We start from the raw sequence: 230686 nt of genomic DNA, 5'->3' as shown, positions 1-230686 counted from the left end.
GAGAACACCAACGGGTTGCTGCGCCAGTACTTCCCGAAGGGCACCGACCTGTCCTTGCACACGCAGGAAGAACTTGATATGGTGGCCACGCAGCTGAATGGGCGGCCACGGCAGACGCTCAAATGGGCGACGCCGCTCGAGGTCTTTACCGAGCTGCTGGAAAGTCATGTGTCGCCATGACCGCTTGATTCCGCCGTCGTAGCGTGCGAGTGGCGGTGGTCGCTGCGCAGCGACCACCGCCACCCCAGATCAACCGGTCGGCATCGGTACGATTATTACAGTTTTCGTCTCGTCGTCGAACGAGAGACTTGCGCATGGCCGTCCCGCCGCCCAGGGCTCGTCATGGCCGTTGTCGTCAATTCGCCATGTTCCGAGACCGTGGGTATCCAGCTCTTGCTGGACGAGAGCGACGACGGCGGAACGTGATTGACAGGGAGCCGCAGCCACCGCCTCCGATACATCCCTCTTGAAGACGGCAAGGCGGGCCGCGTCCTCGGAGACCCCCGTGAACGGCCTTAGCCCCAACTTTTCACAGGCGCCGTCCGACGGGAACACGGCGATCGATCCCCGCGACGTAAGACAGACACCCGTCGTCGCGGGTTGGACGGCCTCGGTCCGCGTCCAGATCTCGCGGCAGGCCCCTGCCGGGTCTGCCGCCGCGGCCGAGCCGAGGACGTCCACATCGCCAGCCAGATCCACCGTCGAGTAGCACGAAACCGTCGTCGCATCCGTCGCGGGCCCGCCAGGCCGTAGCCCCCACCCTGCCGCCGCCAGGGAACCAGCCACTGCCAGAGCAACCGGAATTGTCACCCAGCGCCGCCGCCACCAAGGTCTTCCGACGGTGGGAACAGATGCGGCGATGTGCTGCTCGAGCAGCAGCTGTCGCTGAGCCAGCCGGCTGGCCGGGATGGATCGGCCCGGTGGAACCCGCGGAAGGTCAACATCAGTCATCTCAGATCATCCCCGATCCCGGCCCACCCGCGCCGACACGACGGGCTCACCGCCACCCTCGGAAACGACCGAAGGTCGCCGAGCAGCGAGCCGCGCACGCGCACGCGCCAGCCGCGAACGGACCGTTCCCACGGGAATACCCAAAGACACCGATGCTTCGGCGTACGTCAGCCCCTCCACCGCCACCACCATGATCACCTCCAGTTCATTTCGCTTCAGTGCTTTGAGTTCACCGAGTACCGCGGCCATCTGACGCTCATCGTCAATCCGCCCAGCGACGTCGTCGGACGGATCGGGTTGCGTTTCGGGCGGTGGAAGCCGACGCAACGCCGCGTCGTATCGGCGAGCGGCCCGATGTTGGTTGCGCATCACATTCGTCGCCACTCCCAGCAGCCACGGCCGCAGGGACCCCGACACGACGACCGCATCCGCTCGACGTCGCCACGCCTCCAGGAAGACCACGGAGGTAGCGTCTTCCGCGGCGCTCCACGAACCGAGTCGATGGAAGCAGTACGAGTACACGGCGGTGGAGTGCTTGCGGAACAGGCAGCCGAACGCTGCCCCTCCGTCCCCTGCCGCGACCCGCGCAAGAAGATCATCATCGGAGTCGGAGATGGACTCACTCGACATCGGCTAGCCCCATGCCTCGTAATGTCCGCGCGACCCTGTCGGGTTCCCTCGACGACCGTAGTGGAATCCACGGAGGAACGGCTTGGGCCAGCGACCGCCCAAGGGGAGCGACCCAGAGTCCCTCTCTACGTCGTCGGGCTGTGGGAACCTGGAAGGCGACAAGGGTGCGAGGCTGGCGGAGATCGAGCCGCCGTCCCTGGCCTCGATGATCGGCAACGGCCACGATCCGATCAACACATGGCTCGACCAGCACCTCATCAACATCGGGCCCAACCGCGACGGCGGCGAGCCGGGGCTGACGCCGAGATGCGCGCCCAGATCGACGAGCATCTCGGCCGCGGTGGCGCACGCCTGCGGCGCGACCTTCGGCGAACAAGACAGGCCCTGGTACCTGACGCTCCCCGAAGACAGGTGCCGGTGATCGGGTTAGCCGGGCGTATCGCCCGGCTAACCCGATCACCGGCGAGGCGAGAACGGCCTCAGGCCCCGACCTGCTCGCCGTCCAGGCCAGCGGGTGGCATGGGCCGGGGTGGATGCAGCCGTTTCGGCCGTTCGATGTCGATATCGGTTTCGGCCCTGTCTGGTCTCGTGAGGGGCCGGGCGGTGGGAGGCCAGAGGCCGGCGAGCTGGACCAGGCTGAGACGACCGGTCCCGGGTCGGGCGAGGGGTAGCCAGCGGGTCAGGGTGGCGTCCAGATGCGCGTCGGGTTCGGCGAGGTCCGCGGCGGTCGTCGCGATCGGCACCCGCGCCGGATGGTCGAGGCCGCGCAGCGCCTCGGCGAGGACCTCGCGCAGACGTGCTTCGCGGCACACGGGTGGTGGTCCAGATCAGGATCGGCGTGTGGATGTTGGTCGCCTCCGCGAGCCGATCGTAGGCGTTGATCTTGAAGGTGAGGCGGCGGAGGGTCTCGGTGCCGAAGTCCAGTTCCAGGAACCACTCGACCTCGCCGCGGCCCTGCTCCCACCGGCCATAGGCATCCGGGCGCACGATATCCCCGAACGACCGGGCGCACCGTTCTTCCGACCACCAGGCGGTGAGCCGGCCGGGGGCCTGGGGCTGGCGGGCGTGGTGGATCAGTCGGGTGAACATCCCGTTGACCGCGACCCGGTGCGCGAGATGCAGGGAGTGGGCGATGCCGATGGCCCGGTCGTGCTGGTAGCCGATCTTCTTCGGGTCCAGGCCGTCCTCGTGCGCCAGCACCGCGGCGCCGGCGACGTCCAGGACGTAGTGCATGGGCGACAGGCCGCTGGTCGCGAGCGGTTGGAAGCGGTCGAGGACCCGCCAGCGGTAGAGCTCCAGGAGGCGGATGTTCGCCGAGCGGCGGGTCTCCCAGCCGAGTTCGACGATCTGGTGGGTCGTCAGCACCCGGTGTTCGTGGATCATCCGGACGATCCACCGGTCCCGGGGCGTCAGGTGGCGGGCCAGCCAGAGCTGGTGCTCAGCGGAGGACACGACACGGGCGGCGGGCCGGTTGTAAGTCCGGCGACCGAGGTAGGTCTGCTGCGGAGGATTCGTGATCAAAAGGGGGCCTCCTTAAGGGTTGGTCAGGCAGATGCAGGTAGGGGCGGAGCACACGAGAGAAGGCAGGACCGGAAGCCGGGGCCGGACCGGGGGCGCCCGGGCTGGCGCGGTCCGTGTCGGGATGCGCCGCCCGCTGGCACGCGGGATGCGCGCCTGTCCCGCCCGGCGGGAGCCGTTACGCGACCGTGGCGAGCAGGCCGGCCGTGGCCCGCTCGACGGGACCAAGGTCCACCAAATCGAGATCGTCCGAGACGACCTCCGCCGCGTCCCCGGCCGCAGGCGACGGAAACGAAGCCGCAGCGATCGAGGGCAGGTCGGTCGAAGCGTGTTCGCCGAGGACCCGGTGGGCGTCGGCGCGTAGCTCCTTCACCAGCGCCCGCGCCCGTTTCGAACCGACCTTCAGCCGTCGGCGCAGCTCGTCCGAGCTGATCGGCCGACGGTGTTCCTCCCAGTAGCGGGCATCCTCACGCCGCGCCCGCTCCAACAGCCCACCATCCACCAGCGCACCGGACCGGCCCGCCGCGCGCTGCGCCGGCACAGCCGGCACCGGCGCGCCCTCCCGGACCACCCGAACCGGCGGCGCCACCGCCACAACGGCCCCCGCCAAGGTGCCAGCCTCCACCGGCAGCCGTTCGGACTCGGCCATGGCGGCGGGGAGCGGCCCAGGGTGGCGCATCGCACGCACCAACCCGGGACCGACCTCGCTCCACCCGAACAGCAAAGCCGGACCGACCGCGTCGAACGCCGCCTTCCCGTACTCCCCCGCGATCACCGGCTCGGCGACGTTCAACGCCAACGTCACCAGACTCGAAAACACCAGCAGACGGCGCGCCGGACGCAGCAACTCGACCGGCGCACCCTGCACCGCCAACTGCCGCGTCCCCAACAAGAGGCCCACCACCGACAGGTCCACCGCCGGAGCCACCAACGGCGCCACCCACACCGGCACGCCCAACCGCAACCCCAGCTGGAACACGTTGCCGAACCCAAACGCAAAAGTCAGACCCACAACCACAACCATGATCACCGTTACGAGGGTGACCGTCACATCACCGCCGACCGGCCGCTGTCCCGTCGCGGTCGCACCATCGGGGGCCATCAGACGCCACCCCCGCCAACCGTCCGCGCACCCACCAGATCCGAGCCGCTACCCGGCGTGATAGGCACCGGTACGCGGGCCGACACCACCAAGGCGGCCCTCGCCTGAACATGCGATGATGCTGTCCGAGCCTCCCCGGGGGCACACCCAAATGATCTTCGTTTGACTATTTGTGCTGGTCAAACGTGGTGAGCGGTATCGCGGCCAATCCCGGCCTGCGCCAGACCGCACCTATCGCCACCAGCAGTTTTGGTGACTGCGAGCAGACGTAGGTTCGTGCCCTACGGGGGTAGTCCGAGCAAGCACCTCGATGCCCGGCCATGCGATTGCTGTCATACGTCTACTCATCCTGCCGGCGACAGATCTACGCACCGGGTCGCCAGCTGCGATTCGCGGCCCGGGACCCGACCTGAGCTTGTCGTTTAACTTGCCTGTTTCTCGGGCTGCGTCAGGGTTGTCTCTTCCTTGGTCTTGCCGACGGGTTGGGTGGCGGCGCGTCGTCGGTTCGTGCTGCCGGGTGGGCTGGGTGTGGCGTGGAGAGGGTGCTAGTCACAATCGTGGGGACGACGAGAACAGCATCGCGAGGATGTAGCCGGTCAGCAGTGGGGCCGTCACATCAGTGGGAGCCCTTCTCCTGGGCCCGCCAGCGCAGCGCGTCGCTGAGCGCCTCGGCCTCGGCGGTGTCCATCGATCGGACGAAGTGCAGCAGCGCCATCCCGCGGTTGTCGGTGCCGGACAGCACCTCGCTCAGTTGCCGCGCTGTGTACTCGCTGCGGGTCAGCGTCGTGGCGTAGACGTAGCCCCGCCCGGCGCGCTCGCGGGAGAGCCAGCCCTTGCGGAAGAGCCGGTCCATCACCGTCATGACCGTGGTGTAGGCGAGAGGACGGGCCTGCTGCAGCTCCTCGAGGATGTCGCGCACGGTGGCCGGTTCCACGCGTGCCCACATCCGGTCCATCACCTCGGCCTCGAGGTCGCCGAACAGCTCCACTCCGCCTCCATGCACCCGCCCGCGTCCAGAGCGTGCGCTGTTGTGCGTCTCCGGATGGTGCGATGGTGCCATGGCCCGGCCGTCATGGTCCGGGCGGATGGGCTGCCTCTGGAGGGCGTGCGGCAGGGACGGCCGGGGGTCGGGGCGTCCGGTCGGCCTGGGTGTCCCCGTCGGCTACTGCCGTCGGCCCGCCGCGACGGCGCCGCCGATGAACACCGCCGCCGCCAGTGGGTTGCCAGCGACGAGGTCGGCCGGCCCCGACGGCGGGCCACCGAAAGCGCTAAGGTGCGCCAGCAGGTGGGCCAGAGCAACTACGGCTCCGAGGGTCATCAGCGCCTGCCCAGTCCGGATGATCCGCCGCTTGCGGCGGTACCGGGCGCGCCGCTGGGCAGCCTTCCGTTCGTGGGCTGTCATCCCCGACCCGGGCGAATCGGGGCGCGTCGGCGTGCCGGGCTCGCTGTCACCACGGGTCCTTTGGGCACGCCGGGAACCGTCCGAACAGCAGGCGAGCATCGAGGACATCGACGATGCCAAAGGGTACGGCCAGGAATAGTTATATGTCGGCGGTCGCCTGCCGGTCGGTCGCGTCCGGTGAGTCGCCGTGGAGAAGTCCACGCAGGACGAGGTCGATCACCGCCGGGCGTGCGCGCTGGGCTGGCCAGCCGTGGCTGGCGCGCAGGTGTACATATCCCCAGCCGGCCGTGTTGAACAACACGGTCGCGGTCATGGTCGGCGGGACGTCGCGCAGCGTGCCGTCGAGGGCGCCGTCGCGCAGGAGCCGCTCGAACGGCCCTGCGAACGTGTCAATCGTGAGGCTGTCTGGGCCGGGCTCGTGAAAGACCTCGCCTCGGGCGAGGAACAGCCCGGCCAGCAGCTGTAGGTGGGCGTCGGCGGCGGCACACAGCCCGTCCAAGGCGGCGTGCAGCCGTTCGGCGGCGGTGCCTGGTCCGGTGAGGGCCGGCCACACGGCGGCGCGGAACTCCTCAGCGGCTCGCGCTGTCAGGGCGCCGACCAGCGCGTCACGGGTTACGCCCCGACGGTGCAAGGTAGCCCGGGAAAGGCCGGCCTGGTCCGCGACCCGTTCGAGCGTGACGTCGGCTAGCCCCCACTTGCTGGTCGCGGCGGCGGTCGCGTCCACCAGCGCGGGCTCGATCGCCGCCTCTTGACGTCTATCCATAGGTGAATCATATTCGCGACATGGATGTCGCACTTTCGGGACATACGAGTCGCACGGTGCGGCAGCCGACGGGGTTGCTGCCCCTTGTGGCGCTCGTGGGCATGGCGGCGCTGTTCGCCACCTACTGGGATGACGCCTGGCACACCGACAGCGGGCGCGACAGCGCGGCGATCCCGCCGCACCTGCTGCTCTACGGCTCGGTGGCGGTGGTGGGCGTGGGCGTCGTCGCCTGGGGGGTGGCAGCGCTGCGCGCGACCCGCTCCGCCGGTGCGGTCCTGCGCCATCGGCCGCTGCTGCTCGCCGGGCTGGGCGGGACGCTGATGCTGCTGTCGGCACCGGTCGACGCCGCGTGGCATGCGGCCTTCGGGCGGGACTCCGTGTTGTGGAGCCCACCGCACCTGCTCGGCGTGTTCGGCACGCTCGCCCTCGTCACCGGCGTCCTGCTCGGCGCGAGGCCCGGCCACGGCGCCGACTGGGCGCTGTCCGCGACCGGCACTCTCATCCTCGGCGCCACCGCCGTGCCGGTACTGGAGTTCGAGACCGACGTGCCGCAGTTCGACGAGGCCCTCTACCTGCCGGCGCTGCTCGCGAGCACCCTGCTGGCCGCGACCGTGATCAGGGCCGCGGTGCCTGGGCCGCTGCCAGTGCTGCGCGCCGTCGTCGGCTACGCGCTGGTCCGCCTCGCGATCGCGGCCGGCCTGGCCGCCCTCGGACGCAGCCGCCCGGACCTTCCGGTCGCCGTTCTCGGTGCCGCCCTCGCCGAGGTACCGCTGCGCGCGCCGGCGGCACGGCTGGCCGCCGGCGCGGCCGGGGTGGCCGCGACGACCTGGCTCGCCGCCGCCACGGGCCTGACCAACGTCCCGGCGAGAGCCGTCGCCACGACGGCGGTCCCGGTCATCGTGCTGTTCCTGCTGTGCCTGCTCGCCATGACGCCGCAGTTTCGGGCTCGCGGCCCGGCTGTTCTGCTCGTTGCGATCGCGGCACTGCTGGCGGTCGGGTGGGAGAAACCCGCGTCGGCGCACGACCCCGGCCAGGGACGTGGCACCTTCCCCGTGCTGCTGACCGCCACCTCCGACGGGCGCGGCACCCTCACCGCCACCGTCTGGGCCGTGACCACGTCCGCGCGCACCGGCGCCTCGAACGGTCCAGCCACCGGCGCTTGTCCGCGGCTCGTTCCGCGGCAGCTGGTGGCCCGCCGTGCAGGAAAGACCGTGGTAGGCCTGTTGAGAGGCGCCGGCGGCGGCTGCGCTTTCTCCGGCCGGCTGCAGGTCGCGGCCACCGGGCGTTGGTTCGTCTACACCGAGTTCCACGACACCTTGCGCGGCGACGTCGAGGCGTGGGTCCCGCTCGACGCCCGCCACGCGGGTGCCGTCACCGAACGCCGTGAGCTGTACCTGCCGTCCCGCGGTGCCGCCGACAGCGGGCCGACCGCCCGGGAATTCCTCGCCGGCGCGGCCCTCTACGCACTCGGGCTGGCTCTGCTCGGATTCCTGCTCGCGCACGTCCACCAGGTCACCCGCCGGCCGGCCGCGCAGCTGCCCCCGATCGGGCCTCGCGGACATCCCCGCGCCTGATTCGCCCGCGCGGGGCCAACGGCTCGATCCGACCACGGTGGTTCGACACATCCGGCAGGCGACACCCGGCGCTGCCAACCCCCCTCAATCTACTATCCCGTGTAGTTGCTAGCGTGTGGGTCGCTATCGCCGCCGGACCGTACGCCGAGTCCTGCCCCCGGTCCGGCGATACCCCTTCGACGCAGCCGGGGCAGGAGCGGGGGAACCACGTTCCACCGGGTGCCGCATCCCCCTGCGGCGCCCTCGGGGTGAAGCCGCCCGTGTGTCACAACGGCCGGCCGGGCTTCCCGCCCGAACCCGACAGCTCACCTCGCAGGCGTCTGGGAAAGGTTTCACGTGCAAGCACGCGAACCACATCGGTCCGAACGCAGTCCAGCCACCGCCGGGCGCGGTCGTCACCGGACCCGCCTTCGCTCAGGGTCCCTGCTGGCTCGGACCTCGAGTCGCGCCACCGTCGCGGCGCTCACCACGGGCACCATGGCCTTGTCCGGGGTGGCGTTGACCGGCTCCCTTGGCCCCGCCGCGGCGGATTCGGACACCGGCGCGCAGGGGATCACCGCCAACTTGCTGGGCGCCGCCCTGGGAAGCGCGGCGACTCCCGCTGCGGACCCCACCTCCGAGTTGGCCCTGCCGGTCGCCTTCCGTCTGCGCACGGCAGTCTCGTTGGCGCCGGCCGTCCCCGACGTCACGGTGAACGCCGACGAGCCGGTCGAGGTCGGCTTCCGGCTCACCACGCGGGGCGGCGGCGCCCTCGCGGACCGGGACATCCTCGTCCAGGCACTGTTCCCGAGCGGCTGGACGACATTCAAGGCACTACGCACGGACGCGGGCGGCTACGCCAGCTACACCGCGCGGGTCCTGACGACCACCCAGATCAGGGCGACATTCGCCGGCAGCCAAGAGCTGGAGGCGGTGACCTCCGACCCGGCGGTCGTCCGGGTCCACCCGGCGCCGCCCGCGCCTGTCCTCCCGGCCGCCAGCCGCGCGCCCGCAGGCGAGACCGTCACCGTCGCGCCCACAGGGGCGACGACGATCGGGGAGAAGGCGGTGTACCTGGCATCGCTGCAGGCGGGCAAGCCGTATGTGTACGGGGCGGAGGGCCCGTACAGCTTCGACTGCTCGGGGCTGGTGCAGTACGTCTACAGACAGCTCGGCAAGACGCTGCCACGCACCACCGACCAGCAGTTCGCGGCGACGATCAGGATCGCGCGCGGCTCGGAACAACCCGGTGACCTGATCTTCTTTGGCGAGCCCGGGTCGATCTACCACGAGGGCATCTACGCCGGCGACGGAAAGATCTGGGTCGCGCCGAAGAGCGGCGACGTGGTCAAGCTCGAAACCATCTGGACCTCGTCCTACTCCGTCGGCCGCGTACGGTAGCGCTAAGTGGCGCCCGCGGGCCGGTCCCCCAGCCGTCCCGCGGGCACCCTCGTCCGGGCCTGCCGACCGAGACCTCTGATCAATCGCCCAGGTCGGCGACGGAGGACCACCGGACGCGGGAACACTGTGATGGGTACGGCGCGAGGGCGGACTGCGCCGCCCCCGCGGCGACAGCCGCGCGGACCCGTCAGCGACCGGACTGGACATCGTGATCCTCCAGCCCGTGCCCGACCTCCTCCGCATGGAGCTCGTAGCGGTACCGTCGATAAGTGGCAGCTGGGCGCGGCCAAGGATCTGGTCGGGCGGCGGAAGGAACCGAACGGGTCGGAACGTGAGCCGGGTCAATCTCCTCGACGACGAAGCCGGCGGCGCGGATGGCTCGGTCGTCCGCCGGTTCGGGTGGCAGCCACCCCGCGCTGGGCGGTGCTCGGACGGTCCGTCGTAGTCACATGGGCGCTGCGCGCGGGCGCCTCGGTAGCCGGCCGGTCAGACGTGTCCGCCTTGCCGATCCGTGTCCCGCCATGACCGCGGCCACCCGACGACAGAAGCGATCGGCTTCTGTGCGTCGACCTGCCTCAGCTCCAGTTCGCCAGGCGCCCGGTGGAACGTAGGCCCCACGCTCCTGCCCCGACCGCGTCGAAGGGGTATCGCCGGACCGGGAGCGGGACCCGGCGTGCGGTCGGGGGCGATGGCGGTCGCCCTCCTAACCAACTACTGATCGTAGTAGATAGTTGGCGTAGGTGACACCGGACGCCGCCACCGGAACGCCTCGGACCCCGGACCGTTCATCGTGCCCGACGACTCGGAGGGTCGGCCGTGACCGGCGGGGTCGGCCGTGACCGGCGGGGTCGGCCGCGGCCCGCGAGAGTCGCACCATCCGGTCGGTGCCCCGCGCACAGTCCTTGGGACACCCAGGTCGCCGGCGGCGTTGAGGCAGATTGAAACGACAGCGGCTAGTACTATACTCTTTAGTTGACCTTGCTGTGCTGCCTGCCTCGGACGGTTCCCGGCATGACCAAGAAGACCAGTGGCGACGACTCACCCGCCGCGCCGACCCGCGCGGACACGCGCGCTCCTGGGCTGACGGCCCACGAACGGAAGGCGGCTGAACGGCGCGCCCGGTACCGCCGCAAGCGGCGGATCATCCGGACCGGCCAGGTGCTGATGGCGGCCGGGGTGGTGATCGCGCTGGTCCATTGGCTGGCACACCTTGGGGCGTTCGGCGGGGAGCCGTCGGGGTTGGTGGATCTCGTCGCCGGCTACCCGGTCGGCGCGTTGGTCTTCTTCGCCGGGGCCGTGGCCGCCGGTCAACGGCAGTAGCCGAGCAAAGACGACCGACTGACCGTGACAGGCGCCGGATGCCTGCCGCCCTCGGCGGGGCCGCCCGTCGGCGCAGGCGCGGGCCAAAGGGTGGCCGGCCCCCTGCGTTCGCCAGGGAGGCCTACAAGCAGCGGCATGCCGTCGAGTGCGGGATCAACAGGCTCACGCGGCACCGCGTAGTCGCCATCCGCTACGAAAAGCTAGCCGTCCGCTATGCAGCAACGGTCACCACTGCCGCAATCAACCCATGGCTACGCTGACCGACTTCCAGAACTGGCTAGTGCCGGCGATCGCGGATCGGTCACGCCTCGTGGATCAGGAGGTTCGATCCACGACCTGATGGCCTGGCCCGGGGCCCCTCCAGCGTCGCCTGTGGGCGGCGTTGGGCTGGGTTGGAGATGGCCGGTACGTACCCCGGCGCTGAGGCCGCGCCGTTGGTGGCACCCCTGGAACGTCCGTCTGCACCCGAAGGATCACACATGCGCCTCGACGAGCACGGCCGCTGGGTCAGCGACGACGGCACCTACGTATGGCACGAGAGCGCCCAGGCCTGGCAGCCGACGACGTCACGCCCCGGCGGCGGCACCATGGCCGCCGGCCCGACCGGTCCCGCCGCGGCCCGCGGCGGTTCGACCGGCGAGTACGGGGTCGGCGCGGGTGGCACTGCTCATCTGCCGGCGCAGGCGGACATCGGCGGCTACGGGCTCTCAGACACGGGCCAGCAGGCCTACGACGAGCCACGGACCGGCAGCTTCCCGCTGTTCGACTCCGACCCTCGCGCCGGCCGCGACCGAGAAGCCTCGTGGTCTCCGGCCACCGGCCCATACCCGCAACCGCCCGCCACCGGATCCGGCCAGGCCGACTACGGCCCGGACCCGGCGACCGGGGCGAACCCCTGGGACACCGGCGCCCACTGGCCTACCGGGGCGACACCGACGCGCGGCGCCGCGGACCGCGGCCAGGCGAGCCCAGGAGCGTCGGCGCCAGGTACCGGCCAATCCCGGTCGTGGTCGGCCAGGGACCCACTCGGTACCGGTCCCTACGACCGCCCCGACCCACTGGGCACCGGCCCCTACAACCGCGTTGACCCGCTCGGCGCAGCCGGCTCGACCCGCGGCGGCTACGACCGGGCCGACCCGCTGTCCGGGCCGTTCAACCGGGCCGACCCACTGGGCACCGGCAGCTGGACGCGGAGCGAAACCGGCCCCAGCCAGAGCCGCGGCCCCGCCACGGGACCGGCCCAGAGCCGGGCCGGCTCGGGCGGCACCGGCCCGAACGGCGCACGCGGCGGCGCGCCGGGCGGGCTCGACCGGGGTCCCCGCACCGCCATGAACCGGCCGACGACGCCGGTCGCCGGCGTTGACGCCACCGGGCCGCTGCCGACAGATACCGCCGCTCGCCGAGGCAACGGGCGGTTCAGCACGGCCTCGTTCACCAAGCCCGGCTCGGGTACCGGGCCACGCGGGGCCCGGTACGCCGACGACCTCGACCCGGACCTCGACGATCTGCGCGTCGACGATGACCAGGACAGGGACGACGGTGCCGAGTACGCGGGCCGCCTCGCCGCCGGCCGCGGCCGGCCGGGCGGGCTCGCCCGGATGGGCGGAGCCGATCCAGGTCGTCCGGGCCGGCGCGGCGGCCTCGGGCCCGACGACGAGGACGACGAGGACGACGACCTCGATGAGGACGACGAACGCGGCGGCCGGACCAGGTCCGCCCGCGCCCTCGTCGGCGAGGTGCGGGCATCCCGAGGCCGGATGCTCGCCGTCGGCGCGGCTCTTCTCGTCGTCGTCGCGGTCGTGCTCGTGCTGAAAACGACCGGCGGCAAGGGCTCGTCCAGCACAGGCACGACCGCCGGCGGAACCGTCACCACCGGCCGTCAGTACGACGCGAACATCCGCAAGGTCTACCTCGACCAGTGCGTCGCGCAGAGCAGCGGCAAGCAGGCCTACTGCAACTGCACCCTGCGGAAGCTGGAGGCCGGCTACAGCCAGGAGGACTTCCTGCGCATCAACACCGATCCCACATCGGCGACCGGTCAGCGGGTCGTCCGGGAGATCCGAGATGCCTGCAAGTCGTTGGGATAGGGCCGTCCGGCACGCTGATAGTAGTCGTGATCTTTCGAAGAGAGGCAGAATAGGGCGCCTCAGCGTCCTCGGGGCTGGGTGAGACGCCTACCGCGGCATGTTCGAGGACTGGATCGCGGTCGCCGCGACGTCGGACTACCAGGACCCCGCGCCTGATGCAGCACGTCAGTAGGCGGGCGCTTTCCCTGAAGGCGGCGAACAACAACGCGTTGAGAACGACTGGCGGCCACGGGCCGTACGCGGCGTCAGTCCTCGCGCACGTCTGTTTCCGGGTTCCTCGGCTCTCGCCAGGCCGTCGTCACCCGCGAGTTCGCGGCGAGCCGCCGTGGTCGTGGTGGTCGCCATCGTGGTCATCGTCGTGGTCGTCGGTCCGGTTCTGGCCGTGCCCTCCCATCCCCATGCCCCGCATCATGACGAACATCATCAGAGCGCAGCCGGCGATCAGCAGGAACCAGACCAGAGCCGCCGCAGGCAGCCCGGTGACGAGCAGGACGACGACCGCGACTGCCGCGGCCGTGACGTAGATGGGCAGGTGCTTCTTCATGTTCACGGCTGTCCTCCTCGGTGCCTCGTGAGGAGTGTTTCCCCTGGCCGCTCCGTCCAACAGGGGCCACCGGGCGAGTTGTGGGGCCGATACGCACACCGGAATCTGCCACAATTCATACTACCCTATGTAGTAGAAGCTGCTCCTGGGGTGCTTGGGCGTCAGTCGATCGCTGCGCTGTGCTCGCCGGCTCCACGGCCGTGGCCTGGTCTCGTCCAGTGCAGGATGCCGACCACGGCGCCCAGCACCGCGAGCAGGCCGCCGGCCAGTACGAAGGGAGAGGCGGGCCGCCAGCTGAGTAGGGCAACCCCGGCCAGCGGGCCGACGAACTGGCCGGCGCTGTTCGCTGCGCTCTTCATCCCCAGCGCCGCTCCGGCGCGATCGCCCCGGCCGGCCGACACCAGAACGGACAGGTTCGGGGTGACGACCGCGGAGCCCGCGGCGAGCAGTGCGACCACCCCGAGCACTACCGCGAAGTGGCGCGTGACGACGATCGCGGCGATGCCGATTCCCATGACGACGAGACCGGCCGCGACCTGGAGGGTCGGGGCGACGAATCTCGACAGCGCGCCGGCCGCGGCGACCTGCAGTGCCGCCATGACCAGCCCGCAGACCATGAACGCGACGCTGGCCTGGGCGGGGCCGATCCCCAGCCGGCTCTGCCCGTAGAGCACGAACGTTCCCTCGAACAGGGCAAGGCCCGCCGAGGAGGCCGTGACCAGGCTGAGCAGCCCACGCAGCCCGCTAGGTCGTCGTTGGGGCACCTCCCGTAGGGCGGCCGTGGCTCGCTGGTCGAGACGCCGGGACTCGGGCACGCGTCGCGTCGACGCGATCAGCACCGCCAGGGCCAGCAGGCCCGCGGCCAGAAACGGCAGGGAGAACCCGTTGAGCCACGGGCCCTCGATGCGTCGCGAGATGGCCGGCCCGCTGAGCAGACCACCCAGCGCGGGGCCGGCCACCAGGCCAAGACTGACGGAGGTGCCGAACCAGGCCATGCCACGCGCCCGGCCGGCCTCGGACGTCGAGTCGGCCACGTAGGCGATGGCAGCGATGAGCACGCCTGAGGTCGCCACGCCGCCGCCCGCGCGAAGCAGATAGAGACCCGGAAGCCACGACACGAAGCCGAACGGTGCCTGGGTCGCCGCCATGCCGGCCAGGCCGACCAGCAGGATCGGCCGGCGGCCGACACGGTCGCAGAGCCAGCCCGCAGCCGGACTGGCGACAAGCTGCGCGAGGGCGTAGACGCTGGTCAGCAAGCCGATGTGGAAGCTCTCGGTCGCCGGACGCAGCGCACGCAGTTCGTGGATCCTCTCGACCTGGTACGGGATCACCGTCAACGTGATCCCGTAGCCAACCATCACCACAAAGACACCGGCGTACAGGACCCACAAGGCGGCGGGAAGGTGCCCGCCCACCCCGACCGGCGCCGCCGGTCCGGCGGCGACCGGCGCCGGTCCGTTCGGGCGCATGGACGACGGCCCTGTCCGCGCCCCGGCCATCCGCTGCCTCCAGAAGGTTCACGGCGGCCACACCGACATTGCAGTCGCCGCTCTCGCTCCTCACAGAGCGTCGGGTTTAGCGACGTGTCCGGCGGTTCGTCGCTCCGTCCCGGTCGCGGGTACCGATCCACGATCTCGACATTCTACGATGACCTGTAGTAGATACTTGGGTGTGTCCCGGCATGCGTATCGGCCCGCCGGAGCGGTTCCTGGTCCTCTACCCGGGGGGTATCGCGAGGGAGGCTGGCATCGCAGCGCGGAGGCGGGTCTCGGTGATGCGAGCCTGTCGACGCGCCTGGATGCGACAGGCGCCTCGGCACGTCGGAGGCGGCCCACGGCACGCCGTCGGGTGGGACCCGGGCGGGTCTGATGGTCCGCGGTCAACGCTGTTCACACTTGGACCCGGCCGCGCGCCGGATTGGAGCCGATCATGCACTCCGACCACGGTGGATCCGGGCATCCGCCGCTCGCGACGGCGGTCCTGGAGGTCTCGGGGATGCGGTGGGCCACCGAGAAGGCGCGGGTGGAGGCCGTGCTGGGCCGGCGGCCTGGGGTGGTCGAGGTGGCAGCTAACCCAGTGGCGCAGACCGCGGTCGTTCGGTACGACCCGGCTCAGACGTCCGCCGCGCAGCTCGCCGGCTGGATCCGGGACTGTGGTTACCACTGCGGTGGGCAGTCCGTTCCAGACCATGTGTGTGACCCGCTAGCCGAGCCCACTGTCCCCCGGGATCTCGGGCCAGGCGCCGCAACCGCCGCGGCCGAAGCTCCGTACGCGCGGCGTGCTCCGGTCGCTGGCGAGCCGCCTGCCGCCCACGCTGTTCACGACGCGCATGTGGTCCGCGAGACGCACGCCTCGCAGGAGGCGCATGAGGCCCCAGCGGGCCACGGCCCGCGGGTGGCGTCGCCGCACGAGGCTATGGGCCATGGCGGTCACGGGTCGATGTCGATGGCGGCGATGGTCGCGGACATGCGTAACCGGTTCGTGGTGGCCGTGGTCTTCGCGGTACCGATTCTGTTGTGGTCGTCGATTGGCCGGGACGTGGTCGGGTTCCACGTGGCGGCGCCGTTCGGTCTGCGGGACGACGTGTTCCAGCTGGTGCTGAGCCTGCCGGTGGTCTTCTGGTCGTCGTGGATCTTTTTCGACGGTGCGGTGCGGGCGGTGCGGGCTCGGACGTTGGACATGATGGTGCTGGTCGCGGTCGCGATCGGCACGGGCTGGGTCTATTCGCTGGTCGTCACGCTGACGGGCGGGGGTGAGGTCTTCTACGAGGCCGCGGCGCTGCTCGCCGCGTTCGTGCTGCTCGGGCACTGGTTTGAGATGCGTGCCCGTGGCGGCGCGAATGACGCGATCCGCGCCCTGCTGCAGCTCGCGCCGGAGCATGCCCTCGTCCTGCGTGACGGCGAGCCGGTCGCGGTGCCCACCGCGGAGGTTGTTGTCGGTGACCTGCTGCTCGTCCGACCAGGCGCCAAGATCGCGGTCGACGGGGTCGTGGAGGACGGCGAGTCGGACGTCGACGAGTCGATGGTGACCGGCGAGAGCCTGCCCGTGCACAAGGCGCCGGGAGTGGACGTCATCGGGGCGACCCTCAACACCACTGGCGTGTTGCGGGTCCGCGCGACCAAGGTGGGCGCGGACACGGCGCTGGCGCAGATCGTCGCGCTCGTCCAGGAGGCGCAGAGCAGCAAGGCGCCCGGGCAGCGGCTGGCCGACCGGGCCGCGTTCTGGCTGGTGCTGGTCGCTCTGCTCGGCGGGCTGGGCACGTTGCTGGTGTGGCTGCTGGTCTCGGGCCGGCCGGCCCGCGAGGCGATCCTGTTCGCGATCACGGTCGTTGTCGTCACCTGCCCGGACGCGCTCGGGCTCGCCACCCCGACCGCGATCATGGTCGGCACCGGGCTCGGAGCGCGGCGCGGGATCCTGTTCAAGAACGCCACCGCGGTAGAGATGGCCGCCCGCATCGACACCGTCGTCCTGGACAAGACCGGCACGTTGACCAAGGGCGAGCCCGAGGTCACCGACGTCGTCGCCGCGGCTGGCGTCGTGGAGAACGAACTGCTGTGGCTGGCCGCCGCGGTGGAGCGGGAGTCGGAGCATCCGCTGGCCGCCGCGGTTGTGCGACATGCCGGCACACGCGGCCTGAAGCTGACACACGCGGCCGGGTTCGCCAACGTGCCCGGCCACGGTGCCGTCGCCACGGTGGACGGCCGCCGGGTCGCGGTCGGGAACCTGCGGCTGATGGCCCGGGAAGGTGTCGAGGCCGACGAACTCGCAGAGCGTTGGGACGCGCTGGTCGCGGGCGGCCGGACCGCGGTGCTGGTCGCCGTGGACGGGAACGCGGCCGGGCTGATCGGCCTGGCGGACGCGCCCAGGCCGACCGCGGCCCAGGCCGTCCGGGCCCTGCGCGACGCGGGTGTCGAGGTCGTGATGCTCACCGGCGACAACGAGGCGACCGCGCGGCGGATCGCCGGCCAGCTCGGCATCGACAGCGTCATCGCCGAGGTACTCCCTGGCGACAAGGCGGCGAAGATCGCCGAGCTGCGGCAGGGCGGGCGGCGCGTGGCGATGGTCGGTGACGGCGTCAACGACGCCCCGGCACTGGCCGGCGCGGATCTCGGTATCGCGATCGGCGCGGGCACCGACGTCGCGATCGAGACCGCCGACGTCGTCCTGATGCGCTCCGACCCGCTCGACGTCCCCGCCGCGCTGCTCATCGGCCGCGGCACGCTGCGCAAGATGCGCCAGAACCTCGGCTGGGCCGTCGGCTACAACGCCATCGCCCTGCCGATCGCCGCCGGCGTCCTCGAGCCCGCCACCGGACTCACGCTGCGCCCGGAGATCGCCGCTTTGGCCATGTCCGGCTCCAGCGTCCTCGTCGCCGTCAACGCCGTCCTGCTCAAGCGCCTGCGCCTGCCCCACACCGTCACTGCGCCCGGGCCGACGACGGTGGTCTCCACCCGCACCGCCGACCTCCCACCGGTTCTCCCAGCGAGGTAAGTCCTTCGACCGGTTGCCCACCGGCGAAGGAGAGACGTCTTCGGCGCTTCTCGCCGGTCCATCGCTGTCGAGGCCGGAAACCGAGGGCAATGGGAATCCCCGGTTGCGCCTGGGTGGTGGGGTCCGGCCGCGGGAGCCCACCACCCAGGCCAGGGGGTCAGATCTTCTGGAGGAGCGCCCGCATGGTCGTGATCTCCACCGTCTGGCTGGTGACGATCGAGCTGGCCAGCTGGGTGGCCGGGCCGGTCGGTTTACAGACGAAGAACGCAGAGGGAGGACAGTAACGGCGCCCTCGGCGGCGGCAGCCGCGGGGCCGGGTTCCGGCCGAGGGCAGTAGGTCCGACCATCGCAGCGCGCCGCGGCCTCCCGACGACCAGCACAAGGACCGCCAGGCCTGCTAGCAGCGCCAGGGAGCGCAGGACCGCCAGGCACATGTCGCCGACGTGACCGTCATGGCCCGCCAGGGCCGTCAGCGCCGCGCGCACGCCCGGCGGGACGGTGCCGGGATCTGTCTGCCGCCCCATGTCTTGGCTCCGGTGGCGCCGCGGGCCTGCCCATGCCCGCGGCGCCGCGGGAGGCCGGCGCGCCGGTCGTCGGCGCCATCACCATGCCGGCCTCGGCGTGGACGCCCAGCCCGCCGTGCATCAGCAGAATGCCCAGCAGCACGGCACCGACCAGCACCAGGCCCCGCACCCCGACACGGGGGGCGACCACGCCGTGACGACGGCCGGCTGGGCTGGTCACGGCGCCATCCTTCCAGAACCGCGCGGTACCTGCGGACCGGCCGCGCCCGTCCCGGACACAGGTACGCCGGTTACGCCGGGATGTCCGTCACGCAGATCTACAGCACCCGGCCGACGTAGTACCTGGAGGTGTAGATCGGCTCCAGCTTGACCACGTCGCCGGACTGCGGCGCCGCCCACATGTAGCCGTTACCGGCGTAGATACCCATGTGGTAGATGTTGTTAGGCGTCCCGAAGAAGATCAGGTCGCCCGGCTGCTTGGCGGACTGGGGCACGCGCAGCGTCGCGGCGAACTGCTGCTGGGCGGTGCGGGGCAGGTAGCGGCCAAGCTGCTTGTAGACGTACTGCGAGAAGCCCGAACAGTCGAACGCGTACGGACCGGTGGCCCCCCAGATGTACGGCTTGCCTTTCTGTAGAGACGCCAGATAGACGGCTCTGGCCCCGATGGTGCTGCCCGGGATCACGGACACGCCGCCGCTTGCGCTGCCCGCGCCGGTGGAGCTGGTCACGGTGACCGTGGTGGCGTTGGCCACCGACGGGCGCAGCGCGGCGGTGCCGTCGAAGACGGCGGTCACCGTGGTCGTCGACAGCAGCCGCGCGCTGATCTGCGCGGCGCCGTTGTCGTCGGTGCGCAGCGTCGCGCTCGTGGACCAGCGTGTTCCGGTCACGACGACGACGTTCACGTCCTCGTCCACGACCGGCGTGCCCGACAGCGCGTCGCGGACGATGATCGTGAAGCGGGCCTCCGCGTTCGGGGCGATGGTGGACTTCGCGGCCTCGATCGTCGTGCTGGTGAAGTCGGGCGTCGGATTGACGAGCGCCTCGGCGAGGGATGCGGGCTTGTGCGCCGAGGCGGGAGTGACGGCGCCTGCGAGCATGGACGCCTGGGTGACCGAGCCGGCGTCGACCGGGCTGCCGTCGCTCCCGGCGCCAGTGGTAGCGGTCGTCGCGGCGAAGCCCGCGGTCGACACCGCGAGGCTGCTCGTCGCCAGGGCGACAACCGTGGCCACCTGCCGCCGTCGTCCCGTGAGGCGTGGGCGCCAACTGATGATCGGGCCCGCGGCGTCGGCCGACGGGCGCCCGGACGGCTGGCCCCGCCGGGGCCACGCCTCGTCCACCGACCGATGGTCGGCGTGGGGAGCAGGCAACGCACATCCTTTCGTAAACCCACCGCTGAGCCAGACGGCCGGTCCGTGCAGGGCCAGTACCGGCTCCGTCGACGAGACGGCGCCGGTGGAACAGGCGCCCGCGTGGAGGCTCGCCCTTCTGCCCCTGCACGGCTCCGATGTCCGAGATGCCGGGCTTGGGGCAGGACTGGCACGGCCCGGCGCTGGTGACGACGTCACCCTAAACCACTATTGTCTGTAGTAGATAGGGCGGGTCGGCCTAGTCCGACCGTTCCGGGCATATCGGTCGTTTTTCACGGAGGCGCCGATACTCGCTGCGTCGGGTGGCAGGGGCGGCGACGCCGACGGAACTACTTCTACGAGGGAGCGTCGTGCGTGCGGGGCGCCGCGACGGCGGTCCTCCGGCTCAAACGGCCGCGGGCTCGGACTGTCCATTGGGCTCGCCGGGTTAGGCGTCAGCGAGTCGGCTCCGCAAGCAGCTGCGTCAGCACGGGCTGCAGGTCGTCGGGAGTGACGGCGGTGATGAACCGGGCGGCGATCCGTCCCTGCCGGTCCACGACCAGCGTGCTGGGGACGGTGGTTGGTGGCAAGGGCCGGAAACCGGCCACGTGGGCGACCATCGGGTCGTACAGGCTGGGATAGGGCACGTGGTAGTCCCGGACGAACGCCATCGCCGCGGCCTGCGAGTCGCGGATGTCGATGCCGAGGAAGGCCACGCCGCGCGTATGGGTCTGGTCGTAGACGGTGACCAGCCCGGGGGTCTCAGCGCGACATGGGGCGCACCACGACGCCCAGACGTTGATGACCACGATCTGGCCTCGCAGCGCCGCGAGGTCGACCTGGCCGCCCTGCACCGCCGGTCCGGACAGCGGTGGTGTCAGTGGTCGATTCGACGGCGCCAGCAGACCGGCGCCGGTCTGGGCCTGGGGAACGAAGTCGACCGCGCCCGAGACCCGGTCGGAGCTGTTCGCGCACCCGGCGAGCAGGACCAGCGCGAACGCGGTGACCACGGGCACGATTCGGGGAGACATAGGTCTACTATGCGCGATAGTTGACGGAGTTTCTACGGTCCGTCGAAGATGCTCGCGGGCGGGAACGCGCCGCGCGACGAGAGGGACGGTGGACGGATGCTGCTAGCGGCCGGTGGCGGCGTGGGGTCGGTGGTGACCTCGGGATCTTTGTTGCTCGCGCTTCCGATCGCGGTCGCGGCGGGGGTGATCTCGTTCACGTCGCCGTGCTGTCTGCCCCTGGTTCCCGGCTACCTGTCCTACGTGACCGGGGTGAGCGGTGCCGAGGCCCGCCGGCCCGATCAGGCTGAGACCGTCCCGGCGGCGCCCACGCGAGGCGGCGGGCAGGTCGCCGCGGCCGGGCCGATCCGAGGCAAGCTGGCCGTCGCCGCCGTGCAGACCGCGCCGGCGGTGGCGGGCGTGGCCTCGTCGGGGCGGTCGTGGTATCGCAGCCGGATGCTGGCTGGGGGTGTGCTGTTCGTCCTGGGGTTCTCGGCCGTGTTCGTCAGCTACGGCGCGGCGTTCGGCGGAGCGGGCCGGCTGCTGCTGATCCACCAGCAGGTGATCACCCGGGTGCTGGGGGCGCTGACGATCCTGCTTGGGCTGACGTTCGCCGGGCTGCTGGAACGGCTGCCGTGAGCGGGCCGCACCGTGCGCATCCGTTACCGCCCGGCGGCGGGGCTGGCCGGCGCGCCGCTGCTGGGGGTGCTGTTCGGCATCGGCTGGACTCCGTGCATCGGCCCGACGCTGGCCGCGGTGCTCACCCTGTCCTTCAACACCGGTACCGCCGGGCGAGGAGCGCTGCTGTCGTTCGCCTACAGCCTGGGCCTCGGGCTGCCCTTCATCGCCGCCGGGGTCGCGTTCGACCGGGCTGTGCGAGTGTTCGCGACGGTCCGCCGGCATTCGGTGGCCATCATGCGCGTCGGCGGGGTCATGCTCGTCGCCGTCGGCGTGCTGCAGGTCAGCGGCCTGTGGACGCAGCTGATCGCCCAGCTGCAGGGGCTGGTCACCGGATTCCAGGCGCCGTTGTAGGCCCATCCGGCGACCGGCGGGAGGGTGCGTGGCGAGCGTCCGCGTCGCGGACCCACCGAATGAACTACGATAGAAGATCGTAGATCGCTGCGTGTCGCGTCGACGCGCGGGCGGTGATGAAATCAGAGCTGATGGCACGGAGCAGGGGCGGGGCGTGCGAGGACTGGGTGACCTGGAAGCCGTGGTCATGGACCGGCTGTGGTCGGCGCGTGGCCCGCTGACCGTGCGGGCCGTCTACGAACAGCTGCGGGAGCAGCGGCAGATCGCCTACACCACGGTCATGACGGTGATGGACAACCTGCACCGCAAGGGCTGGCTACGCCGCGAGCTCGCCGGGCGGGCCTACCGGTACGAGCCGACCCGCTCCCGGGAGCTGCACAGCGCCGAGGTGATGGGTGAGGCGCTTTCGGACAGCGCGGACCGGGCGGCGACACTGATGCACTTCGTCGAGCAGATGTCGCCGCAGGAAACGCAGCTGCTGCGCGACGCGCTCACCCGCGGCCGAGTCGGCGGCGACCTGAACACCGGACTGGGTGGCGACCAGGAGACCGCGGCGGGAGGAGCGGCATGAAGGTCGCCGTGGTGCTGCTCGTCTACGCGGCCCTGCTCGCCACCGGCGTTCCTCGGCTGCTGGTCGCTGCCTCCTGGGCTGACCGGGCGCCGCGCCTGGCGATCTGCCTGTGGCAGGCGCTGTCGGTGTCGGTGCTGGCCGCAGCCGGGCTGGCCGGGCTCGCGCTGGCGGTCCCCACGGCGAAGATCAGCGGCGGTATCGCCGAGCTGCTGCGCGCCTGCGTGATGTCGCTGCGTGCCTCCTACGCCACCCCGGGCGGGGCCGCGATCGCGGGCGCGGGGCTGACGTTGAGCACGGTTCTGCTGCTGCGGGTCGGTTCCTGTGCCACGGTCGAGTTGGTCCGCGCCGGCCGGGCGCGGCGGGCCCATGCCGGCAAGCTGGCTGTCCTCGCCCGCCCCGAGCCCGACCTGGGCGCGGTCGTGATCCCGCACCCGGCCGCCGCGGCGTACTGCTTGCCGGGGCGGGCCCGTCGTGTCGTGGTCACCACCGCCGCGCTGGAGACGCTGAGCGTCGACCAGCTGCACGCGGTGCTCGCCCACGAGCGGGCCCATCTGGCGGGCCGTCACCACCTCGTCGTCGCCGGGGCGGACGCGTTCGCCCGGGCGTTCCCCCGCGTGCCGCTGTTCACCGCCGCACGCGCCGAGGTTGCCCGGTTGGTCGAGCTGGCCGCCGACGACGCGGCCTCCCGCCGGCATGAGCGACTGTCGATCGCCGCAGCGCTGGCGGCGCTGGCCGGCGGGGGCAGCCCCGACGCGGGCCTGGCCGCGGGCGGGCCGACCGCGCTGGGACGAGTCCGCCGCCTGCTACGACCCGCCCAACCCCTCGGCGCCGCCCGCACCACGCTGGGAGCCGTGCTGGTCACCGCCGTGCTCGTCATCCCCGGCGCCGTGGCCGCCGGCCCGGTATTGGCCGCCACCCACGCCATCTACTGCCCGTTGTCCGCGGTCGCCCCACCGGTCGGCTGACCGCGGCGGCGTGCGCCGGTCGCAGCATTGTGGTGGATCTGCAGCCTGGCCTCGCCGCCGGCATTGTGTGGTGCCGTGGCGGGTGGTCTCGTCCGACGGCGCCCGGAAAGCCGCGGGTTCACGTTCGGCGTTCGGTGATAGGTGCTGGATTTCCTCGCGGAGCTGCGCGAGTTCGGTCTCCCGCGGGTCGACGTGCACCGTCAGGGTGCCCGGCGTCTGCGAGGTCGGCGGGGTGGGCTTGCGGCCGGTGCCGCGCATCATCATGAACATCATCGCGCCCATCCCGAGTGGGCAGGCCAATGCGGGCAGGATGTAGAGCACCTTGTCCATTTCTCCTCCTCGGACGCCATGCCGGTGGCCGTTCAGCCGCCGGGTCGGGATTGCGGGCCGGTCGGGACGGCCGGTAGACGGGCCAGTGCCCGGCGTAGCCGATGTTCGGAGAGCCGGCCGTAGGAGAACGGTGCGCCGTCCAGCAGGACGCCCGGCGCGAAGAGCACCCCGGCCTGCGCGGCGAGTGTCCGGCCGGTGTCGCTGTCCAGGCTGAGTTCCTCCACGGTGAGCGGCTGCTGGGCGGCGACGCGGGCGATCACCTGCTTGGCGTGGTCGCACAGCGTGCAGTCGGCCTGGGTAAGCAGCGTGACCCGGATCGCCCGGTTCTGCGGCCGGTTGGTCGTGGGGAGCGTGGTCACGCGGCTCGCTGCCCGGTGCGCAGGTCTGTGAGCAGGCGGTTCACCGGCAGGTACTGGTCCACCCGGCCGCCGCCGGTGGCAGCCAGCTGGAACTCTGGGGCGGTCGCGCCGATGCCGGGGGCGCCGACCTGGTAGTCGCCAGGGCTGTTGCCCGCCGAGGTGCTGCGGGCAGGACGCCTCAGCGTGCCCTCGCGCGAACGACCGGAGATGTGATCTACGGGCGTGTACAACCCTGCCTAGGACAGGCGGTAGTGGCGGCGGGCCCGGAGCGAGGTCCTCGGCGCGTGTCCTGGCAGACCGTGGCCGGGAGAATGTCTACTCATCGGCACGACGCCGACTGCCCGGCGCGCAGGACGCGGCGCACCCAGGGGTGGGCCGGGTTCCTGACGAGTTGGGCATGGCGATGTCGCCCGCTCGCGCCGAGGCCGCCAAGCGCCCCGTCGGCTCGTCCCAATTGGCCACGGCGCGACAGGCGTGCCGGGTTGGAGCTGTCACCCGTCTGGTCCACGGAGGGTAGGACGTCAGCGATGAGTGAGGATCTGTCGAGGTGTCAGCATCCCCGGTTCGCCCGCCTGTACGTACGGACCAGCGCCGACTCTGAACGCCGTGGCACGGCCGCCCACCGCGACCGGCTGCTCGCCGACCTGACCGGCCGCGTCCTGGAGGTCGGCGCCGGCAACGGGCTGAACTTCTCCCACTACCCGCCGACCGTGACCGAGGTCGTCGCCGTCGAACCCGAGGACCAACTACGTGCCCTCGCCGAACAGGCAGCGACGACGGCGCCGGTACCCGTCCAGGTCGTCGCCGCCCAGGCCGACAGTCTGCCGTTCGACGACGGCGCCTTCGACGCGGCCGTGGCCTCCCTGGTGCTGTGCTCGGTGCCCGACCCAGCCCACTCGCTCGCCGAGCTACGCCGGGTGCTCGCCGCGGGCGGCGACCTGCGGTTCTTCGAGCACGTCCGCTCCACCCACCGTGCGCTCAGCCTCGCCCAAGACCTGATTGCCCCGCTGTGGGCAGCCGGCGCAGGCGGCTGCCACCTCAACCGCGACACCGCCGCGACGATCCGCTCCGCCGGCTTCACGATCGACGAGCTCGACCGGTTCACCTACCGTCCGTTGCGGTTCGTGCCCGCCCACGCCCACATCCTCGGCCGCGCCCACACACCCGCCGGACAGGACCGCTGAGGCGCCGTGGGCGTCCCTTTCCGGTGGAGCCGATGCGCGCCGCCAGGTCGCGTTGACCGGCCAGCCCGGCCAGTGCGTATTCACGTCTGGCTTGTGCTGGCGGGGTTCCGCCCGCGTCGCTACCGGTCAGGGCTCGTCGGGGCCGGGTAGACGAAGCTGCGGATGATCAGATGGTTGGGGGCGGCGAGCACCTCGTGGACGATCTTCCCGCCGGGAGTCAGGGTGAGCTCGATCTGGAGGCCCTCGGCGGGGTAGGCCAGCGCCAGCCGGCTCTGGCCGGCGGTGATGCCGAGGCGGGTGGTGACCGGGGCCTCGCCAGCGCCGTAAGGGTTGCTGTCCAGGAACCGGGCGCCGGACAGGCACAGTACCGACTGTGCCGGGACGGGTCGCGAGCAGTGCGGCAGGGGTCAGCCGGGCCACACCCGCGCTCAGCGAGCTGTCTCCCACGATCAACGTTGCCAGGCCGAGACTGGCCACCAGTCCCGCGAGCGCGCCGGCCAGCAGCCACGGGCGAGGCGGATCCGCTGCGGCCCTGTCCTGAGGACGGCGGGCGAGGCGATGTCCGGCCAGACCACCCAGATACAGCGCCAACCCGGCGAACAGCAGCCACCGCAGCACGGTGACCCAGCCCTCGCCCCTGGTCTTCGCCCCGGTCTGCCCGTCGCCGAGCGCGGCGGCACTCGGGCCGACCGCGAACCGGTACTCGCCGCCCATCGCTTCGCCGTCGCCCGCGCCCACCTGCCAGGCCACCGCATACAGACCGCTGGCCAGCTGCCGGTCCACAGCAGCGGTCACGCTTAGCCCGCCTTCGGAGACGGAAGTCCGGCTGGTCGACACAACGCGCCGGTCGGCGTCGAACAGCCGCACCGAGTGGCCTGTCACTGTGACGGGCTGGGCGAAGATGAGCGTAAGCGTGGCCGGCCCGGCCGGCACGGTCCCGTCCGCGGCCGGGCTGGTGAACAGCAGGGTCGCATGCGCCGACGCGGTCGCCGCCGTCGCCACCAGCAACACCAGGCTGGCCACCGTCAGCCCGACGAGACGGGTCAGCGCGCGCACAGCGCCTCGGCGCCGGTTGGCGCGCCGCCCGCCACAGCCGCCAGTTGCCACTGTCCGACCTGCACCACCGTCACCCCTCACTCACCCGACAACGAATACTAAGCTAGATAGTAAATAGCGGATGGGTCCGGCGGCCCACGCCGTTCTATCCGTCTCGGCCGTGAGGCGTGGCTGACCTCCTGCGCTGCTGGGAACTGATACCCCCATGGGGTATGGTGTCATGTGAGTCGGTGACGCCGGGACGCATGATCGAGACAGGAGTGATCACGATGGGTGTGGCCGAGCGGACCTACGTCGTGGCGGGTATGACTTGCGGGCACTGCGAGATGTCGGTGCAGGAGGAGGTAGAGGAGCTGGCCGGGGTGCAGTCGGCGGCGGCGGACGCCGCCACGGGCCGGCTGGTCGTGCGCGGAGAGGGCGTCGATGACGCTGCTGTGCGGGAGGTGGTGGCCGCGGCCGGCTACCGGCTCGTCTCGTGACCGGGCACGCGGACTCGCGGCGGGAGGAACGATGACCACCGAACAGGCCGGGCGGCCCGGAGCCGAGGTCGAGCTGTCGCTCGAGGGCATGACGTGTGCGTCGTGTGCCAACCGGATCGAGCGCAAGCTGAACAAGCTGGACGGCGTCGTCGCGACGGTGAACTACGCGATCGAGAAGGCCGCGGTCTCCTATGACCCTGCCCAGGTGTCGGCGGACGACCTGCTGTCCGCCGTGGCCGCGGCGGGTTACCGGGCGCGGCTCCCGGCCCCGCCGTCGACGGCGGCCGATCGGGCCGACGTCTCCGCGGCCCCCGGCGACTCGGAAGACGCGGTTGCGCAGCGGTCGCTGCGCCAGCGCCTGGCCGGGGCGGCGGTGCTGTCACTTCCGCTGGTGCTGATCTCGATGATCCCGGCGCTGCAGTTCGACTACTGGCAGTGGGCCGCGTTGCAGCTGGCGACCCCGGTGGTGTTCTGGGCGGGCTGGCCGTTCCATCGGGCGGCCTGGGTGAACCTGCGGCATGGCGCCGCCACCATGGACACGCTGATCTCACTGGGCACGCTCGCGGCCTGGGGGTGGAGCGTCGTCGCGCTGTTCCTGCTGGACGCGGGCATGCCGGGGATGCGGATGCGCTTCGAGGTGGTGCTCGACCGGGACGCCGCGACCAGCCACATCTACCTGGAAGCCGCCGGCGTCGTGACCACCCTGATCCTCGCGGGGCGGTACTTCGAGGCCAGGGCGAAGCGGCGCGCCGGGGCGGCGCTGCGGGCCCTGCTCGCGCTGGGCGCGAAGGACGTCGCGGTGCTCGACGCCGACGGCGGTGAGCGCCGGGTTCCGGTGGCGGAGCTGCGCGTGGGCGACCGGTTCGTCGTCCGGCCCGGCGAGAAGATCGCGACCGACGGGGCCGTCGAACAGGGCTCGTCGGCGGTGGACCAGTCGCTGCTGACCGGCGAGTCCGTCCCGGTGGAGAAGGGCCCGGGCGACGAGGTCGTCGGCGCGACCGTCAACGCCGGCGGCCGGCTGGTCGTGCGGGCCACCAAGATCGGCGCTGACACGGCGCTCGCGCAGATCGCCCGGCTGGTCGCGGACGCGCAGAACGGGAAGGCACCCGTGCAGCGGCTGGCCGACAGGATCAGCGGGGTGTTCGTGCCGGTGGTGCTGGTGCTCGCGGCGGCGGCGCTCGGCGGGTGGCTCGCCGCGGGCGCGAGCGTGGCGTTCGCGTTCTCCGCCGCGGTCGCCGTGCTGATCATCGCGTGCCCGTGCGCGCTGGGCCTGGCCACTCCGACCGCGCTGCTGGTCGGCACCGGCCGCGGCGCCCAGCTGGGTCTGCTCATCAAAGGACCCGAAGTGCTGGAGTCCACCCGCCGGGTCGACACGATCGTCCTGGACAAGACCGGGACCGTCACCACCGGCGAACTCAACGTGGTCGACATCGTCCTGGTCGAGGGGGTCGCCCGCGCGGACGCGCTGCGGCTGGCCGGAGCGGTGGAGGACGCCTCCGAACACCCGATCGGCCGGGCGATCGCCCGAGCCGCGCGAGCCGAGGTCGGCCGGCTGGCGGCGCCCGAGTCCTTCGCCAACCGGCAGGGGCTTGGCGTCGAGGGTGTCGTTGACGGCCACACCGTCGTCGCCGGGCGCCCGTCGCTGCTGGCCGACTGGGCGATGCCACTGCCACCCGAGCTGGAAAGGGCCCGCCACGAGGCCGCTCTGACCGGTCGGACGGCGATCGCCGCCGGCTGGGACGGCGCCGCTACGGCGTTGTTCGTCGTCGCCGACACGATCAAACCCACCAGCGGCGAGGCGATCAACCAGCTCAAGGCCCTCGGCCTACGGCCGATCCTGCTGACCGGCGACAACGCCGCCACCGCCCGCACGGTCGCGGCCCAGGTCGGTATCAACGAGGTCATCGCCGACGTCCTGCCGACGGACAAGGCGGCCGTCGTCAAGCGGCTGCAAACCGAGGGCCGGGTCGTCGCGATGGTCGGCGACGGTGTCAACGACGCGCCCGCACTCGCCCAGGCCGACCTGGGCCTCGCCATCGGCACCGGCACCGACGTCGCGATCGAGGCCAGCGACCTGACACTCGTGTCCGGCGACCCGCGCGGCGCCGCCGACGCCATCCGGCTGTCCCGCCACACGCTGCGGACCATCCAGGGCAACCTGTTCTGGGCCTTCGCCTACAACGTCGTCCTCATCCCGGTGGCGTTCCTCGGCTACCTCAACCCGCTGTTCGCCGGCGCCGCCATGGCCGCCAGCTCCCTGTTCGTCGTCTCCAACTCGCTGCGCCTGCGCAGATTCACCCCGCAGCGCTCGCCGGGAAGCCTGACCCGCCCGGCCGGCCGCTTGCCGGCCGACCAACGGATCAACGCACCCTTGTCCTCGTAGTTGAGACCGATCTCGGCGCCCGCGTAGGACGCGGGCCGCCTCCCCGGTCCTCGGCAAAGGGGACGCTCAGACAGACCGGTCGAGACGTCGTGGGCGATGAATCCGGAGGCTTGATGATGTTCGCCGGGCATGTCGGGCCCGGCTGGTTGATCCCGGTCTCGTAGGCAAGGAGAGAGGCGCGCTCACGCCTCCCTCAAGCCGTTCTGACCCCCGAACGGCCCAGCATGGTCTTCGAAGAAGACTCGGCTTTTCAGGAGAACCGCTGGCCGACAGGCTGCGTCCAGACGGACATGAGACTACGAGGCTGGTGCGCCGCGGTGGCCCTCGTCGGGGCGGTGGTGGTCGGGGCTGCCGCGCCCGCGTCCGCATCGTGCGCCCTGTCGTCGCCGCCCCCATCCCCATATATGTTCCACGGAATTGTGACCAGCACGACACATGGCGGGCGGGTCGCGACGGTCCGGACCGAGGGCGGCCAGGCCGTGACGGTGGTCGGGACGCCGGACGAGCAGGCCGGCGGCACATCGGTCGACCGTCAGTACGTTGTGGGTGCCTGGTACGAGTTCCATCCTCTTAACGGCAGGTCTCCGTACCAGGACAACATCTGCACGGCTACTCGGCAGATCGCCGGACCGGGCCCGTCTGCGACTCACGATGGGGAGCCTGCGGCGCAGAACGATTCGGGGTCGGGCCGTCCCGGTCGATTCCTGCCGCTGGTCGGGGGCGCCGTTGCCCTCGCGGTCGTCTGTACGCTGAGGCTTCGCCGGACCCGTGGCGAAGTACCCGACAGGGCTGACGACGGCGGCACGCGCTCCGATGAGCTGTAGAAAAGGGTCCGTAACCTCAGCCAGCAGGATCTGGCATGTTCCTCGCCGGAGGGAGCCTCGCCGAGGACACCCGGGTACTCAACTCCACGTTTCGTGCATACGCCTCGGAATACCCGACCGTGGGGGTCGGTCCTCGTCCGCGAACCCTGGCCCCTGGTGAGCCGCGGTGCTTCGCAGGGCCGGAGTGTGGCTGGGCCGACAAGACCAACCTCGCCGGCCACGGCGGGCCACCCACGACACCAGCCGCATGACGATCGGAACTGCGATCTTCATCAGGCGAGTCCCTGCGTCTACCATGTTCCGTAGTAGTCGGCCGCTGCGCGGGCGCGCGAACCAGACCGAAGGAGGGGCATGGACGGCAGGACGGCGCTCGCGCGAGCGCGTCTCGTCGCCGTCCTGGCGGCGCTGGCCGGGCTCGCTGTCATGCATGGTCTGCCCGCCATGCAAGCCTGCGCGCAAGCGGGCACGGGCTACGCCGCGATGGCCACACCGGCGATGCCCGCAGAGCACGCCGGGTCGATGGCCGAACCCCCCGCTGTGGAGCGGCCGACCGCCAACGTCGGCCTGCGCGGCGCGGACATGTACGCGCACGGTGCCGCCGGGGAGATGCAAGGTGTCCCCTGCGCGGCGACCCCGCCGTCCCTCGGTCTTGCCGGGCTGCTCGTCCTGGTCGCTATTGGTCTGCTCGCCATCACCATGCCGGCCTCACCGAGGCCCCTCGCGGCGGTGAGACGCGGGCCGCGGCGGCGCGCACCCCCGCGGTTCGGCTCCCTGCTCCTGCACGAGCTGTGTGTCTCCCGGACGTGACCGGCCAACGGTCGCCGTCACGTCCATCCGCACGCCACCGGCGTGCCCCTATCCGGGAGACCACGTTCTCATGCTGCCTATCCATTCTGCCCGTACCCGCCGAGCCCTCGCCGCAGCCGGTCTGACCGGCGCGGTCCTTCTCACCGCCACCGCCTGCGGGAGCAGCTCTGGCGGCCAGTCCGGGATGTCCCAGTCGATGGGAAACCCGGCCGGCTCGGCCGGATCGACACCCTCCGCCATGGCCGCGACGCCAGGGGGCTCCATGCCCGGCATGGGCGACATGGCCTCGGGGGACGGGCTCGCCGCCGAGGCCAGCGGACTGCGGTTCGCCCCGGCGGCGACCTCGTTGCCGGCCAAGCGGGCCAGCGTGTTCCGGTTCCAGATCCGCGCCGCGGACGGGATGCCGGTGACCTCCTTCCAACCGGACCAGACCAAGCTCATGCACCTCTACCTGATCCGGTCCGACCTCACCGGCTTCCAGCACGTCCACCCGACCATGGCCAGCGACGGCACCTGGACCGCCAACCTGGCCGGCACGCCCGCCGGCAGCTACCGGGTGTACACCTCGTTCATCACCCCCGTCGGCGGCATGAACACACCGCTGGTCCTCAGCCAGCCGGTCACCGTCCCCGGAACGGCCGCCACCGTCCCGCTACCGCCGGCAGCGACCAGCACCACCGTCGACGGCTACACCCTCACCGTCTCCGGTGACAAGTTGATGGCCGGGATGACGCACATGCTCACCGTCACCGTGTCGAAGGACGGGAAACCGGTCACCGACCTACAGCCCTACCTCGACACCTACGCCCACCTGACCGCCTTCCGCGCCGGCGACCAGGCCTTCGCCCACCTCCACCCGCAAGGCAGCGTCAACGGCGACCACGGCGGGCCGGCCCTGTCGTTCGAGGCGACCCTGCCGAAATCCGGCAACTGGCGGCTGTTCCTACAGTTCCAAACCGCCGGCACCCTGCACACCGCCGCGATGACCATCACCGTCGGATAGCACTCGACGCGGCCACCGGCGCACCTCGCCGGGCGACGGGTCCCCGCTCGACAACGGGCGGGACCCGCCACCCGTCGACCTGTCAGGAGCCGACCCCTCGCGATGCGCCGGATCGGCGGCAGCGACCCGCCTCATACAGCTGCCCTCGTCGCGGACGGCTTGCACGCCCACACCGACGGCTTTACCAACCTCGCGGTCCTGCTCGGTGCCACCGGCGTCGGCGAGCTCGCGGTGGGCACACCCCGTTGCCGGTCTGGCGATCAACCTGGCGATCGTCGGGGATGCTGCGTTCGCCGCCGCCATCCGCATCGGCAGACCGCACCGGCAGACCGAGCCGGCAGCCGACCGGGACCAGCCGGGCCAGCCGGGCCAGCCGGGCCCATTGGCCAAGCCAGCACACGCAGCCGTCCCGATCGCCCTCGGGGCTCGGCGGCGACGCGCCTCCCATGCCTTGCGTGGATGGTCGGTCCGTCGTCGGCTCGGCGGCGGCCATGCTGGGTAGCTGGCACCCGGCGGTGAGCGAGTTGGCCCGGTGGCGTCGGGTCGTCCAGCACCTGCGTTCCTGTCCGAGTCGCCGCATCCTGGAGGTAGGAGGCAGTGCGGCGAGGTGCCCGGATTCGGGACGTCCGTCCGCTCGCTCCGGGAGGTGACAGACGATCAGGCGGCGGACGAGCCGGCCGCCGAGTTGGCCCTGCTGGTGGTAGCGCAGCAGTGAGCCGGGGGTCGCGACCACGTTGAACAGCAGGTTCGTCGGGGTCACCGCCGGGCTCGGGACGCCATGCCAGCACGTCCAGTCACCGGAGAGCGGAGCTCGGGTCATCGAGGCACTGGCCAGTGGCATACCGACGATCAACGAGGCTCTTGATGAGTACGGGCTGCCGCCCGCGCACTACATCGACAGCGGCATCCGCTTCACCGTCGTTCTCCACGCACATGCGACCCGCCGGCCGCGGACGACGGCCGAACCAACGGCCCTAGAAACCAGGCTGGGCCGGACAGAACGCCGCGTTTACGATGCCCTGTCCACCAGGGGCCGGACCGTTGATGAGCTCTCCGACGAGCTTGGTCTCTCCGCTCCGAACGTCCGTAAGACCCTGCGCCGCCTCCGCGACCGCGGGCTGGTACTCCAACAGGGCGGCAAGGGGCAGGCGACCGCCTACCAACGCGTGACCTCATGAAGCCTCGTCGCCGCTCGAGGACACGGTCGGTTTTCACGCCGCAGCCCTTGTGAGGGTCGGAACGGTGGCCGCGCTCACCGGTCGCGCCCTTGCTGGGATGACCAGCTCCCACGCGACCAGTTCGTAGGCCGTTCACGTCAGCCGTGACCTTGTGCTGGACAGCCGGTCGAGTTCGCCTCATGGGCGGGCGGACCGGGCAGGTGACCAGCGGTGGACCTCCCACCGGACGACGGGCGCCAAGCGCACGACCCACCGCGAACGCCGCCGCCGAAAGTTCGGGCGCCATGTCGAGCGGCCGATCACGACCGTCTCGACCTGCGGGCACTCAGCCGCGAAGTGGAGCGCGAAGCGGACCAGGTACGACCGATGCAGCCAGAGCACGGCGATCGGCTTGTGTCGTCGGCGCTGGGCGACGGGCCATCTGCGGGCCTGGTCGCCGGCGCGATCAGCATGTGCGGATCGGCTGGTTCGAGCTGACCGTCACCACACAAACGGTAATGAATATCGTTGTCGATTGCAGAGGCGCGACACCGATCGGCACCGTGAATCATCCGACGCGCTCAGCCCCCCCGAGAGGACGATCCCGTCACGCCCTGCGACTCAGGGTGACGACAGTCGCGACACCCGCCAGCCGACCATCTCAAGGCGTGCGGCGACGCCCGCGGGCCCGCTGGGAGAAACAGCGTCTGGTCCGTCAGCCGGTGGCACAGGTGGCGCAGGTGCCGTAGATCTCGAGGGTGTGGTCGAGGTCGGTGAAGCCCTCGGCGGTGGCGACGCGGGTGGTCCAGGTCTCGATCTCGGTGGTGTCGATTTCGACGGTGCGGCCACAGGTGCGGCAGACCAAGTGGTGGTGGTGGTCCTGGGTTGAGCAGCGGCGGTAGAGGTTCTCGCCTTCCGGGGTGCGGACGACGTCGATCTGGCCGGCGTCGGCGAGGACTTGTAGGTGGCGGTAGACGGTGGTGAGGCCGACCGGTTGGCCCTGCTGGCGCAGGCGGGTGTGCAGGTCCTGGGCGGTGGTGAACACGGGGGTGCCGGCGAGCAGCGCGGCGATCGCGGCGCCCTGGCGCGTCGCACGGGTGGCGGTGCCCAGGCCCGGCCCCCGCCGGGCTGGCTGGCCGGCGGCGGCGGCGGGCGGGGTGTCACTCATCGTCATCGACCCGACGGGAGATCAGTGATCATCCCAGTGGCCGTCGTGACGGGCGTGGCGGTGGCCGTCGTGGACGTAGTCGACGTGGTCACGGTGCGGGACGGCGACATGTCCGCAGCCGTCGCCGTGGACATGCTCGTGCGCGGTGTGCTCGGTGTGCCCGGCGGCCTCGCAGTCGTCGTAGTGGCCGTCGTGGGCCCGGTGCAGGCAGCCGTCGTGGGCGTAGTCGACATGGTCACCGTGGGGAACCGCGATGTGCCCGCAGCCGGGGGCATGGGCGTGGTCGGCGCTGCTGTGATGTTCGCGGTGGGTGGTGGTGGTCATCGCTCCTCCTGGGCGTGAGTGAGGGCGTCGCGCACGATGTGCGCGACATGGTCGTCGGTGAGCCGGTAGACGACCTCGCGGCCGCGTCGCGCCGTGGCGACCAGGCCGGCTCCGCGTAACACCCGCAGGTGCTGGGAGACCAGAGACTGGCTGACTCCCACCGCCTCGACGATCTCGTGGACGCAGCGCGGCCCGTCGGCCAGACGGTCGATCACAGCGAGGCGCACCGGAGCGGCCAGCGCCCGCAACAGGACACTCGCCGCGTCGAACGCCTTCTCCGGCCCGTCGTCGCCACCTCCATCATCCACATGAAGACATTAGCACGTGTTCACGGTATGCGGACCTCAGAGCCCATCGGTCGAGTAGGTGCTGGACCTCGCTCAGCCGGTCGCGAGACCAACCGCAACCAGGCGCGACACCCCCGACAGCGCCGCGATGATCGCCGGCCTCCCCGCGAAGCCGAGGGCCGTCCGCGCGGCCATCGACGGCCAGCCTTCGCCGGCTCGACCGCGAGGCGGGCGGGTGGCGCAGAGGCCCATGGCTCCGGCGCGACCTCAGTTCGGGTCGCTACGCAAAGTAGTTGACCCGGGATGTTGCCGCGCGCCCGGCGGGCCAGCTAGGTTTCCTATTGGAAATGGTTTCCATCTTCAATAAGGAGGTTGGTATGCAGGACGTGCTCGTCGAGCCGGTCGCCGCGGTGGCCCCGGTGTCCGCACCCCAGGGCCCGGGCACCAACGCGCTGGTCCACAACCCGTTCGTGGTGGAGCCGGTCGCGGCCGTGGCGCCGGTGTCCGCGCCGCAGGGCCCGGGAACGAACGCGCTGGTGCACAACCCGTTCGTGATCGGTAGCTGACGTCACGGAGCCGGGCCCGGCGCTGACCCGCCGGGCCCGGCTCCGTGACCGTCCTGTCCGAACGAACAAGGGGATCACGATGAGGTTGGCGGCGGGTTATCACCTCTACCAGCTCCCAAACGGGAGCTGGGGTGCGGCCGGCCCGGGGGATGCGTTCCTGCGGATCGCCGGGCCACCCGCGGTGGTGCGGGATCTGCGGGACCGGCTTGCTGCCGGGACCCGGGCCGAAACGGCGTTCGCCCGCGCGCTCGACGGTGGCGACAGCTGCGAGGGCGCGCTCGGGCAGCTGGTCGCGGCGCTCGTCGAGCGCGGAGTCCTGGTGGGCGGCGAGGGCGCGGTGGAGCCGCCGGCGGGGGCCCGCGCGGCCAGGCCGGCGCTGCACGTGGGTGGCGACGGGCCGGTGGCTCGGCTCGTCGGTGACCTCGCCGACGGCTGGGCAGTGGTGCGCCGTGGGCCGCTCGACGAGGCGGCCGTGCGGGACGCCGACGTCGTTCTGTGCTGTGCGGGCTGGCTGCCGGACGCGGCCTGGCGGCAGGTCGAGCAGTGGTGCGGGCGCCACGGGACCGCATGGACGCGCTGCCACGCGGAGGGGCTGGCGCTGTTCGTCGGCCCGTTGACGGTGCCGGGCCGTTCGGCCGGTTATGCCGACGTGCGCGGCCGGCGGCTCGCCGCCGCCGCCACGCCCGACGAACTGCTGGCCCACTGGTCATGGCTGGACCGGCCGAATGAGGAACAGCCGGCCGTGCCGTGGCCTGGCCGCGGCGTCGTGGCCGTGGCGGCGGGGCTGTTGCTCGGTGAGGTCGAGCGCTGGTGGGCCACCGACCGGCTGCCGGAGGTCGACATCCAGTGGGAAGTCGGCCCGGACGGCGCGGCCACGCGTCACCCGGTACTGCCGCTGCCGGTGCTGGCGGCACCGGGCACCGAGTCGCCCGCCGCCTCGACGAGGGTGACGGTGCCGGCATGACGACGACGATGCGGACCGCGGCGGGCCTCTGCGTGAACCTGCGAGTCCCGGGAGGTGACGGCACTCCGCTCGCCGTCGACGTGCGGCTGCCACCGGAGGCGGACTGGCCTGTTCCGGTGGTCGTCACCCGCACGCCGTACGGCCGCTCGGCGCATCTGGCCGAAGCCTCCGGCTGGGCGGGACACGGGTTCGGCTACGTGGTCCAGGACGTGCGGGGCCGGTACGACTCGGAGGGCTGCTGGCGGCCGTACCTGGACGAACGCGCCGATGGCGCCGCCCTGGTGGACTGGGTCCTGGCGCAGCCGTGGTGCGACGGCCAGCTGGTCGCCTACGGCGGTTCCTACAGCGGCTACACCGCCTGGGCGCTCGCGGTGGAGCGCCCAGACGCGGTGGCGGCGGTGGTGAGCCTCGGCCCGTCGATGGGGCTGCACCGGACGAAGTTCGAGCCGAGCGGCATCCTGCGCCTGGCCGAGCACGCCTACTGGTGGCTGGAGCGAGCCGACGCCCGGACCAGCCGCGACGGCCTCGTCCGCCTGGTCCACAGCCGCCAGCCGGACGTTCTGGACCATCTGCCGGTCTACGAGCTGCCCGAGCGGCTCGGCGCGGTACTGCCGCACTGGGGTGACGTGCTGCGCACCGGCACCGCGCCAGGTCCGCAGGCACTCACCGACGAGGAACTCGCCCGGCTGCCAGCCGCGGCGTTCCACGTCGGTGGCTGGTACGACCTGTTGGTCTCCGAGACGCTGGGCCACTGGGAGCTCGTCGGTTCGGCGGTACGCCCCCGCCCGCCTCGGCGTCTCGTCGTCGGGCCCTGGGGACACGATCTGGCCTTCGCCACCACCACCCGGGTCGGGGGCCGTGACCACGGGCCGCGGTCGCGTTACGACTTCGCGGCTGCCTGCGTCGCCTGGCTGCGCGCGGTGCTGGCACAGCCGCCCGCGGCCACGTCCGAGGCCGTCGGCACCGCCGTGGCGTCCTCGCCGCAGCCGGCGTCAGCGCTCCTGCCCCGGGCAGCCTCGACAGCGCGGCGCTCAGGCGTGGAGGTGTTCGTCCGCGGCGCCGACGCGTGGACGAGCGGCACCTGCTGGCCGCCGCGCGGCGGCACCGAGAGCGTGCGGCACGCGCGCGCCGACGGTTCTCTGTCGGTCGAAGAAGCCGGACCCGCCGGTGCGCGCAGCTTCCGGTACGACCCGCGGGACCCGTTCCCGTCGGTGGTGGCTGGCACGGATCGACGGGCGCTGCTGGGCCGGCCGGACGCGGTCCGCTACCTGACCGAGCCGCTCGCCCAGCCGGTGACGGTGCTGGGGGCCGGCCGGGTCGAGCTGACGGCGCTGACCGACGCGCCCGACGCCGACTGGGTCGTACGGGTGCTCGCCTGGCTCCCGGAAGGACCGGTCCACGAGGTCGCCTATGGCACCGCCAGCTGGCCGGCCGGCCCCGGCGGGTCGACGGTCACCGGGCAGATCCCGCTGTCCGGCGCGGCCGAACGCGTACCGGCCGGCTCCCGGCTCATCCTGGAGATCACCAGCAGCGATCACCCCAACCTGGCCCGCAACCTGGGCACCGGGCGCGACCGCTACACGACCACGACGACCCATGTTTGCGACCAGACGGTGCTGTCGGGGCCCGGGCCGCGCGGCACCACCCTCGTCCTGCTGACCCAGACCCAGACCACCCCGGCCGACCGCGGCCGTGGGGCGTTCACCCTGACCGCCGACGCGGCAAGCGACGATGCCGGCACGGCGGCCGGTCCCCCATCGGCGCCCGTCGAACGCGTCGGCGCCTGGGCGACTTCCGCTGGCGGGCAGGCGTCATGACGGTCGAAGACCTTCTCGACCCGCGGCTGGGGGTGCTGACCGCGCTGGTCGACCAGCCTCCCGCGCCCGGCACGCCGGCAGGCTGGCTCGGGCGCAGCTCACAGGTGGGACGCACCGACCGGTTCGCCTCGTGGCGGGCCGACGGGTTCGGCTTCGGCGCCAGCCTCGGCGATGCCGAGGCGGCGCGGGGCGCGGCGATCGGCGAGGCGGTCGAGCGGTACTGCGGCAACGCCGTCGCGGCCGACCTGCCCGGGGCGAGCTGGACGGCGCTGCGCGCGGGAGGCCGGGCGGCGATCGACCCGCTGACGTTCGCGCTGTACTCCGACCGGCAGTACGCGACGCCGGGCTTCCCGTTCGTCCGCTTCACCCGCGGCCTGGAGGTCGCCTGGGTGGCCGGCACCGACCTGGCCAGCGGCGCGGAGGTGCTCGTCCCGGCGTCGCTGGTCTACCTCGACTACTTCCACGGCCCGCACCACGGGGAGCCGCCCGTCAACGCGCTGATGTACTCGGGGATCGCCGCCGGCCGCAGCCGCGCCGAGGCGGAGACAGCGGCGCTGGAGGAGCTGTTCGAGCGGGACGCCACGACGATCTGGTGGGCCGCCGGCGGGCCGGCACGGACCGTCGCCGACGGTGGTGTGCTCACCGGACAGCTGGGCCGGCCCTACCGGGACCGCCCACTGGAGGTCCGCCTGCTGGCGATCCCTTCCCAGTTCGACGTACCCGTCCTCGGCGCGCTCCTGGTCGACGACACCGACGGCATCCTCGCGTTCGGCAGCGCCTGCCGCGCCGACCCGTCGGCCGCTGGGGTCAAGGCCCTGGTCGAGGCCCTGCAGCTGCTCACGCTGACCCGCCAGCTCGTGGACCCCGCCAGCGACGTGTGGCGTGCGGTCGCCGCGGGCGACATCGAGCCGCACGTGTTCCTGCCACTGCGCCCCGACCGGTGCTACGGGCAGGCGGTGAGCCCGGACTACCGGGAGCTGGTGGACCTGCCGGCGGTCGCCCAGCTCTACCTCGACCCGACGGCCCAGCCCACGGCGCTGCGCCGGCTACGGCCCGAGGCGACCGTCGCCGTGGGCGAGCTGCCCGCGGTGCCCGCCGCCGCGCGGGCCGCCCGCGGCGCCTACCTGGAACGGCTGCGGGCGCACGGGCTACGAGCCGTCTCGGTGGACCTCACGACCCAGGACGTCGCCCGCTGCGGCCTGCGGGTGGTCCGCGTCGTGGTCCCGGGCCTGGTCGGCAACGGCCCGCCGGCCTACCCGCTGCGCGGCGGACGACGCCTCTACGACGTACCGGTCGCGCTGGGCTGGCACCCTGCGCCGCTGACCGAGGACGACCTCATCCGCCAACCGCTTCCGCTCGCATGACGACGACCACGACGAGCCGGCGACCCGACAAGGCGGCCGACGACCCGATGACGACCACAACCACACAGCCGGCGGCCGGTCCGGCGCGGGCCGACCTGCCCTACCCGCTGCTGTTCGACCCGCGGACCGGGATCGTGCGCCGGCTGGTGCCCCGGCCGGTACCGCCGTGGTTCCCGCCGTCGTTCACGCTGACCCACGCCTGGCTGTGCGACACGACCAGGTTCGGCCCCTGGCCGGCCGACGCCACCGGCGCCGGTTACGGCTTCGCCGACCCACGTCACGCTCTCGCCGCCGCACTCGGCGAGGCGGCCGAACGCTACTGCGGCAACCTCGTTCCCCCCGGGCTGCGCCTGGCCAGCCACGCCGAGCTCGTCGACGCCGGGCTCGACGCCGTCGACCCGGACGACCTGGCGCTGTATTCGGACGCGCAGTACGCGACGCCGGATTTCCCGCTCGTCCCGATGACGAGGGACCTCGTCCAGCGCTGGGCCCGTGGCCGCGACCTGCGCACCGGAGCGCCGGTCCTGGTGCCCGCCTCGCTGGTCTGGGTCTCCTGGTACGCGCCGTCCGCCGGGCAGCCCGCGCCCCGGACGAACCCGATCATCCAGGCTGGCCTGGCCGCCGGACCGGACCGGACAACCGCGCGGATCGCCGCGCTGCTCGAGGTCGTCGAACGCGACGCCATGACGCTGTCGTGGCACGGCGGGCGCGGCCTGCGCGAGGCTGTGGCACCGGACTGGCTGCGTGACCTGTGCCGGGGCCCCCAGGGCGTGCTCGACGTGCGGTTCCTCGCCTTCGACGACGAGTTCGGCGAGCCCGTCATCGGCGCCCTGGTCGCCGACCCCCAGACCGGCTACCTGACCCTTGGCATGGGCGTGCACCCCGACCCGCTCGACGCGGCGCTGAAGGCCTACGGCGAGGCGCTGCAACTGCAGCTGTTCGTCGCGGACTACGACAACCCCGACGGCCCCTACGCCCAGCTGGCCGCCCTGGCGACCAGCCCGCTCAAGCGCTGGCGGGCCGACCGCGGCTACCGGCGGTCCTACTGCGACGACCTCGCCGACGTCGTCGACTACGGCTGCCACCTCCAGCTGCACCTCGACCCTGCGGTCCAGGCGGCCTTTCTCCGCGAGCTCGCCCAGATGCTGGTCGGCGAGGTGCGCCTCGCAGACCTGGCGGCGCGGACGCCCGCGGCACAGCCAGCTGACCTGCGGCTGGCGCAGCTTGTCGGCCGGCTCGCCGCCCACGGCCACCGGGCCGTGGCCGTCGACGTGACCACCCCCGACGTCCGCCGCGCCGGCCCGCACGTCACCCGGGTCGTCGTTCCCGGCCTGTACAGCAACGCGGCACTCGGGCTGCCCTTCCTCGGAGGCCGGCGACTACCCCGGGCCCGGGCACACCCCCGCACCGTCGCCCTCCCGACGATGCCCCTGCCGCACTGACGGTCCGACCACCGAGAGGACCGCCTGGTCACGTGAGGTTCCTGACGATGTCCCCGACCATGTCCACATCCGACGTTGACAGCGCCGGTCATCTCGACGCCACCTTCGGGGCGGCCGGTCCGCCGGCGATCCCGCCCGTCGCCGCGGTGCCGCCCGCCGACCGGCCCACGGCCCAAAGCCGGCTGTCCGAGCCGGCACGGTTCGCCGTGGTCCTCACCGTGCTGGTGGTGGCCACACCGCTGGTGCTCGCCATGGCCGTGAGCCTCGGTGCGGTGCGGCTGCCGCTGGGCGAGGTGTGGTCGAGCGTGCTGGGCCACACGATCGGCCCGGTCGCGGGCCGCCACCCGACCCCCGGCGTCGACGACGAGATCATCTGGCAGGTCCGGGTGCCGCGGGTGCTGCTGGCGTTCGTCGTCGGCGCCGGGCTCTCGGTCGCGGGCGCCGCGCTGCAGGCGGTCGTGCGCAACCCGCTGGCCGACCCCTATGTCCTGGGCGTGTCGTCGGGGGCGTCGCTCGCCGCCGTCGCGGTGCTCACGCTCGGCGGAGCGGGCGGCGTGGGCTGGCTGTCCTCGCTCGGAGTGGCGGGGGCCGCCTTCGCGGGCGGGATGCTGACCCTGGCCGCGGTGCTCCTGCTCGGCCGCCGCGACGGACGGGTTGACCCATACCGGCTGCTGCTGGCCGGCGTCGCGCTCGGCTACCTGCTGACCGCGGGCACCAGCTATCTGCAGCTGCGGGTGAGCAGCAACCAGCTCGCCCACCTGCTGTTCTGGCTGCTGGGAATGGTGTCGGGCGCGGACTGGCACAAGCTGGGCCTGCCCGCCGCGACGGTCGCCGCCGCGACCGGCTGGCTGATCCTGCGCGGCCGGGCGCTCAACGCGCTGCTGCTCGGCGACGACGTCGCCGCCTCGGCGGGCGTGGCGGTCAGCGCGCTGCGCACCGAGCTGCTCGTCATCGCCGCGCTGCTGACCGGCACCGTCATCGCCGTCGCCGGCGGGGTGCAGTTCGTCGGCCTCATCGCCCCGCACGCCGTCCGGCTGCTGGTCGGCGGCGACCACCGCCGGCTGCTGCCACTGGCCGCGCTGCTCGGCGGCGACTTCCTCGTCGCCGCCGACCTGGCGGCCCGCACCGTCACCGAGCCGCTCGAACTGCCGCTGACCATCGTCACCGCGGCGGCCGGTGTGCCGTTCTTCCTCGTGCTGCTGCGCCGCGGCGGGCTCGGCGGCGCGCGGTGAGCGCGGGAGGAGACCCGCGGCGGGCGGACCGGGAGTCCGTGGCCACCGGAAGCGCGGCCGACCAGCGCACACCGGAGACGGTCAGCGGCCTGCGGCTGGACCGCGTGGGCGTCCGCCTCGACGGGGCCTCGATCCTGCGGGACCTGACGCTCGACTGCCCGCCCGGGACGTTCGTCGGCCTGCTCGGACCCAACGGCAGTGGCAAGTCCACCGTGCTGCGGACCGTCTACCGGGCACTGCGGCCGGCGACCGGCGCCGTCCTGCTCGACCGCCGCGACCTGTACCGGGAGCTGGGCCCCAAGGCGGCGGCGCGCCGGGTGTCCGCGCTCACCCAGGACCACGCCGCCGACGTGCACCTGTGCGTGCGCGACCTGGTCACCACCGGCCGCCTCCCACACCAGGGCACCTTCGGCCGGACCTCACCGCGCGACGACAACGTCGTCGACGACGCGCTGCGGACCGTCGGGATGGCCGCCCGCGCCGACCGGCCGGTCGCGACGCTGTCCGGCGGGGAACGCCAGCGGGTCCTGCTCGCCCGCGCGCTGGCCCAGCGGCCACGACTGCTCGTCCTCGACGAGCCGACCAACCACCTCGACATCGGAGCCCGGCTCGACCTGCTCGAACTGATCCGATCACTCGGCATCACCGTCCTCGCCGCGCTGCACGACCTCGACCTCGCCGCCGCGTTCTGCGACCTGGTCCACGTGCTGGACGACGGCCAGGTCGTCGCCTCCGGCTCCCCCGCCGACGCGCTCACCCCGGACCTGCTGCGCCGGGTCTTCCACGTAAACGCCCACCGCGGCAGCCACCCCGTCACCGGCCGGCCCCACTTCGCCTTCACCTCCCTGCGCACTCCCCCGCCGTCGGACGCGGCGGCGGCGCACAGCCGCGCCGCCGCGCAGCCGCTCTGCGACCAGACAGCACCAGCCCAGCCGGCGAAGGGGCGCACCCTCTCGTCGATCTCCCAGGAAGGAACACCATGAACCGCCGTCGTGTCCCCAGAGCGGCGCTCGCCCTCGGGCTGGCCTCCCTGACATCCGTCGCACTGCTGACCGCCTGCGGCGGATCCACCACGCCCTCGCGGTCGTCAACCGCCACCCAGCCCGCCGCCAATGTGGCAAGCCGGGCCAGCTATCCCGTCGACGTCACCAACTGCGGACGCACCCTGCACTTCGACCACGCGCCCGCCAGGGTCATCTCCGGCTGGCCCACCAGCAGCGACCTGCTCGTCGCCCTCGGCCTCGGCAAGGCCGTCGTCGGGCAGTACAACACCAGCCAGGGAACCCCCGCCGCGGCCCAGGCCGCGGCCGTCGACGCGATCCCCGTCCTGGCCGAGAACGCGCCCTCCAGGGAACAGTTGCTCGCCGCCCGGCCCGACCTGATCTGGGCCGACGGCTCCTACCTGTTCGACGGCCAGCAGCTGCCCACCATCAACGACCTGGCCGCCGGTGGCACCCAGGTCATGATCCTCAGCGGGTTCTGCACCGACGACGCCACCCGCGCCAAGGTCACCGACGTCCAGGCCGACCTCACAACCCTGGGAAAGATCTTCGGTGTGCCGGACCGGGCAGCCAGGCTGAACGCCGACATCGGTGCCCGGCTCGACGCGGTGACGGCGAAGACCGGCGGCCTGCCACCGATGACCGTCGCGATGATCAGCACCTTTGACGGGTCGATCTACACCTACGGCGGCGTCTACACCGACATCGCCACCCGCGCCGGCGCCCGCAACATCTACGCCGGCACCCTGCCCGCTGGCCAGTACTACGGCGAGCTGTCGAAGGAACGCCTCCTCAAGGACGACCCGGCGACCCTCGTCTACCTGCTCAGCGGCGGCGAGAGCGAGTCCGACGCCCGGGCGTTCCTCACCAAGACGCTGCCGACGATGACCGCCGTGCGCGCTGGGAAGATCGCCTTCCTGCCGCAGTGGGACTCCACCAACCTCGCCGGCATCCAGGGCGTCGAGACCCTCGCCGCCGCGCTGCACCCGTGAGCGCATCCCCCACAGCCATCGCCGGGGGTACCGGCCTGTCGACGGTACCGGCCAAAACCGGCACGGCCGGCCGGGGATACCGCCGGTTCCTGCTCGCCCGCACGGTCTCCTGGGCCGGTTCGGCCGTCACGCTCGTCGCGCTGCCGCTGCTCGCCTACCAACGCAGCGGCAGCGCGACGCTCACCGGGCTGCTCGCGGCCCTGGAGGCGGTGCCCTACCTGCTGCTCGGCCTGCCCGCCGGCGCGTGGGCCGACCGGCTCGACCCCCGCCGGGTGCTCGTCGGGTCCAGCCTGGCCAGCGGCCTGCTGCTCGCCACGATCCCCCTGGCCAACGCCCTCGGTGTACTGACCACCTTCCAGCTGCTCGCGGTCGCGGCAGCAAGCGCCGCCGCGCTGACCTTCTCCGACGCCGCCGGTTTCCGCGCGCTCGCCGCCCTGGTGCCACCAGGCGAGATGGGCCGGGCCACCGGCCGGCTCAGCTCCGCGGGCACGGTGGTCAGCCTGGCCGGCCCGGCGGCGGGTGGCCTGCTCGCCGCCGGCCTCGGTGCCGGCCCGACGATCGCCCTCGACGCCGTCAGTTTCGCCGCCTCGGCGCTCCTGATGGCCCGCCTCCCCCTCGCCGTCCCCGGCCAGGGGACCGCGGCCCCCGGCCCCGCCTCCGCGGGGTCAGCCAAGCCACCGCGGCGGCTGCGCGCCGATGTCGGTGCCGGGCTGCGTTGGGTGTGGCGGCAGCCGCTGGTCCGCACGCTCACCCTCATCGGCTTCGGCAACAGCCTCACCGCCGGCTTCGTCACCGGACTGGTCGTCGTCGTCGCGGTCCGCCAGCTCGGCCTCGGCACCGACGACGGACGCATCGGCCTGCTCTACGCCGCCGCCGGTGCCGGCAGCCTGCTGGCCAGCCTCACGATCGCGCCCCTGCAACGGCGCCTCCCACTCGGCTGGATCAGCCTCGCCGGTCTCGCCGGCGGGCTCGCTTTCCTGGCCGGCTGGACCGTGAGCCGCTCCCTGGCCACCGGCGCACTCGCCCTCGCCGGCTGGCAGGCCGCCAACACGCTGGTCAGCCTCAACGGCATCATCATCCGCCAGACCATCGCGCCGATCGAGCTCCAGGCACGCGTCAACACCTCCGCGCGGATCATCGCCTGGGGCGGCCAGCCCCTCGGCGCCGCGGCCGGCGGCTTCACCGCCCAACACGCCGGCCTGGGCCACGCCCTCACCCTCGCCGGCGTCGGGCTCGCGGTCTCCGTGATCGCCGGCGTGCTCACCCATCTGCCCAGCCAGCCCCGTCTCGCCGACCTCACCACCACCGCGACCCACCACGACAGCCCTGCGCCGCCCGGCGCCGGCGAATACCACTCGTCGACCTGAGCTACCTCAACACCCACACTCGGGTCCGCCTCGGCATCCAACCGTGCAACAGCCCGGGGTCGCCGACGACGGGTGACGCGGGCCCCTGTCCTCGGCTCCGCCACCAGGCGGCTACCGGCCAACACGAGAATTCGCTGGCGACGCGGCCAGGACCGGTTGAACCTGTCCTCCAGCACCCCGAGCGGTCCGGACGTTCCGACGCGGGCGACAAGGCGACCGCCGTATCCCGCGCGACGATCTGGACGGACATGTACTGCACCAACTCCGTCAACCAGGCGGCGAGGTGCTCACGGCCCGGACGCGCCGGACGGCCTCGTCGACAACCGTCGACGCCCCGACATGACCTCCCCTCGTGGTCCCGTCGTCGCTCATGGGACATCCGCTGGTCGCGTCCCGGAGTGGAGCGGCGAACTGTCCTCGGCAGCCGTCACAGCACCCGTGCCAGCGTCGGCACCGGCAGGCCAACTACCCGGTGACCTCGGCGCGGTCCTCGTGAACCGAACTCGAACATCCGCAAGGTCCCGCTGCCGCGGCCCGGCGGAGTCGGCGGAGACCTGTCGCCGTGATCGCGGTGAGGTAGGTGAGGGTGGCGGCGGTGAGGATGGCGAAGCTGGGCGGCAGTTTCGGCAGGTAGTAGCTGGTGGTGAGGCCGGCCCAGACGCTGCCGACGGCGATGAGGGCGGATAGTCCGAGGCCCGCAAGTGGGCGGGTGGTGAGTCTGTTGGCGGCGCCAGCGGGGGCGGCGAGCAGTCCGAGGATGAGCAGTGCGCCGACGACCTGGGTGGCTTCAGCGGTGGTGAGGCCGACGAGGGCGAGGAAGCCGTAGCCCAGGAGGCGGACGGGCAGGCCGCGGGCGGCGGCGACGTCTTCGTCGAGGCTGGCGAACAGCAGTGGGCGGGCGATGGTCAGGGTCGCGGCGCAGACGACCGCCGCGATCGCGGCGGTGAGGGTGGCGCGGTCGGCGGTGAGGCCGAGGATGGAGCCGAACAGGACGGTGACGCTGGCGGTTCCGTTGCCGGTGCCGCTGCGGGTGGTGGTGTAGAGGGCGAGGAAGAACACGCCGAGGCCGAGGATCCAGGCGAACACGCCGCCGATGACGACGTCGTCGGGCCGGGCACGCCGGCCGAGGGTGCCCATTCCGAGCGCGGCCAGGACGGTGATCGCAAACAGGCCGAGGCGGGCGTCGAGTCCGGCGGCGAGCGCGGCGAGCGCGCCGGTGAACGCGACGTGGGACAGCGCGTCGGCGGTGAAGACCTGGGCGCGCAGGACCAGGAAGTAGCCGACCAGGCCGGCGGCGAGCGCGACGGCGGTGCCGGCGAGGAACGCGTGTTGCATGAACGGGTGAGCAAACACGGCGCTCAGGCTCCAGCGGGCGCGAGGGCGGACGGCGGCCTGGTGGTGCGCTGCCCGAGCCGGGTGCGGGTGGCTGTCGTGGCGGACGCGGTGACGTAGAGGCCGAAGGCGAGTGTGGTCAGCCAGAACCCGACCGGGTAGGGCGAGTAGTAGGCGATGAACAGCGCGATGAACACGGTGACGGCCGCGAGGGCGACCGACAGTGCGAGGCCGGCCGCGGGCCTCGCGGTGAGCTGTCTCGCGGTGGCAGCGGGGAGGACGAGGAGCGCGAAGACGAGCAGGCTGCCGGTGATCTGGCTGATTTCGGCGACGGTGAGGCCGAGCAGGACCAGGAAGGCGGTGTCCAGCACCCGGGTGGGCACGCCGTGCGCGGCGGCCACCTCGGGGTCGATGGAGGCGAACAGCAGCGGTCGGCCGAGGATCGCGAGGACAGCGAGGACGAGGGCGGCGACGAGGGCGAGGGTGTTGACCTGGTCCGTGGTGATACCGAGGACGCTGCCGAACAGCAGGGCGTTGGTGCCGCCGAGGAAGCCTTTGTAGAGGGAGACGAACAGCATGCCGGCGGCGAGGGCGAAGGCCTGCACGGTGGCGATGGCGGCGGACTGTTCGGCGTAGCCGCCCTCGCCGCGGCGTGGCAGGGTGGCGATGGCGAGCGCGGCGGCGAGGCAGAACGTGTAGTAGCCGTAGGTCAGGCCGGCGCCGAGCCAGACCGCGCCGGCCGCGCCGGGGAATCCGGCGATGGCGAGGGTGTGGCCGGCGAAGGTCTGGCGGCGCAGGACCATGAACCAGCCGATGGTGGCGGCCAGGACAGCGACGATGAGCCCGGCGCGGAACGCGTTGACCATGAACGCGGCCGACCACATGTCGCGCAGGTCGGCGACCAGGTCCCAGCTGAACCCCCCACTCATGCCGGGTTGCCGTCTCGGCGCTCGGGGTGGCGGTTGGTGTGGCGCGCGGGCGCTTCCGGTTGACCGACGACGACAAGGCGGCCGTCCGAGGCCGTCAGGACCTCGACCGGCGCCCCGTACAGGCCCGATAGCGTCTCAGACGTGATCACCTGGGTGGGTGTGCCGGTCGCCGCGGCTCCTTGGCCAAGGTAGATGACCTGGTCGAGGTAGGGCAGCAGCGGGTTGACGTCATGTGCGACGATCACCACCGCGATGCCGGTCTGGCGGGCGATCCGGGAGACGAGCGCCGCGACGGCGGCCTGGTTCGGCAGGTCCAGGCTGTCGAGCGGCTCGTCGAGCAGAAGCAGCTCCGGCCCGGCGGCCAACGCCTGAGCGATGAGCAGGCGTTGCTGCTCGCCGCCCGACAGCGTTCCGATCGGCCGGTGCGCGTAGCTGGTGGCGCCGACGAGGTCGACGAGGTCGCGTACCCGGGCCGCCGCGGCGCGGGAGCGGCGGCCGGGTAGGGGGATGCCCCATCGGTGGCCGTCGACGCCGAGGCGGACGACGTCTAGCCCGCGGATGCGGGTCGATGGGTCGAAGCTGCGCCGCTGCGGCAGGTAGCCGACCCGGTCGCGGGCGTGTCGCGGCGGGCGGCCGAGGACGTGGATGCTGCCGGCCGCCAGGGGTAGCAGGCCGAGGGTCGCCTTGAGCAGGGTGGACTTCCCGGCCCCGTTGGGGCCGAGGACCGCGACGAACGCACCTGCTGGAACCGTGGCGTCGACGCCGGACCAGACGGTCCGCCCGCCCAGCGCGACCGCCGCCCCGCGGATCTCCACCGGTACGTGGCGGTCCACCGCGCCCGCCGACGCCGGCGCGGCGTCCCGGCGCGGCCCGGTCACCGGGTCGGGCCGGGGAGGCGGCGGCGCGTCGCGCACCACCGCTTCCCCCTCGCGCAGCTGCGTCACTTACCGGTCCCCGCGGCCAGGGCCTTCTGGAGGGCCTGGAGCTGGGCGACCTGCCAGTCCTGGAACGAGGCGCCGGCCGGGGTCAGGGTCTCGGTGATCGTGGTGACCGGGATCTTCTGCGCCTTCGCGGCGTCGACCTGGGTCTGGATGTCGGGGGTGGCGTTCTGGCTGTTGTAGACGTAGACCTTGATCTGCTTGTTCGCGATCTGGGCGTCGATGGTGGCCTTGTCCGCCGGGGTCGGGTCGGTGCCTTCGCTGATCGCGGTGAGGAACGCGGGCGGGGTGAGCAGGTCCAGGCCGAGCGCGGGCGATACCATCGAGAAGATCGACTCGGAGGCGCCGACCGGGGTGCCGCCGTAGCTGGCCTTGATCGCTGTGATGGTGTCGAAGTAGGTCTTCAGGTTGGTGGTCAGCACGGTGGTGTGCTGGGCGTCGAAGAACGCCGCGTCAGCCGGGTCGGTCTTCTTGTAGGCGGCGGTGATCGCGTCGATGACGGTGCGGACGTTGTCGGGGTTGTACCAGCGGTGCGGGTTGTCGCCGTCCTTCGCGCCGACGAGGTCGCCGACGGTCAGGGTGGTGCGGGACGGCGTCGGGTTGGCGTCGGCGAGCTTGGTCGCCCAGGCGTCGTAGCCGACCCCGTTGATGATCGCGACCTTGGCGGCGGCGATCGCGCGGCCGTCGGCGGCGGTGGGCTCGTAGTCGTGCGGGTCGGCGTCCGGGTTGTCGATGATGCTGGTGACCTTCACATGGGGGCCGCCGAGCTGGGTGGCGAGGCTGCCCCAGAAGTTCTCCGCGGCCACCACGTTCACACCAGTCGCGGCTGACGCGCCAGACCCCTTGTCGCCAGACGAGGTGGAGCAGCCGGCGAGCGCCAGCGCGACCAGTGCGGCGGCGCCGGCGACCCGGCGCGCGAGACGGCCACGGGTGACGCCCGAGGGAAGGGCCGAGGACACAGCAGACCTCCGAAGTAAGGCTGGATGAGCCTGACCAAACCTACTCGAAACGGTTTTCATTTTCAATAGACCGCCATGGGGTCGGGCCGTGGACGCCGGTGACGTCGCCCACGGCCCGGCCGGTCAGCAGTCGCGCAGCGTCGCGGACTGGTTGAGCAGCTGCCCGCGCGGCGAGATGAACGCCTGGTACCGCTCGCCGCCAACGGCGGCGAGGCGGAACGCCGCGACCCGGTGGCAGTTCTGGAACGCCAGCTTCACGCCGAAATGCCGCTCCAAGCCGCCGCGGATCGCGTCACTGGCCAGCGCCCGCAGCAACTGTCCCCGCTCCGCCTCACTCGGCGGCGGGACCGCGTGATCGGCGAACACGCCGCCATCCGCGGCAAGGTCCGCGGCGACCTGGCTGACGACGCCCCAGGCATACGGCAGGGACTGCCGGACGCAGTCGATGAACTCGGCGTCGGGTACCTGACCCGACTCGGCCTTCTCCAACAGGGCGGTGGGGACATCGAGCGACATGACATTCCTCCTGGATGTGTAAACGGATCGTCGCCTCGCGGGCGCGCAGGGTCAGAGCGCTGGCGCGTGATCGGCTAGGGGCCGACAGGACCGTCGGAGTACCGCTGCGCCCGGCCAAGGGGAAGGGCGTCAGGCCGTCATGGCTGACAGCGGCCGGGAGACGGCCCTCGCCGAGGGGATCGCCGCCTCGGCCACCGCCGTGGGATAGCGGAAGTCGGGATCTACCTGGGCGGCCAGATCAACGCCGGTCGCATCGTTGGCCCACGCGTGGGCGTTACGCAGATGGATCGCGTGCATCTGAGCCACGAAACGGCCGCAATCCCGGACGGTCCCATCGACGGCCGCCTGCACCGCCCCAAGCGCGGACCGGTTCGCCTGCTCAAGGTCGTCGAGGCCGAACGGCCGGCCCTGCTCCATCGCGCGCACCGGCGCCGACTGTGAGAACCACGCCAGCAGGTCGTCACCGACGGCGTCGCGCAGGAACGCGACGTCGTCAGCGTCGGCGACCTTGTTCCCGAGCACCGACACCGTGACGCCGAAGTCGGCCGAGTACTCGCGGTACTGGCGGTAGACCGACACACCCTTGCGCGTCGGCTCACAGACCAGGAACGTGCGGTCGAACCGGGTGAACAACCCAGACGCGAACGCGTCCGCGCCGGCCGTCATATCGACAACGACGTACTCGCCGAGGCCGTCGACCAGGTGGTTGAGCAGCAGCTCCACCGCCCCCGTCTTGGAGTGGAAACACGCCACCCCCAGATCGGCCTCGCTGAACGCCCCCGTGGCCAACAGCCGCACACCCCCGACGTCCAACCCGAAGCGCGACCAGACCGGGTTGTCCTCCGCCAGCGCGACAAGGCGCGACCCTCGCCCCGGCGGCGTGGTCTTCACCATGACGTCCGCCGACGGGATTCGCGGGTTGTCGCCGCGCAGGTAGTCCTTGAGCTCCCCGAGATGCTCGCCAAGCGGCACCGGGGCAACCTCGTCCTCCAGGCCGAGCGCCGCGCCGAGGTGCTGGTTGATGTCCGCGTCCACCGCCAGCACCGGGCGACCGGCAGCGGCGAGGTGCCGGCACAACAAGGCCGACAGAGTGGTCTTGCCGCTGCCACCCTTACCCACAAAAGCGATCTTCACAATGCGTGCTCCGAGTCATGGCTTCGTTGCCGAGATCGAGACTGTGTTGCCCGACATCGTAACGACAACCATTTCCAACAGCACGACAGGTGGGCCGTGTCGGGCCGTAGGTCCCCGAGCCTGCGGCGCCACCCCACCCCCAAACCCTCACAGCCCTGACCGTCAGGCCGCCACATCGGCGCCTGGCGACGCCCCGTCTCGCGCTTGGAGCGCCGGGAGACGTCGTCCGCCGGGACGGCTTCTCACCCAGCAGACAACGCCCGCCTGATCGAACGACGGGAGCCAGGGCTCCCGTCGCCGCGAGCGTCAACGGTCGCAGCGGCCGGTTGCTGACGGTTGTGCATTGGCGGTGGGACGGATCGCGCCTGCCGGTGGACCTACGAATAGCCCTTCGCGTGCGCCCAGGCCGTCCGGGCGCTCGCGGCCTTCTTGGCCGAGCCCACATGCCGACCGTTCGCCCAGGACCGCACCGACTGCCACAACTCCGCGTCCGGGTCGGCCGGCGGCACGGGCGTCGGCGGCGTGGGCGTGGGCGGAACCGGCGTGGGGGCGTCGGAGTGGGAGGCGTCGGGGTCGGCCCCGGCGGATTTGGCCCGCTTCACACGGGCCGGTGCCTCGCTCGTGGTCGTGGTCATCAGGTGCCTCCTCCTCGGCCGGGCCGAGGCCCAGCCTCTCGGATCGGAGTTACACCGTTGTTTTACGCTTCCAGCGCCATGGCCAGGCCTCGACCCGGCCGATAGCGCGGCGCTTAGTCGTCGATGGCTGGGGGGTCGGTGGGGGTTGGGGTGAGGCGGGGTAGGGTCGCGGCGCCAGCGGCGAGTAGCGCGACGATGCCCATTTGGAGGTATTCGGCGGTGGCGAACGCGCGGGGGACGCTGTTGGGCTCGATCGCGAGGTAGATGGTGCCGAGGGTTGCGACGCCGAGGGCGAGTCCGCTCTGTTGCACGGTGATCAGTACGCCGCTGCCGATCCCGCCGAGGCGGGTGGGGACGTCGGCCAGGACGCTGCGGAACAGTCCGGCGAACAGCATGGACTGGCCGGCTCCGACGAGAGCGAGCGGCGCGGCGGTTGTCCAGAGGTTGACGTGCGGCCAGTTGTGGACGAGGACCGTCACGAGGGTGGCGAGTCCGGCGAGTTGGATGATCGCGCCAGCGGACATCGCGGCTCGGCCGAAGCGGCGCAGTAGGCGTGGTGCGAGCAGGGAGCCGGCGGAGAACAGCAGTGCCATCGGCAGGATGGCCAGGCCGCTGTGGAGGGCGTCGGCGTGTAGTCCGTCTTGGACGGTGAGGGCGAACATGAACATGAACGCGCCGAAGCCGACGCTGAAGATCAGGACCATGGCCAGGCCGCGTGACATGGACGGAAGGCGCAGCAGAGACGGTGGCAGCAGGGGAACCTCGCCGCGTTGTTCGGCGCGCTTTTCCACGGTGTAGGTCGCGGCGGCGAGCCCGGCCGCGAGGGCGATCAGGAGCCAGGTCCACCAGGGCCAGCCGAGGGAGTGGCCCTCGGTGAGGGGGATCAGCAGGGCGGCGAGGGCGGCGGCGAACAGGACGGTCCCGGGTCCGTCGATGCCGACGGGGTGGGGCGAGCGGGTGGCGGGCACGATCCGGCCCGCGATCAGTAGCACGATCAGGCCGACGGGCACGTTGACGAGGAAGATCGGCCGCCAGGAGGTGCCGGCGATGTCGGCGCTGACCAGCAGGCCACCCAGCAGCTGCCCGACCACGGCGGCGATGCCTGACGTGGCGCCGTACATCGCCAGCGCGCGGGCCTTGCGCTCGCCCTCGAGGATGTGGTGGAAGGTGGCCAGCACCTGGGGAACGAGGAGTGCCGCTGTTCCTCCTTGGAGGATGCGTGCCGCGATCAACGCCCCGACCGTGGGCGCGAGGCCGCAGGCGAGGGAGGCCAGGACGAAGCCGACGAGCGCGCCCAGGAAGAGGCGGTGGCGGCCGTAGCGGTCACCCAGCCTGCCGCCGAGCACCAGCATCGCGGCGTAGGCGACGCCGTACCCGGCGATCACTAGCTGCAGCGAGGAGGCCGAGGCGTGCAGCGAGGTGTCGATGCTCGGCAAGGCGACGTTCGTGATGAAGAAGTCCATGATCGGCATGAACGCGCCGGCCAGCAGGATGCACACCCCGAACGGGTGGAGCTCGCCGACGCGGGCCATGGCGCGCAGCGACGCCGACGCCGAGCCGTGCAGCGCGGGGACGTGTGTCGTCACAGCAGCACCTCCAGATAGTTATGAGCAGATAATAACTTCGGAAGTGATGATGGGCTCATAACTATGCTCTGGCAAGGGTCTACGCTGTGACGTGTGACCAACGACCAGCCGCAGTCGGTCGAGCAGACAACCGGCCCGCCCGTCGATCCTCGGTGGGGGGAACTCGCCGACCTGGCGCTGATCATTAGCCGGGAGATCCAGTTCCGCGGCTACGCCGACGAGCGGGCCGTCTCGCTCACCCCGTCGGAAGGCATGGTCATGCGGTTCCTGCAGCGAGAGACAGCCGTCGCCCCCAGCCGGATCGCCGACGCGACCGGACTGCAACGCACCAATCTGTCCGCTGTGCTACGCGGGCTGGAACGTCGAGGGCTCATCGAACGCGAGGCCCAGCCGGACGACGGCCGGGGCGTGATTGTCCGCGTAACGGAACGCGGCCGGACCAACTATGCGCTGGTACGACACGAGTGGGCCACGGCCGTGTCCGCCGCCGGCGGCGACGACAGCGACCTCGACACAGCCCTCACCCTGCTACGCACCGTCACCGCAGGGCTCGTGAGCACCCGCCCGCGCAGCCCGTACTCCCAACCCGCGGCGTGACCCAGGAATCGCCAAGTACGCCTTGGGGTATCCTTCCTCGTCGTTCCGGCCTCGGCCGCCAGCCGTCCGCGCCCGGCTACTTCGCCTTCGACGCGGTGCTCAACCGCAAGGACCACCCGGTCTTCGACCCGACGACAGCGCCACGGCCCCTGACCGCCCCCGAGTTCGTCGCGGCACGCGCCGAAGGCGCCCTCGTCGTCGATACCCGCGACCCGCAGGAGTTCGCCGCCGGACACCTGCGCGGCTCGCTCAACGTCCCCGCCGACGGCCGGTTCGCCGAAACCGTTGGCATGGTCGTCGACCCCAGCCGCACGCTGCTCGTCATCGCCGCGCCCGGCCGCGAGGAGGAAGTCGCCGTGCGGTTCGCCCGGATCGGCTTCGACCAGATCACGGGCTACCTGCGCGAGCCCGAAGGCGCCTTCCGCGAGATGGCCGACGGGGCCGCGCCAGACCAGGTCGTCCCCGCCAGCCGGATCACCACCGACCAGCTGCGGGACGCGCTCGGCCGGACGGCCGAACAGGGCGGCGCACCCGTCGTGCTCGACGTGCGCAACGCGGGCGAGCGCGCGCTCGGCGCGATCGACGGCTCGCTGCACATCCCGCTCGCGGAACTCACCCGCCGCCTGGCCGAGGTGCCCGCCGACCGGCCAGTCGTCGTGCACTGCGCTGGCGGCTACCGCTCCTCCGTCGCCGCGAGCGCCCTGCGCGCCGCCGGCCGCGACGACGTCTCCGACCTTCTCGGCGGCTACACCGCCTGGGCGCAGACGCTCCTGCCCGCCGCCGGCTAACCGCACCGCTCCCGCCTCTCTGGCGCGCTCGCCCACGGCCGACTATTCTGTCTGTGACAGATGTTTCTTGGCTGATGGGGATGAGGGCTGTCCGCCGCTGGGACGGTCTCCGGAGGAGCGGGCAGATGAATCCCGGCACAGGCACCCCCGCGTCCCGCCGCCCGCTGGTGTCCGTGCTGACTCACGAACGCGCCCGCCCGAGCACGGTCCGGAACCTGCGGGGCGGCTGGTGGCTGGCCGTCGCGACGGTGTGCTTCGGCGCCTTCATGGGCCAGCTCGACGCGAGCATCGTGACGCTCACCTATGCCCCGCTGCGCGCACAGTTCCACGCACCCCTGGCCGCGGTCGAATGGGTGTCGCTGGCCTACCTGCTGCCCCTCGTCGCTCTGCTGGTCCCGGTCGGCCGCCTCGCAGACTCCCACGGGCGCAAGCTGTTCTACCTTTATGGCTTCCTCGTGTTCACCGCGGCCTCGGCCGCCTGCGGACTGGCTCCGAGTCTGGCGGTGCTGATCACATTCCGGGCTGTGCAGGCCGTCGGCGCCGCGATGCTGCAGGCCAACAGCGTCGCCCTCGTCGTGACCAGCGCCCCCCGGCCAAGGATGCGCGCCGCGCTCGGCGTGCAGGCCGCCGCCCAGGCCCTCGGCCTCGCCCTCGGTCCCACCATCGGCGGCGCCCTGGTCGCCACCGTCGGGTGGCGGTGGGTCTTCGGCATCAACGTGCCGATCGGGCTGATCGCGCTGGTCGCCGGCTACTACCTGCTGCCGCGCACGCACGAGCGCACCCACGCCGCCCGGCTCGACTGGGCCGGGCTGACCCTCCTCGCGACCGCGGCCACCGCGCTGCTGCTCGCGGTGTCCGCCATCTCCGGCCTGCACGTGCCCGCCGGTGGCGCCGTCGCGCTCTTCGCCGTCGCACTCCTCGCCGGCGGGGGCCTGGTGCTGTGGGAACGCCGGACGGCCGCACCCATGATCGATGTCCACGTCCTGCGCGACTCCGGCGTCGCCCGGGGCCTGGTCGGCGCCTCTGGCGGCTACCTCGTGCTGTTCGGCCCCCTCGTCCTCATCCCCATCGTCCTCGTCGACCACGGCGTCTCCGCCCTGCACGCCGGCCTCGTCCTCACCGCCCTGCCTGCCGGCTTCGCGGTGGCGGCCAGCGGCGCCGGCTCGGTCCTGCCGAACCGCTGGAGTGACCGCCGCCGCTGCACGCTCGGAGCCGCTGCCTGTACCTCGGCCCTGACTGCCATGCTCGTCGCGCCACTCACCCCAGCCTGGCTGGTCTCCCTGCTGGTCGTGCTCGGCCTCGGCCTCGGCGCCTACACCCCGGCCAACAATTCCATGATCATGGGTGCGATACCAGCACGGACCGCGGGCACCGGCGGAGGGCTGATCAACATGACCCGCGGCCTGGGCACCGCACTCGGCGTCGCCCTGGTCACGCTCGCCCTGCACCTCGCCGACGGGACCGCCGGGGCACGCCTGGCTCTCGCCAGCCTCACCGCCGCATCCTTCGTCCTCATCAGCCCCGTCGTCGGCCACTCCCGTGACCCGAGACGTGCGCCATCGGCCGACATCGACAAATATCGGGCGGCCATGCGAGTCCCCGCCCCGGACCACGAAGACGGCCATGGCGAAATAGCGAGGGCCCACGGTGAATCGCGACCAGAGCACCGCACTGATTGATCTCGGTGGCCGCGGCGCTGACCACCGTGGCATTCCTCAGCGGGGCCTGGCCGCTTTTGATCGCCGCCGGAGGCTGGGCGCTGCTCACCGCCGGCCAGTTCGGGCTCGCGCTCCGGGCCCGCCGCCATCGCAAGAACAAGGCCGTGTCGTAGTGCCTCTCAAATCCGCCAGACACGGCAAGAACGCAGCGGGCGCGGCGGTCGGATCGTTGGTCGGACTGTTCGGCGTCGGCGGCTCGCCGATAGCCACACCGCTGCTATCCGTCCTCGGCGTTCCCGGCCTGCTCGCGGTGGCCTCACCGCTGCCCGCGACCATCCCCGCGGCGCTGGCGGCCGTCATCCCCTACCTGCGCACAGATGGGGCCCAGCCTCGCGCAGCGGCGTGGACCGTCCTCGACGCGATCCCGGCGACTGTCGCCGGTGCGCTGCTGTCCAGGGTCGTCGGCGGGCCGGCGCTGCTGCTCGCCTCGGGGGTAGTGCTGGTGATCGTGGGGGCGCGGGTGATCAGGCCGATCGAGGAGACCACCCGGCGCGCCGGAGCCGCTCGGCGCGCCAACCGGGTTCTGCTGGTGGCGACGGCTGCCGGCGTTGGTCTGTTCACGGGCCTGCTCGCCAACGGCGGCGGGTTCCTGCTCGTCCCGATGTATCTGGTCGTCTTCGGACTGGACATGCGTCAAGCCGCCGGGACCAGCCTGTTGGTCATCGCCGGGCTCACCGTTCCCACCCTGGCGACGCACTGGGGGCTCGGGCACGTCGACGGCGCGTCGCCGCGGCGTTCGCGTTGGGGATGGTCCCCGCCAGCGCCGCCAGCTCCCGCCTCGCGCGGACGGTCACCGGAAGCACGCTGCGCCGGGTGTTCGGCTGGCTCCTCATCACCTGCGGCGCGGGATTCATCGTCTACCGGATCGCCGGCGGGTGAACCAACCCTGACCTCGTTCAAGGGTGCCGAGCGGTCGAGCGGGCAGGCACCTCGACAACAATAGGTCTGTGTCCGAGGTAATCTCGGGCAGCAGCCCATGAGGGGCCGCGGCGACGAGGATGGGTGCATCCGTATGGTCCTGGCGTATCTCCCAAGCCCCGCGCAAGGCGTCTGGCATCTCGGGCCCGTCCCGATCCGGGCCTACGCCCTGTGCATCCTCGCCGGGATCGGCGCCGCCGTGTGGCTGACGGAGCGCCGATGGGAGGCGCGCGGCGGTGATCGGGAGGACGTGACCGCCGTCGCCACCTGGGCGGTTCCGTTCGGCATCATCGGAGCGCGGATCTACCACGTCGTCACCGACCCCGAGCTGTACTTCAAAGCCGGTGAACACCCCGTCCGTGTGTTCTACCTGTGGGACGGCGGCCTGGGAATCTGGGGCGCTGTCGCGCTCGGCGCGCTCGGCGCATGGATCGCCTCCCGCCGCCGCGGCATCAGCCTGGCCGGCTTCGCGGACGCCGCCGCGCCCGGCCTCGTGCTGGCACAGGCGATCGGCCGGTGGGGGAACTACTTCAACCAGGAGCTCTACGGCCGGCCGACCAGCCTGCCGTGGGGGCTTCTCATCGACCCGGCCCACCGCCCCGCCTCGACCCCGACCATCGCGCTCTACCAGCCGACGTTCCTCTACGAGTCGCTGTGGGACCTCGGCGTGCTCCTCCTCCTGCTCGCCGCAGACCGGCGTGGGGTTCTGCGCCGCGGGCAGCTGTTCGCCCTTTACGTCGCCGCCTACACCGCCGGACGCGGCTGGGTCGAGGCACTGCGCGACGACCATGCCAACCACATCGCAGGCCTGCGGCTGAACGACTGGACCTCGATCCTCGTCTTCGCCGCCGCGGTCGGATACCTCCTGGCCAGCCGCCGACGGGCAACAGCCAGGCCGGCGTCAGGGGACAGCGTCCCCGCCGAGCGAGTCCGCCTCGAAGCGGATCACGGCCTCGCCCCACCGCCCGAGCTCTCTCCGGATCCAGCGCTACCCACCACCCCTGCCGCCACCGGCCAGGACCGATGACGACCCACGCCACACCACCCGCCGCCGCCGAGGACGCCGCAACCGCCTGTACACGCACGGACACGGGCGCGCCGGCGGCCCGTTCACGCCGCGTCAGGCTGGGCCCTACCGGTACACCCAGCGCCCAAGTTGGAGCAGGCACTCACTGGGCACCACTCGGCCCGCCCGTTCCAGCAACTGGCAGTACGGCGTCGGCGGACGTGTCGGGCTCGGTGGCGCGGCGATCGGCGAGTTGGTCAACGAGGCGGGACAAGGCGGGCAGGGCTTTGACGATGACGTCTTGGTCCTCAACGTCCAGGCGGTTCAGGGCCTCGCCGAGGCGGCGTTCGTGGGCCTCCTGCCAGCCCAGCAGATGCTCGGTGCCTGTTTCGGTCAACGAGACCCGGGCGGCCCGCCGGTCGGTCGGATCGATGCTTCTCCGCAGAAGATCCGCATCGGACAGCTGTTGGATCAGGGTGCTCACCGTGTTTGGCGCAAGCCGCAGCAGCGCGGCCAGCTCCCCCACCCGCGCACCGTCGCGCTCCCGCAGGCACTGCAGCAGCTCGACCTGGGCCATGGGAAGCATCTCCCACGGATAGTCGCTGCGGATACTGGTACGCAGCGCCCGTCGCAGACGCATGACGATCTCCGTCAACCGCCGCGTGTCCCAGTCTCGCTTGGGCTGCACCATTCCGGCAGGATAACTGGGAATAGCCAGCTCGCGGTCGGGCGGATCGATCGCCGATCGGCGAGCCCCGCGACGTCCAGCCACCGATCTGCGCCGCACCTGGATCCCGACGGTCAGCGCGGTTCGCCGCGAAGCCGCCAGGTACCCGCGACGTATGTCTGGCCTCCCCTACCAGCCCACGCCCGGCCGCCGGCCACACAGGACGGGTGTCACCGCCCGGCCAACGCATCCGCCGGACCCGTTCGCCGCGGCCACGGCACGGCACAGCGGCCACGCCCAGCCCACCGCCCTTAGCAGAACAGCCACAGGCTCCCGGCCGCGACACGCCACCCGATACCGCCGCGTCCCCGTCCCACCCGCCCGACGCCGCGTACACCCAGAAGGCGCGGGGAAGCGGGGTGCGGGACACGTTGGCCGGGTCCGGGTCTGTACGGGGGGCGGGCACGGCCGCCGGCCCGTAGCCGGCGGGGTCGGGCACGCGGGCCCGCAGCCAGACCAGCACCACCAGCGCACCCAGGCCAGGTACGGCCAGCATGGCGAGCGCCGGCCCGTATCCGGCGCCGGTGGCGAGCACACCGGCGACGAGCAGCGGTCCGGCCACCGCGCCAGGCTGGTCGAGCGCCTCGTGGACGGCGAACCCACGGCCGCGCCCGGTGGCGGCGGTCGCGTGGGAGAGCAGCGCGTCCTTGGCCGGGCTCCGAGCGAGGCCAGCAGCGGCCCGGTGACCGACCGGGCCCCTTCATAGACAAAGTCGGCCAGCAGGCTGACCACGCCGAAGACCAGCACGAACCGCCACGGCCGCAGCCGCCCAGCCGCGGCGGCGGGCGCGGGCTGCTGGTCCTGCGCCGGCGGGGTCATCCCCACACCGCCCGCGCCACGGCCACGCCGAGAACGGCGGCGCCGAACGCGGCCAGCACACTGCCGAGCGCGTTGGCGGCGGCGAGCAGCCGGGAGCCGTCCTCGACCAGCCGCAGCGTCTCGTAGGAGAACGTCGAGTAGGTGCTCAACGCCCCGCACAGCCCCGTCCCGACCAGCAGCGCCAGCCGCGAGGACGCCGCCCCCGCCGTCACCGCGCCGGTGAGCAGGCCGAGCACCAGACTGGCCGCGACGTTCACCGTGAACGTGCCCCAGGGAAAGACCGTGTCGTGGCGGGCCTGCACCGCCCGGTCGGTCAGATAGCGCAGCGGCGCCCCGACCGCCGCCCCGACGATCACCAGCAGCCAGCTCACCGGCCCGCCTGGCGGCCGACGTAGCGGATCACTTCGACCTCGTCGAGGATGACCAGTCCTTCGGTCACGAGCTCGTCGAGCTGCGGCAGGAATGCGCGGATGCGCGGCTCGTCGTCGACGATGACGACCGCGGCCGGCAGGTCCTGGCTCAGCGACAGCAACCGGGTGGTGTGCACGATCGAGGACGCCCCGAACCCCTCCACCCCATGAAAGACACTCGCGCCAGCCAGCCCGGCACGGTGCGCCCGGTGCACGATCTCGCTGGTCAGCGGCCGGTGGTGCCACTGGTCGCTCTCCCCGATGAACACCGTCAGCCGCAGCGCCCGGCCCGTCAGCCTCATCCCGCCCGCCTCACGATCAGCCGGCGGGTCGCCACCGCCGACAGCCATACCGCACCCAGCGCCAGCACCACGGTCAGCGCCAGATATCCCACAGCGAGGCCGGGCCGCCCGCCGTCGAGCAGCCGTTCCGCGTCGACCGCGTACGTGGAGAACGTGGTGAACCCGCCCAGCACCCCGGTGCCGAGGAACGGCCGGACCAGCGGATGCACCACCCGCACCTCGGCGATCACCACCATCAGCAGCCCGATCGCCGCGCAGCCCACCGTGTTCACCACCAGCGTGGCCCACGGGAACCCACCAGCCGTGGTAGGCCAAGCCAGCGACGCGCCATAACGGACGCACGCCCCGATCGCGCCGCCGGCCGCGATCACCGCCAGCAGCAGCATGGGCCTGCGGTGCAGTTCCCGACGCTGCGCCGGAACATGCAGATCCACATCCGGATCCGAGGGCCTCACGGCCTCCCGCGACGAAGAGCCGTCCACACCGACCTCCCTACCTGCGCGGCACCCGGGCAGCCGGGCACGACCTGGCACAAGTAGGGACTGTTGGCGGCACCTCGTCGCACCTTCGACCGAGTGCCGCGGTTCGGGTACGGCGAGCCCCACCGCCGCGCGGCGGCCAACAGCCACCGGCCTTCGTCAAGATACCGCGTCCGCCACCCGCGCTGCCGCAAACACCCCTCACAAGACCCCCGCATCCAGGCGAACCGTAAGACAGCGCCCGGCTTCACCATCGGTCCTCACCGCCAACCGCACCTTCCGGTTGGGAACACGCAGCCTCGCGGCGGAGATCCTCGCCATCCCGGCTGTCAGCGCCACCGTGACTGCGGCGGCCCGCACCGCACCCTCGCTTCACTACGGTAGAAGGCATCGGTATGCCGGGAAGTCTGGTCGGCAGCGTGTCCGCTGACCCCTTGACCAGGAGCGCCGCCGTGAGCCAGACCCCGCCCCCCATGTTCGCCCGCAGATCCTGGCCCGAAACCCGCCGGATCGCGGCCATCCTGCGCAAGGAGACCATCGGCGGCGCCCTCCTGCTCGCCGCCACCATCGTCGCGCTCGGCTGGGCGAACTCGCCCTGGTCACACTCCTACCAGGCGATGCTGTCCTACCAGCTCGGCCCACCCTGGCTACACCTGGACCTGACCCTCGCCCAGTGGACAGCCGACGGCCTGCTAGCGATCTTCTTCTTCGTCGCCGGACTGGAACTCAAACGCGAGTTCGTCGCTGGTGACCTCCGCGACCCGCGCCGCGCCGCGGTCCCCGTCGTCGCCGCGGCCGGCGGCGTCGCCGTCCCCGCCATCCTCTACACACTGGTCAACCTCGGCGGCGACGCCTCACAGGGCTGGGCGATCCCGACCGCCACCGACATCGCCTTCGCCCTGGCCGTGCTCGCGGTCATCGGCCGCCACCTGCCGTCGGCACTGCGGACCTTCCTGCTCACCCTCGCGGTCGTCGACGACCTGCTCGCCATCGCCATCATCGCCATCTTCTACACCCACCACCTGGCGGTCCTCCCGGCGCTGGGCGCACTGGTACCGCTGGCGCTGTTCACCTTGCTGGTGCAACACCGGGTGCAATCGGGGTGGCTACTGCTGCCCCTGGCCACCGCCACCTGGACGCTGATCCACGCCTCCGGCATCCACGCCACCGTCGCAGGAGTCCTACTCGGCCTTGCCGTGCCCGTCCTCCGCAGCGACCAGGCCGGCGGCCAGGACGCGGGCCCCGGGCTCGCCGAACACTTCGAGCACCGCTGGCGGCCCATCTCCGCGGGGATAGCCGTGCCGATCTTCGCGCTCTTCTCCGCCGGCGTCACCCTCGGCGGCCTGTACGGTCTCGCCAACGCCCTGGGCGACCCGGCCGCCCTCGGCGTCATGATCGGCCTCGTCATCGGCAAACCGCTCGGGATCATCGCCGCCAGCTACCTGGTAGCCCGCTTCACCCGCGCCACCCTCGCCGACGGCCTCGCCTGGATCGACATCCTCGGGCTCGCGGTCCTCGCCGGCATCGGCTTCACCGTCTCCCTACTCATCGGCGAGCTCGCCTTCGGCACCGGCAGCGAACGAGACAACCACACCAAGATCGCCATCCTGGCCAGCTCACTGCTCGCCGCCCTGCTCGCCGCCGTCCTGCTACGCCGACCGCGACGACGACACCATCCCGGACCTCGACCAGGACCTGGCCGCGCCGGCAGCTGACTGACGAAACGGCCTGTTCCCCGGGCGCCGAGCCGATCGCGATCCCCGTCGCCGGCGACACCCCCAGCGGACGGGCTGCTCGGAGCCCAGGTCGTCGGGCGGGGCGGCCACCAGCGCGACATCGTTGCTGAGGCCGCGCCGGCGCGGGGGCCACATCCGCGCCCACCTCGCGACCGCACACTTACGCGACGGTAGGGCCGGCGCGCTCCGAGGTGACGTGGCCTCGGCCCTCCACGCCCCGGAGGGTCCGGCGCGGGTAGGGGTCTCGGGTCTGCCTGGTGGTGGATCGCGGATCGGGGTGCCCATGACCGGGCCTGGTGTTCGACAGACGGATGTGTGACAGACGGAGACGCTGTGATGACGGAATCCCGGGTACCTGAGGTCAGCATTAGATGATGCCGACGATCCCGGTGCTGTGCTGGCCGTCCACCTGCCGGCGTAGCGCCGGAAGATCCGCCGTTCGGTCAGGGATTGATCCTTGCCGTGGGGCGGGCGGCGGTGGTCTGCGCTGTGGCGGCTGGGTCGGAGCGCAGACGTGCGACGAGGTACTCGGCCGCGGTTACCTGCTCGCGTAAGGTCGCCAGGTTCTCCTCGGCCACGACGATCCAGGTCCGTAGTTGGCCGCGCAGTTCTTCGCGTCTGTCGTCCGGGAGCCGGTCGTCGGACAGTTCGTCGCGCAGGGTGAGTAGTGCGCGCACGTCTTCCAAAGAGAATCCCAGCGGCTTCATTTTCTTGATCAGCAGGAGGCGTTCGACCGCTTTGGCGTCGTAGAGGTGGTAGCCCGCCGCTGTGCGGCCGGCTGGTTCGAAGACGCCGACCTGCTCGTAGTAGCGGGCGGTGCGCAGCGACAGGTGGACCCGTTCGGCCAGTGCCCCGATCTGGAGCAGCCCCGCCGGTGCCACGTCTTCCATCTTGTGGCCCCTTCGCTCCTGTGCGGCTGGACCCATCCGTCAGATTTAGTGGGTTGTCGTTGGCACTGTATGTCGGTCGGGCCTGGGGATGTTGGTGCCCGACTCGACGCAGGCAGGCTCGCCAATGCCAGGAGCAGGCCCGCGCGCGGCGCGGAGATGGGCGGGCAAAGGGCTGGCGCCGCGCGCCCGCAACCACACCAAACCGTCGGCGCGTCAGATCTGCGCGGGACGTTTGCCACCGTCGGTTGCACGGTCATTCCGTGTCGCGGTGTGGCCTCGCGCTCGATCCGGGGGCTTGCGAACTATACTCTCACGTAACTGTCATGTGTCCGGCCCGCACGGTGGGAGGCGACCGGCCCGCGTGATGCCCGCGACGCTGCGAGCCCTGGCCTGTGAGCCCGAGCATCTGTAGTAGCATGTAGTAGATATGTGGACGGATCCGCACCGAGATGTCCCAGGCCACGACCGGCTGACGCGGCACCGGCCAGGTACGGCGTTCAGCCGATATGCCGGCGCCCATCCGCGACGGATCACCCTGTTCGCGGTTGTCGGGTTCGCGCTGTTCGTGGCCGTAGGCTCGCTCGCGCCGCGGCTGGCGCTCAACCCCGGTGTGTTGAACACCCCCGAGTTTCCCGATGTCGGCGCCACCGTGCTCGCCGCCACGGCGGCGCTCGGCGTCGACCTGCTGCTGCTCTGCGCCTTCGCACTGCACGATCGGGCGCCCGTCAAGGGCGCCAACCGTGCCGAGGACCCTGGCGGGCTCGTCCCGCCGGTCGTACGCCCGTTCTGTTGGCTGGTCATCCTGCCGAGCCTGACGACCGTCGGCGTCCTCGCCAGCCGGGTCGCGGGCAGCCACGGCCCACTGAAGGTCGACCAGCGCATCGACAGCCCCGTCGCCTACCGCCTGCTGCCGTCGCGGCCCGTGTTGAGCCGTCTGGTCGAACTCGGCAGCCCGACCGGCGTCACCGTGTTGTGCACGCTGCTCGCCCTTGGCTGTCTGACGCTACGCCGGATGCGGGCCGCGACCCTCGCCGCAGCCGGCCCGACACTGGCCGGGGCACTGACCGAGTACGTACTCAAGCCGCTGATCGGCCGACACAAGGGCGGTGGGTTGGCATTCCCCAGCGGCCACACCACCGGGGCCGTCGCCCTCGCCGTCACCATCACCCTCTTCCTGCTACCCGGCGGCACCTTCGCCGGACTACCGCGGACGCTACGGCTACTACTGGCAACGTTCGCGGCCATCCTCGCCAGCGCCCTACCCCTCGGCCTGATCGCCCTGCACTACCACTACGCAACCGACGTGCTCGCCGGCGCCGCGCTCGCGGTCGCCCTCATCCTCACACTCGCGCTCCTGCTCGACGCAGCGGCGGGCGCCACCACGCACCCCGCCACATCACCCAGCGAACCGCCAGCCAGGCCCGGTGACCCCGACCAGCGCCCGTAGACGCCCGGACAGGGAGCGTCCAGGTTTCCTCCACAACCGGCAGGCAGGTCGGGGGCAGAGCCGCGTGGATGCCTCCACGCACGACTCGTGCATCGGCGGGTGGTGAAAGGCTCGCTCGGCGACCGCTCCCGGACCGCCGACAAAAGCGATCCAGGATCGAGCCGGCCGGTGAAGGCCTCGAACGCTTCTCGCCACCCGTCGGGGTCTACGCTGGGGCACACGGCCACCGGGTGATCTTCACGTCGTCCCCTCGTGTCGTTCGACCGGCCCTACGACCTCGGCGACGGCGCCGCCGACTTCACCGGCAACGAGGAGCCGCCCGTCGCGCTCGCCGAGCGGCTCGGCCTGCCACTGGGCTACGCGACCGACGTCGACCTGGACGCGGACCCGCAGCTGCTCGACGGAGCCCGCGCGGTGATCTCCCTGGGCCACGACGAGTACTACTCACGGGCGATGCGCGAGCCGGCGCGAGCGGGCCGCGGGTCCAGGCGTTCACCAGCCAGGTGACGACCAACCTGCTGCGGGCGTTTGCCGTCGGGCCGGCCGGCCAGGCACACCCGGCCGCGCGGTCCGTACCGACCGGCTACGCGCACAAGGTCACCGGACTCGAACGCTGAACGGCGATCCTTCGAGACGCGCCGACCTGTGACTGTGGCCGCTCCTAGCCTCCCGTGCCATCGCGGCGCGCCGTCGGCACCGACGTTCACGGTGTCCGCCGTGAGCCCGCATCCCTGCCGGTCGAGCGTCGGGGTCTCAGCCGGGCTGCTTCCCGGTTGCCGGAACCGGCGTGGCCGGAGTATCGAGAGCGATAGGCACGCCCGTGCTCGTCGCCACCTCGGGCGGGGTCACCGGAGCGGGAGCTGCCGGGGTGGCGTGCGGCGCGTCGTCGTCGTGCAGGCCGCGGACCTCCGATTTGAAGATTCGCATCGAGCGGCCGATCGACCGGGCGGCCTCGGGTAGTTTCTTGGCGCCGAACAGCAGTACGAACACCACTGCGACAATCAGCAGGTGCCAGGGGCCGAACTCACCCATCGTGTCCTCGATTCCACAATTTGAGCCAGGCGGGTCTACTGCCGTGTAGACGGTGGCCACTGGTCTTTCCATATTGTCTCATCCAGCCTGGCACAGTAGCGATGGCCCGCACGTTCCCGAGGGCGCCACGAGGGCGCCCGCGTATGGGCTCAGCTGGACGGGTGGCGGTAAGGATTCTGTTGTGGTGATCGAGAGCAGGCCCGTCGATCACCATGCGGCCGTCGGCCGGGAGCGCTGCGGTTATCTCGCGCCGTTCCCAGCGGCACGGTTCCTTGGGTCGTCTCAGGGAATGCGCAGCGTGACAATCCGACAGCGTCACCAGGCCGAGGACTTGGCCGCAGGCCCGGGCCTGCGGGGGCCGTCGCCGGTCGGCGGTGCGGCCGGCAGACCTCGCGGTCAGCGCGAGGGCGGCCAACGCCGTCCCGCTGGTGCGAGCCGGGCGGCTGCCCGGTGTTGTTGGACGATCCTGGATCTATCGTTCTGTGTGTTGGACGACCGTTACCGCCCGGGTTGCGGCGAGGCGTAGACAGGCGGGGAGAATTGGCAGGAATGGGTGAGATGGGTGCTGGTCCACCCGGCCCGTCGGGACTGCTCGCGCCACGGCGCGCGTCGAGGCGGACCCGCGTGGTCCAGGCGGTCGGCGGCCTGGTGTCGTTCGCGCTGTTCGCCTTCGTCGTGGGTGGTTGGGCGTCGTCGGTCTATCTGACCGGGAACATCCGCACCTCCAGGCTTGATCTCGGTTTCGGGCCGCAGGGGACCGAGAAGCCGGACGCCGCCGGCAAGACCCCGATGAACATCCTGGTGCTCGGTTCCGACACCCGGTCGTCCGCGACGGACTGCCAGATCGGCGGTTCGGACGGCGGCGCCTGCGGCACGGGCACGAACGCGACCGTCGGCGCGAACGCCGACGTGGAGATGCTCGTGCACCTGTCCGCGAACCGGACGAACGCCACGGTCATGTCCATCCCGCGCGACACCGTGACCGACCTGCCGGCCTGCAAGGACCCCACCAGCGGGTATGTCTACCCGGAGATCCGCAAGGGACAGATCAACAGCAGCCTGGGCCGGGGCGGCCCGGGCTGTACCGTCGCGGCGGTGCACCAGCTGACCGGCGCCGTGATCGACCACTTCGTGATGGTCGACTTCGGTGGCGTCGTCAGCATGTCCGACGCGATCGGCGGGGTGAGCGTCTGCGTCGACAACAACGTCTACGACCCGTACTCCCAGCTGAAGCTGGCGAAGGGCACGCACACCCTCAAGGGGCTGGCGGCGCTGGAGTTCCTGCGCACCCGGCACGGCTTCGGCGACGGCAGCGACCTCGGCCGGGAGGCCGCCCAGCACGTGTTCCTCTCGGCGCTGATCCAGAAGTTGAAAAGCGCGAACACCCTGTCGAACCCGGTGACGCTCTTGAGCCTCGCGAACGCGGCGACCAAGGCGCTCACGGTCGATGACAGCCTGGCCGGCGGCCCGTCGCCCCTGGTCTCACTGGCGGGTCAGCTCAACGACGTGCCGACCAACCGGATCACGTTCGTCACGATGCCCAACGTGCCCGACCCGAGCGATACGGCCCGGGTCATCCCGGCGCCGGGCGCGCGCGAGCTCTTCCAGGAGATCGACAACGACCAGTCACTGTCGGGCGGCCAGGCGACCACGACCCCTCAGGGGGCGGCCACGACGGCGCCGGTGACCGTCGCCCCGTCCACGGTGCGGCTGACGGTGGAGAACGGCAGCGGCTACCCTGGCCGCGCCTCCAAGATCACGACCTCTCTGCAGGCCAGGGGCTACACGCTGGTGCGCGACGGCGGCAACGGCCCGGCGACCGCGGCCACCCGCCTCTCCTACGAACCCGATGAGCAAGCCGCGGCCCGAACCGTCGCGTCGGCGCTGGGCCTGCCGGCCGGTGACCTGTCCGCGACCAGCACGTCAACGTCGCTGGTCCTGAACATCGGCTCGGACTGGCCGACCGGGACCACCCTGTCGGCCACCCCCACGGCGTCCACTACCGGACCCGTCACCGCGCCGACCAACGCGAACCCGCTCAACGCCGCGGCCTCGAACGGCTGCGTCCACGTCAGCACCCAGGACACCACCCAGTTCGGATCGCCGAGCAGGGCCTACGCCCGCAGCCCCAAGATCCCCGACTCCGACTCGACCGCGGCCCGCCAAATGTAAGGAGCCGGCAGCGCGGACACCGACCTGTCAGATGTTTACCCACCCGCGGCCGAGACCCCGCCACCCGTCCTGGTCAAATCGGAGTCGGGTTGACGGGACCGGGATCGGGGATCGTGGCGGGGGCTGGCTGGGCGGGCACGGCGGGGGCCGGGACGGCGGGTGGGGGTACCGCGCCGACGCCAGCGGCCAGCATCGCGCTGTTCGGGATGGATAACGGCCCGTCCTCGGTGAGCAGGCTGACGTAGCTCAGGCCCATGCCGGTGACCTGCCCGGTCAGGATTCCGCCGAGGGCACCGGAGCGGACGCGGACATGGTCGCCGATGTTGAAGGGGCGGGCCAGGAGCAGGACCAGCCCGGCACAGACGTTAGCCAGCGCCTGCTGGGAGGCGATGCCGACGAACACGCCGGTCAGCGCACCGCCAAGCAGCAGATGCTGGATCGGGAGGGCGAGCAGGTCCAGCGTCGAGAACAGCACGGCCGTATAGCCGACCAGGTTGATCAGCAAGCGGACGACCGCGGCGTGCCCGTCGCCGGTCCTGGGCCGCAGCACCCGGTAGATCTCGTTGCTCGTCGCCCGGACTGTCAGCACGGCGAAGACCAGGAATGCCGCCGAACCGGCCGCCCCGAGGATCTTCTGATGCAACGCGTGGCCGTGGATGTCGCCGAACCCGCCGGCCGCGACCATGGCGGCACACGCCAGCAGCCCGCAGACGGCCGCGGTACGAAAGTCCGCGGTCACGTGCGCGAACGGCGCACTGGGTACATGGCCTCGGCCCCGACCGCGATGGAGTCTCACGCCTTCCTGGTTACGCTTCGTCCCGGCTATCGGCAAACCCGACCAGTCTGGGAGCCGATCCCGCCCGACCTTCCGCCCGCACGTCGGCAGGCAGCCCCTGACCGCCTGCGACACCTGGCGCAGACGGCGATGGGACGGCGCTCGGCCCGTCGGGGCGCAGGAGTCACCCGTCGGCGAGCGGGCACGGCGCGCTTCGCAGCGTCGCTGGTCCAAACGGCCGTCAGCCAGCCACGTAGGTCTCTACGTGGCTGCTCCTCGTGGGACGTTTCGGATGGCGTCCATGGCGGCTAGGTCTATGGTCGTGACGGCGTAAGGCACACGCGGTGAGCGCACCGGAGACGACACGATGGATGGGTCCAGCAACAGCGAGGCCGCGGGCGGCCCCGGGCAGGTGCCTCGTCCGGACCGGCGGCAGCGGGACCGGCGCGGGCACGGTAGGCGTGCCGGCGCGGGGTCGGGCCGCGGGGTGAGGCAGCGGCTGGTGCACGGCGTCGAGGAGGACGCCACGACCGCTCGCCGTCATCTCTCGTCCCAGCCCGGCGGGGCATCCGGCCCGCGGCGGGCGGCGGCGGAGCCGACGAGCGGTGGCCGCCTGCCGCGTGAACCGCACGGCTTTGTCGAGCGTTCCGAGCCGGGTGCTGGCGGGGTGCTGCCGCGGCTGTCCGCATGGCGGCTGCCCTGGGTGCCGCGGGTCGCCGCGTTGCTGACGTTGACCATCGGTGTGATCGACATCGTGTCGGTGGTCACCCCGGAGTGGCGCTTCCGGCTGGCGGACCTACGGGAGGTGTTGCCGGGGTCGGTGTCGCGGCAGGCGGCGGCGTTCACCGTCCTGGTTGGGATGCTGCTGGTCCTGCTCGCGCGTGGCCTCCGCCGCCGTAAGCGGCGGGCCTGGCGGGCGGTCGTGATCCTGCTGGCGGCCAGCGTCATGCTGCATCTGGTCAAGGGACTGGACGTCGAGGAGGCGGCCGGATCGGCCGCACTGTTCGGTGTTCTGCTGGTGACCCGACGGGAGTTCCAGGCCAAAGGCGACCCGACAACCCGGTGGCGCGCGTTCGGCGTCGGCCTGACGCTCACCTTCATCTCCATCGGGATCGGGTTGCTGCTCCTGCGTGCCCGCTCAGGCCACATCGTCGCTCCGCACCCGCTGTCCGCCGAACTCCAACAGATCCTCGGAGGTCTCGTAGGTATCCCAGGCCCGCTGCGGTACACCTCCGACCGGTTCGCCGACCTCGCTGCCCGGGTGCTGCTGGCGATGGGTCTGCTCACGGTCGTGACCACCGGCTACCTGGCGCTGCGGCCATCCGAGCCACGGCCACGGCTGACCGACCAGGACGAGGCACAGGTACGTGCCCTGCTCGACCGGCACGGCGAGGCCGACTCGCTGGGATACTTCGCGCTACGCCGCGACAAGTCGATGATCTGGTCGCCCACTGGCAAGGCCGGTGTCGCCTACCGGGTGGTCTCCGGCGTCATGCTCGCCAGCGGCGACCCGCTTGGCGATCCCGAAGCCTGGCCAGGAGCAATCAGGGAATTCCTTCGCGAAGCGGCTGACCACGCCTGGACGCCGGCGGTCATGGGCTGCTCACAGACTGGCGCTATCGCCTGGAAACGCACCGGCCTGTCTGTCCTGGAACTCGGCGACGAGGCCGTCGTCGACACGGCCAGCTTCACCCTGCAGGGCCGGTCGATGCGCAACGTCCGCCAGGCCGCGGGCCGGGTGGAACGCGCCGGCTACACCGCCCTCGCCCGACGCATGCGTGACATTCCGCCGCACGAGACCGACCGGCTCACCCGCCAGGCCGCGGCCTGGCGAGGGACCGAGACCGAACGCGGCTTCTCGATGGCGCTCGGGCGGCTCGGCGACGCCGCCGACGGCGGCTGCGTGGCCGTGATCGCATTGCTCGCCGACCCGGACGGTGGCGAAGCTCGGCCGCGGGCGCTGCTGCACTTCGTGCCCTGGGGCCACAGCGGGCTGTCGCTGGACGCCATGCTAAGAGACCGGTCGGCGGACAACGGCCTGAACGAGTTCCTCATCGCTCACACTCTCTGTCACGCCGCCGAGCTGGGCGTCACCCAGGTGTCGCTGAACTTCGCGTTCCTGCGGTCCGCACTCGAACGCGGCGAACGGCTCGGCGCCGGGCCGTTCGCCCGCGGCTGGCGGGGACTGCTGATGTTCCTGTCCCGCTGGTTCCAGATCGACAGCCTCTACCGGTTCAATGCCAAGTTCCAGCCCACCTGGCAGCCCCGGTACGTCTGCTACCCCACGAGCACCGACCTGCCCCGCATCGTCCTGGCCGGGCTCGAAGCCGAAGCATTCCTGGTCTGGCCCCGCTGGCGGCACCCGGTGACCAGACTCGCCTCCAAAGTGCGCCGCCGCTCGCCGCACCGATCGGCCACTGGCGACACCGCGCCGGACCGGCCCAGCAGCAGCGTGACCTCTCCCGAACGGGACACCGAACCCTGACGACCCGTCCACCGACCCGTCCACGCAACCGATCTTCGGTTTGATCCGCCGCTCCGCTTCGCCCTCAAGCGCCCGGATCCGTGAGGTCGGTCGGAATCGGTTCGCGCACGCGACCAGAGCTGTCACGCACCGTGGCCGGCCCCGTTCGGCCGGCCCGTCGTCCCGTGCGGCCCGTCTGCGTCGGCGCCGGGACGGGGCGCGGGGATGTCAACCAGCCAGGTCGTCGCCGTCACCCGAGCAAAGCGCGCTTCGGCCATCTCGTGACTTACGGTGCGATAGAGGCCGGGATGCGGTGCCGGCTGTGGGCAGGTTGCGGCGCAGGTCAGGGGTGTGGGTTGGGGTCGGTCGTCGTCATCGGGACGTGGTTTCCGCTCGTGCTGGCCGGCCTGTCGCTGGCCTGCTGGGTGTGCTGTGTCCGGCTGCGTCGTCGGGGAAGGGGCGCGGCGATCGCTGCCGGTGCCGTCGCGGTGCTGGTCACACTCGCGACAGCGGCGGACCTGATCAACGCCCACTACGGGTACCTTCCCCGCGTCGATGACGTCGTCGGAGTGACGTCCTGGCCGACCGCCCCGGCGCGCGACGCGATCGCTCAGGCGCCCACCCGGCCGCACCGACACGGATCCGTCATCACCCTGCCCATCAGCGGCACGCACAGCGGCTTTGGCACCCACCGGGCGCTGGTGTACCTCCCGCCGCAGTACTTCACCGACCCCCACGCACGGTTTCCCGTGGTCTACCTGCTGCACGGCAGCCCCGGCGCACCCGTCGACTGGTATCGGGCGAACGAGGCCGCGACCATCGGCGCCCTGCTGGCCCACACCGACCAACCAGCCATCCTCGTCGCCCCGCGGGTCAGCCACGACTGGCTGGACGACAGCGAGTGCGTCGACCGGCCCAGCGAACACATCGAGACCTACCTCATCGACGACGTCATCCCGTCCGTCGACACACAGTTACGCACCCGTCCCGACCGGGCCGACCGGGTCTTCGCCGGGATGTCCGCGGGCGGGTTCTGCGCGCTCAACCTCGGGCTGCGCCACCGCGACCTCGTCGAGACGATCGTCGCGATGTCCGGGCTCGCCGAACCCACCCACAGCGGCGGCATGGCCGGCCTGTTCGGCCCCCGGCCAGACCTCGCCGCCCTCGCCGCCGCCAACACCCCCGTCCGCTACGCACCCACACTCCCGCCGTCCCCACCGATGCGGATCTGGCTGGACTGTGGCCGCGGCGACCGTGAGGCCCTGCGCGACACCCTCACCATGGCCCGCCTCCTGACCCACCGCGGCGGCTTCGACGTCGACCTGCGACTGCGACCCGGCGGCCACGACTACGGCGTCTGGCGCCCGGCCCTGCGCGACAGCCTCCGCTGGGCCGTCCCCACCTCGGCCCTCGCCACGACCAGCTGACGGCACAGCCGGGAGATCCCAAGCTGCCGCTGACGGCCACCCGATTCAGCATTGCCAGCACCGCCGCTCGCAACAGCCATACGGCCAAAGCTGTCTGAATGCCCGAATAGGGCGAGTTATGGACCGTCGAGTGCTTCTGTCGCTCCTCAGCGTCGGAGCGGCGCAGGCGCTGACCGGCTGCGCGACCGAGCACCACCCACGCGCGACCATTCGCCCAGCGCCAGTCGCCGTCAGGGACGGATCGAGCGAATCGTCGCCGGCCGGCGCGCTGCCGCTGCCGCCCATCCCGCCACCGCACCCCGGAGCACCGACGGTCGTCTCTCGCGACCCCCACACAACCCGGCGTATCGCGTTGACCATTGATGACGGCCACGACCACGCAGCGTGACCAGGCGCCAGAAAGGAACTACTGAGTTCCCCTGGCCCTTCGGGCACGCCGCCCCGGCGTGAAAGCTTCGCCTGGCCCTTTCGAGGTGTGTCGGGGCGGCGTGGAAGGGTGCGGGCTGACCGCCTGTCCAGCGTCACGCGCGCGTGTCACAGATCCAGTGTCAGTCGGCGCGTCGGAAGCACTGCACTGACGTCAGCGGCGCACGCCGTCGTCCTCGCGCTGGCGAGGCAGCATGAGACCGGTCCAGTCGTTGTCCGGCGCCGTGTGCGGAAGCATCGAAAACGCTGTCCGGGTCCCGAAACGGCCCCGCCGGCCAGCCCGCCTGCTTGTTCGCCGGCCGGGCGACCGTCGTGCCACCCAGCCCACGCCGGCGCACAGGGCGCCGGTCGCCAGCAGCGCGGCAAGCAACAGCCACTCGCCTGCCGTGGGGATTCCCAGATCGCCCTCGGTGTGGACGACAAACCCGAGGTCGAAGAGCCAGGTGAGCACTCCGAGCGCGACACCGGCGAAAACCGGCGCCCGGTAGGTGATCAACGCCGTGAACACAATGAGGATGCCGGCCCCGGTCGCCCTTCCGGGTGGGAGCACGGCGAAGACGGCAGCCAGGACCAGCAGGCCGCAGAACGCGGCGAACAGAACGATCTCCCACGGCGGCCGCGGGCGTTCGCCTGCGGCATCGGGTGCATCCAGCGACCACACCGCGGCCTCCGTAGGTCCTCATCGGTGGAGCTCCCGCGGGCGGAGCACGGACGACTGGAACTCAGCGCCGCCGGGAAGCCAGCAGTTCCACCCTCGTCCCACGGCGGCCGATGTGTGCTCGTCGTCGTGGGATGTTGACGCCTGTGCCCTGGATTTCCACGTTCCTTTGACGCTTTGCCGGGCCCGGGCCGCTCTGGGCGGACCCAGACTGGACTGCATGACACGCGGCAGGTTGCGGATCTATCTTGGTGCGGCGCCGGGGGTTGGCAAGACCTACGCGATGCTGTGCGAGGCGCACCGCCGTAAGGAGCGGGGCACGGACGTGGTCGTCGGGGTGGTGGAGACCCACGGTCGGCCTCGGACCGCCGGGCTGGTCGACGGCCTGGAGATCATCGCCGGTCGGGCGGTCTCCTACCGGGGCGCCGCCTTCGAGGAGATGGACCTCGACGCGATCCTGGCCCGCCACCCCGCAGTGGTGCTCATCGACGAGCTGGCGCACTCGAACGTTCCTGGTGCCCGGAACACCAAGCGCTGGCAGGACGTCGACGAGCTGCTGGACGCGGGCATCGACGTGCTGTCGACCTTGAACATCCAGCACCTGGAGTCCATCAACGACGTGGTCGAGGCGATCACCGAGATCCCGCAGCGGGAGACGGTGCCGGACGCGGTGGTGCGCGCGGCCGAGCAGGTCGAGCTGGTCGACATGACGCCGGAGGCGCTGCGCCGGCGGATGGCGCACGGCAACGTCTACGGGCCCGAGAAGATCGACGCGGCGCTCGGAAACTATTTCCGGGTCGGCAACCTGACCGCGCTGCGGGAGCTGGCGTTGCTGTGGCTGGCTGACAAGGTGGAGGAGCAACTCGACCGCTACCGGGGCGAGCACGCCATCTCGAGGCCGTGGGAGACCCGGGAGCGAGTGGTGGTCGCGCTCACCGGCGGCCCCGAGGGCGACACGCTGATCCGCCGGGCGGCCCGGATCGCGGGCCGCGCGAACGGCGCCGACCTTCTCGCGGTACACGTCACCCGGTCGGAGGGGCTGGTCAGCGCGTCGCCGACGGATCTTGCCCGGCAACGGGTGCTGTTGGAAAGCCTCGGTGGCAGCTATCACCAGGTAGTCGGGGACGATGTGCCCGCCGCCTTGCTGGATTTCGCCCGGGCGGAGAACGCCACCCAGCTGGTGCTCGGCGCGAGCCGGCGTGGCCGGCTCGCCCATCTCGTCGATCCTGGCATCGGTGTGACGACGACGAAGTTGTCTGGCGCGATCGACGTGCACCTGGTCACCCATGACCAGGTGAGCAGCGGCCGGCTGCTGCCGCGCCCGGCCGCGGGTCTGACCATGCGGCGACGCCTCCTCGGCGTGCTCACTGCGGTGACGCTGCTGCCGTTACTGACGGCGGCGCTGACGCACGAGCGGGCCGAGGTGAACCTGACCAGCGACACGCTGGCATTCCTGGTGGTGGTCGTCGCGGTTGCACTGGTCGGCGGCCTGGCACCCGCGCTGCTGGCGGCGGCCGGCGGCTCGCTGCTGCTCAACTACTACTTCATCCCACCGATCCATCGGCTCACCGTCGCCGCGGGCAACAACCTGCTCGCGCTGCTGGCGTTCGTGGCCGTCGCGGCGATGGTGAGCAGCGTTGTCCACCGGGCGGCCCGCAAGACCAGCCAGGCGGCCCGGGCCGCGGCGGAGGCGGAGATGCTCTCGACGCTGGCCGGCAGCGTCCTGCGCGGAGGCCAGGCGGTGCCCGCGCTACTGGCACAGGTACGGGAGATGTTCGGTCTCTCCTCCGTCGCACTGCTCGAACGCGTGGCCGGCGGCGACGAAAGCAGTCGGCAGGAGACGCAGGGCGCCTGGCAGGTGGTCAGCAGCGCCGGCCCTGACCCATGCCAGCGCCCGCAGGAGGCGGACACCGATCTGCCGGTCAGTGACGATCTCGCCCTGGTGCTGAAGGGCCGCCCGCTGCCGGCGGCGGACCGGCGGGTCCTCGCCGCGTTCGCAGCACAGGCCGCGGTGGCGCTGCGCCAGTGGCGCCTGGCCGAGGCGGTGGCCGAGGCGGGGCCGCTCGCCGAGGCGGACCGCACCCGCCGGGCGCTGCTCGCGGCCGTCAGCCACGACCTGCGCAGCCCGCTTGCCTCCGCGTCGGCCGCCGTCGCGAACCTGCGCAGCGACGAGGTCAGCTGGACGGTCGGCGAACGGGTCGAGCTGCTCGCCACGGCCGGGGAGGCGTTGGACCAGCTGGCCCGGTTGGTGGAGAACCTGCTGGACATGAGCCGCCTGCAGGCCGGGAGTCTGAGCGTGTTTCCCGCGCCGGTCGGGCTCGATGATGTCGTTCCCAGCGCGCTGCGCGGCCTGGGAGCAGCAGGCCACGACGTCGTGGTCCGGGTTGCGGACGATCTGCCGCCAGCCTACGCCGACCCGGCGTTGCTGGAACGGGTGATCGTCAATCTGCTGTCGAACGCGGCCCGCTACGCACCGCCCGGCTGCCCACCTGTGATCACCGGGAGCGCGCTGGGTGACCGGGTGGAGATCCGGGTGATCGACCGTGGGCCTGGGCTGCCGGCGCAGGACCGGGAGCTGGTCTTCGCTCCCTTCCAGCGGCTGGGCGACACCGACAACGACAGCGGTATCGGACTTGGCCTCGCGATCTCCCGGGGTCTCACGGAGGCCATGGGCGGCACGCTGACACTTGAGGACACACCGGGTGGGGGGCTGACCATGGTGGTGACGCTGCCAGCCGCGACGGACGGGCAGCCCGCCGGCCGCGTCACTCACGAGGACAGCGGCCTTGTCACGGGCGCGCTCACCTAGTCACCTGGATCGCCGGCCGGCCCTCGCCGGGGCTTACGGGTGCCCGCGGCGTGTCACTGGGCACGCCAGTCATGGCTGGAAGCGGTAGCCGATGCCAGGCTCGGTGATCAGATGACGCGGCCGGGTCGGGTCGGGTTCGAGCTTGCGGCGAAGACGACCTATGTACTCACGCAGGTAGTGGCTGCGTTCTTTGGGCGCGGGACCGCCGACGGGAGGCAGGAGATCGCGATAGGTCAGGAGCTTTTCCGGGTTGCGGACCAGGAGATCCAGCAGGTGCCATTCGGTCGGCGTGAGCCGGATCTCCCCGACGCCGCCACTATCGGGCTTCGGCGTCACGCGCCGCGCGTCCAGATCGATCAGATAGTCGCCGACGGCGACTACGGGCATTTCCGACGGTATCGCCGCGCGTCGCGCGACGGCGCGCAGCCGCGCGAGCAGTTCCTCGATCCGGAACGGCTTGGTGACGTAGTCGTCAGCTCCGGCGTCCAACGCGGCGATCTTGTCGGTGCCGCCCGCGCGCCCCGACAGCACCACGATCGGCGCGGTGGTCCAGCCGCGCAGGGCACAGATGACGTCGACGCCTTCGAGGTCGGGCAGTCCGAGGTCAAGGACGATGATGTCCGGTTCAGGCTCGGCGGCTGCCGCCAGCGCGGTGCGGCCGTCGGTGGCGGCGATGACCTGGTATCCGCGCGCTTCCAGAGTGATGCGCAGCGCGCGCAGCAGTCGGGGGTCGTCGTCGACCACGAGGACGCTGGTCATGGCTGTGCCTGCGCGGGCGGTCTCAGGGGTCGTGGCCACGGTCCGCTGGCAGCCGGCGGGAGACGGCGCGGCATCACAGGGTTTCCCCGGGCCGGTCGCGGGACGTAGCTGGCATCGCGGGCAGGGTGAGAACCATGGTGAGCCCCCCGCCGGGGGTGTCCTCCGGCGTCAGGCTTCCGTCCATCACCTCGATCAGGCCGCGGGACAGCGCGAGGCCGAGGCCGAGGCCGGTGGTGTTGTCGTGGTCGCCGAGCCGCTGGAACGGCGTGAAGATGCGTTCGCGGTCGGCGGCGGGAATGCCGGGGCCGGTGTCGATGACCCGTAGCGTCACCTGGTCGTCGCGGGCGCTGGCGGTGATGATCGGCGGCTGGCCGGCCGCGGCGTGGCGCAGGGCGTTCGCGGCAAGGTTCGCGATGACGCGGGCGAACAGCGCCGGGTCGACGTTCACCTCGGGCAGCAGGTCCGGGACGTCGACGCGGACCGTCGCGCCGGGCGGGCCGAGCAGGTCGAGCGCCAGCGGCACCAGCTCGTCGAGCCCGGACGGCCGCCGCGACATCTGCAGCGCGCCCGCCTGCAGTCGGCTCACGTCCAGCAGGTTCTCCGCTAGCCGCGCAAGCTGGTCCAATGACTCCTCGGCGGTCGCGAGCAGCTCCGCCTGCTCCTCCTCGGTCCAGATGACGTCGTTCGACCGCAGCCCGGAGATGGCTGCTTTCGCGGCGGCCAGCGGAGTGCGCAGGTCGTGGCTGACCGCGGTGAGCAGCGCGGTGCGGGTGCGGTCGGTGGCCGCGGCGGCGGCGGCCTCCGCCGCCTTCGTCTCCAGCCTGCGGTGTTCGAGTGCGACGGCGGCCTGTGCGGCGAAGGCCGCCAGCACGCTTCGGTCGGAGGCGGCAAGGACCCTGCCGCGCAGCGCCAGGGTCAGGTCCCCGCTGATCGGCACGACGGTGTCGGCGTCGTCGGGATCCAGGCACGGCGGGAATCCGCTGAATCCGACCAGTGCCCAGGTGTCGCGGGAGGGGGCGACGCCGGTCGCACCGCGTTCGAGGAGGGTCACGGACTCGACGGCGAAGCTCTCCCGGACGCGCTCGAGCAGGGCTGGCAGCGCCACCTGGCCGGCGATGAGGCTTCCGGACAGCGTCGTTAGCATCGCCGCCTCGGCTCGGGCGCGGGCAGCCTCGCCGACGTAGCGGGCGCAGGCCTCCGCGACGCCACTGACGGTCAGCGCGAAGACGAGGAAGACGGTGAGCGCGACGACGTTGACCGGGCTGCGGACGAACAGCGAATGCACGGGCGGGGTGAAGAACCAGTCGGCGAGCAGGCCCGCGCCCACCGCGGTGACCACAGCCGGGTAGAGGCCGCCGACGAGCGCGACGGCGAGGATGACCAGCTGGTAGAGCAGCAGGTCGCTGGCCAGGCCCAGGCCGCCGGAGCCCTGGGTCAGGGCCGCGGTCAGCGCCGGCAGGCCGATGAGCGCGAGCCCGGCTCCGCAGAGCCTGCGGCGCAGGGTCACGTGCCCGCCGAGCTCGGGTAGCCGGCGGCCCTTCCCGGCCGCCGGGTGGGTGACCAGGTGGACATCGAGGTCGCCGGCGCGGCGGGCGACCTCGGCGGCCACCCCACGGCCACCGAAGACCGTGCCCAGCCAGGTGCGCCGGCTGACGCCCAGGACAAGCTGGCTGGCGTTCACGCCGCGGGCGAAGTCGAGCAGCGCGTCGGCGATCCGGTGCCCGACCACCTGGTGGTAGCTGCCGCCGAGGCTTTCCACCAGCTCACGTTGGCGCTGCAGGGCCGCCGGGTTGACGGGCAGGAGCCCGTCGCTACGGGTGACGTGGACAGCGAGCAGGTCGCCGCCGGCGACCCGTCCGGCAATGCGGGCGCCGCGCCGGATCAGGGTGTCGCCTTCCGGCCCGCCGGTCAGCGCGACCACGACTCGCTCCCGGGCCTCCCATCGGCGGGCGATGCCGTGCTCGGCGCGGTAGTCATCGAGCTGCTCGTCGACCTTGCCGGCCAGCCACAGCAGCGCCAGTTCACGCAACGCCGTGAGGTTGCCGACCCGGAAGTAGCTGCCCAACGCCGCCCCAACGGCGGTCGGCGGGTAGATGTTGCCGTGTGCCAACCGCCGCCGCAGCGCCTCCGGCGCCATGTCCACCAGCTCGATCTGGTCAGCACGCCGCACGACCTCGTCGGGAATGGTCTCCTGCTGAGCGACACCGGTCACCGCGACCACGACGTCGTTGAGCGACTCCAGATGCTGGATGTTGACGGTCGACAGCACATCGATCCCGGCGGCGAGCAGGTCCTCCACGTCCTGCCAGCGCTTGGCGTGCCGGCTGCCCGGGACGTTGGTGTGGGCCAGCTCGTCGACGAGCGCGACCGCGGGGCGGCGGGCCAGGATCGCGCCGAGGTCCATCTCCTCGAACGTCGCCCCCCGGTAGGTCCCCGGCCGGCGTGGGATCGTCTCCAGACCGGCGAGCAACTCGGCGGTCTGCGGCCGGCCGTGTGTCTCGACGAGACCGACGACGACGTCGGTGCCTCGTTCCAGGCGACGGCGGGCTTCCGCGAGCATCGCGTAGGTCTTGCCCACCCCGGGCGCCGCCCCGAGATAGACCCGCAACCGGCCTCGGGTCACGTCAGGCCCCCCGCGAGCGGGCCGAGCGCGGAAAGGTAAGCACGCTGCCGCCGTCGGTCATCCAGCGCTGGTCGGCACGAGGATCTACCCGCGTCGCCCGGTAGCGGCCGGCCTCGACGCGCCGGTGGCGGCGGCTGGTAAACGTCCGGGCCCGGTGGCTGCGGAGCGGCCCGCGGACAGCCGCGACACAGACGAACACGGCGGCCCGCCAGCGGCCAGGCGCTCATGGGCAAGCCCCCAGGCCCGGCGTGGTATCTCGATGGCCCGTCATATGTGGCTCCAGGTCGGCGGCGCGGCGGTCGGACGTAGTCAGGCAGGGGGCAGGGCGGGCCCTGGGTGGCCGCGCCCGCGGGGACGGGGTGTCGTCCCGTCCCCGCGAGCTCCGCCGTTCGAGACGCACGCGGGCCCGCCCGGCGGCACGCCCCGCAGGGGGCGCGTCCTTCGGCCGTGCTGGCCGCCCTAGCTGGCGGCCTTGTCGAGGGCCAGGTTCAGGTCGAGGACGTTCACCGTGGGTTCGCCCATGAAGCCCAGTGCGCGGCCGTTGATGTGTTCCTTTACCAGGTGGTGGAGGGTGGTTGGGTCGAGGCCGCGGGCCTTGGCGACCCTGTTTACCTGCAGGTAGGCGTAGGTGGGTGAGATGTCGGGGTCGAGGCCGCTGGCGGAGGCGGTGACGGCGTCGGGTGGGACGGGGTTGTCGGTGCCTTTGCCGGGGCCTTTGATCGGGACGAGGATGCCGGCGGTGTAGTCCGCGCCGAACGTCGCGCACTCGACCTTGACGCCTTGGTAGGTCGCGACGAAGGGCGTCGTCGGGCACTGCTCGTTGATGCTGACGACCCGGGTGATGGTCCCGGTGGTGCCGGCGGTCCGGAACACCGAGAGGACGGCGCCGACGCCGCCCGCGGTGCAGTAGGGGCGGCGTCCGTTGACGCCTTCGAGGTCGCCGACGGCTTTGCTGCGGGCGCAGACCTGGGTCAGCAGGCTCTGCTTGGACTCGTCGGTGTCCTTGGTGGCGGGGTCGTCGAGGGTGTCGACCATGCTCTCGGGGCCGAGGTTGGACGCGGATGTCGAGGTGGGGTCGTAGCCGGCGCCGGCCGCCGACGGGCGGGGCTGGAAGTACTTGGCGATCGGGTTGCCGTCGGAGTCGGTGAACAGCTGTCCGAGCTTGGACGAGCCGACCACCTGGCCGGCGGTGTTGGTGACGAGCGAGCCGTTGGCCTTGTCGCGCAGGCCGGGGAGCTGCGCGATCCCGGTGATGGCCAGCGGGTAGGCGATGCCGGTCAGGACGGTCAGGACGGTCAGGACGCGCAGTGCGGCGAGGTGCTGTCGGACGAACGAGGGCAGTCGGCTTGCGGCCATGTCACCGCGCTCCTGGGATGAACTGGATGACGAGGTCGATGAGTTTGATCCCGATGAAGGGGATGACCAGGCCGCCGAGGCCGTAGCGGTAGAGGTTGCGGCTGAGCATCTTCGACGCGCTGGATGGGGTGTAGCGCACGCCGCGCAGCGCCAGCGGGATCAGCGCGATGATGATCAGGGCGTTGAAGATGACGGCGGACAGGATCGCCGACTGCGGGCTGTGCAGCCGCATGATGTTGAGCGTGTCCAGGCCCGGGTAGATCGCGGCGAACATCGCCGGGATGATCGCGAAGTACTTCGCGACGTCGTTCGCGATCGAGAACGTCGTCAGTGCCCCGCGGGTGATGAGCAGCTGCTTGCCGATCTCGACGATCTCGATGAGCTTCGTCGGGTTCGAGTCGAGGTCGACCATGTTCCCGGCCTCCTTCGCGGCCGACGTGCCGGTGTTCATCGCGACCCCGACGTCGGCCTGGGCGAGCGCGGGGGCGTCGTTGGTGCCGTCGCCGGTCATCGCGACGAGCTTCCCGCCGGCCTGCTCCCGTTTGATCAGGGCCATCTTGTCCTCGGGCGTGGCCTCGGCGAGGAAGTCATCCACGCCGGCCTCGTCCGCGATGGCCTTCGCGGTCAACGGGTTGTCCCCGGTGATCATCACGGTGCGGATGCCCATCCGGCGCATCTCCTCGAACCGCTCCCGCATGCCCTGCTTGACGACGTCCTTGAGCTGGACGACGCCCAGCACGCGGGCGGTCCCGCTGGTGGCTTCGGCGACGAGCAGCGGGGTGCCACCCGCGGCGGAGATGCCGTCGACGATCTCCCCGGTCTGCGCCGGCACGATGCCGCCCTGCTCGCGGACCCAGGTGATCACGGCGGCGGCGGCGCCCTTGCGGACCTGACGGGCCGGGCCGGTGCCGTCGGCGGCGGCGTCGAGGTCGACGCCGGACATCCGGGTCTGCGCGGTGAACGGGACGAACGTCGCGTGCAGCAGCTCGCCCGGGCTGCGTTCGCGCAGGCCGTAGGCCGTCTTCGCGTGCACCACGATCGAGCGCCCCTCCGGCGTCTCGTCAGCGAGCGAGGACAGCTGCGCGGCACCGGCGAGGTCAGCCTCGGACGTGTCGCCGACCGGGAGGAACTCGCGTGCCTCCCGGTTCCCGATCGTGATCGTGCCGGTCTTGTCCAGCAGCAGCGTGTTCACGTCACCCGCGGCCTCGACCGCCCGCCCGGACATGGCCAGCACGTTGCGCTGCACCAGCCGGTCCATCCCCGCGATCCCGATCGCCGAGAGCAACGCTCCGATCGTCGTCGGGATCAGACACACGACCAGGGAGACCAGCACGATCCCCGTCACGCCGGCGCCGCCCAGCGCGCTGGTGTCGGGGACGCCCGGCAGCTGCGCCTTCGAGAAGATCGCCAACGGCTGCAACGTCGCGACGGCCAGCAGAAAGACCACCGTGAGGGCAGCCAGGAGAATGTTCAGCGCGATCTCGTTCGGCGTCTTCTGCCGGTTCGCACCCTCGACCAGAGCGATCATCCGGTCGATGAAGCTCTCCCCCGGCTTCTGCGTGATCCGCACGACGATCCGGTCCGACAGCACCCGCGTCCCCCCGGTCACCGCGCTACGGTCACCACCCGACTCCCGGATCACCGGAGCCGACTCGCCCGTGATCGCCGACTCGTCGACACTCGCGATCCCCTCGATGACGTCACCGTCACCGGGGATGAACTGACCGGCCTCGACCACGACGACGTCACCCAGGCGCAGCCGCGGCGCCGGGACCTCCTCGACCCGGCCGTCCTCAAGGCGCCGCAGGGCGAGGGTGTCGGTCTTCGTGCGGCGCAGCGCGTCCGCCTGCGCCTTCCCGCGGCCCTCGGCGACAGCCTCGGCCAGGTTCGCGAACAGCACCGTCAGCCACAGCCAGACCACGATCAGCCAGCTGAACGCCGAACTGTGCAGGGCGGCGAGGACGGTCGTGTAGACCGCGCCGACCTCGACGATGAACATCACCGGGTTACGCCACAGCGTCCGCGGGTCCAGCTTGCGCAACGCCCCGGGCAGCGCCTTCCACAGCATCACCGGGTCGAGCAGGCCCCCCTGAACCCGCCGGGGCGCCGACGGCGGGTTCGGCGCGGTGGGCGTACCCACCACCGTGGTCGTGGACATCAATGCAGTCCCTCCGCGAGGGGCCCGAGCGCAAGCGCCGGGAAATAGGTGAGAGCAACGACAATCAACGTGACAGCGACCAGCATCCCCACGAACTGCGGCCGGGCCGTCGGCAGCGTCCCCGCGTTCTCGGGCACCGGCTGCTGCGCGGCGAACGAACCCGCGAGCGCCAGGACAAGAATCATCGGCAGGAACCGGCCGAACGCCATCGCGAGGCCGAGCGCCGTGTTGTACCAGTCGGTATTCACCGTGATGCCCGCGAACGCCGACCCGTTGTTGTTACCAGCTGACGTGAACGCATAGAGCACCTCCGACAGGCCATGCGCACCGGAGTTCAGCATCCCGGCCCGTTCACCGGGCAAAGCCATCGCCACACCCGTCCCGACCAGCACGATGAACGGGGTCGTGAGCAGATACAACGACGCGATCTTGATCTCCCGGCTACCTATCTTCTTACCGAGGTACTCCGGCGTCCGCCCGATCATCAGCCCAGCGACGAACACCGTGATCACCGCGAGTACCAGCATGCCGTAGAGACCCGAACCAGTACCACCCGGCGCGACCTCCCCGAGCATCATGTTGAACAGCAGCGTCGCGCCGCCCAGGCTCGTATAGGAATCATGGAACGAGTCGACCGCACCCGTCGACGTCAACGTCGTCCCAGTCGCGAAGACCGCCGAGTCCGGCACACCGAACCGGGTCTCCGTACCCTCCGCTGCCGACCCGGCCGCCGTCGGGACCGTGCCATGGTGGATCGCCTGGAAACCCTCGTTGATCCCGAGGCTGCCCAACGCGAGGACCGCCATCACGGCCACGATCGCGAGGCCCTGCCGGGTGTTGCCGACCATCTTGCCGAACGCGCGCGGCAACGAGAAGCCGATCGCCAGCAGCAGGTAGATCTCGATCCAGTTCGTCCACGAGCTAGGATTCTCGAACGGATGCGCCGAGTTGACGTTGTAGAACCCACCGCCGTTGGTCCCGAACTCCTTGATGGCTTCCTGGCTGGCCACCGGCCCGCCGGTGATCGCCTGTGAGCCGCCCGCCAACGTCCCAACAGTCCGGGTGCCGTGCAGGTTCTGGACCGCACCACCCGCGACCAGCACGACCGCCATGACCGCACAGACAGGCAGGAGGATCCGCACCACCGTACGGACCAGGTCCACCCAGAAGTTGCCCAACTGGTCGGTCTTCTTCCGAGAAAAACCACGGACCAGCGCGATCGCCACCGCAATGCCCACCGCAGCCGACGCGAAGTTCTGCACCGCCAGGCCAGCCATCTGAACCGTGTGGCCCATCATCGACTCGCCCGAGTACGCCTGCCAGTTCGTGTTCGTGACGAAACTGACCGCCGTGTTCCACGCCAGCGCCGGCGGGACCCCCCTGAAACCCAACGCCAGCCACAGATGGCCCTGCACCCGCTGGAACAGGTACAGGAACAACACCGACACGACCGAGAACGCCAGCACACTGCGGGCATACGCCCCCCAGCGCTGCTCGGAGTCCGGATCCACCCCAACCACCCGGTAGATCCCACGCTCGACACGCAGGTGCCTGCCGCTGCTATACACCCACGCCATATAGTCGCCGAACGGCCGGTAGGTAAGCACAAGCGCCACCACCAGAACCGCAACGAAAAGAACACCCGCAGCGCCGGTACCCATCTAGAAACGCTCCGGGAACAACAGGGCGATAAACAGGAAAACAGCCAGACCGACAGCGAGAACAAGGCCGACAACGTTCTCCGCGCTCACAGCCTCTCCACCGCCCTGACGACCAGACCGAGTACCGCGAACACCGCGACGGTGAGCAGCACAAAAACCAGGTCACGCACCTCTGACGCCTGCCTTCCTAAAATCCTTCGCTACGACTGAGATACCCGACGGAAGACCGGCTGCCGCCGCATGGCGTCGGCTGGCGTCGCATGACTGCTCCCGGTTCCGCGCCTTTCACCTACCCGGCGGCCCACTCCCATGATCGGCCAGGACCGACGCTCGCGACCGCATGCCATGGACGATCAGCGTGTCGATCGGGCGGGATTCCCGCCCGCGGCCACCGCGGCCCTGCTTGCGCTCGAAAACGGCACGCCCCTCCGGATTTCGACCCGCCACGGCTTGCGCGCGGCAACGGCCAGTATCGGCGTGGTTGTCCGGCGCTGGCAGCGGCGTTGACGCCCTATTGACGCCGCTTCGGCGAAATTCAACGCGTCGCCTACAGGCTGCCCCGCGAGCACCGGGCGGGCAGTCGGCTGGACCACATTTGGTGCCTTCGTCCGCGCTGGGAGGGTGCCAGGATGGTGCCTCGAACGGCGAGCGGGTACCCCCCGGGTCCCTTGTGTGCCAGGCCACACAGGCAACCCTGGGCCGGGCCGACTCGGCACATGAGCTCAGAGAAACGTAGAAATTGGCCGCGACACCGTCACAGTCCCGTCAGAGCCACTGGCCACGGGCCTGGCCACGGGCATGAAGCGGGTCCGAGGGCGCCGGCCGGAAAGCCGGCGCAGCGGCTTGAGGAACGGGCGATGACGTTGGGTGAGTTGATACCGAGCCCGCGGACCCCGCTGCGGTCCACGCTCGCGCCCGGGGTGTGGCCCCAGGGCGCCGTGCTGGGCGCCGATGGCGAGTTCAACATCGGGGGCACGGCGAGATCCTCGCCCAGCCTGGGCTGCGGCTGGTGGGCCTGCACTGCCATATCGGCTCCCAGCTCACCCGGGTCGGAGCGCTCGAAGAGGCCGCGTGCCGCATGGTCGGCCTGCTCGCGACGGTCCGAGACGGGCACGGGGTCGTGCTCCCCCAGCTCAACATCGGTGGCGGGCACGCCGTGCGGTACGTGCTGGACGAGGACGATTTCGACCTCGTGGGCTTCGCCTGCCGGCTATCGGGAGCGCTCACCTACGAATGCGAGCGCCACCGGCTGCCGCCGCCCCGGCTGACCGTCGAGCCGGGCCGTGCTCTGGTCGCCTACGCCGGCGCCGCCCTCTACCGGGTCGTCTCGGTCAAACGGGCCCCGGGCGTCCGCACCTTCGTCGCCGTTGACGTCGGCATGAGCGACAACCCCCGGCCCGCGCTGGGTCAGCGCAGAGCTGCGTGCGGTGATCGACGAACCCACTGAGGGGCCGTGGGGGTGAAGATCGAGCGTGACGAGCTCAAGGACGTGGCGCTGCCCGAGTCGATGAAACGCTCGATGTCGAAACAGGCCGAGGCCGAACGGGAACGGCACTCGCGCAAGTATCGGGCCTATCCGCCGGGGCCTAGCCCGCCGGCGGCGCCGAGCCGCCCGTTCGCCATGACAGCCGCCGCGCCGATCAGCAGCATGCCGATGAACCCGATCGGAAGCACCACGGCCGCGTCAACCAGGTGACCGCCACCACACCGCCGGCTCATTGCGACCAGTTGACGCGGCCTCGGGCCGCATGGCCTGGAGTGTTGACGAAATTTTTGCGGCCGGCATCGTTTTTTTGACGTCGCCTTGACGCCTCTGGTGTCCGCGGGCCCCTACCGTCAACGCCGTGTCTGAGCCGGCTGCTGCCCTGCCCCTTCCGACCTCCGCGACGATCCGCTGATGACGACACCGAGCATCGTCAAACGGCTGCTGGTCGGCCGGGCGCTGCGAAGCCAGCAGCTCCAGGAGACCTTGCTACCGAAATGGCTGGCTCTGCCGGTCTTCGCCTCCGACCCGATCTCCTCGGTGGCCTACGCCACCGAGGAGATCGTCCTCGTGCTGGCATCCGGCGGCGCGGCGTACCTGGCGTTCTCCAAGTGGGTCGCGGCGATCATCGCCGCGCTACTGGTGATCGTCATAGCGTCCTACCGGCAAACCTGCCGCGCCTACCCCAACGGTGGAGGCGCGTTCGCGGTCAGCCTGGACAACTTCGGCGAGAACGCGGCACTCGTGGCCGCGGCGGCGCTGCTCGTCGACTACGTGATGACCGTCGCCGTGTCCGTCGTCGCCGGCGTCATCGGCATCACCAGCGCGGCACCGAGCCTGCAACCGCACGCGGTCGCGCTCTCGGTCGGGTTCGTCGTCCTGCTCATGCTGGCCAACCTGCGCGGTCTGAAGGAGGCCGGGCGACTGTTCGCGATCCCCACCTACGCCTTCGTGTCCCTCACCTACCTGATGTTCGTCGTCGGGGCCGCGAAGGGGCTGACCGGGCATCTGAACGACGCAGCCACCGCCAGCCAGCAGATTCACCGCACCGCGCACGTCGGCGGCGCATTGACACTCGTGCTGCTCCTGCGCGCGTTCGCCTCCGGCTGCACGGCCCTCACGGGAGTGGAAGCCATCAGCAACGGCGTGCCCGCCTTCCGCCCACCCAAGGCCCGCAACGCCGCCAACACACTTGCGATCATGGGTGCGCTGTCCGTGAGCATGTTCGTCGGCATCACCATCCTCGCGTTGCACCTCAAAGCCCGAGCACAATCAAGCGGTAACCCGTCGGTCATCTCGCAGATCGCCGCCACGGTGTTCGGCGGCCACACAGCGCTGTTCTACCTCTACCAGGCGGCCACCGCGGGCATCCTCATTCTTGCCGCCAACACCGCGTTCAACGGCTTCCCGCTGCTGTCGTCGATCCTGGCCCAGAATGGCTACCTGCCACGCCAGATGCACAACCGCGGTGACAAACTCGTCTTCAGCAACGGCATTCTGCTCCTCGGCGCGTCCGCCATCGCGCTGATCATCGGTTACCACGCCAACGTCGACAGCCTGATCCACCTCTACATCATCGGTGTGTTCACCAGCTTCACACTCAGCCAGGCCGGGATGGTGCGCCACTGGAACCGCACCATCGCGGCGAGTCCGCGAGCACAGCGTCACCGGATGCACGTCGCCCGCGTCATCAACCTCGTCGGCGCCGCCGCGACCACGCTGGTCCTGCTCATCGTCATCTACACGAAAGTCACACAAGGTGCCTGGATCGCCATCCTGGCGATGATCTTCATCTTTGTGCTGATGAAATTGATCAGTCGGCACTACGCGGCCATCGCGGCGGAACTCACCATCACCGAATCCGAGAAGCCGGCGCTGCCCCCACGTAACCACGCTCTCGTGCTGGTCTCTCGCCTACACCTGCCGACAATGCGTGCGATCTCCTACGCGAAAGCCACCCGCCCCAGCAGCCTCACAGCGGTCACCGTTCAGATCGATCAGGCCGAGACCGCTCGACTGGCCGAGGAGTGGGACCGCCACGTCCCAGACATCCCGCTCGTCACCCTCGACTCGCCCTACCGCGAGACCACCCGACCAGTGCTGAAGTACCTCCGCGGCCTGCATCGCGAAAGCCCGCGAGACGTCATCACCGTCTTCCTACCCGAATACGTCGTCGGGCACTGGTGGGAGCAGCTCCTGCACAACCAAAGCGCGCTACGACTCAAAGCCCGGCTACTCTTCGAGGACGGCGTCATGGTCACCAGCGTGCCCTGGCAGCTTCGGTCCAGCAGCCGTCTACACCCGGTCGACCCCCACGCGACCCGACGGCGCTCGCCCATCCGACTCCGCCGCCCAGGCCGTCGCTGATCAATTCCCGCCATCGACCAGCCCGTCCGGACACCTGTCAGCGACACCAGCCCGCGCGCCTTTGCGTCCGCGACCATCGCCGCCGCGGCGGCCTGCTCCGGCGACAGCTGCCACCTCTGATCACGATCAGTCTTCCGACGGCTCATATCACCCGATGTCATCACTCACTGTGCCCATCCCGCCGGACCCTCGGCCTGGCGTGTCGGGCCGGAAACACCGATCTTGAAGCAGGCCCCGCCGACGGGAACGGACAGGCGCATACGTCAACAAGGTTGGCGATCAATCGCCGCCGTCTTCGACGGCCGTCAGGCCCGCCGAAGACTGGCTGACCTGGCCGCTCTGGCTGTCGAGCGTCCCACCCGTATCGGTGCGGAGTGCAGCGCGGCGCCGAGCTTGTGTTCCTTGATGCAGGTCTCGATGTCGGCGCGGCCGCGGAACCACCACTCGACGGCGGCGATCACGTCGGGCGCGGCGGCGTGCGCGCTGTCCTGTTCTGGAAGATCTTGGGTGAGCGGCGCAACTTCTGGGCGGTCTGCTGGATCGGTGTGGGTGTGGAGAGAGTGCGGTCGACGTGACCGGTGCGGAGCATCGGGAGTTCGTCGCGTTCGTGCATCGGAGTTCGGCGGGTTTGCTGGGGGCGGCGTATCTGCTGACGGCTGACAGGCTCGTTGGGCTGCGCCGGGTCGACGTCGATCAGCCGCACATCGAAGTCCGCCACGGGCGTGCCGGCGAAGTCGGCCAGGATCGCGGGCAGCCAGTCAGATACCGAGGACTTCGCCATACGGCGATCGTCGCCAGTCTTCCTCGCGGGCTCAAGGAGTGCGCGGCGACCGAAGCAACAGACCGTCATCGCCGTCCGCCGGTCGTCGCTGTCCCGACCGTTGCGGCGCCACGCCCGTCAGGCAGCCTCGACGGCGCTCGCGGTGGGGGTGAGCGTCGCGGCGAGTGCGGCCATGGCGCCGGGCACCGGCCGGTAGTAGGCCCAGACGCCGCGCTTGTCGCGGCTGATCAGTCCTGCTTCGACGAGGACTTTCAGGTGGTGGCTGACGGTCGGCTGGGTGAGCCCGAGGGGCTCGGTGAGCTCGCAGGCACAGGCTTCACCACCGTCGCGGGCGTAGATCATCGACAGGAGTCGCAGCCGGGCGGGCACGGCGATCGCCTTGAGCACCGCGGCGAGCTGCTCGGCGTCGTCGGCCGAGAGTGGCGCGCGTGCCAACGGCGTGCAGCAGGCGGACAGCGCGCCGGCCAGCGCCGGCGCGCCGGAGACGCCTCCGCCGGGAGCGGGGGTCGGGAGTCCGGCGGATGGGGATGTCGTCGCCATGGGTCCAGCATGCACCAAAGAATTGACAGGCGTCTATCTCGTCGGCCATCATCGGTCCGTCAGGACATAGACCACGGTCGATGTGGCGATGGAGGTGCGGGATGACGCGGGTGCAGTTGGCGTTGAACGTCTCGGACGTGGACGCGGCAGTGGAGTTCTACGGGAAGCTGTTCGGTGTCGAGCCGGCGAAGCGCCGACCGGGGTATGCGAACTTCGCGCTCGAGACTCCGCCGTTGAAGCTGGTGCTGATCGAGAACCCGGACGTGCGGGGTGCTGGGGTCGCCGGGGCGCTGAACCATCTGGGTGTCGAGGTCGAGACGACCGACGAGGTGTCGGCGGCGGCCGGCCGGCTGGCCGCGCTCGGCCTGGCGACGGCGGTCCAGGAGAACACGGCCTGCTGTTACGCGGTGCAGGACAAGGTGTGGGTCGACGACCCGGACGGCGCGCCGTGGGAGGTCTACACCGTCCTGGCCGACAGCGACTCCGCCCGCCCAGGGTCGACTCCGTCCGCCGGCGAGCGGGTTGAGGCGCAGGAGCGGGCCGGTGTCTGCTGCACGCCAGCCGCAGAGGTGGCGGTCCCGGCGGGGGCGGTCAATCTGCTCGCGGGTGAGCCGGTCTCGGCCGGCCACTGCTGCTGACACCCGTGACTGACCTTCCGGGTGGCCGGCCGCCGTTGGTGCGGCGGCTGGCCGCCGAGGCGACCGGCGGCGCGCTGCTCGCGGCGCTGGTCGTCGGTTCCGGGATCGCCGCCCAGCAGCTCAGTCCCGGCCAGGCCGGGCTGGAACTGGTCGAGAACGCGGCGGCGACCGCCGCCGGCCTGTACGCGATCATCCTGATGGTCGGGCCGGTGTCCGGAGCGCACTTCAACCCGGTCGTCACCCTGGTCGACGCGGCATTCGGCGGGCTGCCGTGGCGCGACGCCGCCGCCTACCTGCCCGCCCAGGCCGCCGGTTGTATCGGTGGCGCGGTCCTGGCGAACCTGATGTTCGCCCGGCCGGCGGTGTCGATCTCCACTCACCACCGGGCGTCGGGTGCCCATCTGCTCGCGGAGGGGGTCGCGACCGCCGGCCTGATCCTGCTGATCTTCTCGCTGGTCCGGTCCGGCCGCGGCGAACGCGCCCCGGCGGCCGTCGGCGCCTACATCGGCGCGGCGTACTGGTTCACCAGCTCGACGAGCTTCGCGAACCCCGCGATCAGCGTCGGACGGATGTTCTCCAACTCGTTCGCCGGCATCGCGCCCGCGTCGGTACCGGCGTTCGTGGCCGCCCAGCTGGCCGGCGGCGCGGTCGGCCTGGGCCTGGTCCGCCTGCTCTACGGCTCCACCCCGGCCGGACCGGAGCAGGCTGCCGAGGTCCTGCTGCCCCATCCCGCCGCCCCTGTTGCCGCGCCGGTCAACGGCGCCGCTCCCACCCCTGTTCCGCGAGGTGCCTCATGACCAGCCCCGAACCTCCCACCGGCCTGGACGCCTTAACCGACCTCGACCCGACTGCCGCCCGGACGCTGCGCGCGATCACGCAGCGCCTGGCCCGCGAGTACGACACGGCCTTCGACCTGGCCGAGGTCGGGGACCTGCTCGCCGACTCCTACCGGCTGCTCGCCCGCACCGCGCGGGTCACCGCGTTCCTTCCGACGCTGGCCGAGCGGCTGACCCGGGAACGGCTCGAAGCGCTCGCCGCGACCCGGGGGCTGATCGCCAAGCGGGTACCGGAGGTGCTGTTCGTCTGCGTCCACAACGCCGGCCGCTCCCAGATGGCCGCGGCGCTGACCCGCCACTACGCCGGCACCGCGCTGCATATCCGCACCGGTGGCTCCGATCCCGGTTCCCAGATCCACCCCGAGGTCGTCGCCGCGATGAAGGACGCCGGCCTGTCGCTGGACGAGGAGTTCCCGAAGCCGCTGACCGACGACATCCTCGCCGCCGCCGACGTCGTGATCACCATGGGCTGCGGCGACACCTGCCCCTACATGCCCGGCAAGCGCTACGAGGACTGGGCGATCGAGGACCCCGCGACCGCGTCGGACGAGCAGGTCGCCGCGATCCGCGACGACATCGACCACCGCGTCCGCGCCCTCGTCGCCAGCCTGCTCCCCGACGTCGCGCTGCCCGCAGCACGCACCTCCTGACCTCACCTCACCCAGGCCAGCCCGGCCTCCCGCGGCCGGCCCGGCCTCCCGAACGGCCGGGCCGGCCGGCTTCTCCTCGCCCACGAAGGGACTCCTCTGTGTCCGACATCCCGTCGGTGCTGTTCGTCTGCGTGCACAACGCCGGCCGCTCCCAGATGGCCGCCGGTTTCCTGACCCACCTGGCCGCGGGCCGCGTCGAGGTCCGCTCCGCCGGGTCGATGCCGGCCGAGAAGGTCAACGCGGTCGCGGTCGCCGCGATGGCCGAGGTCGGTATCGACATCGCCGCCGAGACCCCGAAAGTCCTCACCGTGGATGCGGTCGAGTCCTCGACGGTGGTCGTCACGATGGGCTGCGGTGATGCCTGCCCGGTGTTCCCGGGTATCCGCTACGAGGACTGGAAACTCGACGACCCCGCCGGCCAGGGCCTCGACGCCGTCCGCCCGATCCGCGACGCGATCCGCACCCGCGTCGAGAAACTCCTCGGCGAGCTCCTCCCCGCCGCCTGACCACCGTCCCAGCACCAATCTCCTGCCCCGCAGGCAGCACCGCGCGGGCAGACCGGATCCCACTCCAGACTGTTCCTGGTCGTTCTGAGCACCTGGGCACAGAACAGGCCGGGTCAGACGCCTGGACGCGGGTCGTCCTTGCCGCTGCGCCAGGCGTCTTCGGCCGGGCTCGGTGTGAGCCCGGCCGTCTTCGACGCGTGCCCGCCGCACTCGCCCGACCACCCGGCGGACCAGCGCGGCGCCTCCGGGCGCGGGCCGCGCCGGCCGGGCTCACACCGAGGCGGCGAGGTCAGGCCGCGAGCGTGCGCTCGAGGCCGAGCGGGTCAGCGAGGTAGAGCGAGCCCGCTCCCGCCGAGGCGTCGTCCGGCCAGATCACCGTCTGCCCGGCGATGAGCCCGGCGACGATCCGTTCCGCGACGGTCTCGGGCGCGGCCTTGTCTGCCTCGGCCCCCGCCAGCATGTCGGTGTCGATGCCGCCGGGGTAGGCACCGACGACCTCGACGCCCTTGTAGCGGGCCGCGCCGACGAGCCCGCGGCGCTGCGCAGGCAGGTGGCCGTCACCTACCGCACGATGATCCACCCGAGCTTCGTCGCGATCAGGACCTGGCCACGGACGAGTTCTTCGTTGGCGTACGGCCCGTAGACCTCGGCGGTGTCGAAGACATGATCCTGAGGTCGACCGCGGCCCGCGGTACGCCGATCATGGCCTGTCGGGCCGGAGCCTCGTCAGGCGAGGGCGGCCGCCTTGCGGAGCAGGACTGACCGTTCACGGGTGTTGCGGCACAGCCGGGCGGCGAGGTTCAGCTCCGCTCGGGCCTCCTCGGTCCGGCCGAGCCGGGTGAGCAACTCGCCGCGGACGCTCGGGAGCAGGTGGGACCCCGACAGTCGATCGGAGCTGACGAGCTCGTCCACCATCTCCAGGGCATGCTGCGGCCCGTGCGCCATGGCGACGGCGACGGCCCGGTTGAGTTCGACGACCGGCGACGGCGCCACCCGGGCGAGTGCCTCGTAGAGGAGCACGATGCGTTCCCAGCCGGTCCGCGCGACGGAGGGCGCCGACGCGTGGCAGGCGGCGATCGCCGCCTGCAGCCCGTAGGGCCCGAGGCCACGCCCGACCGCCGAGGCGCGGGCGAGCGCGGCCTGACCGCGTCGGATCGCGGACCGGTCCCACAGCCGCCGGTCCTGGCCCTCCAGGAGCACCGGCTCGCCGTCGGGACCGGTGCGCGCCGGGAACCGCGCGGCGGTGAGCTCACACAGGGCGAGCAGGCCGAACACCTCCGCCTCGCCGGGTAGCAGCGCGGACAGCATCCGGGCCAGCCGGATCGCCTCGTAGGCGAGTTCGGCGCGCAGCAGCCGGTCGCCGGCCGTGGCCGTCGAGCCCTCGGTGAAGATGACGTACAGCACGCTCAGCACGCCCCCGAGGCGCTCGCGGCGTTGTTCGGCTGGTGGCAGCTCGAACGGCACTCCCGCCGCGGCGATGGTCTTCTTCGCCCGGGTGATCCGGGCCTGGACGGTCGGCACGGGGACGAGGAACGCCCGGGCGATCTCCTCGCTGCTCAGGCCGCCGACCGCCCGCAGTGTCAGGGCCATCCGGGCTTCGGGCGAGAGCACCGGGTGGCAGGAGATGAACATCAGGGCGAGCGTGTCGTCGTCGATCCGGTCCGGATCCCAGGGCAGCTCGTCCGAGTGGCCGTGGGGCGTCGTGCCCGTGTTCGCTTCGCCTTCGGCGAGTTGGCTCGCGAAGGTGGCGTATCGCTCGTCGAGTGCCGACCGGCGGCGGAAGCTGTCGATGGCGCGCCGCCGCGCGGTCGCCAGCAGCCAGCCCGCCGGGTACTCCGGTGCCCCGTCGCGGGACCAGCTGACGAGGGCCTCCGCCACAGCTTCCTGGGCGGCGTCCTCGGCGAGGGCGAAGTCCCCGGTGTAGCGGGCGAGCGCGCTGACGATGCGTGGGGACTCGATCCGCCAGACGGCCTCGACGGCGCGCCGGGCGGACTCGGTCGGCGGGCCGTCGGTCGCCGCGGGCATCAGAGCTGGCCGGCCCGCTCGCGCCACGCCCGCTCCTTGATGACCCACTCGTTGTCCTGCGGGAACTCGTCGATGGTCGGCACCCGGCGGATCTCGCACTTCGAGCCGGGCATCGCGGGCAGGCGCCTGGCCCACTCGACCGCCTCCTCCTTCGAGGCGACGTCGATGACGTAGTAGCCGCCGAACAGCTCCTTCGTCTCGCCGTACGGGCCGTCGGTCACCACCGGCGTCTCGCCGCTGAAGTCGACGACGACACCCTGGCTCGGGTCGTCCAGGCCCTCGGCGGCGACGAGCACGCCCGCCTTGATCATCTCCTCGTTGAACCGGCCGATGGTCTCAAGCATCTCCTCGAACGGGGTCGCCATCATCTTCGCGATCGCCTCGTCGGTGGACCTCATGATCAACATGTATCGCGGCATCGCTGTTCTCCCATGATCGTGAGGGCCTTGCTCGACCCTCTCACCCCTAGGTCGAACGGCGTCGCCGCGGATCGACACGGTCGACGGACGTCTCCCGCGTCATATCTGGCCGGCCGCTCCGGTGCATCGCACCTGGCTCTGGAACAGCGTGCCTCACTTGCGGCCGGTCGGGGTGTCGCACTGTGCGTCGTCGTCACGTCGACGACGCGGTCGTTGGACGAGGTAGCGGACTCCTTCGATGATCCCGCTGACGGTCAGGGCGATGCCGAAGGCGAGCAGGAGGCCCTTCCAGGGCTGGTTCTCGAATGTCTGCCCGCCGACCATCCCGATGAGCGTGTTGTAGACGGCCCAGAAGGCCGCGCCGAGCCCGGCGCCGACGGCGAATCCGCGCTGGTACGGCATCCCCAGCATGCCGGCGGTCAGTGTCGTCGCGGTGCGCCCGCCGGGCACGAACCTGGCGACGGCGACAATCAGCATGCCGCGCCGCTCGATCATCTTCCGGGCCCATCCGACGGCCTTCTTGCCCTTGTCGCCACGCAGCAGCCGCCGTTGGGCCGCCGGCCCCCATCGCCGCCCGATCAGGTAGCTGGTCGTATCGCCCGCGAAGGCTCCCAGTCCGGCCACCGCCATGATCTCGAACGGGTTGAGCCGGCCCGATCCGGCCAGCACGCCCGCCGTGATCACGGCCGTCTCGCTCGGCAGGATCGGCAGCAACGAGTCGCCGAAACACACCGCGAAGATCAGCGGATACGTCCACCACGCTCCGGACACGACCTCGGCGATCTGATCGAACACGTCCCAGGCATACCCAGCTATTTCGCGACCGCGCGTTCCTGTTCGACATAGTACTTCGCGGCCGCGCGGATGGAATCCCGCGTCGGTGCCGGGTTCCAGCCGAGCTCGCGGGACGCCTTGCCGTGGTCGAGCGGCGACATGAAATGCATGAGCCGTACCGTGACGCTGGTCATCACCATGTCCCGGCGCAGCACGCGGCCACCGAGGTCGCCGAGGCGGCCGAACACCTTCATCACGCCGATCGGCATCCCGAACCGGGGCGGGCGCGCGCCGACCGCCTCGGCCGCCGTCGTCACCAGCTCCTGCCAGCTCATGAAGGACTCGCTGACGATATACCGCTCTCCGACGCGCCCCTTCTGCGCGGCGAGCAGGAAGGCCTCGGCGGCGTCGGTGATGCCGACCACCTCCATCGACGCGTTGCCGAAGTAGACCGGCAGCTTGCCCAGCGCGGCGTCGGACACCATCCGGCCGTGCGGCGAGCCGAAGTCGGGCGCGCCATAGGTCGTCGACACGCACATCACGATCCCCGGCAGCCCGCGCTCCCGGCAGTACTCCAGGACGAGCTCCTCGGCGGCGTAGCGCGCCTTGATGTACGGCCCACCCAGGTGCAGCCAGTTGTGCGGGAGTTCCTCGGTGGCCAGGCCGTCCGTGCACACACCGATCGTGCCGGCCGTGCTGCAGAAGACGAAACGGCGCACCTTCATCTCAAGCGCCGCGTCAAGCGCGTGCCGCAGGCCCTCGACGTTGGTGGCGAACAGCGGCCCAGGGTCGCGCAGCCAGGCCCGGGCGTCGACGACGCAGTAGAACACCGTGTCGACGTCACGCATCGCCTCGCGCATCGCCTCGTCGTCGGTCAGCTCGCCGTAGCAGCGCTCGACCGACAGGTCGTCGAAGGCCCGGGTTGAGCTGGACCGGCGAATCCAGACCCGGACGTCGTCGCCACGCTCCACCAGCTGCCGCGTGACGTGCGAACCCAGGAATCCACTCGCGCCCATCACCAGTTGCCTGTCGACCACGGATGACATCCCTTCAGCGCCGCGTTCGTGCGCCACCGGACTACGCGATCCCACTATCCAGCGAGGCGGTCCTGGGAATCCACTCGGCCCCCGGGAGAGGTGGATCAGGCGTCGTCGCCGAGCGCGGGACGACGGAGCCGAGCGGGGGGATCACCGTGGCTTCACGGGCATCCCCTTGCGGTCTGGGGCGACCAGGCCGTGCCCTAGGGTCGCCGGCATGACCTCACCTGGGCCCGCGCTCGGGCCCCTTCGGCCGAGCTACCCGATCGAGACCGGCCGGCTCCTGCTGCGTCCCATCGACCCGGTCGGGGACGTCGACGCGATGCACGCCTACCTCTCCCGGCCGGACGTGTGCCGTTACATCCCGCCGGAGCCGAGGAACCGGGAGCAGGTCGCCGAGCGGCTCGCCAACCCGGATCTCGTCCGATCCGAGCTGGAGACCGAGGGGCAGTGCCTGGCACTCGCGGTCGTGCTCAAGGAGTCGGGCGGCCTGATCGGCGACCTGATCTTCTTCTGGCACAGCGCCCGGCACCGTAGCGGTGAGATCGGCTATGTCATCAATCCCGAGTACCACGGGCGGGGATATGCCACGGAGGCCGCGCGCGCCCTGCTCGCGCTGCTCTTCGACGAGTTCGGGCTGCATCGGGTGACGGCTCGGATCGACGCCGAAAACCCGGCCTCGGCCGCCGTGCTGACCAAGCTCGGCATGCGGCGGGAGGCACTGCTGGTCGAGAACGAATGGTTCAAGGGACGGTGGAGCACCGAGATCGACTTCGCGATCCTCGATCGGGAATGGCGCGGACTGGCCGGGCAGAACTCCGGTCTGTGACGGTGGCGCGGCCGCAGCCTCTGGCTTACCTCCGACCGCCGGCAGGGGTCAGGCCCGGCCGACGTCGTCATCCGGGTCAGCTGGGCTGACCGCTCGCGCGATGCTCCAGTGCCTCGGCCAGCAGATCCGCCACCCGCGCCACACCTGTCGCATTGGGGTGGTAGTAGACGCCGTAGGTGTCAGAGCCATTGAGCCAGCGATCGGCGGAACTGGCGCACACGTCATGGCCGATCAGCGCTGGACGCTCTCAAGACCCGCCAGGCCGAGGGGATCGTCTTCCCGAAGATGGACCGTCTTGCCCGTGACATGATCGTCCAGGAGACCTTGATCCAACTCATCTGGAAGATGGGGGCTCAGATCTTCTCTTGCGTCCCCAGCGAGGCTGAGAACCTGGTCGATGACAAGGACGACCCGACGCGCACGCTGATTCGTCAGGTACTCGGCGCGGTGGCTCAGTACGACCGTGCCAATATCGCGCTACGTCTGCGGAAGGCTCGGGAGCACAAGGCGAACGCTGGCGGGTACGCCGGCTACGGTGCCCCTGCCTACGGCCAGCAGAGCGTTAACAAGGCTCTGGAGCCCGTCGACACGGAGCAGGACGGCTGGCCCTCATGCGTGCCAAGCACGCTGCCGGAACTTCGCTACGCGAGATCGTTGACGCACTGCACGCGGCCGGACATAAGCCCAAGCGCGGGGAGCGCTGGCACCCAACCACGGCAGGGCTGCGGCAAGATAACAGTCCGGATTGATCAAACTACGCTTCCAGTCTGGTCGGGCCTGGAGAAGTACTTTGAGTTGATCCGGAAACCCAGTAACCACAGGCGGTTCACGTCGCTGCCGGCCTATCCGTGCCGACCGAATCCGACTACCTTGAGTTGCCATACGCTACCGAGAGCGATCTCGCCGCAGCCCTGCAACCACGGTGAGCCGCTGCCTGTCACGCATGGCCGCCTGAATAGGTGAACAAATAAAGGCCCCGCAAATAAATGCGGGGCAATATTCTTTATCTCACGCTTATTCGCAGTCCGATAACGCGCGGGGATAAGTTGTGTATGAATTGACCCCCCACCCTTTACCGTTGTGATCCACAACAAGGCGGCCAGGTGTCACGCGCAGTCAGGAAATTTCCAGCCGAGTAAGTAAACCCAGTAAACCCCGCTAGCCAATAAACGGCGTCGCCCGGTGCTCAAGATAATGGTTAACCCGCAACCGGATCGACTCGTGCATATTCAGCGCGGGGATATCGTCCACGGCGACGAAGTTAACCTCTGAGGACTCACTGCTAGGGGTCGCAGCGCCACCCAACAACCTGGTGGTAAAGCAAATACTGAACTGCTGCCGTACCTCGCCATCGTCGTACGCGGCCACGTGGTGCGGATTCGAGTAGATGCCCACGACGCCGGTAACCTCAACGTCGAAACCGGTCTCCTCTTTAACCTCACGCGCCGTTGCCTGGCTTACCGACTCTCCGGGCTCCAGGCCACCACCAGGGATCGCCCAGAAGTCGTTATCAGTCCGGTGTATCAGCAGGATGCGGCCCTCGTCGTCCGTGACGATGGCGCTCACGGCTGGAACGATGCTGTTGGCCTTGGGCGCGTTCGGGTCGTTGAGATAGTCCCTGCGGGGCATCTGGTCTATCCTTCCGGATCATACGGACGGGTCTGAGCCCATACCTTCTCGAAACTCTCGCGGTAGGTCTCGAATAGTGGTCCTCCCTGGATCTTGCGCAGGTGGATCTGCGGAGCCCTGAACGCGCCCATTCCGTAAACGTGCGGGTTAACGAGCATCTGGTCGTCAAAACGCAGGATCGAGTTATACAGCACGGTCGAGTGAAAACCCACGTGCAGGTTCGGACAGTCGAGAATTGGCTGATACCACGAGAGCGCATACCGAATCCGGGCGGCGAGTCCAGCACCTACTTTTTCTTCCTCGCCTCTCGATCGCACCTCTTCGGACTCTGGGTCACCAAAAGCGATGCGCACCTGGAGCCCCGCCTCGCATTTTCTACGCATCTCGCGGGGCCACGACGGGTTTCCCTCGGGAAGATGCAGACCAGCGTAGACGAGAATATCTACGCTCTCGGTGGCGTTCTGGAGCAACGACAAGTAGAGGGCGTTCGGTACCGCACTGCGCTCCGCGTAGACCGTGACCACCTCGCCGTGTTTCTCATCGATGGCCGTGCGCCTACCCAGTTCGGGCCAGAGGTATTCCAGCTCTTCACCGAGAAGTTTTGCCGCAGCTACCGCCGTCCGTCGGTGCGGAGTCCGGCCGGTCGTGACCCAGCGTTCCACCGTCTTGGGGTCGGTGTTGAGGGCCTCTGCCAGCGCGGGAGCCGACCACTGCCCCCGCGTCAGCGCCGTTCGAAGACGTTCGTTGGCCACAGCACCCCCTGGGACGTCCTGTCGGGACGTCTCGATCTTAGAACGTCCCAAAGTGTCCGATGCGAGGGGTGACCGTGTCCCTCCGTTTCCGTGAGGCTCGGTACCAGGCCCCCGGGCCGGTTGGCTGCCGTCGCTCGCATACACCGACCGGTCCGGGGCGCCATCCACCTTGAGACGGCGGGGGGAAGGACGGCCACGTGTTGATCAGAGTCGATGGCGTCGATGGAAAACAGACAGAGACGTTCGTCCCCCGACCGGACTGCCCGGACCTGGAAGATCTCGCGCGGGGCTTGATCGCGATGCTTCCCGGTGTCGCTCGGGTGCGCCTATGGGAAGACGGGCTCGGATTCGTAGGCCCACCGACGGTGGACGTCAGCGTTGGTCTGACGCCGCCGGAGGATCTCGCCCACGACGTCGCCGACGCGGCCACAGCACTGCTGCTGACTGCGGCGGGGCTGGCGGACGCTGTGACTGACCAGGAACCGTCGCCGTGGCAGCAACCGCCGGAATGGCTCAGGCCCTACGTAGCGGGTCCTGGTCGTCCACCGGCATCTACGCGCTTGCCTCCGGTCTGACCCATGGGCGAGACGGACGAGACGACCGCACCCGCCGAGCCGACTGAGGAACCAGCCGAGCCGGCCACCGAGCAGCCGAAGCCATCGCCACTGGATGATCCCGTCGCCTCCTGGGCCCAGCAGACGGACCCGGACTTCCGTTTCGTCGTCAAGCTGCCGAAGCTCATCACGCACGAGCGCTGCCTCACCGATGCCGACGAGCCACTGCGGCTGTTCCTGGAGGCGATCGAGCCGCTCGGCCCGCGAGCCGACACGGTCTGGATTCAGCTGCCGGCGGCGTTCGGCCCGGCCGACGTGCCACTGCTCGCCGGCTTCCTGCGCCGGCTCAGCGCGTCCTACCGTTACGCCGTCGAGGTCCGCCACCTCTCGTTCTTCGAGGACCCGCGGGCGGCGCGGCTTCTCGAGGAGACCCTCGCCGTCGTCCGCGCCGAATGGATTCCCTTCGACACCACCGTGTTCTTCCAGAACCCGCCGGCCAGCGCGGCCGAACGCGACGCCTGGGCGAAGAAGCCGCGGGTGCCGGCCCGCCTGGTCGCGCTGACCGAACGGCCGATCGTCCGGTACCTCGGCCGCGACGACGCCGCGCGGACCGTCGAGGGCTGGCAGCGGTGGGTGGAGATCGTCGCCGCCTGGCTGCGCGAGGGCCGGTCCCCCACGGTCTTCGTCCACACCCCGGACAACGCCGACGCTCCCCAGCTGGCCCGGCGCTTCCACGACGAGGCCCGCGCGCGTGTGCCCGAGCTGGAGCCGCTGCCCGCGCCGATCCCGGCCGCGCCACTCACCCTCTTCTAGCGCCTCGGCCCGCCCAGCCCCTTCGTGTGAACCCCGAGACGGCGGTCAGGCCAAGCGGTCAGGCCAAGCGGTCAGGCCAAGCGGTCAGGCCAGATTGTCGGACCCGCGGCGCATGCTGGGGAACCGAGCGAGGCGGTCCCGGCCGCCTGCTCCGACCGCCGCCCGGCCACCTGCCGGGCGTCCGAAGCAGTCTCGCCAGGAATGCAGGTGTCCGACGATGCGCAAATGGTTGCCGCTGCTGACAGTCTGCCTGGGCACGTTCATGCTGTTGATCGACGTGACGATCGTCAACGTGGCGCTGCCAAGCATGGTCGTCGATCTGCACGCTTCGTTCGGCGCGTTGCAGTGGGTCGTCGACGCGTACGCGCTCGCGCTGGCCGCGCTGGTGCTCGGCGCCGGCTCGGTCGCGGACATCGCGGGCCACCGGCGGGCGTACATCGGCGGGCTCGCCCTGTTCGCGCTGAGCTCACTGATGTGCGGCCTGTCGCCGAGCCCCGGGGTGCTGGTCGCGGCGCGGGCCGTCCAGGGCATCGGCGCCGCGGCGATGTTCGCGACCAACTTCCCGCTGCTCAATGCCTCCTATGCCGGCCGCGACCGGGGTACCGCCTACGGCGTCTGGGGCGCGATCGCCGGCGCGTCGTCCGCGATCGGGCCGATCGTCGGCGGCGTCCTGACCCAGTACGTGTCGTGGCGATGGATCTTCTTCGTGAACCTGCCGGTCAGCGCGATCGCCATCGTGCTGGCGGTGGTCGTGCTCACCGACGCCAGCGCGCCGCGGCGCGTCCCGGTGGACATCCCGGGCATCGTCGCGTTCAGCGCCTCGGCCGGCAGCGCGACCTACGCGCTGATCCGGGCCAACGATGACGGCTGGTCCGACCTTGGGGTCTGGCTGCTGCTGGCGGGGGCGGTCGTGCTGCTCGGGGTGTTCGCGGCGCTGGAGGCGCGTTCGTCGCACCCGATGTTCGACCTGTCGCTGCTGCGCAACCGACGGTTCACCGGCGTGCTGGTGGCCGGGCTGCTGATGACGTTCGCCGCCTTCTCCGCGTTCACGTACACGTCGATCTGGCTGCAGTCGGTGATCCGGATGACGCCGCTGCAGGCCGGACTCACCGGAATCCCGCTGTCGATCACGGCGTTCTTCGCGTCCGCCCTGCTCGGCCGGTTCCTGCACGAGCGTCGGGCGGACCTGGTGCTCGGCACCGGCCTGGCGTTCATCGGGCTGGGCGGCCTGGTCGGGGCGCTGATGGTGCATGGCTCGGCGCACTGGCCGCAGCTGGTCGCCGGGGTCGCGATCATCGGCATCGGGGTCGGCATCGCGACGCCGATGCTCGGTTCGGTCTCCATGTCCCTCGTGCCGGTCGAGCGGACCGGGATGGCCGCCGGCGCGGTGAACACCACCCGCCAGCTCGGGTACGCGTTCGGCATCGCCGCGCTGGGCAGCGTGTTCGTCGCCCGGGCGGAACACGACCTGTCCGGTCAGGGCGTCGCGGCGCACAGCCAGGTCGCGCACGCCATCGCGGGCGGCCAGACTCCCGGGCTGCTCGCCGCGACGCCCGCGCCGGCCCGGCCGGGGCTCGACGCGGCCGTCCACACGGCGGGCGTCGTCGGCGTGCAGGCGACCTTCGCGGTCGCCGGCGCGGTCGGGATTCTCGCGACGATCCTGGTCCTGATCCTGATGCGTCCGGCGAAGCCCGGCCCGTCAACACCGGCTGAGGCGCCCGGCCTGCCGACGCCGGCCGAACCGCCCGAGGAGGCCACGACACCGACGCCTTACGCATCGGCCGAGCTGGCCGACGTGGGCGGCGAGCGCGCGGCAGTCGAGTCCGGGTCCTGAGGGCGGCGGCCAGCGAGGTCGACCACGCCGCCACCGCTGTGCGATCTGGCTGCGGCCAGGCTGTACGGCGGTGCCGGCGGTCCGAAGCCCTCGGGCCGGGTGAGCTACGAGGCCCGGTTGGCGTGGACGGGCTCGCTGGCGGCGGGGTCACCGCCGACGCCGCCGACGCCCTCCGCGGTCGGCCCCGCCGGCAGGATGGCCGGGACGACGCTGCGGCGCAGGTAGGCGCGCAGCTTGGTGTCACTGGAGGTACGGTCGCTGTCGAAGATCAGCAACGACAGCAGCCAGCGGATCAGCGTCTCGGTGATCTCGTCCAGGCGTGCTACCAGCGACGGGTCGTAGCTGGTGATCGGCTCGAGGATGACGCGGGCGATCTGCAGTGACGACTCGGACAGTGCCTGGTTGGCCGCCCACGCGTCAGCCGGGGCCCGGCTGATCGGGTGCAGCGCCGGCTCGGCGCGGAACTCGCGCCGAGCGGCGATCAGTGCCTCGACGGCGAAGTCCCCGGCCGTCTTCGACCGGCGGCGCGCCACGGCGACGACCCGTTCGGCGATCGACGCGCCGGCCCTTTCGAGCGCCACCGACACCAGCGCCTCGCGGGTGTCGAAGTAGGCGTAGACGGTCGGTCGGGAGACTCCGGCGATCGTTGCGATCGCGCTGATCGAGGTGCGCTCCAGCCCGTGCCGCCGGATGCAGGTCACCGTGGCATCGATGATCTTCTCGCGGGCCGACTCGGCCGCCGCCGCCGGGGACCGCCCGGACCAGGGAGCGCGCCGAACCTGCCGCGCCTGCGCGTCAGCCGCGCCGTCGCCGGTCGGTTCCACCCTGCTCCTCTGCCTCGACCTGTCCGTGCCCGTCCGGGCCGTGGTGATTCTGCTCTACTTCGTGAACCGTGCGACCCCTCCGCCGGTTGGCCCGTCCCGTCAGGCGCCCGGGTAATGACCTACCCGACGGCGGAGACAGTACAGCCAGCTAGATCTACAGCTTAGTCCGCCTTACCGTCCGTAGAACGGCTCGCGCAGCGGAGAGTACCGGTGGTTGACCGCGCGACGATCACCGACTGACGTCGCTCACTGCTCGCTGGTGACGGCTTCGTCGCCGCGGCTTGCCGGATCGAGCCGGCGCAGGATGTCCTCGCCCATCTCCGGCCGGCGCAGCAGTTCCGCGAACGCGGCGTTCTCCGTCTGTCGGGCCTGCTCGACACCGGCTCGCTCGGCCGCCCGGATCAGTCGCGTCGTCGCGAGAATGGACGCCGCCGGCGCCTGCGCCGGCGGCCGACCAGGACTACCGAAACGCGGGTGAACCGCTACTCTTGCGGACAACTGTCCGTCGCAGCGGGCGGCACGGTCGACGCGACAGGGGGCGTCACGGTCAGCATTCCGGGTCTGCCGACGTGGCGCCGCCGGTCACGCGACCTGCCCGCCGCCTTCCCACGTCCTCGGCGGTACGCCGCGGCGCGCCGCGACATGGAATGGCAGATGATCAGGATTCTGCTGATCTTCCGTCTCATCCATGGCGTCCAGCTCGCTATTACCGTCCCCGGGACCGCCGGCCGGCTACACGCGGCGAATCTGGTGCCTGCGGCTGTCCTGCTCGTGCTGGTCGTCGCCGAGTCCAGCTGGTTCGTCGCGCATCTGATCGGTAACCGGCGGCGTTCGGTGCGGCCGACCGACCAACCGCCGCCCCACCGGCCCGGACGCCCGGTGGTCTACGACCTGCGGGCCGCCCAGGTCGAGCTGGCCAGCGCGGTTCTGATCCTCCTGTCCTGCGTCCTGGTCCTCCCGGCGGGTATCCGGCTCGACGCGATGGCACCGGTGGTCGCGCTGACGACGGAGCAGATCACCGGCGCCGCGATCGGTTCCGCGCTCGGGCTGCCGATGCGCCTGCTGGTCGGCGGCACGGCGGCGGTCGTGGCGTCATACGCCCTCGTCGTGGGGCTCGTCAGCCCGGGTGCGCTCGGTCATGCGGACGTACTCATCGGGATATCCGGCTTCGTGGCGCTTGCCTATCTGATCCGCCGGGGTGCGCGCTTCCTGCTGACGTTGGCGAGCGAGCTGTCCGACATGGGTGAGCGACTTTCCGAGGAGGAGCAGCGCCGGATGCTGACGGTCGAGCTGCACAACCACCTCGGCAACACGTTCGTGATGTTCGAGCGCCTCGATCCTTCGGACAGTCCCGGGGTCGCGCGTACACGGTCCGCCGTGCTCGTGGCCGCCGAGCGGCTGAACACCTTCGTGGCGACCGGCCGGTTCAGCGAGAAGGTGCCCCTCATTGCGATGCTGCATCGGCAGGTCGGGGAGGCCGAGCTCATCGGCCTGCAGGTGGAGCTGATTCTCGCCGGCCGGTTGACCGAGGTCACGGACGCCGTCGACGCCGCGCAGGTGAACCTCCTCGAGGAGGCACTGCGCGCGATATTGATTAACGTTCCGCGAAACGCGGGCGTCCACGAGGCCCTGCTGCATGCCGGCCTCGCCACGGAAACCGGCGGCACGCGCACCGGCGCGGATACCGTGGAACTGGTGGTCACGGACGAGGGGAAAGGATTTCCGCCGGAGATTCTCCGTCAGGGGGTTTCGGCGACGCGGTCCCTGGCCGGCCACGCCGAAAGGCTCGCACGCTGGGGCGGGACCCTCACGCTGGAATCGGTCCCCGGCTGCACCCAGGTGACGCTCCGGCTTCCGGTCAGCCCGGCCGAATAGGAACCGGGGACAAGACGTGGAGGGAGACCAGGTGGCGGTCAGCGTCACGGCCGGCGCGGCCGGCGGCCAGGACGGTGGCCACGAGGTGCTCCAGGTCGCGGTCGTCGAGGACCACGAGGTCACCCGGCTCGGTTTCGTGCAGGCGCTCGCGCGAGACCGCCGGCTGCGCGTCGTCGCGGACGCACCAAGTGTCCGTCAGCTGCTGGAGTCGGGAGCCGAGTACGAGGTCTGCCTCGCCGACCTGGTCGGCGTCGGGACTGAGGCGGAGTTCCTGGAGCTGGTCCGGCGCACCGACGTCGTCGTCTGCACCGCGGCGGAACAATGGCGTTCCCTGGTCGCACCCTGGGTGCGCGGTGCCCGCGCCGTTCACGGCAAGAAGGTCGGGCCCGTCACGCTCGCTGACGCCGTGTGGGACGCCCGCCACCGCCCGTTCGAGCTGAAACCGCATCTCGCGCAGGCGCTGACCGACGCCGTGAGCGACTGCGCCCTGAGCGTGTCCCAGGACTTCGCCCAGCTGCTCGCGCTCACCGCGCGGGGCCGCCGGGTCGCCGCCGTCCGCCAGCAGCTGGCGATGTCCGACGAACGCTATCTCGCGGAGCTGGAGCGGCTCCGGAAACTCTGTTCCAGCGCCGGCCTGGGTGATCTGGACTTCATCAGCCTGCCGTTGACGGGCCCGCAGGCGTCACCACCCGCGTCGCAGGCGCCCGAGGACTGGGCCGCCCTCGTCACCACCGCCGAACGGCGCACCCTGGAGTACTGCGCCGACGGTTTCACCGAACACGAGATCGCCGCCGAGACCGGCCTTTCCTACCACACGGTGGTCACGCAGATCCGGCACGCGATGGACCGGTTCGGCATCCAGTCCAAGCATGCCGACCTGCGGCTGGTCTTCGCGATGTACGTGTGTTCCCGACACAGCCGGCCAGAGGCCCTGTTGCGCCGGCTGAAGGCCGCCGGAGCCGCGGCGCCACAGCCGCGGCGCTGACACGCGGCCCGCCACGCCCGGCGCCGTCCAGAACGGCCGTTCCCCGCCCACTCCCATGCCGGCCCAGAATCACCGCGTTCTTTGTGAAGAAATGTGACGTCGGGCCCGGCGATGCTAGGCCCGTCGGACGCCACACGCACCATCGGGGCGCCGGCCGGCGGTCGGGTCCATGACGGGGGGCGGACCCGACCGCCGTCAGTTGTGGGGCGCGGTCGTGACGGCATGAGGAGACAGTGAGCCTTTTCTCCCCTCGCGGGAACCGAGAAACCGGCCCGGACCGGCCCGGGACGAGGCGCACGCCGTGACCGGGACCCACGCACCCGTCGTGCTCCTGCTGGCCCAGGCCCACGACCGCGATGCCGCGGCGGTCGCGGAGCACCTACCGGCCTCTCGCACTCTCTGGCTGGACGACGACTGGCTCCGGCGCGGCGACGGCCTGCGCTGGCATCTCGACCGGACCGGGCTCGGCGGGCTGGTCCTGGCCGGCCGGACGCTGCGCCCGGCCGAGGTCGGCAGCGTCCTCGTGCGGCCCGCGGTCCACGACGGTCCCGACGGCCTGCTGACCGAGTACCTGTTGCTGCCCCCGCCGGGTCTGGACGACGCGCATCTCGAGGTGGCCCGCCGGGAGGCGGCGGCGGCCCTGCTCGGCGCGCTTTCGAGCGGCCCGGCCCGCTGGGTCAACGCGCCGGCCGTCGAGTCGGCCGCCGGGTACACGCTGCACCAGCTGGCCCTCGCCGCGGAGTTCGGCCTGGCCGTGCCCGCCACGATCGTTACGGACGACGGCGCGGCACTGACGGCGTTTCTCGCGGACCACGGCGGCGAGGCCGTCACGAAGGCCGTCGACAGCGCGTCGGCCCGGCGGATGCCGGTGACGCTCGCGACCCGCCGGTTCCAGGAGCCGGACCTGCGCGCCCTGGCCGACGCACCGCCCCGGGTCACGCTGCTGCAGGAACTGGTCCCGGCGGCCTACGACATCCGGGTCACGCTGATCGGCGACGAGACGTTCGCCTGCTCGGTCGACAACCCGCCCGGCGACGGCCCCCTCGACTGGCGGCTGGACACGAGCCTGCGGCCGCGGCCGTGCCCACTCGACGATCACGTCGTGGAGAGCCTGCAGCGGATGCGCCGGCGCCTCGGCCTCGCCTACGCGACGGCCGACCTGCGGATGACCCTCGGCGGAACGGCGGTCTTCCTCGACCTGGACCCTCGCGGCGCGTTCGCGTTCGTCGAGGAACGCACCGGGCTTCCGCTGGCCGCCGCGCTGGCCGCCCTTCTGCTGCTGTACGCGAGCCGCTAGGCCCGGTCCTGCTACTGGGCCGTACCGCTGCCCAGGTAGCTGACCTCGATGAGCCCGGGGTTGGCGATCAGATGGGCGGCCTCGTCCTCCAGGGCGATCCGGCCACGGTCGAGCACGTAGGCCCGGTCGGCGACGCGCAGCGCGAGCGAGACGTGCTGCTCGACGAGCAGCACCCCCAGGCCCGTCTCGTCGGCGACCCGCCGCAGCGCGTCCAGCAGCGGCGGCACGATGCCCGGGGCGAGGCCGAACGAGAACTCGTCGACCAGCAGCAGGGCCGGGCGACGGACCAGCGCGAGCGCGAGCGCGAGTTGCTGGCGCTCGCCGCCGGAGAGCGCTCCGGCCTGCCGGCCGAGCAGTTCCCGCAGGGCCGGGAACAGGTCGAGCACGGCGTCGATGCGCTCACCGGCCCGCGCGGAACCGAGCCCGCCGCTGACCGTCGGCGCGACCGCTGTGGGGCTGGGGTGACGGGCCGCCAGCCGCAGGTTCTCCCGGGCGGTGAGGGTCGGGACCGAGCCGTGGCCCTGCGGCACGACCGCGAGGCCGCGGCGGGCCAGACGGTCCGGGCTCTGCCGCCGGGTGGGGCCGCCGAGCAGCGTGACGGTGCCCGCGGCCGGCGGCAGCAGGCCCGCGATCAGGCGGATGAGCGTCGTCTTGCCGGCGCCGTTCGGGCCGAGCAGCGCGACGATCTCCCCGGCCGCGACGGTGAGCGACACGTCCCGGACGACCGGGGCGCCGGCGGGGACGCCGCCACCGGCGAGCGCCAGCACCCCGCGCCGCCGACCGCCGTAGCGGCCGGTGACCCGCTCGACGGCAAGTAGTTGTTGGGGCTGCACGCGAGCCGCGGCCGAGCCGGGCATCGCCGGCGTCGTGTCGCCGCCTGGCAACGGCGCCCGCTGCCTTGGCGGGACCGCGGCGGTGTCGTCGAGCCCGGCGCCGAGATAGGCCGTGCGGACCGCGGGGTGCGCCCGGACCTGCTCGGGCGGGCCCTGGGCGACGACCCGGCCGCCGTCGAGCACGACCACCTCGTCGCAGACGGAGAAGACCAGCTCGACGTCGTGGTCGACGAGCAGCACACCGGTCCCTCCGGCGGCGAGCCCGCGCAGCCGAGCGGACAGCGCCGCACGGCCGGGTGCGTCCAGACCGGCTGCCGGCTCGTCGAGCAGCACGACCCGAGGCCGGCCGGCGAGCGCCCGGCCGAACGCCAGCGCGGCGCGCTCGTCGTGGGTGAGCGTGTCGGGCAGCCGGGTCGCGACGGCGGCGAGGTCGACGCCACCCGGGCGGCCCTTGCCGGCCCGGCCCAGCGCGCCGGTGAGCGCCTTGCCGACCGCGATCGGCCCGGTCGACGCGGGCGGCAGCACGATCGGGCCGGTCGACGCGGTGCCCGCCGCCGCCACGACGGCCGACGAGACCGCGCCGGGGGTGGTCATCGCGTCGGTGGTCGTGCCGCCGGCGACGGCCAGGTTCTCGGCCACGGACAGGTCCTCGAACAGCTCCAGGGACTGGAACGTCCGGGCCAGCCCGCGCCGGAACCGCTCGTGCGGGGGGAGGTCCTCGATCGAGAGGCCGTCGAGCAGGATCGTGCCGTCGCGGTCAGCCCCGGCGATGAAGCCGGTGATGGCGTCGATCAGGGTCGTCTTCCCGGCGCCGTTCGGGCCGATCAGACCGATGATGGCGCCGGCCGGCACGGCGAACGAGACGTCCTCGACGACGGCGGCCCGCCCGTACCGGACGGTCAGCGCGTCGACGACCAGGCCGCGTTCGGCGGCTCGCGTTCCCCGGATGGCGAGTCCCGCGTTCATCGGGCGTCGCCTTCCTTCGGGGTCCCGCCGGACACCCCGGACTCGGGCAGCCCGTCAGGTGGGGACCCCTGCTCTGGTGGGGACTCCGCTTCAGCGGCCGGAGCCGCGCCGCCCGGAGTCCGCACCCAGCCCGGCGCCGGGCGGGCGAGGCCACCGTCGCGGCCGGCCCGGCCGGCCCGATGCGCTCCGACCGTCACCGGCACCGCCGGACGGCGGTAGGCCAGGCCCGCGGGACGCAGCACCGCGAGGACGACCACCGCGACGCCGCAGATCAGCGACTGGTACTTGCCCAGGCCGGCCAGGTCGTCCAGCGCGGTGAACGCCAGCCCGCCCGGCACCAGCAGGCCCGCGCACAGCGCCCCGGACACGGTCGTCACCCCGCCCACCGCGATCACGGCGAGGAAGAACAGCGAGGCGCTGACCCCGAAGGAGTCGAACGACAGGGTGCCCTGGCCATAGCCGATCAGGCAGCCTCCGAGCCCGGCGATCCCGGCCGAGACCCCGAACGCGAGGACCCTGGTGCGGCGGACGTCCACACCGGCCGCGGACGCCGCCCGTTCGTTCGCCCGCACGGCGAGCATGCGCCGCCCGAACAGCGAGCCGCGCAGCCTGGCCACCCCGTAACAGCAGGCGGCCAGCACGACGAGCGCGAGCAGCCCGTACTGGACGCGGGGGAAGCCCGGCCCGTTGAGGCCGAGATTGAGGCCGAACACCTTCGGCGCTGGCACCTTCGAACCAGCCAGACCGCCGGTGACCAGCGGGTTGGCGAACACCGCCTCCTGGATCGCCACGCCGGCGGCCAGTGTGATGACGGCGAGGTCGATGCCCCGCACCCGCCGCGCGACCAGCCCCAGCAGCAGGCCGACGCCCGCGGCCACCGCGGTGGCCAGCAGCGGGGCGATCGGGAACGGGATGTGCAGGCTGCGCTGCAGCCGGGCGAGCAGGAAGCCGGCGACGCCGGCGATCGACATCTGCGCCAGCGAGAGCTGCCCGGCGTAGCCGATCAGAACGACGAGCGACAGGCAGACGACGGCGCCGGCGAGGCTGCGTTCGAGCCCGAGGCGGTAGGTGCCCTGCAGCAGGAACAGCGCGCCGACGCCGACGGCGACACCCGCCGCCGTCACCGCCGCCACCCGGGCCGCGCCCGTCGACGGGCCCACCGGCGGCAGCCGGGTGGCCGCCGTCGCGGACGTCACCCGGCCCGGCACCAGCTGCCCGCGCGACACGGCGACACCGATCAGCAGCAGCAGTGGCAGCAGCTCGCGAAGGCCTTGCTGGTTGAGCCAACTGACGTCCTGCTGGACCTGGTAGAGCACGGACTGCGCCATCCCGAGCGCGAGCGCCCCGGCAACCGTCGCACCGAACGAGGAAAGGCCGCCGACCAGCGCCGCCGCGAGCGCGGGCACCACGAACAGCGGGTAGCTCTGCGGGTTCAGCGCCGCGATCGGAGCGATCAGGATGCCTGCGGCGGCGGCGACCATGGCCGCGATCACCCAGTTCGCCGCGGCGACGAGTTCGGTGCGGAAACCCCACAGGGCCACCGTGTCCGGATCGGCGGCCACGGCCCGCGTGGCGAGACCGAACCGGGTCCAGCGCGAGACCGCCCACAGCGCGAACCCGGCGACGATGGCGAGCGCCGCCAGCAACAGCCGGTCACTGGGAATGGTCGCGCCCAGCACCTTCAGCGGCTTCTGCGGGAGGATCGGGTCCAGGAAACGGTTGTCCGAGCCGAACTGGGTGACGGCCACGGCTTGGAGGGCAAGCATCAGGCCGACGGCGGCGACCACCGCGCTCATCGGTGGCGCCGAACGCAGCGGCCGGAACACCAGCACGTAGCCGATCAGCCCGAACAGCCCGGCCAGGGCGAGTGACACCAGGAACGCCAACAGGAACGTCGGGTGGTCGGTCAGATGAATTCGCGGTGGCAGGCCGACGACGGGAAAGACGACGTCGCCGACGTCACGCAGCTCGGCGTACTGGTACGTGGCGTACATGGCGAAGGCGCCGTGGGCCACATTGACGACGCCGGAGGCCCGGTAGGTCAGCACAAGCCCGAGGCCAAGGGCCGCGTAGACGGCACCGGTTCCCAGTCCAAGAACCAACGCGGCTAGGTAGGTGGACACGCCCTCGTCCCTCGGTAGACACGACCGCGCTCGGCTGCCGACGGGAGTGTAGCTTCCTTGGCGTGATCCGTTTTGCGCGTGTTCTCGCGGCTAGCACCATGGCGCTGGCGATAGTCCTCGCCGGCTGCACGAGCCAGCGTGGCGGGGGATCCGGCGGCGCCGGTGGAACCGGCGCGACGCCGGCCACGACGCCGACCGGCGCACCGTTGCTGCTCGGCTACGTGACCGAAGAAAACAGCGCGCTCGGCTCGTTCCCGGAGACCCGGGTCGCCGCCCAGGCGGCGACGGCCTACGCGAACAGCGAGCTGGACGGGGTCAAGGGCCGGCCGATCAAACTCGTCACCTGTGCGACGAACGGCTCACCCGAGTCGTCCCAGGACTGCGCGAACAAGCTGGTCGCGCAGCACCCGGTCGCGGTGATCGGCGGGATCGACCTCGGTGCCGAGACCGCCATGCCGATCTACGAGCAGGCGCAGATCCCCTACGTGAGCGGGTCGCCGCAGCTCAACGGGGAACTCAACTCGAAGAACTCGTTCTCGTTGACCGGCGGTTCCGCGGCCGAGCTGCTCGGCATCGTGGACTACCTGACGGCAGTGAAGAAGGCGCACAGCGTGCACGCGCTTTACGTCGATCTGCCGGGACTGCTCACGATCGCGGTCAACTCGTCGAAGACCATCCTGAAATCCAAGGGCGTCACCGACATCCAGCTGCTGTCGGAGAAGTCCGACGCGGCCGACTTCGCGCCGGCCCTCAGCCATGTCGCGGCCGGGAACCCTGACGCGATCGTCATCGTCTTCCAGGCCCAGGCCTGCGCCCGGATCGTGCAGGCCGCCAGCGCGCTGGCCATCAAGACGCCGATGTACCTGATCGGTTCCTGCGCGACGCCGGCCGTCGCCAAGGCCGCCGGCGGGCGCACCGACAACCTGGTCTTCGCCTCCGGTTACCTGCCCCCGGCGGCGGACACGCAGGAGCCGGCCGCCGCCGAGTTCGCCAAGCGGGTGCCGACCGACCAGCAGACGTCCGGCTCCGAGGGCTCGTTCTCGTCGGTGCTGGTGGTGCGCGAGATGCTCGCCGACCTCCCGGACCCGACGCCGGCCGCGCTGGCCACGGCGCTGCGGGCCACCAAGGACCATCCCAACGTGATGGCCCATCCGTTCAGCTGTGACAGCAAGGCGATCCCGATCCTGCCGTCGATCTGCAACTCGGCGGTCCGCCTGACGACCTGGAACGGCAAGGGCTTCACCGACCTCACCGGCAACTGGATCGACGGCGGCCCGCTCGCCTCGGTGGTCACCGGCTGACCTTCGCCCCACCAGTCGTCGCGGCGGTCTGGCCCCAACGGGCCAGGCCGCCGCTGTACGTCGCGGCCCTCGGCCTGGCCGACGCGTCAATCGCCGCGGCCATTGGCCCAACCCGGCACGACCGGCTGATCGGCCGCGTTACGCTGTCGCCGGTTTCAGGGGGTGCGCCATCACCAGCGAGAGAGTCACGCCTCTCCAGTACGACCGTTTGTCGGAGGAGCACCGCGCCGGCGTCGAAGTCGCCGACGGCCGCATCGTCACGGCCGCCGCCGCGTCAACCCTGCGTCGGCGGACCGCCCGGATCATCGCCAACGCGCTCGACACAGCCGGTGGGACCGAGTGGAACGCCGACGTGGCAGTCGAGGTCCGGCTGACCGACGCACCGCTTACGGTCCGGCGCCCGGATGTCGTCGTCTACCGCGCCGACGCGATCAACACGAGCCCGATCCGCGCCCAGCACGTGCTCTGCGTCATCGAGCTGGTCTCCCGGGTCTCGCAGGCCACCGGCCGGATCGTGGGCGTGCACCGGTACGTGCGCGCGGGCATCAGCCACTACTGGCGGATCGAATGGTCGGCGACCGGTGTTCCCATCGCCTGCACCTACGTCCTCGACCCGGCCAGCCAGGCATATCACGAGGAAGCCATCTGCAGCGGCGTCGTGCACGTCACCGAGCCGTTTCCGGTGACGATCGATCTCACCCGGGTCTAGGCCGCCGCGCCGGTCAGCCCGTCGGCGCGGGGAGGGCCAGGCCTGATTTGCAGCAGGGCTGTCAGTGGCCGCCGCCGGTCCAGGGGCCGATTCCGCCGACGCGGTCGACGGAGATCGAGAGCACGTACCCTTCCGGCGGGTTCGGCATCGGCGGGTAGGTGGCGTCCGGCCCGAGGTAGACCTTCGCCAGGCGGTTCAGCAGCGCGGGGGCACCGCCCTCGTTGACCGTGGCCTTCCCGTGCACGATCAGGTACTCGGTCATGCCCGCCGCGTTCAGCACGCCGGTCTCGATCGTCAGCACGACCCGTGGGTCTCGCCGGATGTTTCGGATCTTCTGGTAAGCCGCCAGGTGGGCGGTGACGATGGCGTCCCCGTCCAACCCGATCCACACCACGCTCGCCTGGGGGCTGCCATCGGGGTTCAGGGTGACCAGGTGACCCAGATTGCCGCCGGTGATCACGGATCGCGCCTCGTCGGTCAGTGCGGCCACGTCGAGCCCCCTCGGGGTTAGGCAGGAAGCGGCGTCCGGATCAGCGGGCCGCTGTCCCCACAACCTAGAGCGCCCCGCCCGCGTTCCCGGTCGGCCGAGCCGCTCGGAAGCGGCCCGGCAGCCCGGCGGCCACTCCGCGCCTATCGACGGCCCAACCGCCGCGAGACGCGGGCTGTCCGCCCCAGGGCGCAGAAGTAGCGGCGGTGGATCTCCAGCAGGCTGGCGGCCTCTGCGCGCGACGCGACCTTCTCGGACTTGGTCTTGCAGTCAGGGCACAAGTAGTGGGCCATAGCGCTACTCCTCACTCGTCGATCCCCGGCGTGGCCGTCCTTGGCAGAGCTATTCCACCATTTCGAACCTCTCAGACCTCGGATACCCGGACAAACGTGGTTCGCGCCATGCCCGTCACCGAACGTGACCCGACTCGGTAGCGGCGCTGGGCGGCGGGCGGTCCCGCCCCTACCGTCTCGCTGGTCGGACCGCTGACCACCCGCATGACCGAGAGTCCTGGAAAAAATCTGCGGCGGATGTCGCCGGGGAACGGCCCTGGGGCCCACCCGAACCCGCCCGCCCATCGGCGGTCGAGGCACGCCCCAACCGTCCGTTGTCGGGCGAACATGCTTGCGGGGTCGGTGCCCCACGGTGGGCCGCGGCGATCCCCGCTCGACGTCGCGTCCGCACGATCTCCGCACCAGCCCCTACGCGGGCAACGTGCCTCTGGAACCGGAGGCCTGGAAATGACCGCGGCGGCGTCGGCTTTGCTCAACCGACGCCGCCGAGGGAAGGGCGGAGGCTCGGGGATTTGAACCCCGGATGGGCTGTAGACCCAAACCGCATTAGCAGTGCGGCGCCATAGACCGGACTAGGCGAAGCCTCCCAGCGGTGCCCGCCAATCATAGCGGTTCGGGCAGGGGGTGTGGCAGGCGGCAGGCGGGCGTTCACCAGGCACGGCGGGCCGGAGTCTGTCAAGCGAGGGGCCGAAGCGGGGGCGTCCGGTCTGGTTGGGTTCCGGGTGGCTTGGCCATAGCGTCCGCGGCCATGAGGGTGGTACTGACCGCGGTTGACCCGCTGCGTCGCGTCGGCGCGGACGTCCTGGTGGACACGGAGGACGACGCGACCGTCGGCGATGTCGGACGAGCGCTCGCCGGCTGCCTGCGTTCTGGCGCCAGCACCGGCGTTCCGGCTGGCGTGGCCGGCTACGACGCCGATCCGTGGGCGGTCTTCGTCGACGGGCACGCGGTCCACGCCGGCCTGAGCCTGAGCGGGTCGCCGCTGGTCGAGGGCTCGCTGGTGAGTCTCGGGTCTTCCGCGGGCTGCGCGACGCCCGGCGAGCCCGTCGGCCTGATCGAGATCCGGGTGGTCAGTGGTCCCGGCGCCGGGGTGGTGTATCGCCTCGGACCTGGAGAGTTCCTGTTCGGCACCGGCCGCGACTGCGCCGTGAGGCTGGCCGACCCCACGGTTGCCGCCGCTGCCCTGAAGCTCGTCGTCGGTGCGGACGGTTCCTGCGCCGCGCGCCCGGCCGGGGTGGGAGCCGCCTTCGACGAGGTGCTCCTCGACGGTGAGCCGCTGCCGGCGGCCGGGCAGCTGCTCGCGCTGTCCGCGGAGGACCCAGCCGCGGCTGAGGGGGGTCAGGCGGGCGGCGGGGGTTCTGTCCTGCCCCTGCTGGCGGTCGGCGCCGTGCTGCTCGCCGTGACGCTGCCGGAGCCACCCGACCTCGCGACCCGGCCGGCGGCGGAAGGGCGGTGGCTGGAGGTGAACCGGCCGCCCAGGCTGACAGCCTCGCGCCCGGCGACCAGCTTTCGGCTGCCGGTCCGCCCGACGCGACCCGAGCGGCACCCGGCCGGGGGTCTGATGGCACTCATTCCAGCGGTCGGCGCCGGGGCGATGGCGTTCGTGCTGCACACGTACTACGGGCTGCTGTTCGCGCTGCTCACCCCGCTCGGCATCGTCGGTGCACGGCTCAGTGGTGGGCGGCGAGCGCGGAAGACCTACCGACGCGCACTTGCCCGGCATCGGCGCGAGCTGGCGGACGTCGAACGGGCGGTCACGGCCGCGCTGGCGGCGGAGTGCGCGCAGCGGCGGGCGGCCTACCCGGACCCGGCCGACCTGCTCCTGACAGCCCTCGGCCCGCGGCGCCGGTTGTGGGAACGCCGTCAATCCGACCCGGACTACCTGCGGCTGCGGCTCGGCACCGCCGACCTGCCAAGCGAGCTGACAACCCTGGACCCGACAGCCCCGCAGGACCAGAGGGAACGGCACCGCACCACGCCGGACGTGCCGGTCACGGTGGCCTTGGCGCAGCGCGGAGTGCTCGGAGTCGCGGGCCGGGCCGGCTTTCCCCGCACGGTCGGCTGCTGGCTGACCGCCCAGGCGGCGGTGCTGCACAGCCCGCGGGATCTCGTCGTCTGCCTGCTCACCTGGTCCGGTGGGGAGGCCGACTGGGGCTGGCTGCGTTGGCTGCCGCACGCCCGCTCGACCGATGACACCACGGTCCTCCTCGGCGCGGACGAGGAGAGCAGAGCGAGCCGCATCGCCGAGCTGGTCCAGTTGATCGGGAACCGGAGCGCCGGCCGTGGTGTCCCTCTGGGCGGCTCTGCCACCGGCGGCCCGAGCCCGAGGGCGCGGCGCGCCGGCGAGCCGGAGGTGCTGGTCGTCCTGGACGGGGCGCGGTCGCTGCGCGCGTTGCCCGGGCTGGTGACGGTACTGCGCGACGGGCCGGCGGTCGGGGTGTACAGCGTCTGCCTGGATGACGACGTGCGGCTGCTTCCGGCCGAATGCCAGGCGGTGGTGGAGCAGTCGGCCGGTGGGCTGCGGATCAGCGAGGCGGGCCGGGCGAGCGTCGAGGACGTCCGGCCCGACCTGGTCGGCACGGCCGAGCCGGGCCCGGCAGAGCCGAGTCTGGCTGCACCGGTCGGCGCCGGCGCGGCGGCCTGGTGCGGCCAGGTAGCGAGGGCGTTGGCGCCCCTGCGCGACCTGCGCGGCGATCAGGACGAGGTGGCGCTGCCCGAGTCGGCCCGGCTGATGGACCTGCTGGGTCTCGAGTCGCCGACGGCGGCGGCGATCGCGGCTGGCTGGGCGGCCGCACCCGGCGGTCGCATGTCCGTCCCGATCGGGTCGGGGCTGGAAGGACCCTTCACGCTCGATCTGTGCCGTGACGGTCCGCACGGCCTGATCGCGGGCACAACGGGTTCAGGCAAGTCCGAGCTGCTCCAGTCGATCGTCGCGTCGCTCGCGGTGGCCAATCCGCCCGACGCACTGACGTTCGTGCTGGTCGACTACAAGGGCGGCAGCGCGTTCGCGGAATGCGCGAAGCTCCCGCACTGCGTCGGGCTCGTGACCGATCTGGACGGCCATCTGGTCGCACGGGCGCTGGCTTCGCTGAGGGCCGAGCTGCGCCGCCGGGAAAGGCTGCTCGCCCGGGTAGGAGCGAAGGACCACGAGGACTACCAGCGCGAGCTCGCGCGGAGGCTGGCCGGCGACGCGCCGCCCCGGCTGCCTCGGCTGGTCATCGTGATCGACGAGTTCGCCTCCCTGGCCCGCGACCTGCCCGACTTCGTCACCGGTCTGGTCGGGCTCGCACAGCGTGGCCGGTCGCTGGGCGTGCACCTGCTGCTCGCGACGCAACGGCCCGGCGGGGTGGTCTCGCCGGAGATCCGGGCGAACACGAACCTGCGGATCGCGCTGCGCATGACGGATGCCGCCGAGAGCATGGACGTGATCGACGCGCCGGACGCGGCGCGGATCTCGAGGGCGGTTCCGGGCCGGGCCTTTGCCCGGCTGGGTCACACGTCGTTGGTGCCGTTTCAGGCCGGTCGCGTCAGCGGCCGCGGTGCCCCGTCCGGGTCACGCGCCACGCCGGCCCGGGACCCGGACCGAGCCGGTCCGGACCCAGACTCGGCCGCGAGCAGCAGGCCGCACCGAGCGGCGCCACGGGTGACCGAACTGCCGTGGGCCGCGCTGGGCACACCCCTAGGGCACCGGACGCGACCGGCCGTGCCCGACGAGGACGGCGCATGCGACCTGACGCTGCTGGTCGAGCAGATCCGCGCGGGCGGCGCCCTGGTCGCCGTGCCACCGCAACACGCCCCCTGGCTGCCACCCCTACCCGAACGGATCACCCTCGACCGGCTGCTCGCTGACCACCACGAGCAGCCGTCCATGGCGGCGCCGGGGGCCGACGGCGCGACGAGAACCAGCGCGCGGCTGGCGCCGGTACCGCTCGGGCTGTCAGACTTTCCCGGCGAGCAGGCGCAACGTCCGTATCAGATTGACCTGGAGTCACCCGGCCATCTGATGATCGTCGGGGCGAGCAGGTCGGGCCGGTCAACCGCGCTGCGGACCTTCGCCGGCTCCCTCGCTGCCCGCGTCTCTGCGTCGGACGCCCACCTGTACGGGGTCGACTGCGGGAACAACGCGCTGCGGGCGCTCGCCGCCCTACCGCACACCGGAGCCGTGGTCAGCGCGGACGAGCCGGACCGGGTGGAGCGGCTCTTCCATCGGCTGAGCGCCGAGATCGCGGCGCGTCAGGAGGCCTTCGCCAGCCGTGGCTACGCGGATCTCGGCGAGCAGCGCGCCGCCGAACCGGGCGCCGCCCTGCCGTACCTCGTCATGCTGCTCGACAGGTACGAGGGATTCCTGGGGGCGTTCGAGGCCCTGGACAGTGGCCGCCTCGTCGACGACCTGGCCAGGTTGATCCGTGAAGGCCCCGCGGTCGGGCTGCGGGTCGTCCTGACGACGGATCGACGCGGTCTCGCCGGCCGGGTGGCCTCGGCGATCGAGAACCGGCTGGTGCTGAGACTCGCCGATCGGGCCGACTACCCGCTGGTCGGCCTCTCCAGCGCGGCGGTCCCGGACGGGCTGCCAGCCGGACGCGGCTTCCGCATCGGCGACGCCGCGGCGGAGCCGGGATCAGCCGGGAACATCCACGGCGGAACCAGCCCACCGGTCGAGACCCAGCTCGCACTGCTCGACCCGGATCCGTCCGGGCGTGGGCAGGTCGCGGCACTTGTCCGGCTGGGCGCCCACGCCGCGGTCCGTGATGGGCGCGCCCCCGGACCGGCGACCGGGCCGCGCACCGACCCCAACCAGCCGATGCGCCTCGACGTGCTCCCGGCCCGGCTCACCTTCGGTGAAGCCGTGGCTCTCACCGTCGCGCCGACCGCCGATCCGACCACGTCGACGGCGGCCGATCCGTCCCCGCGACGGCCGCTGGTGGGACTGGTAGGCGTGGGAGGCGACGAGCTGACCGCGCTGAGCGTCGACCTGACGGCGGACGGGCCGGGCTTCACCGTCGCCGGACCACCCGGCTCCGGCCGCAGCACGGCCCTGGTCACGCTGGCTTGGACGCTGTTGACGGGCGGAACGCGGCTGGTGCTCGTCACCCCTCGGCCGTCGCCGCTGCGCGCGCTCGCCGACGCCGCCCGAGTAGTAGGCGTGTTGGACGCGGACGCGAGTCCGGACGACCTGGACCAGCTGCTGCCTACCAGCAGCGGCCGCCACGAGCCGACGGCTCTGGTGATCGACGACGCGGAGCTGTTGGCCGACGGGCCGCTCGCCGCGTCGGTCGCGGCCTTCCTGCGGACCGCCCGCGACCGGCGAGCCGCGCTCGTCGTCGCCGGCACCACGGAGGAACTGCTCGGCCAGTTCCGAGGCTTTCTGCTCGACGCGCGACGCGGCCAGAGCGGGCTGCTGCTCTGGCCGGGCGGCCCGGCCGACGGCGAGCTGTTCGGACGGCGGCTGTCCTCCTGGGCCGGTGGACCGCGCCGCCCCGGCCGTGGCCTGTTCTTCCGGCGTGGCACGGCCACCCCGGTCCAGGTCCCAACACCGCCAGCACTGCCGGGCGGCGGGTCACGCGCCCGGATGACACCACCTGGCGACAGTCCGACACTCGCCCCCCGACGGCGCCCGACCGCCCAGATCGGGCCTGCCCCGCCGGGCCCAGTCCGCTGATCACCTCCCCCGCGAGCCGCCCCCCACGTCCTGGGCCCGACGACGCATTTCACTCCAGTTCCGAACGAACCCCTGCCCCCGAACGGCCAAGGAGCGGCCATGAGAACAGTGACGACCCCGGCGGCGCAGGCCGCGGCCCGTGGTCTCGGCGACGAGCTGCCCAGCCTCGCGGCCACCGCCGCCGACCTGCGCCGGTACTGCGACACGCTGGCGAACCCCCTGAACTGGGACGGCCCCAAGGCACGGGCCTTCCGCGCCCAGGTGTGGCCGGACATCGACACGACCCTGGCGAACCTGCGGGGCAGCCTCGACGAGCTGGCTCGCTCTGTCGCCGACGTCAACCGCCGCATCGCCGACGCGGGCGCCTGAGCTCGCACAGGGAGAAACAATGTCCACCTCGGGTTCGACCGTCCGCAGCACGCCGGAGGCCGTCGCGGCGGTCGGCGGCCTCGGTGCCCTCGTCAACGGGCCGCTGCTGCGCAACTTCGACGCGCTGCGCCGCCATGCCGCCGTGCTCGCCGACCCGGAGAACTGGGACGGCCGCGCCGCCACCGACTTCCGCTCGACGATCTGGCCGTCCTACCAGCGGACCCTCACCGACCTGCACACCCAACTCGACCGGCTGCGCGTCCGACTGGGTGAGATCCAGGACGACATCCAGAACGCGGGCTGAGTGCGATGTGGCACCGGCCGGGTTCGGGCGCCCCTCTGGCGAGATCGGGAACGGGTGTCGAAGCGGCGGTTCGGCGATGACCGTCAGGTTGGCTCCGCCGCGTCGACTGGCCGGCGGTCGGACGCGGGCGGCAGCGGGGACGAAGGCCCCGGCACGGCCGCGTCCCCTCTTGTCGGCAGATAGCGGGACAACGCACAGTAGTCAGAGCGTGAGAGGAGGGTCGCCGGTGGCGGTCTGGGGTGGCAGCGCGCCGGCTGGAGGCCGCCATGCCCGACCGGCCCAGCACGCGACACAGCCGGCGCCACCCGAGCCATCGACCCCCGCGGACGCAACACCTCCGGCGCTTCTCGACGCGGCTGACCCGGCTGCCGCCGAGCGGATGTGGGCCTGGCTCGCGCGTCCCGCGACCGGCCCGTCGCCCCTGCTGCCACGGCTGACCGCGTCCTGGCGATGGTGGCGCCAGCCGTCCGCCGACGACCCGGGCAGCGGTCCCGGCCAGGTGCCCGCGGCCCGGGCGGTCCGGCGGCCGCCCCTGGCGGACGTGCGCCGCCCCAGCACGACGGGGCCTGGCCACGGCACGAAACCGGGCGCGCGCGGCTCGGGCGGAGCTCCTCCAACCAACACTCCGGCCCCGACAAGTCGGCATCCTGAGACTGGCCGGTTGGAGCAGACCACCGACCAGCCAGGCCGCCCGAAGCGTGGTGCCTCGCTGCTGGCGGCCGGGCTGCTGGCCGAGCTGGCCGCGCGGCGGCCGACGATGCCCGCCCACTGGTTCCGTGGGCGCCGGGAGGAGTTGCTCCTAGCCGCCGACGTCGGCGCCGCGCGTTTCCTGGACGGCGCCACCCGGCTGCTGTCGGCCGAGCTGGCGGCGGTGGGGCGGCCGTTGCCGCCGGTGTTCGCGGCGACCCTCACGGAGGAGGCGCTGGTCCTGCACCTGGCGCCCGCCCCGGCCGAGCCGCCACCGGCGCCGTGGTGGAAGGCCGCGGCCGGGACCTGGCGGGTCGACAGGCTGGCCGACACCCCGGACGGGCTACCCCCTCGCCTGGCTGCCTCGATCCCGCCGGCGACCCCGGCGCCGTTTCCCGGGCTGGCGACCGTGGGGTTCGCCGCGGAGCGGGCCAGAGTTCTCGTGGATCTGGAGGGCGCGCCAGGCACCATCGCGATCGGCGGCCATCCGGCGCGGGCGCGGGAGATCGCGCTATCGATCGCCGTAGAGCTCGCCACCAACCGCTGGTCAGACGCACTACGGGTCTACCTGGTCGGATTCGGCGACGACCCCTCGGCGATCGCGCCGGGCCGGCTGCGCTCCGTGGAGACCGTCGAGGCCGCGCTTGCCGAGCTCACGACCCACCAACGGCGGCGGGCGAACGCCCAGTCATCCGGTGGCGGCCGAGCCCGGCCGGTGTTGACCGGCCGGCAGACGGCCAGAACCCAGGCGGTGTGGACGCCGGATCTGCTGGTGCTGGCCGAACCGCCGGACGAGGCAGCCGCAGCGTTGCTCGCTCGGTACGCCCACGGACGGGATCAGGCAGTCGGCGTGGTGGTGGTCGGCGAGACCCCGGCCGCGCGCTGGGTGTTCACCGCCTCGCGCGACGGCCGGCTCTCACTCGGCGTCCTGGGTCTCGAGGTGGCAGCACAACGCCTGCCTGCCGATGCCTACATGTCGATCATCGACATGTTCCGGTCCGCCGATCCCTGGCACGACCCGTCGACGCCGGCCGGCGTCCTCCCTGCCGCCGAGAACGCCGTCGGCGCGGTCAGCGGCTTCCAGGCCGGTTGGACGGCCAGAGCCAGCAGGCCGGACCACGCCGACATCCCCGCCCCCGTCGCCGAGCCGCCCACCGCACGACCACTCGCGGGTCCCCCCACCCGCCAGCCCCCGACGACTCCGGGCCCGTTCCTGCTGGTCCCGACCGCACCTCCACGACGGCCCGAGCCCGCCGCACCACCGCAACCGGCCGCACCGCCGGAGCCCTTCCTGCCCATCATCGTGGAGGTCGGGCAGACCGGTCCGCTTCCGCCGGTCACCGATCGGGCGACGGCTCCCCACCCGCAGAGCATCGCCCCCGCGGCCGGAACGCCGCCGCCGGACACGTCGCCACGGACGATGCCCCGAACCATCGCTCCAGCGACCCCGCCGCCGACCCGGTTCCCCCGCCCAGGCCAGCCCGCCGCGCGCGGACCGATCTCCATCTTGGTCCCGGCGTCGTCAGGGAAGCCCGGACGGCCGAAGCATGAGGGCTCCGCTCAGGACACCGGTCGGCCGCAGCCGGGTACCCCAGCCACCCGGCCACGGCCGTCGCCCGCCGGCCCGGCCTCGCCCCTCGATCTGCCGTGGGCCGCGGCGCCGGATGCTCGCTGGGCACAGCCACCGGACCCACCGGCGGACGTGGAGATCAAGGTGCTGGGCCATCCCGCGGTGAGCGCGCCCGGATGGCTACCGGCTGATCAGGTCGACGAACTGACCGAGCTCGTCGTCTATCTCGCGTTGAACCCGGCCGACCCACCAACGCAGATCCTGGCCGCGGCGCTCTGGCCAGCTGGAGCCTCGACCGAGATCGTCGCCGATGCGATTCACCGGGCCCAGGCCTGGCTCGGCGCGGATCCGCTCGGCCGCCCGCGGCTGCGGATCGTCGGCGACGGCCGGCCGCGGCTCGACCCTGGTGTCCGTTGCGACTGGCGGCAGTTCAGCGCCTGGGCCCGGCGGTCCGCAGTGCCCGCCGACCCGGCCGGCGCCGCAGGTCAAGCCGTCAGCGTGGCGGGAACCAGCGCCGGCGGGCCGGCGGTCGAACTCGCGGCGGCACTGCGACTGGTCTCAGGCCCGGTCCTGGCCGATCTTCCCGAGGGGCGGTACGGCTGGCTCAAGACCTCTGGCCTGACCGAACGGATTCGGGCAGCGGTCGTCGACGTCGCGCACCGTCTGTCCAGCCTCAGTCTCACGGCCGGCGACACGGCCATGGCCATGGCCGCCTGCCGGACGGGCCTGCGCGCCGCCCCGACGGCGGAGACGCTGTGGCGTGACCTGCTGCGCACCGTGGCCGCGCGCGGCGACCGCCATGCCCTCCAGGCTGTGGCCGCCGAGATGTACCGAGCCCTGCCGTCAGGGTCGGCAGCCCAGCGGGATCATCCGACGGCCCTGGGCCGCCGCCGTGTCGGCGACGCGGGCGCCGAGCCGGAGACGAACGAGCTGGTCCAGACTCTGCTACCCGGTTACCGCCCCCGCTGACGCGCCCCTCCGCCGGGGCCAGCGCGGAACGCAGCCGGCACGACAGAACGCACACCTCCGTACCGACTCGGACCACGGACTCCCGCGACCCGGCCGCCCTGTCGCCGGGCGCACGGCCGAGGTCCACATCCGAGGACGAGGATAGGAAGGGACCGCGCCGAACTGGAGGTACCAGCGTGAACGTGTACGGCCTGCTCGGCACTGCCGACGCCGGGGCCACAGGTCGCGCCGACCTGTCACGGCCGGCGGTGCGAGTCGCCGACGCTGCCCTGCGGCGCGACGAGCTGTGGGCCGCCGCGACGGCGGTCGCGGACGAGGTCGCAGGGGCGTCGGTGGTCGCGGTGCACGGGTCCGCGAGCCTGCGGACCGTCGTCGGCATCGTCGGCTGCCTGCTCGCCGGCGTCCCGGTCGTACCGGTGCCAGCCGACGCGGGCCCGCGCGAACGGGCGCACATCCTGGCCGATTCGAAGGCCGAGCTGTGGCTCGGCGACCCACCCGCGAACGCGGACCGGCCCGACGCTGGCGGCCCCGACCTGACCGTCGCCACGATCGACCCCGCCCGCAGGTCGAGCGCGTCCCACCCGGATCCCGACCCCAGCACGACCGCCATGATCATGTACACGTCCGGCACGACCGGCGCTCCCAAGGGTGTTGTGATCTCCCGACGTGCGATCGCCTCCTGCCTGGACGGACTGGCCGACGCCTGGGCATGGACCGCGGATGACGTGCTGGTCCACGGATTGCCGCTGTTCCATGTGCATGGCCTCGTGCTCGGCGTCCTTGGCGCCCTGCGCGTCGGAAGTCCGCTTGTGCACACCGGCCGGCCGCGTCCTGCCGAGTACGCCGCCGCGGCCGAGCAGCACGGCGGAAGCCTCTTCTTCGGCGTGCCCACCGTCTGGTCGCGGGTGTGCGACGAGCCGGCGGCCGCCGCGGCGCTCGACCGGGCCCGGTTGCTGGTGTCCGGAAGCGCGCCGCTCCCGGTCCCGGTCGCCGACCGGCTGCGTAGCCTGACCGGCCTGGTACCGGTCGAGCGATACGGCATGACCGAGAGCCTGATCACGGTCGCGGTCCGGTCCGATGGCGAACGGCGGCCCGGTTGGGTCGGTCAGGCCCTGCCCGCCGTCGAGACCCGGCTACGCCCCCTGCCCGACACCGGCGACGCCCCCACGGCGACTGGGCCGGCCGGAGACGCCGAGTCGATCGGCGAGCTCCAGGTCCGTGGCGGGTCGCTGTTCGACGGCTATCTCGGCCTCGCCGACGTGACAGCCGCCAGCTGGACGCCCGACGGCTGGTTCCGCACCGGTGACGCGGCGGTCATCGACTCGGCCGGCTGGCACCGCATCGTCGGCCGGACCTCGGTCGACCTGATCAAAAGCGGTGGCTACCGTATCGGCGCCGGCGAGGTCGAGGCCGCGCTCCTCGCCCATCCCGCGATCACCGAGGCCGCCGTGGTGGGCGTGCCGGACCCCGATCTGGGCCAACGCATCGTCGCCTATGTGGTCGGCGACGGCACAGCGCAGGTCGACCCAGTCGCAGTGGCCGACTTCGTCGCCTCACAGCTGTCCGTCCACAAACGCCCCCGGGAGGTCCGCGTCGTCGACGACCTGCCGCGCAACGCGATGGGCAAGGTCCAGAAGAAGCTCCTCACCGCTTCCTGACCACGTGCCTCGCGCGCGACGCGGCGTCCCTCGCTCGGCCGCCTACCCTGCCGTTTCCGCCCAGGATGCTGCATACTTCCCGTGTGAACCGGGAGGTCCCGTCGATGGAAGAGGTCATCGACAGCCCGCCGAAGGCCCAGTTCGACACCTTCCTCGACCAGCACCGCGCGATGCTCGACGCCTGCCTTGACGGCCTGACCGAAGAGCAGGCCCGCAGGTCCCTCGTCCCCTCCCGCACCACGCTGCTGAGCCTGGTCAAACACGCGACCTTCGTCGAGAAGGTCTGGTTCGACGAAGCGGTGACCGGCCGTCCGCGCGCCGAGATCGGCATCCCGGCCACCCCCGACGAGTCGTTCATCCTGACCGACGCGGACACGATCGGCTCGGTGCTCGCCGCCTACCGCGCGGCCTGCGCCGCCTCCCGCCGGGCTACAGCCGACCTGACCCTCGACGACCGGCTGACGGGCAACCGCCGCGGCCCGCTCCCACTGCGCTGGGTCTACCTGCACATGTTGCGCGAACTCGCCCAGCACTGCGGCCACGCGGACATCCTGCGCGAACAGATCCTCAAGCAGTAGGCCTGCTCACAGCGTCGCGTGCGGGTGCGGCGCTCCGCCCCTTCGCCGGCTTCGACCGCCCGTATCCCCGCCGGGCGTCCCATCGCCGTCCCGGTCCGCGCTGCCCGGCCCGTGGACCAGGGACGGGCGTCATCCCCCGCCGCGCAGCCGATACCGGCTCGTTCGACACCTCCGTCGTGCTGTAAGGTGGCTCCAGTCGCCTGCGGGAGCGGGCGGCGGCAGCACGTGACAACAGAAAAATGCGCTCGTAGCTCAACGGATAGAGCATCTGACTACGGATCAGAAGGTTGGGGGTTCGAGTCCCTCCGAGCGCACCAAATAGACCATTCTCAAACCCCGATCAAGATCAACCGTGTCGTCCGGCCCACCAAGGCCCACGCCATGGAGATCTTGGCCGGGGTTTGCGTCGTTCTGGATCATCTGTGACTGGAAGACTGGGTCTAGCAGGGTCGCCATCGGCTCGTGCAGCGTGGCCTCCGTCACCGTGGTCACGTTGACCACCACGCTCACCCTGAGTTGCTCGAAGAAGAAGCGGTTGGCCAGCCTGCGCACCTGCGGGCCGCCTGCCCGGTAGACATCACCGGCCCGCCCCACCAGCTCCAGGGTCAGCCGCAAGATCTCCTCAATGTCCTCATACATCGTCTCGGTGGCCCGCAGCGTCGTCTCGGCATGGCGAAGCTCCGTGACGATCCGCTCCTGCTCCTCGCGCGCCAGGTCTTCCGGAATGCTGCCGGTCACGACGCCTCGGGCCAGCCGCCGCCGCTCGTCCGCCAGCTCCTGCACGCGGCGCTTGGCCCGGGCAGCTTCGGGCCCTGCCTGGTCCCGCCGGTGCTGGATCTCAGCCCGCACGCCGTTACGGATCGCTTCTTGCATCTCGTCGGAGAGGTGGACGGTCTGCCAGTAGCGCACGACTGCTTCTTCCACGGCGTCCGCGGCCAGGAACGGCTGGGTGCAGGCGGTGCGGCGGGTCTGGCGTCCCAGGCAGTAGAAGTACAGGTACTGACCCTTGGCGTTGGTGAGACTCAGGCGCTCACCGCAGGTGCCGCAGTACACCGTGCTCTTGAGATAGTGGTTGTTCACCCGCCGCTTCTCACCGGCCACATTGTGCAAATCTAGCATCTCCTGGACTCGATGGAAAAGATCTTCTGAGATCAGCGGTTCGTGGCGGCCCTCGTACTCGATTCCCTTGAACGTAACCCTGCCAATGTAATAACGGTTCCGCAAGATCCGCGATATGTGTGCTGCCACAAGCGGCCCAGGTATTTTCTTGCCGTGCGGCAAGGCCTTAAGACCCTTCTCGGCCAAGGCTTCTACCAACTGCCGGATGGTCCACTCCCCCGTGGCATACACCTCGAAGGCCCACCGGATCAGCGGCGCCCGCTCCGGGTCGACAATGACGATGGCGACTTCGCGGCCCTCGATGCGCTGGCGGGTGTTCAGATACCCAACGGGCGCCCGGCCCGGTGTCCCACCAACCTTGGCCTTCTGGGTCATGCCTTTCAGGGCTTCGGTCGCCAGGTTGCGTGAGTAGAACTCAGCAATACCGGCCATGATGGCGTGAAGCAGCTGGCCGCCCGGCGTCTCGTCTATATTTTCCTTGACGCTTATGAGCGAGGTACCCACGGTCTTCAGCTCGAACATGATGTTGGCGTCGTCCCGCCGGTTACGGGCGAAGCGGTCCACTTTGTCCAGGATGACGTAGTCAATGTCGCCCTGCTGCTTGACGAAGGCCAGCATCTTTTGGAACTCGCGCCGGTCCGCCGTCTTGGCAGACTCGCCTCGGTCGACGAATACCGCGACCACCTCGGCGTCCAGGCTTTCGGCTTTGCGGTCACAGGCCTCGCGCTGGGCGGGCAGGGAGTAGCCGTCGGGATCGTCGTCGCGGTGTACCTGCTTGGCAGTGGATACGCGCAGGTAGATCACGGCTCTTTTTCTGCGCTGCGGCTCAGCCGCCGCGAAAGCTGCCGGTGGGAGGGGCGGGAGTGCGGCACCGGCCGCAGTCGGCGTCATCGGATGCTCCGCCGGTGGTACAGCTCGGCCACGGTGCTGTGAACCTGCGCCGTGAAGCGGTCCGCCGCAGTTGATCCGCTATTTGGCACGCCTTCGGCGGCGCTCGCCAGCCGCACCCCGAGTCCATCCAGCGCCATCCGTACGCCTCGGTTGTCGGTAGTGTTCCGGCCCAGCTTGTCGCGGGAGGACACGAGAAGCCAGAACACATCGCGGCTTCGCCCAAGGTCGCCCAGCAACTTTCGCAGACCCGGTCGGTCCTTGAACCTGCCGGAGCCTCCGTGGTCGGCGTAGACGCCCGCGACCTGCGCTGCCAGCGCGCGGGCGAGGTCCTCGCACTCCTGGCGCTGGCGGTCGATGGCAGTCTCCCACCCTGGCGTACGTCCCACCCGCAGGTAGATGACGGCCTTCTTCTGTGAGGACTGCGTTTCTTTTGATGATAGCTTTTCCATACGACACCTCCATTTCTTCAAGAATCATTGTGCGACCCAGCCCATTCTATTTCATTTCCGGTCCGAAATACCCGTCATTTTTCCAGGAATCTAAACCCCCATGAATGCCCGTTTTTCAGCTTTGCACAGGCAAAAACAGGCAGGTTGATGGCTGGGAGGGATGCGCGTGCGCGCATCCCTCCCAGCCGGATGAAGTCGCCTTTCGGCTACCTCACTTGGCGCTCCGGGTTCCGGGCTTGGCAGAGGTTTCGCCAGGCACCGGCGTTTCGGAGGCTGGCCGCAGCAGGGCTTCAACGGCCTGGCGGGCCGCCGCGGCCTGGGCCTCGGCTTCGGCGATGACGCCTTGGGCCTTCTCTGCGAAGTCCGGCGCGGAACGCTTGGCCTCCACGTAGAACTCCACAGCCCAGAGCAGTTCCGAACCCAAAGTGGACTCGTCCACCTTGGCGATCAGCTCCAGCTGAGAATGCAGCGCATTGGGCAGCTTCACTGCCAATGTCTTGTGTCCTGCGATGGACTTTGCGGGTTCCGTCATTGCGGATTCCTCCCCGGTGCGGGTGCGGCCGCTCATCCCGTTGGATGAGGACTTCGGCCGCACGACACCGGCGAGGCACCTGAGCCCCGGGCTCAGGCGGGGCAGGCTTGCAGCTCATCCGACGATCCGCACGCCTTCTTAATCCGCTCCTCGGCCAGTTGCACGTAGTGGGGGTTTAGCTCGATGCCGAGGTAGTCACGTCGGTTTTCACAGGCCACCGCGCCGACGGTGCCGGTTCCAAAGAAGGGGTCCAGCACGACGCCGGGAACGGTCGGGGCGTCGCAGTTGCAGCGGATGAACTCGCCCGCCTCGCGCACCGTGGTGGCTTCCTGATCTTTTGCGGACCACAGGCGCCGCACGGTGTATTGCCGTTTCCAGCCTTGGCCGCAAGCGGTGCAAACGGCCTCCGGACAGGTCGCGAGGAGCGGCCGTTGGGTGAGGCGGGGAGGAAACGTGGCGAAGTGGCCACCGCGATAGTTACTGGCCGGTAGTTGCCAGACGTCCCCGGGATTCTTCCCGAGCGGATGGCCCGGCTGCCCTGGCGGCCGTTCCCTCGCCAGCCCCTCATTGGAGGCGGCGAGCGGTCCCCGGTACGTCGGACGGGCGTGGTCGGCCTTGGCGGCAGCCTTCCCGCCGCCGGAGCGGTGCGGTTCCCGGATGGCATCAAGATCGAAGAAATACCGAGGACTGCGGGCCAGGAAGTAGACCACCTCGTAGGTGAGGGTCAGACGATCTTGGATGGAGCTGGGCATGGGGTTCGTCTTAGCCCACACCACCTTGTTTCGCACGAGCCAGCCAGCACCGGAGAGCGCCAGTACCAGCCGCTCCGGCGCCAGCAGCAAGCCTTTGGGTGCCGCGCCGTATCTGGCGTGACGCGAGAAGCTGTCCCCAAGGTTCAGCCACACGGAGCCGGTGGGCTTCACGACCCGGGCCAGCTCCCGGAACACCGGCATCAGGCCAGCGACCCACTCATCCACCGTGGCCTCAAGGCCCAACTGATCATCATGCCCATAATTCCTAAGGGCGTAGTAGGGCGGCGATGTGATCACGCAGTCCACCGTGGCCGCTGGCAGCTCCCGCAGCCGGGTCGCGGCGTCGCCGGTAAGGATGATGTTGCGAGGAAGCTCCGTCATACGCCTGCCCCCTGAATCAGGCGGGGCACGGCGTCGCCCGTGAGCGCCACCGTGAACAGCTGCCACGTGTCCGCGGGCAGGCGGCTCAGGGCGGCGAGAAGCTGATCCCGGCGGCCTTCATCCGGCACTACCCACAGCACGCGGGGGAAGACCTCACCCTCGCGGCCGGACTGCCAGTAGCGGATGTAGGTCTCGCACTTGCGGCGGATCGTTGACAGCGATTCCGTGGCGCGGTCGATCTCCACTATCCAGGTGTCCTCGTAGCGGCCCAGCCGCAGCGTTACCCGCCCGTCCGGCTTGAGCACCATCCGGCCGCCGCCGACACCAGGGAAGCTGCGCCAACTGGCCGGTTCCGCCTGGAAGCCAGCGACCACCAGGAGCCCGGCGGCCTCGGCTTCACGCAGGGCGACGTACAACTCGGTCACGGCCAAGGAGTGCGCGAGAAACGGCGTGCCCACCGGCCAGGGCCGCTGCCACCGCGTGCGCTCCGGATTCATAAGGCGCTGGCCTGCAACGTCCAGGGTGTAGACAAATCCTGCCGACCCGGCCCGCACCCCACCGACGCGCCGGGGCAGCCGCCCCAGCAGCCGCCGGGCCACCATTCCGGCCAACACTCCACGGGCCCGCCGCGCTGAGACATCACCCAGATGCAGCCGGACCAGCTGCGCCCCGGTGGCCACGCGCACCACGGCCAAGGTTGCAAGAAGCTCCCGTTCGCGGGGCGTGATGGTCGCGGCCAGGGCCGCCACTTGACGTGTGGTCACGTAGCCCCGGCTCATGAATGCACCTCGCGGATGAACTGGGGAGTCGTCTGCACTTTCGCCGCAGATACCGCGCCCAGCCACGGCAAAGGCTGGAGCCAGCTCGACGCGACCGGCACAGCGGCCGGAAGTGCCCGGCTCATTCGGACACCTCACGGCGGCCGACCCGTCCGGCATGCCTACGGCTCTCGTGCCGCGCCCGGATGGCGGCTTCTACCTCGTCCCGGTCCCGGCCCCACTGCTTGCGGGAAGCGGCCCGGACTACCTGGCCGTCGCCGGTGACGGGAGGCGGTGGCAGGGTTACGCCCGTTGCAGGCGGGGCCACGCGCGAGCCCGCAGACAGGGAGACAACGACCTCGTAGGCACCCAGCCCTTGCAGGTCCGAGGCCCCCAGATGGGGCGCGAGCTCCTTGGCGAGTCGCCCGGCATCCGCGGCTGATGTCTGGAAAATCACCCGCGAGCGGGCATTGGCCAACACCGCTTCACGAAGATCGTTTGGAAGCTGGCCGAGGTGTTGGTGGGCCAGGGTCATACCCAGCCCCAGGCCGCGAGCCTGCGCCAAGACGTCGCCGAAGTTCTGCGGCATGTTGACAAAGTCCTGGAACTCGTCGGCGTATAGGAAGGTGGTGGGCCGCTCTCCTGCCGCAACCGCACTCCGGCCGAGCGTGGCTTGCCAGACGCGGGCAACCACCAGCGATCCAACCAGGGCCGCCGCTTCCTCCCCGAGCACGCCCTTCGTCAGCGGCACCAGCACGATCCGCTGGTGGCTCAATGCGTCGGCCAGGTCGAGGCGAGGGTTGGCCTGGCCCAACACGTTGCGAACCCGTCTTCTCAGCAGGAAGGCGCGCAGCTTGTTCATGACGGGGCCGATGGCTTGGGCGCGCTCCGCATCAGACCACGCTTCGTAAGCGGCCCAGAACGGACCCAGGGCTACGGGGTCATCCACCTTCGCCACGAGCCGCCGCCGGAAGCTCGCATCCGTCAAGATCAGGGGCACTTCGCACAGGGTCATGCCGGGTTCGGCGGCCAAGGTGAGCAGCGCCGCCCGGAGGATGTCGTCCGTCCGGGGACCCCAAAACGCCTTGTAGAGCTGATGGAAGATCCCGACGATCTGATCGGCGGCCAGTTCCGGAGCGAGGTGGCTGCCAGACAAGAGGTTCAGGCCCACCGGCCGCGCCTCGTCGCCGGGGTCGAGCACCACGACGTCATCCCGGCGGCCTTCGGGCACGCGGTCCAGGACATCGGCCACCAGGTCGCCTTTGGGGTCAAGGACGACGACGCCACGACCGGCCTTCATGTCCTGCGTGATCAGCCCCAACAGCAAGGTGGACTTACCTACGCCGGTCGGGCCGATGACGTGCAGGTGCCGCAAGCTGTCCGTTACCGACAACCCCAACGGCCGCTCCGCCCCGGGGAAGGTGGACCGCGCCACCGTCCGCGGCCCCATGGGGATGTCGCTTGACGGCGCCAACTGCCGGGTTCCGCCCAGCCGCAGGCCGGGCAACATCACCGAGCCCAAGGGGAAGGCCACGAGCGCGGCCAGTTCCGAGGCGCTGAGCACCAGCGGAAACGTCACCACCGGCAAGCGGCGGGCGGCCATGTCCCGGGCCACCCGGCTCCGGCCAAGCCGCCGGCGGTAGAAGCTCACCCCGGGGGCATGGGCAGTGTGAAGAGTCGCGTTCATCCGTCCGAGGAGTTGCCCGGCCCGCTTCGGCGTCCGGGCCACCGCCCCGATCCGCCCGGCGGCAACAAACATGGCCCCGGACTGCTTGGCTCGCAGGTCCTTGGTTGCTGCCGCGTCGAGCCTCGCGCCGGAAACGAGCCGCTCCACCACTTGCCCGATGAACCCGGCTGAGCCCGGCCCAGAATTTTCGACCACGGGCCTGGTGGGACGGGCGGGCATGAGGGCCCACTGCATGACGAGCCGTTCCCCGGCGGCCAGGGGCTGGAGGCTGGCCAGCATCGCCGTTGACACCACTTCCGGGCGACTCACTTCGAGCGGACGCCGCAGGGTAGACAAGCCCAGGCTCACCGCCGAGGTTGGCAGTGGCAGCTCGTACCCGTTGTCCGGCGTCACCGCCACATCCGGCATCGCAGCGCGGATGGCCGCCAACACCACGGCCGCATCCACCCGAGGCACGAGCAGGTGGTGCGCAATTCCCGCCGCCGTGGCCGACACCTCGATTACCACGCCCCGCACCGCCCAGGCCCGCCGCCACCAAGGCGCGGCCAGGCCCGAAAGGCCCGTCAGCATGGCCACCACTGCCAGCGGCTCCATACCTGGGGGAAAGCGCAGGGCGTAGACGGCCAGATCCTGCCGGAAGCGGGCCTCATCGCGTGCCCGCAGGGCCACGATCCCCGCCATGGCCGAGGTCACCAGGCCGCAGATGACCAGGCACATCCAGAAGAGGAGTTCACTGCTCATCGGGGGCCTCCTTCCCTGCCGCGCTTTCGGACGCCTGGCGGACCTTCGCCCGTGCCTGCTGCTGTCGGGCCAGCTCTATGAGCGCCAGCACATACAAGCCGATATTTGGTTTTTCCCGGGGTACCCCCGTGACATGAATACGACGCGCCATACACACCCTCCTTGCATGGTTAATACCTTCGGCCGACCACGTGGCCGCATCGAAGAAAGCCCGGGAACCCACCTGGGCCGTTGCTGTAACACGATTAGTTATAGCCTGGCGAGGCCCACTAGCGCCGCAGGTAAAATGCTAATTAATCAAGGGAATAAATACCGAACGCCTGGAACAACTCACAGGTGAGAGCGCCAGCGCAAGATAATGATGACGACCACGGCCATGATGAAAACGGGGATCAGGGCGGGCAGGGCGGCCGAGATAAACTCGGCCGCCACCTTCACCCCGACGCAGACCAGGAAGATCAGGATCAGGGTCTCGGTGAGATGCTTGCTCACGGCTCCAGCTCCACCGCAGGCCGCTTGCGGCGGGAACCAGACCGCGCCCCGCACGACGGGCACCGCGACGGCGAGACGTGCAGGCAGAAGCCCCCGCCGCAGTTGCGGCAGCACCAGCCCTCCCGCACGACATGAGCCAGAGCCGAGGCAACGAAGCGGCGGGCCGGAGCGTCGCCGCTGTCATCTTGGCCGAGGCTTTCTACCTGGCCCTCCGGGGCCTGGTGCTCTCGGTCGTTGGGCAGGCCCCGCCGGTCAGGCTCCATCACGACGCCCCCGCCTGGCCTCAATCTGCTTGAACAGGACTCTGGCCCGGGCGTTGGCCGCGGTCGCGTACAGCTTCACGACCGCATGCGCCACGATGTAGACGACCACCAGCGGATGCAGGGGTGCGAGGACCCACCAGGCCAACTTAATAACCAGGAGCACGCCAGCGGCTCCGGCCAGTCCGGCCGCCGCCCCCTTAGCGGCCGCGCCGCTGGGAATCTTTACGGATTTCACGGGCTACCTCCAATTTGAGGAGTCGGGAAAGAGTGAGGATGAGGAGGAGATGGAGGCGGTACGAGACGGCCTCACGAAGGTGAACACGCAGCCGGGGCAGCCCTTCGGCCACGAAGAACCAGGCCATCACGAGGACAAAAGCGGCCACGAAGCCGACGCCCATGATGGCGAGGTATTCGAGCAGCGAGCGGGCCAGGTGGCCGGTCACGGGCGCTTCCGCCGGATCTCACGCCAGGCCTTCGGAGCCATCCAGACGATGAGGCCGAGGAAGTAGCCGACCGCCAAGATCTCTGCGAGGTTCTCAATCACTGGCGGGTGACATGGTTGACGGCGACGTCGCCAATCGCGAGCTGAATACGGCATTCCAGCTCTCGGGACGACAACTCCAAGGCCGGGTTGTCCCGCGTGCGGACGTGGATGTAGGCATCGTTCTGCGCGAACTCGTCAACCGCCGCACGCAGCAGGCGGCCACCATCTCGCATTCGCAGCTGCGCCTCAAGCATGTCCAGTTGCTCCCGCAGGACCACAGCCCTCGCGCGAACGACCGCCTCTCCCTCCACCTCCCGCAGGCGGCGGGTGACGGCGCGGCCTTGGACGGTGAAGCGGTCCAAGCTCGTGGGGCGGTAGGGCTCCAGATCTGTCATGGGCGGCTCCTGGTCTGCCGGGCGGCGATCTGCCGCTTGCATGACCCGAAGTTCCGTCCGGGCTCCTGCGCTGAGGAGGGCCTCAGGTGGCACTCGGTTGGCAGCGCGCACCATGGTCGCTATGCCGCAGTCAGATCAGCTCGACCAGCTCACCGCCGAGTTGGCCCTCGTCCGCGAAGCCGGAGACTCGGCGCTGGACGTGGAAGCCCTCCTGAACGGGGACACGAACCAGCTCTCGACCTTCTGTGCCCTTCCGGTCGTAGCCGCCCGCACCCTCGTCAACACCACCCTGGGAACCGCCCAGGCCACCGTGGAGCTGGTGCGGGAGGCAGCCGAACGCTTGGGCGACGACCCGGAAGAGGTCCAGGCCCAGCTGCTCTTTCGCGTTCACTACCGCACCAAAAAGCTTGATCCGGCGGAGGCTCGGCGTAAGGCGCAGGAGGAGAGCGGCGTCGAGATGCGGCAGTTCCGTGGCCGCCGGGAAGAACGCCTCCGGCGGCTCGTCGCCCAGCAGATCCTGGAGCTCCAGCGGGAGAGCGACCTCCGGGCCGACGTCCAGCGGATGATGGTCGGGGCCGAGGTGCCCCAGAGCGTCGCCCTGTACTGGCTGAGTCTGTTCCGTGATCATTACTTCCGCATGGAGACGGCCGGGTACGCGCTCCAGACCGACCTGACCACCGCCCTCGTGCAGCGGCGGGACGGCCTGCCCAGCTGGGAGAAGTACCTCGATCTGGTGCTGTGGTGGACCGTCGAGTTCTCTTACGAGCGCGACCGCTTCTTCCGCCTCCACGGGCCTCTGTGGTTTGCCCCCACCGACCCCGGCTGCGAAACCCTGTGTGACGCCGCCGAACGCATCGAGTACCACGACGCCTTCCCTGAGGAGTACATCTCGCGCCTGCGCCTCATCCGCAGCCGCCTCGAAGCCCCCGAGCCCCACCTCTTCGAGGAGGCCGTGCGCACGGCCGGAGAGTGGGACTTTGCTACGAGCAAGCTCCAGCAGTGGGTGACGCTGTGCACGTGCGACCTTGACCACCCCGCCGACCGCTGCGAGATCCACCTAGTGATGCGAAACACCGACACCTTCGGCCAGACCGTTGAGACCGAGTTCGAGCTGATCCAGAACTGGTACCGGACCGAGCGGTATGCTGCCGATCCGGGAATCCGAGATTTGGTGATGGGGTTTCGGACTCCTGGGGGTGAGCGCCCATATGTGGCGGAGCAAAAGTGACTGCCACCATAGGCCTCAAATATCGTAGGGTATTTCAGGGCTATGGTTGCTCCCCATGCCGCGCCCCGAGTGGGGCACGACATGGGGTGGACGCTAGTCGACCGGCTCCATGTCGGGACCGTCATCGACCGCACCCAGGTACTCGTCCGCCAAGGCGGTCAGCACGCTATCGTCCGCGTCGGAACTGATCTTCAGTTGGGCGCATTCGCGACCGAACTGCAGCTGAATCGATTCGTTCTCGGTCAGCAGGATGATCGAGCGCTCGACCAAGTCGACCGCGGGGTACGCAGGCAGCGGGCCATCGTCCCACCCGCGCCGTTCGTCCACCAGCGTCCGAATGGCCTCGGCGTAGGCGACAAGAAAAGCTGGAATCCTGTCCGTCGCTGCCCACATGTGCATGAGCGACTGCTCGCCGACGAGGTAAGCCCTCGTCCCGAGGACGTAGGCGGCGGCCGTCTCGAAGTTCCGGAGTCTGCCGAAATCGAGGCTGACGTCCATAATATTCTCCACTGCCTCAGACCAGGTATTTCCTGGCTGGGCACATTGACTGGCATACGCCTCGCGCATGTAGAGGCCAATGCGCCCAGCCCGAACGGCGATCTCTGGGCAAGGCGGAGTATACAAATAATGACACGAAGATCAACAAAGTCAATAGACCCCAACCGCCCTTAACAACCTAGGCCCGCGCCGAGTGCGCCCTCAATAGGTGCCAGGCATACCTCCGCGATGCCAACATTGAGTAGGCCTACGAGTACTGAGCGCAACCGACTCACCGCGGTCGCGTAATTGACGTCGACGCGCACGTCTGCCGCCGTATAATCTGCAGCACAGAACGCAAGCTCGACCCACGCGGGGGCGTTATGGGCGACGATCCGGAGCTTAATCGTCTTGGCAAGGAGAAGGACTGGGCAAAGCAATGGCTCGTCGAGCCCAAGCGTGACCTCGATCATGCCTTCGAGGTCTACAGCAGGCTCAGGAGTCATAATCAGGGACGGCTTGACTACCTCAAAGAAGAAGGCGACCGGGAACATCAGAACATGCTTGAAGCACAGCGGCAGAGACAGCATTGCTACGAATTTGGCCAGCACGATCAAATTGGCTACTGGAGAGACCAGGCATCCCACCATCGCGACTTGCGCGATCGACACCAGGAGGAAAGGAAAGGCCTGCTTACCGAACTGATCGAAGCGCGTGACAGGTTTTATTCATGTCGCGACAGATACCGCGAGAAAAGGGCCGAGTTTGATCGAGCCCAGGAGGCGTTCAACGCTCGCCTTCAATGGCTGAAGGATCAAAGAGAAATTCAAAGAAAAGCAAGAGATGATCACCGTCGCAGATACGGAGACGAGCACTAAACTTAGAGACTTTCAGCAGCTCTGCGCAGTGAGATGATTCGGCTAAGTAAAATCTTGACGGTATCAGCCGCGCCACGATTAGGGAAGCGCTCGCAGGCGAAGGGTCGATGTTGTGAAGCTGGGCCAGATTACTGGACCGTTGATGCTGCGGGCAGGTTCGGCTCCTGTAGCTTCCACGCCAGCACCACCCCGGACCGGGGCAATACCCCACCCGAACTCTTCCCGGATCGTCTGCTCGGGCACCGACTCCGGCGCATCCATAATGCGGGCGTGATTGCTGCTGGCGAAGAAGTCCAAGAGCCGCACGTGCTGGACCCCTGCGTTGCGGTAGTCCAGTTGCCCCGTTAGCCCTCGGGTGGGCTGCTCGACATCGATCTTGATCAATCTTCCGTCCTGCCGCACCAGCGTCCGGTAGGTGTAGGAGATCACCACGGGACATGCCGCCTCGACAGCGGCCTTGCCGACGGAAACGCTGTAGGTCTGGCTGCCCGGTCGCGCACTGCGGCGGATGGGCCGCTCCTTGTCGTCGACCGTGAACTGGACCAGCTCGAAGGCTTCCGGGGAGTTGCCGTCCAGGTCATCGACGGGGCGGCACCACCAGGCGGAGGTTGGCCCGGCTTCTTGGCTCAGGTCGCGGTACTCCTGGTGCGTATTGTGCCTCTCAATAAGGGGACACGGTAGCGATCACTAGCCGAATGCGATCCTCAACAGATCGACTGAGTCTTCAGTGACCCCTTTATCATTAGGTGGAATCGTAAAGACAATATTCGCGCGATGCGTGCTGTCGATTGATTTCGCGAGATATACATCTTCGTCTGGTAGCCACCAACGCATAAGCGAGACACGACTCCCCTCGCCGTCACGCTGTACTGCGCGTTCTATTCTCCCACTCCGGTCTCCGGTCGCCCAAAAGGAAAAATCGTAGATATGCGCGAGCTCGGGTCGCAAAGCATATACGCCCTCGACGATAAGAAAACCTTTCGCGTCGATCTCCCGCGATTGAGCAAACAAGTTAGTCTGCCAGTCGTATGGACACCAAGATGCCTTGCCCGTTTGTTTAATGCTCGTTAACACTGTTCTCAGTGTACGCCAATCTAAGTCGTGGCCGATCTCAGACGATACAACTCCTCCTTCACGCCGGTCATCTAGAGGGCGGATAAATTCGTCAACCGAGATTACATGTGCTTCTTCCCCGAGGAGTCTCAGGCGACCAGCTAAACACTGCGCAAGGTAGCTCTTTCCGGCTCCAGATCCGCCATCAATACCAATGAAGAGAATCTCTGGATTAGCTACCTTGGAACGCAGGATACCCGCCAACAGTCGAACGGGTACTAACATATGTGCCACCTTTGCAGTTGACAATCTCTTAGTCTACTCATATATTATATTTGATTGAACAAAGGGCTCGGATAGTGAACGAGGTTGATCCAGCAGTATTCGAGAAGCTCCGTGAACTACGCCCGAACCTCCTCAAATCGTTCGGAAACGCAGTATCTACCGAGAAGGGTGATGGTACTAGTGTCACCAAACTCGACAAGTGGGCCGAATTACGAATTCGTGAACTTCTTGCGAAAGTAGACCCAAATACGCCAGTGGTAGGGGAAGAGTTCGGCGGAGAACGTGCGGACAGATTCTGGCTAGTCGATCCCATCGACGGCACAGACTGGTACATTCGGGGATTCCCTGAATGCGTTTCACAACTGGCTCTGGTTCAGGATGGCCGGGTCAACGTTGGGGTCATATATGATTTTATTCAAGATGCGCTCTATATTGCCGTTCGGGGTCGAGGCGCACGTAGGAATGGCAACCTGATACACGTCAGCGACCGGAAAACTAGCCAGTCGATCATATATTTTGAGTCATCTAACGACTATAGTCGCCGGAAGCCCTACTACCAGCAGCTATGTGAAGCAGGATTTGTTGGAAATGTCGTCTGCAACTACGCAGGCGGCTGGAAATTTAGCCAGCTTGCATCTGGGGTTATTGACGGGATCATCTGCGATGACTCATGGGAGAAGGACTGGGACGTAGCACCAGGAAGTTTACTGGTCGAGGAGGCGGGCGGCATAATTCATAACATAGGCAAATCAGGATATTCTTATAAAGATACGAATCTGATAGCAACAACCCCAACTGTTCATGCGGAGCTCGAGGCAAATCTACTGGTTTAGATCCATGCCACTTTCTACTTTAGTCACGATGTGTTCCGGTGCAATTAGGCATGTAGATGGTAGGATGCCTATCCGGTGCTTCGCAAAGAGACCGGTCGTCCATAGCACGGCATTCTCGCCATGTAGAAGAGTCCCGGCCGCTCGCCAGGTAGCATCGCTGTATGCGGCGGATTGGAAGATCCAAGCTGCGTATTCGCCGTTACGGTCGAACCCTGACCCAAGGGCGAGGTGTCCCAGTACATCATGGACGGCCCGGAAGCGATCGTACGAGCCTCCGCGGGTTGCAGCGAGAATGGGATGGATGTTGCTCTGGACCGCGATCGTTCCGATTCTCAGGGTCCCTGTATAGCGAACTTCTGCACACATCTCATCAGCACTATTATACGGCTCAAACTCGTCAACGTAATCTACTTTAAGGCCGGTAGCCGATATCAATCGCTGATAAATATGGTCGGTTTCTCGGACGAGATTCCGGTAAGCACACAATATCTCATCCGACAGATCACTTGGCATTCTCCGAAACGCTGAGCTTACCCTTAGCCCCCAGGCATAAGTGATACTTGCTTGACGGAAAGCAGACGGCGAGTTGAGTCTCGACCGGTTATGAAGACGTATAGTCGAAGCAAAATCCGCCATTTCCGCAATTGGATCAAAAGACGGAGCCACTTCGGGAAGCGCGAAGCGCTCGCTCGTACACACTCAAGAATCCTCTCTTGATTTGACGCCATACACAAAAATAAATTCTTCTGATAGTTGCAGGAGATCGATCGGGCCGAATCTTTTTTCAAGCTCTGCGATCCCCGCTTCGATTTCGACGTCCGTGAAGGAAGCTAGAAGAGACATCCACTTACGGCGAACCATCGAGAGATAGACGGACTTTGGTATTGAGAATGGAATGTCGACTCGGCGCCATGTAGTCTCCATGCCGGCATCACGCATCGATGCCGCGTAACTAGTCAGGTGTTTCTTGGCTGACGGTTACTGGTTGTCACGCGGTGGCGGTGGGGGCTTGGGTGTTGGTGGGCAGCCAGGGGCGGCCCTCGGCGAGTTGGACGAGGGCGTCGAGCATGGCGAGGCCGTGTTTGGCGGTGGTCGAGAGGTAGCTGCGCAGTGCGCAGAACTGGCGGGCGCCGGTGAGGGAGCGCAGGCAGCCGGAGACCTTCTGTCTCAGCTTGACCATTCTGATGTCGCGCTCCGGCCCGTTGTTGTCTGGTGGGATGGCCAGGTTGTTCAGGAAGCGCAGGTAGTCGGCCTCGCGGTCGGCGAGGCGGCGGGCCAGGGCGTTGTGCTTACGCATCAGCTTCGTCGAGCGGGCCTGGGTCTGGCTGATCCCGATCTGGACGGCGTGGCGCAGCCGGCGCAGCGGCTCGGCGGTCGCTTCGGGAGCGAGGGCGGTGGCGCCGGCGGCGCGGGCGTCGGCGGCGAGCCGCTCGAGGTCGACGAGCGCCTCGCCGGCCTGCGTCGCCCAGCACCAGCCGTCGGGCGGCGACGTGTCTGCGACCGCGGTCAACTCCCGCGCCACGTGGGCACAGCAGAGCTGGTGATCCGTCTGGACGTAGGTGTCATACGGCGACCAGCAGTCGTGCACCGCGACCCCGGTGTAGCCGGGCAGCACGCCCAGGTAGGCCATCCCCTCGACGCCGCGGCGGAGGTGGCAGACGAGCAGGGTGTACTTCTCGGTGCGGGCGCAGTGCACCCAGTGCAGCTTCCCGGCGACGCGCAGCCCGGTCTCGTCGAACCCGGCGACCGGCGCCGCCGCGATCTCGTCGCGGACCCTCGGGAGGAACTCCTTGGCCAGGCGGGCCGCGGCGCGGGCGAGCATCGCGGCGACCGTGCCCGCCGACAGCGGCGTGCCGAACAGTTCGGCCATCGCGGCGGCGGCCCGGTCGCGCGCCAGGAACTGGCCGCCATAGAGATAGAGGACCGTCGCCTCGACCCGCGGGCCGTACTGGACCGGGGCGTCGGCCCCGCGCGGTGCCGCCGCCCGGGTCCGGGTCCCGCAGCAGGCGCACTCCCGCTCGACCAACCGGTGCTCGACGACCAGCGGGACCGGTTCCGGCAGGTCCACGACCTGGCGCCGCTCGACCGAGGTGACCGCCGCCAGCACCAGCCCGTCCCCGCAGCCCCGACACACCGCCGGCTCATGGGTCACGACCCGGCCCGGGTCCGCGGCCAGCCTCAGCGTCGACCCCTCATGCCCTTCCTGCCCCCCCGGCTTCCGGCCGGTCCGCGCACGCCGCGACTTCGGGTCCGGCTTCCCCAGCCCGTCCGAGCTCGGCGGCTTCGAGGAGTTCCGCGAGCTCGTCGCCACCTGGGCCCGCAACGCCTCGATCTCGGCGTGCGCCTTCTCCAACGCGGCCCGCAACCCGGCGACCTGCGCGGCCTGCGCCACGACCAGCACCGCGAGCTCGTCATACGACGGCGCGGGCTGATCGACGGAAGACACACGATCAACCTACGAGACGGTCACCCACCGCACCCACCCCGCGCCCACACCGATCGTCACCAAAACGACCCGACCTGCGACAACAGCAAAAGATCAGGAGGCCTGACTAGTTACAATGCCGCTACGTTTAGGAAATGAGGCTGGCTTTGCTCGAATAGGGCAGCTGCTGCCGAGAAGAGTGGATATGGCAGGCGAGGGGGCCACATCACTATCAGGCACCTTCCACCGACGTTTAGTTGTGTTGACATCCGGAGGAATATCTCATCAAGGTGAGAGAAGTGGTGGACTACCTCTTTTACTAGGATTGCGTCGTAGGTACTATTCGACGCTAAGAATGTTTCAGCGTCATTCCTTACCACTTTGAATCGGCTGTCCGTCGCAAGACGCTGAATCGCTGGCGCGAAAGGTTCGACGCAAGTTATTGGGTTTACAGGGCTGCACCGTTCGCTTAGTTTCTGTGCGTAAACTCCGGTCCCCGCAGCCAGGTCCACGATGTGGTCGGTCTGGCTTGGTCTGAGATCTGTGATGATTTCACTCACCACCCTGTTCACATAGTGCGGTGAATGACTCCAAATCTCATCGTGATTGGCTGTTGTTCGATAGGGATGCTCATAAGAGGGAAAACTCAAAGTAGATCTTCTCCAAGTGATGGTTGGCCATTCCTAATTGGCTCTCGATGGCCTCTCGCAAGAATCATCATTGAGACAGCTCGGGCCGGGCCGAAGACCGACCACATCGACGACCGCTCTTCCATTTTGATTCCATATCCGTCACACTCAGTGCTGGACATAGGACTAAGAGGGGGTGTCTTGACGCATAAGGACGCCACCGGAGGTGAGCCAGCCAGTTCGACTGTCGAGCGGCGTGTCGACACGGCGTTACGCTCAGTTCGCAAGTCTCGCGGATTGTCACTGCGGCAGATGGCGAGACTGCTGGGCACGGCCACCGGCGGCGCTGGCAGCGTAAGCGGTAAGGACGGAAACGCCTATCACCACCACCCCAAGCCGTACACAGCACCACGAGGATGCGCAGAAATCTTGAAAATATAAGCCTGCCTCAAGATAGACGGATCACGGTCTCTCTTTCTGGCTGTCGGTATCTCTATGCGCCCTCAATCTTGCTTTGGTACTTCTGGGCCAGGGTGAGTGTCGGACTAGCTAAGCCTCTGTCGGAAGGAAGGCCGCGTCAACGCTACGAAGAGAGGCAACCAACTCTCCTTACGCAGGGTGATCAGCGCGCAGTAGATATGGGTATGAAACGGTCAACGGACACGGGGGTCCGCAGTGAGTCCACGACCAGCCGCGTCGCGGCATGACGCCGCCGCTCTGCACTTTCTCGCAACGGCAGCCCAACTGCTCGACGCCTATCTTGATGTAAAGCAAGAAGATCGGCCTCCGCGCCTTCGTGCCATCCGCTTCCCGGCGGCTCTCGACTGGCTTCGTGTCGAAGATGTCATTCGGCTAGCGGCCGAGAATGGCAAGCCGAATACGAGCGCCAAGGCCTTCCGGCAACGATGGCCAACCAAGGAGAGGTTTCTGGCGGACGCTCTTGTGTATGCGCTCCTCTACGAGGACGAAACCATGGTGAACCCCGGGAATCCGCTGCCGCTACTTTCCCCTCTACACGGCGCGCCCTCGTCCATGGCAGAAACCGTCTCGCAGGTATCGGACGCGACGCTCGATGAACTAGCCTGCCACCCGCGAAGCTACCTCATTACCCATCTAGCAGCGCTTCTGCCTCAGCACCCCGAGATGTGGAACGCAGTGCTCCCGACCATACAAACTAACCTGCAAAGATGGGCGGATAGCTACGCCGAGCTGATCGAGGGTCTTGGAATAGTCTTACGGCCCGGCTGGAACCCATTGCGTATCCAGCTCGCGCTTCAAGCCATGCTCGACGGTTTTCTTATCCGGTACCGTCTCCAGCCCGGCGACTACCCTACTTCGAGGTGGGAGGGCGCTGGAATTTACGCAGACACAGTAGTTGCGTTCCTGCTTGGCATCGTAGACAGCGAGCGGACGGGGAAATCTGCGCGAACGGCACTCGATGAGGCACTTGGCGCCAAGTAGCAACCAAGGTTGTCTATCGAGCTGACTATTTCCGATTCTGTTTTAGGTCGTCCAACTCCCACGCCAGCACCACCCCCGACCGTGGCAACACCCACCCATCAAACTCCGCCCGGATCGTCTGCTCCGGCACGGCTTCCGGCGCCTCACTGATGCGGGCACGGTTCGTGCTGGCGAAGAAGTCGAGAAGCCGCACGTCCTGGACCGCCGCATCGCGGTAGTCCAGTTGGACCGTCAACCCTCGGGTGGGCTGCTCCACGTCGATCTTGATCAACCTGCCGTCCTGCCGCACCAGCGTCCGGTAGGTGTAAGAGATCACCACGGGCTCACCTGCCTCGACGGCGGCCTTGCCGACGGAGACGCTGTAGGTCTGGCTCCCGTCGCGGGCGCTGCGCCGGATGGGCCGCTCCTTGCCGTCTACGGTGAACTGCGCTAGCTCGAAGGCTTCCGGGGAGCCGCCGTGCAGGTCATCGACGGGACGGAACCACCACGCAGAGGTTGGCCCCGCCTCCTGGCTGAGGTCGCGGTATTCCTGGCGGTCGGAGACGCAGACGAACCGGCGCATGGGGCTGGCCGGGATCGTTGTGTACTCCCACCGGGCCGTGAGGGCAAACATCGGGGTGCGGGTAGCGGGCGAGGCACTCCCGGAGGGAGTGCCTCTAACCATGGTTAGAGGCGAAAGGGTCAGCTCCACCCGGGCGTCGTGCCAGCGCTCCGTGGAAGCGATGGCCAGGTCCCGGATGTCGCCGTAGAGCTCACGGGCGAAGGTGACGTCTCCCAGACGCAGCGCCAGGCTGTTGCGCAAGATCTCGTCCAGCATGTCGGGTGTGGCCACTCGCGCGAGGTCGGCTTGATCGAAGGCGAACCCGCGGATGACGGCGTCGCGCAGGGCTGGGGCTTCCTCGGTGATGATCTGGCGCAGTTGCTCCGACTGGAGGCGGCTGGCGCTGCGCCGCTGCACGTAGTCGAGGCCGATCCCCAACAGGCCGAAGGAAAATAGTATGCCGCCGATCTCGCTCACGGGGAAGAAATTCAACCAGGCGAGCCTCGGAAACAGATGCAGGTTTTTCGCGAGCACCAGCAAACCGACCCCGAGCACAGCGACCACGAGGCCGATGAAGGCGGTTTGGAGCTTGTCGTAATCTTCGTGCAGGTTTGCCATGGCGTTTCGTCGTCATTGTGACACTTTTTGATCATGCCGCGCGATCCCGGACGCAGCACAAAGCTCCGGCGCCTCGGCCACATGCCGATAACGTCCGGAGCTTTGCGGGGGCGCTTGCCCCCAGTGCATCAGCTACCCTCGCCGCCGGTCATGCTGTCACCTCCTTTCGTGGACGGTATTTGTCTGACAGGCCCGATGCTACTCATAAGTCTGTAGACCTACAAGTAGCAGCACGGGCACTGTCGGCTCTGTCATGGAGGGCCAGCTGCAGCGCATCGTGGGGCACAACCTGCGCCGCTACCGCGAGGGACGCGGCCTCAGCCAGGAAGCCTTCGCCGATGTCGTCGGCGTCCACCGCACCTACATGGGCGGCCTGGAGCGCGGCGAACGCAACCTCACGCTGCGGTCCCTGGAGCGGCTGGCCGCCACCCTCCACGTTGATCCTTTGGACCTGCTCAGGGAGTCGTGGCGGCCGTAGGGTCCGCCTCCCCTGGTTCGTAAATGGCTGGATGCGACTCTTCGACCGGCTCGCAGCCGCCAATCTTGGTGAAAATCGTCCAGGCGATCAGCTCACAGGTGCCACGGCCAATCCGGCGGGTAATGCGCTGGGAGCGGTCTTCCACCTCCAGCGGCAAAATGGCCTCGGGCTCGTCGGCGGCGCGGTGCGCCCAGGCGTGGGCGTCGCTCCAGTCGGCAAAGGTTGCCAGCTGCTCGCCGTAGCCGTTTAGGACGGCGTAGGGCCGGATTCGTCGGGGCGGGAAGCTCGGGCCTGCCTGCGCTTCTGCCGGTCGGCAATCTTGGTCAGCTGCCCGTCGATCCATCGGGTCTCCTCCGTGACGGTTTCGACGCGCTCTACGAGGGCGGCGTATTCAAGCGGCAAGGCGCCGAGGCGGTCCCGGTACCGAGCGAGACCTGATTCCAGCTCGTCGAGCTGCGCCACGACGAGCTGGCATTCAAGCTGGATAAGTCGCAGCGGCAGATCTTCATACGGCGGTCCGTTCCGACATGCGCCGTTCGCCCAGCCACCCACCCGTGTCCTCCGCCCGTCGCTCCTACCTACGCCTGGCGGGCACCCGGGACCGGGCGCTTGCACCAGGCGACGGTTTTTCGCACCCGGCCCCGGGGCCTGGCCGGACCATGACGCACCCCGCCGGACCTGGCCAAGAGGCCGCGCGAATGCGGATCATGCACCGCGCGTATGGCCCCTCGCCACCACTTACCGTGACGCATAGACTCCGGAACCGACCGGATGATCCAATCGGTATGGGAATGGGGGCATCGTCGTGGACGAGGGCGAACCCTCCCGCCGGTACTGCCGCTGCGGCACCCGGCTAGCCCGGGACAATTCCGGCTCCCAGTGCGGTTCGTGCGCCCGCCAGGCCCGGAACCTCGTGGCTGCCGCCCCCGAAGTGCCCGCCCAGTTCTGGGAGACGGACCAACTGCGGGACGCCTTGGCGGCCTGGCACATGGGCCGGGTCATCGCGGCCTATCGCACCCCCCCCTTTCACAACCCGCCGCTGTCGCAGGACGTAGTGGCGGGGTGGATGGATCTGACCCAGGCGCAGCTGTCCCGCATCGAGTCCGGGGAGCCCATCACCGACCTTGCGAAACTCATCCGCTGGGCACAGGCGCTGCGCATCCCCGAGGCGTTGCTGTGGTTCAAGCTGCCCCCGGTGCCGGGCCAGATGGCTCCGGTCCACCCCGCCGGCGTCCCCCTCGACCACTTGGAGCAGTTGCGCCGGCAGGCCGAAGGCCACCTCACGACTGGCGCACCCACCGCGGCCACCATGGACGACTGGGAACGCATCGTCTCCGGTCACGGCCGGGCCACCCGGTACCTTCCCGCCGCCCTGCAACTGGAAGATTTGGCCCGGGACTTCGGCGACGTCCAGCACGCCTTGGCTACGCGCCAGCCTTCAAGCACAACCCGGCAGCTCACCCGGGTGACGGCGCAGCTGGCCGGGCTCATCAGTCTGGCGCTGATCAAGATGGGGCAACGCGGGCCCGCCCGGGCCTGGGGCCGGACCGCCCGCCTGGCCGCCGATGAAGCTGGGGATGCGGCGCTGTCTTCGTGGGTCCGTGCCCAAGACGCCTACACCTTCTATTACGGCGGCGCCGTACCCGAGGCCATCGCCGCCGCCAAAGAAGCCCAGGCCATCGCCGGGCGCACTCCGTGTGTGGGTGCCGTCCTGGCTGCCGCCCTCCAGGCCCGCGCCCATGCGGTGCTCGGGCAGGGGGACGAAACCGATGCGGCTCTTCGTCGGGCCGAAGCCATCCTGGCCGGACTCTCCCCTGAGGACGTAGCCGAATCCGCTTTCGGCTACAACGAAGCCCAGCTGCGCTTCCACGAGGGCAACGCCCTCACTCACCTCCGCGACCGAAGCCGGGTCTGGGAAGCCACCGACCGGGCGCTGGCCCTGTATCCGGCCAGCGACTACATGGACCGCACTCTGATCCAACTGGACCGGGCCGACTGCCTCATCCATGACGGCGAAGTCACTGAAGGTGCCGCCCAAGTCGCCCGCACCCTGCTGGAGCTGCCCGCTCAACGACGGGACGGCCTCATCGTCCAGCGGGCGCGGGGCCTGGCCCAGAATGCAGCCCGCCGGGGCGGCCCAACCGCGGCCGTCCGCCAGTTGCATGAGCTGCTGGAACTGCCCCCTGGACTTGTCGGAGGCGGGGCCTAAACTCTCGCGGGTGACGATCACGGTGCAGCCTGCCAGCCAGGACGACGCCGAAGACCTGGCCGCCCTCATGGTGGAGCTGGACACCTTCTACGGTGCGCCGCCCACCGAGGACGCCGCAGTCCTCGCCGCTCAGATCCAGCGGTTGCTGTTCGGACCCATCCCTGCGGCCTACGTCTTGCTGGCCCGGGAAGAGGATCGGCTCGTCGGGATGGCCTCGTACTCGTACCTGTGGCCCGCCGCCGGGGTGACGCACTCACTGTTTCTCAAGGAGCTGTACGTCTCGGAGGCCGCCCGGCGGCACGGGGTGGGGCGGCTGCTGATGGAGCACCTCCGGGCCATCGCCACGGAGCAGGGGTGCAGCCGGGTGGAGTGGACGACGGATACGGAAAACACCGGGGCGCAGGCGTTCTATGGCGCTTTGGGTACGCGGGTGCATGCGAGCAAAGTCTTCTACCGGGCACAAACGGAGAATCACAAGATCACATGAATCTGGCAGCTCAAATCTCGCTGATTACGGTACCGCAGGAGTTCACGCGGCTATGCAACGCCGTACTCCGGGCCGAGTACGGCTCCGACTTCTTGCCGATTGACGACGACCGATCAGATCGCGGCAACGACGGTTATCTGAAGCCAGAGAAGCGCCTTTTCGCCATGCACTGTTTTAAGCGAGCCCAGAACCAGGGCCTCGACGGCGAAATCAGATCGAAGATGCTCGGCGACTTGGCGAAGGCCGTCAAACTTAGAACCGAAAGCGCGTGGATAATAGAGGGCGGCATCAAACGGTCATAGCGACGCCCCGATAGGATGATCGCGATGGTGTCGAGGGGCTGGATGGTGGATGGGCGTACGGGAGCGGTTGACGGTGGAGGACCGCGAGGTCATCTCGCGGGAGTTGAGTCAGGAGCGTTCGGCTCGGTATATCGCCGCTGTGCTCGGTCGTCATCATTCGGGGATCTCCCGGGAGATCGAGCGTAACGGCGGTGCCGCGGCGTATCGGGCGGTGGATGCGCAGGCACGGTGTGATCTGATGTGCGCCCGCCCGAAGGAACGGAAACTCGTCGCGTCGAAGGAGCTGCACGACGCGGTGAACACCGGCCTGGTCGAGAAGTGGTCGCCGAAGCAGATCAGCGAGAGACTGCGCACGGACTTTCCCGACGACGAGAGCATGCGCGTGAGCCACGAAACAATCTACGAGTGCCTCTACCTCCAGGCGCGCGGCGAGCTGCGGACGGAACTGAAGATCGCGCTGCGTAAGGGCCGGGCCAGGCGGGTCAACCGGTCGCGCAGCACCCTGACCAGGGGCGGGATCGTCGGCATGGTCAACATCAGCGAGCGGCCGAAGGAGGCCGAGGACCGCGCCGTCCCCGGTTTCTGGGAGGGCGACCTGATCATCGGGAAGGGCAACAAGTCGCAGATCGCCACGCTGGTCGAGCGCACGACCCGGTTCGTGATGTTGGCGCGAATACCGTACGACCGTAACGCCGACAAGGTCGCCTACCTGCTGGGCAAGAAGATGGAGACCCTGCCCGAGTTCATGCGGAACTCGGTGACCTGGGACCAGGGAAAGGAGATGGCCCGGCACGCCGATTTCACCGTCCGCACCGGTATTCCCGTGTATTTCTGCGACCCGCACTCACCGTGGCAGCGCGGCTCGAACGAGAACACCAACGGGTTGCTGCGCCAGTACTTCCCGAAGGGCACCGACCTGTCCTTGCACACGCAGGAAGAACTTGATATGGTGGCCACGCAGCTGAATGGGCGGCCACGGCAGACGCTCAAATGGGCGACGCCGCTCGAGGTCTTTACCGAGCTGCTGGAAAGTCATGTGTCGCCATGACCGCTTGATTCCGCCGAGGCTTGGACCTTCTTGTCCAATTACCCGGTTCCCGAGGGTGTGGGGAAAGAGGTAATCCTGGCTGGCGCAAAAGCCAATATAGATGTGAGCTGGCAGGGGCCCGATTATCTTGCCGAGGTTCTACAGCGAGTAAAGAGCGCGCAGGCCCTCTTCCCCAATCTCGAAGTCAACGGGGTAATGGAACAGCTAGCGATCATTATCGCCAAACTAGAGTCCAAAGACGCTGAGAGCACGCGAGTTCCAATCACGTGGGTGCCACGCGATGAACAAGAGCTTAAAGATATTGCCGAGCAGCGACCTCCATACTGGGAATACCTCCTATTCGCCGGGCACCTGCGTCAAGGAAAAGCACAGCTCGATCCGAAGTGGAGGGATTACAAAAACGGCTACGCACCCCGGACAGGGAGATATTTCAATGATGTGCACTCAGCCATGTCATATCTCGTGGGCACCTTTATAGACGTGCGAGCTATCACAGCCTCCGTCACCGCCAACATGAATGATGACGGTCAGGCAGAAGCCTTCGGGCCGCCTGGAGAGCCCGGCAATCCACTTCTCATTGGCCACCTGGCCAAGAGGATACTCACGAGCTACGAGGAACTCCTCGACTGGGCGGCGGGACTCCGCGGCATCGCCGTGCCAGAGGAAATGAGTAGAGCATTCGCTCTCGCTGCAGTTCTCGTCGAGAGACCAGCCACCGACATACGCAATTTCGTTGACAACGCGGTTGTTCAACTTGAACGGCTGCCGGAACTGCTCTCCCGGCCTAGATCTGAGCCGCTTCAAATGGACCTGACGCTCAGGCTTACCGCCGACGAGGACGCCGCCGCTACATTCTCCGCCGAGATGCAACGTCTCCGGCAGAAGTTCAGCCAGTTCGGGCGTTGAGGAGTCGGGACCAATTAGGCACCGATGCCGCCCCGGGCTCAAGGTATGACCGCTACGCCGCCGTGGGAACCTCCGCCCCATGAGACTTCAACTCTCCTCGGCGGAGCCCGACTGCGCGGCATCAAAACATCGGATGGCCGATTAGAAATGAACGCGGCACACTGATGAAGTTCAAAATTGCAGCCTGCGCCAGCTTCGACATTAGCGCGGCCCTAGTACTCTCGGGCGCTGTCACATCCATGAAGTCAAAACCGGGTGGCCCGATTCCCTGGTGGACCGGCGAAGAACGCAGGTCGTAAATCAGTTCAAGAATTTCTCTTCGCTGTCTTCTTACCTCGCCTCGCCTCCTGAAGTTGAAGGCATACTCCGCGTTAGGGCTTGCGAGCAGCTCGTCTACGGCGTCAAGGCAAAGCATCTGCATCCCACCGATAAACCGCTGTGTCACTTTCTCTTTCCGCCAGTTTTGCCGAGGCACGAACAACGCCTCCAGGGCCGTCACAAAGAACACCATTGCTGCCTCGACCGAGTCTTGCTTCAGCGCGGCGTGGTACGAGAAAGCGGCGTTGCGAGCGCGCACGACACTGTCCGGTCCGCCTCGCTGATGCAACTCTTGAAAGATGTCAAGCGAAACGTAGTTGCGCGCTAGGCCAAGTGCCTGCGTGCTCGAGCGTCGCGCTAACGCGGCCGTCGCCACCTCGGGCGGGACCGGGAAACGTGGCGGAACACAGTCGACGATCCTGCCACACGCCAAGGCGCAAATGGCAGCTGTTGCTTCAGCTACGCTCCGCACGAGTCCCAAAGACATATCCGACTCGCAGGGTCCGGGAATGAAGAATGTCGCCGTAATAACTGATGGGGGGATGAAAAGATTTCCAGTAGAATGATCGGGGTCATCGGCGAAATCAAGTAGTACGGCGTCTGAGAGCCAGCGGGGACCCAGTATGTGAACCTGATCGCCCATCAGGCGTATAAAATTCAGCATCGCACTGGGCTCACCGACTAGCCATGGGCGAGTCTTCATCTCCGTCCGATAGACAACCGTACCGCCAAAGTCTTCATGCGACACCTTCTCAGCGGCCTCACGCATAATTCCGTGCGCGACGTGCAGATCAATACCGGCTGAGGAAGCTACGCACCATCCGCTCGGCTCTTCTACGAGCGTCAAGTGATTTCCCGTAGACACTCCGAGGAGTGCCGTTCGCTTGCCGGATCGCACATCGAGGCCATTACGCTGCTGCCACTCGAAGCGGCTATGCAGAAAATACCAAACCCAGGCCATGAATAGTGCGTTGGCTGCGTCCTCGCTCATGGCCGCCGCAGGCTCTACCTTGATGAATACCTCACGCATGATCGGGATCATACGCCTCTCCATCATGATCTAGGCAAGCAGGACCATCCTGGGCCGCACTCTTACAACTGCGTCCAGTCTGGAGCATCCTCGGTGTCATTATCCGGCCAGTTTGCTTCTGACGGAGGAGTCGGCTCCTCACCAGGGCCTCGCGAAGATCGCACTGCGTGTTGATCGGCTACGCTAGGTAGCGAGGTACTGGACGGCTCTATTACGGTCGCGGCCAATCTCCTGCACAGTTTCCTTGATCTTGGTGACGCCGTGGAGGCGTAGTAGGCCGAGCGCGAGATTGCGGAGGATCGCGAGATTGTGCGGGCCGTTTTCTTGGTGGGCTTGGCAGGCATCTTCCCGCCAGGTGGTGTCGCGGACGTAATGGACACGGTTCTCTATGCCCCAGTGCATTCGGACGTGGGTGTGGATAGCGTCCGGAGCGGCGCGCTCACCGCGCAGGCTGGTGACAATGAAGGCGTATTCCTTGCTGAGACGGGCGCCGGTGAGATCGAATTCTTCGCGGCAGATGACGGCTATTGTTCGGGCCCGTGGGAAACGGATGTCATCCACGGGTCGCGTCCAAGTCGTCCAGCGCTTGATACTTCCGCGGGAGCATTCCTCGACCTCATGCCCCGGTGTTTTCTGAATAACCGGCAGGAGGCGATCGAAGATTTGCTGGAAGAGCTTCGGCTGGTTCCCCTTGACAGTGAACACGTAGTCGATTCGTTTTTTCCAGAGTAGGATCGCGGTTTTGACCTGCGTGTGCGCGGCGTCTGCGGTGATGACGGTTCGGCCGCGCTCGTGTTTGATGTTTTTGAGTAGGTTCGCGACCTGGGTGATCTCGTTGGTATCCGCGGGGACCTTGGTCTGGGCGATGACGACCCCCTGGTTGTGAGTCATGGCAGAGAACAGCGTGAACTGCTGGTTCTCCGTGCTCCAAGCGCCGCGCAAGACCTTACCGTCCAGGGCGATCACCAGATCGCCGTTGTGATCGCGGGTCGCTTGTTCGTGCAGCCAGGTGCCGACGACCAGGTCCAGCACATGCGAGTTGACTCCTTTGAGGGTCTCGCGGATGGTGGATTCGCAGGGAACGGTGTAGCAGCCCCGAAAATAGCCGTAGGGCGCGCCGAGTGCGGCGAGGAGCCCTTGGGAGAGGTCGGCCGCCTCGCTTCCGATCTCGCGGTAACACGTGGCGCCAGCGAGCGTCGCGACGGTCGCCGTGGCAAGCACGAACTCGAGGTCGTAAACCCGGCCCCGGGCGTCGCGGAAATCCTTCACAAGACGCAGCATGGCAAGAAGTCGACCGATTTTTTCTTTGCCGGCGTTGTCAAGGCCGCTCGACAAAGCGGCGCCGGTCTGGCATGATGACACTTGGCGGCCTTCTGTCTCGGGGAATTGTTTATTCGCACTCTCATTGTCCCGATCAGGAGGCCGTCGTTTCGCAACGGCGGCTCTTGTTTTCGTCAATTCAACGGCCATGGCGACTGGGCGCACAGCGGCGGATTTTCGGGTAGGCATTCGTAGCTGCCGATGGCGTCATTTCCGATAGCTCGGAAGCGCGGGCGGCGAGATTCCGGCCGGAAGGAACTGCACCCGCGAGACCCGTCGAAACCTGGACCGAGAGCTCGATCGTGACGATTACTCAGAGCGATAGTTCGCTACCTGGAGTGATCTTCCCTTGGCCCTGGCTCCTCACCCTCATCCTCGTAGCCCACCCACGCCGGGCAGTTCTCCTTGCTACCGTCGCAGAGTTCCATGTGGAGATCCTTCAGGATGGTGTGTAGCTCACCTAGCGCTGCCCGCTGTGTGTCTTTCAACCGCCAGCCGCCCTCATGCCAGATCACCGCTAGCTGGGTATGGCCCCAGCCGATCAGCCAGTGCGGTACGTCGAAGGCGTACACCCCGTCACGGCCATGCTGAGGCCAGCGTTTTGCTTCACGGCTGAGCGGTCGGCGTTTTGCTTCCATGCCAATAGTATTGAGCGCGGGCCGTGCCGCCGCCAAGCCTTGTAATTCTCGTATTTTGGCTTGCGGTAGCCATTTTTCTAAACTCGGACTTCGCCATTGAACTCATCGCCGGTGGCCTTTTCAAGCCTGCGAAGCGTGTCGTTCTTGCCAAAATACCGTTGCGTTCGCAGCCAAGTAACCTGGTGCGCCTGACTCACAAAATGCCGCCATGGCGCTACAGCCTCGCCACAGCCACAGCGGCACGTCTGCGGAGCACTGGAGGCGCTAGCGTCCCGTGCATCCATGTTCACATTCAGTGACTTCTTGTACAATTGATCTAGATCTGTCCGGAACGTCTGGTTTGTAAGCCGCTCCGCGAGGGGCACGCTGGTTGAGGCAGGTCAGAGCCCCGCAGCAGCCAACGGGTGGCGCGGGGCTCTGGACTTTCCGGGGTTAGTGCTGCATTTGGGAACGACCAGCATCTCGCGGTCCGCATCGCCCACGCATCGTCACGGCATGTAACGCATTCTGTGTGCGTTGGCTCGCCGGGTATGCCCGGGGCCTCCGCCGGGCGACAGGCCACCAGTTTCGTATTACGATTGCCGGGTGGAGATCCACCGGTCAGCCCGCAAGCATGGCGTGGCCGACGGAGACATCCGCCACGCCACCGAGCGCTACCTCGTCGCCTACTCGTTGGACGACGACGGACCGCCTTGGCGCGAGTTGAGGCTCGGCCCAGCCAGGGCCGGCAACCTGCTGGAGATCGTCGTCCTGCTCCTCGACGACGGCACGGAACTCATTATCCACGCGATGCGGATGCGTCCCAAGTACCGGGATCTCCTGCCGTGACCAAGGAGAACATGACGATGACCCCCGAGAAGGAGGAGCGCCGCACCACTCGCGGCGTACCCGTAACCACCGAGATGATCGACGAACTTGCCGGTGAGGCTGAAACCGGCTACGACGTCGCCGCTCTACGCCGACGTGGCGGTAGACGACCGCTTGGCTCCGCGCCCGGTGAAGTCGTCCCCGTCAGACTCGAGCCAGAGCTACGCGAAGCCCTCACTGCCCGCGCACGCGCCGACCACACCAACGCCAGCGACGTGATCCGCCAGGCCCTCCGCGCGTGGCTCGACGTCGCCTGATGTCGGCGCGGCGCCCGCTCGGCCTTCCGAGTGACAGCCAAGTTGACAGCCGAGCCGGCGGACGCGAGCGGTGTCACGCGGCCCGCTCGATCGTCCTGGGCGAACCTGAGGACGGCGCCGTCGTCCCCCGGAGTTCCTCGGCCTGGCCCTCCAGGCGGGTATGCCAGGCCGCGGAAGCTCCCAGCGGTGCAGCACGCCCTCATAGGGGAAGGCGCATTCCACGTTGACGATCTCACCGTTATGGGGTTTGGCTGTTCGTATCAGGCGCCGGCGCGCAGTCTGCCCCTCCGAGTCCACGTCGGTGGGGCGAGCCTCGGTGAAGGCCTGGAGGCTGAACGTCGTGGTCCCGCAGTAGACGAGACGGGTCCCGGCCTGGTGTGCCACGCGGAGGAAATCCGCCGCAGTCGTGAACTCCGGGTCGAGCTCGAGCTCCGGCCCCTCGGTACCGGGGGTCACACTGCCGGGCAGGACCGCAAGGCCAAGGTCCGCCGCCAAGGCGGTGATCTCACCATGGACACCGCTCAGATCGGATTCGATCGCTACTCCTCGCGATTGTCGGACTGTCGCTTCGCGGTCGACCAGCTTGTCGACGGCGTGCGGTTCTGGCCGGACCTCCTCGACACCGAAGGGCCGCTGACCGAGGTCAGCGCCCGCCAGACCGACTCTGCCGGCTGACCGGATCTGCCAAAACCACTACCAGGCGCGGCGCCACCCGGCGGGGCCCGATCGTCGTCTCGGCAGCTATCGTCACGGCGGTCGTCGATCTGAGCCTGACGGGTACTGCCGCCGGCTGGAGATCGCCTGGTTCTGGCTACTGGTCTGTGGTGAGGCGCCAGAGGTGGATGGCGGCGTCGGAGCCGGCGATCGCGACAACCGGCTCTGGTAAATTCGGTCCCGCAGCACAGCACTCGATGGATCTACAGGACATCCACAGCAAGATCTCGACCATGTGGATCGGCCGTCTGGGGTTCGACTCCCCGGGAGTGCACGCCTGGTTGAGGCAGGTCAGGGCCCCGCAGCCGCCGACGGGTGGCGCGGGGCTCTGGCATATCCGGACCGGATCAGTCTCCTTGCCCCGCCCGGCTCTCTCAGGTCAAACAGGCCGACCTCGGATCTCAGCCGGTGTCGCCGGGCGGCATGGCCGTTTCTCCGATCTTGGTGTGGGTGTCACTTCGGAGCTGGCCAACCGGGGTCCGAGCGGTGCCGGCGCTGACGTGGAGTCGATCACGCAGCGTCGCGGCCGAGATAGGGCGCCGGTGCTGCTGCCAGTGCAGGACATCCTCCGCACGGGCGCGGTGCAGGAGATCCTGCTCCCGAGCACCCGGCTCCATCTGAGCCGGCGTCCCGCCTGCAGTCGGGGCTTTCGCCCGCCCGTTCCGACGGGCCTGTGTGGATACCGCCCGCTGATCGGACGGCATGGCGGTGGCCTCGACATCGACAGGTCGACTTTGCAAAAAAAAGTTGCGACCTGGTTCGCGATGACGAGTTCCTCCGCGACGAACCGCAGAGCGCCGCAGGCGTAGGAATACCGGGCGTCGAGCGGGTATCGGGCCACTTCGGCGCGCGCCCTGGCCAGCTCGGCCGCGGTCGGGCGGTAGTCCCTGTCTTCCGCAGGTCCGGTTTTCGTGGGGTGACCGGCCCGGTTTGTGATCAGGGCGGGTGGGTCGGGTCGACTCCCAGGAGGTCCAGGACGCGCTGCTGCAGCGGGGTGGGCCGGAGGAGGTGGGCGGGCTGGCCGCGTTCGACGCCCTGGTCCGTGAGCTGGCTGCGGCGCATACCACCCAGCGTGAGGGCCAGCTCGACAGCGGCGCGGCGGGAGGCCCCGCATCGTTGGCGGGCCCACCACCGGCCGCCCACCGCTGCTCACCCTCGACGACCGGCTCCTGGCCACGGTCCCGCACCACCGGATCCGCCTGCCCCAGGCCGCCATCGCGACGCTCTTCACGGTCACGCTGACGACGATCAACAGGCGGATCCGCGACATCCGCCAGCTCCTCGCCGCCGCCGGCCACACGATCACGCGACCGGCGACCGGCGAGCGGCGAGCGGCGAGCGGCGAGCGGCCAACGAGCCTGGAGGACCTCCACGCGTTGACGGAGGCGGCCAGGATCAACCAGCCGACAGAGATCAAAGACGCGTGTCAATACTCTGCAAGCCCTATCCACACGGCCTTGCGGTTAGACGACCGACCCGGCTGTCAGGCCGGCGCGCTCCATCGAGACCCGCAGGGTGCCCAGCAGCACCTGTACCTCGGTCATCGCCCGCGCCGCGGGAGCGGCTGGTCCAGGTATGGGGACGGGCGCGACCGCGAGGCCGAGTGCCTGGGCCGCGTCGGGCAGACCAGCGCCGGCCCGGCCGGGCCCGAACTCGGGCAACGGCCGGCAGCTGGCCGCCAGGACGTCGAACAGCCGCTGCACCCGGTCTGCCGGGCTCACGAACTGCTGCCGGAAGTCCGCCCGGTGGGCCAGGACGAGCGCGGCGAGGCCGGTGACATGGGCGGCGGCCACCGACGTTCCGTCCAGGGACGCGTAGTCCCCGCCGGGCACGGACGACACAATCGCGACGCCTGGGGCGACGGCGTCGATGTCCGGCCCGACGCTGGCGAACTTCGCGGTGAAGTAGCCGTCCTGGGTGGGCTGGCCGAGAACCTGCCGGGCATGGTTGCTTTCGGCCGGGAAGGTGTCGACCCGGCCCATGGCGGACACCGTGAAAACCGTCGGCAGCGAGCCCGGGAACAGGACCGGCTGGTCTGCGGCGTTGCCCGCGGCCACGATGCACGCGACCCCACTCTGCCTGGCCTCCTCGATCTTGCGGGTTACGAAGATCGATCCGGCGTCGGCACCGAGGCTGATGTTCACGACGTCGACCTTCTGGGCGATGCAGTAGTCGAGCGCCTCGATGAGATCACTGAACCGACCGCCCGGGAAAATCTTGCAGACGTGGACCTCCGCGCCTGGAGCGGTGCCGATAATGCCGCGTCCATTGTCGGCCCCAGCGATGATGCCCGCGCAGTGCGAGCCGTGCCCGACCTCGTCGCTGCCCCACCGCTTGCCCTCCCGGTCGACCAGGTCGAGCCCGTTGGTGATCCGGCCGCTCAGATCGGGGTGGTCGACGTCGACGCCAGAGTCGATGATGGCGATCCTGACGCCGTCGCCGCGGTAGGTCGGCGGAATGCGGTCGATCCCTAGGGCCCGCTGGCCCCAGCTGAACTGCTGCCGGGCCGGGAAGTCGGGCAGCAGGCGGCTCAGCGGCTCCAGGACGATCAGGTTGTCCCCGCTGGACGACAACCGCGGACGGTCGATCGAGCGCTCCCAGTAGCCCGACGCCGGCCGGACGTAGACGTTCTGGACGGTGTCGGGAGTATCGGCGATCAGTGTCACCGAAACCTTGCCGTCCTGGCCAGTGATCCCCTGGACCGGGAAGTTCCGGCCCTGGACCAGCACGCTCGCCCCGGGTGCGCTCTTGCCGTCCCGGCCCTGGACCTTGAACGACAGTTTCGTCTCCGCGCCGAGGGAGACGACTGTCCCCGGGCCGGGCAGGATGCGAGTCGCCGTCGCGGCGGCGTCGCAGAGGTTCAGCCTCCGGTCTGGTTCGATCAGCAATTCGGGGGCCTGACACAGCGCGGCGGCCCGTTCCACAGGCATCTCGAAGATCGCGATCTTGGACGGCTGGGTGGCGCCAGTCGCGAACGGACGGACCGGGAGGCTGGCGGACATTTTCAGCTCCCGGTGGAACGTGATGTCCGGCAGCGCCCCAAGCCGCTCGAAGAGCACGTTGGGATCGGCCACGCTCACCCCCGCCGGCAGCAGCTCCTGGGGCGCCGCGCCGACGAGGTACCGGCCGTTGCGGCGCCCGACTTCGCGCGGCGACCTCGGGGCCGATGCTTCCTCTTTCGGGTTCTTCTTCTCCATCTGTGCTGTCAGCGCTCCTACCGAGAGGCTCAGAAAGTCGGGGTGAATCGTCAGACGACGGCCCGGTCTGTCGCGATTGCGGGCTCGTGCCGGTCACGCGGTAGTAAGGAGTGAATGGTGCGGGAGGTGCGACTGCTGTGGTCGGTGATGGGTCTCGAACCAAGCGGCAGCGGGACCAGTCGGGGAGTCGCGTCCTTGTCGTCAGGAAACCGGCGCCAGTCGTCCGGACAGCGGGAGACCCGAAATCAGGAGCCGCCGGCTCTTCACGCGACCGGTTCGGACTTCACGTCACAGCGGCGGCAGCGCGGGGTTCATGGCTATTACCTGCTGGAGCGACATCGCGATCGAAGATGCGTGTGCCAGGGACTCCTGAGTACGCCGTGCCCGGTAGAGCTCCACGGCGACCACGGTCGGAGGGATGAACTGCGCGACCTGCGGGATACTCGGCGTCATTCGCTCCAGCCAGATGTGGATTCGCTGCAGGAACAGCGCGGCATGGGCGCGGTACGTGTCCTGCGCGGGCGCCGCCGGGCCGGCGATCCCAGCGAACAGTGCGCCTGGCTGCTGTGACCACTGCCGGGAGGACGACCCGTTCGCCGTCGTGCCGAGATACGGCAGACTACCTACCGTTGACATAGTAGATTCCATTCGAAGCGGTCAGCGTCGGGTACTGAGTCGTGCCTTCTCCTGCCGGGGCGACGGCGGCCGAGAAACCTACTGAGACGGCCGCCGTCGCGGTGAGGCGACCGTCAGGCGACGGCCGACCACCCAGGCGGAACCACTCCCTGGAGGCGGTTGACGGCGTCGCCGACGAACGCCGCCTGGCGGTGCAGCTGCAACTGCTGGGCGGCGACCCGGGCGATGTCGCCCGCGATCGCGGCCTGCTGGAGCTGCTGCTGAGCAGCGCACCTGGCGATCTCGTTCGCCAGCGCGGCCTGCTGGAGCTGCGGCTGGTAACCGAGCACCGACCCGAGGTGACCGAACGGCTGCAGCTGCTGCGCGAGCTGCTGCTGCGTCGCGACACGGGCGATCTCGTTCGCCAGCGCGGCCTGCTGGAGCTGCTGCTGGGCAACAGCATGGTGTAGCCACGGCTGGGTCATCAGACCAGCAAACGCGGCCTGCTGGGGCTGCGGCTGGTGGCCGAACGACCCGAGGTGACCGAACGGCTGCTGCTGCTGCGTGGCGACACGGGCGATCTCGTTCGCCAGCGCGGCCTGCTGGAGCTGCTGCTGGGCAACGGCCTGCTGGACGGAGAATGGAACAAAAGCTCCGGCTCCGGGACCGAACGCGTTCGGTGCGATGCCCCCCGGTAGACCGCCAAGAATTCCCCCAGGGGCGAGCTGCTGCGGACCGAAAGGCATGATTCCAGCCCCGTACCCGTTGATCACGGGCGGCGCCACGGAAAGCGCCTGGTAGGGTATTGACGCGGTCATTTCGGGTAGAATGGCGGAGACGGACACACCAGTCCTCCTGATTCAGCGATGAAGAACGAGATCCTCGACGGTGGCCTGCGAAATCGCTCGGCGCGCTGGAACTCTACGGTCAGGCCACGGGCTCCTCAACCGCGACTCGACGCGCCCCTGCCCAGGCGGGCACCTATACCCGAGGACCGCAGGACCTTCCGGCCCCGCATAGGAGTCGTAATGGAACAACAAATGCATGCGCGGGGCCATCTTCGCAGGTCGTAGGCCCGAAGAAGGCCCACGATGCGCAAGTTTGTTTCATTTCGGATCCATACCGCGCCAGTACGCGCGAAATGTGGCTCTTCGCGCTTGACCGGAACCTGTAACCGTCCGGCTACGGGACGGGTCGATGCGAGGTAACTATCCGCTGCCCATCCGAGGGGTTCGAGGACGCAGCCGACGCGGCGCTCGAAACGGAGGACCAGGTCAGGACGCTGCTGGTGCTCAAGCCGTGAGGCCGCCGGCCGGCTCCCAGCTACGTGGCGTCAGCGGCAACCGTGACTCCGGGTCGTCGATCGAACACGGCCTCCGGCGAAGTGCGAAGAGCCCGAAATGTGCCGAGAACAGGAAAAGACGAACGATTGCGCGCGGGGAGACAAGGCGGGATGACACCGCGGCGTGTACCGTGCCAGACGCTTTGGGCCGCTGAGGTGAGGATTGGGTGACCGCGTAGGGGCTGGAACGCGCCCCGCGCTGGCGCGCCGAGGGAGGGCCGAAGGCCGAGGCGTGAGCCACTCAAGGTGACCGTGAAGGCCGAGGAGACCGCCGGGTACCCGGCGCCGACGAGGTTCACCTTGCATAAACTGCGCTGACGTTCCTGAATGCCTAAGCGGCCGGACTCGCCGATGACAGGACGCTGCACGGAGCCGGTGGCGATGGCGGAGTCGAGTGCTATTGGACGCTGCCGGACGGCACCGAGGTCGATCCGCGATCGCCAATGGTTGCCGATTCGCCCGAATTTTTCCGCCTTGCGACGGGCTCGTCGACATCGAGCTGCGCGTCACCGATCGAGCGAGCCCGTTACGCCTCGGACGGACCGAGGGCTTTCCGCCGCACGACCTACTCGCAGGCCAGGTATCGCCCAGCTGACCGCCGCGGTGACCGCGACGGTTCCAGCGACGACGAATGGATGCGCGATGAGCGCATCGGAGACGTGGTTGAGCGGGTTGCTCGGGATCAGGGCGCTGCGTTCGGCGAGCCATGCCGCGGCCAGCACGATTCCGATGCCGGCGGTGATGAGGCGTGCCGCCGGGTAGATGTGGGTACGGCTCAGGACCATCAGTGACGGCATGAGCAGGGCGACCACCATGAGCTGGGTCAGTTCGATGCCGAGGTTGAATCCCAGCAGCTCGACGACCAGGGATCCGTGGCCGAGGTCGAGGCCGCCGAGTAGTGCGGCGAAGGCGAGGCCGTGCATGAGCCCGAACCCGGCGGCGATCCACGCCTCGCCACCGGGGACGAGCGGCCGGACGGCATGGATGCCGGAGACCAGGATGGACAAGGCGATCAGACTTTCCACCACGCGCGCGGGAGCGCTGATGTAGCCGAGGGCCGCGAGGGCGAGGGTGATGGAGTGCCCGACGGCGAAGGCAGTGACGACGTGCATGACACGCCAGCAGCTGCGGCGCAGGTTGTCGGCGCGGACCCATCGGCCGCGGCGGACGAGGAGCGGTGCCGGCAGCAGGAGCATGACCAGGAAAAGGATGTGGTCGGCGCCTTCGGCGATGTGCCGGATGCCCAGGTGTACGGCGGTCGCGAAACCCTGCTCGGTAGTCGCGCCGGCGGCTGGTACGGCGATGGTGTGTTGCTGCCAGTCGAGCACTCCTACGGTGGTGTAGCTGCCGGAGCCGCGCGGGCGCACCAGGACGACGACCTGGTGTGACAGCAAGTGGTGCACGATCGCGTCGTAGGTGAGCTTGAAGTCGTGCACCGTGCCGTCGGGCGGCGCCAGGACGAGGTCGAAGACGAGGTGGTCGACGCCGTCGATGTTCTCCACGCGGCCGCCGCTGGCTGTGACGCTCCACCGGGCGCCGTTCTGGTCGGCCGCGGAGGTGTGGCTGAGCAGGTAGCGGCGGAGTTCCTCGAGCTTGGCCGGTTGGACGACGGCCGCCGCAGTGAGGGGCTGGTCGAGAGCGATGGCGAGCCGGTCGATGGGCAACTCGACCTCGCCGGTCACCCGGCCCGGTGCGGCGTCAAGCAGAATCGCCGTGGTGCTGAGCGGGTGCGCGTCCGCGCGCGTTGGTGCCATGACCGTCGCCGTTGCCCACATGGCTGCGAGACACGCGAGCAGCATCCCGGCTCGGGCCGCCCACGTTCGGAGCGGGCCGGGCCGGGAATTGCGGCGGTTGCCGCGCGCAGGTCGGGGCACAGCTACGAGATCCACGGTCAGCTCGGCTTGCTGCTGCCGTAGTCGTTGGTCTTGTCCCGGTAGACCGTGTGGAAGTGGATGTCGGGCGTGCTCTGGCTGCGGGTGTTGATGAACTCGATCCACACGCTGGGGCCGTCGATGCGGATATAGCTGTTCTCACCGCTCGGGCTGGTGTTGCTGGACCAGCCGATGCGAGTCTGGCCCAACTCGGACTCGTACTTGGCCATCAGCTTGGTGGCGGCCGGGGCGTTGAGGTCGCCGACGTACGCCTGGATCGCCGCGATGACCAGCTTCTGCTGGTCGGCGCTCAACTGTGACACCAACAGCCCCTCGGAGGCGGGGAAGGTCCCCGAGTCCTTGCCAGGGCCCATGACCAGGTCGTCGAATGTCCCCGACGTGATCTGCGCGGCGGTCTTCTGCTGGTCGTCGAGCGCCGCAAGCATGCCGAACATGGCTGACGACTCGGCCTTCACCGGCTCGACCGTGATGCCACCGGACTGGAACGACGTCGGCTCGGATCCGACGAACTGCGGAGTCTCGCTCACCTTGTCGCCGTTGTAGGTGAGGTTTCGGGCCAGGTGATGCCCGCCGAACTGGACCATGAACGGCTGCGTCGTCGACGGCTGCCCGTAAACGGCGATGTAGTAGTCCTTGAGGCTGCCAAAACCGTCCGCGCCCTGGCCCCCGAGGCTGCTCAGATAGTCGTCGGCCTTCTGGATGTCGATGTCCTCCTGGGCGCCGCTGGGGCTCAGTGCCACCTGGAGCACTGTGGCAACGGCCTTCTGCTGGCTGGCACTGAGGTCGGACAGGACGATGCCCTCGCGGGGCACGGCGGTCGAGGGGAAGTTCGACCACGTCTGCCGCGCCTTGTTGTTTGAGAAGTCGTACTCGACCTTGCCTCGCTGGGTGGCGTCGAGCGTGGCGAGGAACGTGTTCACCGCCTTGACGACTTCCGCGGTGTTCGCCCCGCCGGGGCTTGCTCCGTTGGTGTTGAGGTTGACCGCCGTGACCTGCTGCATACCTCCGCCCACGCCGCCCGCGCTCCGGCTGCTGCTCGACTGCGTTGTAGCGCTCGCTGACGGCGACGCAGTGGTGGAACTACCTGAACTGCAGCCCCCAATGACGAGAGTCGCCGATATCAAAGCGCAGGACGTGACGGCAAGGCGTCGATACATGTGTCTCCTCTGGTCATCCGGGCTCGGGGCGGGGTACCGCTCCGGGAGCGTACGCAGCACTTCTGAACCCCCGCTGACGGCTGAATGCCGGCTGAACGTGGGGACGGACAGGGGCCCCGCGGGCACCCCGACCGGCTGCCGGGCGCCCGAAGCCCCACGCGACAATGGGCCCGTGCCCGCACCCGCCAACACCGGCCGCGTCCTCGTCGTGGACGACGAGCCTTCGATCCGGGACGCCGTCGCGACTGCGCTGCGCTACGAGGGCTTCGACGTCGGCGAAGCCGCCACGGGTCGTGCGGCGCTGCAGTCGGCCAGGGAACAGCCCCCGGACGTGGTCATCCTCGACCTGATGCTCCCTGACATCGACGGCGTTCAGGTGTGCCGGCAGTTGCGGGCGGCCGGTCAGGACTGCCACGTGCTGTTCCTGACCGCGCGCGGCAACCTCGCCAACAAGGTCACGGGCCTCGGCGCCGGCGGGGACGACTACATCACCAAGCCGTTCTCCCTGGCGGAGATCGTGGCCCGGACGAATGCGGTCATGCGGCGCAGGGCAATGTCGATGGCCTCCCCACCCGTGGAACTGCTCGGCCAGGCAGGTCGAGACGGATCCACCCCGTCAGGAAGCCGGCGGCTGGTGTGCGACGACGTCGTTCTCGACCTGGACTGTCATCAGGTCTGGCGTGCGGGCGTGGCCGTCCATCTGACGGCAACCGAGTTTCGCCTCCTCGCGTTCTTCCTCAACAATGCGCAGCGCGTGCTGTCCAAACAGCAGATCCTGGACGCAGTCTGGGACGAGGACTTCCGCGGGACTCCGAACATCGTCGAGGCGTACGTCGGTCACCTACGGCGCAAGCTTGACCAACACGGGCCATCCCTGATCAAAACCGTTCGCCTCGTCGGCTACGCCCTGCACCCACAGGACGGAGCAGCGGCACTCGCCCGAGCGGGTGCTCCATGAGACCTCGCCAGCCACGAACACTGCAGGCGCGGCTGGCGGTGGTTGTCGCCGCGGTCCTGCTCGCGGCCCTGGGGCTGTCCGGCGTGGCCACCTATCTGGCTTTCGGGGCGTACCTGCGCGATCGGCTCGATGCCGCGCTGCGCGACACCCCGGTCGTGTTGAACCACTACACGAGCGGCACTGCCAATCAGGACGCGACGGACCATCGGGACGACGATGTCCCACTCGGCCCGCGAGTCGCGCCGTTCGCACAGTTCATCAGCGCTGACGGCACCGTTCTGCTTACCCAGGCAGGCCGCGATGCCTCCGGGCGGCCCTTCACAGCCAGTCTGCCGTCCATCCTGCCGACGGTCGCCCGATCAGATGGCCCCGGCGGACCCGCCGCGTTCTTCGACACCCGGTCCCGCGAGCCGTCAGGCCCCCGGCTGCGGGTGAAGGTCTCGGCGGACAAGGACGGCCGGGTCGTCATCCTGGCTCTTCCCCGCAGCGAGAACGACCGGCTGCTGCATCGCCTGGGAGGGGTCGAGGCGTGCGTCACGGCGGCCGCGCTGCTGCTGGCGTCCGGCGCCGCCTTCTGGGTGGTCCGGCGCCGTCTCACACCGCTGCGAAGGCTGGCCGACGCCGTCGAGTCGCTGAGCCCGAACGACCTGGCCGTCCGCGTCCAGGTCGACACGACAACACGCGAGGTGCACGAGCTGGCGACCGCGACCAACCTGCTGCTGCAGCGCATGGACGGCGCGTTCACGAAGGAGCAGGCCACGCAGGAGGGCTTGCGGCGGTTCATAGCTGACGCCTCACACGAACTCCGGACGCCGATCGCCGCCGTGTCGGCGTACGCACAGCTGTTCGATCTCGGTGCCCGGGACCGGCCGCCAGATCTCGCCCGCTCGATGGCCGGCATCCAGCGTGAGACCTCGCGGATGCGTGACCTTGCCGAGGACCTGCTGACCCTCGCCGCAGCGGAAGAATCTCCTGAGCAGGAAGCCCCGACCGCTGACCTCGCGGCAGTGATCGGACAGGCGGTTGATACGGCGGTCACCGTCGATCCACGCTGGCCCGTGACACTGACACTTTCTGCGGGTCTCGGCATGGTAGCGGCCGAGCCAGCTCGGCTGCATCGCGTGCTGGACAACCTCATCGGCAACGTCCGCGCGCACACTCCCCCAGGAACGCGCATCCAGATCGATGCCCGGCACGAGGGCGCGAACGTCATCATCGCCGTAGCCGATGACGGCCCTGGGCTCGCCGCCGACGAGCGGGCCCGCATGTTCGACAGGTTCTGGCGCAAGGACCCGTCCCGATCCCGGCAGGTCGGCGGTAGCGGCCTCGGCCTGTCCATCGTGGCGACCATCGTCAAAAGCTGGAACGGACACGTGACCGCCTCGCGGACCCCGGGCGGCGGCCTAACCGTAACCTTCGCCCTCCCCACCACACCTGACCAACCCGACCGGGCCAAGCGGGACTGACCCGAAAAGTAACGTGAGGTGGCAGCGTGTCTCAGGCCACGACCAGCGGTCAAACAGGTCGAACCGGTCGAGCGGGGTCTGGCTCACGGCGGCGCTCCTCACCGAGGGGTCGGGTCACACGCTGCCGACCAGGCTTCCCGGCGCACCGAGCCCACCGTAGCCGACGCGATCTGGTCCGAGCCGTCAGCGCGGACGAAACGGCTGGCCACGCGCAAACGGCCGATCTCTGACACGCCCTGGAACGCCGCCCGTCGCGCCGGCCAAGGCGGCGAGCCTTGGAACACCGCCACCGATCAGACCGGAGCGAACGCTGGCCCGGTGACGGGCCGCCGTCGCCGGTTTCTCCGCTGCCGAGGGAACCCGGTGGCCGAACCGGTCTGGAGCGCTGGCTGTCCTCGTACCGGCTGCGTCTGCCGCCCGTGCCTCTGGCGGGGGCGGCTGGGCCAGACCCACGTCGGCGGCGAGACTCGCGCATGTATCTCACCGCGGACGCAACTGGCCCGCACTGATGATCGTGGCCGGTTGTCTCGGTAGGATTCGTTCCGGTGTGCCGGGAAGCCTGGTCGGCTCGGGGGACGACCGCGACGCTCGGGCGGCGGTGACCCCGCTGGTCGTGATGGGGACTTTCGCCGGTGCGTGCCGTAGGGATCATCCTGCTCCTGGTCGTTCTGGCCACCGTCGTGGCCACTTTCGCCCGGCGCTGGCGCATACCGGCGCCCTCGCTTCTGGTACTGGCCGGTCTCGCAGTGGCGTTGATTCCCGGAACGCCGACGCTGCACATCCCGCCGCAGGCGATCGCGCTGGTAGTCCTGCCGCCGCTGCTGTACGCCTCGGCCGAGGAACTGTCGCTGCGCGACCTGAGACTGGTCTGGCGGCCGGTCACGATTCTCGCCTTCGGCCTCGTCTTCGCCTCGGCCGCGGCGGTCAGCTTCGCGGCAGCCGCGGTGACCGGCCTGCCGCCCGCGATGGCGTTCGTGCTCGGCGCGGTACTGGCGAGCACCGACCCGGTAGCCGTGACCGCCCTCGGCCGGCGCCTCGCCCTGCCCGGCCGGGTCCAGGTCCTGGTTCAGGCCGAGAGCCTGTTCAACGACGCGACGTCGCTGGTGCTGTTCAAGGTCGCGGTCGGCATAGCCGTGGCCGTCGGCGGTTCGGCAAGCCTGCCGGCGGCGGGCGGAGAGTTCCTGCTGCTCGGTGGTGGCGGAACCCTGATCGGCGCGGCCGTGGCGGGCCTCGTTGGTCTGCTCCGGCGCCGGACCACCGATCCGGTGTTGGGGTCCGTGATCGCGCTGGTGACGCCGTACGCGGCCTACGTGCTGGCGGAATCCGCGCACACATCGGGTATCACGTCGGTCGTCGTCGCCGGTGTGCTGTTGGGCCGCGGGGGGCACCGGCCGAGCGACGCCCGGATCCGGCTGCAGGTCCAGGCCGTGTACGGGGTACTGGTATTCCTCCTGGAGAGCGTGATCTTCAGCATCGTCGGACTGGAGCTACCGACGCTCGTGCGCGACCTGCCGAACGGCGCCGCCTGGTGGCCGGTACAGGCGCTGGCCTTGGCGGCGGTGCTGCTCGCGGTGCGGGTGGTGTGGACGCTGCCGCTGACCCGCGCGGTCAAGCCGAGCCGGGGCAGGCCCTCGTGGCGGATGGCCGTAGTGGTCACCTGGGCTGGCACCCGCGGTGTGATGCCCTTGGCCGCCGCACTGTCCATCCCGCTCACCACAAACAACAGTGGCGTGCTGGCCGGGCGTCCGCTGGTGCTCGTGCTCACCACCGCGGTCGTCGTGCTCACGCTGGTCGGACAGGGCCTAACCCTCGCGCCGGTGGTCGCCCGCTCGGGGCTCGCTCTGGAGCCGGAGCACACAGCGCGCGAGGAGGACGGGGCCAGCGACGCGCTCAACCTGGTCGCCCTCGACCACGTCGAGCGCCTCGCGGGCCTGGAGACGCATCCCGAACCGGCCATCGACCGCGTGCGGCGCGCCCTCGCCGCCCGCCTTGACCGGAGCACCGACGGCCCGGAAACCCCCACTGTGGACGCGGCCTACCGTGGGCTACGGCACGAGGTGATCGCAGTCCAGAGCACCGAGCTGCGCCGCCTCTACGACGAGAACCTCATCAGCGACACGACCCGCCGCCGTCTGCAACACGACCTCGACCGGCAGGAGGCCGCGCTCGGCGACCAGTAGGCCGCCCCCGCCCGGTAGCAGCCAGTCCTCAGCGTTGCAGCCGCATTCGGCGGATTCCGGACCAATACCTCTCGCAGGGTCGCGCCCTCTGCTGCGGCGGATTTGCCTGACCTTCTATCGAGGATCGGTCGCGAGGGGTGCCGTACTTCGGGTGGACCGCCGTGGCGTGCGGAGTCCCAGCGTGCGGCGGCCCGCTTCGACGACGTGCTGGAGTAGGACATCGTCGTCGAGGTCGATCAGTCTCGGCGCGACCGCGCCGGGGATTCCGGCCAGCACGAGGGCCGCCTTGATCCGCCCGCTGGGGCCGCGGTCGACGTCGGCGAGAAGATTCAGCTGACGGTCGATCAAGCCGTCGAGTCCACGCCGGGTGAGGATCTGATCGGTAACGCCAGGGTCTGCGGCCAACACCGAGAGCATGGCACGGTTGCGTACCGCGAGGTTGGCGTAGCCAACGAGCATGTGTTCCGCGCGGGCTTGGGGAGTGCGTTGCGCCTCGGCCGTCTCGATGATGGTCCGCAACGGCCCGAGCACCGGCTCGACTGCCGCTGCGAGGAGCTCCTCGCGGGTGTGGAAGTGGTGGTAGAGCGCCGCCTTGGTGACGTCCAGCTCGTCGGCGATCATCTGCAGCGATGTGCCCGCGAAGCTGTGCTGGGTGAACAGGCGGACCGCCGTGTCGATGATGCGCTGCCGGGTGTCGCTTGCCGCGGGTGCCTTCAGCGCGGTCGGGCTCATGATCGCTCCTTGCTAGTCCTCAATGGACCACAGCCTAGCTTGCCGGTTGGCAAGGAACCAACTTGCCGATCGGCCGGCGCACGGCACCGTCGGCGCGCGGAGCAGACCTGTCGTTCGTCAAGCAAGATCCTAGCCGTTTGACAGGTGATCTACCTTACGAGCGACTAGTAACGCGCTTGCTGAGCGGCTAGCGTCCGCGGCGTCGCGAATGCCGGTGAGACCCGAGTCGCCACGTCTGCGCCCGGGGCTCCTGACCGCCGCGGGTTTCCTGCGCGACGGCGGCGACGACCGCGTCCAGGTCACCGACGAGGGACTGGCACGGTGGGCGGAGGTCCGCGCCGCCATCGGCACGATCACCCAGAGGCTGTGGGGCGACCTGCCGGCCGAGGACCTCGCGACCGCGGGCCGCGTCCTGGGCATCGTGCTCGACCGGGCCAACGCGGTGCTGGCCGGCGCCTGAGCCCTTCGCTCCCCGAACTCGCCGCCTGACCCAACGACAACATCACTGCCCACAGAAAAAGGGGACGCCATGTCCGCGGACACTCTGATCGCCGACCGGATGAAGTGGCCGCCGTGGTCGTGGGCGTTGACGTTGGCGTGGTTGAACCAGTCGGCCTGCGGGCCGGTCGTGAACGCCTGGACGCGCTCGGCGGCGGTATGGATGCCGGGTGGGTTCTCGTAGGTGACGAAGGTGAGGCCAACGGCCTGCACGGCCGGGGTGCGGCCGTGGGCGGGCGTCCAGGGGTGTCGGTTGGCGTTGGCGTAGTAGCGCATCGATGTGGCGATGGAGTTGTTCGCCCAGTAGATCGTGGCGTGGGTGAGCATGTCGTCCTTGGTGAAGACGGACTCGAGGTCGCCGCCGTTGTCGCTCCAGGCGTTCCAATAGCCAGACGAGTAGTCCGGCGGGTGAGTCGCTCGACTGTCGGCCGCGTCCCGAGCCCGTCGGCACGCGCCACTGCCGCAGAACGCAACAACGGCGATAGAATTTGGTTTCTAGGCTGAATCTATACGTCCTTGGGAGCCGCTCTCGTGTCCGAGATCGCCCGGCCCGTTCCCGGCCGATCGGGAGGACGCCCGGCGCGCCCTACGGTGGTCCGGCTCCTCGCGGCGGCCCTGGTCGTCCTGCTGGTCGTCGCCCTGCTCTTCACCGGCTGGTACCGCGTAAGATTGCGCGCTTGGCCCTGGCCCTCGAGCCTGCCAGCGTTAACTCGGTGAGTGAGGGCGGCGAACGGGAATGAGGTCGCTGAAGTCTCCGTCGCAGCGACACATCGCGAGGTTCTCGCGACCATCACAGGCCTTGCGAAGAGCGAGCCTTTGATTGTCGATGTCCGGGCGGTTCCTGAAGATGAGCGCTTGAGTGTTGGGAATGTGCTGAATGGCGCATCGCTCGCACTTGGATCGTCGCCATGCAAAATTGTTGACGGAGTATACCTTCTCTCTGCAACCAGGCCGCCCACTGACGCTGAAATTCGACTGTTCGGGGTCGAACGCCCACCGACAGCACTCCGATAGAATATCGATGGTCCTGAATCTAGTTTCCTGAGTCGTTAGTCTGCTGGCAGTAGGCGGCGACGTCCAGGCAGGCGCACAATGACGCGCGAACCTGACGCTGCCCCCGGATCTTTCGGTCGGTCTCCGCGCGGGAATGATCTGCTCCGTCCGGCCAGCAAGATCCACTGCTATCTCGTCGGCGGTGACGACCCCGTTGTTCGGTTGCCGGCGAGATGGCCGAGCGCGCGGGCATCAAGCCCGTCACGCTCCGGTCCTACCGGCACCAGGGCCGGCTACCCCCGCCCGACGACGAGCCGGTACCCGACCGGCCGCGCTGGCGTCTGTCGACGTTCGAGGCGTGGATGCGCTCCAGACCCGGCCACGGCGGACGGCCACCCAACCCAAGCCAGACGACGCCCCCTAGACAGCACCGACCCGAAAAAGCCCGCTTGCTATAGCAAGCGGGCTGCAGGCGGGGGCTACCAGGTGTCTGCGTTCGAGTCGGGGCCACCCGACGCCGCGTCGGCGGCCTAGGGGGCTGGGGGCGGCCGTGACTAGATGGGCGGTGTGTACAACCCGACTTGCAACAGTCGTTGTCGACATAGATCACACGGGCGCTCGGCGTGGCCGCCTGCGCGACCTCATGCAGGTTCGGCGAGGTGGGGATACCGGCCCCGACGTCGAGAAACTGCCCGATGCCGGCCTCCGCCAGATAGCGAGTCGCGCGGCCCAGGAACGCCCGGTTCTGCCGAGCGGTGATCCCCGCGCTCGGGAACGTCGCCAGAACCTGCTCGGCGGCCTCGCGGTCCGCCGGATAGTTCGTCTCACCGCCCGGGTAGTAGTCGTACATCCGCGCCGAGTGGGGCCGGTCCCGTGTGCAGCTCGGTCGGTCGCGCCCTCCGCGGGATGACCGCGCCGTCCAGCCCGTCCACCTGGGAAGGCTCGACCGCCTCGTGCTCGCTGTCCGACAGGCTCACGGCTCCGCCCCCTCCGCGGCGTGACTCGCCGCGACGACCGCACGGCAAGATCTGGACCATTTCTACCAGCACACCACTGGTCAGCCGACGGCGACGGCCCTGCCCGCGAGACGGCCTGGACACCCCGCGCAGTCCATCGCGAGTGGAGACGCAGCGGTGTCCCGGCGGATTCGATACAGTGCGATCGGTGACATACCTGTTTGGACCAGTTGGATGGGACATACCCGCGCTGTAGGCCACGGTTGCCTGGTGGCTGACTGTTCCGCGGGCTGACGCCACGGTGGCCTTGGGCGTCAGCCGGCTGTGAGGAGCCAACGATTCCGCGCACGCGGACCGATCCCGCCAGGCAGGGAAGCTCGGGCAGGCGTAGCCATTCTGTTTTCACCCGGAACTCGCGTGTGGCAGACGAGCGTCCCTTTCTGCCCCTGCAGGATGCCGACCCGCGCGTGGTGGGTGGCTATCAGCTGCGCGCTCGGATCGGCGAGGGCGGCATGGGCACGGTGTTCCTCGCGACCAGCCGGGCTGGACGACCGATCGCGCTGAAGCTGATACGGCCCGAGTTCATCGACCATGCCGATTTCCGTCGCCGGTTCGCCGCTGAGATCACCATCGCGCGGCGGGTGCAGGGCGCGTACACCGTTCCGGTGGTCGATGCCAATCCCGATGCCGCCCGGCCGTGGGTCGCCACGTCATACATACCCGCGCCGAACCTCTCGGCAGCGGTCCGCCACGCTGGCCCGTTGCCAGCCAGGGCGGTGCTCGGCCTGCTGGCCGGGGTCGCGGAGGCACTCGAGTCGATTCACGAGGCCGGCGTGATCCACCGTGATCTCAAACCGGGCAATGTCATGGTGGCAGCCGAGGGACCGTTGGTCATCGACTTCGGTCTCGCACGGGCGGTCGAAGGCACGGGCCGGGAGCTCAGCCGGCCTGGCGTGGCGGTGGGCACGCCGGTGTTCATGTCGCCGGAGCAGGTCGAGAACGGCCATATCGGCCATGCGTCGGACATCTTCTCCCTCGGCTCCACCGCCTATTTCGCGGCGACGGGCGACTATCCTTTCGGCGGCGACGGCACCGTGTTTCACCGCATCGAGTACGGCGAGCCCGACTGGCAGCCGGTCCCGTGGCCGCTGCCGCTGGTCCTCACCCGATGCCTCGCGAAGACGCCGGCGCATCGCGCGAGCTGCGCGGAGATCATCGATCTGTGTCGCAGGCTGTCCATGGAGCTTGCGGTACGGGTCGACAGCGCCACCGTCCCAACGGCCTACCGCGGCCTGCTCGGCGAAGGCTGGCTCCCCGACACGATCACCGCCGAGATCAGCACCTACCGGAGAGCCGTCGCGACCACCCTGGCGCGACCCGGTCCCGAGCCGGGGCCCCACCTGGCCGGCGTCGAGGAGTCCAGCACCGAGGACTTCGTGATCCCCGCCCCAGCAAGCCGTATAGTCCCCGCCAGCCGCGCCCCTCGGGTGATGGCCGGGATCCTCGCCGCCACTGCGGCCGCGACGCTACTGCTCCTCGTCGGCGCCCTGCTCGTCGTCCTCGGACACCGGCACGGGACCACCGCCACAGGCTCCGCGTCGATGTCCCCGGCACCGACACCCGCCACTCTCCCCGAAACACCGCAAGCGACCAGCGCCAACCCGCTCCACCCAGCCTCGCCGCTCCCATCGACGGCGGCGAGCAGCGCGGCGCCGTCGCTGGAGCCCAGTGCCACCGCGACGCCAAGCTCCTCTCCGGCCCAGGCCACCTCATCAGCACCGCCCGATCGAGGTCTCCTCGGCGGACTCGTCTACCTGCTCCTGGGATCGGGGCCTGATTCACCACCGTCCTCGGCGAGCTCCGCACCGGCCCGCTGACCCGAACGACTACGACGCGATCGCGGCGGTCGCGGACGGCTGGTGGGGCCGGCCCATCAGCGACGCACTCCCACGGTTGTTCCTCGATCATTTTCACGGCACCGCCGCTTCGACGTGGTTGCGTCAACAGTGCTTCGCCCGGTGGAGGGCGACGTCCGCGGACTTGACGAAGGCCGCCAGGCGGCTCGCGCCGGCCGCCTCTCCGGCGGCTTCGGCGGCGGGGTGGGCCGCGGTCACGCCGATGCCGACCGTGACGACGTGCTCGGTCGTCAGCGGATGCGGTTCGGCCAGGTCCTTGACCGCGTGGCAGAGGCGCCGGGCCAGACGGGTGGCGGCGGCCAGGTCGGTGTCGGGCATCACGACGGTGAGCTCCTCGCCGCCGTAGCGCGCGGCGAGGAGAGAGCCCCGCCGACGTTGTCGGCGAGGCAGGTGGCGACCTGCCGCAGGCATCGGTCACCGGCGACATGTCCGAAGTGATCGTTGTAGAGCTTGAAGTGGTCGATCACGGAACGCCCGAGTTGAGCGGACGCGATCGAAGTCCGCAGACGCTCCCCGAGGATCCAGACTGATCGTCACCTTCCGCAACGTCGGCCAGGACGTGAAGGTGGGCGGCGATATCGACCTGGTCCGTGTCGCGCCGCGTCAGACGTACCCGTGGACACCACGTAGATGTCGGCCTTGCGCCGATTCAAGAGGGCCGGTTCTCGGAGGCCAGCGCCGGGAGTGCGAACCGGCTCCACACCCGACACCGCAGGCCGCACCGTCGGCCAGGCCGCGACCACCGGGACCGCCACGGTCCACCCCGGCTCCGTCGGAGAGCCGCCCTGGCGCTCTCCTCCGACCACCGGTTCGGTCCCGTTGCAGGTCACCGCCAACGCCACGGGCTCCACCGGCACAGCGCGCTCACTTACCAGTTCGACTTCGGCGACGGCACAGTCGTCGGCCCGCAAGCCGCCGCCACGGCAACGCACACCTTCGCGAAAGCTGGCACCTTCCAGGTGACTGTGACCGTGTTCGACGCCGGGGCCGGCCAGTCGGCGTCGAGGACCCAGTCCGTGACCGTCTACAACGCGTCGCCACCGCGGATCACAGCCAGCGCGGCCAGCGCCCCAGTCGGCCAGCCCGTGACGCTCACAGCCACCGGAACGGTCGCCCCCGAACCTGGCAGGCCTGGGCGGCGCCACCGGCTCAGGTCGCGTCAACGGCTCGGGCGAGGCCGCCTGCTCGGGTGGCGGGGCCGCTGACGGCGGGATGGCCGCGCTCTACGGCGGCGCCTTCGATCTCCAGGTACAGCCGTGGGCGCCACGGCACCGGTGACCTCGAGGTGCACGATGGAGGCGGTGTCGCCGACGGCCTGCCAGGAGTCGACGTCGCCCGCCGGTTCGTAGACGTAGTCGCCTGGGCCGACGAGCTCGCCCTGGCCGATGATCTCCCTGGTCCTGGCCAGGTCGAACGTCGGTCGGTGTCGCCGGGGGCACGCTGTCGGGGCGTCAGGGCTGGTAGGAGCCCGGCTCCCAGGCCTGGGTGGTGACACCGAGCGTGTTCCAGGCGTTGATCGCGACGATCAGGGCGAGCAACGCCGCGATCTCGTCCGGGCTGAAGTGGGCGGCCACCGCGTCGTAGGCCGCGGCCGGGACGTGGTTGACGGCCATCAGGGTGACCGCCTCGGTGAACGCGAGGGCGGCGCCCTCCCGCTCGGTGAAGAACGGCGTCTCAGCCCAGGCGGACAGCGCGTAGAGGCGCTGCTCGGTCTCGCCGATCGCCCGGGCGTCCTTCGTGTGCATGTCGATGCAGTAGGCGCAGCCGTTGAGCTGCGAGGCCCGCACGCGGACCAGCTCGCGCAGCCGCGCGTCGAGGCCGACCCGGTCCAGCTCCTTCGTCGCCGCGTGGTCGAGGTGCGAGACGGCGCGGTAGAACGCGCCGGCGTGGCTCTCGAAGTCCAGGCGGACCGGGACCGAACGGGCAGGGGACGCGGTGGCGGGGGTCGTTGTCATGGTGTCCACGCTAGGTCCGGATTAGCCCGCGAGTAAGGTCCATTTCTGTGCCAGATACGTGGGCCACTTCGGGGTTCGACCTGCATTTGGACCTGACCGGCCCTCGCGTTCGGACGGCGCTCGAGGCCGCGTTGCGGGACGCCGTGCGGACCGGCCGACTGGTCCCGGGCACACGCCTGCCGTCGTCGCGCACGCTGGCCCAGGATCTGGGGCTCGCCCGCAACACGGTCGCCGAGGCCTACGGCCAGCTCGTCGGCGAAGGCTGGCTGGTCGCCCGGCAGGGCTCGGGCACCAGGGTCGCCGACCGGCCGACGAGGCCCGGGCCGGCTCCCGGCGCAGGCCGCGGATCCGCTCCCCGCGCCAACGCGGCCTCGATCGTCGCTGCCGCGCCCCGGTACGACCTGCGCGCCGGATCGCCCGATCTCGCCTCGTTCCCACGGGCCAGCTGGCTCGCGGCGGGCCGGCGCGCGCTGCTCGCGACATCGTCGGACGCCCTCGGCTACACCAGCCCGCGCGGGCTCCCGCAGCTGCGGGAGGCGCTGGCCGAATACCTCGCCCGCGCCCGGGGCGTCCGCGTGACCGCCGACCGGATCGTCGTCTGCGCCGGGTTCGCCCAGGCCCTGGCCCTCCTGTGCCAGGTGCTGCGGGCGCGGGGGGCGACGGCCATCGCCACCGAGGCCTTCGGGCTGACCGGCAACGCCGATACGGTGACCAGCCATGGGATGCGCCCGCTCTTCCTGCCCGTCGACCCGCGGGGCGCCCGCGTCGGTGCCGCGACCGGCGCGGACGCCGTCCTGCTGACCCCGGCGCACCAGTTCCCGCTCGGCCAGTCGCTGTCCCCCGCGCGGCGGGCCGATGTGGTCCGGTGGGCCGCCGACACCGGCGGCCTCGTCATCGAGGACGACTACGACGGCGAGTTCCGGTACGACCGCCAGCCGATCGGCGCTCTGCAGGCCCTGGCCCCCGAGCACGTCGTGTACGCCGGCACCGCGAGCAAGACCCTCGCGCCGGGGCTCCGGCTGGCCTGGCTCGTGCTGCCCGCGCCGCTCGTCGCCGAGGTCGCCGCGGCGAAGGCCGCGGCCGACCGGCAGTGCGGCGCGCTGGAGCAGCTGACCCTGGCCGAGTTCCTCGCCCGCGGCGAGTACGACCGGCACGTCCGCCGCCGGCGGCTCGCCTACCGGCGCCGGCGGGACCACCTCGTCGAGACCCTCCGCCGAGCGGTCCCGCAGCTGCGTATCCGGGGGATCGCGGCCGGGCTGCACGCGATGGTCGAGCTGCCCGACGGCCAGACCGAGGCCGCCGCCCTGGCCCGGGCCGCGCGGCGCGGGCTCGCCGTCGGGGGGCTGGGCAGTTACAACCTCGCCGGGCAGCCGCACCGGCCGGCGCTCGTCGTCGGCTACGCCACTCCTCCCGATCATGCCTTCACGTCCGCGATCGCCCGGCTGGCCGCACTGCTGGCCGAGCCGACCGATCCTGGCGCCTGATGCCCGGACTTTGTTGCCGACACGCCGCACACTGAACCCGCCGTGGCGGATCTTCATCAGCCACACCAGCGAGCTGGACCGGCACCCTGCGCGCCTGCCGTTCGTCGTGGCCGCGAAAAGAGCGATCACGGACTCCGGTCATGTCGCGGTCGACATGTCCGGCTTCGAACCGGAGGACGACGACCCGGCCGAGATGTGCCGGCGCCGGGTCGAGGACTGCGAGATCTACCTGGGAATCATCGGATTCCGGTACGGCTCCCCCGTGCGCGGGCGCGAGGACGTCTTGTACACCGAGCTGGAGTTCGACACGGCCACCGAGCTCGGACTAGAACGCCTGGTGTTCCTGCTCGACGAGAAACGCACGATCGGAACGCACGAATGGCTCGCCGACGTCGCCTACGGCGCCCTACCTCTTTGCCAAAGAGCTGTTGGCTCCCCGTCAGGAGCCTGACGGGGAGCTTAGCGACGGTGGTCGCGAGGCTTCGCTGGGGGCGTGTGGCGGGCCTTCGCCCTTCGCGGACGCCCCTTTGGGCGAAGGATTCCAGGTCACCTGGCCGGGACCGCGAAGAATTCCGGCCGCGCGACCGCGAACGGAGCGGAAGAGCGCGACGCGCGGGGCCGGGTCACGTCGGGGCCGGGTGTGGGATGTGCCACCAATACCCTGGTTGTCCGTAGCCGTTGCCAGCCCGCGTTACATCGGCGTGTCGCAATCCTCGAATTTTACGAAAGACCTTGTTGGGTCAAGTTTGGCCCAACAGGCGGCTGTTCGCGGCTCAACGGGATCGAGGCGATGTCAGGCCGCTCGTCAGGTGGTGCCAAACCGGCCGGCGGTCGTGCGCCGCCCGAGGGACACCATGGCCGGCTCGACCCGGCGACGCGGCTGCGCGGGCAGCCTCCTGACCAGGCCCTGCCAGCCGGCTCCCTGTCGCGCGGCGTCGGCCCGATCGCCCGGTCGGGCCCCGATCAGGCGACCCGGCCGTCGCGGCGCGCCCGCCGTGACGGCCTGGCTGACGGCGGTGGCGGCGGACTGGGTGCCGACGGACGACGTGGTGGATCTGGTGGACGCGGCGGCAGCCGGCCCCCCGCCCGGCAGGGCCAGTCGCAGGACCCGCTTCCAGACGCTCGCGCTCTGCCGCGGCAGCGACCCCGTCGTGTACGGGATCCCGTACCGCTCGCACAGCGCGCGCACCTGCGGAGCGATCTGGGAGTACCGGTTGCTGGGCAGGTCGGGGAAGAGGTGGTGCTCGATCTGGTGGCTGAGGTTCCCGCTCAGGACGTGAAAGAGCGGGGGGCCCTCGATGTTGGCGGAGCCGCACAACTGGCGCAGGTACCACTCGCCGCGGGTCTCGTTCTCGGCCTGCTCCGGGGCAAAGACCTCCACGCCCTCGGGGAAATGGCCGCAAAAAATGATCGTATGTGCCCAGAGGTTCCGGATGACGTTCGCGGTCAGGTTGCCGAGGAGGACCGGGACGAAGGCCGGGCCGGCCAGGAACGGGAATACCAGGTAGTCCTTCAGGACCTGCCGGCCACCCTTGCGCAGCACCGCACCGAACTCGCTGACGACCTCTTTCCAGCTCTTCTCACCATTCCAGGCGCGGTCGACCTCCACGTCGAAGATCGCGATGCCCCACTCGAACGTGGCCGCGAGGCCGAGGTTGTAGAGCGGCTGCGCGAGGTAGACCGGGTTCCAGCGCTGGCCCGGCGTCATCCGCAGGATGCCGAAGCCGATGTCCCGGTCCTTGCCGAGCACGTTCGTGAACGTGTGGTGCCGGTAGTTGTGCGCCTGGCGCCAGTGGCCGGCCGGGGACACGGCGTCCCATTCCCAGGTGGTGGAGTGGATCCTGGGATCGCCCATCCAGTCCCACTGCCCGTGGAGGACGTTGTGCCCGATCTCCATGTTGTCGAGAATCTTGGCCGTCGTCAGCATCGCGGTACCCGCGATCCAGGCGGGCGGCAGGAACCCGGCGAACATCGTGATTCGCCCGGCGATCTCCAGGAGGCGTTGGACGCCGATCACCTTGCGGATGTAGCGGGAGTCATCCTCCCCGAGACTGGCCAGCACCCAGGCCCGAAGCTGGTCGAGCTCGTGGCCCAGCTCCTCGATCTCCGCCACGGTCATCTCGCGTCTGTCCGGCAACGTGCCTCCCTGTGCTGGTGAACTAAAGATCGATGTCAACGTCGCCGGCAGCGGCCGACACACAGGTCTGGATGTAGTCGCCGGCCTCGCCATGCTCGACGCCGGTGCGCAGGTCACGGACCCGGCCCGCGCCGAGCCGGCTTACACAGGTACGGCAGATGCCCATCCGGCAGCCGCTCGGCATCAGAACTCCGGCACTCTCGCCGGCGGCCAACAGCGGCGTGCCGGCGTCGGTCGCCACCCGGCGGCCGCTGCGGGTGAAGTGGACGGTGCCGCCGACCGCGGCGCCGGCGTCGACGTCGGCGATGGCAGGCCGGAACCGCTCTACCCGCAGCCGGTCCGCGACGCCGGCCTCACGCCACAACGTCTCCGCCTCGGCGAGCAGGCCGGACGGCCCGCACGCCCACGTGGACCGCCGCGACCAGTCCGGGCAGGCGGCCAGCAGCTCCGCCAGCGGCGGACGCTCACGGTCGGCCGGCCGCGCGGCGTCGCCGCCCGGCCTGGTGTGGCGCTCGTGCAGCCGCAGGCTCGCGCACCGGTCGGCCAGCCCCCGCAACTCCGCCCCGAAGATCACATCGGCACGGGAGCGGGCCGAGTGCAGCAGGACGACGTCGGGCATCGCGTCACGCAGCGCGAGATCGCGCAGCATGGACATGACCGGCGTGATCCCGCTGCCGGCCGTCAGGAAGAGAATCCGCTCGGGGACAGTTTGGGGTAGTACGAACTCCCCGGTCGGCGAATCGAGGCGCACGACGGTGCCCGGCATCACTCCGTACACGAGCTGGCCTGACACGCGGCCGCCCGCGACGGCCTTCACCGTGATCTCGAAACAGCCGTCCGGACGGCCGGGCGCGGAGGACACCGAGTACGCGCGCTGCCGCCATACTCCGGCCACCCGCACCGCCGTCCCCACGTACTGGCCGGCGCGGTGCTCCCGCCAGCCCCGCCCGGGTCTGATCGTCAGCGTGGCGGCGTCGGTGGTCTCCGGCCGGACGGCCTCGACCCGGCCCCACAGCTGGCGGCTCGACCAGAGCGGATTGACGAGTTCGACGAAGTCATCCAGCCGCAAGGGCGTCATCAGCAGCGAGGCGGCGGTCGACGCCAGCCTCCGCGAGGCGGTTCGCACGGTCACGTCACCCGCGCCGCGCCCAGTGGGCAAGCGATCATCACAGCCGCGCCCCCTTGGCCGCGCGGACGGAGGTTCGCCGGCGTCGGCGTCCTCCGGGAGGACCAGGTCTCGGGCCGAGAAGCTACCCCGGAATCCGGCCCCGGGCTCGCCGCGGGCCGACCGGCGCGCCGTGGCGGCGGTTCGCCTGACAAAGCCGGCGCGACGCGACAAAGATGGCGCACGTGCTCGATTAGCTGCTTAACGTGTCTGCCTCTCAGCTTGTCGCCTGATCTCCGGTTCACACCGCACGCTCACGCAGCCGGTCATCTCGGGCGGGCCCGACATTCCGGCAGCAGGTAGTACAAAAAAGCGCGCGGCCTGCCGGTCGCGCGCTTTTCCGTTCAGGTCTGTGTGTCGTCAGACAGGCATGACCTTCTCAGCCTGCGGGCCCTTCTGGCCCTGCACGATCTCGAACTGCACGGTCTGTCCCTCGTCAAGCGACTTGTAGCCGTCGGCCACGATCGCGGAGAAGTGGACGAACACGTCCGGGCCGCCCCCGTCCACGGAGATGAAGCCGAAACCCTTTTCCGCGTTGAACCACTTAACAGCGCCCTGAGCCACGAGCGTTCTCCTTGCTAGCTTTCCCGGCTGACGTCTCTCGTCTCCCGGGTCTCGCTCCGGCCGCAGATCGCTCCACGCTCGGCCGTTCCGTTCGTCGATGCATGACGCTCACACAGCGGAGAACAGGTAACGCGGCCATCGTACTCGTCGTCGGCCCCGCCGGCCCCACCGCGCGCCGGTCCCGGCCCAGCCCACAGCGCAAAATCAGGAAACCGACCGTGGCCTGGCCCCGGACGAGGCCGGCATCCCCGACCAGGCCAGGGTGGTTCCGGCGGCCGGCGCCGCGCGGGCTCGGGTCCCGGTGGGCGCCGTGTGGTGGCGTAGCCTGGCGTAGACCGGCGCACACTGCCGCCACCCATTCCATCGTCCAACACAACCGACGCTGGACGTCAGCACTACCCAACTGCAACCATCGCCAGACGACAGTCGCATGCCGCCGCGAACGATGCCCCCACGGACTTGAGGCAGCCTGGGTCGTGACCCATGACTTCGGTGACTCCACCGCACGGATCCCTTCAACAGGCTGGAGTTAGCCATGCAGAGCACGACCCGGCTCGCCGGCGGACGCGCCCCCACGGGCCGGCGGACCACGACGAGCCCGGTCCGTGTCGTGGGCGAGCCTGACGGCGAGACCAGCCTCAGCCTGGTCAGTGGCCATCCGGAGGTCGAGACCGGCCTCGACACCGGTGGCGATCCGGAGAACAGCGTCGAGAACGGTGCGGACGACGCGGCGCAGGACGGCCCTGCCGACGACGGCGACCCGGCCGACGAGACGAAGCAGCCCGCGCGGCGGCGGGCGGCGGCGCGGACGACGTCGACGACCGTCTTCGACCCGGTGCGGATGTACCTGGCGAGCATCGGCAAGACGCCGCTGCTGACCGCCGAGGGCGAGGTGGACCTCGCGAAACGGATCGAGGCGGGGCTGTTCGCCGGCCACAAGCTGGAGACGGCGGACGACGAGATGTCCCCGGGCCAGCGGTTGGACCTCATCGCCATCGAGCGGGACGGTCAGGTGGCCGTCCGACAGCTCGTCGAGGCGAACCTCCGGCTGGTCGTCTCGATCGCGAAACGGTACGCCGGACGCGGAATGCTTTTCCTCGACGTGGTGCAGGAGGGAAATCTCGGCCTCATCCGGGCGGTCGAGAAGTTCGACTACACCAAGGGCTACAAGTTCTCGACCTATGCCACCTGGTGGGTCCGGCAGGCGATCACCAGGGCGCTCGCCGACCAGTCCCGAACGGTTCGCCTTCCGGTGCACCTCGTCGAGCTGCTCAACCAGCTCGTCCGGCTGCGCCGCGAGTTGCTGATGGAGCTCGGCCGCGAGGCGACCCGGGAGGAGCTCGCCGCCGCCCTCGGCGTGACCGCGGGCAGGGTCGACGAGCTTCAGCGCATCTCGCGGGAGCCGGTTTCCCTCGACAGCCCGGTCGGTGACGACGCCGACACCGAGCTCGGCGACCTGATTGAGGACACGGCCGCGATCGAGCCGGTCGAGGCAGCCATGGTCTCCGTGCGCGCGGCGCAGCTGAGCGCCGTGCTGCGGGCCCTGCCGGACCGGGAGCGCCGCGTCATCCAGCTGCGGTTCGGCCTGGCCGACGGCCAGGTGCACACGCTGGAGGAGATCGGCCGCGAGTTCGGGCTGACCCGTGAGCGCATCCGCCAGATCGAGCAGCGGACACTGGCGAAGCTGCGCCATCCCGCTCGGTCCGAGGCCCTGCGGTCCTACCTCGAATAGGTCGGCAGCCGGCCGGTCGGCCGAACTCGACCGCACTCCGCCGCAGACAAGATCGCTGATTCAGCTCCGTAGTGGTTGTCCTCGCGGCCGTTCTACGACCATGAGAGGCCAGGGACGGCGATCTTGCTGTCGCGACGCGGCCTGCGCGAAGGCTGTGACGTGGCGCCGAGGCGTCAGGGGGCGGCCGCGCGGTTTGCGCGACGAGGTGCCGCCGGGCCCACGGGGTTCGTTCCGCGAACGGCCTTACAACGAGAACAGCGCGCGGCCCCCGGCCGCGCGCTGTTCCGTTTGAGGTCTGGGTGTGTCAGACAGGCTGAACCTTGTCAGCCTGCGGGCCCTTCTGGCCCTGCACGATCTCGAACTGCACGCTTTGCCCCTCGTCCAGCGACTTGTAACCGTCTGTCAAAATCGCCGAGAAGTGGACGAACACGTCCGGACCGCCACCGTCCACGGAGATAAAGCCGAACCCCTTCTCCGCGTTGAACCACTTGACGGTACCCTGAGCCACGAGCGTTCTCCTTGATGTTTCTCCGGTAGACGTCCGTCGTCTCCCGGTCTCGCACCGGCCGCCGATCACTCTGCTGATCACTTTGCAGCCGTCGTTCCGTTCGGCGATGCATGACGCTCATACAGCGGAGAACAGGCAACGCCACCACCTTACGCGCCATCGGCGCCCCGGGTACCACCGGTCCGGGCCCCGGTTCGCGAGCGTCTCGGTGGGACCCGGCAAACGGCCGCGCTCATGGCCGACCGGGCGTCGCTGGACATGCCCAAGCGGTTCCGTCGACATAGGGCCCACGCCGCGGCGAGCCCTCCGACAAGCCAAGACAGCGGCCGGTAGCCCAGGACCCAGGCCAGGCGCGAATCACGCACAGGGCCCGCGCCGGGATCAGCGCGGCACTCCGCGCGGGCCCGCGCGCCGGCTCGATGTGCCCGCCCTGCCCGGTCCACGCGCGGTCATGGGTTTGAAACGCCAGTCGAGCCCGGCGGCCACCGCCACGCCGACCGTCGGCGTGAGCGGCCGCCGGCGCGCGGTCCGCGGCCAATCACCTCGGCCAGTTGTCTCCAGACACGAGGCCAGCCGGAGAAGCTCCCGACGGTTCGGGCCTGGACTACCGCGTGCCGCCGGCGTGGTTGCCGCTCGGTAATCGCGGGTATCTCGGACCCGCGAAATCCGGCCGGTACTTCTTCGACGAATGGTGCAATACGCCGGAGGGAGCAAACATGGCGTACCGAAAGAGCCAGACATTCCCCCTGCTGATCGCCGCCGCGGCGCTGGGTTCCGTCCTGTCCGCGGCTCCCGCCCAGGCTTCAGTGGCCACAAGCCATGTCACCGGTACCGCCTACCACTGTTACTGGCGCACGGTAAGCGGCCACTGGGTCTGGGAGAACGGGCACCGACGGTGGGTTCCGCCGCGGTCCGTCCGCGTCTGCGGATGACCTCCGCGCAGGTCGCTCCGGGTCGCTCCGCGCGTTGAGTCATGCCCGGTGGTTGGGACCGGGCCGAGACCAGCAGCCGCCCGGTATGGCTTGATCTGGCTTCGCGCGTCGAGTCATGCCTGGTGGTCGGGGTCCGGGCCGGCAGGACAGCCGGGCGGCGGGGAGTCGTGTCCGCACGATCGCACGCACAGGTAAGGCGGAAGAAGGTCTGGGCCCGGTGGTCCACCGCGCAACGGGCGGACCACCGGGCCCAGCGCCGTCCCGGCGCCGTCCCGGACGCCCGCACCCGGACCTCCACTGGGCGCCGGTCACACCCCTGGCCTCCTGCACCGCCACCGCTAGCCTGGGGACATGTCGCGCGCTGCCTGGGCTTCTGGCGCTTCCGGCCCCGGTCTCATCGGCCGCTCCCGCTGACGCACGAAAGGCGGATTCGGGACCGCAGGTCGGAATGTCCGCCCGTGAACGTCCGTTGATTGCCTCGGCAGAGAACCTGCCGGCAGACCCGACCACCACGACCCGCGCCGACCCGCGGCCAGCCCACACGGCTGGCCGGTCCGGACCTGGAGGGGTTCATGGCACGACGGCAGACGCCGGACGTCTCGACGCGTCCGGTGGACGACCTCGGCGATGTGGTCGAGCGGCCCGCCGACGTCCACGGCTTCGCCGAGCGGACGATGCTCGCCGATACGGCCGTGGGCCGGGTCGGGATCGAGACCGAATGGTTCGTGGTCGACGGTCACTCCCCCGACCGACCCGTCGCGCCGGAACGGACCCGGGCGGCGCTGGGCGGCCTCGATCCGGACCTTCCCGGCGGCAGCCGGATCACCTTCGAGCCGGGCGGCCAGTTCGAGCTCTCCGGCCCGCCACTCGCGCTTCCCGCGGCGATGCGGGCGATGTCCGCCGACCTGACCGCCGTGCGGCTCCGCCTCGCTGACGACGGGCTGCTGCTGGCCGGCCTCGGCGCCGACCCGCTGCGTACACCCCGGCGGCTGCTCACCCACAGTCGCTACGCGGCGATGGAGGAGTTCTTCCAGACCGGCGGGTTCCCCGCCGGCCCGGTGATGATGTGCTCGACCGCGGCGCTGCAGGTCAACCTGGAGGCAGGCCCGAAGGCGGGCTGGGACGACCGATGGTGGCTCGCGCACACGCTGGGGCCGGTGCTGGTGGCGATGTTCGCCTCGTCGCCGGTCCTCGCGGGCCGGCCGACCGGCCGCGTGTCGTCCCGCCAGGGCGTCTGGTCGGATATCGACTCCACCCGGACCAGGCCTGTCGCCGCCGCCGGAGAACCACCCACGCCGGGCGGCCCGGCCGAACAGTGGGCCCGCTACCTGCTCGACGCCCGGCTGATGCTGGTTCGTGACGGCGACGGCCGCCACATCCCAGTCCTCGACGGCTCGACCTTCGGCGACTGGGTGGCGGGCGCCGGCCCGGTGCGCCGCCGCCCGACCCTCGACGACCTGTCCTACCACGCGAGCACGGTCTTCCCGCCGGTGCGGCCCCGCGGCTGGCTGGAGCTTCGCTACGTCGACGCCCAGTCGGCGGCGTTGTGGCCGGTCGCGGTCACGGTCACCGCGGCGCTGCTCGACGACCCGCTGGCCGCCGACACCGCCCGCGATGCCTGCGCGGGCGTGGCCGGCCAGTGGGCCGAGGCGGCGGCGCTCGGCCTCGCCCAGCCCGACCTGCGCAGGGCGGCGCTGCGATGTGTGATGGCCGTGGTCGAGGCGGCCGCGCGGCTGGGCCTGTCCCCGGCCCAGACGGCCGCGGTCGCAGACTTCGCCGACACGTTCGTGCGGCGGGGGCGGTGCCCCGCCGACGCCGCGCTCGCCGCCTGGCGGACCGGCGGCGCGACGGCCGTACTGATGGACGCGACGACCTGCGTGGACGTACCGCAACCGAGCTAGCCGGCCAGCCAGGAACAGGAGATCGCCCCGATGGTTCCCACCCAGCTGAGCGACACCGGCAACCGTCGCGTAGCGGTCCATCTGACCGCCGCCGACCGGGCCACCCAGCTCGCCGCCGACGTGCTGCACGGCCTCACCGCGACACCCAAAGAGCTGCCGCCGAAATGGTTCTATGACGAGGCCGGTGGCCAGCTGTTCGACGAGATCACGCGGCTGCCCGAGTACTACCCGACGCGGCGCGAGCGGGCGATCCTCACCGAGCACGCCGCTGAGATCGCCGCGTTCTCCCGGGCGGACACCCTCGTCGAGCTGGGCTCGGGCACGTCGGAGAAGACCCAGCTGCTGCTGAACGCGCTGGGCGACACGGGAACGCTGCACCGGTTCGTCCCCTTCGACGTCGACGAGGCCGTCCTGCGCCACGTCGTCGAGACCATGGCCACGACCCGCCCGGCGCTGCGGGTGAACGCGCTGGTCGGCGACTTCGACCACCATCTGGGCCAGCTGCCGCGGGCCGAGGCCCGGCTGGTCGCGTTCCTGGGCAGCACGATCGGCAACATGCGCCCGGACGAACGGCAGGTCTTCCTGGCCCGGCTGCGGGCCACTGCCTCGGCCGGCGACGTGCTGCTGCTCGGCACCGACCTGGTGAAGAGCCCGGCCCGGCTGGTCGCGGCCTACGACGATGCCGCCGGGGTGACGGCGGCCTTCAACGCCAACGTCCTGAAGGTGGTCAACCGCGAGCTGGACGGCGACCTCGACCCGGATGGCTTCGCGCACCTCGCCGTGTGGGATCCGGACGCCGAGTGGATCGAGATGCGGCTACGCTCCCGCCACACCCAGAAGGCCCGGATCGGCGCGCTCGACCTCACCGTCCCGTTCGACGAGGACGAGCAGCTACGGACCGAGATCAGCGCGAAGTTCCGCCGCGACGGGATCGAGAAGGAGCTCGCCACCGCCGGGTGGGGCATGACCCACTGGTGGACGGACCCCGACGGCGACTTCGCCGTCAGCCTCTCGGTCCCGGCCTGAAGCAGAGGCACACGGTGTGAGCACGGGTGAGCTGTGACGCTGGCAGGAGCAGCATGACCGAGGTTGGCACCCGTCCGGACCCGTTCGTCGCGACCCGCGCCGCCCTGCGGCGGCGCCGGTTTCATCGGCTCCCACGTCGTCGCCGCGCTGGTCGACAACGGCCATGACGTCCGCGTGCTCGACGCGTTGCTGCCGGCCGTTCATCGGACAAAGCCCGAGATTCATGGTGCTGCCGAGCTGATCGCGGGTGATGTCACGGACCGCGCGACCGTCGAGGAGGCACTCACCGGAATGGACGCGGTCTGCCATCAGGCGGCGATGGTCGGCCTTGGCGTCGACCTCGACGACCTGGCCCAGTACGTCACCAACAACGACCTCGGCACCGCCGTCCTGCTCGCCGCGATGGCCCGCGCGGGCCTCGGGCGCCTGGTGCTGGCCAGCTCGATGGTCGTCTACGGCGGCGTGTTCGCGGGCCGGGCGAACACCGGGCGGGCGACGTCCGCCATATCGTCGCCGCCCCGATAAACTGCGCTGTCAACCAGGCGAGTGAAGCGGGGGAACAGGCGTGGCCGTACCGGCGGGCGGCAGCCCGACCGTGCGCCGCATCCTCTTGGGCTCTCAGCTACGGCGGCTGCGGGAGGACAAACAGATCAGCCGTGAGGACGCCGGTTATCACATTCGCGCCTCCGAGTCAAAGATCAGCAGGCTTGAGCTCGGCCGGGTCGGCTTCAAGGAACGCGACGTCAACGACCTGCTGGTCCTCTACGGCGTCACCGACGAGACCGAACGAAACGCCCTGCTCACGCTGGCCAGGGAGGCGAACCAGCAGGGCTGGTGGCAGTCGTACTCCGACGTCCTGCCCAGCTGGTTTCAGCCGTACATCGGGCTGGAGGAGTCGGCCTCCCAGATCCGTACCTACGAGCTGCAGTTCATCCCCGGCCTGCTTCAGACCGAGGGCTACGCACGCGCGGTCATCACCCGAGGCGCCCTGGGTGCGCCGAAGGAAGTGATCAACAGCCGAGTCAACGTCCGGATGAGCCGCCAACAGGTACTGACCAGGGAAAACCCGCTCCGGCTCTGGGTGGTGCTCGACGAGGCTGCGCTTCGGCGGCCCATCGGCGGTGACAAGATCATGCATGCGCAGATCAACCACCTGCTGGAATTGATCAACAGCCCCTTCCTGACGCTCCAGGTGATGCCGTTCGCCTTCGGCGGTCACACCGCGGAGGGCGGCGCGTTCAGCATCCTGCGTTTCCCCGACCCCGAGATGTCGGACATCGTCTATCTCGAACAGCTTTTCGGCGCGGCCTACCTGGACAAACGCGAGGAGGTCGACCGCTACACGATCGCGATGGACCGCCTCTGCCTGGACAGCAGCACGCCGGACCGCACCGCCGACGTACTCCGAAAGATCGACAGAAGCCGGTAGGAGGCGCTGTCGTCACGGCTGTCGATGTCGCCGCGGAACCGGCGCCAGAGCGCCCGTAGGGTGGGGGCCATGGAGAAGCCAAAGATCGAACTCGTGGACAAGACGCCGCCGAAAGACCTGGTCGTCCAGGACATCACCGAGGGCGACGGCGCCGAGGCCACCGTCGGCCGGGCGGTCTCGGTCCACTATGTCGGCGTCGCCCTCAGCTCGGGCAAGGAGTTCGACGCCTCCTACGACCGCGGCAAGCCCTTCCGGTTCCAGCTCGGCGCGGGACAGGTCATCGCCGGCTGGGACCAGGGCGTGCAGGGCATGAAGGTCGGCGGCCGCCGCCAGCTCGTCATTCCGCCGCACCTGGGCTACGGCGTCCGGGGCGCGGGGCCGATCAAGAGGAACGAGACCCTGATCTTCGTCGTCGACCTGCTCGGCGTCGGCTGATCCCAGCCGTCGGGTCCGGCGCCTGCCTCGGTCCCGCGCGAATGCCCTTCCCATCGGCTGGGTGAGCCGGCCCGGCCTACCGCGGCCGGCGCCCGCCGCTCAGGACTCCTCCACCTTGCGCGCCAGGTGCCGGATTCCGGCCAACCATCTGTCGGGGTCCGCCGCCTTCTGCGCGTAGTACCCGCTTACCTCAGGATGAGGCAGGATAAGGAACTTTTCCGCGGCGAGGCCGTCGATCACCGCCTCCGCGACGTCCTCGGCCGTGAGCAGCGTTCCCGACGCGGCGACGACCCGGGCCGCCGCGTGGCCTTCCCGAAGGCCGTCGAGCAGCAGCGGCGTGGCCACTCCCAAGGGGCAGACGGCGCTGACCCGAATTCCCTTGTCTCCGTATGTCACGGCCAGCCATTCCGCCAAGGCGAGCGCAGCGTGCTTGGTGACGGCGTACGGCGCGTCGCCGGGCATCGTCAGGAGACCCGCGGCCGAGACCACGTTGAGCAGGTAGCCGCTGCCCCGCTCCAGCATCGACGGGACGACGGCGCGGGCCGCATGGACGTGCGCGAGCGTGTTGACCGCGAAGGTGTCCAGCCACGTCTTGGTTTCGACTTCCAGACCGCCGCCGACGGACACACCGGCATTGCAGCAGAACAGGTCGATCCGGCCGTACTCGGCGAGCGTCTGCTCGACCAGGGCGGCGACGGCCGTCTCGTCCGTGACGTCCGTCCGGACCGCCCGTCCACCGATCTCGGCCGCGACGCTCGCGGCGGCGGCCGCGTCCCGGTCACTGACCACGACGGCCGTGGCGCCGCCAGCGGCGAACCGCCGTGCCAGCGCGGCCCCGATCCCGCTGCCCGCGCCGGTGACCACGATGACTGCGCCTTTGACATCCACCCGGGTTCCTCCCCACGTCTCGGACCAGCGCCTGATCATGCACACATCAGGGCACGAGAGGCACGATCCGCGCGGATCGGAACGAGGGCTCTGCGCCGCGGGCCGCGCCAGCCTCGGTAGCGGCCGGCGCGGCCCGTTCGGACGTCAGCCCGCGCTCAGCGCTTCGGCGCGAAACGCGAGGCGACGGTCGGAAGGTCGGCGTAGGTGACGATGCCCGGCCGGGCCGCCACGACGGCTGGAATGGCGTTGACCACCGGCAGTGCGGTGAGCATCGAGCCCATCATCGACGCGTCCTCGAGCGTGAACGTCTCCAGGTTCTCCGGCAGGACGTCCACCCGGAGATGGATCTGCGGCGAGCCGAGCACCTCGACGAGGTGGCCGTTCGCGACCTCCCAGGCCGGGTCGAGACCGGCGGCGACCGTCCAGCGGAGCTGCGCTTCCACCCGGTCGACGCCGTCGCTGCCGCCGATCCACTTGGCGTCGATGCCCGCGACCGTGCCGCGCCTGACCGTCCGGCCCGGCACGTCGGCGTCACTGACCGCGTGGGCGAACGCGACCTCGCACCGGATGTCGTCAAGCTCCAGCCCGAGTTGGGCGGCCATCGACTCGACCGAGTCGGCGAAGACCGCGGTCGCCTTGCGGATGTCGTCGGCGTGGCCCGGGTCGCCCGCCGGCCGGCCCCAGCCGAGCTCGTCCTGGTTCGCATCCGCGGCCCACGGCCCGATGTTGACGGACTCGATCACCCGCAGGTAGGTCACCTCGCGGCACGGGCCGGTGGCAACCGTGGCGAGGTACGCGACCCAGCCCGGATTGATGCCGCTGCCGAACAGGGTGGCGTTTCCCTGCTGGGCGGCCTCTTCCAGCGCCGCACGCGCCTCGGTGCCGTAGGCGCGGCCAGTGATGAAGCCGGCCGTCGACGCGACGTTGACTCCGGCCCGCAGGAGGCGGGCCAGCTGCTCGATGTCCGGGTTCAGCGGCATGTAGACGACGCAGTCCGGCTTTAGAGCGATGAGGGCGTCGAGGTCATCGGTGGCGGCGACTCCGAGGCCGCGCCCGACGTTCGCGAGTTCGCCGGCGTCCTGGCCGACCTTCTCCTTGCTGAAGGCGAACACACCGACCAGTTCGAGGTCGGGGCGCTCGGCGATGGCCTTGAGGGCCTCACTGGCCACCTTTCCCGTCGTCCATTGCACGACCCGTAAGGGGTGGCCGGTGGTCGCCATGGCGTCCTCCTCGGTAGCGGCGGTGAGTTGAGCGCGCTGTGTCCGCGGGCCAGGCTCGGCCGGGGTCGGCGGTGCCAGTCCGTGCGTCAGCACCCGGCGACCGGTTGGGCAGTCGCCAAAAAATGCCGCATCAGATGCTTAGCATGCGCGCGTCTGGCCCGGCAAGGCACGTACTGCGCAGACCGGAGCACCCGCCCTGGCGCCCCGGCGAGGACCTCGCGTCCCCTGCGTCATCCCGTCCGCTGTGGCTGTCGGCGCGACCGCGGCCGGAAGGTATGCGAGAACCCGCTCGACGTGGAGGCGGCCCGGGTCAGCGCGTCGAGCTCGGCCAGCCAGAGGTTGGCCAGGGTCGCGCCGCGGGGCACGTTGCGGTCGATCGCGACGCCCAGTGACGCCTTCGGGCCGACACCGCCGAGGATGACGAACATGCGCTGGCCCGGAACGGGAACCGGCACCGGGACCGCCTCGGTGACCGGGCTACCCGCGATCGTCAACGGAGCAGCCATGACGCCCAGGTTGGACGTCGAGACCGCGACTCTGCGTGGATCCATACCCATCGCGACCGCGACCCGGCCGAAGCGGGTGGGGACCCGCTCGAACCACCAGCGCTCGCCGGCCCCCGCGGCCGTGCCACTCCGATAGCGCGCGGTCTGCCGCCTGACCACACCAAATCGTCGCGACGGCGAACCGAGGCCGCAGGGCAGCCCTACCCGGGTACCCACCACGAAGTTGCTCAGGTGGTTGCTCTCCTCTGGTCGTCGTGCGCTGACCGGCATCAGGATCTTCAGCCGACGCGCGCCACCCACCGGCCGGGACCAAGCCTCGAAGGCCCCTCCCAGCGCGACCAGGAAGACATCGTTGACGGTCGCCCCATAGGCCCGCCCAAGGGTGCGTAGCAGCTCGACACTGGTCGACGCCCAGTAGAGGTCGTGCTCCCCGGCGACTGGGCGGGCCAGTGCCTCAAGGCTGGCCGTCGGCGTCATCCAGCCAGCGAGCCGCCCGCCGGCCGCGGCCAGCGTTCGGGGGGTCACCCGTCCGTCCCGCAGCCAGCCTGCCGAGCCGACCGCGGTCTCCGCTCCGAACAAAGCGGTCAACACCTGGTGCAACGCGGTCCCGTCCAGCCAGACATGGCTCGCGCGGAACAGGACGTAGAACTCGTCCGTGCCCGGAGCGTGCAACAGGCAAAGCTCCCAGGGCGGCGCGTCCAGCGGAATCTGCGTCTGGCAGCGCCGTGCGACGAGAGCCCGCACGTCCGACTCGTCCGCACCGGCCGGGATGTGGTGTTCACGCACATGGGTGATCACGTCGAACCACGGGTCCGGCGTCCAGTGCGGCCAACTGGCCTGCCCCGCGGGGTGCGTCACCCGATGGGCGAGCAGCGGGAACCGGGCCGACCGTTCCAGAACGGCCGCCCGCAGCGCGCCGACGGAGCACCTGCCCTCGGCTCGCAGCAGGTAGGCGACGCTCAGCGGCGTGGCCCGGTTCTCCCGCTGATATCCCAGCAGTGCCCGGTCCATCCGGCTCAGCGGGCGCGGGCTCGCGTCGGCGGCCCGAGGGCACATATATACCACCACATTCCTGGGCTGCGGAAAGGCCGCGAGACGGCCGGAACCTCCGCTTCAGAAGGCGGCCGCGGCGCCCGGCTAATGGGCCGTCGAATTCGGTGGAACTCTAGACCGAAGCCGATCGGCCTCGTTTGAAAAGTCCGTTCCGGGGCGCGGCCACGGCGCGTCCCTGAGAATCCACGCCGGCCCGGCTATCGGGCCGTCGCGTTCCATAGCCCGACGCGGCGCCCGAGCGAAGAATGCCGGGGCCGCCGCCTGCGCCCCAGGGCTCTCGCACGTTCGCGATTTGACTGGTAGGCGCGGCTGGCCTGGTTCGGGCGACGGGCCTGCCAGCGGGCGGTTCGCGGGGGTGGACACGGCTGGGCAACGTGCCGCGGGCAAAGAGGCAGGCACACCGCTTGTAGATCACGAAGCTGGGCGCTGCGATCACCTCGTGAATCCACGCGGCCCTGCGGCCCGGTGGACTCTGCGCGCGCTACTGCTGGGGCCCGCTATCCTGGTCCTCGCCATTGTGCTGCCGGCCAGTTCTGCCTCCGCACATCCGCTCGACGTGTACGTGCAAGCGTCCTACGTGACGCTCGCACCGTCCAAAGTGAGCCTCGAGCTGGATCTTTCGCCCGGCGTCCTCCTCACGCCGCAGGTCCTGGGCGTCGTGGGTGCCGACCATGACCGGCAGATCTCGGGCAGCGAAGCCCGGAGTTACTCGGAGCAGGTCCTACGCGGTCCTACGCAAGGTAGAGGTGCGCGTCGATAATCGGCCACTGACGGTCGGGATGACCAACATCGACGTCCCGCCCTACCTGGTCACTCGAACACCCTTGAGGCGACGCAGAAGATGCTCGAGTCGCGGGTGGTCCGAGAGTTCCCGATCAACGACCAGGAGATTCTCATCCGCCACCCGTACAAGACCGCGGCCGACTACGTGGCCGCGGCACAGAGCCAGCGCTAGCCGACAAGCCCGTCGGAATCGGGCGAGCTGAAAGGAACCAGATGGCCGGGAATCAGGTCGGCCGGGTCGCGGTCGTCACGGGCGCCGCGTCGGGCATCGGTCGGGCGTGTGCGACGCGCCTGGCCCGGGACGGCGCGTCGGTCGCCGTGCTCGATCTCAACGAGGGTGACGCGAAGGCTGTCGCCGAAGAGATCCAGGCCGCCGGCGGCGCGGCGCTGGCGGTGGCCGCCGACGTGGCGGGCCCCGAGAGCGTCGCACGCGCCCTGGCGGCTACCCGCGCCCAGTTCGGTCCGGTCACCATCCTGGTGAACTCGGCCGGGAAGACCGGCTCGAAGCGGTTCATGGACATCACCCTGGAGCAGTGGACCTCGGTACTGACCGTCAACCTGACCGGCACGTTCCTCTGCTGCCAGGCGGTCGTCCCGGACATGGTCGAGGCCGGCTGGGGCCGGATCGTGAACATCTCGTCGTCCAGCGCGCAGGGTGGCCAGGCGTTCATGACCCACTATGTGGCGTCCAAGGGCGGCGTCATCGCCTTCACAAAGGCGCTCGCACTGGAACTCGGCCCGGCCGGCATCACGGTGAACACGATCCCGCCGGGATTCGTCGACACCCCGATGCTGCGCCAGGAGGAGGCCCGCGGCCGCTGGGGCTCGAACACCGCCGACGACCTCATCGCGCGGACGCCCGTGCGCCGGATGGGCCTGCCGGAGGACATCGCCGCGGCCTGTTCCTTCCTCGCCTCCGAGGAGGCCGGTTACGTCACCGGCCAGGTCTTCGGCGTCAACGGCGGCCGCAACACCTGACCCCCGGGCGGGCGGCGGCGTCGATAGGCTCGGGCCAAGCCTTGGCCACGCGAAACCAGGGCTTCGGCCGTGCCTCCGGCGCCAGCCGTCCTCCCAGCGACAGCGAAAAAGGCGCAGGCATGCCCGAGGGTCACACAGTGCACCGGCTGGCCGCCGCCCACGCGGAGATGTTCCGTGGACGGCCGGTGGCGGTGACCAGCCCGCAGGGACGCTTTGCCGACGGCGCGCGAAGGCTGACCGGACGGGTACTGGAAAGCGCCGACGCTTATGGCAAGCACCTGCTGCTCCGGTTCGACGACGAGCAGGTTCTGCACGTCCACCTCGGGATCTACGGCAAGTACACGCTCGGCCCGTCGCCCGCGCCGGCGCCGACCGGGGCCGTCCGGCTGAGACTGGCCACCGAGGGCGGCTATGCCGACCTTCGCGGCCCGAATGCCTGCGAACTGCTGGAGCCCGGCGACGTGAAGTCGCTGCTCGACCGGCTTGGCCCCGACCCGCTGCGCGCCGACGCCGATCCCGAGCTCGCCTGGCGCAGGATCGGCCGGAGCCGGACGGTCATCGCGCAGCTGCTGATGGACCAGGCGGTCGTCGCCGGGCCCGGCAACATCTACCGGGCCGAGGTGCTCTTCCGGGCCGGGCTCGACCCTCGGCTGCCGGGCAAGGACCTCACCGCGCCGCAATGGGCCGAGCTCTGGGCCGATCTGGGCCTCCTGATGGCCGAGGGCGTGCGTACCGGACGGATCGACACGGTCCGGCCGCGGCACACCCCGGAGGCGATGGGCCGCCCGCCCCGGGTCGACGACCACGGCGGCGAGGTGTACGTCTACCGGCGCACCGGCCAGCCCTGCCTGATCTGCGAGAACCTGGTTCTGACGACGGAGCTGGCCGGCCGCAACCTCTTCTGGTGCCACACGTGCCAACCGCCCCGATGACGGCCTGTCGCCGGCCCGCGGGGTGCCGTCGGCACACGGACGCGGGCCAGACCACAGGGCGGAGTCGGTGGTCCGGGCGTCGGCTGTCACATGGGCGCCGTAGCATCCGGTGAGCGCCGGCGTCATGCCGGCCTCCAAGAGGGGAGGGGCGGAACCCATGCCAGATCTGGGCGCTCCAGAACTGATCATCATTGCCATCGTGGCGGTCGTCCTGTTCGGGTCAAAGAAGCTGCCCGAGGCCGCCCGGTCGATCGGCCGGTCCATGCGGATCTTCAAGTCCGAGGTGAAGGGCCTGCAGGAGGACGACAGGCCCGCCGCGATCGCCGCCCCCGCGCCGCCGGCCGCCGTCCCGGCTCCCCCCGCCGAGCCGACCCCGGCCCCGGTAGCGATGGCCAAGGACCCGAGCGCCTCCTAGGGAAGCTCGTCCCCCGTAGGTCCCGGCCGCACCCGCTCAGCCTGGTGGCCCGTGGCCGCCGTCTGGCCCTCAGCCGGCCGAAGAGGCTGACGGCGACAGCCCGCCGGACGGCGAGCTTCGGGCTGCAGGCGATGCCGCGCGGCCGATGCGATCGCCGTCGCGAGCCTCGGCCATGCGAGCGTTCCACGATGGTGCCCGGACGCAGTGCGCCCCTCGCACCGACGGATCGTGCGGTCTGAGGTTGCCACCTCGGCCTGGCAGAGCCAGGTCAGCCTGAAGCGACCCGCCGATCCTGTCCGGGCACGGATGAGCAGTGAGCGGAAGCCTGCGAGCCACGGACCGCCGCTGTGGCCGGGGTTGGCCGCCCCAACCGCGCCTGCCCCCTGACGAGGACGCGCCCGCACGAGGCCGGTCTCCCATCGCCGTGGTCGAGGCACCCTGCGCGAGAACATCATTGCAAGACAGTTACGCCGACCGCCGCCCGATCGAGGCCAACGATCATGCACAGCTGAGCGTGGCCAGCCAGCAGGCGCCGCCTTCAATTCGATCGCTTGACAGCCAAACCTGAAATCACGTTCTATCAGTCGTGTCCACCACGCCGCGATCAGGGAGTGCCCGTGGCCGCCCGGTACACGATCATCTCGGCTGACACCCATGCCGGTGCCAACCACGAGACCTACCGCGAGTACCTGGACCCGTCGTTCCTCGAGGACTTCGACGCCTGGCGGGGCAGGTACAAGAACCCCTGGAAGGACCTGCGCGACACCGATCTGCGTGTCCGCAACTGGGACGACGATCGCCGCGACCGCGACCAGCTGGCCCAGGGCGTCGTCGGCGAAGTGATCTTCCCGAACACCGTGCCGCCCTTCTACCCGGGCTTCGTGCTGTTCGCCGGGCCGCCGAAGGCGGAGGAGTACCGCCATCGCCGCGCCGGCATCCAGGCGCACAACCGGTGGCTGGCAGACTTCTGCGCCCGCAAGTCGGCGCAGCGGGCGGGCGTCGGTCAGATCTTCCTGAACGACATCGATGACGCCATCGCGGACGCGACCTGGATCAAGGAGCACAACCTGCGCGGCGGGGTGCTCCTGCCGAACGTGGCGCCCGACGTGACGTGGGTGAAGCCGCTCTACGACCCGGAGTACGACCGGCTGTGGGCCGCGCTGCAGGACCTGGAGATTCCGGTCAACCTGCACGGCGGCACCGGATCACCCAACTACGGCCGTTACCCGGCCACCCCGGCCCTCCTGATCAGCGAAGTGGCCTTCTACGGCATGCGCCCCTTCGTGCACATGCTGCTGGCCAGCGTGTTCGAGAAGTTCCCAAGGCTGAAGTTCGTCATCACAGAGGCGTCCGCCGCGGGACTCCCGCCGCTGTTGAAGCAGCTGGACGGCATCCTCGCGAACATCCGCGGTGGCGCGATCGGCGAGCTGAAGTACCGGAGGGAAGACGCGCTCCCGCGTTCGGCCACCGAGTACTTCAAGCAGAGCTGCTGGGTTGGCGCGAGCTTCCCCCGTCCCGACGACGTCGCCGCGCGCAGCGTGATCGGCGCCGATCGGTGGATGTGGGGCAACGATTACCCGCATGACGAGGGAACCACGCCTTTCACCCACGAGGCCCTCCGCCAGGTCCTCCACCACCTGTCCGAGGCCGAGCTGCGCGACACGCTCGGCGGCAACGCCGCCAGGCTCTACGACTTCGACCTCGATGCGCTTGCCCCACTCGCGGCGCGGTACGGCCCGACCGTCGAGGAAGTCGCTCAGCCCCTGCTGGCCCTGCCGGAGAACGCCAACATGGCGCTCCGCAACGCCCAGGCTCAGCTGACCGCCGCCTGAGCACCTCCCGATCGACCCGGCCGATCGGCCCGGCCGCCGGACGAACCGGCCGGGTCGATCGGCCGCTCGGCGGCGGCCACTAAACCAAACCGGTTCGCCCGCCGGTGTTCGGCGCGAGAGACTCAAGCCGTGCAGCCTCCCGCGCTTCCCCGGTATGGCGATGACTCGCTGGCCGAGCTGGTGCCGGCGCTGTTGGATTCGGTCGGAGCCCCCGGGTTCGCCGGTGCGTCCCGGTTGAGGCTGGGACAGGCACGGTCGGCCTGTCTGCTGCTTGTGGACGGGCTTGGCGACGAACTGCTGACCGCGCACCCGGAGACCGCGCCAACCCTGGCCGCCCAGCGTGCCCGGGCGTTGACCACCTGCTACCCATCGACGACCGTCACCAGCCTGACGTCCATCGGCACCGGCCGCACTCCCGGCGACCACGGGATGATCGGCTACCTGTTCGAGCCGTTCGCCGGTGCCGGCGGGTTGTTGAACGCGTTGCGCTGGCAGTTCCAGGGCCAGGACCGGTCACTCCTCGACACCCTCGCTCCCGAACAGCTCCAGCCCGAACTGACTGCCTTCGAGCGTGCGGCGGCCGGCGGCCTGCCGGTCACCTCGGTCTCGTCACCACAGTTCCGGGAGTCGGGGCTGACCAGGGCCGGGCTGCGCGGGGGCCGTTACATCGGCGCGCCCACCTGGGGAACGCTCGTCGAGGCGGTCACCTCCGCGCTCCACGAGCCCGGCCTCGTCTATGCCTACGTTTCCGACCTGGACACGACCGGGCACGTGCTCGGCCCTTCCTCACCGGGTTGGCGGACGCAGCTCGCACTGGTCGACCGCCTGGTCGCGGCGCTCGCCGAGGCGCTGCCTCAGGACTCGCTGCTCGCCGTCACGGGCGATCACGGAATGGTCGCCGTGACGCCGGACGACCGGGTCAGCCTGGACGCGGCGCCCGAACTGCTGGCCGGCGTCCGCGCGATCGCCGGCGAGCCGCGGGCCCGGTATGTCTACGCGCAGCCGGGTGCGGCGCAGGACGTCCTGGCCGCCTGGTCGGAGGTCCTCGGCGAGCAGGCGTGGGTGGTGTCGGCTGAGCAGGCCGTGGCCGACGGGTGGTTCGGGCCCGTGGTTCGCCGGCGGGTCGTCCACCGGCTGGGCCACGTCATCGCGGCGGCCCGAGGGACGACGGTGCTGGTCCGGCCGGACATCGAGCCGCACCTCACCGCGATGCGCGGCCAGCACGGCTCGTTGACGCCCGCGGAGATGAACGTGCCGTTGGTCGTGGCCCGCGGCTGAGTCCGTCACATCCCAGAATCCGTCACATCCCAGGTGAACCCGCGGCCGGTCACCGCTAGCGTTCCGGCCATGACCACGGGAGCGCTTCGGTGGCGGTCGCCACTGTTCACGCCGGCCAACCGGCCCGACCTGATCGCCAAGCAGGCCCGCTTCGGCGCCGACATCGTGATCGTCGACCTGGAGGACGGGACACCCCTCGGTGCCAAGGCCGCGGGCCGGGCCGGCGCGATCGAGGCGGTCCCGAAGCTGCGCGCCGAGTTCAACGGCGCGGTCTTCCTCCGGGTCAACGGGGTGACGGACGCGGAGAACTTCGACGCCGACCTGGACTGTTACGCCGAGCTGGGCCTCGAGGGCATCGTCGTGCCGAAGATCGAGACGACCGGCGACGTCGACGTGCTGGCCGCGGCGCTGGGCACACGGGGGCTCGGCGACCGGGCCGTGATGTACGGGCTCGAGTCGGTCGCCGGCGTGCACCGGGCCGCGGAGGTGCTGGCCCACGCGGCGAGCACAGCCCGGGTGGACGCGGCCTACTTCGGCGCCGAGGACTTCATCGCCGACCTGGGCGGCCGGCGGACCCGGTCCAATCTGGAGGTGCTTTCCGCCCGCTCCCAGGTGGCGATCGCCTGCCGGTTGGCGGGTGTCGTCGCGCTGGACCAGGTCACCACCGCGATCGGCGACCGGGACCGGTTCCTGGAGGAGGCGTCCTTCGCTCGGGACCTGGGTTACGGCGGAAAGCTGTGCATCCACCCCGGGCAGGTCGCGCTGGCGCATGAGGCGTTCACCCCGTCGTCCGAGGAGTATGACCGGGCCCGCCGGCTGATCGACGCCTACGAGGAGGCCCAGCGCGAGGGCCGGGGGACGATCAACTTCGAGGGCGGCATGGTCGACGTCCCGCTCGTCGCCCAGGCCCGCCGCGTCCTCGCCGCCGGAGCCTGAGGCCAGGCAGCGCACGTCACGGCGGCTGGCTCCTCATGAGCCAGCCGCCCGACCGGTGGCGGCCGAGCGCCGCTAGCGCCCAGCGGTTGACGGCCGAACACCGCCGCCCGGCGCTGGGCGCCGACGCGCGGTCAGTACGACCGGGGCAGGCCGAGAACGTGCTCGGCGATGTAGTTCTGCACCATCTCCTGCGAGACCGGGGCGATCTTCATCAGCCGCGACTCGGCCCAGAAACGGCCGACCGGGTACTCGGTCGCGAACGCGAAACCGCCGTGCGTCTGCATCGCCCGGTCCGCCGCGAAGAAGGCCGCGTCGGAAGCCAGGAACTTGGCCGAGTTGGCGTGCTCCCCGCACGGAAGGCCCTGGTCGTAACGCCAGGAAGCCTGCCGGATGACGAGCTCGGCGGCGGCGAGGCGCATGTGCGCCTCGGCCAGCGGGAACGCGATGCCCTGGTTCTTGCCGATCGGCCGGCCGAAGACGACCCGCTCGTTGGCGTACTGGGCGGCGACGCGCAGCGCGGCCTTGCCGATGCCGAGCGCCTCGGAGGCGATGAGAATCCGCTCCGGGTTCAGCCCGTCGAGCAGGTACTTGAAGCCCCGGCCCTCCTCACCGACCAGGTCCGAGCCGGCGACACGCAGACCGTCGTAACGGACCTCGCAGGAGCCGACCGCGTTGCGGGCCACCTTGTCGATCTGGTGGATGTCGACCTCGGGCCGACGCAGGTCGGCCAGCAGCAGCGTCATGCCGTCGGTGCGCTTCCTGACCTCCTCCAGCGGGGTGGTCCGCACCAGGAGCAGCACCTTCTCGGCGATGTGGCCCTTGGTCGTCCACACCTTCTGGCCGTGCACGATGTAGTCGTCGCCGTCGCGGACCGCGCGGGTCGAGATCGAGGTCGTGTCGGTGCCCGCGTCCGGCTCCGTGACGCCGAAGGCGACGTGCATCTCCCCGGTGGCGACCTTCGGCAGGTACCTCTCCTTCTGCGCCTGGCTGCCGTACTTGACCACGGGGTTCATACCGAAGATGGAGATGTGCAGCGCGCTCGCCGCGTTCATCGCGCCGCCGGCCGCCGCCACCTCCTCCATCACGATCGAGGCCTCGGTGATGCCGCCACCGCCACCGCCGAACTCCTCCGGGATCGCGATCCCGACCCAGCCGGCCGCGGCCAGGTCGTTGTAGAACTCCCACGGGAACTCGTGGTTCTTCTCGTGCTGGCGCCAGTACTCGGCGTCGTACCCCTTGCAGATGTCCCGCACGGCCTCGCGAATGGCCGTGTGCTCGGCGGGTTCCTCGAACTCCACGGAGACTCCTCGCGCCTCTCCTACAACCGCTGCGCGGCAAGGGGTGACGGACCTCTTCCAGTTACCAGCCCATAGGTAAGGGCGACGTGCGGCCGTGGCGGGCCGTGGGCCGGCTCACTCGGCCTCGCCGGCCGGGCGGCAGTGCATCATCGCGGACCGGAACGCCCGGCAGACCAGCTCGTCGTGCTGGTTGTAGCCGTCGTGGCGGAACTCGACGATGCCGACACCGGGCCGCGAGCTGGACAGCCGCGCCTTCGTCACCTCGGTCACGACGTGCAGGGTGTCGCCGGCGAACATCGGCTTGGGGAAGTCGATCGAGCCGAAGCCCAGGTTCGCCACCGTCGTTCCCAGCGTGAGCTCAGGCACGGCGAGGCCGACGACGGTGGCGATCGTCATCATCGAGTTCATCAGGGGCCGCTTGAACTCGCTCCGGGCCGCGAACTCGTGGTCGAGGTGCAGTGGCTGCGGGTTCATCGACAGCGTCGTGAACAGCACGTTGTCGGCCTCGGTCAGCGTGCGGGTGATCGCGTGGTGCACGATGGTCCCTACCGGTAGCTCCTCGAACCAGGAACCCATCCTCCGGCTCACCGCACTCGCCTCCTCAGGTCCTGCGCCAGCTCTGGCCCGACGTGTCAGCCCGACTATGTCAACAGTCAGCTTCTCGCCTGGCGAGAATCACATGTCCGACTACTACACCACGCCGGGCCGTGGGTGCGCCCCGGAAAGTGGCGCGCACCGCCGCCCGTTCGCGCGTGCCTGAGCATCATCGCCAGTTCGCCGGGCGGGCGGGCGACCCCGCTGGGGTTGGTCGACGGGAGCGGAGCGCGCCGGACGCATCTACGCCGCGTCGGAGACGGCAGTCCTCGCGGCGCCCGCGAGCGCAGCGATCTCGGCCGGTGACGCGTTCCCGCCAGTGACGACGACCGCGACGCGCCTCCCGGCAAATCGCGCCGGACGGGCCAGGATCGCGGCCAAGGATGCTGCCCCGGCGCCTTCGGCCAAGGTGTGGGCATCGCTGGCCAGCAGGGCCTGCGCGGACCGGATGTCGTCGTCCGTGACGAGCTGGAAGTCCGCGAGGCCGCTGCACATCACCGCCTGCGGCAACCGGTAGCCCCGCCCGGTGGCGAGGCCATCGGCCCGGGTCCGGATTGGCCGGCGCACGCACTCGCCCGCGCGCCAGGAGTCGTGCGCGGCCCGTGCGGCCGTGGACTGCACGCCGATCACCCGACAGTGCGGCGCGAGCCGGGCGGCAGCCAGACACGCTCCCGAGGCACCGGTGCCGCTGCCAATCGGAACGATCACGACGTCGAAGGCGGACCGGGCCTCGAAGATCTCCACATAGGCCGTTCCGACGCCGGCGATCAGTTCAGGGGTGTCACCAGGGCTGACGAGGAGCTGACCCGTCTCGACGGCAAGCTCCTCAGCTCGGGCCTGCGCCGACGCCATGTCGAGTCCATGAAGCTCGACGACGGCGCCAAGGGCCGTCAGCGCTCGCACCTTCGAGGATGCCGCGTTCGACGGCATGACGACGGTGCAGGGCGCGTCGAACTGGGCGCTGGCATAGGCCATCGACTGGGCGTGGTTCCCCGTCGAGTACGTGATCGTCCCGATTGCGCGCTGAGCCGGCGACATGCCGGCGAGCAGGTTCAGGCCGCCGCGGACCTTGAACGCCCCGGTTGGTTGGACGTTCTCGTGCTTGAGGAAGACGGTCGCTCCGACGGCGGCGTTGAGGGCGGGATACGACCACATCGGCGTCACCGGGAGATGAGCGGCCAGAAGATCACGAGCGGCGGCGATGTCGGCAAAAGTGGGGAGCGAGGCACAACCGTCTTCCATATGAGCATGGTCCGTCGCGACCTAACATCGGTCTAATGCCAGCTCTTGGCCAAACCCATCAACAAGATTGATACGTTTGGCGGATGTTGGACGTGACCAGGCTGCGGGTACTGGTGGCGGTCGCTCGGCACGGTTCGGTGACCGCCGCGGCCCGGGCCCTCCAGTACGCGCAGCCGTCCGTCAGCCACCACCTGTCCCGCCTGGAGGCGGAAACCGGCAGCCAGCTGATCCAGCGGGTCGGCAGGGGCATTCGCCTCACGGAGGCCGGCCAGGTGCTGGCCGAGCGGGCGGAAGAGATCCTCGGCCGGATCGACGCCGCCGAGGCCGAGCTGGCCGCGTATACCGGGCTACGGGCGGGGCGGGTCCGGCTGGCCGCGTTCCCGTCCGCCCTCGGGACCTTCGTGCCGACGGCCGCGGCCGCGTTCGCCGTCGCCAGCCCCGACCTCGAACTGCGCCTCACCGAGGCCGAGCCGCCTGACGCCGTCCGGCTGCTGCGTTCCGGCGAGGTGGACGTCGCCCTGATCTTCAGCTATCAGAACGGGCCATCGGCGGGGAACGGGCCGCAGGACGCGGAGACCGCTCATCAGCCGGCCGACGACGGCCTGCGGCGGGTGCCGCTGTTCACCGAGCCGATCTATCTGGTGACCCCGAAGGACATGCCCGGAGATCGGCTCGTCGACCACAGCGCCAAGCGGTGGATCGCCGGCTGCGAACGGTGTCGCACCGCGCTGGTCCAGTCCTGCGCCGCGGTCGGCTTCTCCCCCGACATCGCCTTCACGACCGACGACTACCTGGCGGTCCAGGCGTTGGTCGCCGCAGGTCTCGGCGTCACCACGCTGCCCGGCCTGAGCCTGCGCTCGCACCGCCACCCCGGCGTCCGCGTCACGGAGATTCCCGGTCTCGCCCGCACCGTGACCGCGACCGTCCACGGCGAGCCGCCGGACCCGCCGACGACCGCCGCTCTTCTCCAGCATCTCGGCGCCGCGGCCACCGCCTGGGCTCCGCACCCGCCGGCCTGACCGCGCCGGGCCGGCTTCCGGTCGTTCGTCGCTGGTTGCTCGTCGCTGGTAAAGGGACGTCTGGCTGGATCGGGCGTCTTCAACGAAAAGGTGCTGGTGCCGGCGGGTCGCGCCGGCACCAGCGCCCTGGGCCGCACCCGCTGCCGAAGGCCTGCGGGTAGTGGGTTACGACTTCGGCTTGGTCAGGTCGTACAGGGTCTGGCCGTTGACGGTGACGGTCGAGTAGCGCGCCTCGACCCAGGTGGTGATCTGGCTGATCACGCCGTTGCCGCCGCCACCGAAGCCGCCGCCGCCCTCGCCGAAGTAGTAGTGAATCTTGCCGTCGGCGACGTACTGCTGGAACTGGGCCAGGGTTATGGCGTTGTCGCTGCCGGTGAAGCCGCCGAGTGCCATGACCGGGAGGCCGCCGCTGGCCAGCTCCAACGAGGCCGCGGACTGCGAGCTGCTGACAGCGGCGACCCAGCGGTACAGGCCGGCGTTCGTCGACAGCAGTTTCGTCACCGCACTGTCGGCCTGAGCGTCCATGCCCATGCCGCCAAAGCGAGCAGCCGCGCCGGTCTGGCCTTCGGCCGAGGTCTCGCCTGCGGACGGGGCCTCGTTACCGGTGGCTGGCTGACCGCCGGTAGCCGAGCCGCCAGGCTGACCGGCGCCGTTCGGCCCGCCTGCACCGCCGAAGCCGTCAAAGCCCCCGGGTGCGGCGCCAGCCTGGTTGGTCCCGTCGGTGTCACGGGCGGTGCCCGGGGTGAAGGCGCCACCCGGCCCGCCGAAGCCGCCGCCTCGGGCCGATGCCGGCCCGGCGAGCGGGGTGGAGCCGGTGTGCGCGACCGAAGCGGTTTCCAGCGCGTAGGCGGCCGGCGCGCCGGCCGTCCCGAACGCGGCCGCCGCCAGCGCGACGATGACCACGGCCCGGCGCGCCGGGGTCAGCCGGCCGGCCGGGGCGTCGATGTCCTCACGGTCGGACAGCCGCGGCCAGGCCAGCAGGACGACGGCGGCCAGCAGGCCGGTGAGCAGAACGGGGTAGCGCAACCAGGTCTGCCAGTCGGTGCGGCCGAGCAGGACGAAGTCCCAGACCGCGGTGACTCCACAGCTCACGGCGAGAACGACTCGGCTGGCCAACTGGTCCCGGGTCCGCCACAGCGACCACGCACCCAGCGCGACCGTCCCCGCGATGCCAGGCGCGAGCGCGACCGAGTAGTACTCGTGGATCGTGCCCTTCATGTAGCTGAAGACCAGAGCGGTGACGACCGTCCAGCCACCCCAGACGACCAGCGCCGCCCGGAGCCGGTCGGTCCGGGGCGCCCGCCGGGTCGCCCACAGGCCCCCGGCCAGCAGGATCAGCGCCGCCGGCAACAGCCAGGAGATCTGAGCGCCGAAGTTGTCGCCGAACATCCGGGTGATGCCGGCCGCGCCGCCGAAGCCGCCGCCACCACCTGCCGGCGCTCCCCCCGCGAAGCCTTCGGCTGCCCGCGCCGCCGCGCCAGCCGTCGCGCTCGGCGCGTCGCCGGAGGCGTTGGAACCGAACGCTGCCAGCGCGTCCGCCGCCTGTCCGGTCGGCCGGCCTCCGCCGCCACCGCCGTTGCCCTCGCCGCCAAAGATCCGCCCGAGGCCGTTGTAGCCGAAAGCAAGGCCCAGCACGCTGTTGTTACCGGAGCCGCCGAAATAGGGCCGCGAGCTCGCCGGCCACAGGATGGTGGCCAGGACCCACCATCCGGCGCCGACGACGATGCCGACGCCGCTGAGGAGCACGTGGCCGATCCGGGCCCGCAGCCCGGTCGGCGCGGCGATCAGGTAGGCCACCGCGAACGCCGGAACAACCAGGAACGCCTGGAGCATCTTGGTGAGGAAGCCGAAGCCGAGGACGATGCCCGCCAGCGTGAGCCACCGCCACGACGCGATCTCCAGCGCCCGCGTCACGCAGTACGCGGCGAAGACCAGCAGCAGGACGAGCAGGGCGTCCGGGTTGTTGAAGCGGAACATCAGCACCGCGACCGGCGTCAACGCGCACAGGGCGCCCGCGATCAGCCCCATAGCCGGCCCGGCCACCCGCCGGACCGCCCCATAGAGGAGCCCTACCGAGGCGACGCCGCACAGCGCGTTCGGAACGAGCATGCTCCAGCTGGAGAATCCGAAGATCCGGCCGGACAGCGCCATCATCCAGAGCGAGGCGGGCGGCTTGTCGACGGTGATGTAGTTCGACGCGTCGATCGAGCCGAAGAAGAAGGCCTTCCAGCTCTTCGTGCCGGCCTGGACGGCTGCGGCGTAGAAGCTGTTCCCGTAGTTGGACGCGCCGAGACCCCACAGGTAGAGGACCGCGGCCGCGGCGAGCAGGACCAGCAGCGCCGGGCGGGCCCAGCGCGGGTCCTCGGGCCGGCCGCGCAGGAGCCGACCGGGCCGGCCGTGCCGGCCATGCCGACCGCCGCCGGATCCCGGGCCACCCGAGCCGTCACCGGAACCGCCCCCGGTGCCGCCCGCCGGGCCGGCACCGTCGCCGGAGCCGCCGGCTGGCTCGCCGCTGTGCGGAGACTCGGGGGCCTGGCGGCCTGGCCAGGTCTCGACGACGTCGATCCCACCGGGCTGGCTCACGTCCACCGTGTAGGGACTCGCCTGCGGCGGATGGGTGGAGTAGGGGTCAAGGGAGTGTTGCGGGGCGCGCCAGGCGCCCTCGTCCGCTTTCATCGGTCGTTCTCCGAGTTCCAGTGGTAGGCGGGGAAGTAGCTGCCGGGCCGGACAGGTGCGGTAAGCGCAGGGCCAGCTCGGGGCGGTGCCGGCCAGGCGGAGGAGCGGCGCCAGGCCGGGAACGGACACAGGGCCGGGCGGGGAAGGGAGGCAGGGCCGGGCGGGGAAGAGGCGCGTGGGCCGACGCGCCCGGTGCCCGTCGCCGTGCTCACTCGTCGCTGTGCGGGCTCCGCGGGCGGATGGGCCGGAAGAGGCGGCCCGGCACCGGCTCGGCCGGTTCCTGACCGGTCGGCGGGTGGCTGGCGCCGGGGCCGGTTCGGCGAGGGTGGAAGACCCACGCCCGGAAGGCGACAAAGCGCAGCAGCGTCGCCATGAGGTTCGCCGCGATCAGCGCCGAGAGCTCGACCCCGCGGCCGGCTCCTGGCGCGAGCGCTCGTAGCGCGCCCAGCGCGCCGCTGGTGAGCGCCAGGCCGAGACCGAAGACGATCAGGCCCTCGATCTGGCTGCGAGCGCCGACGCCGCGCTGCCCGAACGTCAGCCTCCGGTTGGCGGCCGTGTTCGCGACGGCGGTGACCAGCAGGGCGAAGAAGTTCGCGCCCTGCGCGCCGAACCAGCCGCGCAGCAGGACGAACAGCGCCAGGTAGGCCGCGGTGCTCGCGATCCCGATCGCGCCGAACCGGGCCAGCTGCTGGATCAGCTGACGCTGACCGGTGGCCTCGGCCGCCGCCGGCGTTCCCGCGGTCAGCGTGCGCCGGCCCAGCTGAGCCCGCACCTCCCGCACCGGCAGCCGGCCGGTGGCCAGGTCCCGGCCGAGGCGGGCGATCCCGCGCAGGTCCGCCATGGCGGTGGCCACGATGTCGACCCGGCTGTCCGGATCATCGACCCAGTCGACGGGAACCTCATAGATCCGCAGCCCCGAGCGTTCCGCGAGCACGAGCAGCTCGGTGTCGAAGAACCAGTCGGTGTCCTGGACGAGCGGCAGCAGGGCACGGGCCACGTCGCGACGGATCGCCTTGAATCCGCACTGCGCGTCCGAGAAACGGGCCGACAGCGCGCGGCGCAGCAACAGGTTGTAGCAGCGCGAGATCACCTCGCGTTTCGGGCCACGCACGACCCGGGCGCCCGGCGCGAGCCGGCTGCCGATCGCCAGGTCCGAATGCCCGGAGATGAGCGGCGCGACCAGGGGAAGCAGTGCCCGCAGGTCCGTGGACAGATCGACGTCCATGTAGGCGAGGACCGGCGCCGGGGACAGCCCCCACGCCGTGCGCAGCGCTCGGCCGCGGCCTTTCGCGTCGAGATGCAGCACCGCGACCTCGGGAAACAGCTCCTTGAGGCGGTTGGCGACGGCCAGCGTCTGGTCGGTGCTGGCATTGTCCGCGATCGTTATCTGAAAAGGATAAGGAAAAGTTTCGACGAGGTGCCGGCGTAGTCGGGTGACGCACGGCTCCAGGTCGATTTCCTCGTTGTAGACGGGAATTACCACGTCCAGCACGGGACGTGGCCCCAGTTGCTCCGATCGAGCCGGAATGTGCTCGACCAGCGCCGCGCTGCCTTGCGGGTGCCCTGTCGTGGTCATGGTTCCAGGCTGCCGGCTCGGCCTGTGCTCTCCATTGCGGCCAACTGTGGGTCCGCTGTGAATGCGCCGCGCCGCCGCGCGCGGAACCGGGTCCGAACCAGCCATCCGCGCACGAGCCGCAGGTCGAAAGACATATACAGCAGGCCGTCGACGGACGATCTACAGTCGCGCCCGCGACAATATCGCGGACGCTGCAACAATGACCGGCTGAGGCCGGAAATGTTTCACGGGCATGTCCGCCCGAGGCCCCGGCGCGGGCGGGCGACGCGACGCGCCGGCTCCACCCCCGCCCCGCCCGGAGTCAGCGAGCCCGGATCTCCGCCGGCGCCCCGGTTCCGGCCGTAGCAAGGTCCACCACCGGGTCCCGGTCGTCGACGGCATCGGCGTCATCCGGCAGGTACAACTCGTCCGGGGCGTCCAGGCCGTCTGACGCGTCGAACTCGTCCGGCGCGTACCCGTCGTCCGAAGGATGCTGGACACTCCGGGGATGGCGCGCATCGGCCGTGCAGAGGTCACCGGCGACGCCCGCTACCGCCGGCGACGCGGCCGGAACCGTGCGCGGAAGCGTGACCGTGAAGGCGGTGCGCCCTGGGGCGCTCGACACGCTGATCCGGCCGCCGTGCGCCTCGACGACGGCGGCGACGATCGCCAGCCCCAGCCCCGTGCTACCAGCCGCCCGGGAGCGCGAGGTGTCGCCGCGGGCAAATCGTTCAAAGACGTTGGGCAGCAGTTCGGCGGGGATACCCGGCCCGTCGTCGATGACCGAAAGCCGGGCCTCCCCGGTCGACGAGTCCGCGGTTCCGGGCGCCAGTTCCAGTGCGACCACGACCGAGGTACCGGCCGGGGTGTGGGTACGCGCATTCGCCAGAAGGTTCGCCAATACCTGGTGCAGCCGAGCCTGGTCGCCACGTACGGTCACCGGGTCGGCCGGCAGGGACAAGCTGAAGCGATGCCCGGGCGCGGCGATATGCGCATCACTGACCACGTCCACCACGAGCAGGGACAGGTCGACGCAGCCATGTTCGAGCGGCCGGCCCGAGTCGAGGCGCGCCAGCAGGAGAAGGTCCTCCACCAGCGCGGTCATCCGCTTCGTCTCGGATTCCACCCGGCTCAGCGCGTAGACGACGTCCGGCGGCACGTGGGACTGGCGTGGGTCGTCGAAGCCGTTCTGAGCCCCGATCCGCCTGGTCAGCTGGGCGTAGCCGCTGATCGCGGCCAGCGGGGTGCGCAGCTCGTGGCTGGCGTCGGCGACGAACTGGCGCACCCGCGTCTCGCTGGCGTGCCGGGCGGCGAGCGCCGCGCCGACATGGCCGAGCATGTGGTTCAGGGCCGCGCCCACCTGGCCGACCTCGGTCCTCGGGTCGGTGTCGACCTCCGGGACCCGCACCCGCAGCGTGACCTCGCCTCGGTCCAACGGCAGCTCGGCGACCCGAGCGGCGGTCGCGGCCACCCTGCGTAGCGGACGGAGGGTGCGGCGAACGGTCACCGCCCCGACCACGCCGAGCAGCAGCACGCCACCGCCGGCGACACAGCCCGCAACGATGATCAACTGGTCGACCGTCGCGCTGACCTCGCTCAGCGAGAGTCCGCTGACGACGGCGGTGCCGTCAGGGACCAGCCGGGCGGTCACCCGGTACTCCCCGTAACTGCCCAGCGTCACGGTTCGTGGCCTGTGATCGACGGGCACGGCCGCCAGCTTGGCCGCCTCGCTCGCCGGAAGCTGCTCGGTGACGCCGCCGGGCGCCAGGAGCACCGCGTTCTCGGCCTTGCTGCCGACGATGTGGGCGGCGACGGTGCCCGTCGACTGCCCCCGCAGGCCGACGAACTCGGCCGGGGTGCCCTGCCAGGGCGGCACACCAGCCTGGCCACCGTCTGGCCCGGTGGTCGAGCCGAGGCCAGTCCCGTCGCCCGGCGTGCTTTCGCCCGAGCCTGGCGTCCCGGTGGCGCTGGGCCCGAAGGCGCCGCCAACCCGCGCGTTGGGATCGGTGGGCAGCGGCTTGACCCAGCGCTGGTCGACCGCGACGAGACGCACGTCGACCTGGTGGATCAGATAGGAGCGCAGTTCGAGCGCGGTCACTCCGACGATCGCCGTCGACACGGCCGTCAGCAGCAGAAGCAGCAACGCCAGCAGCCGGGTCCGCAGCGACCACCGCCCTGGGGAGAGCACCCGGCGCGACGTTCGCTCACGGTGTCTCACCCGGTCCGGGCGCGCGGCCGGACGCCGTCGCGCGCCGCGGCCGGGCCCCGAGCGCGGTTGCCGATGCCCGCGGCCGCGCGGCCCCGTCTCGGCACCGGTCTGCTCGCCAGCGCCCGCACCACTGGCTCGTTCGGCCGCTGTCGGGTTGCCTGCCGGTTCCTGGCCCACGGCGGTGGTCACCCGATGGCCGCCGGATTCGCCGCCCTGACCGGGCCGGCGCTGGCCGGTGACGCGGCCGGCCGGAGCACATAGCCCGCGCCCCGCATCGTGTGGATCATTGGCTGGCGACCGGCGTCGATCTTCTTGCGCAGGTAGGACACGTAGAGCTCGACGACGTTGGCCTGGCCGCCGAAGTCGTAGTTCCAGACCCGGTCGAGGATCTGCGCCTTGCTCAGCACCCGCCGCGGATTGCGCATCAGGTAGCGAAGGAGCTCGAACTCGGTCGCGGTGAGGTGGATCTCGGCACCGTCGCGGTAGACCTCGCGGCTGTCCTCGTCGAGGGTGAGGTCGCCGACCGACAGGACGTTGCGGCGCGCCGCGACGGTGCCGTGCACCCGCCGCATCAGCCCGCGCAACCGGGCGGCAAGCTCCTCGATGCTGAACGGCTTCGTCACGTAGTCGTCGCCGCCAGCGGTCAGGCCAAGAACCCGGTCCTCGACCGCATCCTTCGCGGTCAGAAACAGCACCGGGATATCCGGCCGAACCGAACGCATCCCACGCAGCACCGCGAGCCCGTCCATGTCCGGCAGCATGATGTCCAGAACCACTGCGTCCGGCTGGAAGTCGTCGATCATCCGCAAGGCGGTGGTCCCGTTGCCAGCGGCGGCGACCTCCCAGCCTTCGTAGCGCAGTGCCATGGTCAGCAGCTCGGTGAGCACGGACTCGTCGTCGACGACCAGCACCCGCAGCGCTCGGCCGTCGGCCGCCCGAGTCTCGCGTGAACCGCTGCGCAGCCCGCGTGTCCCGGCGTCTTCGGCCGAAGGGCCCGCGCCCGCCGGTGGCAGCGGCATCACACCGGCCACCGACCCGGCCCCACCACCCGGCCCCGCGAAAGCGCCACCCACGGCACCGCTCGGGGCGACCTCGCCATCGGCCCGCGAAGCGGCCCCGTCATCAATCCGCGAAGCGGAGGTGGACGTCGACACTGGTTCACGCCATCCCATGTCCCTAGGTTCCGCCGGCCGGCTGTGGGCTTCCTGAGCGCAACCTGTGGAAAGCCTGTGCTCGTCCGCACCGGGGCACGAGCGGGCGAACCCGCCCAGCCGCGGCCGCGCCGCCGGATGCGAACGGCCTCAGCTGTGCACCGCGGCGGAGCCGATCACCGGCGTCGTCGGCTGCCGGGAACCACCGGCCGGCTCAACCGTCATCTTCACCGAGTCCACACCCTTGCGCAGCGAGAGCACCCGCGCGGCCCGTTGGGCATTTCCTCCGACGACTCCGGCGGACTCGACGCCCTGCGGGCTCGACATCCAGAGCTGGTAGACCCGGCCGCCGGACAGCGGCGGCAGGTGCTGGACGTCGACGTACGCCTGGTTTCCGAACCGGATCACGGCGATGGTCCCGCCGCCCGTCACCGGCTGCGCCAGCCGGTCAGCCGCGGCCGCGACGGCCGAGTCCAGGTCGGCCGCCCGGCTGCGTTCGGCGGTCAGCTGATGATGCTGGTCCAGGGAGACGCCACCGACGACGCCCAGCGCGACGAGGGCGACGGCCGCGGCGGCACTGGCCACCGCGGTGATCGTCCTCAGCCGCCGCCGCTCCCGCCGCCCGGCGAGCTCGTCATCGGCCTCGACGACCAGCGGCGGCAGCTGCCGGGTCCGAGCGGCTTCCCGGAGTACCGCGGTGCGCAGCGTGCCGGGTGGCGTCTCTGGCACCGACTCGCCGAGCAGACCGGCGACCACGCGCAGTTCGGTCACCTCTCGGGCACACGTCGGGCAGCCGGCCAGATGCGCCTCGACCTCGGTCCGATCGCGGCGGTCGAGCGCGTCCAGGACGTAGGCACCCGTGAGCAGGTGCGCCTCCGGAGACGGGGATGTCATGCCTCCACCCCCAGGCAGTCGCGCAGCCGGATCAGTCCGTCGCGCATGCGAGTCTTGACCGTCGGCACCGGCGTCGAGAGCAGCTGCGCGACCTCGCGATAGGTATGGCCGTTGTAGTAGGCCAACAGAATGGACTCACGCTGGAGGTCGGTGAGACCGCTGAGGCAGCGCCGGAGCCGCTCATATTCGAGCCTCAGCTCGACCTGCTCGGTCACCTCGTCGTAGCCGTTGTCCTCAACGCGCGCCGCCCAGGCGACGCCGACACGACGTTCGCGGTCGGTCGCGGCCTGCGCCGAACGCACCCGGTCGACGGCGCGTCGGTGCGCGAGTGCGCACACCCATCCGACCGCGCTGCCCTTCGTCGGGTCGAAGCGGCTCGCGAGCCGCCAGATCTCCACGAACACCTCCTGGGTGACCTCCTCGGCCTGCGCCGGGTCACGGACAACCCGCTTCACCAGGCCGAACACCCTTGCCGCGAGCTGGTCGTAGAACGCGGCGAAGGCGTCGCCGTCACCCCGGCCAGTGCGTTGAAGGAGCTGTTCGACCTCAGGGACGCTGCCACCCGTGGGACTGACTCCGAAGTCGGGCGTTTGGACGGCATGGAGCGTTGGACCGTCGTCCTCGTCCGCGCGTCGCGGCATGACCGGAACCTCCGGGTTGTGAGGCGAGGCCCGAGGGCGCCGCCCGAGGGCGCCGCCCACGCCGGGCCGCTGTCATCCAGTAGTTCGACACAACCCGGCGCGCGGATTGGTCCCGGCACCACAATTCTCGCCAACCTCTCGGCAGCCCGGGAAGGGGGGCATATTCGTCGCGCCGGTCGGGACAAGCCGGCACAATTGCCCGCCATGGCCTCTATCGTGCTCATCCATGGCGGCGGCTTCGCCGCATCGTGCTGGGACCTGCTGCTGCCCGACCTGACCATGCCGGCCATCGCGGTCGACCTGCCTGGCCGCGGCGTACATCCGGCGGACCTCGGATCGGTCAGCTTCGCCGACTGCGCGGCATCGGTCGCCGCCGACGTGGACGCGGCGGGGCTCGACGACATCGTCCTGGTCGGGCACTCGATGGCCGGCTGCACGATCCCGGGTGTCATGAAGCTCCTGGGTGACCGGGTCCGGCACAGCGTGTTCGTCGGCTGCACCGTCCCCGACGACGGCACGAGCTGCCTGGACATGCTCGACCCCGGCTTCCGGGAGCGCGCCACGAAGGCGGGGTCATCCAGTGGGTCTGGCCTCCTCGGCTCGGATTTCGCCCGGACGGTGTTCGGCAACGATCTGGACGACGAGCAGTTCGCCTGGTGCATGGCGCGGATGGTGCCCGAGGCGCCGGGCCTGCCGGCCGAGCCGGTCAACCTGGCGCCGCTTCGGTCACCGACGCCACGAACCTGGATCCGCACGATGCGGGACGTGATCGTCGCGCCCGAGCAGCAGCTGCGGTTCGTGGGCAACGTCGGCGGCGACTGTTCGGTGGTCGACCTGGACGCCGCGCACATGTGCATGATCAGCCAGCCGGCCGCGCTGGCCGCGGCTCTCGACAAGATCGCCGCGGCAGAGTGTGGCCGGCATCGGAAACCCGTGGCGCGGACCGGCTCCTGACTCGACCGACAGGTGCAGGCCCGGGTGCGAGAGCACCGGCGACAGGTAGGAGACGCCCCAGGCGGAAGCTCCCAGCGAACCGTCCAGTGCCAGCTGAGCCTCAGCGCGCGGCGGCCTCGGCCACCGCGGGGCCGGGTTCCAGCCTCCTGAGGGCGGCGGGGAGCTCAGCGGTGTGCAGAACGGCGAGCGAGCGGGTGGCCCGGGTCAGCGCCACGTAGAGGTCGTTCAGGCCACGCGGAGACTCCTCGACGATCCGGTCGGGTTCGACGACGAGGACGGCGTCGAACTCCAGGCCCTTGGACTGGCGGACGGTGAGGATCGCGACGGGCGATTCGAGGTCCGGGTCGTCGCCGGTGGTCGTGACGCCGGGGAGGGCCGCCCCGATGACGGGCCGGACGTCGCCGAGCAGGGCTGAGGGGACGAGAACCGCGACACGGCCGCCGTCCGGGCCGTCACCGAGGGCTTCACGCAGCTCGGCGACCTCACGGGCGCAGATCACGGCCAACTGGCTGGCCAGCGCGTCCGAACCGACCAGGAGCTCCCAAGGCGAGGTACCCGTCTCCCGGACGGAACGAGGTGGTTCCAGGCCAGGGTCGATCGCTGCCAGCACCCCCGCGGCCACCGCCATGATCTCGGCCGGGGTCCGGTAGTTGACCGTCAGGCGCTCGAGCCGCCAGCGGTCGCCCAGATGCGGGCCCAGAACGCGGGCCCAGGACGAGGCGCCGGCGAGGTCACCGGTCTGGGCGACGTCACCGACCAGCGTCATCGAACGGCTCGGGCACCGACGCATCACCATGCGCCAGGCCATATGCGACAGCTCCTGCGCCTCGTCGACGATGATGTGCCCGTACGCCCAGGTCCGGTCGGCGGCGGCCCGCTCGGCGGTCGAACGGTCGTCGGAGTCCTCATGCCGCTCGGCGAGCCGCTCGGCGTCGATGAGGTCGGAAACCATGAGGATGTCCGGGTCGTCATCCATATCCCGGGTGAGGATGTCGACCACGCCCTGCGCGTAGGCGATCCGCTCGCGGCGGCGGCGCTCGGCCGCGGCGAGCGCCGCCGCCTCGTCGTCGCCGAGCAGCTCGGCGGCCTCGTCCAGCAACGGCGCATCGGCCGAGGTCCACATCCGGTCCGCCGCGCGGCCACCGTGCGGGTCGGGCCGCGGCAGCAGGTCACGCTCGGCGTCGGTCAGCTCGGCCGACTCGGCGGCGGACGCGAGCAGATCCGCGTCGGCGAACAGGTCGGCGAGCAGCCACTGCGGCGTCAGGACGGGCCAGAGCTCGTCGAGCGCGGTGAGCACGGCCTCGTCCCCGAGCAGTTCCTGGCGGATGTCGTCGAGGACCTCCGCGCCCAACAGGTTGCTGCCGCTGCCGGGCGCGTCGTCCTCGCCCAGCGGATCGTCGGCGTACGGGTCGGCTCCGAGACGATCGGCGTACTGCCGGGCCAGCGCGTCGACGACGGCGTGGACGAAGACCGAACGGGCCTGGTTGTGCGGCCGGTGCGTCGCGCGGGCGCGGTCACGGGCGGCCTCGCAGGTGGCCGCGTCCAGCAGCAGGGTGTCGCCCTCGAAGGGGATTTCCGGCGGATCGTCGGGGACCCGTTGCCGATCGCGGACAGCGGCGGCGATCAGCTCGACCATCCGTGGGCCGCCCTTGAGCTCAGCCGTCTCGCGCGACTCCGTTCGGGTGGCCTGGACGCCGGGGAAAAGGTCGCCAACGGTCGACAGCACCACGCTGGTCTCGCCCAACGCGGGCAGCACATGGGAGATGTACCGCAGGAAGGTCGGGTTCGGGCCGATGACCAGGACGCCTCGCTTGGCCAACTGCTCCCGGTAGGTATAGAGCAGGTAGGCGGCCCGGTGCAGCGCGACGGCCGTCTTCCCAGTACCCGGGCCGCCCTGGACGACAAGGACCCCGGCGTTCTCGGCCCGGATGATGCGGTCCTGTTCGGCCTGGATCGTCTCGACGATGTCGCCCATTCGGCCGGTCCGGCCCGCGGTGAGCGCCGCCATCAGCCGAGCTTCGCCGGTCAGCGACTCATGGCCGGTCTCAGCGTCGGCGCCCGCCAGATCGAGCACCTCGTCGTCTATCCCGACGACTCGCCGGCGCGCCGTCCGGATCTGGCGGCGACGGCGGACACCCTCGGGAGAGGCCGCCGTCGCGAGGTAGAACGGCCGGGAGGCCGGGGCCCGCCAGTCGATCAGCAGCGGGGCATAGTCGCCCGACTCGTCGAAGATGCCGAGGCGACCGACGTAGCGGGTCTCGTCGTCGAGGAGGTCGAGCCGGCCGAAACACAGCCCGTCCTCGGCGGCGTCATACCGGGCAAGCTGGCGCGAGTAGGTGGAGGCCGCCGCCTGCCGCTCGGTGTGCGCCTGCGGCCGGCCACCCGGCCGCTCGGCGAGCACCTCGGCGAGCCGGGTGGCCGCCTGTTCCCGGAAGCCGTCAAGACGCTCGTAGAGCATCGAGACATACTCCTGCTCGCGCTCCACTTCTTCGTTTGACAATACGACTCCCCGGACAGTAAAATACGCCTTCCCTGTTTCCTTTGCCACTTCGGCCCGGAGAATTGTAACCGGCCAATCGGGCCAGGCGAGTTCCCGGGCGCCGGAGCGGGTAGGCGTTCGCGGGTTTCCGGCGGCTGTCGGCCCTGTCGGCCCACACCTGGAACGGCCTCACGGCGCCGGGCACCCCAGCTGTCGTCACGGCGTGTGAGCTAGGTTCCAGATATTGACGTCGGCGTCAAGCATTTGCCCACCGCGGCCCCACACGGAACCGGTCATGGATGGGATTCGGGTCGGCCGCGACGGTCCCGGCCGGCCGAGGACCCGGCCCGAACATGTCCTCGTGGACAAGGGCTACAGCTCGAAGGCGATCCGGACCGAGCTGCGGCGCCGCAACATCAGCCACACGATCCCCGAACGCACCGACCAGAAGAACAACCGCGCCCGGCGCGGCTCCGCCGGCGGCCGACCGCCGAAGTTCGACAAGGAGCGCTACAAGAACCGCAACGTCGTCGAGCGGTTCTTCAACCGGCTCAAGCAGTGGCGCGCGTTGGGCGACCGGCTACACCAAACGCGCCCACTACTTCTACAACGAGATCATCATCGTGTCGATCTTCATCTGGCTAGCCGAAGATCCACGAGACGCGTCCTAGACGCGGCGAGCGCGGGCGCGACGGCGGGCCCGCGCTCCGGGAATCGCGAGCGTCGCGGTCGTATCCGGCGTGAGGATGCGCCGGATCCGCTCGTTCTCCTGGGAGAGCCGCGAACCGGCTTCGCCGAGCGTCGAGAGCAGGCGCTGGCGCTGTTCTGGAGCGAGGGGCTTCGCCCCGAGCCACGCGGTCCGAGTGAGCCGAGTGCTGTCCGGCCCGACCGCGCGCAGCGCCGTCTCGACGCGCAGGGAGTGGTTACGGGCGCCGCGCGCCATCATCCGCCGCGGCGGGTCGAACGCGACGGTCTCGGACTCGACGACATCCCCGACGGTCGCCGGCGGGACCGGGACCATGTGGGCCACCAGAATCCGGCCGACACCCGCCGGCGTACCGGGCTTCTGGTAGACGCGCTCGACCCTGTCGTCGTAGCTGGTGACGTTGCGCGGGTCGTCGAGGAAATGCCACACCTGCGCTCGGGGCCGGTCGATGACGACCGACGACTCGCCAATCTTGATCCACTCAATGAGCCGCCGCGAATGCAGCAGGTTCAGCAGGTGCTGCCCGTCGCTCACCGCGCCGGACGAGTGCACCCGTGGAATGAGGTTCGCGACCAGGAAGACGAGGTTCACGACGAAGAAGAAGACCGTGACGACCGGGAGGTAGGTGTGCGCCCCCGGCTGCACCACGACGCCGTGCTCGAACTCCCAGCCGATGCTCGCGGGTGCCGTCACCACGACGACGAAGAGGTTCACCGCGGCGCCGGCACCGTAGGTGACCATCCCCCGCCAGCCGGTTATCCAGCCGCTTCCAGGCGAGATCAGCGTCGCCGCCCGCCCGAACTTGCGGCCGAACTGCAGAAAGCCGCCGTCGCGGGAGAAGTCCGCGCTGGTGCCGCCGACGACAAACCCGCGGACGCGATACCCGACCGCCAGCGCGGCCAGCGCATGCCCTATCTCGTGCAGCACGTTGCTGATCAGCACGACCACCGGCAGGCTGGCCACGATCGCGACCAGCGACAGCCACTGCAGCCCCTGACCCACGCCCGCTCCCATCCACGACCAAGACCCGCCCCGCCGTCCCGCCATCTTGCACCAGGGGCACGGAACGGCGGCTTCGGCCCCTCGCAGCGCGAGGGCACGCCCACGTGCGCGAGCGGCCCGGCGCCGGACTCGACTCGCCGCGGGGCGGCACCCGACCGGTCCCGGTCCACCCGGCCGAGGAATGGTCGGGCCCGAGCCGATGAGCAATGGGTGAAGGCGCTGAGCCGGCCAGCCAGGCCGCCTAGGCTGAGGCCGTGCCGAACTCCGTCAACTTTGACCGGATGGCTGACCGCTACGACGCGACCAGGGGTGGCGAGCGGCGCGGCTACCTGGTCGCCGAAGACCTGGCGCCGCACCTGCCGACGCGGAATGGGCGGCTGCTGGAAATCGGGGTGGGTACCGGCCTGATCGCCGCCGCGTTCGCCGGTCTGGGCTGGGAGGTCGTCGGCATCGACCTTTCCGAAAGGATGCTCGCCTACGCCGCGCGGCGGGTGCCCGGTCGAGTGGCCCGTGCCGACGCCTCGAAGCTCCCGGTTGCCGACGGCTGTGTGGACGCCTGTCTCGCCGTCCACGTCATGCACCTGGTCGGGGACGCACCGGCGGTCGTCACCGAGGTCGCCCGAGTCCTGCGGCCCGGCGGCCGGTTGGCGGTTGTCGGCGGAGGGGCCAACGTCGAGATCTCGGACATCACCGAGGTCATGGCGGTCATGCAGGCACAGTTGGCACGCGGTTCGCTCAAGGAACGCGAGGCGCAGGACGCCAGTCTGGGGACGACGGCCGAACAGGCGGGACTGCGGCTGGTTGAGGAGTTCTTCGTCATGCGCGAGATCGGCGAGACGACCCCGGCGCAGGCGGCAGCGGAGGTCGAGCAGCGGCTCTGGTCCCGGCTGTGGGACCTCCCGACCGACACGTGGGCCGAGGTGGTCGAGCCGACGATCGAGCGGCTACGCCGGCTGCCAGACCAGGACCGCCCTCGTTCGAGCGCGCTACGCAGCCCGGTCCACATCTTCGAGGCACCCGCCGTCTAGCCGGGGTGGCCGGGGTGACCACCCGGTGAGCGCCTGAACCCGCTGGCTCCGGGCGCTCACCGAGTTCGCGGCGGTCACCCCTTGTTCGGGCCCATGATCTTGAAGGGGGCGCCGGTCGCGTCGGCGGCTTCGGCGAGTCGCCCGTAGGGCGTGTCCTCAGGCTGCCGGATGGCCTTCCCGCCCAGCTGGACGATCTTCGCGAGCGCCGCATCGGCGTCCTCGACGTTGAAGTACACCCACCAGCTGGACGGCGCTTCGGCCGGAAGGAAGCTGCTCGCGTCCATGACCCCAGCCTGCTGCTCACCGGTGGCGCTGACCAGCGTCGCGTAGCGGAACTCGTCGGTGTCGGACACCACCTGGACGGTCCAGCCGAACGCGTCCCGGTAGAAGTCGAGGACAGCCGCGAAATCCCGGGTGAACAGCTCGAACCACACGGGCGCACCCGGCTCGCCGACCTTCGCGAACCCGGGGTGAGTGCCAGGCTGCCACAGGCCGATGGCGGCGCCGCCGGGGTCGAGGACGACCGCGAACACGCCCAGATCCGCGACCGGCATGGGCGGGGCGACCACCTGGCCGCCGCGCTCGGTGACCGCGGCGACCGTCTTCTCCGCGTCATCGGTACGCAGGTAGACCGACCAGCGGTCGGCCACCGCTTCGGCTGGCATCCCCGGCTGGTAGCCTATACCGCCGGCGATCTGCTCCCCCGCCCGCAGGAAGTTGAAGTATCCGCCGAACTCCTCGCTACCGGCGTCGGCCGTCCAGCCGAACAGCTCTCCGTAGAAGGCGCGGGCCGCTTCGGGGTCGCTCGTCATCAGGTCGATCCAGGTCGGTCCGCCGGCGACGGTGCTGTCTGGCTTGGGCATGGCGGCTCCTCCATTGCGACGCACGGACCAGCGGAAACGTGGCTGCCTGGCCGGCGCGCTTCCTGGTCCGTGAGCGGGGTCACTGAGATGCTTCTTGGACCTGCCCGCCGCGCCGATGTCATCGGTCCCCCGAATTTTCCGCCCATGCCCGCCGGATGTCGGCCAGGCCAACCAGGCGAGTCCTACCTGAGGGAGGGCGCGAGACCGGCCGGGATGGGGAGGTCACACACAGGTTCCGGGGACTCCGCGTGGAGCCGAACCGGCACGACGCCGGCCCAGTGGCCGAGCACGAGGTCCGCCTCGTCGTCGATCGGCCCGCCGGTCCGGGTCTTGAGCGCGACATCCGTGGTCTCGGCCGCGAGGTCGACGGCGAGCACCGACGTCGCCGCGAGCTCCTTCGCCGTCGGCGGGCGGCACTGGGCGGACCGGTCGGTGCCGACCCGGTCGACCAGGGCGTCCAGCATCCGGCCCTTCTCCGCCGCGCCGGTGACCAGGCGGGCATCGCCGTGCACGACGACCGACCGGTAGTTCAACGAATGGTGAAACGCGGACCGGGCGATCACCAGCCCGTCGAGCAGCGAGACCGTTATGCATACCGGCAAAGGCCCGGAGCGGCCCGCCGCAAGAATCCTCGCCGCCGTTGATCCGTGTACGCACAGAGTGTCGCCGACGCGGGCGTGCAGCGTGGGAAGCACGTGCGGCCGGCCGTCGACGACGACGCCGACGTGACAGAACAGTGCCTCATCCAGGACGGCGCGCACGGCCGCGTGGTCGGCGACGAAACGATCATGGTAACGGGTCGGGCTCAGCATGGAGCCATCCTCCGGGCCGGCTCCGACCGGCGTCCAGCGAATTTTGCGCAGGCTGACGGGCACCTCAGAAACCATCGGCCGGGTTACCGGAAAGCGCCTCGCTCGAGATTTCGAAAGCGTTTTCCACATTGTGGGGTGTTGGCCCGGGCCTCCTGAGCAGAGCCCACCTCGAGGCGGCTCGCCATGGGCCGACCAAGGTCAGGCCGAGACCGGAGCACCACGACCCGGGCCGCTGAGCCGGCCCGCTGAGCCGGCCCGAACGCGGGCCACGGTCTCGGCCCGGTGGCGCCGCGTGACCGGTGGCGCCGCGTGACCGGTGGCGCCGCGTGATCGGTGGCAACCGACGGAGACCGCGGGAACAGAGCCAGTGCCAGCCGGGCGCCCTGCCGGAGGCAGCGTTGGAGGACCTCATCACGCAGGCCAAGGCCGTCGACATGGACACAGTCCGGACCGATGTGGCCGCCCAGGGCGGCGAGAAGCACGCCCACCGACAAGCTTGGCCGATCCGCCGGTACCTCAGCCGTTGATTGGCGGGGCTGACGGGCTGACCGACCGCGGGGAACGTGCCTCCGACAGGTCCACGCCAAAGTCGCCCGTATGGTCGCCGATCATCGGCTAACGTCCAGGACGTGGTGAAATCATTGCGGATTCGGCCTATCGCACTCGCGGCCGTGCGGCGTGGTGAGGACCTCCTGGTCTACGAAGGCGTCGACCGCGTCGACGGCCAGCGGATCTTCCGGCCGCTGGGCGGCGGGGTCGAGTTCGGCGAGCGGGCGGTCGAGGCGGTGCACCGTGAGCTGCGCGAGGAGCTCGGCGCGGAGTTGACGAACGTCGGGCTGCTGGGGGTGCTGGAGAACGTCTTCCAATGGGAAGGCCGGCCGCATCACGAGATCGCCTTCGTCTTCGCCGCCGACCTCGTCGATGCGTCGTTCTACGCGCGTGATCAGCTCGGCAAGGTCCTCGACGCGAACGACGAGGTCAGCTGGCAGCCGATCTCGCGGTTCCGGAACCCTGACCCATCGGTGCCCACGCTGCTACCTCCGGGCTTGCTGGCTCTGCTCGGAGGATGACCGCGGGCCGGGCCGAGATCAGAAGGCAAACGGCCCGGGCGTGACGCCGGCCGCCCGGGCCGCATGTGCGACCCGGGCATGCAGCTCGGTCGTCGCGGCGACGGTCAGTTCGGACGGCGGCTCGGCGGCGTCATAGACCGGCTTGCCGCCGACGTAGACCTGCTTGAGGTTACGCAACCCGCAGGCGAAGGCGTACGTGGCGTAGATATCCCAGATGGGACCGGTATCCGGCTCGCGGGGATCCACGACCAGAAAGTCCGCGTGTTTGCCGACCTCCAGGCTGCCAAGCCGGTCCGCGACGCCAAGCACCTCCGCGGAACCTAGAGTGTGCATCCTCAGCATTTCCCGCGGCATCAGCACCTTCGCGTCGGAATGCAGGGCGCGCAAGGTGTAGATCCCGATCCGCATGTTCTGAAACGGGTCGGAGATGTCAGTGCACGATTGGTCGTCCAGACCGACCCCGATCCGGATGCCCGCCGCCCGCAGCCGTGGAATGTCGGCGATTCCCGAGCCGAGGCGGCCGTTCGACGTCGGTTGCCACACCATCCCGGCACCGGCGACCGCGGCTCTGCTGACCATCTCGTCGGTCGGGTGGACGAAGTGGCCGAACAGGAAACGCGGGCCCAGGATGCCGGCCTCGTCATACCAGGAGAACTTGGCCCGCTGCTGCTCAAGCGCCTCCGCCGTCTCGACGAAGTGCGCCTGGTTGATCACGCCGTGTCGACGCATCAGCGCGGCCTCCACGGCGGCGGTGCGGGACGTGGCGGCCCACTGGACGGCACCGAAGATTGCGGCACCGAGGTTGAGCAGGGGTGGCACGTTCGCCTCGATGTAGTCGGCCACCTGGGCGAACGTGTCGAGAACCTGCCGCTCGGGGAAGGCCTCGTCATCGAGCCGGATCGCGGACATCACCCGAATGCCGGCGTCGGCGCCCGCGTCGACCTGGCGGGTCAGGAAGTCGACCGGATGGACCTTCCCAAGGCTGGCGCTGCCGACCTGCGGGTCGTACTTCCAGATCACCCGGCTCTGGGCGAAGTTGAACGCCGAGGTTATGCCGTTGCGGGCGAAGTCCAGGCCGCCGTGCAGGGTGAACCAGTACAGGTCCTCGACGCCGGCTCCGGTCAGAACCGCCATGTTCTCGGCAAGCCAGCCGTACAGCGTCTCGCCTACGCCGAGGCCGCGGAGGCCGGACATGAACAGGTGGCTGTGCGCGGAGATGAACCCCGGAGCGACGATCGCCCCGCCCACGTCCAGCGCGGTCCCGGCCGCCGGGGCGGCGCCGGCCTCGCCGGTCGAAGGCGCCGCTGGCGGGTCGCCGGGCCCGATTCCGGAGATCGTGCCGTCCGCATCGACGGTCAACCAGCCACGGAACGGCTCCACCCCGTCCGCCATCGTCAGCAGCAGCGCGTTGACCACCGTCAACGCGGCCGCGCCCACCTCGCCGGCATCCATTCCCGCTCCCTCGTCCCCGCACACGGCTCCTCTTGCCGGCGCGAACCCGCTCCGCAGGGCTGACGCACATCGCACGTCTGCCTTGCCAGTCCGTACCGTCGCAGCTGCCGGCACGCTACCGACCTGCTGTTACATCCCCTGGACCTGGCCTCTACGGGTATGACGCCGCCGGAACCGGTCATGCCGGCTCGCGGTACCGCTTGTCGGCCCCTCGTCGACCGCCTCGCCGCCTACCTCGGCCGCCCACGCTGGCAATGGCGGCAGCGCGGCTACTTCCGCCGTTCCTTGCGCCAGACGAGTTTGAGGCCGGACCAGTCGGTGTCCAGGGCGGCGACCTTGGTGTCGACCAGGCCGAGCGGCAGGGCCTCGTCGCGGATCAGGTTCTCGGTGACATCGCTGCGGTGGCCGGCCGCCCGGCGTGGCCAGGCGATCCACAGCGCGCCAGCCGGGAAGACGACCTGCCCGAAGCCGGCGATCGCGGCCGCCGGCTCGTCGGGCGTCCGGCAGAAGGCGACGACGAGATCCGCAGCGCTGGGCGGTTCGACGGCTGGCGGCTCGGCGAACCGCCGGCTTGTCACGTCGGCCGGCAGGTCCGGGATGGTCCAGCCTGCTGGCGCCCCGCACAGCACGACCAGTTGTCCGGCCTTGACGCCGAGCTTCCGCACCATCGGGGTCCCCGAGTAGCCTGCCTGCGCCGCTGTCACGGTCACAGTGTTATCTGGGGACCCGCCGCCGACGTCGACCGGTACCACCTGGCACGACCGGGCCACAGCTCGCGACGCGCCGGCCACGCCCTCACACCCCCGGCGCAGGGTGGGGTTCTCCCGACCAGGGCCGGCGGGCTCGGCCTATGGTGCGTGGCCGGGACGACAAGGCAGGCTGGAGCCGTGGAACCCGATCGTGTGGCAGCGGAACGCGCCATTCCCGGCAAGCCGTACCTGGGCGTTTCGGAAAAGAACGACGCCGTAGCAGAGGATGCCTCGGAAAAGAACGACGCCGAGGCGGCGGGTGCCTGGGCGCAGCGCGACGCCGAAGCCGAAGTTGCCGAGGGGCCGCCGCCTCGTCCCGCCGATGCGCCGGCCGCCCTGGCCAGCGCCGCGGGGGCCTCGCCGCTGGATGCGCGGAAGCCGGCGACGGAGCCGATTCCCCTGCTGGGGATCGGTGCGCGGGCCTGGAAACAGGTCGCGTTCGAGCTGCTGAACCTGCCGCTAGCCATCGCCGGGTTCGTCTCGATGGTCGTCCTTCTGACCCTCGGTAGCGGGCTCGCGATCACGATCACCGGGCTGCCGCTGCTGGCCGTAGGCCTGATCATCTGCCGCATGTGGGGCCGGCTTGACCGAGCACGAGCCCGATCATTGCTCGACGTCGATATCCCGACACCGTCCAAGGTGCCGGTTCGCGGCTCCGGGTTCTTCGGGTGGCTGTGGGCCCAGCTTTCCGACCCGGTCGGCTGGCGGGCGGCGTTGTACCTGTTGATCCGGCTCCCGTGGGGGATCGTCTCGTTCAGCGTGACGCTCACGGTCCTGCTCGCCCTTTGGCCGGTGGCGCCCTACATCGTGTACGGGTTCGCCGCCGTCGATCGTGCGCTGATGTCGGCGCTGCTCTCGCCGTCGAGCGCGATGGAACGGCGCATCCGCGAGCTGGAGGCGGGCCGGGAGACGATGGTCGACGCCGCCGCCGCCGACCGGCGCCGGATCGAACGCGACCTTCATGACGGCGCCCAGGCCCGGCTCGTCGCGTTGGCCATGGATCTGGGTCTCGCCAAGGAGCGGATGAGCGAGGACCCGGCGACCGCGGCACGGATGGTGGAGCAGGCACACGGCGAGGTCAAGGTCGCCCTTGAGGAGCTACGCAGCCTTGCCCGCGGCATCCATCCGGCGATCCTCACCGAGCGGGGCCTCGGGGCGGCGCTGTCGAACGTCGCCGGACGCTGCGTCGTCCCGGTCACCGTCAACGTGGACCTGCCGAGCCGCCCGTCCGGCGCCGTCGAGGGGCTGCTCTACTTCACGACCGCCGAGCTGCTCACCAACATCAGCAAACACAGCGCCGCGACCACCGCGGACGTCCGGGTGGCCCAGCGCGGCCGGACGATCGAGCTGACCGTCACCGACGACGGCCGCGGCGGCGCGAGTGCCACCCCAGGCGGCGGGCTCGCGGGGCTCACCGAGCGTGTCCGCGCCATGGACGGCACCTTCACGCTGACCAGCCCGCCAGACGGTCCGACCGCCGTCGTCGTGAGCCTCCCCCAGCAGGAGCAGGTCATGGCGGCGGCTCACCCAGGTACGCCGGCCAGGACCGGCCTCGAGGCCAGCCGCGACCTGCGCCAGACCAGCCGCGATCTCAGGGAGGGCCAGCGCGGCTCCACTCGGTCCGACCGCGCCGACCCCTGATCCGCGAGCCCGGCCCTACCACCAGTCCCGGCGTTTGGCCCAGCGCAGCAGGGCCGCGGACATCGCGGCCATCGCGATCAGCACGATGATCAGCTGCTCGGGGCGGGTCCTCGTGTTCACGATGATGTTCATGCCGTAGATCGAGGAAACCGCGGTGATCGGCAGAGTGATCGCGGCGATCACCGCCAGCCGTTCCGCCGCGATCGTCATCTTGGTGTCGATCCGCGTGCGGTAGAACTCGATGACGCCCTGCAGGTACTCGCGCTGCACGTCGGCCAGGCCGCGGACCTGCTCGAACTCGTCGGTGATCTCGGCGAGCAGCGGTCTGACCCGGGGCGGGAGCGCCCAGGCGCGGCTCATGAGCCGCACATAGGTCTCCCTGTTCAGCGCGCTGATCGTCCGGGCCGCGAGCAGGCCGTGCCGGGCCCGGAACAACTCGTCGAGAAAGGGCTCCGGCTCGCCGAGATGGCCGGCGTTCACGCGTTGTTCCAGGCCCCAGACGTCGGCGGTCAGCGCCTCGACGAACCTCTCCTGGCTGGCCGCGAGCGCGAGCACGATCGCATGCGACAGTTCGAAGGCGCTGGTCGGCCGAAGGCGCCCCGCATCCATCCGCTCCAGGACGGAACTGGTCTCGCGCAGGGCCACCGACGGTTCGACCGCAGGGTTGAGCGGCCCGTGCACGGTGACCAGGAAATGGCGGCCGATGAACTGGTCGAGCTCGATGTAGTGGACATGCCCGTTTTCGCCCTGTTCCGGGCCGTGGAGCACCACGAAGACATGGTCGGCATAGGAATGCGTCTTGGCCACCAGGTTCCGCTCGGCGCAGTCGTGCACCGCCCGTGGGTGGAAGCCGAACACGTCCAGCAGCACCCGTTCGGCGTTCTTCTCACAGCTCGGGATATCGACCCAGACGAACCCCGCGTCGTCTTCCGCCCTGGTGGCGCCGACGGAGCTCTCGGCGCCACCGTCGGCGCCAACGGTGTCAGGACCGGCCGACACCCTGCGGAGCAGTTCGCCAAGCGCCTCGACGGGGTGCCGCTCGACACCGGCCCTCGTCACCAGCCGAACATCCATGAGCCGCCTCGACTCCACCCATCGCGGCTGTAGCGCCGCCCGCCCCGGCACCTCTCGGCCCAGCTGACGAATCCGCACGATAGGTCCGGCCGCGGCGGATGTCCTAGCCCACAGCGTCAACGCATCGTGAACTCTGAGCGCCCGCCCACGGCCGGCCAGCCGCGCGGGCAGCCGCGCCCGCGACCTCGAACGGCGCTGTCCGTAGCCAGTTCAGGCCTAGTCGATCTTATCGGCCGGCCGTGTCCTCCGCTGGCCGGCGACGCGGTCCGGTGGCCGCGGCAAGCGGCGCGGAAGCCGACGGAAGACGGACGCGGCGCCACCCACCTCGACGTCGGCGGCGCCAGCAGCGCACGCCTCGCCCGTGCCGTTCGCGGCAGCGTTGGTCTCGCCGGGGCGGCTGCGGGCCAGCCAGGTCAACACCCTGCGCAGAGTCGCGGCCAGCAGTGCGATGCCGACGAACACGCCGAGCAGGAGCGGGCCCGTCCAGCCGTGCAGGGTGAGCTCCCCGTCACCGCGGACGACCCAGGCTGACCAAGACCGCCCGCGCCTGATGGAGGCGCCGATCAGACCGCACTGAGCGTGGGCATATTGAGCGCAGCCTGGCGCTGCGGCGGCTCCTACGTCGTGGCCAGGGCTTCGCCCGGTCGGGCGGCCACCGTGTCGGACTGGCCTGGACGCCCCCAAGATCAAGATTTCCACCGGCCACCGCGGTGCTCCGGCGCCGCACCGTCCGCGATGACGTCCATCGCAGGCAAGACGGCCCGTTGATGGGACGGAGACCCGCCAAACGGGCCGGGTGCCAGCAGGGTGGGCGTCAACAAACCATAAGTAAGGATCTTCACACCTACTTGCGGCCCCACGATGTAGTGCGGCCAAAATCCAGGTAGCCGGGCAACCTGCCTCGGCGGTTCGGCAGCTTCGGCCTGGGCGCTCAGACTGCCGATGGAGGCACCGGTGACCACACGGCCGCGGTATCCTACGACCGCGCCGGACAATGCCTACCGGCACGCAGGCGGGTATGCCGAGCTGGTCGGACGAGCATGGGTCCGCTGGCGGGAAGATTCCGGTGAACGGTAATCCGTACTCGGTCGGACCCGGACAGCACAACGTAGACGGGACGCCCCTGTTCCCGGACTGCAATGGTGAGCTGGGTGGTCCGGCATCATCTGACGCACCCGGACAGCCTCAGCCAGCCGACGGCCGCGTCGGCTCGATCGAAACAACCGACGTGCCGCGGCCCGCGCCACCCCCGGAACGGCGCCACCAGCCGAGCGGGCCCGTCGGACCGAGCAGAAACGGTCGCTACCGACACGGCCTCCGGGCCTGGCTGCTCCAGGGCCTGGCGGAGCAGTCGCAGTGGCACGCCGGCCCGCACACCCAGGCGCCGGCCGAGGCACACCGGATGCACCGGTGGTGGCGGGTCATGTGCCTGACCGGGGTCGACTACTTCTCGACGCTGGGCTACCAACCGGGCATCGCGGTCCTCGCCGCCGGCGCGGTCAGCCCGGTGGCGACGCTCGTCCTGATCGTGCTGACCCTGGTCGGCGCGCTACCGGTCTACCGGCGGGTGGCGCACGAGAGCCCGCACGGCGAGGGCTCGATCGCGATGCTCGAGCATTTCCTGCCCTGGTGGGCCGGCAAACTGCTTGTGCTCGCGCTGCTTGGGTTCGCCGCCACCGACTTCGTCATCACGATGACCCTGTCGGCCGCGGACGCATCGGCGCACATCGTCGAGAATCCGTACACGCCGGCCGTGCTGCACGGCGAGTCGATGCTGATCACACTGCTCCTGCTGGCGCTGCTGGGAGCGGTGTTCCTGCGCGGCTTCACCGAGGCTGTCGGCCTCGCCGTCGTGCTGGTGGTCGTGTACCTGTCGTTGAACGCAGTGGTGATGGTCGCCGCATTCACGAAGGTCGTGGGCGAACCGCACGTCATCAACGACTGGCATCGACTTCTGGTTGCCGAACATCCCAATCCGTTCCTGCTGGTTGGGTTCGCGCTGATCGTGTTCCCCAAGCTCGCGCTCGGCATGTCCGGCTTCGAGACCGGCGTCGCCGTCATGCCGCTGATCCGGGGCGATGCGACCGACACCGAAGCGCACCCTCACGGCCGTATCCGGGGCGCCCGGCGCCTGCTCACGACGGCTGCCGTGATCATGAGCTGCTTCCTGCTGGCCAGCAGCCTGGT

General features: G+C 70.3%; 210 protein-coding genes, 2 tRNA genes, 5 pseudogenes and 1 riboswitch (2 of these 218 running past the window's edge). Of the genes and pseudogenes, 104 read left to right on the top strand and 113 right to left on the bottom strand.

Annotated features, from left to right (window positions below; all coding sequences use genetic code 11):
• A protein-coding gene (locus FRADC12_RS16600; protein WP_045875091.1) for an IS30 family transposase crosses the window boundary here: on the top strand, nucleotides 1-180 show its 3' end. Its footprint begins 819 nt before the window's first position; the window shows 180 of its 999 coding nt (coding positions 820-999); the start codon falls outside the window, past its left edge; its stop codon occupies nucleotides 178-180.
• 777 nt (nucleotides 181-957) lie between these two features.
• Here FRADC12_RS16600 and FRADC12_RS30005 read toward each other — a convergent pair.
• Entirely contained in the window at nucleotides 958-1581 is a 624-nt protein-coding gene (locus tag FRADC12_RS30005) for an RNA polymerase sigma factor (RefSeq protein ID WP_084010889.1), read from the bottom strand.
• An 82-nt stretch (nucleotides 1582-1663) separates the two neighbouring features.
• Between FRADC12_RS30005 and FRADC12_RS33215 the strand changes: the two genes are divergently transcribed.
• Nucleotides 1664-2002, top strand: coding sequence for a hypothetical protein (locus FRADC12_RS33215; RefSeq protein WP_232303849.1), 339 nt, complete (start codon nucleotides 1664-1666; stop codon nucleotides 2000-2002).
• Between the two features lie 58 nt (nucleotides 2003-2060).
• On the opposite strand, the pseudogene FRADC12_RS16590 reads toward FRADC12_RS33215, so the two are convergent.
• The 5 genes and pseudogenes from FRADC12_RS16590 to FRADC12_RS16570 all read right to left on the bottom strand — a co-directional run bounded on the left by FRADC12_RS16590 (nucleotide 2061) and on the right by FRADC12_RS16570 (nucleotide 6366).
• Nucleotides 2061-3102, bottom strand: a pseudogene (locus FRADC12_RS16590) (replication-relaxation family protein).
• A gap of 175 nt (nucleotides 3103-3277) precedes the next feature.
• On the bottom strand, nucleotides 3278-4201 hold the full coding sequence (locus FRADC12_RS16585) for a hypothetical protein (RefSeq protein ID WP_045877325.1): 924 nt from the start codon (nucleotides 4199-4201) through the stop codon (nucleotides 3278-3280).
• A 616-nt stretch (nucleotides 4202-4817) separates the two neighbouring features.
• Nucleotides 4818-5189, bottom strand: coding sequence for a BlaI/MecI/CopY family transcriptional regulator (locus FRADC12_RS16580; protein ID WP_084010887.1), 372 nt, complete (start codon nucleotides 5187-5189; stop codon nucleotides 4818-4820).
• A 174-nt stretch (nucleotides 5190-5363) separates the two neighbouring features.
• On the bottom strand, nucleotides 5364-5519 hold the full coding sequence (locus FRADC12_RS16575; protein ID WP_198152943.1) for a hypothetical protein: 156 nt from the start codon (nucleotides 5517-5519) through the stop codon (nucleotides 5364-5366).
• A 223-nt stretch (nucleotides 5520-5742) separates the two neighbouring features.
• A complete protein-coding gene (locus FRADC12_RS16570; RefSeq protein ID WP_045877323.1) occupies nucleotides 5743-6366 on the bottom strand; it encodes a TetR/AcrR family transcriptional regulator in 624 nt (207 codons plus the stop codon).
• A gap of 56 nt (nucleotides 6367-6422) precedes the next feature.
• Between FRADC12_RS16570 and FRADC12_RS16565 the strand changes: the two genes are divergently transcribed.
• The 4 genes from FRADC12_RS16565 to FRADC12_RS31455 all read left to right on the top strand — a co-directional run bounded on the left by FRADC12_RS16565 (nucleotide 6423) and on the right by FRADC12_RS31455 (nucleotide 12727).
• Nucleotides 6423-7940, top strand: coding sequence for a hypothetical protein (locus tag FRADC12_RS16565; protein ID WP_198152942.1), 1518 nt, complete (start codon nucleotides 6423-6425; stop codon nucleotides 7938-7940).
• Nucleotides 7941-8107: 167 nt separating this feature from the next.
• Nucleotides 8108-8274, top strand: a riboswitch (cyclic di-AMP (ydaO/yuaA leader).
• A gap of 143 nt (nucleotides 8275-8417) precedes the next feature.
• The gene (locus FRADC12_RS16560; RefSeq protein ID WP_045877322.1) at nucleotides 8418-9320 is read left to right on the top strand and encodes a C40 family peptidase; all 903 of its coding nucleotides are present in this window, start codon (nucleotides 8418-8420) and stop codon (nucleotides 9318-9320) included.
• A gap of 1011 nt (nucleotides 9321-10331) precedes the next feature.
• Entirely contained in the window at nucleotides 10332-10640 is a 309-nt protein-coding gene (locus FRADC12_RS16555) for a hypothetical protein (RefSeq protein ID WP_198152940.1), read from the top strand.
• Between the two features lie 479 nt (nucleotides 10641-11119).
• Nucleotides 11120-12727 (top strand): hypothetical protein, encoded by a 1608-nt coding sequence (locus tag FRADC12_RS31455; RefSeq protein WP_045877321.1) that lies wholly within the window; start codon nucleotides 11120-11122, stop codon nucleotides 12725-12727.
• Nucleotides 12728-13025: 298 nt separating this feature from the next.
• On the opposite strand, the gene FRADC12_RS16545 is transcribed toward FRADC12_RS31455, so the two are convergent.
• Nucleotides 13026-13271, bottom strand: a complete 246-nt coding sequence (locus FRADC12_RS16545; RefSeq protein ID WP_502685313.1) for a hypothetical protein — start codon at nucleotides 13269-13271, stop codon at nucleotides 13026-13028.
• A gap of 161 nt (nucleotides 13272-13432) precedes the next feature.
• Nucleotides 13433-14740: an MFS transporter gene (locus FRADC12_RS16540; RefSeq protein ID WP_052710962.1), complete on the bottom strand. Its 1308-nt coding sequence runs from the start codon at nucleotides 14738-14740 to the stop codon at nucleotides 13433-13435.
• A gap of 460 nt (nucleotides 14741-15200) precedes the next feature.
• Between FRADC12_RS16540 and FRADC12_RS16535 the strand changes: the two genes are divergently transcribed.
• Complete coding sequence (locus FRADC12_RS16535; protein ID WP_045879721.1) at nucleotides 15201-17762, top strand: heavy metal translocating P-type ATPase; 2562 nt, start codon at nucleotides 15201-15203, stop codon at nucleotides 17760-17762.
• Between the two features lie 450 nt (nucleotides 17763-18212).
• On the opposite strand, the gene FRADC12_RS16530 is transcribed toward FRADC12_RS16535, so the two are convergent.
• From FRADC12_RS16530 to FRADC12_RS16520, 3 genes are all read right to left on the bottom strand, one after another.
• On the bottom strand, nucleotides 18213-18506 hold the full coding sequence (locus tag FRADC12_RS16530) for a hypothetical protein (protein ID WP_157488899.1): 294 nt from the start codon (nucleotides 18504-18506) through the stop codon (nucleotides 18213-18215).
• 97 nt (nucleotides 18507-18603) lie between these two features.
• Complete coding sequence (locus FRADC12_RS16525) at nucleotides 18604-19515, bottom strand: C40 family peptidase (RefSeq protein ID WP_045879720.1); 912 nt, start codon at nucleotides 19513-19515, stop codon at nucleotides 18604-18606.
• A 572-nt stretch (nucleotides 19516-20087) separates the two neighbouring features.
• On the bottom strand, nucleotides 20088-20663 hold the full coding sequence (locus FRADC12_RS16520) for a TlpA family protein disulfide reductase (RefSeq protein WP_045877318.1): 576 nt from the start codon (nucleotides 20661-20663) through the stop codon (nucleotides 20088-20090).
• Between the two features lie 96 nt (nucleotides 20664-20759).
• Here FRADC12_RS16520 and FRADC12_RS34965 point away from each other — a divergent pair, with 96 nt between their 5' ends.
• From FRADC12_RS34965 to FRADC12_RS16505, 4 genes are all read left to right on the top strand, one after another.
• Nucleotides 20760-21278, top strand: coding sequence for a sulfite exporter TauE/SafE family protein (locus tag FRADC12_RS34965; protein ID WP_157488898.1), 519 nt, complete (start codon nucleotides 20760-20762; stop codon nucleotides 21276-21278).
• 12 nt (nucleotides 21279-21290) lie between these two features.
• The gene (locus FRADC12_RS34960) at nucleotides 21291-21671 is read left to right on the top strand and encodes a cytochrome c biogenesis protein CcdA (RefSeq protein ID WP_157488897.1); all 381 of its coding nucleotides are present in this window, start codon (nucleotides 21291-21293) and stop codon (nucleotides 21669-21671) included.
• 154 nt (nucleotides 21672-21825) lie between these two features.
• The gene (locus FRADC12_RS16510; protein WP_045877317.1) at nucleotides 21826-22242 is read left to right on the top strand and encodes a BlaI/MecI/CopY family transcriptional regulator; all 417 of its coding nucleotides are present in this window, start codon (nucleotides 21826-21828) and stop codon (nucleotides 22240-22242) included.
• Complete coding sequence (locus FRADC12_RS16505) at nucleotides 22239-23207, top strand: M56 family metallopeptidase (protein WP_045877316.1); 969 nt, start codon at nucleotides 22239-22241, stop codon at nucleotides 23205-23207. The genes FRADC12_RS16510 and FRADC12_RS16505 overlap by 4 nt, the downstream gene beginning before the upstream one ends.
• Before the next feature lie 362 nt (nucleotides 23208-23569).
• Here FRADC12_RS16505 and FRADC12_RS16500 read toward each other — a convergent pair whose 3' ends face one another.
• Both FRADC12_RS16500 and FRADC12_RS16495 read right to left on the bottom strand, forming a co-directional pair.
• Nucleotides 23570-23896 (bottom strand): glutaredoxin family protein, encoded by a 327-nt coding sequence (locus tag FRADC12_RS16500; RefSeq protein WP_198152937.1) that lies wholly within the window; start codon nucleotides 23894-23896, stop codon nucleotides 23570-23572.
• The gene (locus FRADC12_RS16495) at nucleotides 23893-24126 is read right to left on the bottom strand and encodes a hypothetical protein (RefSeq protein ID WP_045877315.1); all 234 of its coding nucleotides are present in this window, start codon (nucleotides 24124-24126) and stop codon (nucleotides 23893-23895) included. Before FRADC12_RS16495 ends, FRADC12_RS16500 begins: the two co-directional genes overlap by 4 nt.
• 297 nt (nucleotides 24127-24423) lie before the next feature.
• On the opposite strand from FRADC12_RS16495, the gene FRADC12_RS16490 reads away from it, so the two are divergent.
• Nucleotides 24424-25080, top strand: a complete 657-nt coding sequence (locus FRADC12_RS16490; RefSeq protein ID WP_045877314.1) for a class I SAM-dependent methyltransferase — start codon at nucleotides 24424-24426, stop codon at nucleotides 25078-25080.
• Between the two features lie 126 nt (nucleotides 25081-25206).
• On the opposite strand, the gene FRADC12_RS28490 is transcribed toward FRADC12_RS16490, so the two are convergent.
• Nucleotides 25207-26136: a copper resistance CopC family protein gene (locus tag FRADC12_RS28490; protein WP_052710960.1), complete on the bottom strand. Its 930-nt coding sequence runs from the start codon at nucleotides 26134-26136 to the stop codon at nucleotides 25207-25209.
• Between the two features lie 245 nt (nucleotides 26137-26381).
• Here FRADC12_RS28490 and FRADC12_RS16480 point away from each other — a divergent pair, with 245 nt between their 5' ends.
• The 5 genes from FRADC12_RS16480 (at nucleotide 26382) to FRADC12_RS16455 (ending at nucleotide 32810) form a co-directional block, all read left to right on the top strand.
• Nucleotides 26382-26615 (top strand): heavy-metal-associated domain-containing protein, encoded by a 234-nt coding sequence (locus tag FRADC12_RS16480; RefSeq protein WP_232303848.1) that lies wholly within the window; start codon nucleotides 26382-26384, stop codon nucleotides 26613-26615.
• Nucleotides 26616-26646: 31 nt separating this feature from the next.
• Nucleotides 26647-28998, top strand: a complete 2352-nt coding sequence (locus tag FRADC12_RS16475; RefSeq protein WP_045877313.1) for a heavy metal translocating P-type ATPase — start codon at nucleotides 26647-26649, stop codon at nucleotides 28996-28998.
• Between the two features lie 1175 nt (nucleotides 28999-30173).
• The gene (locus FRADC12_RS16465) at nucleotides 30174-30629 is read left to right on the top strand and encodes a hypothetical protein (RefSeq protein WP_045877311.1); all 456 of its coding nucleotides are present in this window, start codon (nucleotides 30174-30176) and stop codon (nucleotides 30627-30629) included.
• Nucleotides 30630-30891: 262 nt separating this feature from the next.
• Nucleotides 30892-31632: a DUF8832 domain-containing protein gene (locus FRADC12_RS16460; RefSeq protein ID WP_198152936.1), complete on the top strand. Its 741-nt coding sequence runs from the start codon at nucleotides 30892-30894 to the stop codon at nucleotides 31630-31632.
• A gap of 734 nt (nucleotides 31633-32366) precedes the next feature.
• Nucleotides 32367-32810, top strand: a complete 444-nt coding sequence (locus FRADC12_RS16455) for a helix-turn-helix domain-containing protein (RefSeq protein WP_045877309.1) — start codon at nucleotides 32367-32369, stop codon at nucleotides 32808-32810.
• A 694-nt stretch (nucleotides 32811-33504) separates the two neighbouring features.
• Here FRADC12_RS16455 and FRADC12_RS16445 read toward each other — a convergent pair.
• The 3 genes from FRADC12_RS16445 to FRADC12_RS16435 are packed head-to-tail and all read right to left on the bottom strand — an operon-like array spanning nucleotide 33505 to nucleotide 34589.
• Nucleotides 33505-33957 carry a Fur family transcriptional regulator gene (locus FRADC12_RS16445; RefSeq protein WP_045879716.1) on the bottom strand — a complete coding sequence of 151 codons (453 nt, stop codon included), beginning with the start codon at nucleotides 33955-33957 and terminating at the stop codon, nucleotides 33505-33507.
• Between the two features lie 21 nt (nucleotides 33958-33978).
• A complete protein-coding gene (locus FRADC12_RS16440) occupies nucleotides 33979-34281 on the bottom strand; it encodes a hypothetical protein (RefSeq protein ID WP_045877307.1) in 303 nt (100 codons plus the stop codon).
• A complete protein-coding gene (locus FRADC12_RS16435; protein ID WP_045877306.1) occupies nucleotides 34278-34589 on the bottom strand; it encodes an ArsR/SmtB family transcription factor in 312 nt (103 codons plus the stop codon). The genes FRADC12_RS16440 and FRADC12_RS16435 overlap by 4 nt, the downstream gene beginning before the upstream one ends.
• Nucleotides 34590-34945: 356 nt before the next feature.
• On the opposite strand from FRADC12_RS16435, the gene FRADC12_RS16430 reads away from it, so the two are divergent.
• The 9 genes from FRADC12_RS16430 (at nucleotide 34946) to FRADC12_RS16390 (ending at nucleotide 45313) form a co-directional block, all read left to right on the top strand.
• Entirely contained in the window at nucleotides 34946-35134 is a 189-nt protein-coding gene (locus FRADC12_RS16430; RefSeq protein WP_045877305.1) for a streptamidine-related RiPP repeat protein, read from the top strand.
• Nucleotides 35135-35213: 79 nt separating this feature from the next.
• Complete coding sequence (locus FRADC12_RS16425; protein WP_045877304.1) at nucleotides 35214-36098, top strand: hypothetical protein; 885 nt, start codon at nucleotides 35214-35216, stop codon at nucleotides 36096-36098.
• Entirely contained in the window at nucleotides 36095-37915 is a 1821-nt protein-coding gene (locus FRADC12_RS16420; protein ID WP_052710958.1) for a CocE/NonD family hydrolase, read from the top strand. The genes FRADC12_RS16425 and FRADC12_RS16420 overlap by 4 nt, the downstream gene beginning before the upstream one ends.
• A complete protein-coding gene (locus tag FRADC12_RS16415; RefSeq protein WP_045877303.1) occupies nucleotides 37912-39279 on the top strand; it encodes a YcaO-like family protein in 1368 nt (455 codons plus the stop codon). The genes FRADC12_RS16420 and FRADC12_RS16415 overlap by 4 nt, the downstream gene beginning before the upstream one ends.
• Complete coding sequence (locus FRADC12_RS16410) at nucleotides 39276-40721, top strand: YcaO-like family protein (RefSeq protein ID WP_198152935.1); 1446 nt, start codon at nucleotides 39276-39278, stop codon at nucleotides 40719-40721. Before FRADC12_RS16415 ends, FRADC12_RS16410 begins: the two co-directional genes overlap by 4 nt.
• A gap of 59 nt (nucleotides 40722-40780) precedes the next feature.
• Nucleotides 40781-41953, top strand: coding sequence for a FecCD family ABC transporter permease (locus FRADC12_RS16405; RefSeq protein WP_084011356.1), 1173 nt, complete (start codon nucleotides 40781-40783; stop codon nucleotides 41951-41953).
• Complete coding sequence (locus tag FRADC12_RS16400; protein WP_232303847.1) at nucleotides 41950-42936, top strand: ABC transporter ATP-binding protein; 987 nt, start codon at nucleotides 41950-41952, stop codon at nucleotides 42934-42936. The genes FRADC12_RS16405 and FRADC12_RS16400 overlap by 4 nt, the downstream gene beginning before the upstream one ends.
• Complete coding sequence (locus FRADC12_RS16395; protein WP_045877302.1) at nucleotides 42933-43946, top strand: ABC transporter substrate-binding protein; 1014 nt, start codon at nucleotides 42933-42935, stop codon at nucleotides 43944-43946. Before FRADC12_RS16400 ends, FRADC12_RS16395 begins: the two co-directional genes overlap by 4 nt.
• Nucleotides 43943-45313 carry an MFS transporter gene (locus tag FRADC12_RS16390; RefSeq protein ID WP_052710957.1) on the top strand — a complete coding sequence of 457 codons (1371 nt, stop codon included), beginning with the start codon at nucleotides 43943-43945 and terminating at the stop codon, nucleotides 45311-45313. Before FRADC12_RS16395 ends, FRADC12_RS16390 begins: the two co-directional genes overlap by 4 nt.
• Nucleotides 45314-45778: 465 nt before the next feature.
• On the opposite strand, the gene FRADC12_RS16385 is transcribed toward FRADC12_RS16390, so the two are convergent.
• From FRADC12_RS16385 to FRADC12_RS16350, 8 genes are all read right to left on the bottom strand, one after another.
• The gene (locus FRADC12_RS16385) at nucleotides 45779-46666 is read right to left on the bottom strand and encodes a metal ABC transporter permease (RefSeq protein WP_232303846.1); all 888 of its coding nucleotides are present in this window, start codon (nucleotides 46664-46666) and stop codon (nucleotides 45779-45781) included.
• Between the two features lie 5 nt (nucleotides 46667-46671).
• On the bottom strand, nucleotides 46672-47574 hold the full coding sequence (locus tag FRADC12_RS16380; RefSeq protein WP_045877300.1) for a metal ABC transporter permease: 903 nt from the start codon (nucleotides 47572-47574) through the stop codon (nucleotides 46672-46674).
• Entirely contained in the window at nucleotides 47571-48518 is a 948-nt protein-coding gene (locus FRADC12_RS16375) for a metal ABC transporter ATP-binding protein (protein ID WP_232303845.1), read from the bottom strand. Before FRADC12_RS16375 ends, FRADC12_RS16380 begins: the two co-directional genes overlap by 4 nt.
• The gene (locus FRADC12_RS16370; RefSeq protein ID WP_045877299.1) at nucleotides 48515-49471 is read right to left on the bottom strand and encodes a metal ABC transporter solute-binding protein, Zn/Mn family; all 957 of its coding nucleotides are present in this window, start codon (nucleotides 49469-49471) and stop codon (nucleotides 48515-48517) included. Before FRADC12_RS16370 ends, FRADC12_RS16375 begins: the two co-directional genes overlap by 4 nt.
• A gap of 123 nt (nucleotides 49472-49594) precedes the next feature.
• The gene (locus tag FRADC12_RS16365; protein WP_045877298.1) at nucleotides 49595-49987 is read right to left on the bottom strand and encodes an SCO5389 family protein; all 393 of its coding nucleotides are present in this window, start codon (nucleotides 49985-49987) and stop codon (nucleotides 49595-49597) included.
• A gap of 129 nt (nucleotides 49988-50116) precedes the next feature.
• Entirely contained in the window at nucleotides 50117-51106 is a 990-nt protein-coding gene (locus FRADC12_RS16360; protein ID WP_232303844.1) for an ATP-binding protein, read from the bottom strand.
• Nucleotides 51107-51498: 392 nt separating this feature from the next.
• Complete coding sequence (locus FRADC12_RS16355) at nucleotides 51499-51756, bottom strand: hypothetical protein (RefSeq protein WP_045877296.1); 258 nt, start codon at nucleotides 51754-51756, stop codon at nucleotides 51499-51501.
• Between the two features lie 113 nt (nucleotides 51757-51869).
• Entirely contained in the window at nucleotides 51870-53342 is a 1473-nt protein-coding gene (locus FRADC12_RS16350) for an MFS transporter (RefSeq protein ID WP_198152934.1), read from the bottom strand.
• 93 nt (nucleotides 53343-53435) lie between these two features.
• On the opposite strand from FRADC12_RS16350, the gene FRADC12_RS16345 reads away from it, so the two are divergent.
• From FRADC12_RS16345 to lgt, 6 genes are all read left to right on the top strand, one after another.
• Entirely contained in the window at nucleotides 53436-53939 is a 504-nt protein-coding gene (locus FRADC12_RS16345; protein WP_045877295.1) for a MarR family winged helix-turn-helix transcriptional regulator, read from the top strand.
• Nucleotides 53936-54727: a rhodanese-like domain-containing protein gene (locus FRADC12_RS16340; protein WP_232303843.1), complete on the top strand. Its 792-nt coding sequence runs from the start codon at nucleotides 53936-53938 to the stop codon at nucleotides 54725-54727. The genes FRADC12_RS16345 and FRADC12_RS16340 overlap by 4 nt, the downstream gene beginning before the upstream one ends.
• Before the next feature lie 125 nt (nucleotides 54728-54852).
• Nucleotides 54853-56406: an MFS transporter gene (locus FRADC12_RS16335; protein ID WP_084010868.1), complete on the top strand. Its 1554-nt coding sequence runs from the start codon at nucleotides 54853-54855 to the stop codon at nucleotides 56404-56406.
• A gap of 5 nt (nucleotides 56407-56411) precedes the next feature.
• Nucleotides 56412-56558, top strand: coding sequence for a hypothetical protein (locus FRADC12_RS32365; protein ID WP_198152933.1), 147 nt, complete (start codon nucleotides 56412-56414; stop codon nucleotides 56556-56558).
• A complete protein-coding gene (locus FRADC12_RS16330) occupies nucleotides 56558-57388 on the top strand; it encodes a sulfite exporter TauE/SafE family protein (RefSeq protein ID WP_052710955.1) in 831 nt (276 codons plus the stop codon). Before FRADC12_RS32365 ends, FRADC12_RS16330 begins: the two co-directional genes overlap by 1 nt.
• A 69-nt stretch (nucleotides 57389-57457) precedes the next feature.
• Nucleotides 57458-58390 (top strand): prolipoprotein diacylglyceryl transferase, encoded by a 933-nt coding sequence (lgt, locus tag FRADC12_RS16325; RefSeq protein WP_084010864.1) that lies wholly within the window; start codon nucleotides 57458-57460, stop codon nucleotides 58388-58390.
• Between the two features lie 142 nt (nucleotides 58391-58532).
• Here the strand turns inward: lgt and FRADC12_RS16320 are convergent, their stop codons facing one another.
• The 4 genes from FRADC12_RS16320 to crcB (FRADC12_RS16305) all read right to left on the bottom strand — a co-directional run bounded on the left by FRADC12_RS16320 (nucleotide 58533) and on the right by crcB (FRADC12_RS16305) (nucleotide 61061).
• Nucleotides 58533-59060 (bottom strand): MarR family winged helix-turn-helix transcriptional regulator, encoded by a 528-nt coding sequence (locus tag FRADC12_RS16320; protein ID WP_045877294.1) that lies wholly within the window; start codon nucleotides 59058-59060, stop codon nucleotides 58533-58535.
• A gap of 851 nt (nucleotides 59061-59911) precedes the next feature.
• A complete protein-coding gene (gene crcB, locus FRADC12_RS16315) occupies nucleotides 59912-60286 on the bottom strand; it encodes a fluoride efflux transporter CrcB (protein WP_045877293.1) in 375 nt (124 codons plus the stop codon).
• The gene (locus FRADC12_RS16310; RefSeq protein ID WP_045877292.1) at nucleotides 60283-60627 is read right to left on the bottom strand and encodes a DUF190 domain-containing protein; all 345 of its coding nucleotides are present in this window, start codon (nucleotides 60625-60627) and stop codon (nucleotides 60283-60285) included. The genes crcB (FRADC12_RS16315) and FRADC12_RS16310 overlap by 4 nt, the downstream gene beginning before the upstream one ends.
• Nucleotides 60624-61061 carry a fluoride efflux transporter CrcB gene (gene crcB / locus FRADC12_RS16305; protein WP_045877291.1) on the bottom strand — a complete coding sequence of 146 codons (438 nt, stop codon included), beginning with the start codon at nucleotides 61059-61061 and terminating at the stop codon, nucleotides 60624-60626. The genes FRADC12_RS16310 and crcB (FRADC12_RS16305) overlap by 4 nt, the downstream gene beginning before the upstream one ends.
• A gap of 518 nt (nucleotides 61062-61579) precedes the next feature.
• Here crcB (FRADC12_RS16305) and nhaA point away from each other — a divergent pair.
• Nucleotides 61580-62821: a Na+/H+ antiporter NhaA gene (gene nhaA / locus FRADC12_RS16300; protein WP_045877290.1), complete on the top strand. Its 1242-nt coding sequence runs from the start codon at nucleotides 61580-61582 to the stop codon at nucleotides 62819-62821.
• Nucleotides 62822-63285: 464 nt separating this feature from the next.
• Here the strand turns inward: nhaA and FRADC12_RS16295 are convergent, their stop codons facing one another.
• Nucleotides 63286-63732, bottom strand: coding sequence for a MerR family transcriptional regulator (locus FRADC12_RS16295; protein ID WP_084010858.1), 447 nt, complete (start codon nucleotides 63730-63732; stop codon nucleotides 63286-63288).
• Nucleotides 63733-64159: 427 nt separating this feature from the next.
• Between FRADC12_RS16295 and FRADC12_RS28485 the strand changes: the two genes are divergently transcribed.
• Nucleotides 64160-65179, top strand: coding sequence for a phosphatase PAP2 family protein (locus tag FRADC12_RS28485; protein ID WP_052710953.1), 1020 nt, complete (start codon nucleotides 64160-64162; stop codon nucleotides 65177-65179).
• Nucleotides 65180-65431: 252 nt separating this feature from the next.
• Entirely contained in the window at nucleotides 65432-65686 is a 255-nt protein-coding gene (locus tag FRADC12_RS16285; RefSeq protein ID WP_045877289.1) for a N,N-dimethylformamidase beta subunit family domain-containing protein, read from the top strand.
• A 246-nt stretch (nucleotides 65687-65932) separates the two neighbouring features.
• Here FRADC12_RS16285 and tatA (FRADC12_RS28480) read toward each other — a convergent pair whose 3' ends face one another.
• Nucleotides 65933-66211, bottom strand: a complete 279-nt coding sequence (gene tatA, locus FRADC12_RS28480) for a Sec-independent protein translocase subunit TatA (protein WP_084010856.1) — start codon at nucleotides 66209-66211, stop codon at nucleotides 65933-65935.
• A gap of 624 nt (nucleotides 66212-66835) precedes the next feature.
• Here tatA (FRADC12_RS28480) and FRADC12_RS16275 point away from each other — a divergent pair.
• Nucleotides 66836-68383 carry an LCP family protein gene (locus FRADC12_RS16275; protein ID WP_045877288.1) on the top strand — a complete coding sequence of 516 codons (1548 nt, stop codon included), beginning with the start codon at nucleotides 66836-66838 and terminating at the stop codon, nucleotides 68381-68383.
• A gap of 73 nt (nucleotides 68384-68456) precedes the next feature.
• Here the strand turns inward: FRADC12_RS16275 and FRADC12_RS16270 are convergent, their stop codons facing one another.
• Nucleotides 68457-69122, bottom strand: coding sequence for a mechanosensitive ion channel domain-containing protein (locus FRADC12_RS16270; protein WP_045877287.1), 666 nt, complete (start codon nucleotides 69120-69122; stop codon nucleotides 68457-68459).
• A 403-nt stretch (nucleotides 69123-69525) separates the two neighbouring features.
• On the opposite strand from FRADC12_RS16270, the gene FRADC12_RS16265 reads away from it, so the two are divergent.
• Nucleotides 69526-71643, top strand: a complete 2118-nt coding sequence (locus tag FRADC12_RS16265) for a phosphatidylglycerol lysyltransferase domain-containing protein (RefSeq protein ID WP_045877286.1) — start codon at nucleotides 69526-69528, stop codon at nucleotides 71641-71643.
• 335 nt (nucleotides 71644-71978) lie between these two features.
• Nucleotides 71979-73049: an alpha/beta hydrolase gene (locus FRADC12_RS16260; protein ID WP_045877285.1), complete on the top strand. Its 1071-nt coding sequence runs from the start codon at nucleotides 71979-71981 to the stop codon at nucleotides 73047-73049.
• 580 nt (nucleotides 73050-73629) lie between these two features.
• On the opposite strand, the gene FRADC12_RS16255 is transcribed toward FRADC12_RS16260, so the two are convergent.
• Complete coding sequence (locus FRADC12_RS16255; protein ID WP_045877284.1) at nucleotides 73630-74136, bottom strand: hypothetical protein; 507 nt, start codon at nucleotides 74134-74136, stop codon at nucleotides 73630-73632.
• Between the two features lie 217 nt (nucleotides 74137-74353).
• Between FRADC12_RS16255 and FRADC12_RS16250 the strand changes: the two genes are divergently transcribed.
• Nucleotides 74354-76942 (top strand): sensor histidine kinase, encoded by a 2589-nt coding sequence (locus FRADC12_RS16250; RefSeq protein WP_045877283.1) that lies wholly within the window; start codon nucleotides 74354-74356, stop codon nucleotides 76940-76942.
• 69 nt (nucleotides 76943-77011) lie between these two features.
• On the opposite strand, the gene FRADC12_RS16245 is transcribed toward FRADC12_RS16250, so the two are convergent.
• The 6 genes from FRADC12_RS16245 to kdpF all read right to left on the bottom strand — a co-directional run bounded on the left by FRADC12_RS16245 (nucleotide 77012) and on the right by kdpF (nucleotide 85589).
• Complete coding sequence (locus FRADC12_RS16245) at nucleotides 77012-77701, bottom strand: response regulator (protein ID WP_045877282.1); 690 nt, start codon at nucleotides 77699-77701, stop codon at nucleotides 77012-77014.
• A 73-nt stretch (nucleotides 77702-77774) separates the two neighbouring features.
• Nucleotides 77775-80324: an ATP-binding protein gene (locus FRADC12_RS16240; RefSeq protein WP_045877281.1), complete on the bottom strand. Its 2550-nt coding sequence runs from the start codon at nucleotides 80322-80324 to the stop codon at nucleotides 77775-77777.
• 459 nt (nucleotides 80325-80783) lie between these two features.
• On the bottom strand, nucleotides 80784-81680 hold the full coding sequence (locus FRADC12_RS16230) for a potassium-transporting ATPase subunit C (RefSeq protein ID WP_045877279.1): 897 nt from the start codon (nucleotides 81678-81680) through the stop codon (nucleotides 80784-80786).
• Nucleotide 81681: 1 nt separating this feature from the next.
• Complete coding sequence (gene kdpB, locus FRADC12_RS16225) at nucleotides 81682-83838, bottom strand: potassium-transporting ATPase subunit KdpB (RefSeq protein ID WP_045877278.1); 2157 nt, start codon at nucleotides 83836-83838, stop codon at nucleotides 81682-81684.
• Nucleotides 83838-85499 carry a potassium-transporting ATPase subunit KdpA gene (gene kdpA, locus FRADC12_RS16220; RefSeq protein WP_045877277.1) on the bottom strand — a complete coding sequence of 554 codons (1662 nt, stop codon included), beginning with the start codon at nucleotides 85497-85499 and terminating at the stop codon, nucleotides 83838-83840. Before kdpA ends, kdpB begins: the two co-directional genes overlap by 1 nt.
• Nucleotides 85500-85589: a K(+)-transporting ATPase subunit F gene (gene kdpF / locus FRADC12_RS29970; RefSeq protein ID WP_084010854.1), complete on the bottom strand. Its 90-nt coding sequence runs from the start codon at nucleotides 85587-85589 to the stop codon at nucleotides 85500-85502.
• Nucleotides 85590-86421: 832 nt separating this feature from the next.
• Here kdpF and FRADC12_RS16215 point away from each other — a divergent pair.
• The 3 genes from FRADC12_RS16215 (at nucleotide 86422) to FRADC12_RS16210 (ending at nucleotide 89349) form a co-directional block, all read left to right on the top strand.
• Nucleotides 86422-86946 carry a type III PLP-dependent enzyme domain-containing protein gene (locus tag FRADC12_RS16215; protein ID WP_084010852.1) on the top strand — a complete coding sequence of 175 codons (525 nt, stop codon included), beginning with the start codon at nucleotides 86422-86424 and terminating at the stop codon, nucleotides 86944-86946.
• A gap of 12 nt (nucleotides 86947-86958) precedes the next feature.
• A complete protein-coding gene (locus FRADC12_RS34955; protein ID WP_052710952.1) occupies nucleotides 86959-87195 on the top strand; it encodes a hypothetical protein in 237 nt (78 codons plus the stop codon).
• A 201-nt stretch (nucleotides 87196-87396) separates the two neighbouring features.
• The gene (locus FRADC12_RS16210; protein ID WP_045877276.1) at nucleotides 87397-89349 is read left to right on the top strand and encodes an APC family permease; all 1953 of its coding nucleotides are present in this window, start codon (nucleotides 87397-87399) and stop codon (nucleotides 89347-89349) included.
• A gap of 457 nt (nucleotides 89350-89806) precedes the next feature.
• Here the strand turns inward: FRADC12_RS16210 and FRADC12_RS16205 are convergent, their stop codons facing one another.
• Entirely contained in the window at nucleotides 89807-90130 is a 324-nt protein-coding gene (locus FRADC12_RS16205; protein ID WP_045877275.1) for a hypothetical protein, read from the bottom strand.
• A gap of 117 nt (nucleotides 90131-90247) precedes the next feature.
• On the bottom strand, nucleotides 90248-90670 hold the full coding sequence (locus FRADC12_RS16200) for an ArsR/SmtB family transcription factor (protein WP_045877274.1): 423 nt from the start codon (nucleotides 90668-90670) through the stop codon (nucleotides 90248-90250).
• 101 nt (nucleotides 90671-90771) lie between these two features.
• Between FRADC12_RS16200 and FRADC12_RS16195 the strand changes: the two genes are divergently transcribed.
• The 4 genes from FRADC12_RS16195 (at nucleotide 90772) to FRADC12_RS16180 (ending at nucleotide 93300) form a co-directional block, all read left to right on the top strand.
• The gene (locus tag FRADC12_RS16195; protein WP_045877273.1) at nucleotides 90772-91308 is read left to right on the top strand and encodes an ArsI/CadI family heavy metal resistance metalloenzyme; all 537 of its coding nucleotides are present in this window, start codon (nucleotides 90772-90774) and stop codon (nucleotides 91306-91308) included.
• Nucleotides 91309-91313: 5 nt separating this feature from the next.
• The gene (locus tag FRADC12_RS16190) at nucleotides 91314-92105 is read left to right on the top strand and encodes an aquaporin (protein WP_045877272.1); all 792 of its coding nucleotides are present in this window, start codon (nucleotides 91314-91316) and stop codon (nucleotides 92103-92105) included.
• Nucleotides 92102-92794 (top strand): arsenate reductase ArsC, encoded by a 693-nt coding sequence (locus tag FRADC12_RS33845; RefSeq protein ID WP_084010848.1) that lies wholly within the window; start codon nucleotides 92102-92104, stop codon nucleotides 92792-92794. Before FRADC12_RS16190 ends, FRADC12_RS33845 begins: the two co-directional genes overlap by 4 nt.
• Before the next feature lie 98 nt (nucleotides 92795-92892).
• Complete coding sequence (locus tag FRADC12_RS16180; RefSeq protein WP_045877271.1) at nucleotides 92893-93300, top strand: arsenate reductase/protein-tyrosine-phosphatase family protein; 408 nt, start codon at nucleotides 92893-92895, stop codon at nucleotides 93298-93300.
• Between the two features lie 289 nt (nucleotides 93301-93589).
• On the opposite strand, the gene FRADC12_RS16175 is transcribed toward FRADC12_RS16180, so the two are convergent.
• The 5 genes from FRADC12_RS16175 to FRADC12_RS16155 form a co-directional block, all read right to left on the bottom strand.
• Complete coding sequence (locus tag FRADC12_RS16175) at nucleotides 93590-93880, bottom strand: Rossmann-fold NAD(P)-binding domain-containing protein (protein ID WP_045877270.1); 291 nt, start codon at nucleotides 93878-93880, stop codon at nucleotides 93590-93592.
• Nucleotides 93881-94026: 146 nt separating this feature from the next.
• A complete protein-coding gene (locus FRADC12_RS16170) occupies nucleotides 94027-95325 on the bottom strand; it encodes an RNA polymerase sigma factor (RefSeq protein WP_502685312.1) in 1299 nt (432 codons plus the stop codon).
• A complete protein-coding gene (locus FRADC12_RS16165) occupies nucleotides 95325-95744 on the bottom strand; it encodes a YciI family protein (protein ID WP_045877268.1) in 420 nt (139 codons plus the stop codon). Before FRADC12_RS16165 ends, FRADC12_RS16170 begins: the two co-directional genes overlap by 1 nt.
• A gap of 153 nt (nucleotides 95745-95897) precedes the next feature.
• Nucleotides 95898-96539, bottom strand: coding sequence for a DedA family protein (locus tag FRADC12_RS32355; protein ID WP_045877267.1), 642 nt, complete (start codon nucleotides 96537-96539; stop codon nucleotides 95898-95900).
• A gap of 17 nt (nucleotides 96540-96556) precedes the next feature.
• Nucleotides 96557-97564, bottom strand: a complete 1008-nt coding sequence (locus tag FRADC12_RS16155) for an NAD-dependent epimerase/dehydratase family protein (RefSeq protein ID WP_045877266.1) — start codon at nucleotides 97562-97564, stop codon at nucleotides 96557-96559.
• A 208-nt stretch (nucleotides 97565-97772) separates the two neighbouring features.
• Between FRADC12_RS16155 and FRADC12_RS16150 the strand changes: the two genes are divergently transcribed.
• Nucleotides 97773-98384: a GNAT family N-acetyltransferase gene (locus FRADC12_RS16150; RefSeq protein ID WP_045877265.1), complete on the top strand. Its 612-nt coding sequence runs from the start codon at nucleotides 97773-97775 to the stop codon at nucleotides 98382-98384.
• Between the two features lie 285 nt (nucleotides 98385-98669).
• Nucleotides 98670-99347 carry a recombinase family protein gene (locus FRADC12_RS16145; RefSeq protein WP_232303839.1) on the top strand — a complete coding sequence of 226 codons (678 nt, stop codon included), beginning with the start codon at nucleotides 98670-98672 and terminating at the stop codon, nucleotides 99345-99347.
• 195 nt (nucleotides 99348-99542) lie between these two features.
• Here the strand turns inward: FRADC12_RS16145 and FRADC12_RS16140 are convergent, their stop codons facing one another.
• Nucleotides 99543-100013: an NUDIX hydrolase gene (locus FRADC12_RS16140; protein ID WP_045877264.1), complete on the bottom strand. Its 471-nt coding sequence runs from the start codon at nucleotides 100011-100013 to the stop codon at nucleotides 99543-99545.
• Nucleotides 100014-100018: 5 nt separating this feature from the next.
• A complete protein-coding gene (locus FRADC12_RS16135; protein ID WP_045877263.1) occupies nucleotides 100019-100765 on the bottom strand; it encodes a helix-turn-helix domain-containing protein in 747 nt (248 codons plus the stop codon).
• Between the two features lie 578 nt (nucleotides 100766-101343).
• Between FRADC12_RS16135 and FRADC12_RS16130 the strand changes: the two genes are divergently transcribed.
• Both FRADC12_RS16130 and FRADC12_RS16125 read left to right on the top strand, forming a co-directional pair.
• Entirely contained in the window at nucleotides 101344-102132 is a 789-nt protein-coding gene (locus FRADC12_RS16130; RefSeq protein ID WP_084010844.1) for a DUF72 domain-containing protein, read from the top strand.
• 217 nt (nucleotides 102133-102349) lie between these two features.
• Nucleotides 102350-103966, top strand: coding sequence for an MFS transporter (locus tag FRADC12_RS16125; protein WP_084010842.1), 1617 nt, complete (start codon nucleotides 102350-102352; stop codon nucleotides 103964-103966).
• Between the two features lie 104 nt (nucleotides 103967-104070).
• Here FRADC12_RS16125 and FRADC12_RS16120 read toward each other — a convergent pair whose 3' ends face one another.
• Both FRADC12_RS16120 and FRADC12_RS16115 read right to left on the bottom strand, forming a co-directional pair.
• Entirely contained in the window at nucleotides 104071-104790 is a 720-nt protein-coding gene (locus tag FRADC12_RS16120) for a TetR/AcrR family transcriptional regulator (protein ID WP_232303838.1), read from the bottom strand.
• Nucleotides 104791-105036: 246 nt separating this feature from the next.
• Nucleotides 105037-105288, bottom strand: coding sequence for a hypothetical protein (locus FRADC12_RS16115; RefSeq protein WP_045877262.1), 252 nt, complete (start codon nucleotides 105286-105288; stop codon nucleotides 105037-105039).
• A 156-nt stretch (nucleotides 105289-105444) separates the two neighbouring features.
• Here FRADC12_RS16115 and FRADC12_RS16110 point away from each other — a divergent pair, with 156 nt between their 5' ends.
• From FRADC12_RS16110 to FRADC12_RS16100, 3 genes are all read left to right on the top strand, one after another.
• Complete coding sequence (locus FRADC12_RS16110; protein WP_157488894.1) at nucleotides 105445-106665, top strand: ATP-binding protein; 1221 nt, start codon at nucleotides 105445-105447, stop codon at nucleotides 106663-106665.
• Nucleotides 106666-106696: 31 nt separating this feature from the next.
• Complete coding sequence (locus tag FRADC12_RS16105) at nucleotides 106697-107650, top strand: DNA-binding response regulator (RefSeq protein WP_045879697.1); 954 nt, start codon at nucleotides 106697-106699, stop codon at nucleotides 107648-107650.
• A gap of 301 nt (nucleotides 107651-107951) precedes the next feature.
• A complete protein-coding gene (locus FRADC12_RS16100; protein ID WP_157488893.1) occupies nucleotides 107952-108947 on the top strand; it encodes an ATP-grasp domain-containing protein in 996 nt (331 codons plus the stop codon).
• An 11-nt stretch (nucleotides 108948-108958) separates the two neighbouring features.
• Here FRADC12_RS16100 and FRADC12_RS16095 read toward each other — a convergent pair whose 3' ends face one another.
• Nucleotides 108959-110746 (bottom strand): ATP-binding cassette domain-containing protein, encoded by a 1788-nt coding sequence (locus FRADC12_RS16095; protein WP_084010840.1) that lies wholly within the window; start codon nucleotides 110744-110746, stop codon nucleotides 108959-108961.
• Nucleotides 110743-112869 (bottom strand): branched-chain amino acid ABC transporter permease, encoded by a 2127-nt coding sequence (locus tag FRADC12_RS16090; protein WP_084010838.1) that lies wholly within the window; start codon nucleotides 112867-112869, stop codon nucleotides 110743-110745. Before FRADC12_RS16090 ends, FRADC12_RS16095 begins: the two co-directional genes overlap by 4 nt.
• 98 nt (nucleotides 112870-112967) lie before the next feature.
• Between FRADC12_RS16090 and FRADC12_RS16085 the strand changes: the two genes are divergently transcribed.
• Entirely contained in the window at nucleotides 112968-114170 is a 1203-nt protein-coding gene (locus tag FRADC12_RS16085; RefSeq protein ID WP_198152930.1) for an ABC transporter substrate-binding protein, read from the top strand.
• Nucleotides 114171-114378: 208 nt separating this feature from the next.
• Nucleotides 114379-114879 (top strand): Uma2 family endonuclease, encoded by a 501-nt coding sequence (locus FRADC12_RS16080; RefSeq protein ID WP_232303837.1) that lies wholly within the window; start codon nucleotides 114379-114381, stop codon nucleotides 114877-114879.
• Nucleotides 114880-114940: 61 nt separating this feature from the next.
• Here FRADC12_RS16080 and FRADC12_RS16075 read toward each other — a convergent pair whose 3' ends face one another.
• From FRADC12_RS16075 to FRADC12_RS16070, 3 genes are all read right to left on the bottom strand, one after another.
• Nucleotides 114941-115369, bottom strand: coding sequence for a PPOX class F420-dependent oxidoreductase (locus FRADC12_RS16075; RefSeq protein WP_045877259.1), 429 nt, complete (start codon nucleotides 115367-115369; stop codon nucleotides 114941-114943).
• 140 nt (nucleotides 115370-115509) lie between these two features.
• Nucleotides 115510-115659, bottom strand: coding sequence for a hypothetical protein (locus FRADC12_RS32350; protein ID WP_198152929.1), 150 nt, complete (start codon nucleotides 115657-115659; stop codon nucleotides 115510-115512).
• Between the two features lie 497 nt (nucleotides 115660-116156).
• Nucleotides 116157-116246, bottom strand: a tRNA-Ser gene (locus tag FRADC12_RS16070).
• 161 nt (nucleotides 116247-116407) lie between these two features.
• On the opposite strand from FRADC12_RS16070, the gene FRADC12_RS16065 reads away from it, so the two are divergent.
• From FRADC12_RS16065 to FRADC12_RS16035, 7 genes are all read left to right on the top strand, one after another.
• Nucleotides 116408-121318 (top strand): FtsK/SpoIIIE domain-containing protein, encoded by a 4911-nt coding sequence (locus tag FRADC12_RS16065; protein WP_084010836.1) that lies wholly within the window; start codon nucleotides 116408-116410, stop codon nucleotides 121316-121318.
• 99 nt (nucleotides 121319-121417) lie between these two features.
• Nucleotides 121418-121687: a pyrophosphorylase gene (locus FRADC12_RS16060; protein WP_045877258.1), complete on the top strand. Its 270-nt coding sequence runs from the start codon at nucleotides 121418-121420 to the stop codon at nucleotides 121685-121687.
• A 19-nt stretch (nucleotides 121688-121706) separates the two neighbouring features.
• On the top strand, nucleotides 121707-121991 hold the full coding sequence (locus FRADC12_RS16055) for a hypothetical protein (RefSeq protein WP_045877257.1): 285 nt from the start codon (nucleotides 121707-121709) through the stop codon (nucleotides 121989-121991).
• A gap of 661 nt (nucleotides 121992-122652) precedes the next feature.
• Nucleotides 122653-125217, top strand: a complete 2565-nt coding sequence (locus tag FRADC12_RS16050) for a BTAD domain-containing putative transcriptional regulator (protein WP_045877256.1) — start codon at nucleotides 122653-122655, stop codon at nucleotides 125215-125217.
• Between the two features lie 176 nt (nucleotides 125218-125393).
• Nucleotides 125394-126875: an acyl-CoA synthetase gene (locus FRADC12_RS16045; RefSeq protein ID WP_084010832.1), complete on the top strand. Its 1482-nt coding sequence runs from the start codon at nucleotides 125394-125396 to the stop codon at nucleotides 126873-126875.
• A 104-nt stretch (nucleotides 126876-126979) separates the two neighbouring features.
• Complete coding sequence (locus FRADC12_RS16040) at nucleotides 126980-127453, top strand: DinB family protein (RefSeq protein WP_045879690.1); 474 nt, start codon at nucleotides 126980-126982, stop codon at nucleotides 127451-127453.
• Nucleotides 127454-127694: 241 nt separating this feature from the next.
• A tRNA-Arg gene (locus FRADC12_RS16035) sits at nucleotides 127695-127770 on the top strand.
• Here FRADC12_RS16035 and FRADC12_RS34950 read toward each other — a convergent pair.
• From FRADC12_RS34950 to FRADC12_RS16000, 11 genes are all read right to left on the bottom strand, one after another.
• Nucleotides 127733-129463: a recombinase family protein gene (locus FRADC12_RS34950; protein WP_502685311.1), complete on the bottom strand. Its 1731-nt coding sequence runs from the start codon at nucleotides 129461-129463 to the stop codon at nucleotides 127733-127735. The two genes, FRADC12_RS16035 and FRADC12_RS34950, sit on opposite strands and share 38 nt — an antisense overlap.
• Nucleotides 129460-129912, bottom strand: a complete 453-nt coding sequence (locus FRADC12_RS29955; protein WP_084010830.1) for a recombinase family protein — start codon at nucleotides 129910-129912, stop codon at nucleotides 129460-129462. The genes FRADC12_RS34950 and FRADC12_RS29955 overlap by 4 nt, the downstream gene beginning before the upstream one ends.
• A gap of 211 nt (nucleotides 129913-130123) precedes the next feature.
• Nucleotides 130124-130444, bottom strand: a complete 321-nt coding sequence (locus tag FRADC12_RS16025) for a hypothetical protein (RefSeq protein WP_198152928.1) — start codon at nucleotides 130442-130444, stop codon at nucleotides 130124-130126.
• 92 nt (nucleotides 130445-130536) lie between these two features.
• Entirely contained in the window at nucleotides 130537-131577 is a 1041-nt protein-coding gene (locus FRADC12_RS16020) for a DNA-methyltransferase (RefSeq protein ID WP_045877254.1), read from the bottom strand.
• Entirely contained in the window at nucleotides 131574-132356 is a 783-nt protein-coding gene (locus FRADC12_RS16015) for a replication-relaxation family protein (RefSeq protein ID WP_045877253.1), read from the bottom strand. Before FRADC12_RS16015 ends, FRADC12_RS16020 begins: the two co-directional genes overlap by 4 nt.
• Before the next feature lie 121 nt (nucleotides 132357-132477).
• Nucleotides 132478-134763 carry a type IV secretion system DNA-binding domain-containing protein gene (locus tag FRADC12_RS16010; protein WP_084010826.1) on the bottom strand — a complete coding sequence of 762 codons (2286 nt, stop codon included), beginning with the start codon at nucleotides 134761-134763 and terminating at the stop codon, nucleotides 132478-132480.
• A complete protein-coding gene (locus tag FRADC12_RS31430) occupies nucleotides 134753-134914 on the bottom strand; it encodes a hypothetical protein (protein WP_157488892.1) in 162 nt (53 codons plus the stop codon). The genes FRADC12_RS16010 and FRADC12_RS31430 overlap by 11 nt, the downstream gene beginning before the upstream one ends.
• A 179-nt stretch (nucleotides 134915-135093) precedes the next feature.
• Nucleotides 135094-135369, bottom strand: coding sequence for a hypothetical protein (locus FRADC12_RS31425; protein ID WP_157488891.1), 276 nt, complete (start codon nucleotides 135367-135369; stop codon nucleotides 135094-135096).
• 138 nt (nucleotides 135370-135507) lie between these two features.
• Nucleotides 135508-135681 carry a hypothetical protein gene (locus tag FRADC12_RS31420; RefSeq protein WP_157488890.1) on the bottom strand — a complete coding sequence of 58 codons (174 nt, stop codon included), beginning with the start codon at nucleotides 135679-135681 and terminating at the stop codon, nucleotides 135508-135510.
• A 34-nt stretch (nucleotides 135682-135715) separates the two neighbouring features.
• A complete protein-coding gene (locus FRADC12_RS16005; protein WP_045877252.1) occupies nucleotides 135716-135961 on the bottom strand; it encodes a hypothetical protein in 246 nt (81 codons plus the stop codon).
• Between the two features lie 97 nt (nucleotides 135962-136058).
• A complete protein-coding gene (locus tag FRADC12_RS16000; RefSeq protein ID WP_045877251.1) occupies nucleotides 136059-136397 on the bottom strand; it encodes a hypothetical protein in 339 nt (112 codons plus the stop codon).
• A 121-nt stretch (nucleotides 136398-136518) separates the two neighbouring features.
• On the opposite strand from FRADC12_RS16000, the gene FRADC12_RS15995 reads away from it, so the two are divergent.
• Nucleotides 136519-137625, top strand: coding sequence for a hypothetical protein (locus FRADC12_RS15995; RefSeq protein ID WP_157488889.1), 1107 nt, complete (start codon nucleotides 136519-136521; stop codon nucleotides 137623-137625).
• A 93-nt stretch (nucleotides 137626-137718) separates the two neighbouring features.
• Here the strand turns inward: FRADC12_RS15995 and FRADC12_RS15990 are convergent, their stop codons facing one another.
• On the bottom strand, nucleotides 137719-138123 hold the full coding sequence (locus FRADC12_RS15990; protein ID WP_157488888.1) for a hypothetical protein: 405 nt from the start codon (nucleotides 138121-138123) through the stop codon (nucleotides 137719-137721).
• Nucleotides 138124-138485: 362 nt separating this feature from the next.
• Here FRADC12_RS15990 and FRADC12_RS31415 point away from each other — a divergent pair, with 362 nt between their 5' ends.
• Nucleotides 138486-138980 carry a hypothetical protein gene (locus tag FRADC12_RS31415; protein ID WP_157488887.1) on the top strand — a complete coding sequence of 165 codons (495 nt, stop codon included), beginning with the start codon at nucleotides 138486-138488 and terminating at the stop codon, nucleotides 138978-138980.
• Nucleotides 138981-139058: 78 nt separating this feature from the next.
• Here the strand turns inward: FRADC12_RS31415 and FRADC12_RS28460 are convergent, their stop codons facing one another.
• Both FRADC12_RS28460 and FRADC12_RS31410 read right to left on the bottom strand, forming a co-directional pair.
• Entirely contained in the window at nucleotides 139059-139412 is a 354-nt protein-coding gene (locus FRADC12_RS28460) for a hypothetical protein (protein WP_052710944.1), read from the bottom strand.
• 255 nt (nucleotides 139413-139667) lie between these two features.
• A complete protein-coding gene (locus FRADC12_RS31410) occupies nucleotides 139668-140318 on the bottom strand; it encodes a uridine kinase family protein (protein WP_157488886.1) in 651 nt (216 codons plus the stop codon).
• Between the two features lie 74 nt (nucleotides 140319-140392).
• Here FRADC12_RS31410 and FRADC12_RS29950 point away from each other — a divergent pair, with 74 nt between their 5' ends.
• Nucleotides 140393-141151, top strand: coding sequence for an inositol monophosphatase family protein (locus tag FRADC12_RS29950; protein ID WP_198152927.1), 759 nt, complete (start codon nucleotides 140393-140395; stop codon nucleotides 141149-141151).
• A 699-nt stretch (nucleotides 141152-141850) separates the two neighbouring features.
• On the opposite strand, the gene FRADC12_RS31405 is transcribed toward FRADC12_RS29950, so the two are convergent.
• The 3 genes from FRADC12_RS31405 to FRADC12_RS34945 form a co-directional block, all read right to left on the bottom strand.
• Complete coding sequence (locus tag FRADC12_RS31405) at nucleotides 141851-142090, bottom strand: hypothetical protein (protein ID WP_157488885.1); 240 nt, start codon at nucleotides 142088-142090, stop codon at nucleotides 141851-141853.
• Between the two features lie 49 nt (nucleotides 142091-142139).
• A complete protein-coding gene (gene tnpC, locus FRADC12_RS15975; protein ID WP_045875598.1) occupies nucleotides 142140-143597 on the bottom strand; it encodes an IS66 family transposase in 1458 nt (485 codons plus the stop codon).
• Between the two features lie 110 nt (nucleotides 143598-143707).
• Complete coding sequence (locus FRADC12_RS34945; protein ID WP_502685257.1) at nucleotides 143708-144148, bottom strand: class I SAM-dependent methyltransferase; 441 nt, start codon at nucleotides 144146-144148, stop codon at nucleotides 143708-143710.
• A gap of 732 nt (nucleotides 144149-144880) precedes the next feature.
• Here FRADC12_RS34945 and FRADC12_RS31400 point away from each other — a divergent pair.
• A complete protein-coding gene (locus FRADC12_RS31400; RefSeq protein ID WP_157488884.1) occupies nucleotides 144881-145666 on the top strand; it encodes a hypothetical protein in 786 nt (261 codons plus the stop codon).
• A gap of 25 nt (nucleotides 145667-145691) precedes the next feature.
• Here FRADC12_RS31400 and FRADC12_RS15970 read toward each other — a convergent pair whose 3' ends face one another.
• Entirely contained in the window at nucleotides 145692-146825 is a 1134-nt protein-coding gene (locus tag FRADC12_RS15970) for a hypothetical protein (protein ID WP_045877247.1), read from the bottom strand.
• Between the two features lie 253 nt (nucleotides 146826-147078).
• Here FRADC12_RS15970 and FRADC12_RS15965 point away from each other — a divergent pair, with 253 nt between their 5' ends.
• Nucleotides 147079-147303 (top strand): helix-turn-helix domain-containing protein, encoded by a 225-nt coding sequence (locus FRADC12_RS15965; RefSeq protein ID WP_045877246.1) that lies wholly within the window; start codon nucleotides 147079-147081, stop codon nucleotides 147301-147303.
• Here the strand turns inward: FRADC12_RS15965 and FRADC12_RS29940 are convergent.
• Nucleotides 147281-147646, bottom strand: a complete 366-nt coding sequence (locus FRADC12_RS29940; RefSeq protein ID WP_084010820.1) for a hypothetical protein — start codon at nucleotides 147644-147646, stop codon at nucleotides 147281-147283. The genes FRADC12_RS15965 and FRADC12_RS29940 overlap by 23 nt on opposite strands.
• A 570-nt stretch (nucleotides 147647-148216) precedes the next feature.
• Here FRADC12_RS29940 and FRADC12_RS32335 point away from each other — a divergent pair.
• From FRADC12_RS32335 to FRADC12_RS31390, 5 genes are read left to right on the top strand one after another with little or no spacing between them, the layout of a single operon-like run.
• Nucleotides 148217-149512, top strand: a complete 1296-nt coding sequence (locus tag FRADC12_RS32335) for a helix-turn-helix domain-containing protein (protein WP_232303835.1) — start codon at nucleotides 148217-148219, stop codon at nucleotides 149510-149512.
• A 10-nt stretch (nucleotides 149513-149522) separates the two neighbouring features.
• The gene (locus FRADC12_RS15950) at nucleotides 149523-149999 is read left to right on the top strand and encodes a GNAT family N-acetyltransferase (RefSeq protein WP_045877244.1); all 477 of its coding nucleotides are present in this window, start codon (nucleotides 149523-149525) and stop codon (nucleotides 149997-149999) included.
• Nucleotides 149996-150301, top strand: a complete 306-nt coding sequence (locus FRADC12_RS15945) for a hypothetical protein (protein WP_045877243.1) — start codon at nucleotides 149996-149998, stop codon at nucleotides 150299-150301. The genes FRADC12_RS15950 and FRADC12_RS15945 overlap by 4 nt, the downstream gene beginning before the upstream one ends.
• 49 nt (nucleotides 150302-150350) lie before the next feature.
• The gene (locus FRADC12_RS15940; RefSeq protein ID WP_045877242.1) at nucleotides 150351-151349 is read left to right on the top strand and encodes an IS30 family transposase; all 999 of its coding nucleotides are present in this window, start codon (nucleotides 150351-150353) and stop codon (nucleotides 151347-151349) included.
• 30 nt (nucleotides 151350-151379) lie between these two features.
• On the top strand, nucleotides 151380-152255 hold the full coding sequence (locus FRADC12_RS31390) for a hypothetical protein (protein WP_157488883.1): 876 nt from the start codon (nucleotides 151380-151382) through the stop codon (nucleotides 152253-152255).
• Between the two features lie 121 nt (nucleotides 152256-152376).
• Here the strand turns inward: FRADC12_RS31390 and FRADC12_RS31385 are convergent, their stop codons facing one another.
• The 3 genes from FRADC12_RS31385 to FRADC12_RS15925 form a co-directional block, all read right to left on the bottom strand.
• A complete protein-coding gene (locus FRADC12_RS31385; protein WP_157488882.1) occupies nucleotides 152377-153603 on the bottom strand; it encodes a hypothetical protein in 1227 nt (408 codons plus the stop codon).
• A gap of 183 nt (nucleotides 153604-153786) precedes the next feature.
• Nucleotides 153787-154965, bottom strand: a complete 1179-nt coding sequence (locus FRADC12_RS15930; RefSeq protein ID WP_045876696.1) for an ISAs1 family transposase — start codon at nucleotides 154963-154965, stop codon at nucleotides 153787-153789.
• 287 nt (nucleotides 154966-155252) lie between these two features.
• Entirely contained in the window at nucleotides 155253-155597 is a 345-nt protein-coding gene (locus FRADC12_RS15925) for a hypothetical protein (protein ID WP_157488880.1), read from the bottom strand.
• A 549-nt stretch (nucleotides 155598-156146) separates the two neighbouring features.
• Here FRADC12_RS15925 and FRADC12_RS15920 point away from each other — a divergent pair.
• The 3 genes from FRADC12_RS15920 to FRADC12_RS31380 all read left to right on the top strand — a co-directional run bounded on the left by FRADC12_RS15920 (nucleotide 156147) and on the right by FRADC12_RS31380 (nucleotide 157360).
• Nucleotides 156147-156389 (top strand): hypothetical protein, encoded by a 243-nt coding sequence (locus FRADC12_RS15920; RefSeq protein ID WP_045877239.1) that lies wholly within the window; start codon nucleotides 156147-156149, stop codon nucleotides 156387-156389.
• The gene (locus FRADC12_RS15915) at nucleotides 156386-156685 is read left to right on the top strand and encodes a ribbon-helix-helix domain-containing protein (RefSeq protein WP_232303834.1); all 300 of its coding nucleotides are present in this window, start codon (nucleotides 156386-156388) and stop codon (nucleotides 156683-156685) included. Before FRADC12_RS15920 ends, FRADC12_RS15915 begins: the two co-directional genes overlap by 4 nt.
• A gap of 186 nt (nucleotides 156686-156871) precedes the next feature.
• A complete protein-coding gene (locus FRADC12_RS31380) occupies nucleotides 156872-157360 on the top strand; it encodes a hypothetical protein (protein ID WP_157488879.1) in 489 nt (162 codons plus the stop codon).
• Nucleotides 157361-157800: 440 nt separating this feature from the next.
• On the opposite strand, the pseudogene FRADC12_RS33195 reads toward FRADC12_RS31380, so the two are convergent.
• The 7 genes and pseudogenes from FRADC12_RS33195 to FRADC12_RS15875 all read right to left on the bottom strand — a co-directional run.
• Nucleotides 157801-158040 (bottom strand): annotated as a pseudogene (locus FRADC12_RS33195) (hypothetical protein); the annotation flags it as partial.
• 295 nt (nucleotides 158041-158335) lie between these two features.
• Nucleotides 158336-158542: a hypothetical protein gene (locus tag FRADC12_RS32330; RefSeq protein ID WP_045877237.1), complete on the bottom strand. Its 207-nt coding sequence runs from the start codon at nucleotides 158540-158542 to the stop codon at nucleotides 158336-158338.
• Nucleotides 158543-158862: 320 nt separating this feature from the next.
• Complete coding sequence (locus FRADC12_RS15895) at nucleotides 158863-160596, bottom strand: S8 family peptidase (protein ID WP_052710942.1); 1734 nt, start codon at nucleotides 160594-160596, stop codon at nucleotides 158863-158865.
• Nucleotides 160597-160884: 288 nt separating this feature from the next.
• Entirely contained in the window at nucleotides 160885-161232 is a 348-nt protein-coding gene (locus FRADC12_RS15890; protein ID WP_157488878.1) for a hypothetical protein, read from the bottom strand.
• Between the two features lie 113 nt (nucleotides 161233-161345).
• The gene (locus tag FRADC12_RS15885; RefSeq protein WP_157488877.1) at nucleotides 161346-161957 is read right to left on the bottom strand and encodes a hypothetical protein; all 612 of its coding nucleotides are present in this window, start codon (nucleotides 161955-161957) and stop codon (nucleotides 161346-161348) included.
• Nucleotides 161958-163059: 1102 nt separating this feature from the next.
• Nucleotides 163060-164307 (bottom strand): HupE/UreJ family protein, encoded by a 1248-nt coding sequence (locus FRADC12_RS15880; protein WP_232303833.1) that lies wholly within the window; start codon nucleotides 164305-164307, stop codon nucleotides 163060-163062.
• Nucleotides 164308-164444: 137 nt separating this feature from the next.
• Nucleotides 164445-165446: a DUF3500 domain-containing protein gene (locus FRADC12_RS15875; RefSeq protein ID WP_045877234.1), complete on the bottom strand. Its 1002-nt coding sequence runs from the start codon at nucleotides 165444-165446 to the stop codon at nucleotides 164445-164447.
• Between the two features lie 328 nt (nucleotides 165447-165774).
• Between FRADC12_RS15875 and FRADC12_RS15870 the strand changes: the two genes are divergently transcribed.
• The 3 genes from FRADC12_RS15870 to FRADC12_RS15860 all read left to right on the top strand — a co-directional run bounded on the left by FRADC12_RS15870 (nucleotide 165775) and on the right by FRADC12_RS15860 (nucleotide 170206).
• A complete protein-coding gene (locus FRADC12_RS15870; RefSeq protein ID WP_045877233.1) occupies nucleotides 165775-166560 on the top strand; it encodes a response regulator transcription factor in 786 nt (261 codons plus the stop codon).
• Nucleotides 166557-168026, top strand: coding sequence for a sensor histidine kinase (locus FRADC12_RS28455; RefSeq protein WP_084010803.1), 1470 nt, complete (start codon nucleotides 166557-166559; stop codon nucleotides 168024-168026). The genes FRADC12_RS15870 and FRADC12_RS28455 overlap by 4 nt, the downstream gene beginning before the upstream one ends.
• Nucleotides 168027-168658: 632 nt before the next feature.
• A complete protein-coding gene (locus FRADC12_RS15860; RefSeq protein ID WP_045877232.1) occupies nucleotides 168659-170206 on the top strand; it encodes a Na+/H+ antiporter in 1548 nt (515 codons plus the stop codon).
• 114 nt (nucleotides 170207-170320) lie between these two features.
• On the opposite strand, the gene FRADC12_RS15855 is transcribed toward FRADC12_RS15860, so the two are convergent.
• Entirely contained in the window at nucleotides 170321-170938 is a 618-nt protein-coding gene (locus FRADC12_RS15855; protein ID WP_045877231.1) for a TetR/AcrR family transcriptional regulator, read from the bottom strand.
• Between the two features lie 208 nt (nucleotides 170939-171146).
• On the opposite strand from FRADC12_RS15855, the gene FRADC12_RS34940 reads away from it, so the two are divergent.
• Both FRADC12_RS34940 and FRADC12_RS34935 read left to right on the top strand, forming a co-directional pair.
• A complete protein-coding gene (locus FRADC12_RS34940) occupies nucleotides 171147-171398 on the top strand; it encodes a hypothetical protein (RefSeq protein ID WP_198152924.1) in 252 nt (83 codons plus the stop codon).
• Nucleotides 171399-171467: 69 nt separating this feature from the next.
• Nucleotides 171468-171620, top strand: a complete 153-nt coding sequence (locus tag FRADC12_RS34935; RefSeq protein WP_232303832.1) for a hypothetical protein — start codon at nucleotides 171468-171470, stop codon at nucleotides 171618-171620.
• 1398 nt (nucleotides 171621-173018) lie between these two features.
• On the opposite strand, the pseudogene FRADC12_RS34930 reads toward FRADC12_RS34935, so the two are convergent.
• Nucleotides 173019-173300, bottom strand: a pseudogene (locus tag FRADC12_RS34930) (SAM-dependent methyltransferase); the annotation flags it as partial.
• Nucleotides 173254-173406 carry a hypothetical protein gene (locus FRADC12_RS32315; RefSeq protein WP_198152923.1) on the bottom strand — a complete coding sequence of 51 codons (153 nt, stop codon included), beginning with the start codon at nucleotides 173404-173406 and terminating at the stop codon, nucleotides 173254-173256. The gene FRADC12_RS32315 and the pseudogene FRADC12_RS34930, both read right to left, overlap by 47 nt.
• 446 nt (nucleotides 173407-173852) lie before the next feature.
• Between FRADC12_RS32315 and FRADC12_RS15840 the strand changes: the two genes are divergently transcribed.
• Entirely contained in the window at nucleotides 173853-175262 is a 1410-nt protein-coding gene (locus FRADC12_RS15840) for a serine/threonine-protein kinase (protein WP_232303831.1), read from the top strand.
• A gap of 123 nt (nucleotides 175263-175385) precedes the next feature.
• On the opposite strand, the gene FRADC12_RS33840 is transcribed toward FRADC12_RS15840, so the two are convergent.
• Nucleotides 175386-175619 carry a hypothetical protein gene (locus FRADC12_RS33840; protein WP_255355197.1) on the bottom strand — a complete coding sequence of 78 codons (234 nt, stop codon included), beginning with the start codon at nucleotides 175617-175619 and terminating at the stop codon, nucleotides 175386-175388.
• A complete protein-coding gene (locus FRADC12_RS33835; RefSeq protein ID WP_255355196.1) occupies nucleotides 175619-175768 on the bottom strand; it encodes a diguanylate cyclase in 150 nt (49 codons plus the stop codon). Before FRADC12_RS33835 ends, FRADC12_RS33840 begins: the two co-directional genes overlap by 1 nt.
• A 123-nt stretch (nucleotides 175769-175891) precedes the next feature.
• Here FRADC12_RS33835 and FRADC12_RS34370 point away from each other — a divergent pair, with 123 nt between their 5' ends.
• A complete protein-coding gene (locus FRADC12_RS34370) occupies nucleotides 175892-176506 on the top strand; it encodes a PKD domain-containing protein (RefSeq protein WP_198152922.1) in 615 nt (204 codons plus the stop codon).
• Nucleotides 176507-176752: 246 nt separating this feature from the next.
• Here FRADC12_RS34370 and FRADC12_RS15825 read toward each other — a convergent pair whose 3' ends face one another.
• Complete coding sequence (locus FRADC12_RS15825) at nucleotides 176753-177256, bottom strand: carboxymuconolactone decarboxylase family protein (protein WP_198152921.1); 504 nt, start codon at nucleotides 177254-177256, stop codon at nucleotides 176753-176755.
• A gap of 47 nt (nucleotides 177257-177303) precedes the next feature.
• Between FRADC12_RS15825 and pdxR the strand changes: the two genes are divergently transcribed.
• Nucleotides 177304-178740, top strand: a complete 1437-nt coding sequence (gene pdxR / locus FRADC12_RS15820; protein ID WP_045877226.1) for a MocR-like pyridoxine biosynthesis transcription factor PdxR — start codon at nucleotides 177304-177306, stop codon at nucleotides 178738-178740.
• Nucleotides 178741-178750: 10 nt separating this feature from the next.
• Nucleotides 178751-179191, top strand: coding sequence for a DUF4062 domain-containing protein (locus FRADC12_RS28450; RefSeq protein ID WP_198152920.1), 441 nt, complete (start codon nucleotides 178751-178753; stop codon nucleotides 179189-179191).
• A gap of 354 nt (nucleotides 179192-179545) precedes the next feature.
• On the opposite strand, the gene FRADC12_RS15810 is transcribed toward FRADC12_RS28450, so the two are convergent.
• The 3 genes from FRADC12_RS15810 to FRADC12_RS15800 form a co-directional block, all read right to left on the bottom strand.
• Nucleotides 179546-180859 (bottom strand): acyl-CoA desaturase, encoded by a 1314-nt coding sequence (locus FRADC12_RS15810; protein ID WP_045877225.1) that lies wholly within the window; start codon nucleotides 180857-180859, stop codon nucleotides 179546-179548.
• A 40-nt stretch (nucleotides 180860-180899) separates the two neighbouring features.
• A complete protein-coding gene (locus tag FRADC12_RS15805; protein ID WP_502685256.1) occupies nucleotides 180900-182009 on the bottom strand; it encodes a ferredoxin reductase in 1110 nt (369 codons plus the stop codon).
• A 393-nt stretch (nucleotides 182010-182402) separates the two neighbouring features.
• Nucleotides 182403-182606, bottom strand: a complete 204-nt coding sequence (locus FRADC12_RS15800; protein WP_013427725.1) for a cold-shock protein — start codon at nucleotides 182604-182606, stop codon at nucleotides 182403-182405.
• A 535-nt stretch (nucleotides 182607-183141) separates the two neighbouring features.
• Between FRADC12_RS15800 and FRADC12_RS15795 the strand changes: the two genes are divergently transcribed.
• Nucleotides 183142-184338, top strand: coding sequence for an RNA polymerase sigma factor (locus tag FRADC12_RS15795; protein WP_045877224.1), 1197 nt, complete (start codon nucleotides 183142-183144; stop codon nucleotides 184336-184338).
• 304 nt (nucleotides 184339-184642) lie between these two features.
• On the opposite strand, the gene FRADC12_RS15790 is transcribed toward FRADC12_RS15795, so the two are convergent.
• The gene (locus FRADC12_RS15790) at nucleotides 184643-184846 is read right to left on the bottom strand and encodes a cold-shock protein (RefSeq protein WP_013427730.1); all 204 of its coding nucleotides are present in this window, start codon (nucleotides 184844-184846) and stop codon (nucleotides 184643-184645) included.
• Nucleotides 184847-186350: 1504 nt separating this feature from the next.
• Here FRADC12_RS15790 and egtA point away from each other — a divergent pair.
• The 5 genes from egtA to FRADC12_RS15765 all read left to right on the top strand — a co-directional run bounded on the left by egtA (nucleotide 186351) and on the right by FRADC12_RS15765 (nucleotide 190569).
• A complete protein-coding gene (gene egtA / locus FRADC12_RS15785; protein WP_045877223.1) occupies nucleotides 186351-187679 on the top strand; it encodes an ergothioneine biosynthesis glutamate--cysteine ligase EgtA in 1329 nt (442 codons plus the stop codon).
• A 30-nt stretch (nucleotides 187680-187709) separates the two neighbouring features.
• A complete protein-coding gene (gene egtD / locus FRADC12_RS15780; protein ID WP_045877222.1) occupies nucleotides 187710-188705 on the top strand; it encodes an L-histidine N(alpha)-methyltransferase in 996 nt (331 codons plus the stop codon).
• Between the two features lie 63 nt (nucleotides 188706-188768).
• Nucleotides 188769-189230, top strand: a complete 462-nt coding sequence (locus FRADC12_RS15775; protein ID WP_045877221.1) for an NAD-dependent epimerase/dehydratase family protein — start codon at nucleotides 188769-188771, stop codon at nucleotides 189228-189230.
• Nucleotides 189231-189270: 40 nt separating this feature from the next.
• Nucleotides 189271-190134 carry a Sco1979 family transcriptional regulator gene (locus tag FRADC12_RS15770; RefSeq protein WP_045877220.1) on the top strand — a complete coding sequence of 288 codons (864 nt, stop codon included), beginning with the start codon at nucleotides 189271-189273 and terminating at the stop codon, nucleotides 190132-190134.
• Nucleotides 190135-190203: 69 nt separating this feature from the next.
• Nucleotides 190204-190569, top strand: a complete 366-nt coding sequence (locus FRADC12_RS15765) for an FKBP-type peptidyl-prolyl cis-trans isomerase (RefSeq protein ID WP_045879676.1) — start codon at nucleotides 190204-190206, stop codon at nucleotides 190567-190569.
• A 99-nt stretch (nucleotides 190570-190668) separates the two neighbouring features.
• Here the strand turns inward: FRADC12_RS15765 and FRADC12_RS15760 are convergent, their stop codons facing one another.
• The 3 genes from FRADC12_RS15760 to FRADC12_RS15750 form a co-directional block, all read right to left on the bottom strand.
• On the bottom strand, nucleotides 190669-191457 hold the full coding sequence (locus FRADC12_RS15760) for an SDR family oxidoreductase (protein ID WP_045877219.1): 789 nt from the start codon (nucleotides 191455-191457) through the stop codon (nucleotides 190669-190671).
• A gap of 155 nt (nucleotides 191458-191612) precedes the next feature.
• The gene (locus FRADC12_RS15755) at nucleotides 191613-192677 is read right to left on the bottom strand and encodes an NAD(P)H-dependent amine dehydrogenase family protein (RefSeq protein WP_045879675.1); all 1065 of its coding nucleotides are present in this window, start codon (nucleotides 192675-192677) and stop codon (nucleotides 191613-191615) included.
• A gap of 230 nt (nucleotides 192678-192907) precedes the next feature.
• Entirely contained in the window at nucleotides 192908-194239 is a 1332-nt protein-coding gene (locus FRADC12_RS15750) for a wax ester/triacylglycerol synthase domain-containing protein (RefSeq protein WP_232303830.1), read from the bottom strand.
• 811 nt (nucleotides 194240-195050) lie between these two features.
• Between FRADC12_RS15750 and FRADC12_RS31370 the strand changes: the two are divergent.
• The 7 genes and pseudogenes from FRADC12_RS31370 to FRADC12_RS15715 form a co-directional block, all read left to right on the top strand.
• Nucleotides 195051-195191, top strand: a pseudogene (locus FRADC12_RS31370) (aromatic ring-hydroxylating dioxygenase subunit alpha); the annotation flags it as partial.
• A gap of 41 nt (nucleotides 195192-195232) precedes the next feature.
• Entirely contained in the window at nucleotides 195233-195997 is a 765-nt protein-coding gene (locus tag FRADC12_RS15740; RefSeq protein WP_045877217.1) for an SDR family NAD(P)-dependent oxidoreductase, read from the top strand.
• 119 nt (nucleotides 195998-196116) lie between these two features.
• Nucleotides 196117-196929: an Fpg/Nei family DNA glycosylase gene (locus tag FRADC12_RS15735; protein WP_045877216.1), complete on the top strand. Its 813-nt coding sequence runs from the start codon at nucleotides 196117-196119 to the stop codon at nucleotides 196927-196929.
• Nucleotides 196930-197086: 157 nt separating this feature from the next.
• Nucleotides 197087-197344: a Sec-independent protein translocase subunit TatA gene (gene tatA / locus FRADC12_RS15730; RefSeq protein WP_045877215.1), complete on the top strand. Its 258-nt coding sequence runs from the start codon at nucleotides 197087-197089 to the stop codon at nucleotides 197342-197344.
• Nucleotides 197345-197961: 617 nt separating this feature from the next.
• Nucleotides 197962-199176 carry an amidohydrolase family protein gene (locus FRADC12_RS15725; RefSeq protein ID WP_045877214.1) on the top strand — a complete coding sequence of 405 codons (1215 nt, stop codon included), beginning with the start codon at nucleotides 197962-197964 and terminating at the stop codon, nucleotides 199174-199176.
• Nucleotides 199177-199305: 129 nt separating this feature from the next.
• On the top strand, nucleotides 199306-200454 hold the full coding sequence (locus tag FRADC12_RS15720) for an alkaline phosphatase family protein (protein ID WP_045877213.1): 1149 nt from the start codon (nucleotides 199306-199308) through the stop codon (nucleotides 200452-200454).
• A 69-nt stretch (nucleotides 200455-200523) separates the two neighbouring features.
• Nucleotides 200524-201390 carry an HpcH/HpaI aldolase/citrate lyase family protein gene (locus FRADC12_RS15715; protein WP_045877212.1) on the top strand — a complete coding sequence of 289 codons (867 nt, stop codon included), beginning with the start codon at nucleotides 200524-200526 and terminating at the stop codon, nucleotides 201388-201390.
• A gap of 131 nt (nucleotides 201391-201521) precedes the next feature.
• Here FRADC12_RS15715 and FRADC12_RS15710 read toward each other — a convergent pair whose 3' ends face one another.
• From FRADC12_RS15710 to FRADC12_RS15700, 3 genes are all read right to left on the bottom strand, one after another.
• A complete protein-coding gene (locus tag FRADC12_RS15710) occupies nucleotides 201522-202688 on the bottom strand; it encodes an acyl-CoA dehydrogenase family protein (RefSeq protein WP_045877211.1) in 1167 nt (388 codons plus the stop codon).
• Between the two features lie 114 nt (nucleotides 202689-202802).
• Nucleotides 202803-203264, bottom strand: coding sequence for a MaoC/PaaZ C-terminal domain-containing protein (locus FRADC12_RS15705; RefSeq protein ID WP_045877210.1), 462 nt, complete (start codon nucleotides 203262-203264; stop codon nucleotides 202803-202805).
• Between the two features lie 261 nt (nucleotides 203265-203525).
• Nucleotides 203526-204524: a threonine ammonia-lyase gene (locus tag FRADC12_RS15700; RefSeq protein WP_045877209.1), complete on the bottom strand. Its 999-nt coding sequence runs from the start codon at nucleotides 204522-204524 to the stop codon at nucleotides 203526-203528.
• A 92-nt stretch (nucleotides 204525-204616) separates the two neighbouring features.
• Between FRADC12_RS15700 and FRADC12_RS15695 the strand changes: the two genes are divergently transcribed.
• Nucleotides 204617-205543 carry a LysR family transcriptional regulator gene (locus FRADC12_RS15695; protein WP_198153135.1) on the top strand — a complete coding sequence of 309 codons (927 nt, stop codon included), beginning with the start codon at nucleotides 204617-204619 and terminating at the stop codon, nucleotides 205541-205543.
• Between the two features lie 165 nt (nucleotides 205544-205708).
• On the opposite strand, the gene FRADC12_RS15690 is transcribed toward FRADC12_RS15695, so the two are convergent.
• The 6 genes from FRADC12_RS15690 to FRADC12_RS15665 form a co-directional block, all read right to left on the bottom strand.
• Nucleotides 205709-208219 (bottom strand): ArnT family glycosyltransferase, encoded by a 2511-nt coding sequence (locus FRADC12_RS15690; RefSeq protein WP_045877207.1) that lies wholly within the window; start codon nucleotides 208217-208219, stop codon nucleotides 205709-205711.
• 208 nt (nucleotides 208220-208427) lie between these two features.
• Entirely contained in the window at nucleotides 208428-209795 is a 1368-nt protein-coding gene (locus FRADC12_RS15685; protein WP_052710939.1) for a bifunctional glycosyltransferase family 2/GtrA family protein, read from the bottom strand.
• 301 nt (nucleotides 209796-210096) lie between these two features.
• Nucleotides 210097-211962, bottom strand: a complete 1866-nt coding sequence (locus FRADC12_RS15680; protein ID WP_045877206.1) for a sensor histidine kinase — start codon at nucleotides 211960-211962, stop codon at nucleotides 210097-210099.
• A gap of 206 nt (nucleotides 211963-212168) precedes the next feature.
• Nucleotides 212169-213002 (bottom strand): response regulator transcription factor, encoded by an 834-nt coding sequence (locus tag FRADC12_RS15675; protein ID WP_198152919.1) that lies wholly within the window; start codon nucleotides 213000-213002, stop codon nucleotides 212169-212171.
• Nucleotides 213003-213284: 282 nt separating this feature from the next.
• Complete coding sequence (locus FRADC12_RS15670; protein WP_045877205.1) at nucleotides 213285-214028, bottom strand: anti-sigma factor; 744 nt, start codon at nucleotides 214026-214028, stop codon at nucleotides 213285-213287.
• Complete coding sequence (locus FRADC12_RS15665; RefSeq protein ID WP_045877204.1) at nucleotides 214025-214669, bottom strand: sigma-70 family RNA polymerase sigma factor; 645 nt, start codon at nucleotides 214667-214669, stop codon at nucleotides 214025-214027. Before FRADC12_RS15665 ends, FRADC12_RS15670 begins: the two co-directional genes overlap by 4 nt.
• Nucleotides 214670-214873: 204 nt before the next feature.
• Here FRADC12_RS15665 and FRADC12_RS15660 point away from each other — a divergent pair, with 204 nt between their 5' ends.
• Entirely contained in the window at nucleotides 214874-215623 is a 750-nt protein-coding gene (locus FRADC12_RS15660) for an alpha/beta fold hydrolase (protein ID WP_045877203.1), read from the top strand.
• A gap of 100 nt (nucleotides 215624-215723) precedes the next feature.
• Here FRADC12_RS15660 and FRADC12_RS15655 read toward each other — a convergent pair whose 3' ends face one another.
• Entirely contained in the window at nucleotides 215724-218123 is a 2400-nt protein-coding gene (locus tag FRADC12_RS15655; protein ID WP_045877202.1) for an ATP-binding domain-containing protein, read from the bottom strand.
• A gap of 274 nt (nucleotides 218124-218397) precedes the next feature.
• Between FRADC12_RS15655 and FRADC12_RS29900 the strand changes: the two are divergent.
• Nucleotides 218398-218670, top strand: a pseudogene (locus FRADC12_RS29900) (transposase); the annotation flags it as partial.
• Between the two features lie 99 nt (nucleotides 218671-218769).
• Here FRADC12_RS29900 and FRADC12_RS15650 read toward each other — a convergent pair.
• Nucleotides 218770-219810, bottom strand: a complete 1041-nt coding sequence (locus FRADC12_RS15650; protein ID WP_232303827.1) for an SRPBCC family protein — start codon at nucleotides 219808-219810, stop codon at nucleotides 218770-218772.
• A 254-nt stretch (nucleotides 219811-220064) separates the two neighbouring features.
• On the opposite strand from FRADC12_RS15650, the gene FRADC12_RS15645 reads away from it, so the two are divergent.
• The gene (locus tag FRADC12_RS15645) at nucleotides 220065-220838 is read left to right on the top strand and encodes a class I SAM-dependent methyltransferase (RefSeq protein ID WP_052710938.1); all 774 of its coding nucleotides are present in this window, start codon (nucleotides 220065-220067) and stop codon (nucleotides 220836-220838) included.
• 74 nt (nucleotides 220839-220912) lie between these two features.
• Here the strand turns inward: FRADC12_RS15645 and FRADC12_RS15640 are convergent, their stop codons facing one another.
• Nucleotides 220913-221701, bottom strand: a complete 789-nt coding sequence (locus FRADC12_RS15640; protein WP_045877200.1) for a VOC family protein — start codon at nucleotides 221699-221701, stop codon at nucleotides 220913-220915.
• A gap of 182 nt (nucleotides 221702-221883) precedes the next feature.
• The gene (locus FRADC12_RS15635; protein ID WP_045879670.1) at nucleotides 221884-222513 is read right to left on the bottom strand and encodes a pyridoxamine 5'-phosphate oxidase family protein; all 630 of its coding nucleotides are present in this window, start codon (nucleotides 222511-222513) and stop codon (nucleotides 221884-221886) included.
• Nucleotides 222514-223145: 632 nt separating this feature from the next.
• On the opposite strand from FRADC12_RS15635, the gene FRADC12_RS15625 reads away from it, so the two are divergent.
• The gene (locus FRADC12_RS15625) at nucleotides 223146-223583 is read left to right on the top strand and encodes an NUDIX hydrolase (RefSeq protein WP_232304167.1); all 438 of its coding nucleotides are present in this window, start codon (nucleotides 223146-223148) and stop codon (nucleotides 223581-223583) included.
• Nucleotides 223584-223601: 18 nt separating this feature from the next.
• Here FRADC12_RS15625 and FRADC12_RS15620 read toward each other — a convergent pair whose 3' ends face one another.
• On the bottom strand, nucleotides 223602-225035 hold the full coding sequence (locus FRADC12_RS15620; RefSeq protein WP_045877197.1) for an amidohydrolase family protein: 1434 nt from the start codon (nucleotides 225033-225035) through the stop codon (nucleotides 223602-223604).
• Nucleotides 225036-225304: 269 nt separating this feature from the next.
• Nucleotides 225305-225745, bottom strand: coding sequence for a DUF3052 family protein (locus tag FRADC12_RS15615; RefSeq protein ID WP_084010791.1), 441 nt, complete (start codon nucleotides 225743-225745; stop codon nucleotides 225305-225307).
• A gap of 177 nt (nucleotides 225746-225922) precedes the next feature.
• Here FRADC12_RS15615 and FRADC12_RS15610 point away from each other — a divergent pair, with 177 nt between their 5' ends.
• Nucleotides 225923-227425: a sensor histidine kinase gene (locus tag FRADC12_RS15610; protein ID WP_232303826.1), complete on the top strand. Its 1503-nt coding sequence runs from the start codon at nucleotides 225923-225925 to the stop codon at nucleotides 227423-227425.
• A gap of 15 nt (nucleotides 227426-227440) precedes the next feature.
• Here FRADC12_RS15610 and FRADC12_RS15605 read toward each other — a convergent pair whose 3' ends face one another.
• Nucleotides 227441-228484, bottom strand: a complete 1044-nt coding sequence (locus FRADC12_RS15605) for a magnesium transporter CorA family protein (protein ID WP_232303825.1) — start codon at nucleotides 228482-228484, stop codon at nucleotides 227441-227443.
• 1243 nt (nucleotides 228485-229727) lie between these two features.
• Between FRADC12_RS15605 and FRADC12_RS15595 the strand changes: the two genes are divergently transcribed.
• A protein-coding gene (locus tag FRADC12_RS15595) for an amino acid transporter (protein WP_232303824.1) crosses the window boundary here: on the top strand, nucleotides 229728-230686 show its beginning. It continues 1096 nt past the right edge of the window; the window shows 959 of its 2055 coding nt (coding positions 1-959); it begins with the start codon at nucleotides 229728-229730; its stop codon lies beyond the right edge, outside the window.

Origin of the sequence: Pseudofrankia sp. DC12, from assembly GCF_000966285.1 — a bacterium.
In the GTDB taxonomy this organism is placed as follows: domain Bacteria; phylum Actinomycetota; class Actinomycetes; order Frankiales; family Frankiaceae; genus Pseudofrankia.
Note: the sequence above shows the minus strand (reverse complement) of the source record. Positions and strands in the feature narration are given on the sequence as shown.

Coding starts and splice junctions, on each gene's coding strand:
- FRADC12_RS30005 (WP_084010889.1), bottom strand. CDS start 1,581: ATGTCGAGTGAGTCCATCTCCGACTCCGATGATGATCTTCTTGCGCGG.
- FRADC12_RS16585 (WP_045877325.1), bottom strand. CDS start 4,201: ATGGCCCCCGATGGTGCGACCGCGACGGGACAGCGGCCGGTCGGCGGT.
- FRADC12_RS16575 (WP_198152943.1), bottom strand. CDS start 5,519: ATGACCCTCGGAGCCGTAGTTGCTCTGGCCCACCTGCTGGCGCACCTT.
- FRADC12_RS16570 (WP_045877323.1), bottom strand. CDS start 6,366: ATGGATAGACGTCAAGAGGCGGCGATCGAGCCCGCGCTGGTGGACGCG.
- FRADC12_RS16560 (WP_045877322.1), top strand. CDS start 8,418: ATGGCCTTGTCCGGGGTGGCGTTGACCGGCTCCCTTGGCCCCGCCGCG.
- FRADC12_RS16555 (WP_198152940.1), top strand. CDS start 10,332: ATGACCAAGAAGACCAGTGGCGACGACTCACCCGCCGCGCCGACCCGC.
- FRADC12_RS31455 (WP_045877321.1), top strand. CDS start 11,120: ATGCGCCTCGACGAGCACGGCCGCTGGGTCAGCGACGACGGCACCTAC.
- FRADC12_RS16545 (WP_502685313.1), bottom strand. CDS start 13,271: ATGAAGAAGCACCTGCCCATCTACGTCACGGCCGCGGCAGTCGCGGTC.
- FRADC12_RS16540 (WP_052710962.1), bottom strand. CDS start 14,740: ATGCGCCCGAACGGACCGGCGCCGGTCGCCGCCGGACCGGCGGCGCCG.
- FRADC12_RS16535 (WP_045879721.1), top strand. CDS start 15,201: ATGCACTCCGACCACGGTGGATCCGGGCATCCGCCGCTCGCGACGGCG.
- FRADC12_RS16520 (WP_045877318.1), bottom strand. CDS start 20,663: ATGTCTCCCCGAATCGTGCCCGTGGTCACCGCGTTCGCGCTGGTCCTG.
- FRADC12_RS34965 (WP_157488898.1), top strand. CDS start 20,760: ATGCTGCTAGCGGCCGGTGGCGGCGTGGGGTCGGTGGTGACCTCGGGA.
- FRADC12_RS16505 (WP_045877316.1), top strand. CDS start 22,239: ATGAAGGTCGCCGTGGTGCTGCTCGTCTACGCGGCCCTGCTCGCCACC.
- FRADC12_RS16490 (WP_045877314.1), top strand. CDS start 24,424: ATGAGTGAGGATCTGTCGAGGTGTCAGCATCCCCGGTTCGCCCGCCTG.
- FRADC12_RS16480 (WP_232303848.1), top strand. CDS start 26,382: ATGATCGAGACAGGAGTGATCACGATGGGTGTGGCCGAGCGGACCTAC.
- FRADC12_RS16475 (WP_045877313.1), top strand. CDS start 26,647: ATGACCACCGAACAGGCCGGGCGGCCCGGAGCCGAGGTCGAGCTGTCG.
- FRADC12_RS16465 (WP_045877311.1), top strand. CDS start 30,174: ATGGACGGCAGGACGGCGCTCGCGCGAGCGCGTCTCGTCGCCGTCCTG.
- FRADC12_RS16460 (WP_198152936.1), top strand. CDS start 30,892: ATGCCCGGCATGGGCGACATGGCCTCGGGGGACGGGCTCGCCGCCGAG.
- FRADC12_RS16445 (WP_045879716.1), bottom strand. CDS start 33,957: ATGAGTGACACCCCGCCCGCCGCCGCCGCCGGCCAGCCAGCCCGGCGG.
- FRADC12_RS16440 (WP_045877307.1), bottom strand. CDS start 34,281: ATGACCACCACCACCCACCGCGAACATCACAGCAGCGCCGACCACGCC.
- FRADC12_RS16430 (WP_045877305.1), top strand. CDS start 34,946: ATGCAGGACGTGCTCGTCGAGCCGGTCGCCGCGGTGGCCCCGGTGTCC.
- FRADC12_RS16425 (WP_045877304.1), top strand. CDS start 35,214: ATGAGGTTGGCGGCGGGTTATCACCTCTACCAGCTCCCAAACGGGAGC.
- FRADC12_RS16420 (WP_052710958.1), top strand. CDS start 36,095: ATGACGACGACGATGCGGACCGCGGCGGGCCTCTGCGTGAACCTGCGA.
- FRADC12_RS16415 (WP_045877303.1), top strand. CDS start 37,912: ATGACGGTCGAAGACCTTCTCGACCCGCGGCTGGGGGTGCTGACCGCG.
- FRADC12_RS16410 (WP_198152935.1), top strand. CDS start 39,276: ATGACGACGACCACGACGAGCCGGCGACCCGACAAGGCGGCCGACGAC.
- FRADC12_RS16405 (WP_084011356.1), top strand. CDS start 40,781: ATGTCCACATCCGACGTTGACAGCGCCGGTCATCTCGACGCCACCTTC.
- FRADC12_RS16395 (WP_045877302.1), top strand. CDS start 42,933: ATGAACCGCCGTCGTGTCCCCAGAGCGGCGCTCGCCCTCGGGCTGGCC.
- FRADC12_RS16380 (WP_045877300.1), bottom strand. CDS start 47,574: ATGAGTGGGGGGTTCAGCTGGGACCTGGTCGCCGACCTGCGCGACATG.
- FRADC12_RS16365 (WP_045877298.1), bottom strand. CDS start 49,987: ATGTCGCTCGATGTCCCCACCGCCCTGTTGGAGAAGGCCGAGTCGGGT.
- FRADC12_RS16355 (WP_045877296.1), bottom strand. CDS start 51,756: ATGACCACGACCACGAGCGAGGCACCGGCCCGTGTGAAGCGGGCCAAA.
- FRADC12_RS16335 (WP_084010868.1), top strand. CDS start 54,853: ATGAATCCCGGCACAGGCACCCCCGCGTCCCGCCGCCCGCTGGTGTCC.
- lgt (WP_084010864.1), top strand. CDS start 57,458: ATGGTCCTGGCGTATCTCCCAAGCCCCGCGCAAGGCGTCTGGCATCTC.
- FRADC12_RS16320 (WP_045877294.1), bottom strand. CDS start 59,060: ATGGTGCAGCCCAAGCGAGACTGGGACACGCGGCGGTTGACGGAGATC.
- FRADC12_RS16310 (WP_045877292.1), bottom strand. CDS start 60,627: ATGAGGCTGACGGGCCGGGCGCTGCGGCTGACGGTGTTCATCGGGGAG.
- nhaA (WP_045877290.1), top strand. CDS start 61,580: ATGTTCGCCCGCAGATCCTGGCCCGAAACCCGCCGGATCGCGGCCATC.
- FRADC12_RS16295 (WP_084010858.1), bottom strand. CDS start 63,732: ATGGAAGACGTGGCACCGGCGGGGCTGCTCCAGATCGGGGCACTGGCC.
- FRADC12_RS28485 (WP_052710953.1), top strand. CDS start 64,160: ATGTGGACGGATCCGCACCGAGATGTCCCAGGCCACGACCGGCTGACG.
- tatA (WP_084010856.1), bottom strand. CDS start 66,211: ATGGGTGAGTTCGGCCCCTGGCACCTGCTGATTGTCGCAGTGGTGTTC.
- FRADC12_RS16265 (WP_045877286.1), top strand. CDS start 69,526: ATGGATGGGTCCAGCAACAGCGAGGCCGCGGGCGGCCCCGGGCAGGTG.
- FRADC12_RS16250 (WP_045877283.1), top strand. CDS start 74,354: ATGACACGCGGCAGGTTGCGGATCTATCTTGGTGCGGCGCCGGGGGTT.
- FRADC12_RS16245 (WP_045877282.1), bottom strand. CDS start 77,701: ATGACCAGCGTCCTCGTGGTCGACGACGACCCCCGACTGCTGCGCGCG.
- FRADC12_RS16230 (WP_045877279.1), bottom strand. CDS start 81,680: ATGGCCGCAAGCCGACTGCCCTCGTTCGTCCGACAGCACCTCGCCGCA.
- kdpB (WP_045877278.1), bottom strand. CDS start 83,838: ATGTCCACGACCACGGTGGTGGGTACGCCCACCGCGCCGAACCCGCCG.
- kdpA (WP_045877277.1), bottom strand. CDS start 85,499: ATGGGTACCGGCGCTGCGGGTGTTCTTTTCGTTGCGGTTCTGGTGGTG.
- FRADC12_RS16210 (WP_045877276.1), top strand. CDS start 87,397: ATGACGACACCGAGCATCGTCAAACGGCTGCTGGTCGGCCGGGCGCTG.
- FRADC12_RS16205 (WP_045877275.1), bottom strand. CDS start 90,130: ATGGCGAAGTCCTCGGTATCTGACTGGCTGCCCGCGATCCTGGCCGAC.
- FRADC12_RS16200 (WP_045877274.1), bottom strand. CDS start 90,670: ATGGCGACGACATCCCCATCCGCCGGACTCCCGACCCCCGCTCCCGGC.
- FRADC12_RS16195 (WP_045877273.1), top strand. CDS start 90,772: ATGACGCGGGTGCAGTTGGCGTTGAACGTCTCGGACGTGGACGCGGCA.
- FRADC12_RS33845 (WP_084010848.1), top strand. CDS start 92,102: ATGACCAGCCCCGAACCTCCCACCGGCCTGGACGCCTTAACCGACCTC.
- FRADC12_RS16170 (WP_502685312.1), bottom strand. CDS start 95,325: ATGCCCGCGGCGACCGACGGCCCGCCGACCGAGTCCGCCCGGCGCGCC.
- FRADC12_RS16165 (WP_045877268.1), bottom strand. CDS start 95,744: ATGCCGCGATACATGTTGATCATGAGGTCCACCGACGAGGCGATCGCG.
- FRADC12_RS16155 (WP_045877266.1), bottom strand. CDS start 97,564: ATGTCATCCGTGGTCGACAGGCAACTGGTGATGGGCGCGAGTGGATTC.
- FRADC12_RS16150 (WP_045877265.1), top strand. CDS start 97,773: ATGACCTCACCTGGGCCCGCGCTCGGGCCCCTTCGGCCGAGCTACCCG.
- FRADC12_RS16145 (WP_232303839.1), top strand. CDS start 98,670: ATGGACCGTCTTGCCCGTGACATGATCGTCCAGGAGACCTTGATCCAA.
- FRADC12_RS16140 (WP_045877264.1), bottom strand. CDS start 100,013: ATGCCCCGCAGGGACTATCTCAACGACCCGAACGCGCCCAAGGCCAAC.
- FRADC12_RS16130 (WP_084010844.1), top strand. CDS start 101,344: ATGGGCGAGACGGACGAGACGACCGCACCCGCCGAGCCGACTGAGGAA.
- FRADC12_RS16125 (WP_084010842.1), top strand. CDS start 102,350: ATGCGCAAATGGTTGCCGCTGCTGACAGTCTGCCTGGGCACGTTCATG.
- FRADC12_RS16110 (WP_157488894.1), top strand. CDS start 105,445: ATGATCAGGATTCTGCTGATCTTCCGTCTCATCCATGGCGTCCAGCTC.
- FRADC12_RS16095 (WP_084010840.1), bottom strand. CDS start 110,746: ATGAACGCGGGACTCGCCATCCGGGGAACGCGAGCCGCCGAACGCGGC.
- FRADC12_RS16085 (WP_198152930.1), top strand. CDS start 112,968: ATGGCGCTGGCGATAGTCCTCGCCGGCTGCACGAGCCAGCGTGGCGGG.
- FRADC12_RS32350 (WP_198152929.1), bottom strand. CDS start 115,659: ATGGCCCACTACTTGTGCCCTGACTGCAAGACCAAGTCCGAGAAGGTC.
- FRADC12_RS16065 (WP_084010836.1), top strand. CDS start 116,408: ATGAGGGTGGTACTGACCGCGGTTGACCCGCTGCGTCGCGTCGGCGCG.
- FRADC12_RS16060 (WP_045877258.1), top strand. CDS start 121,418: ATGAGAACAGTGACGACCCCGGCGGCGCAGGCCGCGGCCCGTGGTCTC.
- FRADC12_RS16055 (WP_045877257.1), top strand. CDS start 121,707: ATGTCCACCTCGGGTTCGACCGTCCGCAGCACGCCGGAGGCCGTCGCG.
- FRADC12_RS16040 (WP_045879690.1), top strand. CDS start 126,980: ATGGAAGAGGTCATCGACAGCCCGCCGAAGGCCCAGTTCGACACCTTC.
- FRADC12_RS34950 (WP_502685311.1), bottom strand. CDS start 129,463: ATGACGCCGACTGCGGCCGGTGCCGCACTCCCGCCCCTCCCACCGGCA.
- FRADC12_RS29955 (WP_084010830.1), bottom strand. CDS start 129,912: ATGGAAAAGCTATCATCAAAAGAAACGCAGTCCTCACAGAAGAAGGCC.
- FRADC12_RS16025 (WP_198152928.1), bottom strand. CDS start 130,444: ATGACGGAACCCGCAAAGTCCATCGCAGGACACAAGACATTGGCAGTG.
- FRADC12_RS16020 (WP_045877254.1), bottom strand. CDS start 131,577: ATGACGGAGCTTCCTCGCAACATCATCCTTACCGGCGACGCCGCGACC.
- FRADC12_RS16015 (WP_045877253.1), bottom strand. CDS start 132,356: ATGAGCCGGGGCTACGTGACCACACGTCAAGTGGCGGCCCTGGCCGCG.
- FRADC12_RS16010 (WP_084010826.1), bottom strand. CDS start 134,763: ATGAGCAGTGAACTCCTCTTCTGGATGTGCCTGGTCATCTGCGGCCTG.
- FRADC12_RS31430 (WP_157488892.1), bottom strand. CDS start 134,914: ATGGCGCGTCGTATTCATGTCACGGGGGTACCCCGGGAAAAACCAAAT.
- FRADC12_RS16000 (WP_045877251.1), bottom strand. CDS start 136,397: ATGACAGATCTGGAGCCCTACCGCCCCACGAGCTTGGACCGCTTCACC.
- FRADC12_RS15995 (WP_157488889.1), top strand. CDS start 136,519: ATGCCGCAGTCAGATCAGCTCGACCAGCTCACCGCCGAGTTGGCCCTC.
- FRADC12_RS15990 (WP_157488888.1), bottom strand. CDS start 138,123: ATGGACGTCAGCCTCGATTTCGGCAGACTCCGGAACTTCGAGACGGCC.
- FRADC12_RS31415 (WP_157488887.1), top strand. CDS start 138,486: ATGGGCGACGATCCGGAGCTTAATCGTCTTGGCAAGGAGAAGGACTGG.
- FRADC12_RS31410 (WP_157488886.1), bottom strand. CDS start 140,318: ATGTTAGTACCCGTTCGACTGTTGGCGGGTATCCTGCGTTCCAAGGTA.
- FRADC12_RS31405 (WP_157488885.1), bottom strand. CDS start 142,090: ATGCGTGATGCCGGCATGGAGACTACATGGCGCCGAGTCGACATTCCA.
- FRADC12_RS15970 (WP_045877247.1), bottom strand. CDS start 146,825: ATGGCAAACCTGCACGAAGATTACGACAAGCTCCAAACCGCCTTCATC.
- FRADC12_RS15965 (WP_045877246.1), top strand. CDS start 147,079: ATGGAGGGCCAGCTGCAGCGCATCGTGGGGCACAACCTGCGCCGCTAC.
- FRADC12_RS29940 (WP_084010820.1), bottom strand. CDS start 147,646: ATGGATCGACGGGCAGCTGACCAAGATTGCCGACCGGCAGAAGCGCAG.
- FRADC12_RS15945 (WP_045877243.1), top strand. CDS start 149,996: ATGAATCTGGCAGCTCAAATCTCGCTGATTACGGTACCGCAGGAGTTC.
- FRADC12_RS15940 (WP_045877242.1), top strand. CDS start 150,351: ATGGGCGTACGGGAGCGGTTGACGGTGGAGGACCGCGAGGTCATCTCG.
- FRADC12_RS31385 (WP_157488882.1), bottom strand. CDS start 153,603: ATGCGTGAGGTATTCATCAAGGTAGAGCCTGCGGCGGCCATGAGCGAG.
- FRADC12_RS15895 (WP_052710942.1), bottom strand. CDS start 160,596: ATGGAGAAGAAGAACCCGAAAGAGGAAGCATCGGCCCCGAGGTCGCCG.
- FRADC12_RS15890 (WP_157488878.1), bottom strand. CDS start 161,232: ATGTCAACGGTAGGTAGTCTGCCGTATCTCGGCACGACGGCGAACGGG.
- FRADC12_RS15885 (WP_157488877.1), bottom strand. CDS start 161,957: ATGCCTTTCGGTCCGCAGCAGCTCGCCCCTGGGGGAATTCTTGGCGGT.
- FRADC12_RS15880 (WP_232303833.1), bottom strand. CDS start 164,307: ATGGCACCAACGCGCGCGGACGCGCACCCGCTCAGCACCACGGCGATT.
- FRADC12_RS15875 (WP_045877234.1), bottom strand. CDS start 165,446: ATGCAGCAGGTCACGGCGGTCAACCTCAACACCAACGGAGCAAGCCCC.
- FRADC12_RS28455 (WP_084010803.1), top strand. CDS start 166,557: ATGAGACCTCGCCAGCCACGAACACTGCAGGCGCGGCTGGCGGTGGTT.
- FRADC12_RS15855 (WP_045877231.1), bottom strand. CDS start 170,938: ATGAGCCCGACCGCGCTGAAGGCACCCGCGGCAAGCGACACCCGGCAG.
- FRADC12_RS34940 (WP_198152924.1), top strand. CDS start 171,147: ATGCCGGTGAGACCCGAGTCGCCACGTCTGCGCCCGGGGCTCCTGACC.
- FRADC12_RS34935 (WP_232303832.1), top strand. CDS start 171,468: ATGTCCGCGGACACTCTGATCGCCGACCGGATGAAGTGGCCGCCGTGG.
- FRADC12_RS33840 (WP_255355197.1), bottom strand. CDS start 175,619: ATGCCCGACACCGACCTGGCCGCCGCCACCCGTCTGGCCCGGCGCCTC.
- FRADC12_RS15825 (WP_198152921.1), bottom strand. CDS start 177,256: ATGACAACGACCCCCGCCACCGCGTCCCCTGCCCGTTCGGTCCCGGTC.
- FRADC12_RS15810 (WP_045877225.1), bottom strand. CDS start 180,859: ATGACCGTGGCGGAGATCGAGGAGCTGGGCCACGAGCTCGACCAGCTT.
- FRADC12_RS15795 (WP_045877224.1), top strand. CDS start 183,142: ATGCAGAGCACGACCCGGCTCGCCGGCGGACGCGCCCCCACGGGCCGG.
- egtA (WP_045877223.1), top strand. CDS start 186,351: ATGGCACGACGGCAGACGCCGGACGTCTCGACGCGTCCGGTGGACGAC.
- egtD (WP_045877222.1), top strand. CDS start 187,710: ATGGTTCCCACCCAGCTGAGCGACACCGGCAACCGTCGCGTAGCGGTC.
- FRADC12_RS15765 (WP_045879676.1), top strand. CDS start 190,204: ATGGAGAAGCCAAAGATCGAACTCGTGGACAAGACGCCGCCGAAAGAC.
- FRADC12_RS15755 (WP_045879675.1), bottom strand. CDS start 192,677: ATGGCGACCACCGGCCACCCCTTACGGGTCGTGCAATGGACGACGGGA.
- FRADC12_RS15750 (WP_232303830.1), bottom strand. CDS start 194,239: ATGTGCCCTCGGGCCGCCGACGCGAGCCCGCGCCCGCTGAGCCGGATG.
- FRADC12_RS15740 (WP_045877217.1), top strand. CDS start 195,233: ATGGCCGGGAATCAGGTCGGCCGGGTCGCGGTCGTCACGGGCGCCGCG.
- FRADC12_RS15735 (WP_045877216.1), top strand. CDS start 196,117: ATGCCCGAGGGTCACACAGTGCACCGGCTGGCCGCCGCCCACGCGGAG.
- tatA (WP_045877215.1), top strand. CDS start 197,087: ATGCCAGATCTGGGCGCTCCAGAACTGATCATCATTGCCATCGTGGCG.
- FRADC12_RS15715 (WP_045877212.1), top strand. CDS start 200,524: ATGACCACGGGAGCGCTTCGGTGGCGGTCGCCACTGTTCACGCCGGCC.
- FRADC12_RS15705 (WP_045877210.1), bottom strand. CDS start 203,264: ATGGGTTCCTGGTTCGAGGAGCTACCGGTAGGGACCATCGTGCACCAC.
- FRADC12_RS15700 (WP_045877209.1), bottom strand. CDS start 204,524: ATGGAAGACGGTTGTGCCTCGCTCCCCACTTTTGCCGACATCGCCGCC.
- FRADC12_RS15690 (WP_045877207.1), bottom strand. CDS start 208,219: ATGAAAGCGGACGAGGGCGCCTGGCGCGCCCCGCAACACTCCCTTGAC.
- FRADC12_RS15685 (WP_052710939.1), bottom strand. CDS start 209,795: ATGACCACGACAGGGCACCCGCAAGGCAGCGCGGCGCTGGTCGAGCAC.
- FRADC12_RS15675 (WP_198152919.1), bottom strand. CDS start 213,002: ATGCCGCTGCCACCGGCGGGCGCGGGCCCTTCGGCCGAAGACGCCGGG.
- FRADC12_RS15670 (WP_045877205.1), bottom strand. CDS start 214,028: ATGACATCCCCGTCTCCGGAGGCGCACCTGCTCACGGGTGCCTACGTC.
- FRADC12_RS15665 (WP_045877204.1), bottom strand. CDS start 214,669: ATGCCGCGACGCGCGGACGAGGACGACGGTCCAACGCTCCATGCCGTC.
- FRADC12_RS15660 (WP_045877203.1), top strand. CDS start 214,874: ATGGCCTCTATCGTGCTCATCCATGGCGGCGGCTTCGCCGCATCGTGC.
- FRADC12_RS15640 (WP_045877200.1), bottom strand. CDS start 221,701: ATGCCCAAGCCAGACAGCACCGTCGCCGGCGGACCGACCTGGATCGAC.
- FRADC12_RS15635 (WP_045879670.1), bottom strand. CDS start 222,513: ATGCTGAGCCCGACCCGTTACCATGATCGTTTCGTCGCCGACCACGCG.
- FRADC12_RS15620 (WP_045877197.1), bottom strand. CDS start 225,035: ATGGATGCCGGCGAGGTGGGCGCGGCCGCGTTGACGGTGGTCAACGCG.